Here is a 207980-nt window from a genome sequence, read left to right as displayed (position 1 = left end):
CAACGCAGAGGAAGGAACCGTGAACGATTGTTACCAATCCATCCGGTCCGTTTTGTTACCAATCAATCCGCTGGACAGGGCCAGCTTCTAGGCCACGAGCTCCGCAAACAAATCGGCATCGACATTGCCGCCGGAGAGCACGATGACGACGTTCTTGCCGGCGACGTCGAGACGGCCGGCGAGCAGCGCGGCTAGGCCGACGGCGCCGCCGGGCTCGACCACCAGCTTCAGCTCGCGATAGGCAAACGCCACGGCGGCGCCGACCTCCTTGTCGGACGCCGTCACGCCGCGCGACAAGAGCTTGCTGTTGATGGCAAACGTCATCTCGCCCGGGATCAGCGCCATCAGTGCATCGCAGATGGTGCGGCCGGCCGGCGCGTGCGGCTCGCGATGGCCAACGGCGAGCGAAAGGGTGTGATCATCGAAGGCTTCGGGCTCGGCCACGACAAGCTGGGCCAGCGGATAGCGCGCCTTCACCGCGGTCGCGACACCCGCGATCAGGCCGCCGCCGGAAGCCGGCGCCACCACGATGTCGGGTGCAATGCCGCGCGCGGCCATGTCCTCCGCGATCTCGCGCCCTGCGGTGCCCTGCCCGGCGATCACGAATGGATCGTCATAAGGCCTGACCAGCGTTGCACCGCGCTTCTCGGCGATGCCGCGCGAGATCGCCTCGCGGTCATCGCGGTCGCGATCGTAGAGCACGACCTCCGCGCCATAGGACTTTGTGCGCTCGCGCTTGGTGAGCGGCGCATCCGACGGCATCACGATGGTCGCCTGCATGTCGAGCAGCTTTGCCGCCGCAGCCACGCCTTGCGCGTGGTTGCCGGAGGAGAACGCGACCACACCGCCCGCGCGCTTGTCCTGCGGGATCGAGGCCACCTTGTTGAAGGCGCCGCGGAATTTGAAGGAGCCGGTCCGCTGCAACATCTCCGGCTTCAAGAACACTTTTGCGCCGACGCGCTCGTCGAGCACGGGGAATGACAACAGCGGCGTGCGGATGGCGAAGGGCGCGATCACGCGCGCTGCGGCATCGATGTCGGCGGGGCCGACCGGGAGAGCAGGTTCCGTCATGCGCAATTAGTATCGCGGCCGGTGACGGCTGGAAAGACACCCCCGCGTGACGGCCCTGGATATCAGGCCACGAATCGCGGCTGTTCCGCCGCACGGGGCAGCACCGCTCCGGCAGCAGAAATGCTGTTGACGAAGGCGCGCGCCGACGCCTCCCAGGTGTGGTTGGCGGCGAATTCAACGCAGGCCTGCCGGGAAATGTCGAGCGCGGCGAGACAGGCGCCGCGCAGATCCTCGTCCAGCACACCCACCGGCGCCTCGCCGAGCACGTCCCGGGGCCCTTTCACCGGGAAGGCCGCGACCGGCAGACCGCTCGCCAATGCTTCGAGCAGCACCAGGCCAAAAGTGTCGGTTCGGCTCGGGAACACGAACACGTCGGCGGCTGCATAGATTTCAGCCAGCGCTTCGCCATGCCGCTCGCCGAGGAAAATGGCATCGGGATAGGCCTGCTCGAGCGAGGCCCGCGCCGGGCCGTCGCCGACGATCAGTTTGGTGCCGGGCAGATCGAGGCCGAGGAAGGCGTCCAGGTTCTTCTCCACCGCGACGCGGCCGACGCAGAGGAACACGGGCGCCGGCAGGCAGAGGTCGATGGCGCGAGGATGGAACAGGTTTGTGTCGACGCCGCGCGGCCACAGCACCACGTTGCCAAATCCCCGCTCGCCGAGTTCGCGCGCCAGCGCTGGCGTCGCCGCCATCACGGCGCGGCTCACCCCATGGAAGCGGCGCAGCGCCCGCCAGATCAAGGACTCCGGAACCGGCACCCTTGCCCGGACATATTCGGGAAAGCGCGTGTGAAAGCTCGTCGTGAACGGCAGCCCGCGTTGCAGGCAGTAGCGGCGCACCATCAACCCGATCGGCCCTTCGGTCGCGATATGAATGCTGTCCGGGCGGGCCTCTTCGATCAGCCGCGCGATCCGCGCCGGTCGCGGCATCGCCAGGCGCACGTCGCGATAGCTCGGCATCGCAAAGGTGCGGAACGATTGCGGCGTCAGGAACGAGAACTCGACGTCGAGCGATGTCGCCGCGTCAGCCAGCTTGGTCAGCGTCCGAACCACCCCGTTGACCTGGGGATGCCATGCGTCGGTCGCGACCAGGATCCGCATTCACGCCGCCCGCGCTGGCACCGCTACGACGGGCGCCGTCTTCTGCAACTGATCGGCCCAGGTGATGATCTCGAAATGGCCGTCGTCGTGCTCGACCAGCGCCGTGCAGCTCTCCACCCAGTCACCGCAATTCATGTAGCGGATGTCGCCCTCGTCGCGGATCACGGCGTAGTGGATGTGGCCGCAGATCACGCCGCCGGCCTCGTGACGCCGCGCTTCGGCGGCGAGCGCCTGCTCGAACGCGCCGATATAATTGACGGCGTTCTTCACCTTCAGCTTCGCCCATTGCGACAGCGACCAATAGGGCACGCCGAACAACCGCCGGAAGAAGTTGACGAAGCGGTTCATCTGGATCGCGAAGTCGTAAGCCTTGTCGCCGAGATGGGCGAGCCAGCGCGCGTTCTGCACCACGAGGTCGAAAATGTCGCCGTGGATCACGAGATATCGCCGGCCGTCCGCACCGGTGTGGACGATGTTCTCGACCACGTCGATGCCGCCGAAATGCGTGCCGTAATAGTTGCGCAGGAATTCGTCGTGATTGCCGGGGATGTAGATGATCTTGGCGCCCTTGCGCGCTTTCCGCAAAAGCTTCTGCACCAGATCGTTGTGCGACTGCGGCCAGCACCAGCCCGATTTCAGCGCCCAGCCATCGACGATGTCGCCGACGAGATAGATGGTGTCGGCATCGTGGTAGCGCAGGAAGTCGAGGAGGAGATCGGCTTGCGACCCGCGGGCTCCGAGATGAACGTCGGAGATGAACAAGGTCCGAAAGCGCCGTTCGGGACTCTCGTCACTCATATCGTAACTTCCCATACATCAGCCTGTAACAATGTCCCGTGACAGGGGGATGACGATTTTCGAACCCGCGAGGCGCTTACCAATACGAATCATGCTTCGCCCCGCGCAGTCAGCGGATACCAGCCGCGTGCGACAATCTGGCGACATCGGGTGAGGCGATGGCCGCGCGAATGCGGCCGCCGCGCTCAGTAGAATTTATGGAAATGATGGACCGGGCCGTGGCCGTGGCCGACGGCAAAGCGGTCGGCCTCGGCAATCGCTGCGCTGATCCAGCTCTTGGCGTTGCGCACGGCCTGCTCGAGGTCCTCGCCCTTGGCAAGGCCTGCTGCGACCGCCGATGACAGCGAGCAACCGGTGCCGTGGGTGTTCCTGGTGTCAATGCGTGGCGCCGACAGCGCGATCGTGCCGTCAGCACTGACGAGATAGTCGATGCTCTCAGCGCCCTGCCCGTGGCCGCCCTTGATCAGCACCGCGCGGCAGCCGAAGCCGAGCAGGCGCCGCCCCTGGCCCTCGATCTCGGCCTCACTGGTTGCAATCGGCGTGTCGAGCAGCGCCGCCGCCTCCGGCAGGTTCGGCGTGATCACCGAGGAGAGCGGAATGAGTTTTGTGCGCAAAGCCTCGACCGCCTCAGCGGCGAGCAGCCGGTCGCCGGAGGTCGCGACCATCACGGGATCGAGCACGATGTGCCGCGGCGACCAGCGCTTTAGGCCCGCGGCGATCGCGTCGATGCTGTCGGGCTGCGCCACCATGCCGATCTTGACCGCGCCGACCGCGAGATCGGCGAACACGGCATCGATCTGCGCGGTGACGAATGCGGCCGGCACCGCGTGAATGCCGGTGACGCCGCGCGTGTTCTGCGCGGTCAGCGCCGTGATCGCGGAAGCCCCGTAGACGCCGAGCGCGGCAAACGTCTTGAGGTCGGCCTGGATGCCCGCGCCGCCGCTTGAATCGGAGCCCGCGATGGTGAGTGCTATCGGTGTCGTCATCGCCGGATACTCGCTTGGGATGAACGGGGGTGATCGCCCGTCCTAGCGCGAGTACCGGTGGGCGGCAAGCGCGAGCCGCGAATCACCTGCGTACGGCCGCTTGGCGCAGGTTTGTCGTCCCCCAACCGTGCGCACGGCGCAAAAAATTGGGTTGGCACTTGGCCCACGCATCGATGAATGAGACGTTGAACGCATGCGGAACCGCTGCCCGCGGGACCGCGGGGCTGGCCGCTTCGCCGGCCTGCACGCCTGTGAGGATCAATCATGTGGGCCTTCCTCCAACGTCTGCTCGATTCCTCGATGCTCTCCCCACACGGGATCTGCCTGTTGTGGGAGCCTGAGCTGATCTGGCTTCATGTGGTGTCGGACGCACTGATCGCCGCAGCCTATTTCTCGATCCCCTTCGCGCTGGCGATCCTGGTCACCAAGCGGCGCGATCTCAAATTCGGTTGGGTCTATTGGGCGTTTGCGATCTTCATCATGGCCTGCGGGCTGACCCACATCCTGTCGATCTATACGCTGTGGGTGCCGGTCTATGGCATCGAGGGGCTGGTCAAGGCGCTGACGGCGGCGGCCTCCATCTTCACGGCCGGCGCGCTCTGGCCGCTGCTGCCGAAGATCCTGACGATCCCCTCCCCGTTCGAGCTCCGCCAGGTCCAGGCCGCGCTCGCCGAGGAGGAGACCAAGAACCGCGACACGTCCATGCTGCTGCGGCAGGTCAGCGAAGCGCAGCGCGCGCTGCGCGAGAGCGTGACGCGGCTCAGCGCCGTGGTCGAGACCGCCGTCGACGGCGTCATGCTGCTCGATGCGCACGATCGCATCCTGCTGTTCAACCCGGCCTGCGAGCGCCTGTTCGGCTATCGCGCCGACGAAGTCCTCAACCAAAACGTCAAGCTCCTGATGCCCGCCGACCAGGGCGCTGCGCATGAACATTACATCCGCGATGGCGGCGAGGGCCGCGGCGTTCGCAAGGACGGATCGACATTCCCGGTGGATCTGTCCGTGGGCGGCGCGCTCCAGGACGGCGAACCGATCTTCGTCGGCATCGTTCACGACCTGACCGCGCGCAAGTTAACCGAGCAGCAGCTTCAGCAGGCGCAGAAGATGGAGGCCGTCGGCCAGCTCTCCGGAGGCATCGCCCACGACTTCAACAATCTGCTCACCGTCATCGTCGGCAATGCCGAGCACCTGAGCGAGCAGCTCAAGGCCCGGCCCGACCTGGGGCGGTTCGCCGAGGATATCTGCCAGTCCGGCGAGCGCGGCGCGGAGCTGACCCAGCGACTGCTTGCGTTCAGCCGCCGGCAGTTTCTGCAGCCGCAAGCGATCGATTGCCGGCAGTTGCTCGATTCCATGCACAAGCTGTTCAAGCGCACCTTGCGCGAGAACATCGAGATCAAGACCGTCTTCGGTCCCGGCACCATCCTGGCCTATGCGGACCGGGCCCAGCTCGAATCCGCGGTGCTCAACCTCGCCCTCAATGCGCAGGACGCGATGCCGGGCGGCGGTCATCTGACGCTCAGCGCGGAGATCTCGTCGATCGACGACCACTACCGCACCCTGCATCCGGAGGTCGTCTCCGGCAGCTACGCCCTGATCTCCGTCACCGACGACGGCGAAGGCATGACCGCCGAGGTCATCGAGCATGCCTTCGAGCCGTTCTTCACGACCAAGGAGGTCGGCAAGGGCTCTGGCCTCGGCCTGAGCATGGTCTATGGCTTTGCCAAACAATCCAACGGCCACGTCTCCATCTACAGCGAGCGCGGATTGGGGACGACGGTGCGGATCTATCTGCCGAATGCAGCCGCCGAGCATTCGCTTGGCACCGTCCCCGACAGCGAGCACGCGGTGCCCCGGGGCCATGAGACGGTCCTGATCGCGGAGGACGATCCGTTCGTTCGCTGCTCCGTCATCCTCCGGGTCGAAGCGCTCGGCTATCGCGTGATCGCCGCCGTCAACGGCAGCGAGGCCCTGCACCTGCTGCGCACCAATGCGGACATCGACCTGCTGTTCACCGATATCATCATGCCCGGAGGCATGAGCGGCTGGGATCTCGGCGACCAGGCCCGCCAGATCCGCCCGGGCCTGCCCGTGGTGTTCTCCTCCGGCTACCCTCTGGAGACCCTGGTCGATCAGGGACGCGCGCACGCGCAATCGATCGTTCTGACCAAGCCTTATCGGACGGCCGAGCTGGCAAAGCGGCTCAGGGAGGCTTTGGCGGCATCCGTGGCTAGCTCCGCGGGCTAAGATGGTCGAGCAGATTCATCGGGAGCGGAAAGACCACGGTCGAGGACCGCTCGCCCGCGATGTCATGCAGCGCGGCGAAGTAGCGCAACTGCATCGCCTGCGGCTCCTGCGCGAGGATCCTTCCGGCCTCGACCAGCTTTTCGGCGGCCTGCTGCTCGCCCACCGCGTTGATCACCTTGGCGCGCCGCAGCCGTTCCGCCTCGGCCTGCTTCGCGATCGCGCGCACCATGGTTTCGTTGAGGTCGACGTCCTTGATCTCGATCGAGGTGACCTTGATGCCCCAGACGTCGGTCTGCTTGTCGAGGATCTCCTGGATGTCGGCGTTCAACCTGTCTCGTTCTGCGAGCATCTCGTCGAGTTCATGCTTGCCAAGCACCGAGCGCAACGTGGTTTGCGCGAGCTGGCTCGTCGCGGCCATGTAGTCGCCGACCTTGATGATGGCGCGCTCGGCATCGACGATACGAAAATAGAGAACGGCGTTGACCTTGACCGAGACGTTGTCGCGCGAGATCACGTCCTGAGGCGGGACGACCTGCACCATCACCCTGAGATCGACCTTCACGAGTTGCTGCACGACGGGGATCAGGAGGATCAGGCCCGGGCCCTTCACTGCGGTGAAGCGGCCGAGCGTGAAGACGACGCCGCGCTCATATTCCCGCAGGATGCGAATCGCCTGGGTCAGAAATATGATGACGAGCAGCACAATCGCTGCATAGGTCAAATAATCAAGCGTCATGAAGTACCTCCGTCGGTCCGTGCGGGTGCACGCCGCACCACTAGCGTCAGATCGATGATGTTGGCGACTTCGACCTCCTCGCCCGGCTCGAACGCTTCGGCGCCGCGCGCTTGCCAGCGCTCCCCATGCGCGAAGACGTGACCTTCATTCTCGGACCAATCGAGGACCTCGGCAGACAGGCCTCGCATGGCTTGCGCGCCGACCCTGACGGGACCGCCGCGAGCGCGCAGAAGCGCGCCGAACACGACGAGAACAAAGCCGACGAGTGTCGCCGCGACGATGGCAACGACCGACCATGACAGCCGGTAGCCGGGTGCTTCGACCCTGAACAGCATAAGCGCACCCAGCACAAAGGCGACGAGCCCTCCGAGGCCGATCACGACGGTCGGGTTGAAAGCCTCGATGGCGAGAAGCACGATCCCAACCAGCATCAGGGCAAGGCCGGCATAGTTGATCGGCAGCAAGTTGAGGGCGTAGAGACCCAGCAGGAGGCAGATCGTGCCGACGACTCCCGGGGCGACCGCGCCGGGGGACATGAATTCGAAGATCAACCCGTAAACGCCAACCATCAGGAGAATGAACGCGACGTTGGGATCGGTGATCACGGCGAGGAATCGCGAGACCCATCCGGGATCGAGCGTCTCGACCACGGCATCCTTTGTCGCCAGTCGTTGCGTCTTGCCACCCGCAACTTCCACCACACGGCCGTCGAGCTGCCCGAGCAGGTCCGCCTGGTCGCGTGCGATGAGGTCGATGACACCTGCCTGCAACGCGCCATTGGCCGAGAGGGTGGCGGCCTCGCGGACCGCTTTTTCGGCCCAGTCCGCATTGCGGCCACGCAGTTCGGCGAGGCTGCGGATGAAGGCGACGGCATCGTTCGTCGCCTTTGCCGTCATCGCGTCCTTCGGCTCGGGCTGGCTGTCGCCATCCTTCTTGTCCTTGCGCTCCTTGTCAGGGGTACCGCTCGGCAGACCCGGGATCGGACCGCCAATCTGTACCGGCGTCGCGGCACCGATATTGGTGCCCGGCGCCATGACCGAAATGTGGGTCGCGTAGAGAATATAGGTGCCGGCGCTCGCCGCGTGCGCTCCAGAGGGAGCGACGTAACCGATGACAGGAACGGGCGAAGCGAGCACATCTGCAATGATCTCGCGCATGCTGGTGTTGAGACCGCCCGGCGTATTCAGACGCAGTATGACCATGTCGGCGCGTCGTTCGCCTGCCCTGGCCAGAGCCTCCTTCACGTAGCTGGCCGACGCTGGTCCGATCGCTCCATCGATCGCAACGTTCAGTGCAAGAGGGCCCCTCTCCTCCGCTAGGCTGGGAAGGAGGGAGACAACCAGAGCGACGACTGCCATCGCCACAACGAGCGCCGCCTTTACCGTCTGCACAGCCAGAACTCCCTGCCAGAAATATGGGGTTCCGCTCCGGGGGCCTCAATGCCCCCGCAAACCGGGATTGGGGATGTCGAGATTATGTGCGGGGCTGTTGTGCAGTGCGATGACTTCGCTTGCTAAAGCGCGCCGATTTTGGCCTATTAGCCGCCAAATCAAGTCTTCGGAGCAACCGCGATGGTCCCTTTCTTCGTCCAGATCAAATGCAAGCTCGGCCAGTCCTACACGGTCGCCAACGCGCTCGCCGAAGCCGAGATCGCCTCGGAGATCTACTCCACGGCCGGCAACTACGATTTGCTGGTGAAGTTCTACGTCGACAAGGACACCGACATCGGCCACTTCATCAACGAGAAGGTGCAGGTGCTGCCAGGCATCCAGGACACCCTCACCATCATCACCTTCAAGGCGTTCGGGGGTAGCTAAAGCGCGATTCAACCTAAAGCCATCGCGCTTTAGCCACCCGTCTGCTTCCGCGGCGGCGGCTTCGGCCCTTCGACCGGCGGCAGCGATTTCAGGTAAGCCGCCATCGCGGCGCGATCCTCATCTGTGAGCTGCGCGAGGTTCTTGATCACCGGCCGCATTGCGCCGGAGGCGCTGTCGCCCTCGGGCATGTCGCCGGTCTCGAGGAAATCGGCGATGTCCTTCTCGCTCCATCCCCCGATCCCCTTTTGCGTGATGTTGGGCACCCAGCCTTCGCCTTCCGGGTTGGGGCCGCCGGCAAAACGCTGCGCCGTGATGAGGCCGCCGAGGAGGTTGCGCGGGCTGTGGCATTCCGCGCAGTGCCCAAAGCCGTTCACGAGATAGGCGCCGCGATTCCATTGCGCGGATCGCGCGGCATCCGCCACGAACGGCCTGTCGTCCATGAACAGCAATTTCCAGATGCCGACAGTGCGGCGGATGTTGAACGGAAACGGCAGGTCGTGATCGCGCACCCTGCCCGAGACGGCCGGCAGGGTCTTCAGATAGGCGAACAGATCGCGCAAATCATCGATCTTGGCGCGATGATAGGACGTGTAGGGAAACGCCGGAAAATAATGCGCACCTTGCGGCGAGACGCCGTTCATCACCGCATTGACGAAATCGGCCTCGCTCCAGCCTCCAATTCCATCGGCGGTATCGGGGGAAATGTTCGGGGCGTAGAAGGTGCCGAACGGAGATTTGATCGGCAGGCCGCCGCCGAGCCGCAAACGATCGCCCTGGTTCGGCACGGCATGACATGACGCGCAGCCGCCGGCGTGAAAGACCTCCTGTCCGTTGACGAGATCGGGCTCGCGGGACGCCGCCGGAAGCGCGAACGCTGCGGGTGCGGTGAGCCACCAATAGAGACCAAACGCCGCGGCGGCGGCAAGCAGAGCGGCAAGGAGCGTTCGTCGCATTCACACGGCCTTCATCAAGGATCTGCGAACATAGGGGTCATGCCGCGATCGCTCCAGCCACGAAAAATTCAGATGGTTCGGCTGTAATACGGGAATAAATTCGGGGCCGCACTGTTTGGAGATTGCCACCATTGACGTCAACAGGGAGAGAACCATGAAAAAGGCCATTTTTGCCACGCTTGCCTTTGGTGCGGCTGTTGCGTTCGCCAGCCAGGCCGGCGCGGCCGACAAGCTGAAGGCGACGCTGGACGGCAAATCCGAGGTGCCCGCGATCACCACCGGCGGCACCGGATCGGCCGAGCTGACGTTTGACCCCGCCAGCAAGAAGCTGACATGGACCGTGACCTATTCCGGCCTGTCGGGCCCGGCGACCGCGGCCCATTTCCACGGGCCCGCCGAGGCCGGCAAGAACGCCGGCGTTGCGGTTGCGATCCCGAATGCCGCGGCGAGCCCGGTCAAGGGCGAAGCGACGCTCACCGACGCGCAGGCCTCCGACCTCATGGCTGGCAAATACTACATCAACATCCACACCGCGGCGAACCCCGGCGGCGAGATCCGCGGACAAGTGATGAAGTAAGCGTTGAAGTAAGGACGAGACGCTCTTGAAGGACAGAGGCCGGACGCTTGAAGAAGCGTCCGGCCTTTTTCGTATGCCTGACGAGGTTTCTTCGTGCGAGACATCTCCGCCAGGGCGACGTTGGGGAGAGATCGTGCATCAGCAGTCTGGATTGCTTCGCTGCGTTAGAGCTGGTACGTCCCGGTCAGGCCTTTTCACGCCGCCACCTGGAGGGTTCGTGCGCCAATCTCGCGTGCCGTTCGCTATGCTGATGGTGGCTGGGGTCGCCGGAACGCTCGTGTCTTCCGCAGGATCCGCCATCGCGCAATCCGCCCAGGAGAGGCAAGCGCAATGCGAGCTGTCGTTCGTCCGCGATACGCGATCTGCGTTGGCCGTCCAGTACATTCGTTCGGCCTGCAACTGGCTCGCGCTCAACGGGGACTCGCTTCTGAACGAAAGAAGCAGGGGCTACTATATTTGCTTGGTGCAGCAGCTGTCGGGCGCCCAGGCCAATGAAGCCGCCACGGCCATCATCTCCGCATGCCGGACGTCGAATCCGCTCTAACGGCGATTGCTGCGCACGCTCGCTTGCCGCCGCCGGGAGCGAGAGTATATTGGCCCGATGGCTGTCAGCTCACCCGATCTGAAAGCATTTTTGCTCGCCACACCTTTCTTTGGCGGCCTCTCGGACGCAAGCCTCGATCTCCTTGTCTCAATGCTGGTCGAACGCAGCTTTGATGCCGGCGCCAACGTCGTCGCGGAAGGCGATCCGGGGCGCTCGATGTTCATCGTTCACTCCGGCGAGCTCGTGGTGACCAAGCGCGGAGATTCGGGGCGCGCGATTCGCATTTCGACTCTCGCACAAGGCGACTTCTTCGGCGAGATGACGCTGATCGAGATGCAGAACCGGTCGGCGACGGTCGTCGCGCAGAGCCCGACCGTGCTCTATGAGCTCACGGCCCGGGAACTCTACGCCTGCTACAAGGCCGACATCCAGGCCTATGTGATGGTGCTTCAGAACATCAACCGCGAGCTTTGCCGGCGGCTGCGCCGCGCCGACAATCGCATCACGGAGCTGCTGGTGCTTCGCGCGGGTCAATAGGGCGCAACGGCTGCTCAGGCCTTCAATCGATCACTCGCGTATGCACTTTGTGCCAGGAACGGGGACCACAAACGGAGCTACCTGAGTACAGATCAGAATGGCTACGAGTCCTGCTGGGCTAGGAGAAGAGCTGGCGTCGGACCCTGTTACCACTTTTTCCCGACGCTCTGGCTCTGCGGTTTCAGTGATGCTAGGGTACAAACATGTCGGATCCTTCTGGGGATCCGGCATAAACGGACGGCGGGCTTACGGACTGCCGCCCGTTTATCTCTAGATTGAAATACTCAAGCCTTTGGTGCTCCGCCTTCGGACAAATTCCAAAGTACGTTGGGCATGGTTGCTTTGATACACGCCCCTACGTTCTTCCCAATGACTCGGAGGCGGGTCTTTTCTAGTCACCACGCCGAAAGCTCTACGGCGTCGTGTCGACATGGCATGCTATTCAATTGCACGGACGAAGAGAATCCCGAACCTCTCATAGACGGCCGGCAAATGCAGGCGACGTACCGGCACAAGAAACGTTCGTGCGGATGTGAACGAGTTCATATTCGGCGAGGCCGCGCGGCCGTAGCATCACCGAAGCAAGTTGCGTTCTCAATTTAGCCTTTCAGGAGGTTAGATTGCCATGTGGTCAAGCGCGCTTTGCAAATTCGCCATGTCGCGTTGTTCGACGGGATGGCGCCGTGGCGGTACCTTCGCGATTGCGACGCTCTGTACCGCTTGCGTACTTTTGTTCGTGAGCGAAGCCAGAGCTCAATGCTCGGCGCGAGATGCGCTGCAGTACCACCTGCGGTCCGAGAAACCTCGCTCAACGAATGCGCCGCAAACTCCAATCAGATCCGCCGCCGACGCGCCGGTCTGGAAGACAATCAAATTGGGGAATTTCCCGGATGTGTTTGCCCTCTTCAACGCATTGGATGCAGCGGATTGTGGTGTCGGAGGTTCGGCCGAGGAAATTCTCGCACGACCGGCCTTTACCCTCAGCACGACGAAAAGGAGCGTGGATCTTTTTGCGGTATCGGCGGCTGCACTCGGCTTTCAGACCGAGACTGTACCGCTGGCGGACATCTATGACCGCGCTCAACAGCTCGGCTTTCAACTGGCGGCAGCAGAGGTCGCTCCGCAACTGAGGCTTCAATATTTTGACCAGCCGATCGGTGAATTTCTCATCATAGGAATGGCGCCGATCAAGACCTGGAGGGGCGAGCCTGTCATTCTAACAGTCGCCAATGGAGGAGCCGGACTCATCCTCATTGGCCAGGATGGCCGTGGAGACGCGCAGATATGGGTGGCGTCCCGCTTCCTGTTCATGCGATCGAGGGAGGGCGTGCCTGCCGACTGGCCCAAGGCTGCGGACCTTGAAACGTCAAAGCCGCCGTGAGGCGGCTTCTCAATTCAATCCGAGTGATCCCGGTGGCGGGTCACGCTTCGCAGCTGAAGCGCGATGGTTTTAGGTCGAATAATCATCGCGCTTCAGCCCTTTGTTTGAGCATGATCTCCGCGCAAACGCGTTCCGCATTTGTCGCGAGGGAAAACCGCTGCGCACTTTTCCGGATCCAGCTACTTCAGCTTGAGCCGATACGTCTCGTGGCAGTCGTTGCAGCGGTCGTTGATGGTCGTGTAGGCGGCCTTCAGGCTCCTGACGTCCTTGATCTTGCCCTTGACGTCGGCGAGCGCTTTCTGCACCGGCGGGATCTTGGAGTCGAAGTCGGCCTTGTTCTGCCAGACTTTTGGCGACGAGCCGTAAGACGCGTTGACCACATCCTGCTTCGGATTAACCTCGAAAGTCTTCGCGATCTTGCCGACGTCAGCCTCCAGGCTGGCCAGCGCCTCGTCGACGGCCTTCTGGTTGTAGGGAATCTCGCCCTTGGTCATCTTCTGGATGACCGAGTAGAGGCTCTTGGCCTGCGAGCGCATCAGGTTATCCTGCTGAACGGCAATCTCCTGCTGCGCCATCACGGCGCCCGCACCCAAGAGCAGGGTGCCCATGACAACAATCATCCGCTTCATTGAATAGTTTCTCCCGCTCGCAGGCGTTTACGGTGCAGCCGCGCGCCCGCGTCACGAGCATCGGCGGCCATCCCTGAATAGAACCCCGCGGCGGGAGTTTATTCCCGCTCGAGGAGATCAAGGTTGAGAGCGTTTTCAAGCGAAGCGGATACCGCTTCGCGTCAAGAAAACGCGTCAAAACAAGAATCTAGGGGCCCCGTTCCGATTTTATCGGAACGGAAAAGGCTCAGAGGCTGTGACGGCGATGATGCTCGTGGAGGGCGATCCACACCCGCTCCGGCGTCGCCGGCATGTCGATGTGGTCGATCTTGTACTCGCGCCAGAGGCCATCGACGATGGCGTTGACCACGGCAGGACAGGAGCCGATCGCGCCGGCCTCACCCGCCCCCTTCACGCCAAGCGGATTGGTCTTGCAGGGGACGTTGTGGGTCTCGAAGATGAAGGCGGGACCATCAGCCGCACGCGGCAGCGCGTAGTCCATGTAGGTCGCGGTGATGAGCTGCCCGTCACTGGGGCCGTACACCACCTGCTCCATCAGCGCCTGCCCGATGCCCTGCATGGCGCCGCCATGCACCTGGCCCGCGAGCAGCAGCGGATTGAGCGTCTTGCCGAAATCGTCGACGATCACGTAGTTGACGATCTTGATGATGCCGGTGGCCGGATCGATCTCGACTTCCGCCAGATGCGTGCCGTTGGGATAGGTGCCGTCGGCGCTGGCAAAGGTCGCGCTGCCGTTCATCTTCGATGGATCGGCCCCGGGACGCTTGGCGAGATCGGCAAAGGAGATCGAGCGGTCGGTTCCGGCGATGCGGATTGCGCCGGCCGAAATCTCGAGGTCGCCGGCGCTGGCCTCCAGCGCCTGCGCTGCGACCTCTTTCAGCTTCTTGCCCAGCTCGCCCGTTGCACGCTCCACGCAGACGCCGCCGGTCGGGATCGAGGCCGAGCCGCCGGTGCCTAAGCCCGTCGCGATCTCGTCGGTGTCGCCCTGGTGGATGTGCACGCGCTCCGGCGGCAGGCCGAACTGCTCGGCAACGATCTGGGCATAAGCCGTATGGTGGCCCTGCCCGCTCGATTGCGTGCCGATCAGGACGGTGACGTCGCCGTTGGGATCGAGCCGCACATTGGCGGTCTCTTCGCCCATCACGCCGCAGATCTCGACATAGCTCGCAAGGCCGATGCCGCGGACCAGGCCCTGCTTCTTGGCGCCCTTGGCGCGCTTCGGAAACTCCTTCCAATTGGCAATTTCCATTGCGCGCTTCAAATGCGCGGCGAAGTCGCCGGAGTCGTACACCTTGCCGGTGGCCGTCTTGTAAGGCAGTGCCTTCGGCGCAATGAAATTCTTGCGGCGGATGGCGTCGGGCGTCATGTCGAGTTTTCGCGCGCAGGCATCGACCAGACGTTCGATGACGTAGGCAGCCTCCGGCCGGCCCGCGCCGCGATAGGCGTCGACAGGCACGCTGTGGGTGAACACCGTACGCACCCGGCAGTGGAAGGCCTGGATGTCGTAGAGCCCCGGCAGCATGCCGGCGCCGCCATGGGGAATGTAGGGCCCGAAGGTCGAGAGATACGCGCCCATGTCGCCCATGAGGTCGCAATCCATCGCCAGGAATTTTCCGTCCTCCGCGAGCGCCATCTTCGCCGTGGTGACGTTGTCGCGGCCCTGCGCGTCGCCCATGAAGTGCTCGGAGCGGTCCGCCGCCCACTTCACCGCCTTCTTCAGCTTGCGCGCCGCGACCGCCATCAGGGCGTATTCCCGATAGGGAAACAGCTTTGTGCCAAAACCGCCGCCGACGTCGGGGCAGATCACCCGCATCTTGTCGGTGGGGATGTTGAGCACGTTCTGGCAGAGGATGTCGCGCAGGCGATGGCTGCCCTGGCTGCCGACGGTGAGCGTGAGATGATCGCGCTTGGCGTCGTATTCGCAGACGGCCGCGCGGGTCTCCATGAAGCTCGCGACCACGCGTGGATTGACGATGTTGATCTCGGCCACCGCATGCGCCTTGGCGAAAGCGGCTTCCGTCGCCTTCTTGTCGCCGATCGAGACGTCGAACAGCAGATTGCCGGGCTTGTCGGGCCAGACCTGCGGCGCGCCCTTCTTCACGGCGTTGACGACGCCGGTCACGGCCGGCAGCGGCGTCCATTTGACCTCGATCGCTTCGATGGCGTCGCGGGCCTGGTCGATGGTCTCGGCCACCACGAAGGCGATGGAATCACCGACATGGCGCACCTCGTCCTTGGCCAGGATCGGGTATGGCGGTCCGGTGAACGGGTCGGTCTCGAGGTTGAACAGGCACGGCAGATTGCCGAGATCCCCGACTTCGGCGGCGGTCAGGACCAGCGCCACGCCAGGCAGTGAGCGGGCGCGGCTCACATCGATCGTGTATTTGGCATGGGCATGCGGCGAGCGCAGCATCAGGGCGCGAAGTGCGGCCTGCGGCGCATAGTCGTCGGTATAGCGGCCCTTGCCGCGGATCAGCGCATCGTCCTCCTTGCGAAGCACGCTTTGGCCGACGCCGAACTTGATGGGAGCAGCCATCTTGTCTCCATTTCCCATTGGTTGTTTTGCCGCCATATTGCAGCGGATCGGCTGGCAGCGCAAACGGCTTTAGCCATGAACATTGGCCGCAGGCCGGGAAAGAGGCCCCTCGCCCGTCATAGCGGGATTGCGTGGAAAGGCCTCAGCTCGCTCGCTTCCCTGTGGAGATCGATGACCCTGCGGACCTCCTCGACGCGCTCGGTCGCGGCGGCCAATTGGCCCGCATAGGCCATGCGATCACTTACATCACACCACGGCTCCACAGATAGGCCGTGCTATCTCTAAGCCTATCGATAGCTCGTTGAGGTGTGATGTAGTCGATCTCGCCGCGCGTCAAGCCGATATCCATCAGCTCCCTGTCACTCAGGTCCTGCAAGGCGGTTCGCAGGCTCTGGCGCCGACGCCGCTCCTGAAACGCAAGCCAATATCGCTTGAGCAGGCTCAAGACGCTCCACGTCGATGCGGCCGTCGGTCGAGCAGCCTCCTTTTCCGCTGCAATGGACGCATTGAGGTGCGCCGCAGCCAAAGCCGCGTCCATTGCGTCGTTCGGCAATGCGATGGAGAGGTCGAGGCGGAGCGCTGCGGCATCGCGCTCGGTCTCGGATGCGACGTTCGTCTGTTGGGGTGGCATCGGATGCTCCTGCTGTTGTGCCGGCAGGGAGCGTGGCCAAATAAAAGGCCCCGTCCGATGCCGACGGGGCCTGGTGAAAAGATGTCGTCGTCGAATTCCTAGCGCGCGACTCCTTCCACGGCCCAGCCGAAGCGGGTCATGTGCGTGAAGCTGACGGTGCGCACCGATTTGTTCATGCGCCGCCACTACCACGACGATCGCGCAAAATCAAGAGATGTGCAGACGTCCCTTGCATCCTGGGGGCGAGCACCTCGCCCCGGCGCATTGGCGTGCCGCGCCAGCCCCTCACAATGCCAGCGCGACTTCGGCCAACGCCAACGATCGGGCCTGCGCGACTTCGATCGATCGAGCCAAATCGATAGCCTCGCGGATTTTCCCGCTCTTCGCTTCGGCTTTAACTATCGCGTAGAGCAAAACCGACCGCCACTGTGCGTTGTCCTCGGCCCGCGCCAGCTTGGCCGCACCGGCAAAATTTCCTATCTCAGCTTCCGCGTTGACCAGGATGCCGATCGCCGCTCGCGGCCTCGGTGGGCTGACCGGATTAATCGTGCTAAGCGCTTCCGTAAGCGTCGCCGACGCGGCTGACGCCAGTCCCGCGCCCGCTTGCGCCTGAGCGATATTGCCCAGTACCTGTGTGCGGCGCACGTCATCTTGAATCAACCGTGCCGCGCTGCAAGCCTGGTCGAAATTCCTGTTTGCCTCGTCTGTCAGCCCGGCCTTGAATTGCCCTCTGGCGAGTTCGGCGCGGGCGCCGGCACTAGATTCGTCCCGCGCGATCGCTGATACCAACCGCTGAGCCTCGGAGATTTCCCCTGCACTGGCGAGCGACTTAACGACGGCTGCGATTGCGTCGGCGCGAATCTGCTCATGAACGATGGATTGCGCAATTGCGGCGGCCTCGATCATCCGCCCAATTTTGAGGTGAGCATCAACGACGGCACGCATCACCATTGATGAAGCGCGCGCATCGCCAATCGATGTCGCGGTCTTCGTCGCAGCTTCAATGTAGCCCACGCGGGCCTGCTGCCGGCCAATCGCCTCAAGCTCGACCGCGCCGCGCCCGCTTGTCATCGAATATGCTGTTGCGAGCAAAAAGGTAGCTGCAGCGTCGCTGGCAAACCCGGCTTCCGCTTGAGCGAATGCAATCCCGGATGCGAGTGATCCTCGCACTTGATTGAGCGCCGGCGATTGGACGATCGTCAATGCACGTTGGAAGCTGACGAGCGCGTCTTGCTTCTGCCCGGCCTTGGCCTGCGCCAGTCCAATCATCGCACGCGCAGTCGCATCATCCGCGCCTTGCAACCCGCGAATAGCTTCGTCGATGAGACAGATCTTTGTCGGAGCTTTGCTGCACTCGTTCCAGGCAGAATCATCCCCCGCAGGGTTCTGAGCCGACACAGAGATGGAGCCGACGAGACAACAAATGCTAATGAATATGCCAACCCAAGGTCGTTTCGGTCTCATCGGTGTGCCGCCAGAAAACCGGTGCTGTTGCGCCACAGCACCTCCCATGAAGATGCAATCTGGGGTAGATGCGCATGGGTGTCAAACGGAAGCTCGAGACAGAGCCTGTCTTGGCAAAAAGTTTCTCGATTCCACAGGTACGTGGACTCCGAGGATTGCTTGGGGATTACACACCTAGCCGCGCAGCAGCGACACAAGCCAGCGGCGGCCAAACAACGCGAGGATCGCGAGCGCATACATGATCGTCCCTCCGACGGCGAGCACGAGCAGTGTCAGTTCGTCCCGGAAGGGCTGGGTGGGAGCGAAAGTGGTCGCGCAGAAGCGCGCAATCAGCCAGAAGGCCGCCGCGAGGATGATGCCGGTCACGAGGAATTTGGCGAGCGACGAGAGCCAGGCGCGGTCCAGCACGAGAAAACCTCGCCGCACCGCGAAAAAGAGCACCAACAGCAGATTGGTCCAGACGCCGACGGCTGTTGCCAGCGCCAGGCCGATCTGGGCCAGCGAACCCATCAAGGCAACCTTGAGCGCGACGTTGACCGCGATGCCGGTCAGCGAGGCCCGAACCGGCGTCGCGGTATCCTTGCGCGCATAGAAGGTCGCGACCGCGCTGCGGATCAGCACGAAGGGAACCAAACCGATGGCATAGGCCGCGAGCGTCGCGCCGGCGGCAGCGGCATCGGCCTTCGAGAACGCCCCGCGGGCAAACAGCGCGCGCATGATCGCGTCGGGGACGGTGATGAAGGCCGCAACGAAGGGGATCGAAAACAGCAGCGTGAAATCGAAGGCGCGGCGCTGGGCCTTCATCGCGCCGTCATGGTCGCTGGCCGTGATCCGCCGCGACATCTCCGGCAGCAATACCGTGCCGATGGCGATGCCGATGACGCCGATCGGCAGCTGATTGAGGCGGTCGGCATAATAGAGCGCCGACAGCGCGCCTGCGGGCAGGAAGGTCGCGATGATGGTGTCGGCGAACAGCGCGACCTGCGTGCCCATCGAGCCCAGCGTCGCGGGGCCTAACGCTCTAAAGAAGCTGCGGACGTCTTCGTCGAGCTTGAGCGGCGCAAAGCGCGGCAGGCCGCCGTGGCGCGCGAGATCGCCCGCGAGCAGGAAATATTGCAGGAAGCCCGAAATCAGGACGCCCCAGGCGGCGGCATGCCCCGCACTGGGAAACCAGGCGGCGAGCGCCAGCGTCATCATCATCGAGATGTTGAGGAAGATCGACGCGGCCGCCGCACTTGCAAAGCGCTGCATCACGTTGAGCATGCCGCCATAGAGCGTCACCAGCGTGATCAGCAGCAGGTAGGGAAAGGTGATTCGCGTCAGCTCGATCGCGAGCTTGCGCTGCTCGGCATCCTCGCTGAAGCCGGGCGCCAGGATGGTCATCGCCTGCGGCATGAACAGCCAGGCCACGATCAGCAGCACGAGTTGCGAGGCGAGCAGCAGGGTGAAGATGCGGTCGGCGAACAGTTTTGCGGCCGCCTCCCCCTTCTCGCCATGGACATGGGCGTAGGCAGGGACCCAGGCGGCGTTGAACGCGCCCTCGGCAAAAATCGAGCGGAAATGGTTGGGCAGGCGCAGCGCCACGAAGAAGGCGTCCGCGACCGGCCCCGCGCCCAGGATCGCCGCGAGCATGATGTCGCGGGCAAATCCCGTCAGCCGCGAAAGCAGCGTGTATCCGCCGACCGTGAAGATGCGTCCGAGCATCCGTCCCTTCTAGAGCATGAGACGATTAGGTCTAGGTGCAAACCGCGAAGGAGGTGCGCTCCCTCTCCCGCTTGCGGGGGAGGGTTGGGGTGGGGGTGCTTCCGCAATGAGGGCTCCCCGTGTGGAGAAAGCCCTCACCCGGCGCCTTCGGCGCGACCTCTCCCGCAAGCGGGAGAGGTGAACCGAAATCAGGTTGAAATCGCGCCGCGCACAGCGGCGATGATCCGCTCCTGGGCCGCCTCGTCGAGATAGGCATGCATCGGCAGGCTGATGACGTCCTGCGACAGGCTCTCGCAGCCCGGCAGCCCGCCCTCGGCGACCGGATACTGCTTATAGGCGGTCTGCTGATGCATCGACTTGCCGTAATAGATCGCGGTCGGCACGCCCTGGGCCTTCAGCGCGGCGGCAAAGCCGTCGCGATCGGTGCCCTCTGGCAGTCGGATCGTGTACTGCGCCCAGACCGAGGTGCAGCCGGGCGCGAGACGCGGCACGGTGACGACGTTGGACAGGCCGCGGGCATAGCGCTCGGCGACCTTGTTGCGGGCGGCGATCTCGTCGTCAAATATCTTGAGCTTCTCGATCAGGATCGCGGCCTGCATGGTGTCGAGCCGGCCGGTCAGGCCGAGGCGGACGTTGTCGTATTTGTCGACGCCCTGCCCGTGCACGCGGATGCTGCGCAGCGTGGCGGCAAGTTCGTCGTCATCGGTGAAGATCGCGCCGCCGTCGCCGAAGCAGCCGAGCGGCTTGGCCGGGAAGAAGCTGGTCGTGGTGGCATGGGCCAGGCTGCCGAGCTTGCGGCCCTTGTAGCTCGCGCCAAAGCCCTGGGCTGCGTCATCGATCACGAACAGGCCTTCGGCCTTGGCGACCTCGGCAATGGCGTCGTGATCGGCGGGCTGCCCGAACAGATCGACCGGAATGACCGCGACGGGCCTGAGGCCGGCCTTCCGCGCGGTCGCGACGCCGCGCTTCAGGGACTCGGCGCTCATGTTGAAGGTCGATTCGTCGACGTCGACATAGACCGGCGTGGCGCCGGTCCGCGCCGCCGGCGAAGCGGTTGCGATGAAGGTGAACGACGGACAGAGCACGGCATCGCCGGGGCCGACATTCTTCGCCATCAGCACCATCAGCAGCGCATCCGTCCCGCTGGCGCAGCCGATCACGTGCTTGGAGCCGCAATAGGCTGCGAGCTGCTTCTCGAACTCGGCGACCTCGGGGCCGTTGACGAACTGGCAATGGTTGAGAACGCGGGCAACGGCTGCATCGAGCGAGGCGCCGAGCCGGCGGCGCTGCGCGGCGATGTCGATGAACGGAATGGGATCGGAACGCAGATGCTGGTTCATGGCGCCTTGCGAAATTTGAGTACTCGACATGGATCGGGATCAGCCGGCGACGCGGCGCGGTCCCTTGCGGGCCACGGAGGCCGCAGCCGGCCGGCTCGGCGTTTCCAGGCAGCGCGTGGCGATTTCAAGGCTGGCGACGCCCTCGTCGCCGGTCACTGCCGGCGTCTCGCCGTGACGCACGGCGTTGAGGAACGAGATCAGCTCGGCGCGCAGCGGCTCGTCATGACCGACCGGCAGATGCCGCATCGAATAGGCGCCGTCAGGCTTGAAGCCAAAACATTCGGTGACCTGGCGCGTCAACAGGTCGCCCATGACATACTTGCCGCGGGTCGCGACCGTGACGCTGCGCGCCTTGAACGGCGTCAGCCAGTTGGTGTTGATGTGGGCGAGCACGCCGTTGGCGGTGCGGAACTGCAAGAGCGCGATGTCCTCGCGCTCTGCAACCGCGCTCGAGAGCTGCGGCTGCACCTCGACGATATCGGACTCGGTGAACCAGCGGATCAGATCGATGTCGTGCACCGCGAGGTCGATGACCACGCCGACATTCGACATGCGCGGCGGGAACGGACCGACACGGGTGATCGCGATCGAGAGGATGTCCTCGCCCGCGATCGCCTGCTTGACGGCCGCGACCGCCGGGTTGAAGCGCTCGACATGGCCGACCATCAGCGTGACGCCGGCGGCCTGCGCCGCCGCCACGATCTCGCGTCCCTCCTCGACCGTGGAAGCGATCGGCTTCTCGACGAGGACGTGAATGTTGTTGGCGATGCAGGCGAGCGCGATCTCGTGATGCAGATGGGTCGGAGCCGCCACGGTGACCGCATCGACGCCTTCGGCAAAGAGCTGATCGAGGTTTTCGAAGCTCACGCAATTGGCGAGTTCGGTTGCCCGCGTCCGGTGCGCCGGAGACGGATCGACGACGCCGACCAGGCTGACGCCCGGCAAACCGCTAAGCACGCGCGCATGGTTGCTGCCCATGACGCCCGCGCCGATGACGCCGACGCGCAGGCCGGACTTCAAGCCCGCATTGGCCGGTGCAGACGCTTTGGAACTCATGTGTTCGAACCCCGATTCAACGCAAATCCCCGGCCACCCTCCTAGCACGTCGCCACAAATGTGGCGAATGCCGAGATACCTACCCGGACACGATTTGATTCAAAAAGTTACACGTTCACCGGGCCTTAGCGCCGACTTTTACCGCCGTGGCCGGCCCGGATCGCGTGATTCGGAGCTCGCTGGTTACGACCTTTGATAGTCGTCTTCAATCCGGATGATATCGTCTTCCCCGAGATAGCTGCCGGTCTGGACCTCGATCAGTTCCAGCATGATTTTACCGGGGTTCTCCATCCGGTGGACCGCGCCCATCGGGATGTAGATCGACTCATTCTCGTGCACCGTCTTCACGGTCTCGTTGACGGTGACGCGGGCCGCCCCGCGGACCACGATCCAGTGCTCTGCGCGATGGTGATGCTTCTGCAGCGACAGCCGCCCGCCCGGCTTCACCACGATGCGCTTGACCTGGTGGCGCTCGCCATTGTCGACCGACTGATAGCTGCCCCAGGGGCGATGCACCTTCAGATGCTCCTCGGTCACCTTGGGCGCGACCGCCTTGAGCTTGGTCACGAGACGCTTCAGGCCATTGGCGTCCTTCTGGCGCGACACCAGAACCGCGTCGGCGGTTGCCACCACGACGAGATCGTCGACGCCTTCGAGCGCGACCAGCGCATGATCGGTCGTGACGTTGCAGTTGCGGGAATCCTCGAACACGGCGGTGCCGTGCGCGGCATTGCCCTGCGCGTCCTTGTCGGACAATTCCCACACTGCGTGCCAGGAGCCGACATCGGACCAGCCGCAGGACACCGGCACCACCGCGGCGCGCGCGGTCTTCTCCATCACGGCATAGTCGATCGAGATCGCCTTCGCCGCACCGAACGCCGTCGGGTCCAGCGTCACGAAGCCGAGGTCGCGGCCCGCATGGGCAACCGCGTCAGACACGGCCTGCACGCTCGCCGCATCGACATTGCGATATTCGTCGAGCAGCACCGCGGCCGGGAACATGAAGTTGCCGCTGTTCCAGAGATAGCCGGAGTTGACATAGTCGGATGCCTTCACGGCGTCCGGCTTCTCGACGAACTTTGCGACCGCTTGCACCTCGCCCGAAATCGCATCGCCCGGATTGATGTAGCCGTACTCAGTCGCAGGCCGCTCCGGCTTGACGCCGAAGGTGACGATCCGCCCGGCTTGCGCCGCGACCAGTCCCTGGCGGCAGGCGGCGACGAAGGCGGCGGCATCCTTCACCACGTGGTCGGCGGCGAGCGCCAGCACGACCGCTTCCTTGTCGCGGGTTTGCGCGAAGGCCGCACCCGCGGCAATCGCCGGACCGGAATCCCGGCGCATCGGCTCGAGCAGAATGTCGGCCTCGATGCCAATCTCGGCCAGTTGCTCCAGCACCATGAAGCGATAGGCCGCATTGGTGATGACAACAGGACGATCGAACAGCGCAGCGTCCGAGACGCGCAGCAGCGTGTCCTGGAACGTCGAGCGCGTGCCGAACAGCGGCAGGAACTGTTTTGGCCGCACCTCGCGCGAGGCCGGCCACAGACGCGTGCCGGCACCGCCGCACATGATGAGGGGAATGATACGTTTATCCATCGTCATCTCAGACCTTGTAATAGTCGCGATACCAGGCGACGAAATTTCGGACGCCGTCCTCGATCGGGGTCGACGGTGCAAATCCGGTATCGCGCATCAGATCGGCGACATCAGCGAAAGTTGCGGGCACGTCTCCCGGCTGCATCGGCAGCATTTCCTTGATTGCGGTCCGGCCCAATGCGCGCTCGATGAGCCCGACCACGTGCATCAGTTCCTCCGGATGGTGGTTGCCGACATTGTAGATCTTGGACGGCGCATTGGCGGCAGCCGGATTGTCCGTGGGGATCCGTGCGATCAGCCTTGATACTACACGGGTGACATCGTCGACATAGGTGAAGTCGCGACGCATCTTGCCATGGTTAAAGAGCCGGATCGGTCGTCCTTCCATGATCGCGTTTACGAACAGAAACATGGCCATGTCGGGGCGGCCCCACGGCCCGTAGATGGTGAAGAACCGCAATCCCGTGACGGGCAGCCGATACAGATGGCTGTAGGACTGCGCCATGGCCTCGTTGGCCTTCTTGGTCGCGGCGTAGAAACTGACCGGATGATCGGTCCTGTCGTCCTCGGCGAACGGCATTTTTGTGTTGCCGCCGTAAACGGACGATGACGATGCGTAGACGAGATGACGACAACCGTTCCGCCGGCATCCCTCCAGCACGTTGAGAAAGCCCTGGAGGTTGGAATCGACATAGGCCTGCGGATTGTCGATCGAGTAGCGCACGCCGGCCTGGGCGCCGAGATGAACGACGGTGGCAAACCGGTGCTTGCCAAACAGATCAGCCATGGATTCGCGATCCGCAAGGTCGATCTGCTCGAAGGAGAAGCCGCGCTCTGCGCGCAGGACATCGAGCCGCGCGCGCTTCAACGCGGGATCGTAATAGCTGTTGAGATTGTCGAGGCCGATCACCGGCCGGCCTTCGGCCAGGAGCTGGCGGGCAACGTGAAAACCGATGAAACCGGCGGCCCCCGTAACCAAAATCGCCTGATCCGTCATCCTGTTCCCAAAGCCCGGGTCCCGGGCTTCCTGTGTGGTGGCGCCAGCTGACGCCTCTTTAGCCAGCGGATCGCGGGGATCGCAAGTGCCGGCCAAGAAACCTGCCAAGAAACCTGCCACGAGTATTGCAGGATCGGGGTATTGCAAGATTGACGCCAAGACCATACCAAGGCGCCCAAATTCGGCGCGCGGCGTCGATTTACGCCTATTCTCAAAAACCCTGTCCAAGTGCGGGCGAGATGCGCCGAATTTTGCTGTCGACGGCCAAGATCGTGATTTCAGCGGCGCTGCTCTACCTGGCGCTCCGCAAGGTCAACCCGTCCGAACTGGTCTCGCGCTTCACCGTGACGAGCCTGTTCTGGATCGCCATGGCGATCGCGGTGACGTTTCTGCAGATCTTCGTCGGCGTGCTGCGGTGGCGCGAGATCAGCGCCGAATGCGGCGCGCCGCTCGAGCTGCCGCGCGCAATGCGCTACAATGTGATCGGAACGTTCTTCAACCAGACCCTGCCCTCCGCAATCGGCGGCGACGCGGTGCGGCTCTGGCTGGTGGCGCGCGCCGGCGCCGGGTGGCGCGCGGCGACCTACTCGATCTTCGTCGATCGCGCCATCGGGCTGATCGCGCTTGCCATCGTGATCGTCGCAAGCCTGCCCTGGAGCTATCGCCTCATCACCGACCCGCAAGGACGCTCGGCTCTGCTGTTCGTGGACCTTGCAGCGCTCGCCGGCGGTCTCGGCTTCCTGGTGTTCGGCGCGCTGACTTGGGGCTGGCTGAAGCGCTGGTGGGCGACCCATCATATTCACGCCTGCGCCGTGATCGCCAACCGGGTGCTGTTCAGTCCGACGCGCGGACCGATCGTGGCAACCCTGTCGCTGCTCGTTCACGTGCTGACGGTCGTGATCGCCTGGTGCATCGTGCAGGCGATCGCAGCACCCGTCGGCTTTGGCGACATCTTCCTGCTCGTTCCGCCGGTCATGCTGATCACCCTGATGCCGATCTCGATCGCCGGCTGGGGCGTGCGCGAGGCGACGATGGGCCTTGCCTTCGGCTTCGCCGGTCTTGCGGCCAACGAAGGCGTCAACATCTCGCTACTGTACGGCGCGGTGTCCTTCATGGTTGGCGCGTTCGGCGGCCTAGTCTGGATCTTCAGCGCGGAAAAAGCCGCGCAGGGCTCAGCGCCGATCGGAAACCGTGAATAAAGCTTCGCTGAACACGCCCCGGCGTGACATTGCAATCTCGAACTATGGCAGTCTCACATTTTCGGTGGCTCCTTATAGAAATTGGCGTCACTTCACGGATTTGAGATGAAGATCAGCGTCATCACAGCCAGCTATAATTCCGAAGCGACGATCGGCACCACCATCGAATCCTTTCTAGGACAAACACATCCCGACAAGGAGATGCTGGTCGTCGACGGGGCGTCCGGGGATTCCACGCTCAAGATCGTGGAGTCGTTTGGCTCCCGCGACATTCGCGTGATTTCCGAGCCCGACAAGGGCGTCTATGACGCCATGAACAAGGGTCTCCGCCTGTACACGGGAGCCGCTGTCGGATTCCTCAATTCGGACGACACATTTCACGACAGCACCGTGTTGGCAGCGATCGCGACCGCCCTGCAAGATGCCGACATCGTCTATGGCGACCTCAATATGGTCACCGACCATCGCACCAAGGCGCTTGTACGCGCCTGGCGTGGCGGCCATTTCAGACGAAATTCGTTTCAGCTGGGCTGGGTTCCCCCACACCCGACATTCTACATGCGCAGGGAAGTGGCACAGAAAGTCGGCGATCACGATCTGAGCTATGTCACGACAGCCGACTACGACTATATGCTTCGTGCACTGGCGCTCAACGATTTCAGGGTCACGTACCTTCCCCGGGTGATCGCGGACTTCCAGATGGGCGGCATCAGCACCAGCGGTTGGCGAGTCACCCTGCGCGGCAATCTGGAGTGCCTTCGGTCCCGCCAAGAACACTTGAATGCACCGTTCATCGATGCTGCGTTCTTCCTGCGCTTTATCAGGCGGATTTTCCAGCTCCGCTGACCGCAACGCTTGCCATTACTTCACTGGGATCTCCAGATTCGGCATTTGACCCGAATTCCGGAACGGCGTCCTTCAGTATAGTCCTGATGGTCGCCCGATCGTCGCGCGCGATCGCCTGTTCGAGGCCTGCGATCCATTTGCGCAAGGTGAGCATCGGCGGCTCGTTGGGCCGCGCGGCCATGATGCCGGCGACCCCGATCTCGACCGTCGGCTCTTCGGATGCGAACAGGATCTCGTTGAGCCGTTCGCCCGGCCGCATGCCGGTGAACGTGATCTCGATGTCGTAGCCGGGCTGCAGGCCCGACAGGCGGATCATGCGCTCGGCCAGATCGACGATCTTCACGGGCTGGCCCATGTTGAGCACGTAGACCGAGACGTTCGAGCGCTTCGCGGCAAGCGCGTGCGTCGCCGCCGTGATCACGAGGTCGCAGGCCTCGCGGATGGTCATGAAGTAGCGGACCATGTCGGGATGCGTGACGGTCACCGGACCGCCGGCCTCGATCTGCGCCTTGAATTTCGGCACGACCGAGCCGTTCGACGCGAGCACGTTGCCGAACCTGACCGAGATGAGCCGCATCGGCGGCCTGCTGCCGCCGGTCTGCATGGACAGATCGTGGTCGAGCGCCTGGCAATACATCTCGGCGAAGCGCTTGGTGAGACCCAGCATCGACACCGGCTCGATCGCCTTGTCGGTCGAGATCATCACCATCGCCTCGGCGCCGGCCGCGAACGCCGCATCGGCGACGTTGATCGAGCCGAAAATGTTGGTCTTGACCCCTTCGCTCCAGTCGCGTTCCAGGATCGGCACGTGCTTGAGCGCCGCGGCATGGAACACGATGTCGGGCTTGAACTCGGCCATCAGCCGCAGCACGCGCTCCCGATCGCGGATATCGGCGATCCGCCCTTCGACGGCGGCACTGGTGCCGTGCTCGGCGAGCGCTTCGGTGATCGCGTACAGCGCCGGCTCGGAATGCTCGACGATCAGGAGGCGGGCCGCGCCGAAGGCCACCACACGTTCGCAGATCTCCGAGCCGATCGATCCGCCGCCGCCGGTGACGATCACGGCCTTGCCCCTGATCAGGGCCTCAAGCCGCGCATAGTCGATGGCCTCGCTCGGGCGCAGCAGCAGATCCTCGACCGCGATCGAGGTCAGCCGCGGCGTGTCCCCGCTCTCCAGCGAGGGCATCCGGCTGACGATCAGGCCCAGCCGCCGCGCCCGCATCAGCACGGATTCGGGATGCGCGTCCGACTCGAACGCCGACGGCGTCATCACCGCGCGCGTAATCGGCTTCTTGCGCTTGGCGTAGTCGGAGATCACGTCCTCGATGTCGTCGATCCCGCCGAGCACCGGCACGTTGCGGATCGACTGGCCGCGATCGGAAGCCGACGGCGACAGCACGCCGACCGGCCAGATGCGCTTGATGGCGCCGCTTTCGATGCCGCGCAGCAGCACCTCGGCATCCGCAGCGCGGCCGATCAGCAGCGTCGGCGCGGCATCCTCGGTCCTGGCGTGCCGCCGCACGCGCGTATAGCGGAAATAGCGGTATGCCAGCCGCAGCGCGCTCAGGAAGGAGATTTCCAGGAACCAATAGAGGACGATGGTCACCTTGCCGAGGAAGAAGGTGCCATGGACGTTAGGCGCCACGAAGATGTAGTCGAGCACCAGGAGGGCGACGGTCAGCACCGTCGAGACGCGGATGATGTTCAGCGCATCCGGCAGCGAGATGAAGCGCCATTTCGTCGTGGTCAGATTGAAGACGAAGAACACGACCACGCTGAAGGCGAGGAAATAGGGCAGGATCGTCAGGAGCAGCGGCAGGCGGATGAAGAAGCCGTCGCCGCCATCGAACCGCAGATAGAACGCGGCAAACAGCGCCGCCGCCGTCGCAAGCAGGTCGTGAAGCGCAATCAGGAAATTGCGCAAGGTGAGATGCGAAAAGCGCGTCATCCGCCGATCGATTTGTATCCGGTTATCCCCAATCTGACCGCGCTGATAGCGCATCTGGCCGCCACTTGCCAGCAATCCGCGTGTCAGGAACCGCCTTCCCCCACAGCGGGATCGGCACGCCGGGCCCCGAGGACCATTCCCCCGGCTATGCCGACGCCGAGCACGTACATCCACCCCTCGTGGAAATCGAACAAATGGGAATTGAACAGCGAGGTGAAGATGTTCTGGACCACCACCAGGAGTCCGATCCAGTTGCCGAGCCCATCGCCGCGAAACAGCAGGAGGTGGAGCATCCACATGGCGTAGAGAATCACCACGCCGATGACACCCCACTGCACCGCCACGTTCAGGGTCTGGTTATGGGGATTGCCGATGATCTCACTGGAGGCCTGGTCGCGACCGCCGGTCGCGGCAAGCTCGAACAGCCTGCGGGTCGATCCGGTTCCATGCCCCTTGATCGGCGCCTCCGCAAAGAAGCCGAGCGATTTCCGCCAGAATTCGAGCCGCAGCCCGACCGAGGTCGAGGTGCCCTGCTCCTTGTAGAGCCGGTACTGGCTGGAGAAGGTTTCCACGGTGCTGCGCAACTGGGGCGAAGTTTGCCAGGCAAGCAGCGAGATGGTGAGAAGCGCGCCGGCGATGATGAGGATGCTGCGCCATTTCAGGTGAAGCAGCGCAAAGACCGCCAGCATGATCGGCACGGTGACGAGCGCGGTGCGCGAGACCACCACGAAGGCCATGTTGGCGAGGAAGCTCAGCGCGACCGCGGTCAGCAGACCCGCGAGCCAGAACCTTTTCTCGCGCACCAGCAGCACGATCGGATAGGCGAGCGCCACCGCGCAGAGCGTGAATTCCTGGCTCTGGTCGATGTAGTTCTTGACGAAGATGCCGTGCACGTAGTCGGGCTTCAGCGACAGGTTCGGGTAGAAGGCGACGAGCCACGACATGACTGAGAGCAGCGCGCAGGAGACCAGGAAGGCGATGAACACAATGTGCCCGCGCGATGAACGCTCGAAATGATAGAGCAGCACCGGCAGCACGAGCAGCTTGACCGTTGGATTCACCGCATGGAGCCGCGCACCCCAGGGCGCGTCAGACCACAGGGTGCCGACCAGCGCGAGCAGGAACAACGCGATCGGCGCCGCGCAGATCGGACGCTTCAGCGATTCGAGGAACGCCTTGAGGTCGAGAAACGGCACCATGCAGACCAGCAGCGCCGCATTGAAGATCGCCGGGAGCGACGTCGACCAGGGCAGCGAGGCCGCAGTCAGGATGGCGAACACATCGACGGTGTCTGCCCACGCCGCCGGGCTGCGCAGCCGCCGCAACAGCATCGCGGACGTCGTCTCCCGCACCAGCGCCGTCACTTGCCGCCGCTCCGGGCACGATCGACCAGCGAAGTCGTGCTGAACCCCTGCAGGATATCGACCAGCATCACCGCTCCGCCCGCGGCCTCGACGACCTCGTGGCCGACGACCCCCTCGCGGGTGTAGTCGCCGCCCTTGACCAGCACGCTCGGCCGGATCTGCGTGATCAGCCGGATCGGCGTGTCCTCTTCGAAGATGGCGACGAGATCGACGGCTTCGAGCGCTGCGAGCACTTCCGCGCGCGCGCGCTCGTCCTGGACCGGACGGCCCTCGCCCTTCAATCGTCGCACCGACGCGTCGCTGTTCAGGCCGACGATCAGCCGGTCGCAGGCCGCGCGCGCAGCCGTGAGCACTTTCACATGGCCGGGGTGCAGGATGTCGAAGCAGCCATTGGTGAAGCCGACGCGCAGGCCCTGCTTGCGCCACTCTGCGAGTTGCGCATCGAGCGCACCGGCCTCGAGCACGATCTTTTCTTCGGCAGCGAGATAGGCGTGCGGCAGGATTTTCCGGCGCAGCTCGGCCGCGCTCACGCTCGCCGTGCCCTGCTTGCCGACGGCGACCGCGGCCGCCGCATTCGCCATCCGCAGCGCGGTCTCCCAGTCGGCCCCTGCCGCAAGCGACGTTGCCAGCACGGCGGCAACGGTGTCGCCCGCGCCGGAGACGTCACGCACCTTCACCGGATGTGCCGGAACGTGGATGGCCTCGCCGCTCCGCGGCACCAGCGTCATGCCGCGCTCGCTCTGCGTCACCAGGATCGCTTCGCAATCAGCGAGCTGCATGACGTCCTGCGCGGCAGCAGCGATGCTTTGCTCGCTGTCGGCGCGGCTGCGGGTGGCCTCCGAAAACTCCTTGCGGTTGGGCGTGAGCAACGTGGCACCGCGATAGATCGCAAAATTCATGCTCTTGGGATCGACGATGACGCGCTTGCCGAGTTTTCGCGCACCGTCGATCGTGTGGCGGATCACGCGCGCGGTCAGCACGCCCTTGGCGTAATCGGACAGCAGCACGATGTCGGCGCGGGCAAGCTGCGGCAGGATCGCCTCGATCAGCTTCTGCTCGACCTCGGCGGATGCCGGTGCCGCCTGCTCCCAATCCGCCCGCAGCATGTGGGTCGAGAAATGCTCGGAGACGAAGCGCACCTTGCGGGTGGTCGGCCGGGCGGGATCGCACACCAGAATGCTCTCGACATCGGCTTCGTCGGAGAGCGCGGCTTTCAGGCGCGTTGCGGCCTCATCCGCGCCGACCAGGCCGACGAAGATGCATCGCGCGCCGAGCGCTGCGACATTGCGCGCGACGTTGCCGGCGCCCCCAATATGGTGCTCGCTGCGCTGGGCCGCGATGACGGGCGCCGGCGCCTCCGGCGAGATCCGCGACACCTCGCCATAGACGAACTCGTCGAGCATGAGGTCGCCGATACAGAGCACCGTGCGGCTCTTCATGGCTTGCGAGAGGGCGTCAAAATCGATCATCGGCGTCGGCATGGTTTTCTAGCCCACGAGGAAATCAGGCACGATTGCAGCCGCGGCGGAAGTGCGCTCCCTCTCCCGCTTGCGGGAGAGGGTTGGGGTGAGGGTGTCACCGCAATCGAGAACCCCCAAGAGGAGAGAGCCCTCACCCGCGCCTTCGGCATAGCCGAGGCTTCGCCTCGGCGTTCTCTTGAAGGACGGCCGCAGCGGGCGGCCTATGCCTCTCCCGCAAGCGGGAGAGGTTAAGGAGCCCGTGGCCAGATCGATCAAACCGAACGCGATCATGCTCTGGCCCTCAGCGGAAGCGATCGGGCTGATCGAGATAGCCCCTGACATAGGCCGAAACCGCGTCCTCGAGCGCCGTGAAGCCGCCGTTATAGCCGGCGCGACAGAGGCGATCGACCTCGCTCTGGGTGAAGTATTGATAGCTGCCGCGAATCTGCTCGGGCATGTCGACATACTCGATGTTCGGCTTGCTGCCGAGCGCCGCGTAAGCCGAGAGGATCAGATCCCTGAAGCTCCGCGCCTTGCCCGTTCCGACGTTGAAGAGGCCGGACACGGAGGGCGCAGCGAGCAGCCACAGGATGACGCGGACGACGTCATCGACATAGATGAAATCGCGCCGCTGGTCGCCGTCGGCGATGCCGTCGCGATGCGACTTGAAGAGCTGCACGACGCGCCCCGCCCGGATGTCGTCGAAGCGGCGCGCCAGCACGCTCATCATCGTGCCCTTGTGATATTCGTTCGGGCCGAACACGTTGAAGAACTTCAATCCAGCGCATTGCGGCGGCAGCTTCTCGCCACGCGCCACGCGTTCGGCCACCGCCAGGTCGAACAGATGCTTGCTCCAGCCGTAGAGATTCATCGGCCGCAGTTTTTTCAGCGCTGGCAACGAGGCGTCGTCGCCGAAGCCGGCCTCGCCGTCGCCATAGGTTGCGGCCGACGAGGCGTAGATGAACGGCACCGCATTCGCCGTGCACCAGTCCAGGAGCCGCATCGACAGGCGAAAGTTGGTCTCGATCACGAGGTCGCCGTCGGTCGCGGTGGTTTCCGAAATGGCCCCGAGATGGATGACGGCGTCGAGCTTGCGCCCGTTCAGCCAGGCAAGGAGCTCGGCCGGCGGCACGATGTCGGCGAGCTGGCGCTTGGCGAGGTTCCGCCACTTGCCGTCGTGGCCGAGGGCGTCGCAGACCACGACGTCGGCGCGGCCGGCGTCGTTGAGCGCGGCCACGACATTCGATCCGATAAAACCGGCCCCACCGGTCACCAGCAACATTCCAAAATCCCTGCCTGATTTCACCCCGGCGAAGTCCTGTCTGGACTCGTCCTGCCCTAGCGCATGATCCGCCAAAGTGTAAGCGGTTTTGGGCCGCCTGCTGTCCCCCGCCTTTACCTGCCGGCCGGGAGCGGCTACCGAACCGCTAGCCAAATCGCCGACCGCAACCATTAACAAATGAATAAAGATTCGCAACTTCAGGGGACCATGGATCCGGATGACACAAGTCCGATCCTGATCATCCCCTATATGTGGATCGGCGATTTCGTGCGCGGACACACCGTGGTGCGGGTCTTGAAGGAGCGCTGGCCGAACCGGCCGGTGGACCTGCTGACCACCTCGCTCTGCGCTCCGCTGGTCGACTACATGCCCGGCGTCCGCGAGGGGATCGTCTGGGACTTGCCGCGCAGTCGGCTCGCCGTGGGACGCCAGTTCGGCCTGGCGAGGCTGCTCCGCGAGCGGAACTACGGCACCGCGCTCGTGCTGCCCCGGACCTGGAAGGCCGCCATTGCCCCCGCGCTGGCCGGCATCCCCGAGCGGGTCGGCTTTGTCGGCGAGGTCCGCTTCGGCCTGATCAACCAATGGCGCTGGGGCGAGAAGCGGCTGCCCCGCTTCATCGACAAGAATGCTTCGCTGGCCCAACCCGACGGCGCGCCGCTGCCCCCCGAATGGCCGGTGCCGCAATTGCGGGTGCCGCCCGAGGACGTCGCCCGCTGGCGGCAGGCCAACGGCCTCAGCGCCGGCGCCGCCGTCGCGCTCGGCCCGGGCTCAGTCGGCGCATCCAAGCGCTGGACCTACTATCCGGAAGCCGCCCGCCAATTCGTCGAGCAGGGCCTTGAGGTCTGGGTCGTCGGCGGCCCCGGCGAGAAGGCGCTGGCCCAGGAGATCGTCGCAGCCGGCGGCCCGCACGTGCGGGACCTGACCGGCACCGATTTGCGCAACGGCGTGCTGGCGATGGCCGCGGCCGGCGTGGCCATCTCCAATGATTCCGGGTTGATGCATATCGCAGCCGCCCTGGGCACGCCGACCATGGGCATCTTCGGCCCGACCAGCCCGTACCTCTGGGCGCCGCTCAACGGCCTTGCCGCCACCGTCGTCCAGAACAAGAGCATTCTGTCGTGCCAGCCCTGCCAGAGCACGATCTGCCGGATGAACGATCACCGCTGCATGCGCGATATCGCAGCGTCAGAGGTCGTCGCGATCGCACAGCGCGTGCTGCAGGAGACGGCCGCGCGCGCCACGACCTGAGTGGCGGGTGCGGCGTCGGGAGCTGCGGGGCGATTTTGGCACCATACCCCCGATTTGCCCGACGCGTCAAGAGAATTTCGTAAAATCCGCAAAGCGTGATCGAAAGCCGATCGGCTACTTTGCATGGGGTTGTTTTCGACATTTTTGTCGGGCGGTCCCGAAAGCACCGGTTCACAGCAGCGGACGATAGACCTCGCCGATCCGCTTGGCTTCCGCATCCAGGCTGAATTGCGCCAGCACCCGCGCCCGTCCTCGCGCTCCCATGGCGAGCGCTGAGGCCGGATCGCGCATCAGCGGCTCCAGCGCGGCGGCCAGCGCATCCGCATTGCCCGGCGGCGTCAGCACGCCGGTGACACCGTCCTCGACCACGAGCTCGGCCGCACCGGCGCGTGAGGCGACGAGCGCAGCTCCCGCCGCCATCGCCTCGATCAGCGTCAGGCCAAAGCCTTCATTGCGCGAGGTGAAGGCGTAGATCGTCAGCCGCTGGTACCAGCGCTGCACGTCCTCGATCGGCAGCTCGCCGGTGATGACGATGCGCGCTTGCAGGCCGGCTATCTCGATCTTCTTCTTCAATTCGTTCGCAAACGGAATCTGCTCCGGCGTGACCGCGCCGACGATGACGGCGGAAAAATCCGGATAGCGCGGCAGCAGCGCGCACATCGCCTCGACGAAGACGTCGCTGCCCTTCTGCGCGCGCACGCGGCCAAAGCAGCCGATCGCGTAACGGCCGGGCAGCGCGGCTTCCGCAAACGCCGCAGCACGGTCGGCGGGCGGCGCGTAAACGTCGGTATCAACCCCGTGCGGAATCACGGTCGCCTTCACCTTCAGGAACGACGCCGAGATATCAGACGTCGCGATGATCGCGTCCATCCGGCGGATCAGCCAGCGCGTGATCCAGCTATGGTGGCGCTGCGCAGCCGACGTGAACACCAGCTTCAACGGCCAGCCGAGCGCGCGTAAGGCGACGCCTGCGATCATCTCGTTGTTGCGGCGCGCGTGCCAGACCAGCGGCGCGGAGCGGCGCCACAGTTTCATGAAATCGGCGCCACTGAGCCGCGCAATTCCCTCCGGCGCGTCGGTGCCGAACCACGCGGCGCGATAAAGCCTTGCGAGCCGCGGCGCGACCATGCGGTTGGTCGCGGTCACGCCGGAATAGCGCCTGTGCAGATTTGGCACGATCACCTGCAATTCGCCGGGAGAATTGGGCACGTCACACTCCGTTTCGCGCAGTTCCTATACGCAACATTAAGCATAGTGACCAGTTCAGCCGCGCCGAAACCCCCTCTTCACCGCACAAACGTTAGCATCCCGCGTTGATCGGAAGACGGGTGAGATCATGACTGTGCTTGTCACCGGCGGTGCCGGCTATATCGGAAGTCACACGGTTCTGGCGCTGGCGGAAGCCGGCGAGGACGTCGTCGTGATCGACGATCTCTCGACCGGCTTCTCGGCTTACTTGCCGGAAGGCGTGCCGCTGTTCATTGGCGATGCCGGCGACGAGAACCTGGTCGAAGGCGTGATCGCCCAGCACAACATCGAGAGCATCGTCCATTTCGCGGGCTCGGTCGTCGTGCCGGATTCGATGCGCGATCCGCTCGGCTACTACCGCAACAATTTCATGACCGCGCGCAATCTGCTCAACGTCGCGGTGAAGCGCGGCATCAACCGTTTCATCTTCTCCTCGACCGCTGCCGTCTACGGCAATCCGGACCAGGTGCCGGTGCCCGAGCACGCGCCGACGCGGCCGCTGTCGCCTTACGGCTCGTCGAAGCTGATGACCGAGATCATGCTGCACGACGTCGCCTCCGCCTACGGCATGCAATATGTCGTGCTGCGCTATTTCAACGTCGCCGGCGCCGATCCGCAGGCGCGCATCGGCCTTGCCACCGTCGGCGCCACGCATCTGCTCAAGATCGCGGTCGAGGCGGCCACCGGCCAGCGCGCCAAGATCGATGTGTTCGGCACCGACTATCCGACGCAGGACGGAAGCTGCATCCGCGACTTCATCCACGTCACCGACCTGTCGCAGGCGCACCGCTCGGCGCTCGCCTACCTGCGCCGCGGCGGCGCCTCGACGACGCTGAATTGCGGCTATGGCCGCGGCTATTCCGTGCTCGAGACCATCGACGCCGTGCGCCGGGTGTCCGGCCGCAGCTTCGCCGTCCAGTATGCCCCGCGCCGGCCGGGCGACATCATGACCATGGTGGCCGACACCAGCCGCATCCGCGGCCTGCTCGACTGGCAGCCGCAATATGACGACCTCGAGACCATCGCGGCCCACGCGCTCGCCTGGGAGGAAAAGCTGTTCCGCGAGCACCATGGCGAGCTCCGGCACGCGGCCTCGGCCTAAAATCCGTGATTGCGCAAGCCCTTAATTGGGCTTGAAAAACCCGCTCTTAGCGGGCACAGAGGCCTTTCGATCCCTGACGCGCGGCCGAATCCTGTCGCCGCCCCGTCAATGGACTACGGATGGCCCAGTTTCCAAAGAAAATCACCGACGATCCCTATGGCGCGGCCGTTCTGATCCGCCGCCTGGTCATGGAACAGGGGATCGCCTATTGGCGGCGCTACCTCACCGCCTTCGCGCTGATGGCGGTGGCCGCCGGCGCGACCGCGGCTGCGACCTATGTGCTCGGCCAGGTCATCAACCAGGCCTATGTCGACAAGAACGTCGCCGGCATCGCGATGCTGTCCGGCGTCACGGTGATCCTGCTGTTCATCAAGGGCGTGGCGACCTACGGCCACACCGTGATCCTGTCCAAGATCTCCAACGCCATCCTCGCCAACAACCAGCGCCAGCTCTTCGCAAAACTGATGCGCGAAAGCATCGGCTTCTTCTCCGAGCGGCATTCGTCGGAATTCCTGGCGCGGCTGACGGCCGGCGCGAAATCGATCACCGACGTGCTCAACATGCTCGTCAACGCGATCGGGCGCGATTTCATGATGCTGGCCAGCATGATCGCCGTGATGGTGTGGCAGGATCCGCTGATGTCGTTCATCGGCCTCGTGGTGGTCCCGCCGGCGATGCTGGTGCTGCGCAAGCTCGTCAAGCGCATCAAGGGCCTCGCCTACAATCAGTTCACCGGCACCGCCGACATCCTGGAGACCATGCAGGAATCGCTGCAGGGCATCCGCACCGTCAAGGCGTTCACGCTGGAAGAGACGATGCAGAGCCGCATCGACGAGAACATCGCGATCGTCGAGCGCAACGCCAACAAGATGGCGCGCGTCGCCAACCGCTCCAATCCGTTGATGGAGATGCTCGGCGGCTTTGCGGTGGCCGGCTGCCTGCTCTATGGCGGCTACAGCGTCGTCGCGCTCGGCGCCACGCCCGGCCAGTTCTTCTCCTTCATGACCGCCTTCCTGATGGCGACCGAGCCTGCCAAGCGGCTGGCGCGGCTCAATATCGACCTCAACAGCCAGCTCGTCGGCGCGCGCATGCTGCTCGAGGTCGTCGACAGCCCCGCGAGCGAGCATTCCGACGAAGACAAGCCGGCGCTGAAGCTGTCCGATGCGCGCATCGAGTTCAACGACGTCAGCTTCGCCTATCGCGCGGGCGAGACCGTGCTCAACCGCATGAGCTTCGTGGCCGAGCCCGGCAAGGTCACGGCGCTGGTCGGTCCGTCCGGCGGCGGCAAGTCCACGGTGCTCGCGTTGATCTTGCGCTTCTACGAGGCGACGCAGGGCGACATCTTGATCGACGGCCAGTCGATCGCATCGGTCTCGCGAAAGTCGCTGCGGGCCCAGACCGCCTATGTCGGCCAGGACGTCTATCTGTTCCGCGACACCATCCGCAACAACATCGCCTTCGGCAAACCGGGCGCGAGCGAGGAGCAGATCATCGACGCCGCCAAGGCCGCCTGCGCGCATGATTTCATCATGGGCTTCCCGCTCGGCTACGACACGCCGGTCGGCGAGCACGGCACCCAGCTCTCCGGCGGCCAACGGCAGCGCATCGCCGTCGCCCGCGCGCTGATTAAGAACGCCCCGATCATCTTGCTGGACGAGGCCACTGCGGCGCTCGATTCCGAGTCCGAGAAGCAGGTGCAGGAGGCGATCGAGCATCTCTGCCGGAACCGCACCACCATCGTGATCGCCCATCGCCTGCACACCATCATGCACGCCGATGCGATCCTGGTGGTCGAAGGCGGCGAGATCGTCGAGCAGGGCCGGCACGACGAGCTGCTCCGCCGCTCCGGCCGCTACGCCTCCTTCTTCCGCCTGCAACACCACGACGCCGGCACGCTGGCGCCCATCAGCGCCACCGCATAGGATTGCTTTCACCTCCCGAGCAGCGAGATCGCTTCATGAACGCCGCCTCCTACGTCATCCCGCTTCCGCCCCAGGCATCGCTCCCCGTCGTCGGCGAGTCCGGACGTTATCCGGTGCGCCGCATCTGGTGCGTCGGCCGCAACTATCTCGAGCACATCCGCGAGATGGGCAATGACGAGCGGGCGCCGCCGTTCTTCTTCGCCAAGCACGCCGACATGCTGGTGCCGGACGGCGCCACCATCCCCTACCCGCCGCTGACCAAGGATCTGCATCACGAGGTCGAGCTGATCGTCGCGATGAAGAGCGGCGGCCTCAACATCCCCGCCGACAAGGCGCTCGACCACGTCTACGGCTATGCCGTCGGCATCGACCTCACCCGCCGCGACCTCCAGATCGCCTCGCGCAAGAAGGAGCGTCCCTGGGAGGTCGGCAAGTCGTTCGACTATTCGGCGCCCTGCTCCGCGGTGCAGCCGGCCACGAAGATCGGCCATCCCGCGAAGGGCAAGATCTGGCTCACCGTCAACGGCAAGGAAGCCCAGAAGGGCGACCTCACCGAACTGATCTGGAACGTGCCCGAGATCATCTGGCAGCTCTCGCAACAGGTGAAGCTCGCCGCCGGCGACATCATCATGACGGGCACGCCGGCCGGCGTCTCCCAGCTCCAGCCCGGCGACCAGCTCGAATGCGGCGTCGACGGCGTCGGCACGCTGAAGGTCGCGATCGGCAAGCCGGAATAGAGCTCGAATCGTAGGGCGGATTAGCGTTAGCGTAATCCGCCACTTTCGCTTCCGGCTCGGGCAGGATGGCGGATTACGCTTCGCTAATCCGCCCTACGCACTGTTACCAGGCTTTGACAGGCCGATTGGCGTGGCTGACCTGCGGCACGCCGCGATTGAGCGACATGTGGGAGTGCACACACAGCCAGCCGTCGGCGGTTCTGGAAAACACCATCGTCGCCCGTCCCGGCCGCGGAAACGGGCTGCCGTCGGAATGATAGCCCGTGCTCGTCCACGGTGCGATCACGGTCGCCATCGTGCCGTCAGGGGACGCCAGGATCGAGGTCTGCTCGAGGACAAAGCGGAAATCGGTGGTCTTCGGCCAGACGTTGTCCCACTGCGTCACGACCCATTGATCGAGCCCCGGGATGACGTCGTTATGCGTGCCGAAGGCCAGCACATCCGGGTGGAACAGCGGCTTGGCCGAGGCGTAGTCGACCTCGCGGACATAGCCCGCGAAGGTTTCGAGCCAGTTGCGGAAGAATTGCTCTATCTCGGCGTTCGCGGTCGGCAACGGCGCCATTGCGACGATCACCGCAACGCGGACATCACGATCAGGCCGAGGATCAGCGCCGTCAGCGAATATTTCAGCGTGTAGTAGACGCTGCGATTCCATTCCTTGACCTTGCGGCTCCCGAGATGGATCTCGTAGAGCTTGCCGAAGACCTTGTTGAGCGCGCCGACATTCTCGCCGTCGACGTTCTGCGTCGCCGAGGCCTTGACGATGTGATGGCTGACCCAGCGGTTCATCGCGGTCATGAAGCCGTACTTCATGGGACGCTCGACGTCGCAGAACAGGATGATGCGGTTGACGTCGGTCGCATTCTCGGCGCTGTGGATGAATGTCTCGTCGAACATGAAGGCTTCGCCGTCGCGCCAGACGCATTCGACGCCGTCGACGAGGATGCGGCACTTGTTCGAGTTCGGCGTCACGAGGCCGAGGTGATAGCGCAGGGATCCTGCGAAGGGATCGCGGTGCGCACCGAGCTTGCCGCCCGGCGGCAGCATCGCGAACATCGCGCCGTGCACGGAGGGAATCGAATTGAGGAGCTCGACGGTCTTCGGGCACAGGGTGCGCGCCGACGGCAGGAAGTCGTCGTACCACTTCAGGTAAAAGCGCTTCCAGCCGCTCTTGAAGAACGAATAGAAGCCCCAGTCGTTGTTCTTGGCGGCCGCGCGGATAAAGCCTTCGTCGAACAGCCGCACCGCCTCGTCGCGGATCGTCTCCCAATTGTCGCGCAGCGGCTTGAGCTCGGGAAACTGCTCGACCGCGATCACCGGCTCGTTCGGCACCGCCGAGCCCGCATACATCAGCACGTTGTAGGGTGCGAGATAGGTCGAATGATCGCCGAGCTGGCGGGCGAAGCGCAGCCGCTGCTTGCCCCGGAAATGGACGTAAATCGTCGATGCCACAAGCACATAGAGGATGACAAGTTGCGGCGCAAAGAGCTGTCTCAGCATTTCCCCGATCCCAAGTGACCCAGCCGGAGATGCGTGTAACCCGCCGCAGGCCCAGCGGCAAGGCGCCGCAGGCGGGTTCCCGGGCCTGGATCAGGCTGAACCGGATCGGATCACGCGCGCGCCAGCGCTTGCAGTCCCTTGAAGGTCAGGCGCTTGGGGTCCCTGACGCCGGCGAGATACATCCGGCGAATGAAGGCGGCAACCGCATCACGGTCGCATTCGGTCAACGCCACGACGGCGTCGACGGCGATCTTCTGGGCTTCCATTGGGCTCCCCTCGTTGCGAGCACCCCAGCCCCGACAGCGTAGGACCCGCCGGTTAATCCGGTGTTAACCGTTTGGCGAGCATGGCCGATTCAAGCAGTCCGCCGTATACGCAAAACAACGCATGGGACGCGGCCGCTCACGCCTTGGCGACATCGAGGACGGCCTCGACGAAGGCCTGCGGCGCTTCCTGCGGCAGATTGTGCCCGATGCCGCCGTCGATCGTCCGGTGCTCGTACTTGCCGGAGAACATTTTCGCATAGGCCGAGGGCGGCGGATGCGGCGCGCCATTGGCGTCGCCTTCCATGGTGATCGTCGGCACCGTGATCACGGGCGCCGCCGCGAGCCGCTTTTCGAGCTCGGCGTACTTGGCCTCGCCTTCCGCCAGAGCAAGCCGCCAGCGGTAGTTGTGGATGGTGATGTCGACATGATCGGGATTGTCGAGCGAGGCCGCGCTGCGGTCGAAGGTGGCATCGTCAAAGTCCCACTTCGGCGAGGCCAGCTTCCAGATCAGCTTGGCAAAGTCGTGCCGGTTCTTCGCATAGCCCTCGCGGCCGCGCTCGGTCGCGAAATAATACTGGTACCACCACTGCAGCTCGGCGCTCGGCGGCAGCGGCATCTTGCCGGCCTCCTGACTCGAGATCAGGTAACCGCTGACAGAGACCATCGCCTTGACGCGCTCTGGCCAGAGCGCCGCGACGATGTTCGCGGTGCGCGCGCCCCAATCGTAGCCTGCAAGCGTCGCCTGCTTGATATCGAGCGCATCCATCAGCGCGACGATGTCGGCGGCAAGTGCGGCCGGCTCGCCGTTGCGCATGGTCTCGCCCGAGAGGAAGCGCGTGGTGCCGTAGCCGCGCAGATGCGGGACGATGACGCGATAGCCGGCCTGGGCCAGCGCCGGCGCGACGTCGAGGAAGCTGTGGATGTCATAGGGCCAGCCATGCAGCAGGACGACCACGGGACCATCGGCCGGGCCAGCCTCGGCATAGCCGACATTGAGAACGCCGGCGTCGATCTGCTTCAGGGCCGCGAACGCCTTGGTCGTGCCAGGCTTGATGGGCTGCCGCGACGAGGTCTGCGCAACGGCAGCACCTTTGAGGACGATCGGCACGGCCGCGAGCGTTAAGGCAGCGGACGAGATGAAGCGACGACGAGCGCGGTCGATAGGATCGGACATGTCTGTCTCTTTGTATTGGGCAGTGAGTTGTATTGGGCAGTGGGGCAGTGACGCGCCGCGTGTTCGTTGCAGAATTGGGCCCAATCGAGACGAACGCAAGAAGCTGCGAGACACACTTTCGTGTCACGATCGAATAACAATTCAGCGGTCAGCGACCTCCTTCGCCAGAATCGCGAATTGCTTCTTCAGGCGCGGCACGGCGAAGTCCATGAAGGCACGCACCTTCGGAACCGACAGCCGCCCCTGCGGGGTGATCACATGCACCGGCATCGGCGGATCCTCGTCGTCGGCGAGCACGATCTCGAGATTGCCCTTCTTCACCTGCTCTGCCACTTGGTACGAGTACAGCCGCGCCACGCCGCGGCCGCTGACGGCCGAGGCCACGGCGGCGTAGGTGCTGTTGCTCACGAGCCTCGGCGTGATTTGGACCGCCCGCGGGACCGACGATTTCCCAACGGGCGCAAAGGTCCACGAATTCGGGATGTGAGCCATGCCGATAATCTGGTGCTTGGCGAGATCAGCCGGCTCCTCGATCCGCGGATGCTGCTTCAGGTAACGCGGCGCGGCCACCACGAGCCGGCGCACCTCGCCAACCCGCGTCGCGACCATCGCCGAGTCCGAGAGGTGACCGATGCGGAGCGCGATGTCGAAGCCCTCCTCGATCAGATTGACGGCGCGGTCGAGCAGCAACAGCCGCGCCGACACGGTCGGATAGGCATCAAGAAAGGCGTCGAGGATCGGCTGCAGCACCATCTCGCCCGAAACCACCGGCCCCGTCAGCGCCAGCGTGCCGCGTGGCGCGGCACGCGGCCCCGCTGCGACGATGTCCGCCTCCTCGAGCTCGGTCAGCACGCGGCGACAGATCGCAACATAGCGCTCACCTTCCTCGCTCAGCTTGATCGATCGCGTCGTCCGGTGGAGGAGCTCCGTGCCGACCCGCTCCTCCAGGAAGGCGATGGCGCGGCTCACCGCCGCGGGCGAACGCCCGAGCTTGCGGCCGGCGGCTGCGAGACTCCCCTCGTCGACCGCAACGACGAAAACCTTCATCGTATCCAGACGATCCATACCCGCCCCGCCGCCATCACGTGAGCCAGCCCCCAACCTAGGGCTTCGCCACCCTTGCGACAACCGACGGAACCGCATCGGCATTCGCTCGCGGCGCGCAACAGTGTCGGTCGGCCAGCGTGGCTTCGCGCCGGCACCCCGCCGGCCTACGTGTTCGGCCAAGCCGATCCACCGCCCTCGCAGCCGATCGGCGCCAGATCAGGCCCACACAGCCAACAGGAGTTTTCCATGGGTATCGAGCAGAAAGTTGCAATCATTACCGGCGCATCGCAAGGCATCGGCGCCGCCCTCGTCCAGGCCTATCGCGACCGCAATTATCGCGTGGTCGCAACCGCCCGGTCGATCAAGCCGTCCAACGACGACGGCGTCCTCACCGTTGCCGGCGATATCGCCGACCCGGCGACCGCCGAGCGCGTGGTTTCGGCGGCCAAGGACCGCTTCGGCCGGATCGACACGCTCGTCAACAATGCCGGCATTTTCATCGCAAAGCCCTTCACCCAGTACACCGCCGAAGACTATGCGAATGCACTAGGGGTCAACGTTGCGGGCTTCTTCCGCATCACCCAGCTCGCCGTCTCGGAAATGGAAAAGCAGGGCTCGGGCCACGTCGTGCAGATCACGACCAGCCTCGTCGACCACGCCAACTCGAACGTGCCGTCCGTGCTCGCCTCGTTGACAAAGGGCGGGCTCAACGCCGCAACGAAATCGCTCGCGATCGAATATGCCAAGCGCGGTATCCGTGTGAACGCTGTTTCACCCGGTGCCATCAAGTCGCCGATGCATCCGGTCGAGACGCATGCCCAGCTTAGCGCGCTGCACCCGGTCGGGCACATCGGCGAGATGTCGGACATCGTCGACGCCGTGCTTTATCTCGAACAGGCGGGCTTCGTGACGGGCGAGATCCTGCACGTCGACGGCGGCCAGAGCGCCGGCCATTAGTGGAGGAAGCGCCATGCCCATCGTCACCATTCAAGTGACCCGCGAGGGAACGACGCCGGGTGCGGCGTCGCTCACCGCGGAGGAGAAAGCCGCGCTGATCAAGGGATCGAGCCAGTTGCTGCTCGACGTGCTCGGCAAGCCGCTGGACTCGACCTTCGTCATCATCGAAGAGGTCGACACCGACAATTGGGGCTGGGGCGGCCTGCCCGCACTGGAATTCAGACGCCGGCGCGCTGCGCAGACGGGCTGATCCTCGCCGGCACTGCGCGGCCGGATGAGCTGATCGAACTGAACGCCGATGTCGACAACCACTACGTCCACGCCCGGCCGCATAAGCGGCCGGGATCGGCGGCATCATCATGCTTCTTACGGACCTCTGCGGTGCTGCCGCACACCTCGTGCGATAGCGGCTATTGCGATGGCCAACGCCATGCGGGCTATTCAGTGCCGGACCTTGTCGCGTTCAGCGTCAACGATTTCAGCAATTCGGCCTGTTGCAGGACCAACTCACACTGCTTTCGCGCATGCGTGCTCGACAACTCAATCAGTTCCGAGAGCGTTCTCGCGCGGCCCAACTCTCGCGTATACTGCAAGGTCGCGCCCGCATTCACTTTCATCAGTTCGAGCACGACGGCGTGACACTCAGCGGCAGCTCCCTCCAGGAGCTTGCTTTCCGGACTGGCAGGATCCCTCGCATAGTCCAATGCAGCGTGCACACCGGCCTTCATTGTCTCCAGGGCACGAGCCTGCATGTCTTTGGCAATTTCCAAGGCGAGATCGGTGGTGCTGCTGGAGTTCTGGATTTGCGCGGCGCGCGACTCCACCTTCGCAGGCGGGGGCATCGCGACGCTCCCGTTGACTGCCGCTGGAACTGCCGTCTGCGCGAGTGCCTTCTGCGCATGTGTCTTCTGCGCATGTGCCTTCTGAGCAGGCGTCTTCTGAGCCAGTGTCTTCTCTGCCTGCTCGACCTGCGGTCCATCGTCCCGGGAGAGGGCGATCGGGTTGGGCGGTCTCTCCAGCAGGCCCTCGTCGATGGTACGGCTCGCCGCCGCCGTCAGCTCCACCAGCGAACGACGCCTGGCTCGCGCAACATCAGCAGGCTGTCTTGAGCGCGGCTTGTCCATGATCATTCGACTCCACGATAAGGTTCGCCGAAATCCAACCCCACAGGGCCACAATTTCGTCCGAGGCTTTTCCCTCCGGCGCGAACTCGGTCACGCCCAACCCAGCCCCGAGCGCATCCTGATGGTCGTTACGCTGCCCAATAAAGGGGAGCGCAAGCACGCCGAGCGAGTTGAGCGACGTGGCAGCTTCGCTCAGTCGACAACCCCGCGTGGGCGTCTGATTGAGGATGAAGGCAAATCGGCGGTTGAGCCTGCGAATAGCAATGAGCGTTGGTATTGCGGCTTCGATATCGGCCGGGCTCGGACGAGTCGGGATGAGACAAAGATCAGCGCTAGCAATCGCGCGCATCGCCAAATCATTGTTCGTGGCGGCTGTGTCAATGATTGCGAGCCAGAACCCCTCGGCCTCGAGTCGAGATATCGACGGCTCGATTTCGCCGGGATCTGTAATGCATGCGACGTGCGGATAGGAACTTGCTCGCCGCTCTTTCCATTTCGAGACCGTGCCTTGGGCGTCCGCCTCGACGACAGCGACGCGCTCTCCGCGCTGCATCGCTGCTACCGCAAGTCCAGCGGCCAGCGTGCTCTTGCCGCTGCCGCCCTTTTGCGTGACCAGAGCAAGGACGTACATGTCCCGCGCTTTCCCCTCGACGCCGACGACGCGGAACTCAAACGTTGTCGAAAACAGATTGCCAAGCGACGCAAAGACGCTATCGCAAGTCGCGATTCGACTCAAGCTATCGGCGGGTTCCTCCGCCGACAGACGAAGATCACGAGTACTGCATCACGCCGTCGTCGACCTTGCCGAAACGCAGAGTGACAATGTCGAACGCGTAGTTCTGGTAGAGGCGCCACGGCCGCTTCGAGCCCTGCTTCGGCATTTTTGCAACCGCGCGCTGCACGTAGCCGGACGAAAAGTCGAGCGAGGGCTGCAGCGTGACCGTGGGGTCGCTGTTGTGCGGCGTGCATTGCCGGAAATTGTGCCGGTCCATGTAGTTGAGTAGTTGATGAGGCGACAGACATATTCGCGAGTCAGGTCGCACTTTAGCGTCCATGATGCGTTGGTGTAGCCGAAGGCGGACGCCATGTTGGGCACGTCGGCGTACATCATGCCCTTGTAGGTCAGGGTCTTGGCAAAATCGACGGCACGGCCGTCGACGCTGACCTCGAGCCCGCCCACGACCTCAACCGGACAGGCCGGCACCGACGATCAGCACTTCGAAATGTTCTTGTTGCATGTTTTCCTCCGCCGCCTGCGATTGTCCGACCGGTGATGGAACCAGTCAATCCGCAAGAACCGAAGAACGGACTGTCCTATCAGACAAAACGCGTGATCCGTCGCACAGAATATCGCGCCCGCGCGTGCTCAAACTCCTGTCGATCCTCACGAGAGGAACCCAACCCAAGGAGACAGCAATGACCCGCATTCTCTCTGCGACCCTGCTTGCATTGACGGTCCTGTCGTTCGCGGTAGATACCGCCTCCGCCAATTGCCGGCCCGGCAGCCCAAACTGCGTCACGGCCGGCAGCAATCGGCCCAAGTTCTGTAACCCTTGCACGATCGACGGCGGCCTCGGCAGCCAGTGCAAGAACACCAACACCTGCGGCATCAAGAAGTAATCGGCGAACGACAAAGCCCCGGATCTCTCCGGGGCTTTGCGAACTCAATTTCGATTGAGGTCTCGTACTCTCAGTAGCGGTAGTGGTCCGACTTGTAGGGACCTTCCTGCTTGACGCCGATGTAGTCGGCCTGGTCCTTGCGGAGCTCCGTGAGCTTGACGCCGATCTTGGCGAGGTGCAGGCGCGCGACCTTCTCGTCCAGCGTCTTCGGCAGCACGTAGACTTTCTTCTCGTATTTGCCGTCCTTGTTGTTGGCCCAGAGCTCGATCTGCGCCAGCGTCTGGTTGGTGAAGGACGCCGACATCACGAAGGACGGATGGCCCATCGCGTTGCCGAGGTTCACGAGGCGGCCTTCCGACAGCATGATGATGCGGTGCTTGTCGGGGAACTCGATCTCGTCGACCTGCGGCTTGATGTTGGTCCACTTCAGATTGCGCAGCGAAGCGATCTGGATCTCGTTGTCGAAGTGGCCGATGTTGCAGACGATGGCGCGATCCTTCATCGCGCGCATGTGCTCGATGGTGATGATGTCCTTGTTGCCGGTGGCGGTAACGAAGATGTCGGCGCGGGGCGCGGCGTCTTCCATGGTCACGACCTCGTAGCCTTCCATCGCCGCCTGCAGCGCGCAGATCGGATCGATCTCGGAGACCATGACGCGGCAGCCGGCCTGGCGGAGCGAAGCCGCCGAGCCCTTGCCGACGTCGCCGAAGCCGGCGACCATCGCGACCTTGCCCGACAGCATCACGTCGGTGCCGCGGCGGATGCCGTCGACCAGCGATTCACGGCAGCCATAGAGGTTGTCGAACTTCGACTTGGTGACGCTGTCGTTGACGTTGATCGCCGGCCACAGCAGCGTGCCGGCCTTCTGCATGTCGTAGAGACGATGCACGCCCGTGGTGGTCTCTTCGGAAACACCCTTGATGCTCTTGGCGATCGCGGCGAAGTAGCCCTTCGGCTTTTCCTTGAGCTGCTTCTTCAAGAGCGCGAAGAACACTTCCTCTTCTTCCGAACCCGGCTTGTCCAGGAACGCGGTGTCGCCGTTCTCGGCGCGCAGGCCGAGATGGACGTACATGGTGGCGTCGCCACCGTCGTCCAGGATCATGTTCGGGTGACCGCCACCGTGCCAGTCGAACAGTTTTGCGGTGTAGTCCCAGTAGTCTTTCAGCGTCTCGCCCTTGACCGCGAACACCGGAATGCCGGCGGCTGCGATCGCCGCCGCGGCGTGGTCCTGCGTAGAATAGATGTTGCAGGAGACCCAGCGAATGTCGGCGCCGAGTGCTGCCAGCGTCTCGATCAGCACGCCGGTCTGGATCGTCATGTGCAGCGAGCCAGCGATGCGCGCGCCCTTCAGCGGCTGCTTCGGGCCGTACTCTTCGCGGGTAGCCATCAGGCCGGGCATCTCGGTCTCGGCGAGCGAGAGTTCCTTGCGGCCGAAATCGGCGAGCGAAATGTCCTTGACGATGTAATCGTTGAAGCCGGGCTTGGCGTTCATGTCTAGCTTCCTGTTGTTTGAAAAAGTCATTCCGGGGCACTCGTGAAACGAGCGAACCCGGAATCCGTAAGGTTCGAGATTCCGGGTTCGCCGCTGGCGCGGCGCCCCGGAATGACGGAATTGATCAGACCGCGCGCTTCAGCGGCTCGACGAGATCGGTCTTCTCCCAGGAGAAGCCGCCCTCGTTGTCCGGCGTACGGCCGAAGTGACCGTAGGCAGAGGTGCGCGCGTAGATCGGGCGGTTGAGGTCGAGGTGGCTGCGGATGCCGCGCGGCGTCAGATCCATCGCCTGCGCCACCGCCTTCTCGAGCTTCTCCTCGGCCACCTTACCGGTGCCGTGGGTGTCGATGTAGATCGACAGCGGACGCGCAACGCCGATGGCGTAGGCGAGCTGCAGTGTGCAGCGGTCGGCAAGACCGGCGGCCACGATGTTCTTGGCGAGATAGCGCGCTGCGTAAGCAGCCGAACGGTCGACCTTGGTCGGGTCCTTGCCGGAGAACGCGCCGCCGCCATGCGGAGCAGCGCCGCCATAGGTGTCGACGATGATCTTGCGGCCGGTGAGGCCGGAGTCGCCGTCGGGACCGCCGATGTAGAACTTGCCGGTCGGGTTGATGTGCCAGATGGTCTTGCCGTTGATCCAGTCCTTCGGCAGCGCCTCGCGGACATAGGGCTCGACGATCTCGCGAACCTGGCTCGAGGTGAGATCCGGGACCAGATGCTGGTGCGACACCACGATCTCGCGCACACCGACCGGCTTGCCGTTCTCGTACTGCACGGTGACCTGGCTCTTGGAGTCCGGACCCAGCACCTTCTCGCGGCCGGAGTGGCGCGCCTCGGAGATCAGGCGCAGGATCTTGTGGGCGTAGAAGATCGGCGCCGGCATCAGGTCGGGCGTCTCGTTGGTGGCGTAGCCGAACATGATGCCCTGGTCGCCCGCGCCCTCTTCCTTGACCTCGCCCGGCTGCAGCGCGTCGACGCCCTGCGCGATGTCGGCCGACTGCGGATGCAGCAGGATCTCGATGTCGCAGGTTTTCCAGTGAAAACCTTCCTGCTCGTAGCCGATGTCCTTGATCGCGGCGCGCACGACGCTCTCGATCTGCTCGTTGGTGACGGACGCCGGGCCGCGGGTCTCGCCGGCGATCACGACCTTGTTGGTGGTCGCGAGCGTTTCGCAGGCGGCGCGGATTGCCCACGGGTCGATGCCGGCTTTCGGCCCCTCGCGGTAGAACAGGTCGACGATCTCGTCGGAGATCCGGTCGCAGACCTTGTCCGGATGGCCCTCAGACACGGACTCGCTGGTGAAGAGATAAGACGCGCGCATCAGTAACCCCTTGTTCCGCCGCTCTCGGCGGTTCGTTTGCGATGTTTACTCTCGGATGATGTCAATCACGCCGGCGCGAGATGACGTAGGATTCGTCGTAAAACCAAAGCCCATTATGCTTGCGAAGGACGTCTCTGGCGGCATCCAGAGTGCGGCCGCTTTGAGTCATTTCTGTCAATCGGTCGTCCTCGATCTGCGCCACATACACCGCCGCATTCCACGCTGCAAAGGCCGTCGAGGTTCCGATGGCACCCGTCACCTCGTTGGGCAGCGCTTCCATATCATACCTGAAGATCGAACGGTTATCAGCATACGCATTAAAATTTAAGTCCCGGCCCAACGATCCGAGCTCATACTTAACGGCGCGCAATAGCTCATGACGGCTCACCGAGAAAGGATTTTCTCCAGGCCAGATCGCCTGGATCATTTCCATGCCGGGATCGTGACCGTGAGAGTGAATACCGATCAGCCGGCCCCCCGGCCGAAGTGCCCGTGCCAAGGGCGCAATGATCCGTTTTGCCCGGAAATTGACCGAGGACAGGGCACGGTATGGCTGGGATGCAATGACGAGGTCGAAATTGGCCTCGGTGTGCCCCGGCCGCGGAATGGTCGAATCCAGCAGAAACCTGTGGTCCTCGCGATAGAGCACCAGCACGACAGGTCGTTCATACAGCGGCATGGCCGTGCGTGGGCTGATCGCCGCCCGCCAGTTCTGCTCCAGGAATGGCTTCAGCTCTGCGATCTGGGTCTCAAACTCGCCCGTGGAAGCGCCCCGCAGCGGAACTTCGTGCCATACGGTCGCAGCCGCCGCCGCAGGCGATGCCGGCGTGAGCCAAGGCGCCTCCGAGTAGAACATGTTGGTAAAGACGAATACCGATGCCGGATGCTCGAAAATGCGATCGGGCACCTTCTCCAGCGTCAGGCGCAGGTCCTCGAGACTGAGCTCCTTGCCGGCGACATAGAACGGCATGTGTGGGAAGCGCTGGTGCGTTGCGCGCAGTACCCGCGCCAGCACCGTGCCGTCGCCGACGCCCGCATCGAATATGCGCAAGGCCGGCGGGCGCGGGTGAATGGTGGCGAGCTCCAACGCCACCCGGTCCGCGATCACCCGCTTCTCGCTGCAGGTGTGGACGAACAGCAGGTATTTCTGCCGGTTCTCGAAGAAACGAAAATTGCCGCGAGGATCGCGCTTTTCCGGGGGTACCTGAAGTCCCCGCGGCGGCGGCAGGCCGCCGGTCGATGCGGCCATATAGGCCTGGATCCGGTCCAGCGTGTCGATGGTGATGCGCTTTCCCTCGCGCAGCCGATGCACCAGCTTCCCATCGTTCACCGCGCGCCGGCCAAACGTCGATTCCGCCATGTCCGCCTTGCGGCAGAACTCGGTGATCTGGCTCAGGATTTCGTCGTTTTTCATCGGGTGGGACGCGGTGGGCAGCAGCGTTGGGCCCAACCTCCTAGCAAATTCTGCCCACTTAGGGAATACCCTCTGGAATTGCTCCATTCCCGAATGAGGATGAACCCCGGCGCAGTGCCCGGCAACAAACAGGCGCCTCTCCTCTTGCGGGACCCCCATCATGCGCCGTCTGCTCGTCGCGTTCTGCCTGCTCGCCGCAACCTTGTGGTCCGCCCCCTCCTTCGCGCAGAGCCGCGCGCAGCTCGGGCCGCTCTGCACCAGCGAGGGCACGCCGGCCGATCAGCAGATCGACGCCTGCAACAAGATCATCGCGCTCAAAGTATTTAAGGGTGGGCAGCTCGCCACGGTCTATTTCTGGCGCGCGGTCGGCTGGAACAAGAAGGGCGACTACGACAAGGTGATATCAGATACCACCGAGGCGATCCGGCTCGCGCCGGACCAGGCGCTCTACAACCTGCGGGGATCGGCCTATTTCGACAAGGGCGAGAACGATATCGCGATCGCGGATTTCAACGACGCGCTGAAGCTCGGACCGCCGAGCGGAATCATCCTTCACAACCGCGCCAACGCCTATAAGGCCAAGCACGACTACGCCAAGGCGCTTGCCGATTACAACGAGGCCATCCGGCTCTATCCCGGCGAGGCCTATATCTACGACAATCGCGGCTCCACGAAACTGAAGCTCGGCGATCTCGACGGCGCGCTCGCGGACGTCAACGAGGCGATCCGGCTCAATCCGAAGCTTCCGGCGCCCCTGATCACCCGCACCGTGATCTGGCGCGCCAAGGGCAATTTCGACCGTGCGATCGCCGACGGCAGCGAGGCGATCCGGCTCGCCAAGTCCAATGTGCCGCTCGCGGTCCTGACGGCGCCGGGCAGCGTGCTGATCGCGGGCTATATCCACCGCGGGCTCGCCTATGAGGCCAAGGGCGACGTCGAGCACGCCAAGGACGACTACCGCTCGACCCTCCAAGGGGTCGCCTCCGATGCGGGCAGCAAGTCCAATCAGGCGACGGCCAAGGTGCGCTTTTCGCTGCTCTCAGACATGGCGCCGGCACCGCGCGATGCCCCGGCCGATCCGGCGCAGCCGCAGAAGGCCGACAATACGCCCCAGGGGCAGACCACCTCACCGCCGGCGGCGCCGGGCACCGCGAGCCGCGGCAAGCGCATGGCGCTCGTGATCGGCAACGGCGCCTACAACCACGTCAAGGCGCTGCCCAATCCTTCCAACGACGCGCGCGCGGTTGCGAAAAGCCTGCGCGACATCGGCTTCGCGGTGACGGAGGGCATCGACCTCGACCGCGCCAAGATGCAGAAGATGACGCGCGACTTCCTGCGCGATGCGGCACAGGCGCAGCTCGCCGTGGTCTATTACGCCGGGCACGGCGTGCAGATCGACGGCCGCAACTACCTGATCCCCGTCGACGTCGAGCTGAAATCCGGAACCAGCATGACGGCGTCGATGATCGACATGGATACGATCATGGCCGGCCTCGACGACCATGTCCGCACCAACATCCTGATCTTCGATGCCTGCCGCAACAATCCGATGGCGCCGCAGGTGGCGTCCGCCGGAGCCAACCGTGCCATCGAAGGCGCATCGGGCCTCGCCGCGCCGACGAGCCTCGGGTCTGGCGCGACATTGGGCGCCGGCACGCTGATCGCCTTTGCGACCGCACCGGGCCAGGTCGCGCTCGACGGCGAAGGCGCCAACTCGCCGTTCTCGGCCGCGCTGTCGCGCCACATCGGCACGCCTGGCCTGGAAGTCCAGCAGATGCTGACACGGGTGCGGGCCGAGGTGGTGTCGGGCACCAAGAACAAGCAGGTGCCGTGGTCGAACTCGTCGCTGCTAGGCGAAGTGTATCTGGCGGAGAAGTGAAACAATGCACCGCCTGCTCGTCGCTCCAGCCTTGCTCGTCGCCGCGCTATGGTCCGCTCCCTGCCTGGCACAGGCGCGCAACCAGCTCGGGCCGCTCTGCACCACCAGCACCACGCCGGCGGATCAGATGATCGACGCCTGCAACAAGATCATTGCGCTAAAGGTGTTCCAGGGCGAGCAGCTCGCGGGCATCTACTTCTGGCGCTCGGTCGGCTGGACCAAGAAGGCCGACTACAGCAAGGTGATCGCCGACGCCACCGAGTCCCTGCGCCTGTTTCCGAACCAGGCGGCCTATAATCAGCGCGGCGCGGCCTATTACAACAAGGGCGAGTACGACATCGCGATCGCCGATTACGACGACGCGCTCAAGCTCGGCCCGCCGAACAGCACGATCCATCACAATCGCGGCAACGCCTGGCGCGTCAAGGGTGACTACGCCAAGGCGATCGCCGACTACGACGACTCGATCAAGATCTCCCCCTCGGCGTTGTCATTCCAGAACCGCGGCATCTCGAAGCAAGCGCTGGGCGATCTCGACGGCGCGCTCGCCGACATCAACCAGGCGATCCGGCTCGACCCGATGCTTGCCCAGCCGCTGGTGCATCGGACAACGATCTGGCGCGCCAAGGGCGACTTCGATCGCGCCATCGCCGATGGCACCGAGGCGATCCGCCTCGCAACGGACAAGCCGCCCGTCAACTTCATGACGCCGCCCAACAGCGTGCTGATCACGGCCTACACGTTTCGTGGGTTAGCCTATGAGGCCAAGGGCGACTTCGAGCACGCCAAGGCAGACTACCGGACCGCGCTGAGCGTGACGGCATCGGACGCCGGCAGCAAGGCCAATCAGGCCTCCGCGAAGGTGCGGCTGTCACTGGTGTCGGAGCCACCTGCGCCCGCGCAGCAGAAGGCGACGACCGCACCATCGCCCGCCCCTACCGCGACGTCGCGCGGCAAGCGCATGGCGCTGATCATCGGCAACGGCGCCTACAGCCACGTCAAGGCGCTGCCCAATCCGGCCAACGACGCACGCGCGTTGGCCAAGAGCCTCCGCGACATCGGCTTCACGGTGTCCGAAGGCATCGACCTCGACCGGACGGCGATGCAGAAGATCACGCGCGACTTTTTGCGCGATGCGGCGCGGGCTCAGGTCGCGGTCGTCTACTATGCCGGCCATGGCGTGCAGGTCGACGGGCGCAACTATCTCATTCCCGTCGACGTCGAACTCAAGGCCGGCAGCAGCATGACCGAGGCGATGATCGACATGGACACGATCATGGCCGGCCTCGACGACCAGGTGCGCACCAACATTTTGATCTTCGATGCCTGCCGCAACAATCCGATGGCGCCACAGGTGGCAGCCGCCGGCACCAACCGTGCCATCGAAGGCGCCTCCGGCCTCGCTGCGCCGACAAGTCTCGGTGCGGGCGCGACGCTGGGCGCCGGCACATTGATCGCGTTTGCGACCGCACCGGGCCAGGTCGCGCTCGACGGCGAAGGCGCCAACTCGCCCTTCTCTGCTGCGCTCTCGCACCACATCGGCACGCGCGGGCTGGAAGTGCAGCAAATGCTGACGCGGGTACGGGCCGAGGTGGTGTCGAGCACGAAGAACAAGCAGGTGCCGTGGTCGAACTCGTCGCTGCTGGGTGAGGTGTATCTGGCAGAGAGGTGACGGCGGACGCTCGCAGGCGACCTGCAGTGAGGCGGAAGTCACGCGCCTCAAAGTTCAGTGTCGTCCCGGACAAGCGAAGCGCAGATCCGGGACCCATAACCACAAGATAGCGTTTGGCGAAGACTCGTGGTTGTCAGCTTCGCGCCGCAACTTCTCCCTGTGGTTATGGGTCCCGGCCCCCGTGCGCAACTGCGCACTAGGCCGGGACGACACCGAGGGGATGCGCGAGCTCACCGTCTCCAAAGACGGTGCGTGGGGCTTACTGGCCCCACACTTCCTTCGCGATCTCGACTGCGAGGCTCAGCTTCGCCCATTGCTCTTCCTCGGAGAGGATGTTGCCTTCCTCGGTCGAGGCAAAACCGCATTGCGGCGACAGCGCGAGCTGCTCCAGCGGAGCGAACTTGGCGGCTTCTTCGAGACGGCGCTTGATGTCGTCCTTCTTCTCGAGCTCGCCGAACTTCGAGGTGATGACGCCGACCACGACGACCTTGTTGCCCTTGGGCAGGAAGCGCAGCGGCTCGAAGCCGCCGGCGCGATCGCTGTCGTACTCCAGGAAGTAGCCGTCGTAATTGGTGCCGGCGAGCATGGTCTCCGCCACCGGCTCGTAGCCGCCGGAGGAGATCCAGGTCGAGCGGAAGTTGCCGCGGCAGACATGCGTCGTCACCACCATGTCGGCGGGCTTTTCGGCCAGCGCGTAGTTGATGATGCGGGCGTAGATCTGCTGCAGGCCGTCCGGATTGTCGCCGCGCTCGCGCGCCTTCTTCAATTCGTCCTGCGAGCAGAGATAGGCCCACACGGTGTCGTCGAACTGCAGATAGCGGCAGCCGGCGTCGTAGAAAGCCTTGACTGCTTTCCGATAAGTCTTGCCGAGATCCTCGTAGAACGCGTCGAGATCGGGATAGACGTCCTTGGAGATCGCCTTGCGGCCGCCGCGGAAGTGCAGCACCGCAGGCGACGGGATCGTCATCTTCGCGGTGACGTGGGCCTGGTCGGCGTACTTCTTCAGGAACTTGAAGTGGTCGAGCATCGGGTGGGTGTCGGGGAAGTCGAGCTTGTCGATCACCCGTATCGCGTCGTGCCTGGTCTCGACGCCCGCGAACTGGATGCCGGTGTCGGGGTGGAAGAGCTCGCAGCCGGTCAGTTTTGCCAGGAAGTCGAAATGCCACCAGGAGCGGCGGAATTCGCCGTCGGTCGCAAGCTTCAACCCGATCGAGGCCTGCTTGTGCACGACCTTCTCGATCTCCATGTCCTCGATCTTGCGCAGATCGTCGGCGGAAATCTCGCCCTTCTCGAGCTTCGCCCGCGCTTCCTTGATCTTGGCGGGGCGCAGGAGGCTGCCGACCTCGTCGGCGCGGAAGGGGGCTTTGGTTCGCTGCATGGTCTCAACTCCCGAGATTAGAGCGTTTTCAAGCGAAGTGGGTACCGGTTCGCGTGAAGAAAACGCGTCAAGCTAAAGACTCCTAATGGCCGGCCGCCCCCGCAACACCGAGGTGGCGTTCGAGTACCGATGGGTCGGCCTTGAGCGCGGCGCTGGGGGCGTCGTGGACGATCGCTCCGCGCTCCAATATCACAACGCGGTCGGCCAGCCCCAGAATCTTTTGCGCATTCTGCTCGACGATGATCGAGCAGATGCCGCCCGAACGGGTGATGGTGCCGAGCGCCTTCAAAAGCTCCTCGACGATGATCGGGGCGAGGCCCTCGGTCGGCTCGTCCAGCAGCAGCACTTTTGGATTGAGGGTCAGCGCGCGGCCGATCGCCAGCATCTGCTGCTCGCCGCCGGAGAGCTGGTTGCCAAAGTTATTCCGCCGCTCCTGAAGTCGCGGGAACATCTCGTAGACCTTCTGGACCGTCCACGGGCCGGGCTGGGCTACCGCGGTCATGTTCTCCTCGACCGTCAGCGAGCGAAATATATTGCGCTCCTGCGGCACCCAGCCGATGCCGGCCCGCGCCCGCTGGTCGGCCCGCAACGCCGTGACGTCGGTGCCGCCGAGCGAGATGCTGCCTGAGAAGCGGCGGGTGACCCCGACGATGGAATTGATCAGCGTGGTCTTGCCGGTGCCGTTGCGGCCCAAGAGCGCCAGCACCTGCCCTTCAGCGAGACGCAGCGACATGTTGGGCAGCACCACCGCCTCGCCGTAGCCGGCGCGAAGCGTGTCGATCGCGAGCAGGTCAGACATCGATCGCCTCCTCGCCCAGATAGACCGCCTTCACCTGCGGATCCCGCGCCACCTGGTCCGGCGGGCCTTCGGTGAGCAGCGCGCCGGAGACCAGCACCGAGATGCGGTCGGCGAAGGAGAACACGAGATCCATGTCGTGCTCGATCAGGAGCACGGTGACGTCGCGCGGCAGGCTTGCGACGACGGCGAGGATGTCGTGCCGCTCGCTCTCGGGCACGCCCGCGGCAGGCTCGTCGAGCAGCAGCACGCGCGGCTTGGCGGCGATCGCGACCGCGATCTCGAGCAGGCGCTGCTTGCCGTAAGGCAGCGTCACCGTCGGCTCGTTCATGGCGTCGAGCAGATGGAAGCGCTTCAGCAATTCCGCGATCTCGCCGTTGACGTCGTCGCGCGTCCCCATGCGCCGCCACCAGTCGCCGCCATGGCCGAGGCGCTCGGAGACCGCGAGCCCGATGGTTTCGAGCGGCGTCAGGTCGGCATAGAGCTGGTTGATCTGGAAGGTGCGCGACAGGCCGCGCAGCACGCGCTTGTGCACGGGCATATCGGTGATGTCGTGCCCCTCGAGCAGGATGCGGCCCGAATTCGGCTTCAGCACGCCGGTGAGCTGGTTGATCACCGTGGTCTTGCCGGCGCCGTTCGGACCGATCAGGGCGTGACGGGCCCCCTGCTCGATTTTCAGCGACAGGTCGCGCGTCACGCGCAGGCCGCCGAACTGTTTTTCGAGGTTCTTGGTTTCGAGCACGATGGTCATGCGTCGCTCTCCGGAACGGCGATGACAGCCTTGCGCCCGGCCACCTGCTTGATGATCAGGTTGGGCACGAACAGCACCCAGCGATGCAGGCGCTCGCGGCCGAGCAGCACGATCACGACCAGCACGAGGCCGATCCAGAACTGCCAGTATTGCGGGGTGATGGTGGAGAACAGCTCCTGGAGCATCCGAAACACCACCGCGCCGATCAGGCCGCCATAGAGATAGCCGGTGCCGCCGATCACGAGCACCAGCATCAGGTCGGCGGAGCGCTCGAACGAGAACACGTCGAGCGAGGCGATTGCGGTGGTCTGGGTGAACAGCGCGCCTGCGATGCCGGCATAGAAGGCCGCCAGCGTGTAGATCGCGATCAGGCGGCGATTGACGGGGATGCCGATGGCAGCGGCGCGCAAGGGGTTGTTCTTGATCGCGCGCAGCGACAGGCCGAACGGAGAGTGCACGACACGGCGCGCCAGCAGGAACAGCAGGAACAACACGGCAACCGAATAGAAGAAGCCGGTCTTGCCGAACATGTCGAAGGCAAGCGTCCCGAAGATCGGCTGCATCTCGATGCCCTGCAGGCCGTCGGTGCCGCCGGTGATGTTGGAAAAGCGCTCGGCGAGCGCCTCCAGCAGCAGCGCGATGCCGAGCGTCACCATCAGCCGCGTCAGGTCGACGCCGCGGATCACGAGGAAGCTGGTGGCAAAGCCCAGCACCATCGCGGCGAGGCCGGCGGCGATCAGCGCCAGCACGGGCTCGGTGATGATACCGTGCAGGGACAAAAGACCGGCCGCGTAGGCGCCGACGCCGAAGAACGCCGCGTGGCCCAGCGAGACGATACCGGCATAGCCGAGGATCAGGTCGAGCGACATCGCGAACAGCGCGAGCCGCACGATGTCGGTCATGATCAGGTAACGCGACGGAAACAGGAAGCCGCAGGCCAGGACGATGACCCAGAAGGCGATTTCGCCGTAGTGCCAGCGCGCATGGCGCTGGGCGTGATAGCCGACGTCGGAAGCAGCACTCATCGGACCACTCAACGCGCAGCAGTGCGGCCGAACAGACCGTTCGGGCGCCAGATCAGGATCACGATCATCATGGTGTAGATCACGAACGGTCCCATCTTCGGGACGTAGTATTTGCCGGCGACGTCGCCGATGCCGAGCAGGAGCGAGGCGAGGAACGGGCCGGTGATCGAGGACGAGCCGCCGACGGTCACCACGATCAGGAAGTAGATCATGAACTTGAGCGGGAAGTAGGGATCGAGGCCGAGGATCTCCGCGCTGAGCGCGCCACCGAGGCCGGCGAGCCCGCAACCGAAGGCGAAGGTGAAGGCGAACACCTGCGGCACGTTGATGCCGAGGCCGCTTGCGGCGCGCGGATCATCGACCGCGGCGCGCAGGCGGCTGCCGAACCGCGTCTTGGCCAGGATCAGCTGCAGCGCGACCGTGAGCAGGCCGCAGATCACGATGATCATCAGCCGGTAGCGGCCGATGCCAACGCCGAAGAAGTCGAACTGCCCCTGCAGCGCGTCCGGCAGGTTGATGAAGACGCGCGAGGATCCCATGAAATAGTCGACGGCCGCGACCGACATGAAGGTCAGGCCGATCGAGAACAGCACCTGATCGAGATGGCTGCGCGTGTAGAGATGCCGGTAAAGCGTACGCTCCAGCAGCACGCCGATCACCGCGGCGGAGACGAAAGCGAGCGGCAGCGCCGCGAAGAACGGCCAGCCCGACTTGTTGACCAGCAGCATGCAGACATAGCCGCCGGCCATCGCGAAGGCGCCGTGCGCGAGATTGACGAAGTTCATCAGTCCGAGCGTCACCGCGAGCCCGCAGGCGAGCACGAACAGCAGCATGCCGTAGGCAACGCCATCGAACAGGTTGGTCAGGATCGAGGTCATCTTCTCAGCTTGGCGTTAGACGTCATGGCCGGGCTTGTCCCGGCCATCCACGTTCTTGTCTTCACGTTCGTTCCTGGCTCTTGCGTGGATGCCCGGGTCAAGCCCGGGCATGACGCAGAGGAGGCGCTAAGCGCGCTCGACGATGTGCACTTGCACATCGGGGATGACGCGCTTTCGCGCGTCACTTCTTGGTCTTGCCGGAGTCCTTGACGGCTTCGAAGGTGGCGAATTCGACGTTGTAGAGCTCGCCATCGACCTTCTCGACCTTGCGGATGTAGATGTTCTGCACGATGTCGCGGGTTTCCGGATCGATCGAGATCGGACCGCGGGGGCTTTCCCACTTCATGCCCTTCATGGCCTCGATCAGCTTGTCGCCGTTGGTGTCGCCATTGGTCTTCTTCAGCGCTTCGTAGATCAGGTGGATACCGTCATAGCCGCTGACCGCCATGAAGCCCGGACGGCTGCCGAAGGCCTTCTTGTAGGCCGCCACGAAATCCTTGTTCATCGCAGAGGGGTGCGCGGCCGAATAGAGGTGCGCGGTGACGGTGCCGAGAACGGCGTCGCCCATGTTGTTGAGCAGATCGTCGTCGGTGACGTCGCCCGGCCCGATGACCTTGATGCCGGCCTTGTCGAGGCCGCGCTCGGCATACTGCTTCATGAAGTTGCCGCCCTGGCCCGCCGGCACGAACACGTAGAGCGCGTCCGGCTTGGCGTCCTTCATGCGCTGCAGGAACGGCGCGAAGTCGGGGTTCTGCAGGGGCACCTTGACCTCTTCGACGATCTCGCCGCCGCCGGCGGTGAAGCGCTCCTTGAAGAAATTCAGCGCGTCGTTGCCGGGCGCGTAGTCGGAGGTCAGGGTCGCGACCTTCTTGATGCCGTTCTTCGCCGCCCAGTCGCCGATGATGTTGGCGGACTGCGCCAGCGTGAAGCTGGTGCGCACGATGTAGGGCGAGCGCTCGGTGATGATGGAGGTGCCGGCCGCCATGACGACTTCCGGAATTTTTGCCTGCGTGGCGAGCGGCGCTGCGGCAAGGGCTGCCGGCGTCACGCCGAAGCCCGCGATGAAATTGACCTTGTCGTTGACGATCAGTTCCTGTGCCGCGGTCTTGGTCTTGTCCGGAACCGCGCCGTCGTCCTTGACGATGACCTCGATCTTCTTGCCGGCGACGGTGTCGCCCTTCTGCTGCATGTAGAGCTTGATCGCGTTCTCGATCTGCTTGCCGGTCGAAGCCTGGCCGCCGGTCATCGGCAGGATCAGGCCGATCTTCACTGCATCCTGGGCGCCTGCCGGCGCAACGGCCGCGAGGCTCGCGACGGCCGCAGCAGTGGCGGCCCATGACAACATCTTGTGACGAACGGACATTACGTTCCCTCCCCTTTCCAGTCTTGAGCCCTGAACCGAGTGCCCGGTTCTTGCCTCACCATGACGAACATTTGCCATGTCGCGCAGCGGCAACATGGCGTCTTCGATGCCCCTGCTGTCAATCGGACGTTCGGCGACTAAGCCAGGCGTCCTGACGGCGGCAGCAGAGGGCGCCAACTTGCGGTAACGTCTACCGGCTATTGGTCTTCGATCGATTTGTACGCTTGTACAAGTAAAATGGTCTTGTCAACGAAAAAACCTTGGAGCTGACCAAGCGAAATGTCGCGAGCCTTTAGGAGGGCAACCGCCGGCGATCCGGAATCTCGGTAGTTTGATACCTATCTCGAATAAGCCAATTTTACCTGTTGAAGGCTAGGCTCGGTGACCGCCGGTTGCAGCCCGGCGGCCGATCAACCGTCATCCTGGCGCTCCGAGCAAGATGCCCGAACGAATCAGCCCCTTTGCGATTGCTGTTGCGGCCAGTCTTCTGGCCGCAAGCCTGTCGGGCTGCGGCACGATCAACGAGAAGGTCTCGGCCGGCATGGGCGACTACATTCCGCAATGGGCCGGCGGCCTGCCGGCAGACGCCCCGCCGCGGCCGGGCACGGCGCAATACGACGCCTGGATGAAGGAGCGGGAGCGCCAGCGCCTGATGCCGGCGGCCGATCGCGAGGCGGCCAAATCGGACCAGGGCAAGCTTGACCCCGCGCGCTAGTATTGCTTGTTGGGCGGCCGTGCATCGGGATCGGCCGGGGGGCTGAGGGAGATCGTGGACAACACCACAGCAAACGAGCGGACGAGCAACCTCGTCATCGGCGGCAGCGGACTTGTCGGTGGCTACATCGTCGAACACCTCGTCCGCCGCGGTGAGCCTGTGTACGCGATGTCGCGCTCACCGCGCCCAGCGACGTCAGGTGTCGAATGGATCCAGGCCGATCTGCAAGAGCCTGACACGTTGAGGGTTCCACGATTCACCACGCTCTACTGCACCACCGACGCCATTCTGCTTGCCGATGCGCTTCCCCATCTGCTCGGCCCCGCCGTTAGGCGCGTCGTGGCCTTCAGCTCGACCAGCGTGCTGACCAAGCAGGATACCGAGGTTGCCGAGGAGCGCGAGACGATCCGCAAACTGACTGCAGCCGAGCAAGCGATCGTTACCGCCTGCACAAGACAAGGCGTCGGCTGGACCATCTTGCGCCCAACACTCATCTATGCCGAAGGGCGCGATACCAACATCACGCCGTTGTCGCGCCTGATCCGTCGATTCGGATTCATGCCGCTTGTCGGCGGCGCCCCCGGCCTGCGGCAGCCCGTTCACGCCGAGGATCTCGCGATCGGTGCCATTGCCGCAGCCGCGAGCCCGGCCGCCGTCAGCAAGTTCTACGCGTTACCCGGGGCCGAGACGCTGTCCTACCGTGAGATGATGGGCAGGGTGTTCGACGGAATGAGGCGGCCGCGGCGCATGGTCCCGGTCCCGCCAGGCCTGTGGCGCGTCATCTTCGCAGTGGCGAAGCCACTGTTTCCGAGCGCGAACGTCGCGATGGGCATCCGCATGATGAAGAACATGACGTTCGATGCCACGCCGGCCGTCGAGGATTTCGGTTGGAAGCCGCGGAGCTTCCATCCGGTGTTTGACGAGCGCGCGCGTCAGGTCCGCACGACCTGATCGACGCCGACCCCCTGCCCACGCAACGTCGCCAAGGGGTGTCGATATGTCAGACGCGGAGCCGCCTTGCCGGAACTCGATGCGCGAATGTTGTCGAGGCGCGGCGGCGGCTGGGTGTTGGTCGACGTGCGCCCCGGCATCATCAGGCTTGCCCAGGTCATGCACGACCCGAGCTTCGCAGGCGCGGGCCGAACAGGCTCATGTCGGCCAAATGGCAAATTCCCTGCTTGCAGGGAATTCTGCAGGGAAATTCCAAGCCAACGTCGCACCCGCAACCGCATGAAACATGCGTGATGTGCCTTGAATCCAAGGCGACTCGGGCAAAGGCGCATTGAACACGGAGCAGGGAAATCTTCGATGAATGAACAGGGAATTCGCGTGCGCGGAACAGGGAAAACAACGAATTTCGGTAAGCGTCCAGTAAGCGTCCATTTCTCGCACACTTTTCGTGCGGCCCGTAAGCACGATCTGTTCTCGTTCTCGATTTGCAAATGAGGAGAGCGAGATGGTGGACGGGAACGGAGCGTGGGTGCGCCAGGGCGAGGGTTTCTGGCGAGCACATCATGAAGCTTGGAAGCTTAGCGACTTGAATCAGCGGCAGTATTGTGAGTTTCACGGTCTCCCGCAGAAGGCATTTGAGAACTGGCGCCAGAAGTTCAGGCTTATCGACGTCGAGGCCTAAGTCACAGCCTTAGTCACCCCCTAAGTCACTCCCTTCGTCCCAGCCTTAGTCATGTGGCTTATCCCTCCTCGCGGTCGGTCAGTCCAATTGTTCCTCGGCCACGTGAGGGGCATCGGCGGCGCTTCGGTGAACCGGACAAGCGCCAGATTCTCGAAGAGGCGGCACGACCGGGCGCCAGCGTCTCGGAAGTGGCGCCGCCGCTATGGCATCGATCGCCGGATTCTGTGCCGGTGGAAGCAGGAGCTGGCACCGCCGGCATTTGTTCGCCGTCGAGATCACCGATGTGGCCCTGAGCACCGAGAGGACCGCGTCATGACGACCCTGCTCCCTCCGAACGTAAAGAGCAAAGTCTAGCTGACTCGCGCTCTTCCTACTCACGCTGCATCATCGAGTCAATCAGTCGCAGCGTTAGCCTGCCATTGCGGGACGCCATCGCTGTTCCGGAGTGCGCCAGTCCACACCTTCGATCAGTGACGAGAGCTGTGCCGACGTAAGGGACAGCGTCTCGTCCAGTTTGACGCTCGGCGGCCATAAGAAGACACCATGCTCAAGCCGTTTGGTGAACAGGCAGAACCCGGTGCCATGCCAATAGATGATCTTGATCAGGTTGGTCCTGGTGCGTCCCGCGGAACACGAACAAGTGGCCCCGACATGCGCAAAGGTATCGACGGCCTCGCGATGCTGGTGCAGGGCGTGCTGCATCAAGATCCGTTCACGATGTAGCCCAGGGCCAGATGCACCTTTCCCTGCCAGATGATGTGGAGACGTTGCACAAGCTGGTGCGCTCGCTCGCAGCCGAGCGCACTTCGCTCCGTGAGGCGCAGGCCGAGATCGAACGGCTCCATCTTGTCATCAAGAAGCTGCAGCGCAGCCAGTTCGGCCGGCGCGCGGAACGGCTCGATGATGACCAGCTGCACCTCGGCTTCGAGGACCTCGAGGTCGAGCTGGCGCGAACCGAGGCCAGGCTTCCTCCCGTCAAGACTGAAGCCGCCAAACCAGAGAGGGAGCGGCCGAGCCTACCGGCGCATCTGCCACGCGAAGATGTCCGGTTCGATGTTGAGTGCCAGGCCTGCCCTTGCTGTGGCGGCGCGCTGCATCTGATCGGCGAGACGGTCAGCGAGATGCTCGACCACGTTCCGGCGCGGCTCCGCGTCATACGCGTCTGCCGACCCCGCTATGGCTGCCGAGCCTGCGGGACCATCCACCAGGCGCCTGCGCCAGAACGACCGATCGCCAAAGGCTTGGTGACCCCCGCGATGCTCGCCCACGTCATAGCCTCCAAGTATTGCGATCAACTGCCGCTCTACCGGCAAAGTCAGATCTTCGCCCGGCAGGGCATCGAGATCGACCGCTCCACCCTGGCCAACTGGGTCGGCGGCGCCTGCTAGTGGCTTGAGCCGCTGCAGAAGAGACTCGCCGAGCACGCGTTCGCATCGCAAAAGCTGTTTGCCGATGACACCCCGATCCCAGTGCTGGATCCCGGCCGGGGCCGCACCAAGACCGGGCGGCTGTGGGTCTATGCCCGCGATGACCGGCCTTGGAATGGACCCGATCCGCCGGCTGCCGTCTATCTCTACAGCCCCGACCGGAAGGCCGAGCGTCCTGTCTCCCAACTGGCCAAGTTCAAAGGCATTGTGCAGGTCGACGGCTACCCCGGCTTTGAGCAGCTCGGCACCGACATCCGGCTCGCGGCCTGCTGGGCGCAGGCGCGGCGCAAGTTCTACGAGGTCGATCAGGCGACCGCCTCTCCGATCGCGGTTGAGGCGGTGCGGAGGATTGCCGACCTCTATGCGATCGAGCCTTCCATCCGAGGCCAGATCGCCGCAACGCGGCAGGGAATGCACCAAGCAAGATCGCTGCCGCTTGTTGGGGCCATGAAGTTATGGCTGGAAACCCAGCTTGCCCACATCCCACCCCGCAGCAGCCTCGCTGATGCGATCCGCTATCGCTGACCCGCTGGGACGCTCTCTGCCGCTTCCTCGATGATGGACGCCTCGAACTTGACACCAACACCGTCGAGGGCGCGATCCGGCCTGTCACGCTTGGCCGCAAAAACCACCTGTTCGCCGGATCCGACGCCGGCGCCAACCGCTGGGCAACCGTCTGCTCCCTCATCACCACGGCCAAGCTCAACGATGTCGAGCCGTTTGCTTATCTCAAGGACGTGCTCGAGCGCACGTCCAATGGGCATCCAGCCAGCCGCCTCGACGACCTCCTGCCCTGGAACTGGCGACCCCCAACCGTTACCAACTAGTTCGACGTGTGAGAAATGGACGCTTACAGCCTCGGAAACCATGGTCTTGTGACAGCATCGGGAGCGCGGGGATGCGTTGGATATCAGGACGGACGTCGGCCGGAGGGTGAGCCGCGCGCTTCGAAGGACGGCCGAGGCGAAGCGCAGGATCGGCCGGAAACGTAGGCTATCGTCGCCAACCGCTCGCACGCTTGGGCGCTGCAAATTTGCGGATTCGACTCTCAGTCCGCGGACTGAAGACGCGAACGGCTGGCGCTGTTGGGCGGCTTGAGCCATGCGTCGTCCTAGCAAAACGACCCAATCGCAGAGCCCTCAGCGACACGTGGGCAGAACAGGGAGAGTGTGGAAGAAACGGGCCCATGTCTCGGGAGAACACTCAAACAGCAGATGACCTCGACTCGCCTTGGCTACACCCGGCATCACGATCCACGCGGTCGTGGCGCGAATGCGGGGCCCTGCCCTGGAGTGACCCGAAAATTCATCGGCGAGCATGGCGCCAAGCCTGAAATTCCCGAGCCTGTGGGACCTAGTCCAGTCGCAAGCTAACGTTCAAGCCGCTACGGCTGGAACGGCCGCCGGCTCAAAACCGATATCGAAGCGGTAACCGTACTTGCGTCGAGCCGGCGTCTGCACGGTGCTTTGTCGAATTTGACTTCAGCGATCCAGCTTACCCCTCCCCTTCTGTTACAGAGCCAATATTCCGGTTCTGTATAGGCACGTTCTTGAGCCGGAGCTGTCATGTCCATCGAAAGGTCGAATTCCCTCAACCTAGACATCCAATACGTCTCTGTGCGGTTGCTGAGGAAAAACGCGCACAATCCTCGCCGCCATCCGCAGGAGCAGATCGGTCAGCTTGCCAAGAGCATGGATACATTTGGAGTGATCAAACCAATCGGCGTCGACGAAGACCTCAACGTAATCTACGGCAACGCGGTCGTTGTGGCCGCCGAACAACTCGGGATCACGGAATTACCGGTTGTCGTCATCAGCCATTTGTCACCAGCCCAAAAACGGGCTGTCGCCATCTCCGACAACAAAATCGCCGCCAACGCCACCTGGGACCTGCAAGTTCTCAGGGAGGACCTGCAGGTTCTAACCGAGCTGAATTTCGATTTTGCCGCAATCGGATTTGACACAGCAGAGATCGATGTGATCCTGGATCAGCCCCCCAAGGACGCTGACCTCCTACCCGAGCTTGGGCCGACCGTGCCAGCGGTTAGCAGGCGAGGCGATCTCTGGCGGCTTGGCAAGCATCGACTCATCTGCGACGATGCCTTGGACGAACAGGCCTATAAGGCCGTGTTGGACGATCAGCGGGCGCGCGCGGTAATCGCCGATCCGCCCTACAACATGCCCATCGACGGCCATGTTGGCGGCCGCGGCGGCATCAAGCACCGCGAGTTCGCCATGGCCTCCGGTGAAATGGCGCCGCAACAGTTCGTCGAGTTCTTGACAGCGGCATGCGCGCGCTTCGTCAGATTCAGCGTTGATGGCTCACTGCACTACATATTCATGGATTGGCGGCATGCACTCGAGCTGTTGACGGCCGCACGCTGTGTTTACCGCGAGCACAAGAACACCTGTGTCTGGGCCAAGACCAATGCCGGCATGGGCTCATTCTACCGGTCCCAGCACGAGCTGGTTCATGTGTTCAAGAACGGCTTGGCGCCGCATATCAACAACATTGAGCTCGGCGCCCACGGCCGCAATCGAACCAACCTGTGGACCTATCAGGGCATCAACAGCTTTGGCCGGCAGCGCGACGAGCTGCTGGCTTTGCACCCGACCGTTAAGCCCGTCGACCTGATCGCCGATGTGATCAAGGACTGCACACGGCGGGGCGATCTTGTCTTGGATCCCTTCGCAGGATCCGGAACCACCGTGATCGCCGCAGAACGGACCGGCCGCCGCGCCGCTCTTTTGGAGATCGACCCGCTGTATTGCGACGTCATTGTGCGCCGCTGGCAAAACCACACCGGCCAGGCCGCGATCTGCGTAAGGACTGGCCGTCGTTTCGCCGACCGGGAAGCGGCGTCAGCCGCCTTGCCTTACTCGCCGCCGCTTCTGCTGCCTGGCCCCTCTCGCGAAGGAGACAGCCGTGACTGACGATCAAAAGACCGGTTACAGCCGCCCGCCACGTTCGTGCCAATTCAAACCGGGGCAGTCAGGTAATCCGAACGGCCGGTCAAAGGGCTCGCGCAATCTCAGGACCGACCTCACCAGCATGATGAAAAGGCGCGTCCAGATTCGCGAGGACGGCGAACAGCGCATGGTGAGCCGGCAGGAGCTCGTACTCCTCAGACTGTTCGAGCGGGCGGCAAAGGGCGACACCAAGGCCTGCACGCAGCTCTTCAACATGATCATGAAATTCGAGCCAAAGGAGGCGTCCAACGGCGAGAGCGCAATCGTGACCGAGCACGACCAAGAGATCATTGCAGATTTTCTGCGCCGCCATTCCAAACACGAACATGAGAGGTGAGCAAATGCCAAACTACACCAGAGCCGAACGCGATGCGATCTTGCGCGGCGACTTTCTTGCCTTCGGTATGAAGGCCTTTTCTGAACTGTGTCCTAGTGACCCGTATTCCTCGGAATGGTTCCACGAATCGATCGCCCTTACATTGACCCAGAGTATTGGGCGTCCGACGCGACAGATCATCAACGCGCCGCCTCGCTCAATGAAGTCAACCCTCGTGTCAGTGGTGTGGGTCGCCTTCAGGTTGGGGCAAGATCCTACCCACAAATTCATATGCGCCAGCTATTCCCAACACGTAGCGACGACGTTTTCCGCCGACTGTCGACGAATCATGGAGGCGGCTTGGTACTGTGATCTATTTCCAACGCGGCTCGCCAAGAGCGCCGAGGATGAGCTCGTAACGACGAAAGGCGGCGGTCGCCTCGCGATGTCCGTCGGAGGCAGCTGCACCGGTCTTGGCGCTCACACAATCATCGTTGACGACCCGCTGAATGCAGCTGACGCGGCTTCAGATACGACGCGCAAAACTTGTAACGAGTGGTTTGTCCGTTCGCTGATGTCGCGCCTCAACGACAAGGCTAAAGGCAGCATGTTCGTTGTGATGCAGCGTCTGCATCAACAAGACCTAACCGGTCATCTCCTGGAAAAGGGAGGTTGGGATCATCTGGTTCTGCCCGCGATTGCGCCGGAGGACAGGAGGATCGAGCTGCAAAACCGCTCGTTAATTTGGGCAGAAGGAGAGCCTCTGCAGAAGCGAGAGCCCCTCCCGGTCCTGGACGACGTGAAGCGCCAAATTGGAGCGCCGGTGTTTCAGACACAATACCTGCAAGACCCCGCTCCAGAGCAAGGTAATGAGCTCAAACGAGAATGGCTTAAATCGTATGACATCCTTCCGAGCCGTCAACCTGGAGACGAAATTGTGCTCTCTTGTGATACGGCGGCAAAAGCAGGGGAAAAAAGTAACTACTCGACTTGTCTGACATTTCTTGTCTGCAATCGAAACCAATATTATCTCACCGATCTTTGGCGCGGAAAGGTTGAGTTCTACGCTCTTTACCAAATTATGCTGCAGCAGGCAGTCAAACACACGCCTCATGCCGTGCTCATCGAAGATACTGCTATGGGGGGCCCACTGATCAGCGAGCTGAGGCGGCGCGGCCTGCAAGGCGTGGTTGCAATCAAACCGACCAAAGACAAGTGGTCGCGTATGAGCGGCCAGACCGCAAAGCTGCAGGCCGGCTCCCTCGTCTTGCCCCGGACGGCGCCCTGGCTCGACGATTTCATGTTGGAGTATGTCTCGTTTCCCCTCGGCAAGACCGATGACATGATGGACGCGCTATCCCAGTTTCTGAACTGGCGCACGGAAGCTGAACGACGCATCACTTTCGAGGTGGATTGGGACAATCCACCGAATGGATCGAGCGGATCGCAGGCAAGGCTTGGGGCTCCTTCCGCAACCGAGATACTTTATTGGTTGAGATAGCGCGCACCGCTTGGCCTATGTCATCCGCACCAAGGACCCAGGCGGACCTTATGCTTTCCGTTCGAGAGCCGCGCGATATCCACGACCGGGCCATCCCATAGATCGGCCAACATCGCTTGGCGACCAGCCGCACGCGCCAGAGGTCGCACTTGGCCTGCGCAACGGCGGCTGCCATCTCCGGTCCGATCTCACACCCGAGGCCGGAGCAAATTGTGACCAACAGCGTCGCAAGCGCCCGGTCATCCCGCTTGCAGCACCCGGCCAGTCCGTGGCGCAAGGCGTTGCGGCTGGACCGTGCTTTTCCGGACACCGTTTTCGGCCCCGTGCTGCGCTTGGCGTTGGTGCGATTGGCTTCGATTTGTCGGTTTGATGCCATGGTCGTGGCCCCCCGCGCCTTTGGCCGTCTAGCCAGCGACAAACGTCACTCCAAAGCGCCGACGCATCAAGGATTTAGGCGCAAAAGAGCAAGAATCTTGCTGCAGAAAGGACTGGCATTTTGTGGCAAAAGGAGCGCTACTGAATAGACCGGGCGCAACCGATGGTCCGGGTATCTCACCTCGCGGGTGCGGGGCTTTTGGCGGTGCGGCGGCAGGCCGCGTTTGCCAGAACCTAAGGAGATACCGGTGGCCACGATGTCAACCGACGGCGCCGAGGCGCCTCATTCCGTCATCACGTTCAACCCCCACGATCGGCGCGCCTTCATCGGCGGCTCGGACGCGCGCATCATCATGGGCGACGATCAGGACGAACTCGTTCGCCTGTGGCGGGAAAAGCGTGGCGAGGTCGCGCCGCAAGATTTTTCGCAAAACCTGATCGTGCAGCTCGGCCGCGTCACGGAAGAGCTCAATCGAAGCTGGTACCAGCGTAGTAGTGGCCAGACCGTCACCGACATCCAGAAGCGGGTGCGGCATCCCGTCCACGGCTGGATGGCGGCCACGCTGGACGGCATCGTCGCGCAGAGCGGCGCGGTGTTCGAGGCCAAGTTCATGCTGCCCTGGGCCTTTACCGAAGAGGCGGCGGCCGAGAAGCACATGGCGCAGCTGCAACACAACATGTGGGTGGTCGCGGCACGCTCGGCCGTGCTCTCGATCATCACCGGCGGCGGCAAATGGGTCGAGATCACCGTGCATGCCGACCCGCTCTACCAGCACCTGCTGCTGACGGCGGAAAAGAAGTTCTGGCGCTGCGTGCAGAGCGGCGAGCCGCCGCTCCTGTTCGGAATCGAGACCCCGCGCCCGCGGCTCGCCGCGATCAAGGTCGTCGACATGACCGCCTCCAATCTCTGGGCGGAGTGCGCGGCGACCTACCTGCGCACCCGGGCGGCCCATGGCGAGCACGAACTGGCCAAGACCGAGCTCAAGAAGCTGCTGCCCGAGGATGCCAAGGAAGCGATCGGCCACGGCGTTCGCGCCAAGCGCTCCAAGGCCGGCGCGGTCAGTTTTGATCCGGTTGAGATGGAGAGCGTCCATGCATCAGGCCAGTGAGCATATTGGCGCGATCGCGGCCGCTTTGGCCCGCGCGCAAGCCGAACTGACCAACCCGGAAAAGACCCTGACCGCGCAGATCCGCTCGCCGTTTCTGCGCGATGACGACCGGACCTTTCGCTACGCCTCGCTGGCGAGCGGCCTCGACATCGTGCGCAAGACCCTCAGCCAGCAGGAGATCGCCACCATCCAGACCACCCGGGTCGAGGCAACCACCGGCCACATCCATCTCACCACCCTGCTCGCGCATTCCTCCGGCGAGTGGATCTCCTCGGACTGGCCGGTCTGCGCCACGCGGGATGTCGAGGCGCCGCACCGCATGGGCGCGGCGTTGACCTACGCCCGACGCTACGCCCTGTTCGCTCTGGTCGGGATTGCCGGCGAGGATGATCTGGACGCGCCGGATACGGTCGCCGGTCCCCCGGCACCGCCCAACCTCAAGGCCTCGCCCGGCAAGGGCGCTCTCAACCGTGCGCCGGTGCTGCGGCCGGGCGAGTCCGCCGCACTCCGCGAGCAGCTGTTGCGCCAGCTCGAAGCTCTGTCGGCCAGCACCGATCTGCTCAGCTGGGCCATGGCGAGCCTCCCGCTCAAGAACACCCTGCAGGAGCTGGATGCCCGCCGCGTCGAGGCCGCCTATCAGGCCAAGCTTGAGGACGCTGCCCGTGCTCAGGCCGAGCCGTCGGCCGGCACGCCAAGCCTGCCAGCAGCGCCGCTCGCTGCGGCGGACGCCGAGGCCGCGCTGCAGCCAGCGCTGCCCGAGACCGGGTTCGCCCACCCCAAGGAGCCGCCGCGCAAGCGCAGCAAGGCGCACCTGGTGTTTGTCCGGGAGCAGCCCTGCCTGGTCTGCCAGCAAACCCCGTGCGATGCCCATCATCTGAGATTCGCCCAACCCCGAGCGCTCGGCCGCAAGGTCAGTGATGAGTTCACGGTCCCGCTGTGCCGCGCGCATCACGAGGAGCTGCATCGGCACGGCAACGAGCGCGCGTGGTGGAGCAACCTGCAGATCGCGCCGTTGCCGGTCGCGCAGGACTTGTGGTCAGCGAGCCCGGCCCACGGTCCGGCCGCGGTCAGCATCGCGCCGCTGCCCGCAAACCTTGGTTCGGAGGCCTCACCCCGATGAACGGCCTCTTCCAAACGGCGCGCGAGCTGACCGTCACGGCGCTGCCGGTCGAGTTTGAAGCGTTGGCGCCGCCGCCCCTGCTGAATCCCGGTGAACACCTCGAACATTGCCAGGCATTGCGGCAGGCGATCTTCGCGGACCTTGCGCCGCGATCCGCCATCGAGTGGCTGCTCGCGATCGACGTCGCCGAACTGTCCTGGGAGATACGGCGCTACCGCTTGCTACCACAAGCTTCTGGAGACCTATCGCCAAAAGGCGATTGAGGCGGCCCTGCGGCGCATCGACATGGTCGGGATCGATCCCGACTTCGAAGAGGAGGCCGAGTACTACACGCTGTAAAATGCGTTGAGCTGGCGAATTGATCCCATCGCTGCGACCGAGATCGACGCGCGCCTGGCGTCCTATGGCTTCGATGCGCACGCCATCACCACCGAAGTCTACGTGCAGGCGCGCGACATCCTGGTCCTGTTCGAGGGCCTGCTCAACGCCGCACAGACCAAGCGCATGCTGCTCCTTCGCGAGATCAGGAATCAGCGCCTCGTAGGTGGACCGATGCGCCGCCAGCGCTGAAAGTTAACATCGAGATCCCGAGCGCGAGCTCTCCATTCCAGCATGCGCTCAAGGATCGCTTCAGTTGGATGCGGTCCGCGGCATCTGACGGCGTCGGACTCCCGATTGGAAACGAGATCACACCATGTTCAATCGGTGTAGGTCACCGTCCCGCTTTGCCGGTCTCATCATCGTAATGTCCTACACTATCGGTCCTGCTGGAGGCACCGCGTTCACGAACGGGCCTTCCGCGCAAGACATCGAAGCCCGCTTAGCCTCATACGGCTTTGATCAACACACCATTAGCGTGGAGATCCACGTCCAGGCGCGCGAGCCATCGGGCGCGAAGAGCGTCGTCGTGTGGGGCACCAGTAAGCGGCGTCGCGAGTTTCTTTATCTCGACGAAATGGGCGATGCCTGTGTGCACCTGATGAAGAACTCGGTCAACGTAGGCACTGGCGACCATATCACCATCGCCGAGTTCGCCCGCGTTGTCGCCGAGATCGTGGGTTATCGCGGTGAGCGCCCGGACGGCACGCCGCGCGGGCTGCTCGACGTTCGCCGGCGCGCGCCAACATCGGTCGAGAATGGAACAAAGTTAACGTACCTTCTTGGGGTCAGCGCGTTAGACGAGAGCAAAAGCAACCAGCTCCAGTTCTCGGAAATGACGAAAGCCGGGCTGTTGCGCGAGAATGGCCCAGCCGCCTGTCGGAGCTGTCGCACATGACGGGAAAAAATTGGGGAACACTAAGATAGAATTGCCAGGGGTTTAGGATTCTGACGCGCCCCTTTCGAGCGCAAAGAAGTCGTCTAGCTCCTCCGAGAGACAGTTCTCCCACATCGGCGGTTCAACACTATAGGCTTCCTTCAGGCGCGACAGATCCAGCCGCGAATTGGCTGGGCGCGTGGCCCTGGTCGGATAGTCCTTGGTGGCAATCGGAAGGACCTCGGCCGCCTTCAGCGGCACGCCCCTGGACCGCAGCCCCTCTACGATCGCGCTAGCAAAGCCATGCCAGCTGGTCGAGCCCGAATTGGTGAGGTGGACGAGTCCTTTCGCGCGCGCGAAGACATCGGGCAGGTCTGCCTCGCCTTTCCTTAGGATTTCAACGAGGGCCGACGCGATGGTGCGCGCCGTCGTGGGCGTTCCGAATTGGTCCGCCACCACCCGCAGCGACTCGCGCTCTTTGGCAAGCCGGATCATGGTGCGCATGAAATTCGCGCCTTGCGCGGCATAGACCCAGGCGGTCCGCACCACCAGATGCGCGCAGCCAGCGCTCCGAACCGCGCTCTCGCCTGCAAGCTTGCTGCGGCCATAGACCGAGAGCGGACCGGTCGGATCGTCCTCGCGCCAGAGCCGGCCGCCGCTGCCGTCGAACACATAATCGGTCGAGAAATGAACCAGCGGCACGCCGTGCGCCGCGGCCCAGCGCGCCAGAACGGCCGGTGCGTCGCCGTTGATCAGGAAGGCGAGGGCTTCCTCGTCCTCGGCCTTGTCGACCGCGGTATAGGCCGCCGGATTGATGATGAGGTCGGGCTTGAACGCTTCAAGTTTGCCGGCCAGCGACTCCGGCTTCGACAGATCGAACTCCTCCAGGGCCGGCGCAACGACCTCATGCTTGTCTCGAAGCAATGGAAGCAGCGCTCCACCGACCTGCCCTTGGGTACCAGTCAACAGAATGCGCATCAGACTTGCCCGTAGATCGGAAGATTCTTGACGTCCGCAAGCAGCGGAGCGGCCGCGTCCTTGGCCGAGAGCGAGGGATCGTCGATGCCCCATTTGATCCCGATCGCCGGATCGTTCCAGCGGATGGAAACCTCGTCTTTCGGGCTATAGAGGTCATCGCATTTATAGAAGAAATCGGCCGTCTCGGAGAGCACCACAAAGCCGTGCGCGAAGCCGCGGGGGACCCACAATTGCCGGCGGTTCTCTTCGCTCAATTCAACGGTAACGTGCCGCCCAAAATTCGGGCTGCCGACGCGGACATCAACGGCGACATCGAGCACACGGCCGCGCAACGCGCTGACCAGCTTGCCCTGGGTGAAGGGGTTTTGAAGGTGCAGCCCGCGCAGCACGCCGCGGGCCGAGCGGGACATGTTGTCCTGAACAAAAGGACGATGAATCCCGGCTTCCACGTAACGTCGAAACTGATAGGTTTCCAGGAAGAAACCGCGTTGATCGCCAAACAGTTTAGGTTCAATAATCAGGACTTCGGGAATATCTGTCGGAATTACATTCATCTGCAGCGCCTACGCCTCGGCGTCATCAATTTACTCTAGCTCTATAACAAATTTGTGCAGTGCACGCTATCTGCAACTTTTCTGAATAGTAAATCCTGTGAGGGACTATGAAGGGGATCATCCTCGCTGGGGGAACCGGCTCGCGTCTTTATCCGGTGACGACGGTTGTTTCGAAGCAACTGCTTCCGGTTTTTGACAAGCCGATGATCTATTACCCGCTCTCGACGCTGATGCTGGCGGGGATCAGGGACATCCTCATCATCTCCACCCCGCAGGACAAGCCGCTGTTTCAGCGCCTGCTCGGCACCGGTTCGGACATCGGTCTGCGTTTTGAGTATGCGAACCAGGAGACGCCGCGGGGTCTAGCGGATGCGTTCATCGTCGGGCGTGAATTTGTCGGCTCGGATTCGGTCGCGTTGATCCTGGGCGACAATATCTTCTATGGCCACGGCCTTCCGAGCATGCTGTCGAACGCCTCGTTCCGCAAAAAGGGGGCGACCGTGTTCGGCTACATGGTCAACGAGCCGCAGGCCTATGGCGTCGTCGAGCTGGATGCGACGGGCCGCGCATTGTCGATCGAGGAGAAGCCGAAGCAGCCGAAATCCAACGTGGCGGTGACCGGGCTGTATTTCTACGACAACGACGTGCTGGACATCGCTGCCAATGTGAAGCCGTCGGCGCGCGGGGAGATCGAGATCACCGACGTCAACAAGGCCTATCTGGAGCGTGGCGACCTTTTCGTTGAAGTGCTTGGCCGCGGCTTTGCATGGCTCGACACCGGCACGCATGCTTCGCTGGTGGAGGCAAGCCACTTCGTGCAGATCCTGGAGCAGCGCCAGGGCCTGCGCATCGCCTGCCCCGAGGAGATCGCGCTTCGCCAGGGCTACATTTCGCTGCAGCAATTTGAGATTGTCGCCGAGAAATCTGCCAAGAGCAGCTATGGCGAATATCTGAAATCCGTGGCGCGCTCTTTCGCGCGCTAGTCACTACGAGGGGCACGCATGCGCTTCAAGGATTCCACGATCTTCGTCACCGGCGGTGCGGGCTTCATCGGCTCGGCCGTGGTGCGGCACCTGCTTCGCGACACCCATGCGCGGGTGGTCAACATCGACAAGCTGACCTATGCGGCCAATCTCGACTCGCTGCCGGGCGCCGTGGGCAACCCGCATTACGCATTCGAGAAGCAGTGCATTTGCGATGGCCCCGGCCTGCGACAACTGTTCGAAAAATATCAGCCGGACGCGGTGATGAATCTCGCTGCCGAAAGTCATGTCGACCGCTCGATCGACGGCCCCGGCGAGTTCATCCAGACCAACATCGTCGGCACCTTCACGATCCTCCAGGAGGCGCTGCGCCACTGGCGCAGCCTAGCGGGCGAGAAGCGCGAGCGCTTCCGCTTCCTGCACATCTCCACCGATGAGGTGTTCGGCTCGCTCGGCGAGGACGGCCTGTTCACGGAGACCACGGCCTATGCGCCGAACTCGCCCTATTCAGCGAGCAAGGCCTCGTCCGACCATCTGGTGCGCGCCTGGCGGGAGACCTACGAGCTGCCGACCCTGATGACCAACTGCTCTAACAACTACGGACCGTATCACTTTCCGGAGAAGCTGATCCCGCTTGTGATCATCAAGGGGCTGGCTGGCCAAAAACTGCCGGTCTATGGCGACGGCAAAAACATTCGCGACTGGCTCTATGTCGAGGACCACGCCAAGGCGCTGACGCTGGTGCTGGAGCGCGGCAAGGTCGGTGAGACCTACAATGTCGGCGGCCGCAACGAGCGCACGAACCTGCATGTGGTGGAGACGATCTGCGACCTACTCGACGACCTCGCCCCGACCGCGGACGGCCCGTACCGCCGCCTGATCTCCCACGTCACTGACCGCCCCGGCCACGACCGCCGCTACGCGATCGATGCCTCAAAGCTCGAGCGCGAGCTTGGCTGGCGCGCGGAAGAGAATTTCGAGAGTGGGATCGAGAAAACCGTGCGCTGGTATATCGTGCAGAAGCCGTGGTGGCAGGCGATCTTGCAGAGGGGCTATGAGACCATACGGCTGGGATTGAAACAGTAGCCCTCGCACTGTGAGTGGCTTCTAAATGGCACAAATTGACTAAAGCGGCCTGCACCGGGCTCTGGTATATGCCGCCACACTCACCCCTTTCAAACGACTGAGACAGCCTTAAGCCCAGTCCGGTGGCGCGGCGCTATTACTTTCCCGATATGCGGATTAGGTAGCTTGATCGCTCAAAGCGCGCCAGACGGTTGGCGCGTTGATCATTTTTCTCTCACCTGCCGCTGCCGCTCGCGACTTAGCCGGCGTTGCTGCAGCCAGCGCTGCCTGCCGCGCCCGAGACCGGGCTCGCATATCCCAAGGAGCCGCCCCGCAAGCGCAGCAAGGCGCACCTGTTATTTGTCCGCGAGCAGCCCTGCCTGGTGTGCCAGCAAGCCCCGTGCGATGCCCATCATCTGAAGTTCGCCCAATCCGGAGCGCTCGGCCGCAAGGTCAGCGATGAGTTAGCCGTCTCGTTGTGCCGCGCGCATCACGAGGAGCTGCATCGGCACGGCAACGAGCGCGCGTGGTGGACCAACCTGCAGATCGCGCCGTTGCCGGTCGCGCAGGACTTGTGGGCAGCGAGCCCCGTTCACGGTCCGACCCATTCCGCCACCAGCATCGCCCCGCTGCCCGCAAACCTTGGTTCGGAGGCCTTACCCCGATGAACGGCCTCTTCCAAACCGCACGCGAGCTCACCATAACGGCGCTACCGGTCGAGTTTGAGGCGTTGGCGCCGCCGCCCCTGCTGCTTCCCGGTGAACACCTCGAACATTACCAGGCACTACGGCAGGCGATCTTCGCGGACCTTGCGCCCCGGTCTGCCATCGAGTGGCTGCTCGCCATTGACGTCGCCGAACTGTCCTGGGAAATCCAACGCTACCGCGTGTTGCGCCACAGGTTGCTCGAGACCTATCGCCAAAAGGCGATTGCGGCGGCCCTACGGCGCATCGACCTGGTCGGGATCACCCCCGACTTCGAAGATCAAGCCGAGTACTACACGCTGCAAAATGCTCTGAGCTGGCGGATTGATCCACTTGCCACAAGCGAAATCGACGCACGGCTTGCGGCCTATGGCTTCGATCAACACGCCATCACCACTGAAGTCTACGTCCAGGCGCGCGAAGTCCTGGTCCTGTTCGAGAGCTTGCTCAATGCCGCACAAACCAAACGGATGCTGCTCCTCCGCGAGATCAGGAATCACCGCATCATGGGAGGAACGATGCGTCACAAGCGCTAAGTCCGGACGACCTGATCTACGCCTACCCCCTGCCCGCGCAAGGTCGCCCAGATCAATTTGAGATCGCCCGCGAAACTCTGGTCCTGCATGTAGCGCGCATCGAGCTCGGCGAGGCGCTCCGCGTCTGACATATCGACACCCCTGACCTGGGCAAGCCCGGTGATACCGGGGCGCACGTCGAGCACGCCCAGCCGCCGCCGCGCCTCGACGAGTTCGACCTGCGAAGGCAAAGAGGGCCGCGGGCCGACCAGACTCATGCTGCCGCCGATCACGTTGAAGAGCTGCGGCAGCTCGTCGATCTTGAAACGCCGAAGATAGCCGCCGAGCGGAGTGACCGCGGATGCTGAGACCTGATGGGTCGGAACATCAGCCGTGCCCGTGAACATCGTCCGGAATTTGTAACAGGTGAATTCGCGCCCTTCCTTTCCGACGCGGATTTGCTTGTAGATCGCTCCCCCCCTGCTCTCAAACCGGATGGCGACAGCAACCAGAAGGAGGACCGGCGAGAGCGCCAGGAGGAGGAGCACCCCCGCCGCAACATCGAGCATTCGCTTCATCGCGACGAATCCTGGGACTGTGGGATGGCCGCCTGCATCATGGCGCGCAGACCGTCTCGCGTCGCCACGCGGGGACACCATCCGACCTTCTGAAGGTCCGCCGAGCTTGCCACGAGATCCCGGCCGATGCGATCCCATAGCGAATGTCGCCCCGCCGCAATCACCAGCGCCCGCACCGCCAACGGCGGTACTTGGATCAGGTTGGGCGGACGACCCGCCGCCTCCCGCAACGTCGCGATCATATCCGCAAGCGTGATCGGCTCCGGATCGCAGACGATGAAGGTCCGATTGATCGCCTGGGGATTGTCGAGGCAGACCATTACCGCCTGCACTAGATTGTCAATGGACAACAGCGACCGGCGGTTCTTGAAGGAGCCAAACGGGAGCGGCACGGGCAGCGCCGCGATCCGGATCATCATGGCGATATTCGCCTTGGCCCCGGGACCGTAGACGATGACCGGCCGCAGAATCGTGAAGGGTACGCCGGCGTGGCGAATTTCCTCCTCCGCGGCGAGTTTCGCCCGGTCATAGGCCGTGATCGGCCACGGCTCGTCCTGCTCGGTGACGACGTGGTCCGCTGCAGAGCCCGCCTGCGCGCTGATCGAAGACATGAAAATCAGGTGCTTGACCTGATGGCGCGCGCAGGCCTGCACCAGATTCGCGGTCGCCAGCCGATTGGCCCGGGCATACTGCCCGCTGTCGATGTGGCTGCGATGGGCGATGGCGGCGAGATGAATGACAGTATCGATGCCGTCGAGCAGCGGGGACCAGTCGACACTGCCCTCGAGATCCGGCAGTTCCATCCACTCGACACCGACTGCGTCCAGGAACGCGCTGCGCCTGCGCGAGGTGCCCCGCACGACATGGCCAGCATTTGCGAGCGCGGACGCCACGGCCGACCCGATAAATCCCGAGGAGCCGGTCACCAAGATCCGCAAGGCCATCCCCTCACTCATGCCTAAGAGCGCAGAAGCGGAACATCCCACCCGACTATAAAGTTCCATTCCATGCCCGCGAGCCTGTTCCCCACCTTGCGCCTAATGTCGATCACGCCCAGGGTTCGCAGACGCAGCGTCTGCCGAAGCAACAATCTGACGGGCCGCCGCGACCGGCGAGAACATCGAGCGGCCTAGTCTCCGTCCACGATCGGCCATGGCGCGAAGCTGGCCCTCGTCATCCACGAGTTCTTCGGCTAACCGTTTCAGTTCGCTCACGGAATCTCCGACATACACTTTGCCCACCTGCTCATTCTCAATCAACCGTTGCAGGTCCGTACCAGCATTTACACGTGCGAGTACGGGAATGCCATATTGAACATACGAAACAAATTTGCCGGGAATATTGTGGGTCTTGTGGTCCGGATGGAGCGCGACCAAGCCGACATGGCATTGCGCAAGAAGACCGGGAATTTCGGACGAATCGATTTCGTCGAAGAATAGCGCGTTCGTCAGCCCCCGCGATACCTTCGCCGCCTGCAGGCGGGCAAATTCGGAGCCTCGGCCCACGAAGACAAACCCGATGTCGGTGCGGTCAAGCGAAAGCTCGACAAGCTCGAGAAAAATGTCGAGACCTTGGGCGACGCCCATGTTGCCTATGTAGACGAAGATCTTTCGGCCAACGAGAGCAGTCTTCTCGAGCGCAATGCTGCAGCCGATGTCGGGTGTAATTCTGAGCCAGTTATGCAGAACCTCGATGCGGCGCGACGGGCTCGCCCAGCTCGAGAGGTAAGCGAGGTTGGACGGCGTCTGCACTCCGATGACGTCGGCGATTGCGTACTGAATGGCGGCCACGGTCTTGAACAGGAAAAAGACCGGCCCCCTCTTGATCAGCCCCAGATCGAGGGCCCACTCCGGGAAGATGTCTCGGAGGATTAGGTAGGTCCGGGCTCGGCACTTTCGTCGCAGCACGGCGACCAGCGGGCCGAAAAAGATCGGTGGCGAATACCACGCCAGCAAGTCCCATTGCGCGGAAGCAAAGGGGCTGCGACGCATGCTGCGAACCATCGCAAACGGAAGCCACATCTCGGCGATCGCCCGCCTTACGAAGGACGGCGAGCGCGTCGGTGGCGCCGCGAGCCGCAGCACCTCAATGCCGTCCATCCGTTCGACCATCCATGGCTTATCCGACATTGGAGATGGAACGATGACCACCGGACGATGACCGAGCCCGGCGATTTGCTGCGCGAGGTCGCGCAACTGCACGGCCGCGGAAGTCCGCAGCGGTGGATAGTCGGTTGAAATGAGAGCGATCAGCAAAGCCGCCGGCCGTTTTCTAAGCTTTGATTGACATCCGGACCGCAGCCGGACAACCGGCCTCCACAAGAGCTAGAAGAAATTCGTGATCTTGGTGCGGATCGCGTTTACCACCACCGAGGACGGTGAATAGTCTTCTTCGAGCTCGTAACGCGCGCTCCATGGCAGACTTGTCGCCAGCGTCACCGCCTCGACGATATTCTCTGCTTCCATGCCCGAGACGATGGTCGCTCCGCTCTCCAGCGTCTCCATGCGCTCGGTCGCCATGCGCAGGTTGACGTGGGGAACCTTGTAGAACAGCCCCTCCTCTGCGGCCGTGCCAGAGTCGGACAGCACGCAGTAGGATTGCTTGAGCAACTTGTTGAAATCGTAGAAACCAAGCGGCGGCATTGCTCGAATATTGGGAGGAACCTCTATCCCCTTCAATTTGCTGGTCGTTCGCGGGTGCATCGGAAAGATGATTTCCCGCTTAAGGCGCTGATTGAGGATGCCGAGTGCTGTGAAGATATTTTGCAGGTTTTGCCGGTTATCGACGTTCTCGCTGCGGTGCGCGGTAACCAAGATGTAGCTCTGCGGCTCGAGACCCAATCGCTTGAGAATGTCACTGCGATCGACCTCCGGCGCAAAGGCGCGCATGACCTCAAAAGTGGGATTACCGGTCATGATGATCTTGGACGGATGAATGCCTTCCCGCAGCAGGTTCTCGCGGTGATAGCGGTTGTAGGGCAACAGGATGTTGCTGAGATGATCGATCAGAATACGGTTGCGCTGCTCCGGCATGCGACTGTCCCAGGCCCGCAATCCTGCCTCCATGTGGAAAATCTTGATGCCGCGATGGGCAGCCGGAAGGACGCTGAGGCCGCTATAGGTGTCTCCGAGCGTGAGAAGGGCATCAGGCTTTACCTTCTCCATCAAGGCGTCCGACTTGCGGATCACGTCGGCGACCTCCGGCCCATAGCCCGATGTGTCGATTTCCAGCTCGTAGTCCGGCTTGCGCAGTCTCAGGTCCTTGAAGAAGAAATCGCGAAGCTCAGGCGTGAAGTTCTGCCCGGTATGAACCATGAGATGGTCAAAGTTCAACTCGTCGAGCTTCTTCAGCGTCCCCCACATCTTGATCATTTCAGGGCGCGTGCCAAAAATGGACATTACCTTCATGATATTATTTCCAAATTGGTCCTTTTGAGAGGTCCACCGCTGTCGGGGTCTTTATCACGCCGGGTGTCCAGGGCAAATAGTACAGCCGGCAAGGAAAGGCTGCAGGATTAGCAACCCGGGCGCGTGCACCGCAAACCTGCGAGCAGCTTCATCGTCTCGTCGCCCATCCTCAGCTTTCCGAGACGGCCTCTGCTCCAGCTTGCGACGCCTGGGCGTCAAGCCTCAACGCGGCGTTCGATCGGTCTGATTCCGATATCGCGCGCGGCGTCAGATACCAAAGCAGGAATATCAACCCCATACCGTGACTGAGCAAGGTTGTCGATAACGGCACATTGAGCAAAATTTGGGGGAGAATGGCGCCCGAGATGAGGATGAACTCAGGCGGCAAGCCGGAAGACAACCTGTTACCAAGGGCAAAAACAAGGCCGCACGCGAACGTCACAACCGGCGCCCACAATGGTCCAACCGAGGCAATCCCCTCTGTTGCAAACAACGACGCGTTGTAGTTCCCCAGCCCGTATTGTCCCTCCAATAGGACTGACAGCTGTTCCTGGTACGGGCAACGCATAATGGGTTTCAAGAATGAAATCTGGCAAAAATACGTGAGATCATGCCGGGAAAAGAAGTCGTTATAGATATCCATAGCGAGTGCAGGAATCGTGATCTGTCGAAGTTCGATCGTGTGGAAGAAGAACCCTGCCTTTGATCCCAATGTGAGGAACAGCATCACCCCTGCGAACATGGGCACGAACAGCGACAATATGACCGCGACCCTGGCCTCAAAAAGTCTCGAAACCAGCAGCATTGCCACCAGCCAGATTGGCGTAAAGAAAGCGGTCTTGCTCAGAGTGACCGGATAGAGGAACGGAAGGACTAGAAGGACAGCCACCGCCCACCAATATGCCTTTCGCGCAAGGAAGCCGGCAAATGCGAATGGCAACAACACGGTTGATACGATTGTCACGAGATAATTCACGATCTTCGGCGCCGAAATCTGATCACGGAATTGATAGATATCTGCGAGCGCGACCAGCCGGAAATTGTAGGCCGCACCGAGAACAACGACTACAACTCCGACTAGAAAAATGAGCATCAACATTCGGTCAAACGCCCGAGTCGACAATACGAACCTCTGGTGCAACGGAGACGATACGAACAGCGCGGGCAGCAGGAATGTGATGAGTGAGGCCATCGCGGAAAGCCTCGCCAACCCATGATTGTAGCTTAGATCGGAGAACGAATTCAGCCAGAGATAGCCGAATATCATTGTGTAGAAGTAGAAACCTGCGAAGAAGCCAAAGCTGAAGCGGGCCGTGACGAACAGCCCGGAAAGGCACGCAAACACCGCGATCACCGGGACGACGACATGCAACCGATCCGCGTCGAAGAAGATGTGAAAGGCGGGGGGATAAAACAGATGGGCGACGTGGGGATCCGATCCCGCGAAGCGGTCATATCTTGCAACCAGAATAAGCGTTAAGCACAAGACCGCAATATGAAGGCAGATCAGCAAGCAGAGCCGATGACTCTCGGAGGAGTGCCAGGATCCAAAGGGCGCCTTTGATGTCGAATTCATCGAGATCGGTGCATCCGGAAGGCGATTGCTCCCGCGATCTGCCTCTGACCGCGACGCGGCTCGGAACAGCACGGTCTATAATTCAGCGGCAGTCACCGCTGTACCCCTCAGGTGCTGCTGGATAAAATCAAGCTTGAGAAGCAACTGTTTCAACTCGCTGACGCTCAACCGCTGTGTGTTGTGCGAGGTGTAGTCGTCCAGACCCGCAATCTCTTCCTGGCCACTGGTGAAATACATCGCATAGTTGAGATCCCGATTATCGGCAGGAATGCGATAGTATTGCTTCATGTCCTCGACCCGTGCCATCTCCTCGCGCGAAACGAGGGACTCGTAAAGCTTTTCTCCATGACGGGTTCCGATGACCTGGACGGAAGTGTCGGAATTGAAGATATCCTTCAACGCCTGTGCGAGGTCGGCGATGGTGGCAGCGGGCGCCTTTTGCACGAAAATATCGCCCTGGCGACCGTGCGCATAGGCATGCAGAACGAGCGCCACAGAGTCGTCGAGCGACATCATGAAACGCGTCATCGTGGGATCGGTAATCGTGATCGGTTTGCCTGCCTTGATCTGTCCGACGAACAGAGGAATGACCGAGCCGCGCGAGGCCATCACGTTGCCGTAGCGGGTAGCGCACAACAACGTCTCGCTCGACGTCAGGTTGCGCGACTTGGCTACCATGACCTTCTCCATCAGCGCTTTGGTCTGCCCCATCGCGTTGATCGGATAGACGGCCTTGTCGGTACTCAATACGACGACCTTCTCGACACCGTTCGCGATCGCCGCGCTCATGACGTTCTCCGTTCCGAGAACATTGGTCCGAACGGCCTCGAGGGGATAGAATTCGCAGGACGGCACCTGCTTCAGCGCGGCTGCATGGAAGACATAGTGCGCTCCTTTGAGAGCCTGGAAAATGCCGTCATATGCACGAACGTCGCCAATATAGAACTTCAGCTTGGCGTTGTTGTATGCAGAGCGCATTTCCTCCTGCTTCTTCTCGTCGCGACTGAAGATACGGATTTCGGCGACGTCCGTGTCGAGAAAGCCTCTCAAAATATGCTGCCCGAATGACCCCGTGCCGCCGGTGATCGCCACAACCTTGTTCGCAAACATCATATCCTCGTCGAACCAAAACCGCCGCAAAACGTCAGACCGCCTAGAGCCGCCAGACAGATGGAACAAGCCGAGCAGCTCTCGGACGCACACGCAGGAAGCCAACCTCCTCCACCGGGACGCTCTCCGACATCGACTTCGAACGAGACCCCCACCGCCGTGAAGGTCGCCGCGGCTCGCGCATTAGCATATCGGCAACACCATCTGCAAAAGCTCCCATTGCGGCCACGCCCCCGTGGCCGCATCCCCCGTTCGCCCATCAACTTATATCTAGTTCTGCTGGCCCAGATCAAATACCGCGCGTGGAGCATCGCGACAAAGCATGATGTATAGTGGAAAAGAGGGTTCCAGGGCGATTCCGGCGCGGTTGATCGCCGGGGGGATCATTCAGACGGCTCGCCATGAGCGAGCAAACTGTAATTTCAGCAACTTGGCCACTTCCCGGGAGAGTTCTGGTCAATCTCAACAGCAATAGGCTCGCGCGAGGTTAGGATTTGAATTTCCCTCAGTTGAAGATTTCGGGGCCATCCCTGGCGGTATCGATCGCACTGTTGCTTGGAAACCTCGGATTCTGCTGTCTTTACTGGCTTACGCCGAACTTATCGTTTTCGATCGCGACAAGTCAGATCGAGCCGGAGATTGGCAAGGCCTATCAAGCGGTCCCGGTTGCCGGCACAGGCCGATTTTATGCTCCTCCGACGGACAGAGTTGCCACGCCATATGCCTCGAGGCTCATGTTATTCGAGAACGACCGAGCGCTTGGACCCCGGCATTCAATGCACGCTGATATTCGGACGCAGGCCGGCGGCAGGTTTTCGCACTGGGACGGGATACTCATCTTTTCGGCCAGCGACGGATCCGATCCGCGCACCAACGGTCGAACCTACACGATCACGACGCCGACCGAGCTCAAAACTCGCCTGCTGTTTATGCTTTTGAGCTTCCTTGTCCTGGCCGATGCGGCCTTCGTGATCTTGTTCCGGAACGATCTCATTGCTTTTGGCCGAAGACGGCACCCGCAGATTCTTGCCGGGATTGCCGCTGCACTTGTCCTGCTTGCAGGACTATCGGCATTTGGTCTGCCGGGCGCGATCGTCGTCGCGAAAGACGGGCCGCCGAAAGATGCAGCACTGGTCCTCCAGATTCTGCAGCATGCACTGCTCGGCTGCGTGACATCGTGCGGCGCCTGGGCTGCAGGTGCCGGCGTCACCCGGCTCTTGTTGCGTGACCCTCGCCGCAGCCTCGCGCAGGTGCTGATCCCGGCCTTTCCCGTCAGCCTCGTACTGCTGACCCTGCTGGTCGCGGTCGCGCTGCTCATGCCGTGGGGACTGCCGCTCGCTTTCGCCTTGTGGCTCGCCTGCCTCGCGCCCCTGTCGAATTGGCGCCCTCGATACACGCAGATCACAACACTTTTGAAGGCCTCAATCAGCATTATCCCGCTAAGTATCGCGTTCGGCGTTTGGCTTGCTCTCCTCTGGCACGGACCGACGGACACGCTATCTGGATCTCCCTCTGGAGACCTTTCTTTCTACGCGGGAAACATCTGGTCACTTGCCGCTCAACCCTACCCGAGTTTTGATCTGGGCTATTCAGGCGGCGGAGCCACCTCCTACTTCAACCGCCTCTATCCTGCGCTTGGAGCCGTTCTTCTCTATCTCCCTCATTTCGATCCGTTTCTTTTTCTTCTGGCGAGCGGCGGAACGTCTTACGTACTGTTAACCGCGCTCATGGTCCACCTGTATGCAGCGGATAGCGGCGAGCGTCTGATCGCCTCATCCGATCTTGTTCTGGTCACGCTGGCCTTCGTGATTGCCGCCCGGTACCCGTACTGGGTCGCGGAAAGCATTCCAATGGTGTTTGTTCCGGCATTGACCGCTTCGGTCTGGTGGATGGCCAAACGGGGCCCACATGCGTTTGGCTGGGGTATCGCGGCAATGCTGGCCGGCTTGAGCGGATCGCTTCTCTCCAAGATTACCAGCGCCGCGGTACTCGTTCCGCTCGGGTTTACCGGCATTTGGTGGCAAATTCGCGCGCTTCCATTCGCAGCCAAGCTTGCGGTGTTTGCGACGATCGCAATCTTCGGTGCGTATAGCAGCTTCATGTTGGCGCAATTTCTGCCATCGTTCTTAGCCACCGCAGCCATTGGGCCCGAGAGTTTTCGTACGCCGCACTGGTATTTCGTCAGCCGGGACGCGGCAGCGGTGCTCATGATGGTGTTGGCGTGGTTGATCGCGGATTGGCCAGTTGCTCTGTCTCTCACTTTCGGCCTGCTGACGTTCCTCGCCTTCTCGTGGATATTTCAGGTCAATTTCGTGTGCGTCTCTATCGTGGTTGGCCTGATCTTGATTTCGCTGCGGTCCACGTCCATTCTTCCGCGATTGCTCGGTCTGATAGCCTTCGCCCTTTCCTTGCCAGCTCTGATCTTCGGAGACCAGGCAGGTCTGTCCAGCGGCCTGATTTGGATCGCGTGCATTGGCGGCGCAGTGTTGGCTGCTCTGCTCAGTGCGTCGGAGGTTGCCATAGCCGGTCCGAAAGTGACGTTACGAACGTCTGCCTTTGCAGCAGCGACTGCTATCGCCACGACGGTTCTTGGCCTGATCGGAGTGGCACGCGGATCGATCATTGCCGACTCAGGCTGGTATCTCACCCAAGCCGAACCACTCACGCCGGCGCTGAAGGAGATTTGGTCGGCCGTGCGCGAGCGTACTCCAAGGGATGTCCTGATCTTCACCGACCAGGTTGACGAAACCGAACATGTTCTTGGGGGCTGGAATACCTTCGCATATTCGGGGCAGCGACAGATATATCTGTCGTCCCATTATACCAATCTGGAGTTGCGGCGGGACCATCGCAAACTCGAACAGGTACTGGCGACGAACAAGGCCGTGCTGGACGGGAGCCTTGCTCCGCAACGCGTGCCGGTCCCACGTACCTACGGCTCATTTTACGCAGTGGTGACCCGAACCAGGGCTATTCCGCCGGATTGGCAGCTGGTTTTCGAGAACCAGAAATACGCGCTGTATCGGATAACGGTTCGTTGACAGGCCTGGCCACAAGGCCAATCGTGGACGGACGGCTTGCCGATCAGCCAAATTCTCTCATTCCGGCAATCAGCTCCGACCACGAAGGCGGGCTGTAACCGGTGGCCCGCCTGAACCGCGTCGAATCCAGCGAACGGTCGATCGCGACCTTATCATCAGGAGTGATCTCTATGACCTTCCCGTACGCTTCGGCCACCCGTTGCAGCAACGTGAATTTGTCGATTGCGTCGACAGACACATGATAGACGCCCCTTAATTCAGCGTGGGGAATGACGTAATCGTGCATCACGCGCGCGAGCTCCACGGTTGTCAGGCCAGAGAATACGGCCTTTGTGTAACCGCAGACGCGCGTGTCCTGCGACAGAAACCATTCAACGAGCCCGTGAGCGCCATCGAGCTCACGGCCGATGATTGACGTACGAAGCGTGACGGCGTGCGGGTAATCGACCTCACCGAGAAATTTGCTTCGCCCGTACAGATCCCGCGCATCCGAGACATCGTCTTCGCTGTACATCCCCTTGCTGCCGGAGAACACGCAATCGGTGCTGACGTGGATGAGGCGAGCGCGCAGGATCGCGCAAAGCCGCGCCAGTCGGTGCGGCAGCAGCGAGTTGATCGGCAGCGCGGAAAGGACGTCCTCCGCCTCCGCCCGTTGCTTGATGAGCCCGATACAGTTGATCACGATGTCCGGACGAACATCGGCGAATGCCAAGCTGAGACTATCGAAGCTCTCAACGTCAGTTCCACTCACCACACACCGCTGCAAAGCGGACGGAAGCTGGCGCGAGCGCGACTGCGACCTCACCGATCCCACGACCGAGTGCTCGCCTCGCTCTACAAAATACCGAAGCACCGCATGACCGAGCATGCCGGTTGCACCCAAGACCAGGATTCTCTTGCGCTCGCTGTCAATCATCGGCCCTTGCCGCTCCAATCCAGGCCGCATCCATTCTACCTACGACGGACGCCCGGAGTTAGCTTCCCTCACTTGGTAAATCGAGGACCGCCAGTTCAATCAGGCGCGCGTCCTGCCGTCAAGCGCGGACGCCGGTCTCTCCTCTCAAGGATCGCTGGATTTTGCTGCCTACGACCGAAAGGCCGCACGCAAGAACGAATACGATCGCGGTCTGTCTCAGCATGACCAACGTGTAGTGAAGATCGTTGCGATGAATGTAGAAGGCGATCACAACGCCTCCGAGGGCAACCGGCGCGATAGCCGCGGAAGGGCATCTCAGCAAGAGCCTGTGCAACCCGACTAACGCGAGGATCAACAGAACGCAGAAGATCGCAACTCCACCATAGCCGAAGCGGCAAAGCATCTCGGCCCAAATATTTCCACCGGTACCATACGTAATGTTGGGGTACAGGATCGGCTTATATTCGTCATAGAACGTTGGGGGAAATGAGGTGCTGGGCAAGTATCGCGTTAGACCCGGCGGCACCAGCAGATAGATTGATTTGAAAATGTTCGACGTACTGCATGACAGGTTCTTCTGGACCGCACTGACAAGCGTCGCTTGGATCACGAAAGGCTCGGACTGCTCAAACAAACCAAGCGGAATCGACAGCCACTTCGGCATCGTCGATTTGGTCGACTCGTCACTCTTTTCGCCAGGTTGCGTCGTCGCCTGGCCGAACTGAATTGTATCCCCGCGCATCTCCGATGCTCTGGTTATCCTCTCGGAGGGAGGGACGCCCTCAAGCACCGCAATCCTATCAAAGATCGCAAATCGCGCAGAGTGAACAAGAAGCATGCACGCCAACAACGCGAAGGCGGCCACCCCGTAGGTCGGGATTTTCGAATAGAGTCGAATGCGCCCGAAAGGCATCATCCGAACAAGCGCGACACCTATGCATGTGAGGATTACGAACGCCCGAAACCCGACCAGAAGATCAATCAACAACAAGACAGCGCTCGCAGCAGCCACCAGCCACCGCCGTTCGACCACGGCGGCTATGCAGGACAAACTCGCCGCGACCTCGAACAGGACGTAAAAGTATCCAACCTGGTTGAGCGCTTGCACCTTGTCGGCGGTAATGATGCCACCATTAGTCGATATCAGCGAGCCAAGGAGACCGATGACCGCGAGGATCAGATAGCAAACTGACAAGCGAAGCGTGGGTCGACTTGTCGCCTTAGTATCGACGTCGGCCCGTCCCGTCCCGAAGGGCAGCTCGTCGCTATCGCTGAATGACCGCAATGCGGCCCCCGCCAAGACCAGCCCAAGCACGTAAGCTGTCGCAATCCAGTAGACCGCCGGCTGAATCGTTGACGTGAGTTCCGGTGATAACTGTTGCACTTGCCCCCAAAAAAGCGGTGCGAAGTAGAACATCGCACCGACGTAAGCAATCGCGAGAAAATCGAAATCTCGTTTGACGAAAGCGAAAAAGGCGAAACCCACTAGAGCCACACAATTGAACGCCAACCAAGCGAATTCAAACATGAAAAACCTACCGTTTTGTCGGCATCTCAGATCGCCCACCGATAAGGCAGCAAATCAAGACGCGAGACTGTCCGCTCAGCCCAATTGTGCATTGGCGAGAATCGGGGCCAATTAAACGTTATGGTTGCACAATTGAATACCGTCTCCCATTGAAATTCGGATTGCTATTGTCGCTGGTAGAGAAAACAACCCCAATTCCTTTCCAGTGGGAGAAGCGCCCTCGACCGATTGCGCCGATGTCGGCGTGCGAACTGTGCGCCGGGCCCAAGGCACGATCGTTCTCAAACAGGATGATCGGAGACCGGCTGCTGTCAGTATCCGAGTCAGCAAGCTCCTCGAATGGAACTCGCGCCACATAGGCGAAAGCGGATCCCCCAAACCTTTCGAACCGTCCCTGCAACCCGGTAGCGCCACCCGGCGGTTTCGGCATAGGAACGTAAGACGCTTTCAGGTAAATGGCGGCCGCGAAATACATCGCGGCACCGGCGAGGCCAGCAATCAGCTTTCTCTGTCCGCTCCACTGTCGCATGCGATGATGGCCGAGTAAGATGATTCCAGCCGGGTAGGACCTAGGCGACCAACCTTTCAAAGACGAACTCGTGGCAACCGGTTCCCAATAGACCGATAGCATCCGGAAGCCGGAAGGATCGCAACTCGGCAAATCCGAGGCCGGTTATCCTGGAATCCAGTTCTTCTGCGCTGGCCGTCTCATAGGGATAGCCACCGAGCCAGTCGTGCACGTCGTGGGACAGGTTCATTCCACGGGTAAGGGGGTCGCGGAAAACTGCAAGGGGATTCTTGCCGCGCAACGCTCTCCCCGCCATCAGAACGGCAAAGAAGAGCTGTCGAAACATCCACTGGATGGCCGCCGGCGAGGACGCGTAGAGCCGCTTCTCGATCTTCCAGGCGAAGTCGAGCGGCGTCTTTGCATAAATTGCAAGAGCGAACTGCCCGCCCGGCCTGACGAGCGCCGCGGCCTTCTCGATCGCCTGCCACATATCTCCGGTGTGGTGCAGCACGCCCCAGCTATAGACAATCTCGAACGTCCCGGTCGCGTCGGAGGAGGTGTCAAAGACGGAACAAATCTTCGTGTCCCATTTCTTGTCGGGAGCATACCTCTTCAGGAGCTCTCGCGTTGTGCTCACAGAATTTTCGTCGAGATCGATGGCCAAGACCGAGGCCGCGCCGAGCAGGAGTGCCGCCAGGGCGTGCATCCCCGAGCCACAGCCGATATCCAGAACGGTCTTGCCCGCGACTCCCTCCGGGAACAGCTTTTCAAGGCCGGCAATTGCCAGATCAATTCGAGCCTGGTCGATCGTCTTGGCGTAGTCACGCCAATTCGCGCCAAACTCGAAATGGGCTTCTCGATCCCTGAGACTCATGGTTCGCTCTGTTGAGGACATGGCTGCCAGTATACTCTCCAAGCGTACTCTGGCGAATGACCGCTTGGGCTTGAATCACACAGGCTTATTGCCAATCGACACATGACGCGTCAAATGCCGTATTCTCGCCGCCAAAGCTCGAACGCGGTGAGCCCGAACAACCGTTCAGCATTGTTCCGTTTTCCTCCATGACCCTCAATCAGGGCGGAGACGACGCGCTTGTCAAAGATGCTCTTCGGATCGAGCAGGACCTCGGAGACGAAGCTGCGCCAGGGACCCGCCTTCAGCCATTCCGGCAACGGAATGGAAAATCCCTGCTTCCGATCGGCGTCGAACTGCGGCGGCAGAACCCTCTTGCACAGGCGCTTGAGCAATATCTTGCGCTCGGTGGAGCTGGACTTCAATCGGTTCGGCACCCGTCCGAACGCAAACTCCGCAATTCGAAAATCAAGAAAAGGCGCCCTCATCTCGAGCGACGCCAGCATGCTGGCGCGATCGACCTTCACCAGGATGTCTTCGGGCAGGTAGTTTTCGAAATCCATTCGCGTGTTGCGTTGCAGAAGATCCCGCGCGATCGGAACACGCGCAGCTCGGATTTCCTCGGCCGGCGTATCCCAGCGAGGCCCCATCAACGCGCGACGTTCGCTGGCGGCAAAATGACTGGCCACGGATGGTAGATCGGTCTTGAAGTCGACGCCAAGCGCCCTGATCCAGTTTCTTCCCCGAAAGCCGGTAGGCAAGAGGGCGTCACCGGCTGTTGCGGCCATCTTGCGGAGCGCCAGCGGGATCGGCCCGACCTTCTCTTCCAGGAACAGAACTCGCCGGTACTCCTCGTAGCCACCGAAGAGTTCATCGCCGCCGTCACCACCCAGCGCCACGGTACAATGCTGGCGCACGAGCCGACTGACCAGGAACGTCGGAATCATCGACGAGTCGAACACCGGCTCATCGTATTGCCGCGCAAGCATATGCAGGATGTCGGGCGTGGCATCGCCGGCATAGAGCTCGATGTGGTCGGTTCCGAAATGGTCCGCGACGAGCCTCGCATATTGAGCCTCGTCATATCGACCGTGCCCTTCAAAGCCGACAGTGAACGTCTTGACATGCGGCGAGGCCCGCACCGCCATCGCTGTGACAAGGCTGGAATCGACGCCCCCGCTCAGGAGGACGCCGACCGGCACGTCCGCGACGAGTTGGCGTCGCACCGAGTCTGCCAAAAGAGTTTCTAGCTCGTCGACCAGCGCTTGGTCGTCGTTTGGGTCAAACTCCGGCGCGGGCGGCAGGCTCCAGTAACGCCAGACTTTGGTTTCGCCATCCCCCAGGCTGAATGTCAGCGCATGAGCAGGCGGCAGCTTGTGCACACCCTGCAGGATGCAAGCGCCTCCCGGTACGTATCCCATCATCAGGTAGCAATCCAGCGCCGCCGGATCGATCGTGCGGCTGAACCCAGGATCTGCCATCAGTCCCTTGAGCTCAGACGCAAAACGGAGTTCCGAGCCCTTGACCGCATAGAACATCGGCTTTTCACCTGCGCGATCCCGGGCGAGGAACAGCCGCTTCTTGTCGTCATCGTACAGCGCGAGGGCAAACATGCCATTGAGATGCGAAAGACAATCGGTGCCCCATTCCGAATAAGCCGCAAGAACGACTTCCGTATCGGACTGGGTCGTGAACATGTGTCCTTTCGATCGAAGGAGATCGCGCAGATCCAAATAATTGTAGATCTCGCCGTTGAAGACGATGGTGAGGCGGTGCGCCGCGTAATGCATGGGCTGATGACCGCCCGGCGACAAATCAATGATCGCGAGCCGGCGCTGAGCGAGCCCCACGCTACCGTTCGCCGACCACCAGGAACCGCTGTCGTCAGGGCCGCGATGCGCCATGGCTGTGCAGCCGGCATCAAGCCATTCTCGACTGGCGAGCGGGCGTCGTGAAGCTACGCCAATGATGCCGCACATAGTTCCCTACCCAGCACTTCTTTGTAGACAGCCTCGTATGCATCAGCCATCGCAGCTACGCTCATGGATTTAGTTCGATCCAACGCCTTTTCAGCCCGCCGCAAGGCGGCATCCTTTTCCGCGAGAAGCGCCGAAATCGAGGCCGAGAGTGCCGGCACATCGTCGACCGGCACAAAGATCGCGGATGAGGAGTCTGCAATTTCACGGTGCGCAGATATATCGCTCAAGATCACCGGACAACCGCCAGCCATCGCCTCCAAGACGACGTTGGGATTTCCCTCGTATCGGCTCATGCTGATCAAACCATCAGCGACCTTCAGCCATCGCCACCAGTCTGACTGGTATGGCAGGAGCATGACATGCTTGGATAACGACGCTGTCTCGATTTCACTCTCGATCCTGGAACGCTCGCTTCCCTCGCCGATCATGAGAGTATCCACCGATCTTTCTCCGCAAACAGGGATCAGCGATCGGACGATCGTTTCATGTGCTTTTTCACGACTGAACCGCCCGACGACCAACAGCAGAGCATTTGGCGGGGGCTCCCGCGCGCCCTGCGTGAGGACGCCTTGAATGCGCTCAATGTCCACGGCGTTTCGAATGGTGGCCAACTTGAGGGAACGAGGTGCGGCCTCCCGCCAGTATCTCGTACCGCCCTCGGAATTGGAGATTACCGCCGATGCAAATCGTCCAAGCAGGAGGCGCAGGCGGGCTATCGCCGGAATCTCCTTATAGAAATTGCCGGAAGTTCGCTCGGAAACAATCCAGGGTATCCGGCTTGCAAGGGCGAGAACTCCACCCAGAATGTCCATCTGAGGCAGCCAAGTTTGCACGATGTCGGGCCTGATTTTGCCGACGACGCGCCTCATCGCCATGAAAAGCCGCGGCCTGACGCTGCGAATATCACCCAATTCGTGGAACTTAACCCCGCCATCCCTCATGGGCTGGGCATGCTCCCCACCCCGGCGAACAGCCACGTGGACATCAAACCCACGCCGCACCTGTTCTGTGGCCAGCAGGCTCAACTGCCGCTCCGCCCCGCCGCCCTCCAGCGTCGGGATGAAATGAAGAACGGTCAAACGCGCCAGTTTGCCAGGGGTGGCCGAGTTCACGGTCATCGGCTCGAAGAGACTTTCATCGAATGGTCTGGACACCCAGTGAAAAGAATTTTAGCACCCCTCTACGAGGAGCGCTTGTGGAACGCGGATCGTCCATAGCATCCCTAGTCGTTTGCATCCATAGGTTAGAGCAGTTGCCACAGATATGACGATCAGCGACAGAATCCGGTCCAGGCTCGGGCTCCTCGTCTGCACGTCCTGCAGGAACGGGGGCCTCGCAGCACGGGATGAGCACCTTCTGTGCACAAATTGCGGCACCGCCTTTCAAGTCGTGCGCGGGGTGCCGCGCTTTGTTCCCGACGACAGCTACGCCCAGTCGTTCGGCTTCCAATGGAATGTTCATGCCCGGACGCAACTCGACAGCGTTTGCGGGAAGCCGATATCGCGCAACCGGTTGTTTGAGACGACCAAGTGGCCGGCCGACCTGTCTGGACAAACAATCCTGGAGGCTGGTTCCGGAGCCGGTCGCTTTACCGAAGTCCTGGTCACGACTACGGCGACGGTCATCTCATGCGACCTGTCCTCAGCGGTGGACGCCAACTATCGAAACAACGGCGACAACGCGAATTTGCTGATTGTCCAAGCGAGCCTTCTGAACCTTCCTGTTCGCCCGCGCTCAATGGACAAGGTGATTTGCCTTGGAGTCATCCAGCATACGCCCGACCCGGCGGAGTCGTTCTCGGCCCTTGCCAACTGCGTTCGCCCCGGTGGGGAACTCGTGATTGACGTCTATGCGGCAAGGCTCCGTTCGCTGCTCTCCTGGAAGTATCTGTTGCGGCCAATCACCAAGCGGATGAAGGGTGAGAAGCTGTACGGACTCATCGAACGTGCTACGCCGGTTCTTTTTCCGATTTCCGAGTTTCTTTATCGCATCCTCGGGCAATTCGGCCTCCGTCTGCTGCCGATCGTGCACTATCCCAAACTCAATCTTTCGCCGGGCCTCTCCCTGCGGTGGGCCGTGCTCGATACGTTCGACATGTATTCTCCTGCGCACGACCACCCCCAGACGCTTGCGGAGGTCAAGAGATGGTTCGACAAGGCTGGTTTCGCTGATGTCGCTGTCGAGTACGGACCAAACGGCATCGTGGGGCGCGGCCGAAGGCCCGCGGGCCCCGTCTAGACTCTTTGCTTACATGCGCCAGAGTTGCACATCCGCAGGAGTCGCGCTGCGATCAAGGATGGCCTTCAGGTCCATCACGAGACCCCTTCTACCCTTCAGGCGTTCTATGAGGAGCGGCCAGCCGCCCTGTCTATAGTCGTCGTGGCTCACCGCCAAGATGACCGCGTCCGCCTTCGGAAGATTCGCGATCGGCTCGAGCTCTATTCCATATTCGTGTTTGCACTCCGCCGACTTTGCCAGGGGGTCCGCGATGTGGACGTCCACGCCGTATGATCGCAACTCCGAGAAAATGCTCGCCACCTTGGAATTGCGAATATCCGGCACATTCTCCTTGAACGTGATACCGAGAATGACGACGGTCTTTCCGCTCCCATTAGCGAGCAAATACTTGACGCATTCGCGCGCAACCCACGCGCCCATCTGATCGTTGACGCGCCTTCCCGCCAGAATGACTTGCGGATGGTAGCCGGCACGTTCGGCGCGATGCGTCAGGTAATACGGGTCGACGCCGATGCAATGGCCGCCCACCAAGCCAGGCGTGAACTTGAGAAAATTCCACTTCGTGCCCGCTGCGGCAAGGACATCCGATGTGTCGATATCAAGCAGGCGGAAGATCAGCGCCAGTTCATTGATGAGCGCGATGTTGAGATCGCGCTGGGTATTCTCGATGACCTTTGCCGCCTCGGCGACTTTGATGGAGGGCGCCCTGTGAATTCCCGCGGTGACTACCGAGCCGTAGACGTCTGCGACAATGTCGAGCGTCCTCGCATCCTGTCCCGAGACGACTTTGACGATGCTTTCGAGGCGGTGCTGACGATCTCCGGGATTGATCCGCTCCGGACTGTAGCCGACGTGAAAATCGACGCCGCACTTCAGTCCCGACTCGCGCTCGAGGATCGGAACGCAATCCTCCTCGGTGGCGCCGGGATAAACGGTGGACTCGTAGACGACGATGTCGCCTCTCTTCAACGCCTTTCCGACACTCCGCGATGCCGAGAACACATTCGACATATCCGGCTGGTTGGCCGCATCGATCGGCGTCGGCACCGTCACGATGAAAAAGTCGGCCGCCTTCAGTTCAGCAGCGTCGGTGCTGACCTTCATGCCGGCTGCGCGCAAATCGGACTCGCTCGCCTCCAGCGTACGGTCGAAATGGCGCCGCAGTTCCTCGACCCTCGTGCCGTCGATGTCGTAGCCGATAGCCAATGCGCCTGCCTTGGCGAAGGCGATCGCGACGGGCAGTCCGACATAGCCCAGACCGACGACTCCAACTTTCCGATTTATGCGTTGCAATCTCGCACCTGTGGCGGCAGCTTCATGGATTTCTAGGTAGCGGCGCGCACCCCCTCAGTCAATGCAATCCCTGTCATACGGAAATCGAGGAAGGCACTGCGCTTTGTCAACTTTCGCCACCGCCGGAACAAGGTGCTTCAGGCGGACTTGGGGCCCCACAACCCGCGAATCACCTTTACAAGGGCAGGCCCAGCAGCATAAAAGCACCCGGTTTCGACCCTTGGCAGCAATGGCGGACAAAGCCACATGGTGCCGACAAGGCCGCATAGCTCTCAAAGCCCAATTCGTCTCGGAATTGATGCATCCAACCTGCGGATTGGCGGGGGCATCACTCATCTCGTTGAGCTCCTCCGAGAATCCAATCCTGCTGAGCATGGATTCGAGAGGATCTTCGTATGGGCCAGCGCGGCTACGCTGGCGCGCGTCGAGGACAGGCCGTGGATCGAGAAGCGGACCTCCGCCGCTCTCGAAGCGAGTCTTCCGAGGCGCGTTGCCTGGCAACGTCTGGTCCTGCCTCAGGAACTAAGAACGGCGAAGGTCGACTTGCTGTTCGCGCCCGGCGGCTCAATCGTGGTCAAATTCAAACCGGTGGTGACCATGAGCCGCAACATGCTTCCGTTCGAATGGATCGAGCTGAGGCGGTTCGGCTTCTCGAGGACCGCGCTGAAGTTGGCGTTGCTGCGCTGGAATCAGGGCTCGTCGTTCAAACGTGCCGATGGAACCATCTTTCTCACTCGATATGCTTTCGATGCCGTCACAAAAGCGATCGGTTCCCTGAAAGGGAGAACCGCGATCGTTCCGCACGGCGTCGACACCCGCTTTCGCATGCCCCCTCGCCGTCAGCGCACAGCCGCCGATTTGACGGCACCGGACCCATTGCGCGTCGTCTATGTCTCCACCGTCGATGAATACAAGCACCAGTGGAACGTCGTGGAGGCGATCGGACGCTTGCACACGGACGGCCTGCCAATTCGCCTCGATCTGTACGGCTCAGCGCGACCCAGCACCCTGCCGCGCCTGACCGAAGCCATCAAAAGGGTGGACGGCGAAGGCCGGTTCGTTCGCTTTTGGGGCGCTGTGGACTATAGCGAAATCCACCAGTGCTACGCGGCGGCAGATGTGTGCGTGTTCGCATCGAGCTGCGAAAACATGCCCAATATCCTGATTGAGAGCATGGCTGCTGGACTTCCGATCGCTTGCTCCGATCGCGGCCCGATGCCGGAAGTGCTTGGCGATGCCGGCTCGTATTTTGATCCGGAGGATCCCGTGAGTATCGCCGATGCAGTAAGGCAGCTGGCTCTGGCGCCGCAATTGCGCGCCGACAGGGCCCTCGCCGCTTTCGAAGCATCATCGCAATTTTCGTGGTCCCGATGCGCGAGGGAGACATTTGACTTTCTGTCGATGGTCGCGCGAGAGCACCAAAGCAGCTCTGCGAAATGATATCCTGGCACGCGGGCCGAAAGTGTTGAGACAGGTGAAAAGATGCGGGTTCTAGTTACAGGCAATGCCGGATTCATCGGATTTCACGTCGCGGCCCATCTCCTGCGGCGAGGCGACTCGGTCGTCGGAGCGGATGTCGTAAACGACTACTATTCGCCCGAGATCAAGGAGGCGCGGCTCGCGCTTCTTGAACAATCGGCCGCCCAGAGTACCGGAGAATACCGCTTTCACAGAGTGAACCTGGCCGATCCCGCAGCGGTGGAGGCCGTCTTATCGGACGGCCCATTCGATCGGGTCATTCATCTCGCAGCCCAGGCCGGTGTCCGTTACAGCCTGGAAAACCCGCGGGCTTATGTTGAAAGCAATATCGTCGCCTTTACTAACATTCTCGAGGCATGCCGCCATTCGAAGGTGAAGCACCTGACCTACGCCAGCACGAGCAGTGTCTACGGCGCCAACACCACTATGCCGTTCAGCGAGAATCAGGGGGTTGATCATCCTCTCCAGTTCTACGCGGCGACCAAGCGCGCCAATGAGCTGATGGCCCATAGCTACAGTCATCTGTTCGGGCTTCCCACGAGCGGACTGCGCTTCTTTACGGTCTATGGACCCTGGGGACGGCCGGACATGGCGCTGTTCCTGTTCACCAAGAACATTCTCGCGGGACTTCCAATCCGGCTCTTCAACAATGGGCAGCACATACGTGACTTCACCTATGTCGATGACATCGTCGAGGGAGTCGTCCGGGTGAGCGACGACATCGCCCGCCCCGATCCGGACTGGATCAGCGACTCTCCCAAACCCGCGACCAGCAATGCGCCTTTCCGAATCCTCAACATCGGCAACAACTCTCCCGTTCATCTCACCGAGTATGTCGAAGCCATCGAAGCGGCGCTCGGCAAGAAGGCGATCAAGGAGCTTCTGCCCCTGCAGCCGGGAGACGTGCCGAACACCTTTGCCGACGTGAGCGCGCTGATGGCAGCCGTCAACTATCGCCCGAGCACACCGGTCCGGCTCGGCGTCGCCCGTTTCGTGGAATGGTATCGCCAGTATTTCAAACTATAGTTCGGCAACGAGGATGCAGTGGTCTCTTGGATCATCTCTTGGAGCCGCGGATGAGAAGAGGCAGAGCGACATGCAACAGCTTCCGCGGCGCGCCGACGTGAATCAGTGATCAAGACCCTCCTACGACACTCCTATTGGAACGCGGTGGCCACCTTCAGCCACCAAGCCTCGACGTTCGTCAGCAATTTCATGGTCATCAAGCTGCTCGACCACGCCACGTATGGAAAATATTCGCTCGTTAATCTGACAGCCTTCTACGCGGCCAGCATCCTGCAGTTCGCGATCGGATCCACCGCCTCGAAATTCGTGGCCCGCTACGTCAACGACCCGATGCGATTGCGATCAACGATCTGGAACTGCGCCGCCTTTACGCTGGCGAGCAGCTGTCTGGGTCTTGGCCTGCTCGCCCTAACCTCTGGAATCCTGGCGCGCGACATCTTTGTCGAGCCGTCGCTGGCGCAGCCGCTAGCAATCGCGTCCCTTGCGGTGCCGGGACTGATCGCCATGGTTTTCCTCATCGGACTGCTTCAAGGGCTTCACGATTTCCGATCACTGGCCGTTTCGTCGATCGCATCGAGCGTGTTCTTTGTCGCCATCGTGACGGGAGGCGCCTGGGCAGGCGGTCTGACCGGGGCCATCTGGGGCTTCGCCGCAGGATCGACGCTTCGCGGCATCATCATGGGCGCTGTGACGTTGACAGTTCTTAAGGGAAGGCGCGTCGAACGCTTTTCGTGGCGCAGTTTGCAACACAGGGTGCGGCACGAAATCTTCAGGTTTCAGATCCCGGCCGGCCTGGCCGGATTCGTCACCGTCCCGACGCTTTGGCTGATCCCCACGATCCTCACGCGAAACACCCAGAATTTTGCCGACGTCGCCTCGTACAGCGTGCTCATCATGCTCAAGACGCTCATCGTGCTGCCGGCGTCAGTCATTTCTATTGCCTTGCAGCCTTCGGCCGAGAAGGCTTGTGCCTCGCACCAGCTCGACCAGGCGATGCGTGTATTCCGCATCAGCTCGATCACGGCGTTCGCGTTCGCCGTAACCGCTGCGTTCTTCTTTGTCGTGTTTGCGAAAGAGGTACTTGCGGTCTTCGGAAAGAGCTTTACGGCCGCGAGTTTTGAACTCCAACTGGTGATGATCGCGGCGATTGCCGAGTCGCTCGCTACTACTCTCTACATGAGAATTCAGGCGGCGAGCCGCATGTGGGGTTCGATCTTTGTGACCCTGCTGCCTCGCGACGTGACAATGCTTGTCATCGTCGGTGCATTTACAACGAAATACGGCCTGCAAGCGGCGATTGCCGGCCACGTCGCAGGAGCGATTGTAAACCTCGCCGGAGTCTACTGGCTCAGTGCGAAGGCGATAGGATCATTGAGATCCCAATCGGCACAAATGGCTCCCACGCGGTCAACGCTTGGCGAAGGCACTGCGACGCGTTAGTGAAACGCGGGTGCCCCGGGCGTCCTCCTCAATCCACGAACACTACGGTCTTGCGGCCATTGAGCAGGACGCGGTCATCGAGATGGTAGCGGATCGCGCGCGCCAGCACGCGGCGCTCGATGTCGCGGCCCTTGCGCACCAGATCCTCCGGCATGTCGCGGTGGCTGATGCGCTCGACGTCCTGGTCGACGATCGGTCCTTCGTCGAGATCGCGCGTGACGTAATGGGCGGTCGCGCCGATCAGCTTCACGCCGCGCTCATGGGCCTGGTGGTAGGGTTTTGCGCCCTTGAAGCCCGGCAGGAACGAATGGTGGATGTTGATGCAGCGGCCCGAAAGCTTCGCCGAAAGGTCGTCCGACAGGATCTGCATGTAGCGGGCCAGCACCACGAGATCGGTCTTGGTTTTTGCCACGAGATCGAGAATCTGTCCCTCCTGCTCGCGCTTGGTGTCCTTCGTGATCGGCAGATGGTGAAAAGGGATCTCGCCGAGATCGAGCCCGGCATAGACCTCGCGCGGATGGTTGGAGACGATCGCGGTCGGGATCATCGGCAACTCGCCGGTGCGCCAGCGATAGAGGATGTCGACCAGGCAATGGTCGGATTTGGACACCAACAGCATGACCTTGCGATGCGCGGCCCGGTCACGCATCTGCCACTCCATGCCAAAGCGCTCGGCGATGGCGGCGAAGCCGGTCTGCAGCGCCGAGAGCTCCACGGCGAGGTCGGCCGCCGTGAACACCACGCGCATGAAGAATTTTTTGGTCTCGACGTCGTCGAATTGCTGGGCGTCGAGAATGTTCTGCCCGCTATTGGCCAGAAAGGTCGACACCGCCGAGACGATGCCGGGGCGGTCGGGACAGGACAGGGTCAGAACATATTGATGGTCGGGCATGATCTTTGATGAAGGTTTGGGCAACCCGCAGGGAACGCGGCGATTTGCGCCCTGCTCTATCACCGTATGTGCCCTTGCGCCAATCCCAAGACTTGCTTCAACATGATCCGCGGGGGCAGGATGAATGCAGCATTGCAATGTGTGACTGAGGCTTGGCCATGGCCGACCGCTTGAACGGCTACCGCATCCTCATTCTGGAAACGCGCGAGGAGGCGCAGTTCTCAAAACTCCTTGCCGAGCAAGGTGCCGACGTCGTGCAATGCCCGATGATCGAGATCCACGACGCCCCCGATCCGGCGCCGGTCGAGGCCTGGATCCGCCGCGCCATCGAAAATCCGTTCGACGATCTGGTGCTGATGACCGGCGAAGGCCTGCGGCGGCTGGCGAAGCTCGCGCGCAACCGCGGCGTCGACCAGGCCTTTGTGGCTGCGCTGGCAAAGTCGCGAAAATTCACCCGCGGCCCAAAACCCGGCAAGGCGCTCCGCGAGGTCGGGCTGGAGCAGCAGCAGATGACGGAGAAGCCGACCACCGACGGCATCATCGAGATGATGGCAAAGCTCGACCTGAAAGGCCGCCGCGTGGGGCTCCAGCTCTATCCCGACAAGGATCACAGCGCGCTGATCGGCGCGCTGTCGGCGCAAGGTGCTTTGGTCGACACCGTGCTGCCCTACGCCTACGATCCCAAGGCGGCGGATGCCAACATCACAGCCGCCATCGACGACATGGCGGCGGGACGGATCGATTGCATCGCGCTGACCAATCTCGGCCAGGTCCGCCGCCTGATCGAGGCCGCGAAGGCGCATGGCAGCGAGGCGGAACTGCGTGAGGGTTTTCAGCGCACGCTGATCGCATCAGTCGGCCCCGCCGTCTCCGGCGAACTCGCCGCGCATGGCCTGCGTACGGATATCGCGCCAGCGGAGGAAGCCTATTTCATGCGGCCGCTGATCTCTGCAATGGCGACAGCGCTGGCGGAGAAGCGGCCGAAGGCGCCGGGGTGAAGGTAAAGCGGCGTTGGGGGAATAGCTCGCTCCGAACGCCGTCATTGCGAGAAGCGAAGCGACGAAGCAATCCCGAATCTTTCCGCGGCGGCCGTCTGGATTGCGTCGCGGAGCCCATCATCTCCCTCCAGCCGGTTCAGCGAACGCCTGCACCGCCAATGCGCTTGAACGCCCCAAAAGGTGTCAGATTTCCGCAGATGGCGGTCTCAGTGGCAGCAGCGCCGCGATCCGGGTGTCGCGCAGATAGAGACCGCCCCATGCAAGAACGGCCAGATACACGCCGAACAACATGTGAGTGAAAAGCGGGTTGCCAATCCGGAGGTGAGCGGCAACGGTACCGCCCATATAGGCGGTGAGAAGGATCGCGCCGAGCACAGCCGTTCGAGGGAAAGCATAGAGCGCGGTACAGACCAGGGCCACCATGCCCAACGCTCGCGCCAACTCCGGTGAAGGAGGATAGCCGAGTTCGGCCGTCGCTTGGATCACAACATGCAATGGGACGAGTTTCATCCCGGCATCGAACAGCATGAAGGCAATGACAAGCCCGCTCATCACATAGCCGGCCACGCGTCTCGACTTGTTCATTGTCATTACCTTAGCTCTTCTTTCCCTTGAGAAGCGCGACGATAGCCATTGCATGGCCATGGCCAAGGCCGAACTCGTCCTTCAGCGCGGCGACGATAGCGCCTACTTTCACCCCCGCCGCCAGTCCCGTCGCAGTCGAAAAACCCCTGTCCTTCCCCCATTTGCGGAACTGGTCCGGGCTCCTGCCCGTCTTGGCCTGGATGTTGTCGAGATAAGCCTGAAAGCTCACGGCAGCACGTCTCCGGTCTTCGCTCCCGCCACCGAGGCCGGAGTGAGCCGCGAATATCGCGGTCAGGACACCGTTGTCTTGTATGAAAACGACAATTGCGGCCGCTCGCGTGCGAGGCGCGCGGGGGTCATGCCGATCAGTTGCTTGACCGAGCGGGTAAGATGCGCCTGATCGAAATAGCAGGCGGCCAGCGTGGCGTCGAGGACGGAGCTTCCACTCACGAGCAAGGTCGCCGCGCGACGCGCACGCTGAATCTGCTGATAGCTGCTGAACGTCATGCCCGTGACACGGCGAAAGTGTCGCTGGGTAGAACGCTGGCTCATCCAGTCGACATCGCCTTCGACCGCCGCATCGGTCGCATGGCTGCGTGCTATGACGCCCGCGCGCGCCAGGCGCGCAACGAGACTCTCTGCATTGTCGTAGCTCGGAATTTCCCAGCTCGAATCCGAAAACAGGAAACGGCCGTCGGGGAGCACCGGCAATTGTATATTTTGATGGTCGATCAATGCCGCCGTCGGTACCTGTGGCAGATAGGTTCCCAGTCGAAATCGTATAGCGACCCATTCACCATTCGGCGGACATTCGACCAGGGTCCCTTTGGTCACCGGCCCCCTGAGTGTCACCGCCAGAAACCCCGGCAGCCTGGTCACGACGAGCTCGATATTTCCCTCGGCCATCGACAGGAAGAAGCCGCCGCTCCGGCTCCGGCTGCGCCAAACGCGCTCGACGTAAGGCGAATCCGATTCGCGATCCTCGAATTTTATGAGCACGGAAGGATCCGGAAAGCGCATGTCATAGCTCCTCCCCGTAGCTCCTGAGCCGCTCGATATCCAGAATCGTCACGCCGCCGTATTCGAGCCGCAGCAATCCCTCCTTCTCCAGCCGGTTCAGCGAGCGGTTGGCGTTCTGACGTGACATGCCGGAGAGCGCTCCGATCTCCTCCTGCGTGATCTCCAGATGCCTGGTCGATTCCGGATAGAGGATCGGGTTGAACAGCGAGGCGATGCTGCGGGCGAGGCGCGCGGTGGCATCCAGCGTGCGGTTGACCTCGAGCATGCCGATGAACTGGCCGAGGCGCTCATTGAGCTGGCGCACCAGGAAGCGGTTGAAGCCGACGCTGTTCTCGAACAGCCACAGGAACGCGCTGCGCTCCATCAAGGCAAGGCGGCTGTCGCGGAGTGCAACGACGTCGTAGCGCCTCGGCTCGTTCTTCAGCACGCTGCCCTCGCCGAACCAGGCGCCCGCGGTGAGGCCGGCGAGGCTCGTCTCCTTGCCGTCACGCGACACCGCGCCCATCCGCGCGAGGCCGGAGACCATCCCGGCCCAATAGTCAAACTTGTCGCCGCGCATGAAGATGGTCTCGCCGGTGACATAGGACCGCTCGACGATCCCGGCACGGGCGACCTCGATCTCGCGTTCGGTCAATTCGCGCGACCAGGCAGCGACGCGCCTCAAGTGCTCCTGCGCAATCATGATCCCAAAGCCAATCGCACCACGCGCAGCCTCACCCCGTTGTTGCACCGCAACAATACCGCCGACCCCTCCTCCGACGAAAGACGAAGAGCCGCTTCGCCGACAAACTTTGCGGAAGAATTGTCAGCCACAAGACATTTCAAAATAGCGCGTTACCCTATTGAGGACCACCTTGCGCGATGCGGCTTTTGATCCCGATCGGGAACGGGGCTCGCGGGCGGGATCGGTCGGGACCTTTGGCTGCATGGCCTCGCCGGAACGCCCGTACTAGGATCGCATGAGGACGTGACGAAGAGCGCACCACAGCGCCATCGCCGGGAGGGATTTTTGGTGGATTTTGGCCTTGAAGTGCGCGGCGTGTCCTTGCGGTTCGGCGGCGTCCGCGCGCTGACCGACGTCAGCTTCGGCATCAAGGACGGCGAGCTGTTCTCGATCATCGGCCCGAACGGCGCCGGCAAGACCTCGATCGTGAACTGTATTTCCGGTCGCTACAAGCCGACCGAGGGGCAGCTCTTCTATCGGGGGCGCGACATTACCGGGCTGACGCCAAACGCGCGCGCCTCGCTCGGCATCGGCCGCACCTTCCAGAATCTCGCGCTGTTCCACCATATGAGCGTGCTCGACAACATCATGGTCGGCTGCCATCACCTCCTGAAGAACAATTTTATCACCGGATCGCTGTACTGGCTGACCGGCGCGCGCAAGGAAGAGCTCGAGCACCGCCGCAAGGTGGAGGAGATCATCGACTTCCTCGACCTCCAGTCGGTCCGCAAGGCGACCGCCGGCACCCTTCCTTACGGCCTGCGCAAGCGCGTGGAGCTGGCGCGCGCCATGGCGCTGGAGCCGAAACTGGTTCTCCTCGACGAGCCGATGGCCGGCATGAATTTCGAGGAGAAGGAGGACATGGCCCGCTACATCGTCGATCTCAACGAGGAGTTCGGGATGACGGTGGTCATGATCGAGCACGACATGGGCGTGGTGATGGATATCTCCCACCGCGTCATGGTGCTGGATTTCGGCCGCAAGATCGCCGAGGGCGATCCGGCCGCGGTGCTCGCCGATCCCCACGTCAAGCGCGCCTATCTCGGCGAAGAGGACGAGGTGCTGGTCGATCCCGACGACACGCCCGAAGCTCCGGAGTGCGCGGCATGATGGATTATGCAGGGCGCGTCGCGCAGGCCGACACCTATCCAAAAATGCTGCGGCTCAACGCCAAGGAGCACGGCGGCGAGATCGCACTGCGTGAAAAGGATTTTGGCCTCTGGCGCCTCTTCACCTGGAATGACTACCAGAACAGGGTGCGCGACTTCGCGCTTGGGCTCGTCGAGCTCGGCCTCGGCCGCGGCGACGTCATCGGCATCATCGGCGACAACCGTCCGGACTGGGTCGCCGCGGAGATCGCAACGCATGCGATCGGAGGCGTGAGCCTCGGCCTCTATCGCGACGTGCTGGACGAGGAAGCCTCCTATCTCCTCACCTATGGCGAGGCGCAGCTCGTCTTCGCCGAGGACGAGGAGCAGGTCGACAAGCTGCTCGCGCTCGCCGAGCGCGTGCCGAAGCTGAGGCACATCATCTATTCCGATCCGCGCGGCATGCGGAAATACGACGATCCGCGCCTGATGCCGGCCGAAAAGCTCGCCGAGCTCGGCCGCGCCCGCGCCGCGCGCGAGCCCGGCCTCTATGACAGCCTCGTGGGTGCGACCAGGGGCGAGGACGTCGCGATCCTCTGCACTACGTCGGGCACCACGTCGCATCCAAAGCTTGCGATGCTCGCCGCAGGTCGCGTGCTCGGCCATTGCGCGACTTATCTTTCCTTCGATCCGAAGGGACCTGAGGACGAGTACGTATCCGTACTGCCGCTGCCCTGGATCATGGAACAGGTTTACGTGCTCGGCAAAGGCCTGCTCTGCCGGATGAAGATCAACTTCGTCGAAGAGCCCGACACCATGATGAACGATCTGCGCGAGATCGCGCCGACCTTCGTGCTCTTTGCCCCACGCGTGTGGGAATCGATCGCCGCCGACGTGCGCGCCAAGGTGATGGACGCGACGCCCCTGAAGCAGCGCCTGTTCGACCTCGGCATGAAGACCGGCCTCGCCGCGCTCGAGCAGGGCAAGCATTCGGCGCTGGCCGACACGATCCTGTTCCGCGCGCTCCGCGACCGACTCGGCTTCACCCGGCTGCGCTCGGCCGCGACCGGCGGCGCCGCGCTCGGCCCCGATACGTTCAAATTCTTCCAGGCTATGGGCGTGCCGCTGCGTACGCTCTACGGCCAGACCGAACTGCTGGGCGCCTACACGCTGCACCCCGCCGGCAAGGTCGACCCCGATACGACAGGCGTGCCGATGGCCGACGATATCGAGATCCGAATCGACAACGCCGATATCCACGGCGTCGGCGAAATCGTCGTGCGCCATCCCAACATGTTCTTGGGCTATTACAAGAACCCGGAGGCGAGCGTCGCCGACATCAGGGACGGCTGGATGCTGTCGGGCGATGCCGGCTATTTCAACGACAACAAGCAGCTCGTCGTCATCGACCGCATCAAGGATCTCGCGGAGACCTCGCGCGGCGAGCGCTTCTCGCCGCAGTTCATCGAGAACAAGCTGAAGTTCTCGCCCTATATCGCCGAGGCCGTGGTGCTGGGTGCCGGCCGCGACGCGCTCGCGGCGATGATCTGCATCCGCTATTCCATCATCTCGAAATGGGCGGAGAAGAACCGCATCTCCTTCACCACCTACAGCGACCTCGCCTCGCGGCCTGAGGTCTACGCGCTGCTCCAGAAGGAGGTCGACACCGTCAATGCGACGCTGCCGCCGGCGCAGCGCATCTCGCGCTTCCTGCTGCTTTACAAGGAGCTCGATGCCGACGACGGCGAACTCACCCGCACAAGGAAAGTGCGCCGCGGCGTCATCAACGAGAAATACGAAGGCATCATCGACGCCATCTACCGCGGCGACGCCGACATCCCCGTCGACACCGTGATCCGCTTCCAGGACGGCACCACGCAGAGGGTGCGCACCACGCTACGCGTGGTGGATCTGGGCAGCGCCGGACACATCGCGGAGGCCGCGGAGTGAAGCTCGCACCTGCCACAAGCGCGATGCGCATTGCTGTGCCCTCTCCCCTTGTGGGAGAGGGCAGCACCGCTCGCAGCCACACCCTCACTGGGGTGAGGGGTCCTCTCTCCGCACCGTCACTGCGGAGGCGACCCCTCACCCGGCTTCGCTTCGCGAAGCCACCTCTCCCGCAAGGGGAGAGGGTGCAGCGCGCACCTGGGCGCAGAATTTGTCAGCGAGCGTGACCGCATGAACACCGCCTTCCTCATCCAGCTCCTGGTCAACGGCCTCGTGGTCGGCACGCTCTATGGCGTGGTCGCGATGTCGTTCGTGCTGATCTACAAGGCGACGCAGGTCGTCAATTTCGCGCAAGGCGAGTTGCTGCTGGTCGGCGCCTGGGTGTGCTGGGCGCTGCTCGCCAAATACCAGGTGCCGTTCTGGATCGGCATGCCGATGACGCTCGTCTTCATGTTTGTGTTCGGCATCGCGATCCAGGTCCTGATCCTCAGGCCGATGATCGGCGAGCCGATCATTTCCGTGATCATGGTGACGATCGGCCTCTCCACCGTGCTCCAGGCGACCCTGAAGTGGATGTTCGGCGTCAACCCGCAGCCGTTCCCGCGGGTGTTCGAGAGCCAGTCGGTGAACCTGCTCGGCCTGCAGATCCAGACCGTCTATGTCATGAGCCTCGTGGTGTCGGTCGCGATGATGATCGGCATGGCCTGGTTCTTCCGCGCCTCGAAATACGGCCTGGCGATGCGCGCCACTGCGTTCAACCAGCAGGTCGCGCAATCGCTCGGCATCTCCGTGAAGAGCGTCTTTGCGATGGCCTGGGCGATCTCGGCCACGGTGTCGGCGGTCGCGGGCGTCGTTGTAGCCGTCGTCAACGGCGTCTCGTCGGGCCTGGCGGCCTACGGCATCAAGGTGTTTCCGGCCGCGATCCTCGGCGGGCTCGACTCGGTCGGCGGCGCCGTGCTCGGCGGCATCATCATCGGGCTGCTCGAGAACATCGCCCAATATGTCGACAGCGAGTATCTGCACTGGGGCAATCTCTACGAGATCGCGCCGTTCTACGTCCTCATCATCGTGCTGATGATCAAGCCCTACGGCCTGTTCGGCACCCACGACATCGAGCGGATCTGACCATGGCCGGCCCTGCCCTCATCCCCGCTGGTGATTTCCGCACAACCTATGCGGCCGACACCACGATCTTCCCGACCCGCACCAGCCGCAACTTTGCGATTGCCGGCGTGCTCCTGCTCTGTCTCGCGCCGCAATTCCTCGGCGGATATTGGCTCAGCATCCTGATCCAGATCGGCATCTTCTCGATCGCCGCGCTTGGCCTGAACATCCTGGTCGGCTTCACCGGCCAGATCTCGATCGGACATGCCGCCTTCTTCCTGCTCGGCGCGTTCACCTCGGCCTACATCTCCAACAATGCGCCGATCCCGGTGTTCTTCGCGATCCCGCTCGCCGGCATCATCACCGCCCTGGTCGGGCTGGTCTTCGGCATCCCGGCGGCGCGGCTGAAGGGGCTCTACCTCGTCATCGCGACGCTCGCCGCGCAATACATCCTGCTCGACTTCTTCTCCCGCGCCGAATGGTTCTCCGGCGGCTCGGTGCCGGCCAGCGCCAACCCGTTCTCGATCTTCGGCTACACGCTGCGCGGCGACAAACAATATTTCTACGTCGTGCTGGCCTATGTGCTCCTAAGCTACATCCTCGTCACCAATCTGATGCGCACCCGCGACGGCCGCGCGCTGGTGGCGATCCGCGACCATTATCTCTCCGCCGAGATCATGGGCATCAACCTGACGAAGTACCGCACGCTGTCGTTCGCGCTTGCCGCCTTCTTCGCCGGCATCGCGGGCGCGCTCTATGCGCACTACCAGCAGGTGGTCTCGCAGGAAGGCTTTGGCATCGAGCGCTCGATCCTGTTCCTCGCCATGATCATCATCGGCGGCACCGGCTCGGTCATGGGCACGCTGATGGGCACCGCCTTCGTGGTGCTGCTGCCGGAATCGATGGAATATCTCAGCCATTATCTCAAGGGCGGCGCCATCGACAACGCGCTGTCGCTCAACACCAACATCACCTTCCTGCGCGAGATCGCGATCGGGCTCATCATCATCGCGTTCCTGATGTTCGAGCCGGACGGGCTTGCGCATCGCTGGCGGCAGATCAAGGCCTACTGGAAACTCTACCCGTTCTCGCACTGAGCGCGGGCTACTCTGAACGCAACGAATAACAGGAGGAACCAACCCATGAAGACGAAAGCCCTTTTGAGCACCGCATCGCTCGCGTTTGCGATCGCAGGCTTTGCGGCGAGCGCGCAGGCCCAGATCGCGCTCGGCCATCTCGCCGACTATTCCGGCGCGACCTCGGACGTCGGCACGCCCTACGGCCAGGCCGTCGCCGACACCTTTGCCTGGATCAACAAGAACGGCGGCATCGGCGGCAAGCAGGTCAACCTCGATAGCAACGACTACGGCTACCAGGTGCCGCGCGCGGTCGCGCTGTACAAGAAGTGGTCGGCGGGCGACACCAAGGTCGCCGCGATCATGGGCTGGGGCACCGCGGACACCGAAGCGCTGACCGGCTTCGTCGCACAGGACAAGATTCCCTACGTCTCCGCCTCCTACGCAGCCGCCCTGACCGATCCGGAGGGCGTGAGCGGAAAGGCCAAGCCCGCGCCGTATAACTTCTTCTACGGCCCCAGCTACTCGGATGCGATGCGCGCTCTGGTGACCTGGGCCGCCGAGGACTGGAAGGCCAAGGGCAAGAGCGGCAAACCGAAATTCGTCCACATGGGCGGCAATCATCCCTATCCCAACGCGCCGAAGGCGGCCGGCGAGGCGATCGCCAACGAGCTCGGCTTCGAAGTGCTGCCGCCGATCGTGTTCGCGCTGACGCCGGGCGACTACTCGGCGCAGTGCCTCAGCCTGAAGAGCTCCGGCGCCAACTACGCCTATCTCGGCAACACCGCGGCCTCGAACATCTCGGTGCTGAAGGCCTGCAAGACGGCCGGCGTCGATGTGCAGTTCCTCGGCAATGTCTGGGGCATGGACGAGAACGCCGCCAAGACCGCGGCCGATGCGGCCGACGGCGTCGTCTTCCCGCTGCGCACGGCGGTGACCTGGGGCGGCAACGCGCCGGGCATGAAGACGGTGATGGAAATCTCCAAGATGTCGGATGCGAGCGGCAAGGCGTATCGCCCCGTGCACTACATCGCCGGTGTCTGTAGCGCGCTCTACACCAAGGAAGCGCTCGACTGGGCCGCCAAGAACGGCGGCACCACCGGCGAGAACGTCGCCAAGGGCTTCTACCAGAAGAAGGACTGGGTGCCGGCCGGGATGGACGGCGTCTGCAACGCCTCGACCTACACCGACAAGGACCATCGCGGCACGCTCAAGGTCGACCTCTATCGCACCAAGGTGTCGGGCGCGACGGATGGCGACCTCAACGACCTCATGGCCAAGGGCACGATCAAGCTCGAGAAGGTCAAGACCGTCGAGCTGCCGCGCAAGCCGGAATGGCTGGGGTGGTGAGCGGCATAGTGCCTTCGTCGTTCCGGGGCGCCTCGAAGCATCGAACCCGGAACCTCGAGATTCCGGGTTCGGTCCTCTGGACCGCCCCGGAATGACGGGATGAAGCGATGACGATCGCGGAGAACTATCAAGCATGACCCAAACCGCCGAAGCTATCCGCCCCGCGCCCAGCGCCGCCCCCGCGCCTCTCCTCGGCGTGCGCAACATCGAGGTCGTCTATGACGACGTCATCCTGGTGCTGCGCGGCCTCAGCCTCGAAGTGCCGAAGGGCGCGATCGTAGCGCTGCTCGGGGCCAACGGCGCCGGCAAGTCGACGACGCTGAAGGCCATTTCCGGCCTGCTCAAGACCGAGGACGGCGAGGTCACGCGCGGCGAGATCGTATTCGACGGCGAGCGGATCAACGGCATCGATCCCGACAAGATCGTCCGCCGCGGCATCTTCCAGGTGATGGAGGGCCGGCGCATCGTCGCCGACATGACGTCGCTGGAAAACCTCAAGCTCGGCGCCTTCACCCGCAACGACCGCGAGGTCGATGCCGATCTCGACATGGTCTTCAACTACTTTCCACGCCTGAAGGAGCGCACGGGGCTTGCCGGCTATCTCTCCGGCGGCGAGCAGCAGATGCTGGCGATCGGCCGCGCGCTGATGGCACGCCCGAAGATGATCTTGATGGACGAGCCCTCGATGGGCCTGTCGCCGCTGCTGGTCAAGGAGGTCTTCGCGATCATCAAGAAGATCAACCGCGATCTCGGCGTCACCATTTTGCTGGTCGAGCAGAACGCGCGCGCCGCGCTCTCGGTCGCAAGCCACGGCTACATCATGGAGCAGGGCAAGGTCGTGCTCGACGGCACCGCCGACGAGCTGCGCGACAACGAGGACGTCAAGGAATTCTACCTCGGCGGCGCCGGCGACCAGCGCAAGAGTTTCAAGAACCTCAAGAGCTTCAAGCGGCGCAAGCGATGGCTGTGAGCATCGCGAACGCGTCAGAACAAATCCGCTAGCTCAGCACCTGCTCGGCTTCCGTGACCGCGCAAAGAACATGATAGAACGACGACGCAGGAATGGTGTCGACAAGCGAGTTTCCGTCGCGGTCGAACTGATCGTACCAGCCACCCGCAACGGGATGGCTGAGATAATGCCGTTCGAGCCGCGCCAGCGCCGCGCGCGCCTCATCCGCCGCACCAGCCTCGCCGCCTTCGGCCTGCGCGATCCACGCCTTCGCCATCTCGGTCTGCGGCCACAGCCGCCGCGTGTCGCGCCTGACGTTGCCCGCAACATCGCCCTCGTCGACGAGGCAGCCGGTGGCATCGCGATAGCGCAGCGCGGTTTCGAGAAGCTCGGCGCGCCGCGGCCCGGTCGGGCAACCCGTGATGCGCTCAAACCCCTTCAGCAGCCAGGCCCATTCCGCCTGATGTCCGGGCTCGACGCTGACCGGCTCGATCCTCGACCAGTCCTCCTCGAAATATTCGCCGAGCGCGCGCTTCTGCTTGTCGTAGAGATTGGCGAGGAACAGCGCGAAGAACTCGCCGGCGCGGTTCTGGAACGACAGGTCGTGGGTCGCCTCGAAGCAGGCGATCATTGCCTCGAACAGATGCATGTGCGGGTTCTGTCGCCGCGGCATCGACACCGGCAAGCCCTCGTGGAAGCCGCCATGCGGCGAGCGCAGATGGCCGTCGAGGAAGGCAAGCAGCACGTCGATCTCCGCGCGCACCTGCGCGTCCTGGTCGAGCGCGTAGACGGTCGCAAGCGCCAGCAGGATGAAGGCGTGGTCATAGGCATCGCGCCGCGCATCCAGCACCGTGCCGTCGGGCGTCAGCCTGTGCACATAGCCAGGCTTCCCGTCCGGCGCCTTGGCCTTCGCCAGCATGTGCTCCAGCCCTTTCAGCGCGATGGCTCGCCCTTCCGGATACCAGCCCATCTGCGCCGCCTTGGCGTAGCACCAGATCTGGCGCGCCTGCACGAACACGCGCCGCGGCGCCGCGCGATCGGCCGTGCCGTCCTTGTTGAGACGGTCGATGAAACCGCCAGAAGTCCGGTCCCAGCCTTCGCCCGACCACAGCGGCAGCGCGTGCTCGATCATGCGCAGCTTCAAGCGCGCAATGACGTCGGCAGCATCTTGCGCCGCGCTGATCGGTTCGCCGGCCATTCCTTCATCTCCAAACCAGAGCAAGTGTCGTCTGATAGCACGCGCAAGGCCGCTTGCAACGGATGCGAACTTCCCAAGGACCAGCCATGACCGCCCATTACGACGCTCTTGAGACGCGCGATCCGGCCGCGCGCGAGGCCGACCTGTTCGCCCGGCTGCCGAACGTCCTGAAGAGCGCGACGGCCGCCCCCGCCTATGCCGAGCGGATGAAAGGCCTCGATCCGGCCTCAGTGACGTCACGTGCGGCGCTCGCCGGCTTGCCCGTGCTGCGCAAGTCGGAACTCCCTGCCCTGCACAAGGCCTCCGCGCCGTTCGGCGGCTTCGTGGCGCACCCGCCCGGAGCGTTCGCGCGCCTGTTCACTTCCCCGGGACCGATCTTTGAGCCGGAAGGACGGCAGGACGATCCCTGGCGCGGGGCACGCGCGCTGTACGCCGCCGGCTTCCGGCCCGACGATGTCCTGCTCAACACCTTCAGCTATCACCTCACCCCCGGCGGCTTCATCTTCGATTCCTCGGCGCGCGCGCTCGGCTGCGCGGTGATCCCGGCCGGCCCCGGCAATACCGAGCAGCAATTCGAGCTGATCGAGGCCTACCGTCCCGTCGGCTACAGCGGCACGCCGGACTTCCTGAAGATCCTGCTCGATGCGGCCGCGAGTGCCGGACGCGACGTGTCCTCGATCAAGCGCGCGCTGGTCTCGGGCGCCGCGTTCCCGCCCTCGCTCCAGGCCGAAATCAAGTCGCGCGGCATCGACGCCTACCAGGCTTTTGGCACCGCCGATCTCGGCCTGATCGCATTCGAGACCGCGGCCCGGGAAGGCATGGTCGTCAACGAGGACCTGATCTTCGAGATCGTAAAGCCCGGCACCGGCGATCCCGTGGCGCCGGGCGACGTCGGCGAGATCGTGGTGACCTCGCTCGACCCGCACCATCCCTGGATCCGGCTCGCGCTCGGCGACCTCACCGCTTCATTGCCGGGCACGAGCCCTTGCGGCCGCACCAACATGCGCATCAAGGGCTGGATGGGCCGCGCCGACCAGACCACCAAGGTCAAGGGCATGTTCGTGCGCCCCGAGCAGGTCGCCGATATCGGAAGGCGCCATCCCGCGCTGGGCCGCCTGCGCCTCGTCGTGATGCGCCAGGGCGAGACCGACGCGATGACGCTGAAGGCGGAGACGGCGGCCGCGAGCGAGGCGCTGCGCGAGGAGATCGCGGCCACCTTGCGCGCCGTCACCAAGCTCGGCGGCGCCGTCGAGCTGGTGAGTCCGGGCGCACTGCCGAACGACGGCAAGGTGATCGCCGACGAGCGCTAGGCGCTCTCCCGGCGGCGCGTTTGCGACATCCTTGACAAGCCGCCATCGAGACGGTGAACAAGGGCCGCAAACAGCGATTGCGGCACCCATGACGACGACATCGACACGCCCGGCCGTCTTCTTCGACCGCGACGGCGTCCTCAACCACGACGCGGGCTACCTCTTCGAGGCCAGCAAGTTCAAATGGATTGACGGTGCGCGCGAGGCGGTCAGGCTGGTGAACGAGGCCGGCTATTTTGCCTTCGTCGTCACCAACCAGTCCGGCGTGGCCCGCGGGTTCTATGCGGAAAGCGACGTCCACACACTCCACAATTGGATGGCGGACGAGCTGGCCGCAGTCGGCGCGCATATCGACGCGTTTGAGTATTGTCCCGACCACCCCGAGGCCGCCGTCGAGCGCTATCGTCGCGACAGCGACCGGCGCAAGCCCGGGCCCGGCATGATCACCGACCTGATGAAGCGTTTTCCCGTCGCAGCCGACAGCAGCCTCCTGATCGGCGATCAGGAGCGTGACCTGGAGGCGGCCCGTGCCGCCGGCATCCGTGGCCTGCTGTTTCGGGAGGGAAACCTCGAGACCTTCGTGCGCGAGGCGTTGAAGCAGGCCTGAGGCCAACCGATCTCCCCTTCGCGCCATGCCAGCGCTCGACAACCTCGTAACTCATTGAAAAAACAACGACATTTTCGCAATGACCGCGTCGCGCCGGAAGGCGAGACTTCGCGAGAAAAGTAGGATACGCAACCCCGTCACTCCAAAGCAGGTTGCCCGGACACGGCTATGAATGCTCAAGATTCCAAACCGCGCGTCGCCTTGATCACCGGCGTGACCGGGCAGGATGGTGCCTATTTGGCCGAACATCTGCTGTCGCTCGGCTATGTCGTGCACGGCATCAAGCGGCGCTCGTCGTCCTTCAACACCGCGCGCGTCGACCACCTCTACCAGGATCCGCATGTCGGTAACGTGCCATTCCTGATGCACTACGGCGACATGACTGATTCAACCAACCTGATCCGCCTCATGCAGCAGATCAGGCCGACCGAGATCTACAACCTCGCCGCCCAGAGCCATGTCGGCGTCAGCTTCGAAAGCCCGGAATACACGGCGAACGCCGACGCGATCGGCGTGCTGCGGCTGCTGGAAGCCATCCGCATCCTCGGCATGGAGAAGGAGACGCGCTTCTACCAGGCCTCGACCTCCGAGCTCTACGGGCTGGTGCAGGAGGTTCCGCAGAAGGAGACCACGCCGTTCTATCCGCGCTCGCCCTATGGCGTGGCAAAACTCTACGGCTACTGGATCACCGTGAACTACCGCGAAGCCTACGGCATCTTCGCCTCGAACGGCATCCTGTTCAATCACGAGAGCCCGATCCGCGGCGAGACTTTCGTCACCCGCAAGATCACTCGCGGCGTCGCCCGCATCGAGGTCGGGATCGAGGACACGCTCTATCTCGGCAATCTCGAGGCCAAGCGCGACTGGGGCCACGCCAAGGACTATATCGAGGGCATGCACATGATCCTGCAGGCCGAGAAGCCCGATGACTTCGTGCTCGCCACCGGCGAGACCCGCTCGGTCCGCGAGATGGTCGAGCTGTCCTTTGCCGAAGTGGGCCGTCAGATCGAGTGGCGCGGGACCGGCGTCGAGGAGACCGGCGTCGACCGCAAGAGCGGCAAGACGGTGGTGCGTATCGACCCGACCTATTTCCGCCCCACAGAAGTCGATCTTCTCGTCGGCGACGCCAGCAAGGCCCGCAGAGAACTCGGCTGGAAGCCGAAGCGAACCTTCGCGCAGCTCGTGCAGGAGATGGTCGCGAGCGATCTGGTCGAGGCCAAACGAGAGATCGCCAATGGCAAACACTCCGTTTGAGCTGAAGGGCAAGACCGTCTATGTCGCCGGCCATCGCGGCATGGTCGGTAGCGCACTCATGCGCCGGCTCGCGCAGGAAGACGTCAAGCTCGTCACGGCGAGCCGCAGCGAGGTCGACCTCTGCAGCCAGGCCGCGGTGTTCGACTGGTTCGCAAAGACGCGGCCGCAGGTGATCTTTCTGGCCGCCGCCAAGGTCGGCGGCATCGTCGCCAACAACACACTGCGCGCCGAGTTCATCTACGACAACATCGCGATGGCCGCGAACGTCATCCACGCCGCGCACCAAAATGGCGCGGACAAGCTGATGTTCCTGGGCTCCTCCTGCATCTATCCGAAGCTCGCGGCCCAGCCGCTGCGCGAGGATTCGATGCTGACGGGGCCGCTGGAGCCGACCAACGAGCCCTATGCGATCGCCAAGATCGCGGGGATCAAGATGGCAGAGGCCTATCGCAGCCAGTATGGCTGCGACTTCATCAGCGTGATGCCGACCAATCTCTACGGCCCCGGCGACAACTATCATCCTGAATACAGCCACGTCGTCGCCGCGCTGATCGGGCGCTTTCACGAGGCCAAGCTCTCGGGCGCAGAGAGCGTCGTCGTCTGGGGCACCGGCACGCCGCGGCGCGAGTTTCTCTATGTCGACGACATGGCGGACGCGTGCGTGCACCTGATGAAAACCTATTCGAGCGCGGAACTCGTCAACATCGGCACCGGCGAGGACATCACGATCGCCGAATTCGCGCGCGTGGTTGCCGCTGTCGTCGGCTATCGCGGCGAGATCACCTTCGACGCCTCGCGCCCCGACGGCACGCCGCGCAAGCTGCTCGATGTCAGCCGGCTCGACAAGCTCGGGTGGCGCGCGCGGACCTCGCTGAAGGATGGGATCCAACGCACCTACGAGGCTTATCAGAGGGAACGGCCTGTTCGGCCGTGAATCCAGCGAACATCGGCGCGCCCTGAGACGTTGTGTGAGTCGCCCGAATGGGTTATCCGACGCCAGATGTTTCCTCAGCGACAACGCCGAAAACAAGAGCTTTTGCCACGGTGGACGATGCCGCGTGCATCTCTCCACGAAGGCGGTGACACCACCGCCTTGCTTCTCCCGAAGCGATAAGGTGCGACGTCCTTGCGTGTCCTCATCCTCAATGCCGACTATCCGCGTTTCCTGGCGTGGTTGTACCGGCGCCGGCCGGGCCTTGCGAACGCGTCCTACGCAGAGCAGATGGCGGCCCGCAACGCCAGCCTGTTCGGCGTCGCCGATTTCTATTCGCGCAACTTCGCCGCCGCAGGCCACGTCGCCGCCGACATCCACGTCAATAACCCCTGGATGCGGGCGGCGTGGGCGCGCGAGCACGGTCTGACCATCGAGCAACCCCCGCCGCCAGACTCAGCGGCGCCAAGGCAATCGATCCCCGGGTGGCTTCTGCGCACGGTCGCGCCGTTCAAACCCGTGCTGCGACCGCTGGCACGCAAGGTCGGCCTGAGCCCGCGTCTCGATGCGCAGGCGGAAAAGATCCTGCTGGCGCAGATCGAGGAGTTCAAGCCGGATCTCGTGCTCAACCAGGACCTCTTCCACGTCGACCCGCGGCTTGCGCGGCAGATCAAGCAGATCGGCCGCCCGATCCTGATCGGCCAGGTTGGCATCGTCCCCTCGCGCGGCGAGGACTGGTCGGCCTACGACCTCATGATCTCGCAAATCTTCCAGGTCGTTCAGTCGTTCCGCAAGGCCGGGGTCAAGTCCGAGATGCTTCACCTCGGCTTCGAGCCTGACATCCTCAACGTCCTCCCCCCTGCACCGGAACGCAACATTGACGTCTCGTTCGTCGGCGCGATATCCGCCGATCACCAGCAGCGGGTGGCGCAGCTCGAGGCGGTGGCGCGGAGATATGATCTGAAGCTCTACGGCAGCGGCCTTCACACGCTGCCCGCGTCCTCGCCGCTGCACCGCTGCTATCAGGGCGAGGTGTGGGGCGTCGAGATGTATCAAGCGCTGCGCGCGTCTCGCATCACGCTCAACTCGCATATCGACATGGCCGGACGGGAAGCCGGCAATGCGCGCCTGTTCGAGGCAACCGGCGTGGGAACGTTCCTGCTGACCGACTTCAAGGACAATCTTCATACCTTGTTCGACGACGGTCGCGAGGTCGTGGCCTGGCGCTCGGTCGACGAGTGTCTCACCATGATCGATCGCTATCTCGCGGACGAGGACGCACGCAGTGCCATTGCCGCGGCGGGACAGGCGCGGACGCTTTCGACACACACGTTCCGGCGCCGGATCGATGACATCCTCGGTTTCGCCAGCCGAATCTAAACCGTACGCGCTGCGGTCGGCGCCGCCCAGTCCGCCCTTGACGCTACAGGCCAAAATAGCCAAAGTGCCGCAGTAGCGACGCTATGTCACTATAATTCCAGCGTTTTTTATCGAGGTCCCGAATGGAACACGTCGAACATGTCAGATTCGGCGAGCAGCTCTACGCGATCATCGTTCGCGCCTCGTTTCGCGAGCCGGGCATCACCTTCTTCTCCTCGCCCGAGCTGTCGCAACAGCTCGCCTTCATGAGCCATCCGGAAGGTAAGAGCATTGCACCCCATCGTCATAACAAGGTGACGCGCGAGGTGCATTTCACGCAGGAAGTTCTCCTCATCCAGAAGGGCAAGCTGCAGGTCGATTTCTACACCGAGGCCGAGGAATATCTGGAGAGCCGCATGCTGGGCGCCGGCGACATCATCCTGCTCTGCAGCGGCGCGCACGGCTTCCACGTCATCGAGCCGCTCGAGATGTTCGAGATCAAGCAGGGCCCCTATGCCGGCGAAAACGACAAGACGCGCTTTCCCGAGGCACAGGCGTCCGAAATACGGGTCAAAGGTCCGACGCTGTGACTCCGGCCTTCGTTCCCGTCAACACGCCGCTCCTCGATGGCAACGAGGCCGAGTATCTCGCCGAGTGCATCCGCACCGGATGGATCTCGTCCGAAGGCCCCTTCATCAAGCGCTTTGAGCAGGCGATGGCGAGCGCCGCCGGACGGCGGCACGGCGTGGCCGTCACCAACGGCTCCGTCGCACTCGACATCGCCGTCCACGCGCTGGGGCTCGAGCCGGGCACTGAAGTCATCATCCCGACCTTCACCATCATCAGTTGCGCAGCCGCCGTAGTGCGGGCGGGCCTCGTCCCCGTCGGCGTGGATTGCGATCCCGCAACCTGGAATATGACGATCGACGGCGTGGAGGCAGCGATCACGCCGCGCACGCGCGCGATCATGCTGGTCCATATCTACGGCCTGCCGGTCGATCTCGACCCGATCCTCGAGCTTGCCCGCAAGCGGGGCTTGAAGGTGATCGAAGACGCCGCCGAAATGCACGGCCAGACCTATCGCGGCGCGCCCTGCGGCAGTTTCGGCGACGTCTCGACCTTCAGCTTCTATCCCAACAAGCACGTCACGACCGGCGAAGGCGGCATGATCGTCACCGACGACGACGCGCTCGCCGATCGCCTCGCGAGCCTGCGCAACCTCTGCTTCCAGCCGCAGCAGCGCTTCATCCATGAAGAGCTCGGCTGGAACGCGCGCATGACCAATCTCCAGGCCGCGCTCGGCGTGGCCCAGGTCGAACGCCTGCCGCAAACCGTCGAGATCAAGCGCCGCATCGGCCGGGTCTACGATGGCCATCTCGATAGCGTCGACCGCATCCGTCGCCCCGTTGTCAGCACCAACTATTCCGACAACATCTACTGGGTCTACGGTGTCGTGCTGAACGACGATGTCCCCTTCGACGCCAAGGAGGCGATGCGGCGCCTGGCGGAGAAAGGCATCGGCACGCGGCCGTTCTTCTGGTGCATGCACGAGCAACCGGTGCTGCGCCGCATGGGCTTCATGCTGAACGAGCAGCATCCGAACGCGGAGCGCATCGCGCGGCGCGGCTTCTATCTGCCGAGCGGACTGGCGCTGACCGAAGACGAGATCGCGAGGTCCGCGCAGGCGCTGAAGGAGATTTTGGCGTGAGCGTGTTTGCGGACTACGCTCCGTGGTACGACCTCTTGTACCGGGACAAGGATTACGCCGCGGAAGTCGACTTCGTCGAAGCGCGGCTCCGCGCGCACGGCATTGGGTCGGGTAAGCTCCTCGATCTCGGCTGCGGCACGGGCGTGCATGCGATCGAATTCGCGCGCCGCGGCTGGCACGTTGCCGGCGTCGATCTCAGCGAAGACATGATCACCAGGGCGAAGGCGCGCGCCGTGCAGGCGGGACTCGAGATTCCCTTCCGGCAGGGCGACGCCTGCGAGGCCGGCCCGGAGCGCGACTGTGATGCGGTGGTGTCGTTGTTTCACGTCGCGAGCTATCAGAACGACCGCGAACGGCTGGAGGCCCTCTTTCGCACTGCCTGCGCGGCGTTGAAGCCCGGCGGCGTGTTCTTCTTCGACTATTGGTACGGCGGCGCAGTGCTGGCCCAGGGCGTCGAGACGCGCGTCAAGGTCATCGAGCAGGCCCCGCTGCGCCTGACCCGGATCGCGCAATCGGAGCATGACGAGCCGAAGGCGACTGTGCTCGTGAACTACACCCTGTTCTGCGAAGACACGGCTCGCTCGACGATCCGGCGCGTCGACGAGACCCACCGCATGCGTTACTGGTTTCCCTTCGAGGTCGAGGCCTCGCTCAGGCTTTGCGGGTTCGAGCCGGTCGGCAGCCATGCCTGGCTGTCCGAAGCCGCACCCAAGGTGAAGGACTGGGCCGCCTATTCCATCGCGAGAAAGGCCGTGCGGCCGTGAAACGCTATCACGTCGGCATCTTTCTCGAGCTGCCGCTCGACGTCGGCGGCGGCTTCCAGCAGTCACTCACCGATATCCTATGGATGCGCGACTGGGCCAAGACCGCCGATATCGGCGTGACCGTGTTCACGACGCTGCCAGACAACGTCGCGATCCTCGCCGATCTCGGCATCAGCAGCGTGTACCTGAAACTCGGCTGGCTCGACCGCCTGTTCCTGTTCCTCAAATATCTGGGACCGTTCGACCTCCTGCAATTCGCCATGCGGGTGTGTGCTCCGTTCGAGAAAAAGCTGAGCAAGGCCGGCGTCGACATCGTCTATTTCACCACGACGTCGAACTGGAACCTGGTGCTCTACAAGCTGCCGTTCATCATCACCATCTTCGACGGCTGCTTCCGCGACAGTCCTGAATTCGACGAGGTGCGCGAGTTCGCCCAGTTCGAGCGGCGCGACATCGTGTGGCGGAGCGCGGTCACCAAGGCGGCGGTGGTCATCACCAACGCCGACGAGCTGATCGACATGCTGTGCCGGCGTTACGCGATGGAGCGCGACCATGCCGTCTGCATCCCGTTCTCGCCGTCGCTCTACGTGGCGCGGTCGGACGCGACCGGCGAGGCCGAGGACGCCGCGATCCTCAAGAAGCACGGCGTCGAGCCCGGCTATCTGTTCTATCCGGCGCAATTCTGGTCGCACAAGAACCACGCGACCATCCTGCTTGCGATGCGCCTGCTGAGGGATCAGGGCGAGCGCCATACGCTGGTGCTGTGCGGCTCCGATCCAGGCGCGCGCGCCGCGTTCGAGGCGCTGGTCGCACAGTACGGCCTCGGCGATTCCGTGCGTATGCTCGGCTTCGTCCCCTCCGCGGAGCTTGGCACCCTCTATCGCGGCGCCAGCGCGCTTGTCATGGCCACCTATTTCGGCCCCACCAATCTGCCGCCGCTGGAGGCGTGGGCGGTCGGCACGCCGGTGATCTATCCGGAAGCCTTCCAGGCACAGGCGGGCGACGCCGCCGTCCTGTTCGACTACGACGATCCCACCTCGCTCGCCAAGGCCATCGTCAAGGCCGGCTCGGCCGAGGAGCGCACCCGGCTCGCCATCGCCGGCAAGCAACGGCTCGCCTATTTCGCCGAGCGGATCGACGAAGGGCATCGGCAGCTCGCCCGGCACCTGATGCGGCTGCGATATCGCCGCTATCCGCAGATCTACTGACGCATCAAATGGTTTTCGCTGAATCCTGAGGCACCACTTCAGCCGCCGTCGGCTACTGTGCATGGGGTTGTTTTCGACGTTATGTCGTCCGGCCGCCAAAGTCGCGGGCGGGTCCTGATCTCGATGCCCTAGTTGGGCACCGCCGCCAGCACCCGCATACGCACGTGCGCCATCAGGAGCGGGCTTGCCGCAACGGCAACGACGGCGAGCCAGATCGCGCATTCCGCCAAAAATCGGAGCAGCCCCGTTCCCGGCACCATGGCATGGATCGCCAGTCCAAGCCCCCATCCGCCGAGGATGATCGCGACCATCACCGCGATCAGGACCAGCATGTGACGGAGCGGATGTGCGAGCGTCTGGCGCATGATCACCTGCGTCAGGACTCCGACCTGGGTCAGGAGGTCGCTCGCCACGATCGCGATTGCGGCCCCGAGGGGCCCGAGCCGGGGGATGAGCAAGGCCGAGAGGATCAGGAACGCGATCAGTTGCAGCCCCTTGGTCCGGACCAGGAGATCGCCGCGATTGCTGTGATTGGCGAAGACGAGCGCCATCAGCGCGGGCGCGACGACGGCGGAGCCGAGCAGCAGCGTCAAGGTGAGCGGAGCATCGTTCGGAATGCTGCCATGCGTCCACAACGCGAAGAAGTCCGACCAGAACGGCAACAGGCCGGCGACGATCAGGCTGGCCATGGCGGTGACGAACACCGACCCATGGGCATAGAGTCCGCGCAGCCGCACCTTGTCGCCGATCGCATGATCGTGGCCGAGCTCTGCACCGATCGGCAGCGTGATCTGGATGCAGACGCCTCGCACGAAGCTCGCGATCACGCGGATCAGACCCCATTGCGCCACCGCGACGCGGTCGGCGACCATCGCGCTGACCAGCAGCATCGGCGCGTTGGCAAGCGCGAGCTCGGTGAGGTTGGCAATGGCGAAGGGAAAGGCGAGCCCGAACTGTCCGGCGCTCCAGCGCCACGACACAGATGCGGCGGAGCGGCCGCGGCGCAGGAACGGCAACTGGCGCGGCGCGTCATAGGCAACCAGGAACAGCGCGAACAGGATCTGCGTCGAGACATAGGCGATCGCGACCGCCAGCAGGCTGCCGAACCAGGCAATCGCGATGAGCTGCCCGGCCTGCCCGAGCAGCATTGCAACGTTTTGCGACCACACGGCCCGTCCGTATTTGCCGCGCACGCGATAGAGGCCGGAGACCAGATTGGCGGGAAGAGCGAGCAGCGTGCCGACGGTCATCACGACCATCGCGGTGTCGAAGGTCGGCGTCGCGTGAAATCCGAGCACCGAAGCGGGTGGAAACAACTCGGTGCTCACGATCAGCAGCACGCCGAGCACCACGACGATGCCCTGATAGATCCGCATCATGCGCGCGTAAAAACTCGCCGTGCGTCCGTCGCAATCGACGCAGGACTTGAAGGCGAGAAAGCGGTTTATGGTGCGAAGCTGCAAGCCGGCATCGGCGACGATCACGAGGCAGCCGGCCGCATAGAGTGCAAGCCAGGCTGCGAGCGTGTCGCTGCTCCAGAAATGCAGGAATGCAGGAATGAGGAGCAGCTGCTGCGTCAGGGCGAGCAGCATCTGCACGAGGTTTGCCGACCAGCCGTGAATCAGGCGGCGAAGCCGGCCGCTGCCCCCTTCGCACCTGGGACCGTCCGCCGTGCCTGGCGCGTCAACTTGCGTACCGGTCAAGCCGCATCCTTCCTGGCAAGCGCGCGCCGCGAACCGTCCTAATCACCTATGGCAGCCGGCACAACAGTTCCGTCGAACTGCGCCGGATCCCCAGTTGATTCTTGCGACGGAAAACGCCAAAACGCCAACTTGGATTCGAAACAGGGCGTCAGCTCGCGTCATAAGGCGGTTCAACGGCTTAGGCAATGGCATCAGAGTTCATCCCGTTCAACCGGCCCTACCCGACCGGCAAGGAGCACGGCTACATCCAGGATGCGCTGGACAGCTTGCACGTGTCCGGCGACGGTCGCTTCACCAAGCTTTGTCACGAGTGGATCGAGCGGCGCACCGGATGCGCAAAGGCGTTGCTGACGCACTCCTGCACCTCCGCCCTCGATATGGCCGCCATGCTGCTCGACCTCAAAAGCGGCGACGAGGTGATCCTGCCCTCCTTCACCTTCGTGTCGAGCGCGAATGCCTTCGTGCTGCGCGGCGTGGTCCCCGTCTTCGTCGACGTTCGCGAGGACACGCTCAACCTCGACGAACGGCAGATCGAGGCGGCGATAACCTCGCGCACGCGCGCGATCGCGCCGGTGCACTATGCCGGCGTCGGCTGCGAGATGGACGCGATCGTTGAGATCGCGCGGCGTCACAATCTGCGGATCGTCGAGGACGCCGCGCAAGCGATCATGGCGAGCTACAAGGGCTCGCCGCTCGGCGCGATCGGCGATCTCGGCAGCTTCAGCTTCCACGAAACCAAGAACGTCATGTCGGGCGAAGGCGGCTGCCTTCTGGTGAACGATCCCGAGTTCGTCCTGCGCGCCGAGATTATGCGCGAGAAGGGCACCGATCGCAGCCGGTTCTTCCGCGGCGAGGTCGACAAATACACCTGGCAGGACATCGGCTCGTCCTATCTGCCGAGCGATATCACCGCCGCCTTCCTGTGGGCCCAGCTCGAGGAAGCCGAGCGCATCACGCGCGAGCGGCTGGCGATCTGGAACAGGTATCACGACATGCTGGCGCCGCTGGAGCAGCGCGGCCTGCTGCGCCGCCCCATCGTGCCCGCCCATTGCCGTCACAACGGTCATCTCTACCACGTGCTGCTGCCGCCCGAGATCGATCGCTCCGCGGTACTGCGCAAGCTTATGGGCGAGAACATCCACGCGGTCTTCCACTACGTGCCGCTGCATTCCTCGCCCGCGGGGCTGCGGTTCGGGCGCACGCATGGCGATCTGGCGGTCACCACCAGCCTCTCGGAACGTCTGATCCGACTGCCGATGTGGATGGGGCTGCGCGAGGCCCAGCAGGAGCGGATCTGCGGCACGCTGGGGACGATCCTCGGGCGCTAAAGCGTTTTCCAGCGAAGTGGACACCGGTTCGCGTCAAAGCTCTAAGCGTCAGAGCCCGTCCGATTCGCCGTTCTTGGGTGTAGAGCGCGGCACGAAAGGCGCAAACGACAGATCGCCCGCCGCCGGCGCCACCAGCTTGCCGCTTTCGACGGGTGGAGAGCCGACCGCAGCCGGCACACCTGGCGGCAGCAGTGGCGGGGCAAGCGGCGCGTCGAGACGCTGGAGCGCGAGCACCTCGCTGCGGTCGCCCTGCTTGAGGGTCACCTCGCGCGGCTGAACCGCGCTCAGGGACCAGCCGGCCCGCGATTCGCCCTGGCGCAGCCGGATCACCTTCTGGTCGGTTCGGTCGAGCAGGATCGCGATCGCATCGCCCTCGCCCACCACTGCCCCGACGAGGACCAGTGGCGGCGGAGCGTCCGTCTGCTTGGGCGGCGGCGCGCTGGTCTCTTCAACAGGCATCGTGGCCACCGCGCGGGGCGGCGGACGGCGCGAGGCCGAGAAGATCGGGCGCTCCTCGGTCGCGGTCAGGGCGGACAGCGGCACCGACCAGAGCGGGTTGCCGCGCGGGACCGGCCTGTTCGCCGGCTGGGCGGGTCTGGCAATCGGCTTCACGGCGCCGACGTCGATCGTCTCGCTCGGGCCGCGCACGGCCTCGTCGGGCAGGATGTCTATCCGGGACGAGGTCGCGGCCATCGCCCCGGGCCCTGCGGGAAGTGCCCAGAGCACGGCCAATCCGATCAGTCCCAGCCATCTGGCCATCAAAATTCCCCGCTGACCCGCGCCGCACCGGCACGGCGTCGCAATCAGGCCAATAGCCTAGTTCTTGCGGCCCCGGCCATCAACCCGCGCGTCCGAATCAAGAGCGCGGCAGCAGCCCGCTCCAGGCGCGGCCGAGCCACCACTGGCGTTGCACCGCGCCCCCTTGCGGGAACATGTTGCCGATCGGCCACGACGGCCGAAATTGCAAATGAAACAAGCCGAAACGGAGCGCAACGGGTTGGCCGTTCATTGCAGCCGGCAGCGGCGGCATGGAATATGAGGCGTTCAGTCGGGTTGAACGCCACCATTGTACGCCCCGATCTTTTGCTTTGCTGATTTGAGAGCCCTGATGGCTGGTCCGGCACGCGCTTCCAAGACAATCGGACACGGATTGCCATCCATCATGCGCCATTCGCTGGCGACCCTGCTCGCCACGTCGGCGCTCGGTGTCGTCCTCGGCCAAAACCCGGCATTCGCGCTCGACGGCACCTGGACCGGGGCGACCAGCACCGAATGGACCGACGGCACCAACTGGACCTCGACCCCGACGGTCCCGGACGGGGTTGCGACGTTCACCAATACGGGTTCGACGACGGTCGACAGCAACGGCCTCGTCGGCATCGGCGGCATCGTCTTCACCGCCGCGCCCAACGCGCAAGGCTACACCGTCAACATCAACGACATCTTCGTGGTGAACGGCGTCGGCGTTTCCAACAACTCGACGAATCTCCAGACCTTCAACGTCTCCTCCAGCCTCGTGTTCTCGAACGCGAGCAGCGCCAACGGCGGCACCGGAGGCGTGATCTACAACGTCACTGGCGGGTCGATCGCCTTCAGCGACACCAGCACCGCCGGCGCGTCGGCCATCATCAATGGCGGCGACGTCGAGTTCAACAATTCGAGCAACGCGGGAACCGCCACGATCACCAACAATGCGGTGATCAATTTCAACGACACGAGTTCGGCCAGCTCTGCCAACATCTCGAACAATGCGACGGGCTTCCTCGCCTTCAACACCTCGGCTTCCGCCGGCTCCGCGGTGATATCGAACGACGGCTCGATCACCTTCAACAATTCCTCCACCGCCGGCAACGCAACGATCACCACCAACAATGGCGGCACGACGAGTTTCACCGGAACAAGCTCTGGCGGCACCGCAAGCTTCATCACCCTGACCGGCGGCACGTTTGACATTTCTGGCCTCACCAGTGCCGGCTTGTCGGTCGGCTCGATCGCAGGCGCGGGCAGCTACGTGCTCGGCGCCAAGACGCTGACCACCGGCAGCAACAACACCACCACCGTTATGGACGGCGTAATCTCCGGCATCGGCGGCGGGCTCACCAAGGTCGGCACCGGCACGCTGACGCTGACCGGCGCCAACACATATACCGGCGCGACGACGATCTCGGCCGGCACGCTGGCACTGTCAGGCTCCGGCAGCATCGCTTCGTCCAGCATCGTAACGGTGAACGGAACGCTCGATATCTCCGCGATCGCACCCGGGGTCGCCTTCATCACCACGCTCGCAGGAAGCGGCGCCGTGCAGATGGGCATCAAGGATTTGTTGATCACCAACGGCTCGACCGAATTCTCAGGCGCGATCCAGGGCACGGGTGGAGTCCAGATTGGCAGCGGAACGCAAACGCTGTCCGGCGCCAACACCTATTCCAACGCCACCAAAATCGCCCCCGGCGCGACGCTGGCGCTCAAGGGCAACGGCTCGATCGCGAATTCGTTTATCGTGGCCTTCGGGGCGGGGGCCGGCGGCACTCTGGACATTTCCCAGACCACCTCTGGCGCATCGGTGCAAAGACTGTCCTCGCCGCAGGGCGTCGGAATCGTCGCACTCGGCTCGAAGACGCTGACCATCACGAACGGAAGCTTCTTCGGGGGCGCGATTCAGGACGGCGGCATCGGTGGCGGCGCCGGCGGCAATCTGCTCATCGCCAACGGCGCTTTTCAACAGCTCGGGGGAACCAACACCTATACCGGCACAACGACGATCGCCGGCGGTGGCGAGCTCGCTCTCGTCGCCCTCGGCGGCACCAATGGCAGCATCGCCGCCTCCAGCAGCGTCGTTGCCAACGGCATCTTCGACATTTCCGGCCTGACCAATGGTGGCACGTCGATCAAGTCACTGTCCGGCGCGGGCTCGGTCAATCTCGGCGGCAATACGCTGACGATCACCAACGGCAACGGCACGTTCGCCGGCGTCATCGGTAATGTTACCGGCACCGGCAACCTTGTATTGACAGGCGGCACGCAGGTTCTCTCCTTCACCAACACGTACACCGGCAGCACCACCGTGAACGGCGGCACGCTGGTGGTGGACGGCTCGATCGCGAGTTCGGCGCTGACCACGGTCAATGCCGGCGGCACGCTGGCCGGCAGCGGCACGGTCGGCAACACGGCGATCGTCGGCGGCACGCTCGCGCCGGGCAGCGCGGCAAGCGCCTTCGGGCCGCTGACGGTCAACGGCAGCCTGAGCTTCACTGCGGCGTCCACCTATCTCGTCCAGGTGTCCTCGACGAATGCCGGCCTCACCAACGTGCTGGGTACGGCCGCACTTGGTAACGCAACGGTCAACGCGAATTTCGTCTCGGGCACGGTTCAGAAGAAGTACACCATCCTCAACGCGACCGGCGGGTTCGGCGGCAGCAGCTTCAATCCGACTGTCGCGTCCAACATGCCCACGATCTCCGCGTCGCTGAGCTACGATACCAACAACGTATTCCTGAATATCGGCCTCGACTTCAAGCCGACAAGCGGCAACCTCACCATCAATCAGCAGAACGTCGCCAATACGCTGACGAACTTCTTCAACAGCACCGGCGGCATTCCGGCGGCCTTTGCGGGATTGACGCCCGCGGGTCTGACGATCGCTTCGGGCGAGCTCGGCACCGGCATCATCCAGTCCGCGATCAATGCCGACGGTCAGTTCCTCAACCTGATGCTCGATCCCACCATTGCCGGGCGTAACGGCGGCTTTACCAAGCCCGGCAGTGTCTCGCAATTTGCCGAGAGCGACGATGCGGCGGCCTACGCCTCGATGCGGCCGGCAACGGCGCGCGAACGAGAGGCCTATGCGATGGCGACCAAGGCGCCGATGCTGGCCGCGGCAGCCAATCGCTGGAGCGTCTGGGCGGCCGGCTATGGCGGCTCGGAGCAAGTCGGCGGCAACGCCGTGGTCGGCTCGCAGGACCTCACCGCGCGGATCTGGGGCGTTGCGGCCGGCGCCGACTACAGGGTCTCGCCGGATACGCTCGTCGGCTTCGCACTCGGTGGCGGCGGCTTGAACTACTCGCTCGCCAACGCGATGGGCGCAGGCTCGGCCGACCTGTTCCAGGCGGGCGTCTACGGCCGGCACAATTTCGGTCCCGCCTATGTCGCGGGTGCGTTGGCCTATGGCTGGCACGACGTCACCACCAACCGCACCGTGGCGCTCGCCGGCGTCGACCAGCTCCAGGGTCGCTTCAAGGCCGACTCCTTCTCGGCCCGCTTCGAAGGCGGCTATCGCTATGCGACGCCGCTGATCGGCATCACACCCTACGCGGCGGTGCAGGTCACGAGCTTCAACCTGCCCAACTACACCGAGACTAGCCTCAATGGCGGCGGGCTGTTCGCCCTGAACTACGCGGCGCAAACCACGACGGACACCCGCTCCGAGCTCGGCTTGCGCACCGACAGGTCCTACGCGGTACAGAACGGCGTGCTGACGCTGCGCGGCCGCGCCGCCTGGGCGCATGACTACAATCCGAGCCGCGCCGTCACCAGCCTGTTCACGGCGTTGCCGGGCGCCGGTGCGTTCGTCGTCAACGGCGCCAGGCCCGACGCCGATTCCGCGCTCGTCAGCGGCAGCGCCGAGGTAAAGTGGCTGAGCGGCTTCTCGGTCGCCGCGACCTTCGACGGCGAATTCTCCGGCAACGTCACGACCTATTCCGGCAAGGGCGTGTTCAAATATAGCTGGTGAGCCGGCCGCTCCGGCCTACTTCCCCGCCTGCCACTGGCCGGAGACGCCGAGGATCACCCTGACGCGGCCCGTGCTTGCCTCGTTCTGGGCCGTGGTCTGCGGCACCTGGACGTCGAGCTGGTCGACGAACAGGAAGGGCATGCCGGCTTCGAGATCGTAGAGCAGCTTTTGCAGCGCGGGCTGCTCCAGCTCGCAACTGACGACGAGACCGACGAACCCGTCCTTGCTCTGCGCGCCTGATAGGTCGACCTGCGACGACTGCACCGAGCCGCCGACATTGCCGATCGCGGCGGCGACACGCTGCAGAAGGTTGGCGCCCGCAACCGTCACCGTCGGCCCTTCCAGAAAGGGCGTGCCGGGATGCTCCGCCGATGACAGACCCGCGCCGCCCGCGCCCGCCTTGCGGCCGCGCAACTGGTCGAGCAGATCGGAGGTCTGCGCCAGGGCCTGGCGGTGGGAGACGACGTCGGCAACCGAAAGCCCCGCCATCAGCAACAGGCCGCCGGCCACCGCGACATAGAGCGTCACCGCGATCAGCGGCGAATGCGACAGCGTGCGCGTGATGGTGTCCCGCACGCTCATGGCATGTTCCTCGGCTCGATCTGCGCCTCGATGTGAAAGCGCTCGCCGGGATCCGACGACGAGCGGGTCGTCGGGGCGTAGAAGGTCGCGCGGGTGAAATGCTGGGACTGCTCGATCAGTGGGATCAGCGACGGCGCGTCACGGGTGATGCCGGCGATCTGGAGCTTGTTCGACGCCAGATGCAGCTCGGTAACGTAAGTGTGGTCGGGCAGCACGCGGCTCAGGCTTTCCAGCACGATGACGCTTGCCGGAGTCTCGTATTTACGCCGCTCGAGCAGCGCCAGCGGCGAACGCTCGCCGCCATCGCTACCGGCGCGGAGCGCGGCGCGGCGCTGGGTGATCTGGCGTTCGAGCTCGCGCTCCTGCGTGCTCAGGCTGTCGGCCAGATAGGTTGCGAAGACGGACGCGACGACCGCCGCGACGGCGGCGACGCCAAGCACCAGTTGCAGCGTGCGGCTCAGCCTTGCAGGATCGACTGCGCCGCGCGAACGCTGCTCGTACACCTTGATCCGGCCGTTGCCGGGCGCATCGGTGCAGATCGCGATCGCGGAGGGGTGCAAGCCCGAGATGGCCTCGACATAGCCCATCGCGAGTTTGCGCGGCGCGGCGGCGATCAAGGTGGTGATGCCGTCGCTGCCGTGCGCCACCGGCGCGCCGCAGCCGAACACCGCCTCGCCCGCGTTCCATGGCGTCAGGCGATCGATCTGCGCGCGCACGATGCCGTCGAGGAAGTCGGCCGCGCGCGAAGGCAGCTCGAGCGGCCGGAACAGGAAGCGCGCCGGCTGCAGCACAATCTCGACCCGGCTGCCCCGAACCACCGGTGCCAGATTGGTCGCGGAAAACTGGCCGTCACGGAACGCGAGGTCGGACGGACCATTCTCCGGCTTGCCGGCCTCCAGCGTAAACCCACCCTTCTCGTCCTCGACCAGGCGAACCAGCCGCGGCGAGACCATGCGCTCCAGCCCGGCGACGACGGTCGCGGCCACCGTGCCGGTCCAGGCATCGAGGATCGCACGAATGGATTGCTGCGAACTCATCTCACAGGGGCTTTCCGACGGAGCCGTCAAAGGCGTTTTGCCACGACAATACACGATAGGGCTCATCGGCGCCGTCGAGAAGCAGGATGACGATTTCAGCCGAGCTCTGCCGGCGGGTCGGGGATTCAACGGCCACCGTCAGCCGGTAGGCCTTGGCGCCTTCGAGCGTCGCATTGGCGCTGCCGGCAAGGCCGACCAGCGATTGCGGACTGATCCTTGGATCGGCCCGCTCCTTCAGCACCTGTTGCAGCATCGCCGGCGTCATGCCCGGCATCGCCGCCACCACCTGGGGTGCGGCGTCCATCACGTTCACCGTCCGCATGTTGCTGAACACGGTGACGAAGGGCAGCATCCGCTCGACCACCGCGGGCGGGATGCCGCGAACGAGCCAGAGCTCCTCGACATGCGGGAACGGCGCGTGCCGCGGCAGATAGCCCGTGCCCATGGTGCGATAATACGAATCTTCGGGATCGTCCTGCCCGGCCTCGGTCGCCGCGCGCCACGCCAGAATGCGGTCGGCAAAGCCGGCGGCCTCGTTCGCGCCGACGCCGAGCGCGATCATCAGGCCGGACAGCAAGGCCTTTGGCGCGGCGTTGAGATCGACGCGCGCCGCCTCCGAGCGGAAGGTCACGGCCACCCGGCCCATGCCGATCCGCGCGTTGAACGTTCCGCTGGTCGGGCGCGCAGCCTCGCCCTGCCCGGTCAGCCGATAGGCCGCAAGCTCGATGGCGGCGTTCACCAGCGCGTCGGCCTGAACGCGGTCGGTATTTCCGGCGACGGTGACGGCGGTGTTGGTGACGTAGGTCAGGTAGATCAGCACGAGCGCTGCAAGTGCGGCCAGCATCCAGAGCACCGCGATCACGATGAAGCCGCGCGCGTCCTTGCCTCCGGCGATAGTGCGTGCGCCGGTCAAAGCTGCTCCTCCTTCTTCTCCTGCTGCGGCTTGGTGCGGGCGGTCACGCATCCGGTCGGATTCTTGGCGCGCGCGCAATCGGCCGGTGCCGTGATGTGCAGCGTCGCAGCCGCAGAGACGGCCAGCACCTGACCGGTGGCGCCGTCGCGCACCGTGACCCGGATCCGTTCCGGCAATTGCGCCTGCCCGCGCCAGGTCGGCTGCCAGGCCTGATCCGCTCCCGCATAGGAGAAGCTGACGCGGTACGGCGCGCGGATCAGCACAACTTGATCCAGGAAGCGGATCTGTCCGTCCGTCGGCATCGGCTGGAACGCAGCGCGCTCGCGCACCAGGGCGAGCCCCTGCGCATCCGCCTTCTCGATCAGGCGGACGATTTCGAGCCCCGGGCTCGTGCTCGGACCAAGCGCCGTGCGCACGAAGGTCACCGCCAGTTCCGAGCCTTCGAACAGCGGAATTTTGGCGTCGCCGTTGATCCTGACCTGCTCGGCCACCGCGAGATCGGCGACGATGCGGTCGAGGCCGGTCGCAAGGCGCTCGGCCCGCTGCACCCGTGCGATGCCGCGATTCCAGTTCGGCAGCCATTGCGCCGTGACGGTCGCGAGCGCCGCGAGGATGACGGTCATCAACAGCGTCGCCAGCAAGACTTCGAGCAGCGTGAAGCCGGAATCGTCGGCGAGCGAGCGGCGCGACCTCCTCATTGCACCGACCTCGGCACGAGCTTCACCGTGGTGACCTGCAGCGAGGCCCCGTCGGCGCGCTGGAGGCGCAAATTGACGGCCATCGGCACGAAGCGATCGGTGGCGGGATCGCCGCCCGGCACCTTCATTGGCGCCACGTCGATGCGCCAGCGGCTTCCGGCGAGCTCGCCGCTCTGCCGGCCGACCTTCAACAGACCCCGCGCCGGCAATTCAGCGAGCAACGTCTCGGCCGTTCCGGCCAACGCCAGACGCTGGTCGATCGCGCGCGTGCCCTTCACAGTCGATGCGATCACCGTGCCGATCGTCCCTAGCACGGCGGCAATGATCGCAAGCGCCACCAGCGCCTCGATCAGCGTAAAGCCGGCGGTGCCCGCTATGCGTCTAGAGGAGCTTCTGCGGGACAATCTCGACCACTCCGGTCAGCCAGTTGACGCGCACCTCATAGCCCATGCCGGGCCGCGCCAGCGCGATCACGCCGCCGCACGACATGCCCGATGGAAAGAAATCGATCGAACGTCCCGCGGCGCGACTGCCGCAGCGCGAGGCCAGCATGGCCTGCACGGTCACGTCACTCGGCAGGCGGAGGATCCGTCCGGTCACGCCCGAGCGGATCGCGCGCGCCTCCGCATCGACCAGCGTCGCGATCGTGACCTGCCGGCGCAGCGCCGCGTTGCGATCGGCCTTCAGCAGCGCGGCGGTCTCCACCGCATAGCTTTCCAGCTTGGCGCGCGTCGTCGAGCGCGGGATCGCCGGCAGGATGATCGCCGCGAGCAGCCCGATGATCGCGAGCACGCACAGGATCTCGATCAGCGCGAAGCCGCTGATATCGTGACCCGCCCTAGCGCGTGCCGCTGGCAATGTCGGCTGCCGTGCCACTGCCGCCTTCCTGACCGTCGGATCCCAGCGAGATGATGTCGTAAGGCGACCGCTCGCCCGGCGAGCGGTAGACATAGCCATGGCCCCAGGGATCGTTGGGCACCATGCCGCCGCGCAAATACGGACCGTTCCAGCCGGGCAGATTGTTGCCGCGGGTCAGCGCGGCGAGGCCTTCATTGGTCGTCGGATAGCGTCCGATATCGAGATAATAGAGGTCGAGGGCGCTGGAGAAGCTCTCGATCTGGATTTTTGCGGCCTTCGCCTTGGACTCGCCGAGATAATTGAGCACGCGCGGACCAACCAGCGCCATGATCAGGCCGATGATGGTAATGACGACGAGGATCTCCACCAGCGTGAAGCCGGCCTCGCCGTTGCGTCGACGTCGCCGGCGTCTTGCGGATGCGACAAGCTTCTTGGTCACTTCAAAAACCTCCGAATTCGACCTAGCCGACAATCTGACTGACCGACATCAACGCTGTCATGACAGAGACGATCAGGCCGCCGACGACGATGGAAATGACGATGATCGCGGCCGGCCCCGCGATTCCGACCGCACGATCGAGCGTGCGTTGCAATTTGGCTTCGTAGAAATCCGCGACGCGCCCCGAGAGCATCGGCAGTTGCCCGGTCTCGTCGCCGAGCCGGAGCATGCGCACCGCCATCGCCGGCAGCGCCTGGGTCTCGGCGAGCGCGTCCGACAGTTTTGTGCCGTGGCGGACGCGATCGGCCGCGTCGCTCCACACTGCCGACGGTCCGGCGGTCGCCATCATGTCGACCAGGATGCGCAGCGTGGTCGTCAGGTTGACGCCGCTGCCGAGCAGCACGCCGAGATTCCGGCAGAACAGCGCGGTTCGATAGGACGACATCATGTTCCTGATCGCAGGCAGCCGCGTGATCGTATTGGCAATGCCGCGGCGGACGCGCTCCTGCCGCAGCAGAAGCCAGCCCAGCGCGATGCCGGCGGCAAGGATCGCGAGCACCGCATCGGAGTTGTTGCGCAAGAAGGTCGAAAGGTTCAGGAACATCAGCACGGTTGGATCGACCTTGGCGCCGAAATCCTGCAGCACGCTGGCAAATTGCGGCAACACGAATGTGAGGAAGAACAGCAGCACGCAGCCCGCCGCGCCCAGCACGAAGATTGGATAGCGGATCGCATCGCTGAGCCTGCGCTTGAGCGCTTCGGTTCGCGCACGCTCGGACGCCAGCACCTCCAGCACCTGGTCGAGCGAGCCCGAGGCTTCGCCGACCCGGACCAGCGCGACATACATCGGCGGGAACAGGCCCTCGTGCCGCGCCAGCGCCTCGGCAAAGCTCTCGCCGGACACCACGCGCGAGCGGATGTCGGCGACGACCGGCCGCAAGCGCCCGAAATCGCGATCGGCGGCGAGCAGCTCCAACCCGTCATTGATGCGGGCGCCGGCGCGCAGCAGCAGCGCGAGGTCGCGGGTGAAGATGGTGACGTCTTCCGGCTTCGGCTTGTTGAAGAGGCTGAGCGCGCTGCGCCCACCGCCGCCTTCCTCGAGCGTGACGTTGTCGACCAGCACGAGGCCGAGACGCTCGATCCGCTGCGCCACGTCGCTTGCGGCGGGCGCGGCGATGGCGCCGGAGACCAGCTCGCCATTGGCGTTGAGCGCGCGGTAACGAAAGTTCGGCATGAGATCAGCGGACCGTCGTGACGCGGAAGACTTCGGGCACGGTCGTCAGCCCGGCGCGGCATTTGGCGACCGCATCCTCCAGCATCGTGGTCATGCCGCCCTGCATCGCGGCGGCGTCGATACTGTGGGAATCCGTCTGCGGCCCGATCAGCCGGCGCACCTCGTCGGACATTTCGAGGATCTCGAACACGCCGTTGCGGCCGCGATAGCCGGTGCCGCCGCAGCGCTCGCAGCCACCCGCCTCGTGCACGACCTCGCCCGCCTTGAAGCCGATCACTTCGAAGCGTGGATCTTTGGCGATGTCCGTCCCGGTGAGCGTATGCGCAACCTTGCAGCGGTCGCAGAGCATGCGCACCAGCCGCTGCGCGACGACCGCACGCAGCGTGGACTTCAACAAGAAGCCTTCGATGCCGAGATCGATCAGCCGCGGGACGGCCGCAGCCGACGTTTCGGTGTGCAGCGTGGTCAGCACGAGATGGCCGGTCAGCGCGGCGTGGATCGCGATATGCGCGGTCTCGGCGTCGCGGATTTCGCCGACCATGATCACGTCGGGGTCCTGGCGCACGAAGGCGCGCATGGCCGAGGCGAAGGTCAACCCGATCGACGGCTTGACCTGCGACTGGTTGATGCCGGGAATCTCGTATTCGACGGGGTCCTCGATGGTGAGGATCTTTCGCGTCGGCTCGTTCAGGATCGACAGCATGGTTGCAAGCGTCGTTGTCTTGCCGCTGCCGGTCGGCCCTGTCACCACGATCATGCCGTGCGGCATTGCAAGCAGCCGCGTCATCAGCTTCTCGTCGCGCGTGCCGAGGCCGAGCTTGCTCATCTCGAGCAAGCCGCGGTCGCGCGGCAGCAGACGAATGACGGCGCTCTCGCCATATTGCGTCGGCATGGTGGCGACGCGCACGTCGAGCTCGGACCGCCCGACCCGCACGCGCGCGGCGCCGTCCTGCGGCAGTCGTCGTTCGGCGATGTTGAGGCCCGCCAAAATCTTGACACGCGAGATCAGCGCCTGCGGCGGAATGCCCTGCGGCGACGGCAGCGCGCGCATCAGGCCGTCGACGCGCATGCGCACGACGAGGCCGGTGCGGAACGGCTCGACGTGAATGTCGCTTGCGCGCAGCTCCACGGCACGCTCGAGGAGATCGTTGAGCGCGCGCACCACGGGCGCGCCGCTCGCGAGATCGCGCAGGCTCTCGATGTCGTCGTCGGATCGATGCGCCACACCTTTGGCGCCGTCGTCCGTGCTGGCATCATCAGCGTCGGCGCGCTGATCCAGGACCGTGGTGATGTCCTCGAACGAGGCTACGACGACCTCGACCGTCGTGCCGAACACGATCTCGGCGGCCCGGACGGCCGCGGTATCGGAGGGGTCGGCAATCGCCAGCCGGTAGCCACCGTTCGGCGCACGGAACGGAAAGATGGTGGATTCACGCAAGAAGCGGCGCGAAAAGCCATCCAGGCACGGCGTGGTTGCAAGAAGTTGTGGAAGACCGAGGCGCGCCAGACCGAAATAGTCGGCCACTTCGTCGGCAAAGTCAGCCGCCGAGAGGTCGGTCGCCTCCCACAATTCGCGCAAGGGCCGCGTCAACGCCGGATTGGTCGATGTCTCGACCCGGGCACGGGCCCGCGGCGGCAGTGAATATTTCTCCAGAAGATGCTGCCGGAAGCTATCTGCGGAAAGGTCTCGCATCGCGTTCACAGCGCTTACCTTGTTACTAGAAAGCAACAGCTTCCGCGCGTGACGGAAGGCCTTTACCCTTGACTTATTTACTAGCAAAAACATAATCGTGGCGCAAATTATTGCGCGTCCGGACCATGGGGGATCGGATGCATTTTCCGGTCACTCTTAGCGTTGGTAGGCGTATTTTGTTCAAAGTGGTCCAGCCGCTTTCGCGCCTGCGCACAGCGTTGCCTGGAACGCTTGTTCTATTGCCGAGCGCTTTCCTGTTGACGGCGTGCATCGTCACAGCCGACCGCAACATCGAAGCCGACGCCAGGGACCCGCGCGCGCGGGACGTCACCGAGAAGATCCAGTCGCTCGACCTCCAGCCGCGGCAACCTGCAGATGCAGGATCGAGCGGCATTGCCCAGCCGAAGTCGTCGCGGCCCGCGATCTACCTCGCCGATGGATCGACGCCGCAGGGCGCGGCGCTCGCGGAGCGCGAGGACGGCAGCGGCAGCGGCTACGACCTCAATTTTGAGAACGCGCCCGTCGCGACGGTGGCAAAGGTCATCCTCGGCGACGTATTGAACCTCGGCTACACCATCGACCCGCGCGTGCAGGGCACGGTGACGCTGGCCTCGGTGCGGCCGGTTCCGAAGGCCGATGCGCTCTACGTGCTCGAGAACGCGCTGCGCATGTCCGGCGTGGCGCTGATCCGCGATCGCGGCAACAGCTACCGTCTCATTCCGGCGCCTGAGGCCGGGCCCGGCGGCATCGACCGCTCCGCCACCGCCGAAGCCGGCCAAGGCATCAGCGTGGTGCCGCTGCGCTACACCTCGGCGCAAAACATCTTCAAGCTGCTCGATGCTTTCGGCGTGAAGGCTGCGACCATGCGCCCCGACAATGCGCGCAACACGCTGATCATCACCGGCAGCGGCACCGATCGCGCCGCTGCGATCGACACCATCCTGTCCTTCGACGCCGACTGGATGCGCGGGCAGTCGGTCGGCATCTTCCCGGTTCGCAACTCCTCGCCCGAACCGCTCATTTCCGAGATGGAAAAGATCATGGACTCGGGCGAAGGCGGCATGAGCCAGAGCGTGGTGAAGTTCCAGCCGATTGCCCGCCTTAACTCGATTCTCGTGGTCAGCCAAAAGCCGGAGTACCTCAAGCGCGCGCAGGTGTGGATCGCGCGGCTCGACCGCTCCGACACCGAAGGCGTGAACCTGAAGTCCTATCCGCTGCGCTATGGCAATTCCAAGCTGGTCGTGGCGCTGCTTAACGACATGCTGCTCAGCCAGAGCAGCACGAGCAACTCGACGCTCGACAGCGCGCAGAGCCAGCTTGCGCCCGGCTCGGGTATGTCGACGACCAATTCGGGCACCAATCCCGTGGCCGCGCTGAGTGCATTGCCGACGGCGGGCGCAGGCGCGTCAACGCCGGTGACCGGCCCACCCGGCTCGCCTTTGAACGCCCGCCCCTCGCCGGCGGCGACCACCACACCCGGCCAGGACCTCGGCGGGGCGCAGGGCGGCGCGCGGCCTAATACCAACGGCATTCTGCAAAACGTGCGGATCACGGCCGACGTCACCAATAATGCGGTGCTGGTTTATGCCAACATGGAATCGCAACGCATCATCGAGCAGACGATCCGGCAGATCGACCGGCCCCAGCGCCAGATCGCCATCGAGGCGACCATCGCCGAGGTGACGCTGAACGACCAGTTGAACTATGGCGTGCAGTACTTCCTGGCGAGCAAGCAGGGCTCGATCTCCAACACCATTTCAGGCGTCAGCAATTCGGCGACGATCGGTAGCAACATCGAGGGACAGTCCAACGCCGTCAACGCCGCCGCCGGCGCGCTGCTCGGACGCGTGCTGCCCGGCTTCAATCTCCTGATCGGAGCGGAGAACTCGCCGCGGGTGGTTCTCGACGCGCTTCACAACGTCACCAACGTCAAGGTGCTGTCGAACCCATCGCTGGTCGTGCTGGACAACCAGCCCGCGACGTTGCAGGTCGGCGACCAGGTGCCGTTCTCGACGGGCACCGCAACCGTGCTGACCGCCAACAACACCGTCGTCAACACGATCGACTACAAGAACACCGGCATCATCCTGCGCGTGCTGCCGCGCGCCAACGCCAACGGCAACGTCGTGCTCGACATCGAGCAGGAGATCTCCAACGTGGCAGCCGGCAGCGCCAACTCGCTGACGCCAACGATCTCGCAGCGCCGGGTCAAGAGCTCGATCGCGGTGACGAGCGGCCAGACCGTGTTGCTCGCCGGCCTGATCAGCGAGACCGAGAACAGGCAGCGCCAGGGCCTGCCGATCCTCGATTCCATTCCGGGCGTCGGTGACGCCTTCTCGCACCAGGGCACCGGGCGGACCCGTACCGAGCTGATCCTGTTCATCCGGCCGACCGTCATGCGCGACGGGGTCGACGCGCATGTCATCGCCGAGGAGATGCGCAGCAAGATGAATGGCCGTCTCGTCGGCACCAGCAATCCCGTCGTCGTCGTTCCCAAGGCGACGCGCTGACGGGCGTGACGGACGAACCCGCGACCGCTGCGCAGAGCCTGGCGCCCGTCCTCAGCCTCATTCTTTGCGCGGGCCTCGTCACAAGCCTGCTCGCCGCCCCCGGCGCCGAGGGCCTTCTGGGCGCGTTCCTGGCGGCCCTGATGCTGGCCATCGCCGCGACCGATGCGAGCACCTACCGCATCCCGAACGAGCTCACGGCCACGGCCTTTGCGCTTGCCCTGCTCCGGGCCTGGGCGATCGGGCCGGACGCGGGCGCGCAGGCCGTGCTCTGGGCGGCCTTGCGGGGGCTCGCGGTGGCCTTGCCGCTGCTGGCCCTGATGCTGATCTACCGGCGCTGGCGCGGCCGTGACGGGCTTGGGCTCGGCGACATCAAGCTCGCGGCGGTCGCCGGCGCCTGGCTCGATCTCATGACGGTGGCCGTGGCAATCGAACTGGCGGCGCTGGCGGCGATCGGCGCCTACGCCATCAATGCTGCACTGCGTAGGAAGCCGCTCAGCGCGACCGCCTTCCTGCCGTTCGGCCTGTTCCTGGCGCCCGCGATCTGGATCGGCTGGCTGGGCGAGAGAGTGGCAACCGATTGGCTCGCAAACTGGCTCGCGGTCTGGCAGGACTAGCTAGCTAATGCTCGCGGCTCGGCGCCCATTCCAGGGCGCGCAGGCGGGCCTCGGCGATCTCGGCGCGGGTCATCTTGGTAGTGACGGCGTCGCGGATCCTGGCCCGCGACTCCCTCGCCCGCGGCGGCGCCGCGGCGGTCGAGAGATTGAGCCATTTGGAGGCCTCGACGATATCGCGCGGCACGCCCTGCCCCCGGTCATAGAGCAGCCCGAGCGAATACTGGGCGAGGCTGTCGCCCTGCTCCGCGGCGCGCCGATACCACATCGCGGCTTCGGTATAATTCTGAGGCACGCCGCGCCCGGTCTCGAACATGAAGCCCAGTTGGGACTGCGCGGCGGCATTGCCGCGCTCGGCTAGCGGAATGAAGACGCGCGAAGCCGTCACGTAGTCCTGGCGCTTGAATGCGGCGACGCCCTGGCTAAGGGATTGGGCGTGGGCGGAAACGGCGGCCAGCATGACCGCGGCGGTAGCGGTTGCAACGGCAAGCTTCCAACCCGGAAATAACTTTGCGCCCATCTCGTCGTCGCGTCCCATCGCCCATCGTCGCCGATCCAGATCAATGCGAGATATTAGACTCGGGGAATGCCGAAATCCATCGGCGCCATCCCACAGGCTGGGGCTGGCCAGAAAAGAAAGGGCTCCGGACGGGTTACGCCCGGAGCCCCGATGAGGACCGGACTCTACTTGTATCCGCCCGCTGTCGCCGGCGAGGTGTCGGGATTGTTGGCGTTGATCTGGTTGTCGAGATAGGACAGCACGTTGCCGCTCGTGGCTGCGCCGCCGCTGCCGGTAATGCTCGAGCGACCGATGCGGATCGCCGCGCCGGTGCCACTGGCGACCGCACCCGTCGACAGGCTGTCCGAGATCGAGGACTCATAGACTTGGATGACGGAAGCTCCTCCGGAGCCGATCGACGCTATGCCCACGTTATTCTTGTCGAGTGTCACGTTGCGAAGGATAGCGGTTGCAGTCGCGCTGCCATTGCCGGGCGCAACCTGGATGCCGCCGCCGCCGCCGCCCACGCTGCCATTGTAGGCAACGACCGTATTGACGACCGTCATCGTCGCGTTGGCCGTTGGGTTGAAGCCGATGCCGAGCCCATTCGAACCGCGGAAGCCGCGGATCACGCAGCTGTCCACGACCAAGCCGGCGCCGGACAGGAACTTGATGGCGGTAAGGCCGGTGCCGACCCCCTCGAAGTCAATGCCCTTCAGATAGACGAGGTCGGTGGATGCGGCGTTGATGATGATGCCGTTGGTGCCCGAGACGAGGACGCCCGCGGTCCCGGCCTCACAGGAGATGGTAATCGATTTGGTGATGGTCACGGCGCCGAAGCCACCGGGATCGAGGCAGTTGATCTCGCCGGCCGGAGCAGTCTTCGAGATCGCGCCCGCGAAGGTCTTGCACGGGGCCGTACGGCTGCAGGGATTGGCGTCATCGCCGACACCCGACACCCAGGTCCTGGTCGCCTGGGCGTGAGCCGGCGCCGACGCCAAGATGGGAAGAAAAAGTCCTACGGCCACAGCCAGCAAGGCAATGCGACGCATTGAATAACCTCCTTAATTCGCCGAGACTCCTCGGCCGATGAAGATTTAACGATGACTCTGATTACTACTTGTCGGCAGGTGCAGGGCTCGGGTGGCCAAATGTGTCCACCCGAGATTTCAATCCGCATGATTGAGAATCAGTTCGGTCTCCCCCCGCCCCCTATCAGATCGAAGCCTAAACATCTTGGTACCAAGCCGTTAGGCACGTTTGCCATGCGCGTCAAGCAACATGGGCAGGTTTGCCGCTCGTCCCGATTGCCACAACCAAGAACCGTCAATCAGTCGGGCGCTAAGGTAGGTCGACACAACCTTGACGAGGTTCAACCAAGTATTGCCTTTTTTAATTGGAATCGCGCGCCCCCTACCGCACAGACGCGACGGGCGCTTGAGCCTGCTGGTCAGATCGGCCCCCGGATTAACGACTGACAGAATTGGCCAGTTCTATTTTCGCCGGAATACGAACAGCTTCTGAGTCCCATAGTCGCCACCCGACGGCAACGTCGCGAAGAAGCGATTCCATTCCATGTCCGGGCGCGATGGATCGACCTTATTGCCGATCAATCCCGCCAGCAGCGGCTTCAACACGCGCGTGCCGACGAAATAGGTGCTGGCGAAGTTTGAAATCTCTTCGAGAACGACGAGATCGGACGCCGCCGTACGCATCAGCTCTGCATCGACATAGTTGTTGAACTGCGGCTCCGGGATCGGGCCAAGCCCCCATTCAGCACGGAATGCATTAAGCTGGCGCAAACCCTCCTGCGTCGCCTCCGAGACCAGCAGCCTGCCGCCGGTCCTGACGACCCTGGCCGCCTCCCGAAGCGCAGCGACCTGTCGCTCACGCTGACCAAGGTTGATGACGACGCGCGTTACGATGGCCGCGTCATACAGCCCGTCCGGCTCCTGCAGATCGAGGATATTGCCTTCGGCGAATGCGACGGTTGCCGCCAGCGGCAAGCTCTGCGCTGCAAGGCGATCCTTCGCTGCCGCAATCATCTCGGGAATGTAGTCGACCCCCTTAATGTCGATCCGGAATTGCTGCGCGTAGCTGAGCGTCGAGAAGCCGTTGGCGCAGCCGACGTCGATGACGCGCATCCCGTCTCGTAACCATTTGGAGATTTCCGCGATCTCCAGAGCGATTGCGTGCCGGTCGTTCCAGGATGCGCGATGATCGTCACCGAAACGCTGCGCCTGATCGCGCCAGAACGAACGGATTTGTTGGTCACTGAACTTCATGAAATTGGCCCTAACACTTGCATTCACCGAGCGCTAGCGCGTGGTCGATGCCACGATATAGAGTGGCCTGCCCCTTGTCTGCTGCAAGATCTGACCGATGTAGAGGCCGGCGAATCCGATAGCCAGGTTGGTGACGCCCGCCGTGAAGAAGATCGCCGTCATGACGCTCGGCCAGCCCTGCAACGGATATTCCGGATATCGGATCTTTTCGATGACAATGAGGCCGGCCGCCACGAAGCTACCCACTGCCATCAGCAGACCGAGCAAGATCGAGAAATAAAGCAATCGCGTCGAGAAACTCACGATCAAGTTTACGGCAAAACGCACGCGCTTGCGAAAGCTGTAGCTGGTCTGTCCTGCGTCGGCCATGGCATGTTCGGCCGTGATACTGCCATGCCTGAAGCCCACCCAGCGAAGCATGCCGCCATAGAACCGACCGGGTTCGCGCAGCAATCGAAATGCCCGCACGGCCTCGCTCGACACGATCGAGAAGTTACCTTGCAACCGGTTGTAGTCCTGCCCGGACAGAGCATTCAGCACCAGGTAGAACAGCGCTGCGGCCGCTCGGTAGACGAGCGGCTCCGGCCGCCGCGCCCGATTGACGAAGACGACGTCGTAGCCCTCTTGTGCCTTCGCATAGAGCTGCGGAATCACCTCGGGCCGGTCCTGCAGGTCGGCGTCCATCACGACCACCCACCTGCCGTCAGCATGGTCGAGCCCCGCGCTGATGGCGACGTGCTGGCCGAAGTTTCGCGCGAGATGAATCCCCCTGACCTCGCGGTTTGCCCGCGCCATCTCCTTGATCGTGAGCCAGGCATCGTTGGTGCTGCCGTCGTCGACGAGGACGATCTCGAAATCGCTGCTGGTCTTCTTCAGGGAGGCACCCAGGCGGCGAACGAGTTCGGTTAGTGTCGATGCCTGCTGATTGTAGACCGGGGCGACGACAGAAATTTCAGGCATGGTCCAGCCAGGAAAAACACCGACCCGAGCGTCTCGCACAAATCAATCGTGCTTCTGAGCAATCCGCCGGCCATTCGAATGGCCGACGCGGCATCCGCCGCCGCGCAAGCTCACGCTGTCCCAATAGCCTATCGGACGGGCGATCACAACCACCGACATCCGCGCGGGCGTCCAATCGCGGGCGGAACGCGCCCAGCCTGTCAGCGCAGCAGGAAGTCACCCAAGTGGTCGTTCAGATGGTACGACACAAGGTGCGGCAGGTCCGCGCCGGCAAGCTCTATGAAGGAGAGAACCTCGCCCGTCGGAAGATGTCCGTCGCCTGGCTTCACATCCTTCGACATGACGGGATACGCGTCCGGGCTACCTCCCCCCGCAGAGGAATCCGAGGCGAACACGAAGTTGTCGCCCAGCGCAGCGGCGGGGGGCGCCGCTGGCACTCCGATCACGCCATCGCCGTTGAGGTCCTGATGGAAGCTGGTCTCAACCGACTCCAACGTCGTGCTGCTCCCCGCGTAGGCGGCAAAGGAGAGACGGTTGCCGTTCGAATCGGTATCCCAGATCACGAATTGATTTGCGCCGGCATCCTTCCAGGCGATCTCGTAGCCGCTTGCCGTCTGTTCCGCCCCGATCGGGGTATAAGGCGAGAACTGACCGGCGACGACCGCCACGCCGCCCAATTTCAGCGACGGACCGGAACCCCCAGCGGTTGGATTGAGGAGGTAGTTGCTGCCGCTCTGCACCAGCGCGGTCGAGCTATACGCCTCAATCACGGTGGAGCTGGCGGGAACGCCGATGCTGCCGTCACCATTCAAGTCCTGACGGAAGCTGGTCTCAACCGACTCCAACGTCGTGCTGCTCCCGGCGTACACGGCGAAGGAAAGGCGATTGCCATTCGCATCGGTATCCCAGATCACGAACTGATTTGTGCCAGCATCCTTCCAGGCGATCTCGTAGCCGCTCGCCGTCTGTTCCGCAGCGATCGGCGTGTAAGGCGAGAACTGACCGGCGACGACCGCCACGCCGCCCAATTTCAGCGACGGACCGGAACCCCCAGCGGTTGGATTGAGGAAGTAGTTGTTGCCGGTCTGCACCAGCGCGGTTGTGCCATACGCCTCAATCACGGTGGAGCCGGCGGGAACGCCGATGCTGCCGTCACCATTCAGGTCCTGATGGAAGCTGGTCTCAAACGACTCCAACGTCGTGCTGCTCCCGTCGTACAGGGCGAAGGAAAGGCGATTGCCATTCGCATCGGTATCCCAGATCACGAACTGATTTGTGCCGGCATCCTTCCAGGCGATCTCGTAGCCGCTTGCCGTCTGTTCCGCCGCGATCGGCGTGTAAGGCGAGAACTGACCGGCTACAACCGACACGCCGGCCAATTTCAGCGACGGACCGGAGCCCGCAGCGGTTGGATTTAGGAAGTAGTTGTTGCCGGTCTGCACCAGGGCGGTCGCCCCGTACGTCTCGATCGCGGCGCTCACAGGAACGCCAACGACGCCGTCCCCGTTCAGGTCTTGCTGGAAGGTCGTCTCAAACGACTCCAGCGTCGTGCTGCTCCCGGCGTACACGGCGAAGGAAAGGCGATTGCCATTTGCATCGGTATCCCAGATCACGAATTGATTTGTGCTAGAGTCCTTCCACGCGACCTCGTAGCCGCCCGCGGTGTGCTCCGCCGCGACCGGGGTGTAGGGCGCGAACTGACCGGCAATGACCGGCACAATGTTGTATTTCAGCGTGGGCCCCACGCCGGACTGGTAGAGGTAGTAGTTGTTGGCGATCTGCGTGAGGGTGGTCGTTCCCGCGGACTCGATGACGCGCGTCACCACGCCGATCGTGCCGTCGCCGTTGAGGTCCTGGTGAAAGGTGGTCTCGATCGATTCCAGCTCGTAGCTGGTCCCCGAGACCGCCGCTAGGATCATCAACTGCATGTTGCCGTTGGAGTCGGTGGTCCACACCGTGTACTGATCGGCGTTCAGGGCTTTCCATGCGACGTCGTACCCGCTTCCGGTCTGCTCGGCACCGATCGCCGTGAGCGCGGAAAACTGTCCGACCGGCAAGGGCGCGCCGCCATTCTTCATCGTCGGTCCGGTCCCTCCGGCCGTTGGATTAAGCAGGTAATAGCCGTTGGACTGCACCAGGCTGGTGTCGCCGATCGCCTCGATCACGACCGGGGCGAGCTGGCTGATCAGCGTCGCGCTCGAGATCGTGCCGTCGGCGAATTGGAAAGACTCGATGCTCGACACGGTATCGGTGCCGTCGGGCGTGCTGGACCGCTGATCGATCAGCGTGAAGACCTGCGTGGCCGAGTTGTAGCTGACCGCGTAACTCGCCCTGCTGCCGGAATACACCGCGGTGTCGGTGCCGGAGCCGCCGACGATCGTGTCGTTGCCGCCGCCGCCCGTGATGGTGTCGTTGCCACCGCCGCCGTTCAGGACGTTCGCGATCACGTTGCCTATGATGGTGTCGCTGCCGGAGCCGCCGATGGCGTTGTCGATGTAGGAGCGCGCGTCGTTGTTGTAGACATAGGCGTTGTAGACGTTGCCCGAAGCGTAGTGGCCGTTGCCGAGATAGGCGATCTGCGTCGAGGAGAATACCGACGCCGCGCCCGGATTGAGGTTGAGCGACAGGTTCGTCGCGTAGTTCGACAGATCGTAGGTGTCGACGCCGCCGCCGTCCCAGACCGTTTCGAAAATGCGGTTGGCCGAGCCGCCGGCGCCGCCGCCCGGGGCAAGCTGTCCGACGCCGTTGATGAACTCCTGACCGGTGGTCGGGCTCCAAGTGTAGACGGTATTGCCGCTCTGGGTCGAATAGTTCGCGCCGTAGAGCGTCTGCAGCGCGAGGATGTCGTTCGCCATATAGGTTTGCGAAAACCCGTAGGACTCGGCCGTGTAGCCGGTCAGCGGCGCACCGACATAGCTGCGATAGCTCATGATGGTGTATTCGCTGTCGTCATGCGCGCTGGGCACCGCGACGTTGGAAACGCCACCGGTCTCCTGGCTGTGCTTCAGGCCGACGGCATGGCCGAGCTCGTGCAGCGCAGTTGCGAAGTAGTAGTTGCCGAGCGAGGCCAGCGAATAGTTATAGGCAGTTCCGAACCAGATATCTCCACCGGAGGCATAGCTCGAGGGATAGTAGGCGTAGGAGGTCGGATTGGCCGCCGGCGACTGCGCCACCATGATGTCGGCACCGTTGGTGCCGGCGTACTGGATGTTGGCGTTGGTGTAGCTGTTGATCAGCCCGACGGCGTAGACGATCGCCGACTGCATTTGGCTCGGCGCCTGCGCGAAGCCGGAGCCGGTCGGCTCGCCGTTGCCGTTGTAGCTCGCCGAATAGTCGCTGGGCGAATCCGGGAAGCTGTAGGTGATCGTGCCGGACCATTTGGTACCGCCGAGCAGCCCATCGATCTCCGCATTATTCGTAGCGCTGGCATAGACGGCGGTGGCCAAGTAACGTCTCCAAGAATACGTCGCGCATAGTCCAATTCGAATGCGGCAGCGATTCTAGCCTTAGTGTGATACGTTTGGTTTAATTTGGGCAGCTTGCGATATGCGCCTTCGATAACGACTTGTTAAGCGAAAATTGCCTGTTTACGCGAATCGCGGAACTGGGCTGAGCGATCTGGAGGAACCATGAGCCTGCTCCGCCTTGCCGCCGCTGTTTCGGGCGCCGTGGTCGCGCTCGCGAGCGTGGATCAGTTGCTTCCCGAGGAGTGCTCCATCATGGCAAGGAAGGCCCAAGCGGACGAGACCGGCAAGGCACCGGCGCGCTCCGTTCCCCCTGCCCGCGATCCCGCCATCGCGGTCGCCGAAGAGTACGAGCTTGCCCGCCGCAAGGGGACGGCCGAGGCGTTCGAGCTGTTCATCGCGCGCCACGGCGACGATCCGCTCGCCGAGAAGGCCCGCGCCGAGCTGAAACGCCTGTCGCGCTAGACCTTGTCCTTAGACCCTGTCCCGCAACCCGGCGAAACCGGACCCTGCGGACCAACGCAGGCCTTCGGTTTGGCAAGCCCTGGATTTGCAAGGTGCAACCTGCGTCAACGCGGTTGCCGCATCTTTTTTCAGCACTATGGTAGCGCAAAAGTCCGCCCTGGAGCCATCCAAAAATGCCCTTTCCGCATGCCTCGGAAGCCCTCTCGCGCTTCACCGTGCTCGATCTGACGCGCGTCCGGTCCGGCCCGACTTGCGTGCGGCAGCTCGCGGACTGGGGCGCCAACGTCATCAAGATCGACGCGCTGACGGAGGATTCCGGCGGCGAGCAGCCCGGCGGTCCCCGGCAGGGCTCGGACTTCCAGAACCTGCACCGCAACAAGCGGGCCATGACCCTCAACCTGAAGGACCCAAGGGGTCTGGAGGTCTTCAAGCGCCTCGCCGCCAAGGCCGACGTCGTGGTCGAGAATTTTCGCCCCGACGTGAAGACGAAGCTCGGCATCGACTATGAGAGCCTCGCCAAGATCAACCCGCGCCTCGTCTATGGCAGCATCTCCGGCTTCGGCCAGGACGGCCCCTACCACAAGCGGCCCGGCTTCGATCAGATCGCGCAGGGCATGGGTGGGCTGATGTCGATCACGGGCGCGCCGGGCCAGGGACCGATGCGGGTCGGCATTCCCGTTGCCGACCTCACCGCCGGATTATTCTGCGCCATCGGCATCCTCACCGCACTGCTCGAGCGCGACGTCTCCGGCAAGGGCCAATGGGTGCAGACCTCGCTGTTGCAGGCGCAGATCTTCATGCTCGACTTCCAGGCCGCGCGCTGGCTGATGGAGAGGGACGTCGCGAAACAGGCCGGCAACAACCACCCGACCTCGATCCCGACCGGCGTGTTCAAGACCTCCGACGGCTACATCAACATCGCCACCACGGGTGGACGCATCTGGGAACGCTGCGCGCAGGCCATCGGCGCCCCGGAGCTCGTCACCAATCCCGATTATGCGACGGCACCGGCACGCTCAAAGAACCGCGATGCGCTGAACGCGGCGATCGAAGCGTGCACCGTGACGAAATCCACCGAGACCTGGGTGAAGGAATTGAACGACGCCGGCGTGCCCTGCGGCCCGATCTACGCCATCGACCAGATGTTCGAAGACACGCAGGTCAAACATCTCGGCATCGCGCAGGACGTGCCGAACGCGGAGGACCGTCACATCCGCCTGGTTGGCCAGCCCGTGTCGCTGTCGCGCACCCCGAGCAAGATGGTGGCGCGGCCGCCGGAATTCGGCGAGCAGACGGAAGAAGTGTTGGCTGAGTTCGGCTTTGCCACAAACGAGATCGCAGCGCTCAAGCAGGCCAAGGTGGTGTGATCCGGGCCAGGCGCCTCCCGTGGTTCGGTGCTAGAGCGCGATCCGGAAGAGTGTGCAGCGGTTCTCCCTCGCGAAGAACGCGGAACGCGTTCGCGCGGAGATCTTGCTCAAACAAGGAGATAAAGCGCGATGACGATCTCTAAACTGATCGCGCTTTAGGACACGCGTGAGGCGAACATGCCCGTGGGAGCTGATCTATGAAAGTCGTGATCCTCACGGGCGGTCTTGGCACCCGAATTGCCGAAGAGACCAGTAAACGGCCGAAACCGATGGTCGAGATCGGCGGCCGGCCCATCCTGTGGCACATCATGAAGATTTACGGCCATCACGGCTTCCATGATTTCGTGATCTGCCCTGGCTAGGCTATCTGACGCTGATCGAGCGGCTGGCGGACGACCCGGGCTTCAGTGGCGGCTGGAATTTCGGACCCGACCCCGCAAGCGAGGTGCCGGTCCGCACTTTCGTCGACCGTCTGATCGCGCTGTGGGGTGATGGCGCGCGCTGGACCGGCGATGGCGGCCCGCATCCGCATGAAGCCGCCTATCTCAGGCTCGATTGCGACAAGGCACGCACGCGGCTCGGCTTGGCGCCGCGGCTCGATCTGGACCAGGGACTTCGGCTGACTGTCGACTGGTACAAGGCGCTTGGGCAAGGGCCGGGATCTGCGCAAATTTTCGCTCGATCAGATTGCCGGCGCCGCGCAAGCGGCATGATCAGCCCGGCAGCTCGAGAATCTCGGCGATGCGGACCTGAGCCGGCACCGCAGCTTCAGATGCGCGCCTGACAAGACCGCGAGATAGGATTTGAGCAGGACGACGAGCGCGAGGATTGCACGCTCGACGTCCGGCGCGAGACCGGTTTGGCCGAAGGCGGCCGTTTGCAAGAACGGACGGTTTTCGAGAATGGTCACCCAGTAGAGAGAGTCGTAGCCGCTGACACCACCGAACGCGTCTTCCCAGTAAACGAGGCGCGGCTCGGTTCCCTGGAGTATGATGTTCTTCGGTCTGAACTCGCCGTGACAGAGCGCCTCTGGCAGCTGAGCGAGACGATCCGCGAGCAGCGCGATCAGCCGGTGTACCTCGACCGCGGTCGCCGGCTCCAGCGAGCCGCGGTCCGAAAAGGCTTTCAGGGCGTGCGCGGCGCTGGTCAGGCACTGTTTGAGCGAGGCAAGCGTGTCCCGAGCCGCTCGCTGCATTCGCGCGCCATCGCGATGGCGTCCTTGGACTGCATCGGGGCGGGCCAGCGGCGCCAGCGCGGGCATCAACAGACAAGCCCGCGCCGTGCTTGCGCTATCCGGTTGGTTGTGCAAGACGTGTATACACATTTTCAAATATGTCTGGATGCGCTGGGGGCTGCGCAGACAAAATGGTTTTCCGAGATAGATGGCGCTGGCTGGCGCTTGCAATCTTTGCTTCGAGCAGTTCGATTTTGGTACTCGCGCACGGCCTCTTGGCCGGCGGGTCTGGCACGACGGCTACCATTCTGATCCTTTCCACAGCGGGCCTCTTCCTGGTCGCGGACTGCCGGAGCATCGAGCACGATTTCTGCGATTTCTGCTTCGTGGCATTCGCGGGGTACGTCGCTCTTTCCGTGGCTCTGCATCCCCTGCCAGACTTTCGGGAGCTCGTGCTACTGGCTCTGGCGCTGCTGTGCTATCCGGCGGGCCGCTTGTTCAAGATCTCCGTTCTGGATTCGATTTTTCCGACGGTTACGTTAGCTATTGCCACTATTGGCTGCATCGCCGTGCTGACGGCATTCTTGAATGGCAACATCAGCCCGCTTGGCAAACCGGAGGTGTTTGGCGAACTGGCAGCGGCGCCAACGCAATTCATGTTGCCGTACGTGCTCGCGGTCGGCATGCTCCTTGTGCAAGAGAAAATCGCAATGGATTGGCGGGTCGCGGCGCTGATCGCGGCGCTGGCGGCTATCTATGCCGCGGCTATGGTGCGATTTACGTTTGTTGCCGCGCTCGGTGCGGGGGCAGTTCTTGCGGTTGCTCGCTCGTGGGCGATCAGGCGACGAATTATTATCGCTGGGCTCATGCTTGTCGCTGCAATTGCAATCGGACAGGTTTCGAGACTATCCACGGCACTAAAATTCGGTGGGATGGCCGCATACTCTATCCGCTCCGGTGCCCCAATTGACCCGAATTGCGCGCACATCGAATTGTTCAACTCGATAGAGGTTCGCAAAACCCTTTATAGGGATTGGCTAAGGCTCATTCTCGGGTCGAATGATCTTACCGGAATCGGGCTGGACGGCTTCATGAAGCATACCTGCTATCCTGAAAACGAGGTTCATAACGATGTTCTCCAAGTTGCGCTCGAATTCGGATGGCCCGCCGCAGGCCTATTCGTATTTCTGATCGCAATGGCGTTCGTTCGGCTGGCGCGTGCTATGAGTGATGAACGGGCACGGTTTGGCCTGTTCGCGCTGTCATTTCTTGTTCTGATGAGCATGGCGCATGGGCGCGTCAGCCGGGACTACCCGCTGTTCTTCTTCATCGGATATGCCATGCAGTTCGCCGCATCGGCGGCACCACGCGCAACGAAGAGCGCTGCTGAAACCTCAATCTAGCCGCGAGTTCAGCTCGCGCCGTATCTTGCGTGCCTGGTCCTCAGTGAACTTAAACCGCTGGAACGCCCCGCGCCTTCCCCAAGGGTGATATAGCGCTCCCCGGGCTTGTCGCCGATGACAACCACGACGGCCGTCGCGCGTCAGGCACAAAAACAGGCACCAATGCAGCGGTGCAGAACGACGAAGCCGCGCGAAACAGCGAAAATCGAAACAGGAAAAGGTGCAATACACGGGTTTTCAAAACCGCAGCAGATGCTGCCGATCAACGCTCTCCAGGCCACCACGTCGTCGGCGGATTGGATGCGGAGATCTTGTTCATTCGCAGCGCCACAAGATGGCTCCGTTTGAACGGACGGCCTTGCAGCTCCGAGCACTGCCGACAACGCATGTAGCGTTCGAGCTCGTGAACGGGTGTCGCCTTCGGACGTCGCACAATGTCGAGCGCGACCGTCTGATGCGTGTCGCAGCCGAGGCACTTCACCTCGAGATAGCGATAGCCAACGTTCAGCGCGTCACCGAGGGCTGGGGACGGCTGTGCAGGCCCCTGGAAGGCCAGCATTCGCGCATTCCAAGCCTGGCACGCCAAGCCGTCCGCGTCTTTCCGTGCGTCCCTCGGGCGCTCAACGAGGACCCGAACGGTAGTCGCAAACAGGTACTCGCGCGATTTCGTGCCCATGCCGCATCAAAGCGGTGCTGGCGCGGTCTGACAAATTATCAATAGCTGGTGGCTCAACGCGAACGCGAGGCGCTACTCGTCGCGGGCTGTGGAAAAGCTGAGCACGCATAGAACGGAGGATCCGTGTGTGTTGCGCGCCGGACAATTACTGAATCCAGCATCTGCCGTTGGCCTAACCTGGCAGAGAGCTAGCCGGCAATAATCCCCAATTATCGAAAGTCACAGGATCATCAGCTCCTCCAAACCGTTGTCGCCATTGGGTTGAAATTGACGATGGCGTAGCCGATGCTGAGGGCCGAAATCAGGAATCCCGCGAACAGCCCGAAGCGAGCCGGCGCCGTGGTGAACGACACCAGCCCGTTGATGCCTTGGTCGATTAGCGCGCTGGCGCGGTTCTTCGAAAAGCCTTTCTTGCGCTCGCGCCAGGTATAACGCACGCCGACCGAGCGGCCGCCGCATTCGAAGGTCATCATGCGCATGAACGGATAGCTGTCGCGGACGCTCCGCATCGCCTCGACCACCCGCCGGTCGACGAGCTGGAAGTCACCGACGCCGGGCGGCACATTCACTTCGGAAAAGCGCGTCAGCAGGCGATAATAGGCATTGCGGATGCCGCGCATCAGTCGGCCCTCCTCGCGCACCGCCCGGATACCGTAGACGATCTCGTAGCCCCTCCCACAGCTTCATGAAGTCCGGGATCAGCTCGGGCGGGTCCTGCAGATCCGCCGGCATGAACAGCAGCACGGCATCGCCGCCGGCCGCCATCACGCCGTTGAAGGTGTTGCGCAGCGGGCCAAAATTGCGGGCGTTGATGATGATCTTAATGCTGGGATCGCCGGCCGCGATCTCCCGCAAAATGTCCACGGTGCGATCGTCGTACGCGTTGTCGCAGAAGATGTGCTCGCGGCGATAGCCCTGGAGGCGCTCGTCGAAGACACGGCGAACCGCGTCATAGCAATCCCTGACATTGAGCTCTTCATTGTAGCAGGGCGTCACGACGCTGATGGTCTTCACAAAAGTCTCTCGCGGTTGCATCGCGGGTTGCGACCCAGGCGCGGACTAGACCATTGGCAATGCTTCCGCGCAACCTTAGGCGGCCGCAGCGAGACTTGAGCCGCCAAACCGTGCGCTGAAAGCGAAAAGCCCGGCCAGAGGCCGGGCTTTCCAAAACTGTATTGAAGAACCGCTCAGTACTTTGCGACCACCGGGCCGCCGAACTTATAGTTCACGCCCACCCGCAGGATGTTGTCGGTGATGCGCGAGCTGTAGTTGCTGGTCAGCACGCCACCGCCCAGTGCAGGAATCGCGGTGGTGAACGCACCCGAGGTACGGCCGAGATCGACCCAGAGATATTCGAGCTTGGCGGTCCAGTTGCCGCCGATCACGCCTTCGACGCCGGCGCCCACCGTGTAGCCCACGCGCGTATCGGAGTTGGAGAACACGGCAGCCGCCGCGCCGATGGTCTCGGTCGTCTTGACTTCGCCATAGGCCAGACCGCCGGTGGCATAGAACAGGACGGTCGGCGTGGCCAGGATGCCGACGCGGCCGCGGACCGTTCCGAACCAGGTCAGCTTCTGGTCGAGCGTAACGGGAACCGCCGGTCCGGGGAACACCGCGATCACGCCGAAGGGCGGCGTACAGACGCCGGTCGGACAGGTGAAGATGCGGCTGCCCTTCTGGTCGCTGCCCTGGATGTCGGCCTCGAGGCCCCACACCCAGTTCTGCACCTGCCAATTGTAACCGATCTGGGCGCCGCCAATCACGCCGTCCATGTTGGCGCGATCACTGCTCGTAAACAGCACGGTGCCTGCGCCGTTGGTCAGCGTCGAGTCATCGCGGGAGCGGCCCCAGCTATAGCCAATATTGCCGCCGATATAGAAGCCGGTCCAATCGTAGACCGCAGCCACCACCGGCGGGGCCTTCACATAAGGCCGCGGCGCCAGATCGGCAGCCATCGCACCCGTCGCGAGCAGCGAGATCGCCGCCGCCATTCCCATCACAATGCGCTTCATTGAAAGCCCCTCCAGCACGAAAATCTGCGGGGAACATACGCTGGCCGGCGCCGAAAGGCTGTCGCGCATCAGCAACATCTTGAAACATTCAAGTTCCCGCCGATTCAGGATTAAAATACGGTCAAGACGCTAGAAGCCTGATTTCGTTGAGAATTCTTGACCTCGCCTAGCCGGCGGCTGTTTTGGGCTGCCGCGTCAATCCGGCACGCTGGAGCAGGCGATCGATCAGCGGCCAGAACAGCAGCAGAATCGCCAGCGTCGTGATCGAGCCGACCAGGCCGTTCGACCAGAACACCTTCAGGTTGCCGCCGGAGCCGATCATCGACAGGCGGAAGGCGTCCTCGGCCCGGTTGCCGAGCACCAGCGCCAGCGTGAACGGCGCCAGGGGAATGCCGATCTTCTTGAAGACGTAGCCGACCACGCCGAAGCCGAGCATCAGCCAGATGTCGAACATCGCGTTCTGGATGGCATAGGCGCCGATCGCGCAGGACACCACGATCATCGGCGCCACCGCCGCGAACGGCACCCGCAGGATCGAGGCGAAGATCGGCACCGTAGTCAGCACCAGCACGAGGCCGACGACGTTGCCGAGATACATCGAGGCGATCAGGCCCCAGACGAAATCCTTGTGCTCGACGAACAGCAGCGGGCCCGGGTTGAGCCCCCACACCATGAGGCCGCCGAGCAGGATCGCCGCCGTGCCCGAACCGGGAATGCCGAGCGCAAGCATCGGCAGCAGCGCGGAAGTGCCCGACGCATGCGCTGCCGTCTCCGGCGCGAACACGCCCTCGATGCGGCCCTTGCCAAAGCTTTCGGGATCCTTCGCAAAGCGCTTGGCGAGATTGTAGCCCATGAAGGACGCTGCGATCGCGCCGCCCGGCGTGATGCCGAGCCAGCAGCCGATGAAGGAGGAACGCAGCAGCGTCACCCAGTATTTTGGCAGGTCCTTCCAGACCGCGAGCACGACTCGGAGCGAGATGCCGGCGGCATGGCCGCGCAAGGCCAGCCGCTCCTCCATGGTGAGCAGGATCTCGCTGATGCCGAACAGGCCGATGACGGCGACCAGGAAGTTGATGCCGCGCAAGAGCTCCGCCGAGCCGAACGTCATGCGCAAATTACCCGACACTGTGTCCATGCCGATGCCGGCGAGCAACAGCCCAAGCGACATCGAGATGACCGTCTTGTGCTTGGCCTCGCGTCCGAGACCAACGAAGGAGCAGAACGTCAGGAGATAGACCGCGAAAAACTCGGGTGGACCGAATTTCAGCGCGAAGGACGAGATCAGCGGCGCCAGGAACGTGATGAGCAGGACCGCGACGAGCGAGCCTATGAAGGAAGAGGTGAACGCCGCCGTCAGCGCCTCCGCCGCCCTGCCCTGCTGCGCCATCGGGTAGCCGTCGAAGGTGGTCGCGACCGACCAGGCTTCGCCCGGGATGTTGAACAGGATCGAGGTGATCGCGCCGCCGAACAGCGCGCCCCAATAGATGCAGGACAGCATCACGATCGCCGAGGTCGGGTCCATCGTGAAGGTCAGCGGCAGCAGGATCGCCACCCCATTGGGGCCGCCAAGCCCCGGCAAGACCCCGACGAAGATGCCAAGTACGAGCCCGACCATCATCAAGACCAGCGTCTTGCCGGTCAGCAGAATGCCAAAACCCTGAACCAGGAGACCGAACGCTTCCATGACAGCCTGGCCCGCCCTTAGCGACCGAAGGCCGCTTCGAGCGGTCCCTTCGGCATGATGACGTCGAAGGCGACGTCGAAAGTGACGAACATGATCGCCGTGAACACGAGGGCGGTGAGCAGCGACTTCCACAGCGCGATCTTGCCGACCAGCCGCATGAAGCCCACGATCAGGAGGAAGCTCGCGACGTAGAGTCCGAGGAACTGCATCACCAGGCAGAACAGCAGCGTCGGCACGAACACCGCCAGCACGCGGCGAAACTGCGCGCGGGTGACGAATGTCTCCGACCCGCCATGCTGCGACAGCAGCGCGCTGATGAGGCCGTAGAGGCTGCCGCCGCCAAGGATGACCGACAGATAGAACGGAAAATAGCCGGGCTCGGGTCCGGTGGAATCCCAGGAGATTCCAGTGCGCCAATTGTCGTAGCCGAGCGTCACGGCGAGGGTGAGCAGGAGCAGCGAGACGACGATCTCGATCGTTCGTGTGCTGACGACGCTGGGGGAGTCGTCTTCGGGCGCTGTCGGATCTTCGACGACGATTTCGATATCGGTTTGGGACATGCTTCTGCCAAATCAAACTACGCTGTCATCATCCGCCTTGTGCGCAATTGCGCACTGGAGCGGATGATCCAGTACTCCGTGCAGAAGCCGCTTCGTTGAGCTCTGTGCGATACTGGATGCCCCGCCTTCGCGGGACATGACACCGGCGGTGGTTACTTCGCGACGAAACCCGCTTCCGTCATCAGCGATTTGTTCAGCGCGTCGTCCTCTTCGAGGAATTGCACCATGTCCTTGCCGGTGAGGAAGATCGGCTTCAGCGCCTGCTTCTCCATGTAGTCCTTGTATTCCGTGGTCTGTGTCACCTTGTGGAAGAGGTCGACATAGAACGCCTGCTGCTCAGCCGTCACCTTGCCGGGCAAAAACATCGCGCGCAGCATCAGGTATTGGATGTCCAGCCCCTCCTCTTTGCAGGTCGGGATGTCGTGCCAGGACTGCGCCTCCGTCACCTTGGTGGTGTAGGAGATGCGCTCCTTGTCGAACACGCAGAGCGGACGAACCTGGCCGGCGCGCCAGACTTCGAGGTTTTCAGATGGATTGTTGACGTTGGATTCGGTGTGATTGCCGACGAGCTGGGTCGCGGCCTCGCCGCCGGACTTGTAGGGCAGATAGGAGAACTTTGCGCCGGTCTTCTGCTCCATGAAGACTGTGAGCACATGGTCCTCGCGCTTGGAGCCGGTGCCGCCCATCTTGAACGGGCTGCTTGCCGCCTTCGCCGCCGCGATGAACTCCTTCACCGTCTTCGGACCGCCGGCGTTGTCCCAGAGCACGAACTGGTCGAGCGCGATCACCGAGACCGGCGTCAGCTCGCGCCAGTTGAACGGGATTTTTGCCGACAACGGCAGCATGTAGATCAGCGAATAGGCGATCAGCACCTTGTTGGCGTCGCCTTCGCTGGTCTTCATGTACATCAAGGCTTCGGCGCCGGAGGCCCCGCCCTTGAGCGAAACCACCATCGGCTGCTTCATCAGATTGTTCTTCTGGATCGCGGCCTGCATCATCCGCGCCATCTGGTCGGACGCCCCGCCGGCGCCGGCGGCGACCACGATTTCGACGGGTTTGCTTGGCTCCCAGCCGGCCCAAGCCGGCGCACTGCAAAGCACGGCCGCCACAGTGCAAGCGGCTCTCACTGAATTTCGCACCTGTCTCTTCCCTATGGTTCTTGTTCGGCGCGTGAAGCCGGAGGGTTATTCGGTCATTGTGCGGACTTACTGGGAAGAGTTCAAGCGGACGAACGTCGCGCCGCCTATGACTTTCGACGGACGACGATGCCGATTGGCCGCGCGCCTACTTGCCCTTCCAGTTGGGCGTGCGCTTGTTGAGGAAGGCGTCCATGCCTTCGCGGAAATCTTCGCTCATATAGGCCTTGAGGATCAAATCCTCGCCTTCCTCGCGCGACAGCGTCCGGCGGATGCGGCGCACCGCCTCCTTGGTCGCCTCCAACGTGAGCGGCGCGTGGCTCGCGACGAGCTTTGCGGTCTCGTCCGCGCGCCGCTGCAATGTCGCCACGTCAGGCACGACTTCGTTGAGCAGGCCGAGCGCGAGCGCTTCCGGTGCTTCGACCAGTCGCGCCTTGAAGATCAGATCCTTGGTCCGTGCCGGCCCGACCAGCGAGACCACGCGACTGATGTTGGACATCGACAGGCAATTGCCGAGCGTGCGCGCGATCGGAAAGCCCATCCGCGTCGACTCGGTGCCGATGCGGATGTCGCAGCACGCCGCAATCCCTGCACCACCGCCGGTGCAGGCGCCGGCGATCGCCGCGATGACGGGCACGCGACACTGCTCAAGCGTGCCGAGCACGCGGTCAATCCGTGCCTCGTAGTCGAGCGCGTCCTGCGCGGTCTTGAAGGCGCGGAACTGCGAGATGTCGGTGCCGGAGGCGAACGCCTTGTCGCCGGCACCGGTGAGGATCAGCGCCTTGATCGAACGGTCGGCGTTGATCTCCAGGCAGATCTCCGCCATGCGTTCGTACATGGCGAAGGTCAAAGCGTTGCGCGCCTGCGGGCGGTTGAAGGTGATCCGCGCGATGCCGTCCGCGACGGAGTAGAGCAGATCTTCGCTGGCAGCCGTCGGTGCGTTCATCGCGCTTTCTTCTCGGTTCAGTTCAGGCCAGCTTGATCAGGCAACCGCCGCCTTGGCCATCGGCACCACGTCGCGCCCTTTCAGGACCTCCATGGCCGCCAGCACGCCGCCCGAGCGATGCGGGATCTTGGCGAGATCGAGCCCCATCTCGACGCCGGCCAGCGTCCCCATCAGCATGAGGTCGTTGAAGTGGCCGATATGCCCGATGCGGAACACCTTGCCCTTGACCTTGTTCAGGCCAGTGCCGAGCGACATGTCGAAGTTTTCGAGCACCACCTTGCGGAAGGCGTCGGCGTCATGCCCGTCGGGCACGCGCACGCCAGTGAGCGCCGGCGAATGCGCGTTGGGATCGACGCACTGCGTCTCGAGGCCCCAGACCTTGATCGCGGCGCGGGTTGCCGCGCTGTGACGCTTGTGGCGGGTCCACACGTTCTCGAGCCCCTCCTCTTCCAGCATCTTGACGGCCTCGCGCAGGCCCATCAGCAGGTTGGTCGCGGGCGTATAGGGGAAGGTGCCGAGCTTGTTGAAGGTGATGACCTCCTGCCAATCCCAATAGGAGCGCATGCCGGGATTGGCCTTGGCGACGGCGAGCGCCTTCTCCGAGACCGCGTTGAAGCCGAGGCCCGGCGGCAGCATCAGGCCCTTCTGGGAGCCTGCGACCGAGACGTCGATGCCCCAGGCATCGTGCTCGTATTCGAGCGAGCCGAGGCCGGAGATGGTGTCGACCATCAGAAGCGCGGGATGCTTGACGCGGTCGAGCAGCTTGCGCACCTCCAAGGGCGGCGTCACGCAGCCGGTCGAGGTCTCGTTGTGCACCACGCAGACCGCCTTGATCTTGTGCTGCTTGTCGGCCACCAGCCGCTGCTCCATCTCGGCGAGATCGGCGCCATGGCGCCAGTCGCTCGGAATGAAGTCGACGTCGAGCTTGAACTTGTCGGCGATGCCGCGCCACAGCACGGCGAACTGGCCGGTCTCGCACATCAGCACCTTGTCGCCGGGGGCGAGCACGTTGACCATCGCCGCTTCCCAGGCGCCGGTGCCGGACGAGGGATAGATGATGACGGGTTGCTTGGTGCGGAACACCCGCTGGATCGAGGCCAGCACCGCAAAACCGAGCTCGGCGAACTCCGGACCGCGATGGTCGAGCGTCGGCATGTCCATGGCCCGCAGCACCCGGTCGGGCACGTTGGTCGGTCCTGGAATCTGTAAGAAATGCCTTCCAGTGTGCACGGTCATGGGCGTCCTTCCCGGTCTCTCGATGTCTTGGCCTTTGGAGGCCTGTCTTGGGGTCTCGCGCCCCAAGGGTTTGGAGCCGCTCGCATATCACTATTCGCCCGGCTTGTCCCTCGCTTGGGGAGACCCGTCAATGCAGAAGAAGCAGGGCTCGCCTTGCCAATCGGGCCGGCGCTAGGCAAGACGTCACCGGCAACAGGCGAGACCGGACCATGGCGCGAGAGGCGGCCGAAAAATCACGAAAATCGGCCCAAGGAGGCGCCCAAGGAAGCGCCCTCGCCGCGCGTCTTGCCCGTGAAATCACGGGTGAGGTGCTGTTCGACGCCTTCAGCCGGGGCCGCTATGCCACCGACGCCTCCTTCTACCAGATCATGCCGGCAGGCGTCGTGGTGCCCCGCAGCATGGACGAGGCGCTCCGGACGCTGGCGATCGGCCGGGACGAGGGCCGGATCGTCACCCCCCGTGGCGGCGGCACCTCGCAATGCGGCCAGACCATCAATGACGGCCTCGTGGTCGACTTCTCAAAGCACCTGAACCGCATCTTGTCGCTCGACGTCGGCAGCCGCAGCTGCGTGGTCGAGCCCGGCATCGTGCTCGACGACCTCAACCGCCAGCTCAAAAAGCACGGCCTCTGGTTCCCGGTCGACGTCTCCACCGCCTCGCGCGCCACTATCGGCGGCATGGCCGGCAACAACTCCTGCGGCGGCAGGTCGCTGCGCTACGGCACCATGCGCGACAACACGCTGTCGATGGAGGCAGCACTCGCCGACGGCACGCTGATGCGGTTCGGCGAGGTGCCGCGCGATCTCACCGATGTGAACGCGGGCGATCCCGCGCGCGCCTTGTTCCGCGACATGCTCGATCTCGGCGCGCGCGAGGCCGGCGAGATCGCGGAACGGTTCCCGAAAGTGCAGCGCCGCGTCGGCGGCTACAATCTCGATGCGCTGGTGCCGCGCAATGCGCCGAACAACATGGCGCATCTTCTGGTCGGCTCGGAAGGCACGCTCGCCTTCACCACCAAAGTCGAGCTGAAACTGTGGCCCGTGATCCGCAACAAGGTGCTCGGCGTCTGCCACTTCGGCAGTTTTTACGAGGCGATGGATGCGGCCCAGCATCTGGTCGAGCTGAAGCCAATCGCGGTCGAGCTCGTCGACCGCACCATGATCGCGCTCGGTCGCGACATCGCGATGTTCGCTCCCGTCATCGGCGCCGCCATCAAGGGCGATCCGGATGCCGTGCTGGTGGTCGAGTTTGCCGAAGAGGACCAGGCTGAAAATCTTCAGCGCCTGAAGCAGCTCACCGAGCTGATGGGCGACCTCGGCTTCGGCTGGGACAACGACAAGCGCAAATGGGGCGGCGTGGTCGAGATCACGGGGCCGGCGCTGCAGAGCGGCATCGCCGATTTCCGCGCCGCCGGGCTCAACGTCATGATGTCGATGAAGGAGGCCGGCAAGCCGGTCTCCTTCGTCGAGGACTGCGCCGTGCCGCTACCGCATCTGGCCGACTACACCGCGCGGCTGAACGAGATTTTTGCCAGACACGGCACCAGTGGCACGATGTATGCCCACGCCTCCGAGGGATGCCTGCATGTGCGCCCCGTGCTGAATCTGAAGCTGGAGAAGGATGTGAAGGCGATGCGCGCCATTGCGGAGGAAGCCTTCGCGATGGTGCGTGAATACAAGGGCTCGCATTCCGGCGAACATGGCGACGGCCTCGTGCGCTCGGAATTCCACGAAACCATGTTCGGCCCGCGCCTCGTCGCCGATTTCAGGGAAGTGAAGCACCGCTTCGATCCCGAAGGCGTCCTCAACCCCGGCAAGATCGTCGACGCGCCGAAGATGGATGACCGGTCGCTGTTTCGTTACAGCCCCGACTATCGTGTCGACGAGCTGAAAACCAGGCTCGACTGGTCGGCGTATCCCGGTGCCGGCGGCGGTTTCCAGGGCGCGGTCGAGATGTGCAACAACAACGGCGCCTGCCGCAAGCTCGAGGGCGGTGTGATGTGCCCGTCCTATCGCGCCACCCGCAACGAGAAGGATGTTACGCGCGGCAGGGCCAATACGCTCCGGCTCGCGATCTCCGGCCAGCTCGGCCCGGACGCGCTGACCTCCGACGCGATGATGGAGACGCTGAAACTCTGCGTGTCCTGCAAGGCCTGCCGCCACGAATGCCCGACGGGCGTCGACATGGCCAAGATGAAGATCGAGGTGTTGGCCACCCGCGTCGCGTCGCGCGGCCTGACGCTGCGCGACCGGCTGGTCGGCTATCTCCCGCGCTACGCCGGCCTCGCCGCACGCTTTGCACCCCTTGCAAACCTGCGCAATCACAGCCCCCTGCTCAGAAAGCTGTTCGAGCGCTTTGCCGGTATCAGCGCGCGCCGGGCGCTCCCCGCATTCCGCCGCGACGTGTTCGCAGCCCCGGCAGAAGCGATCGGGCCGAAAGACGGTCGCGAAATCGTATTGTTCGCAGACACCTTCAACCGCATCTATGAGCGCGAAAATCTCGACGCCGCGCTGCGCGTGCTGGTCGCAGGCGGCTATCGCGTACATTTGCCAAAGCCTGCGAGCGGCACCCGGCCGCTGTGCTGCGGCCGCACCTTCCTGTCGGCGGGCCTTGTTGACGACGCAAAGGCCGAGCTCGACCGGCTGGTCCAAACTTTTACGCCGTTTGCCGCGCGCGGCGTGCCGATTGTCGGGCTGGAGCCGAGTTGCCTGTTGACGCTGCGCGACGAGCTGTTGTCGCTGCGCAGAGACGATGATGCCAAGGCCGTCAGCGCGGGCGCCCTCACCTTCGAGGAATTTCTGGTGCGCGAGGCCGAGGCCGGCCGGCTGCAACTGCCGCTCGGCGCCGTTGCCGACAAGGCTGTCGTCCACGGCCATTGCCACCAAAAATCCTTCGGCGCCTTCAGGCCGGTCGAGCAAGTGTTGCGCCTCGTCCCCGCCCTGAAGGTCGAGACCATCGAGTCGAGCTGCTGCGGCATGGCCGGCGCTTTCGGTTATGGCGCGGACACCTATGACGCTTCGATCGAGATGGCCGAGCTATCGCTATTGCCGGCCGTGCGCGCTGCGGATCAGGCGACGCTGGTCGTCGCCGACGGCACCTCTTGCCGCCACCAGATCCACGATGGCGCGAAACGCGATGCGCTTCATGTCGCGCGCGTGCTGGCGATGAGCCTTGATCGCGCTCAATCGACTTCACCGACCTCCCCTGCCAGATAAGGACTTCAGACATGGCTGAACTCACCCTCGACATCGCCCGCAAGATTTTGGACGCCGCCTTCGCCAAGGCCGGCCAGCTCAAGCTTAAACCGCTCGTCGTTACCATTCTGGACGCCCGCGGCGTCATCAAGCTCGCCGCAGCCCAGGACGGCACCAGCCTGATGCGCGCCGAGATCGCCCACGGCAAGGCCTATGGCGCGCTCGCCATGGGCCTCGGGTCGCGCGCCCTCTTCCAGCGCGCCCAGGAGCAGCCCTATTTCATCGACGCCGTGAACACCCTGGCGAAGGGCGCGCTCGTCCCCGTCCCCGGCGGCGTGCTGATCCAGGACGGCACCGCGCTGCTCGGCGCCGTCGGTGTGTCCGGCGACACCTCCGACAATGACGAGGCCTGCGCCATCGCCGGCATCGAGGCCGCGGGGCTGAAGGCCAACGCTGGCTGACCACGCTGAGGCCCGTAGCCCGGGTGAGCCAACGGGTCGGCGCGAAGCGCCGCCCGATGACAGGCTCCGCGACACCCGGGGACTCTCTGCGACGATCCCGCATGTCGCTGACGCTCATGCGGGCTACTTGCCTTCAGGACTTCATTGAAGAGCTCGAATGAACGGCCGCCCCGACACAATGACGACGCCCATTGTCGCGATGCTTTGCACGCGTGGCATGGAGGCGTTTCTGTCCAACGCGCTGTCGGGCATGCTGCGCGCGGGCATCGCGCCGGGCCAGATCCTGGTCGCCTGCCCGCTGAACGCCGAGGACAGCGTCCGACACGCGGTCTCAGCCCATTCGACCGAGATCGCGGTGCTGCCGGATGAATCGCTGCCGACGACGACCGACGACGAATATGCCGGGTTCGGCTCGGCGGCGTTCAGCAATATCTCCTGGGCCAAGATCGCCCTGATCCGGCGCCTGATCGACGCGCATGCACACATCGTCTACGCTGATGTCGACGTCGGCTGGCTGCGCAATCCGCTGCCCTATCTCGCAGAGGTGGCGCGGCAATATCCGATCGCATTCCAGACCGAAGGGCTGCCGCGATTTCCGCCCGCTATCTGCTGCGGGTTCATCTCGCTGCGCCGGTCGGATCGAACGATCGAGCTCCTCGACACGCTGCTTGTGCAAAGTCGTCAGAGCGATCACGGCAAGCGGATCGACGACCAAGCCGCCTGTCAGCAACTCATCGCCCGCGACGCGACCTGGCTGAAGGACATCTACTTCCTGCCGGAAGCGCTGTTCGTCAACGGCCTCGGCTATGCCAGCTTGCAGCACGGCTCGATCCCGCCGGTCGCGATGGAGCACGAGCTTCAGCCGTTCCTGTTTCACGCCAACTGGACCGTCGGCCTGGAGAGCAAGCGCAAGCTGCTCGCGGCGGCACATTGCTGGTTCGTCGACGACGGCGCCTCCGCCGACATCTCCACAACGGCGCCAACCGCGGACGCGCCCATCGTTGCCGTGCTCTATCCCGTGTTCGACGTGCGCGGCGACGTCGCCGATCACGTCCGCGCCTGGATCGATCGTCAGGTGCAGATTGCACCGGAGCGTTTTCAGATCGTGGTCGCCGCGAGCACGGAGACGACGATCGACGAGGCCGCGCTTCGCCGCGTGCTTCGTCCGTGGGACCTGCTGGTGAGAGTCCCCAATGCCCGCCAGGACACCGAGCTCTGGAACGCCGCCGCGAGCGCGGCGACCACGCCGTGGCTTTTATTCGTCGAGGCGCATGGTCGGCCGGAAAGCGACGCGCTGGCGGCGCTGACGACATGGATCGCAGCCAATCCGGACAAGCGCGCCTGCAATTTCCAGATCAGGAATCCGGACGACTATCGCGTCGCGCGCCTGATGAAGCGCTGGTTCACGCAGATCCAGCAAGGCTGGGCGCAGCCCACCACATGGCGCCGGCTGCATCGCACCGCCTATGCGCTGCGTCGCGACGTGTTCGACCGGGTGGGCCCGATCGATCGCTTCGGCCAGTTCGGTCCCCCGCTGCTCTCGGCCCGGCTGCATCAGCGCAATATCGCCATCGCGACGCTGCCCAATTCAGGCTTGTTGCACGAAGATTCGCCCGACATCGCCGTCCACATCGATGATACCGCCGACTATGTGCGGGGCGAGTTGGCCGCGCGCGCCGCCGCAAGCGACGCCGAGTTCTTCGAAACCTATTTCGGTCCGTCGCCGTTCCACGGCGCCGACCCGATCATGCCAGCCGGCACGGCCTTACGTCTCGCGCGCGGTCTTCTGGTCGCAGCGCGCCGGCAACCCGACGACGCTGCTCCCCTGCGGCGCCAGGTCCTCCATCTCCTGCCCTCGCTGGTCCCGCTCCGCCTGCGGCGAGCCTGGCTGACAGCGATGATCAGGCTCGACGCTTTTCTCCTGATGCGTCTGCCTTCATCGGGAGCGCTGACCTGGACCCTCTTCAGGGATTCGCACGGATACATCGTCCGTGCCGAGCAGATGAAATGGATGGCGGATAATCCCCCACCCCCGATCGTCGAGAGCCAGGACGTCCGCGCGGTTGCGCTGACCCGGCACGCGATCACCGGCCTGCACGCGTTGGAATATGTCGGCGGTGATGCGCTGCGCTGGACCCACCCGGCCTGCCTCCTGCGCCTCGCCGCCGGCCGCAAGGTGATGGTGAAGCTTGAAACGCGCAACCTGCGTCCGGGACTTGCGGCGCACCATCTCCAGGCCGTCTCGCTCGGCGGCAAGCCGGCAGCGATCGAGATCGACGGGGCCGGCTGTGTCTGGTTGCGCGTCGAAACTCCGTCGGCGGCGTCAGGCGTCGCCGACCTCGTGCTAATCGCGCCCGAGCTGGTCGAGCCGACGATCGCAGGCCAACCCGGCCGCCGCCTCGGCCTGCCGCTGTTCGGCGTCACGGTCGAGTTCGGCTAGCATCTGGCAAACAAGCCGCGCGCCGTTCCCCCCTCACCGCCCCGGCCAGGACGGCTTGCGCTTCTCGCTGAACGCCCGCAGGCCCTCCTTGGCGTCCTCGGTCATCGCCAGGAGCGCGATCTGGCTCTCGGTGTAGGCGATGCTCTCGTCGAAGGACATCGAGGCGATGGCCCGCATCGCGTATTTGCCGCGGCGGATCGCGGTCGGGGATTTGTCGATGATGCGGCCGATCAGCCAGTCGACTTTTGCGTCAAGCTCGGCTGCCGGAACGACATAGTTGAGCAGTCCCGCGGCCTGCGCTGCGCGGGCGTCAAAGGGCTCGCCGGTGAGCGCCCATTCGTTGACCAGGCGCGGCGGCGCGATGTTCTGCAGCAGGCTCAGCACCTGCATCGGAAACACGCCGACCTTGACCTCGGGCAGGCCGAAGATGACGTTGTCGGCCGCAACCGCCATGTCGGTCATGCACAGCAGCCCCATGCCGCCGGCCATGCAGACGCCGCCGACGCGGGCGATCGCCGGCTTGGTCGCATTCTGCGACAGCCGCAACAGATCGGCATAGTCGACATTGGGCTTTGCATAATCCGTCGCGAAGGCCGCACCGGAATTCTGCAAATCCGCACCGGCGCAGAACGCCTTGTCACCGGCTCCCGTCAGTACGATGACGCGGACGTCCTTGTCGTCATGCGCATCGCGATAGCCCCTGGCGATGCCGGCGATCACATCGCCGTTGAGCGCATTACGCTTCTCTGGCCGGTTGATCGTAATCCAGAGCGCCTGCCCGCGCTTCTCTGTGATGACGCTGCTCGTATCGGTCATGGTTTGCTCCCGTTTGACGCCATTTGCGGCAGCCCAACCCGCCAGCGCAAGCGCAAACTGCGACATTGCGGGTGGCCTAGCGCCTTGGCGCAACTTCGCTTCGCGATTGAAATATAGGGGGCGGCCGCTATCTTGAGTGCAGATTTCATCACCGAAGAGCAATTCATGCGAACCGCCGTCGCGTTGTTGCTGACAGGTTTGATTGCCGTTCTCGCCAGCGCCGAAGGCCGGGCCGCCGATCCGTCCCGGATGGCGCTCGTGATCGGCAATGCAAAATATCCGGACAACGAGTTCGTCCTGACGGATGCGGCCAACGACACCCAGGACATTGCCGAGGAGCTGAAGCGCGACGGCTTCGTCGTCGACCGCCAGAGCGACCTCACCGGCGACGGCATGCGCCAGGCGCTCGATCGCTTCTACGCCAGGATTGCGCAGGGTTCGACCGCGCTCTTCTTCTTCGACGGTTTTGGCATCCAGTCCAATCGGCAGACCTACCTGCTGCCGGTCGACGCTCAGGTCTGGACCGAGCCGGACGTATCGCGCGACGGTTTTGCCCTCGAGGCCATTTTGGGCGAGATGAACAGCCGCGGTGCCGGCATCAAGATCGCGATCATTGACGCTTCCAGGCGCAATCCGTTCGAGCGGCGCTTCCGCCGCTACTCCGCCGGCCTCGCGCCCGTCATCACCCCCAATAATTCGATCGTCATCTACTCGACCGCGCTCGGCTCCGTCGTCAGCACCAGCAAGAACGACCGCGGCCTGTTCGTCACCGAGTTGCTGCGCGAGATCCGCACGCCGAACGTCAGCGTCGAGCAGGCATTGACGAACACCAAGAACGGCGTGGTTCGGGCGACCAACCAGGAACAGGTGCCGTGGCTGACATCATCATTGACGTCGGAGTTTTCCTTCGCCGCCCTCAGCACGCGGCCGCCGGACGCCAAGCCCGTGGACCAGACGCAGCAGAAGCAGGAACCGCAAAAGCAGGAGCCGCCAAAGCAGGGAACGCAGAAGCAGGAGCCGCCGAAACCGGTGTGCGAAGCGCCGAGACCGGACAGCCCGCCGAGCGCGGATGACCTCGCCAAGGATCCTGTCATCGCGGACCTCACCCGCAAGATCGCCGCGAATTCCAATGACGCCAACGCCCGCTACAAGCGCGGCCAGGTCTATGCGATCAAGCACGCCTATCCGCAGGCGATGGCCGACTTCGACGCCGTGATCAGGCTCAACCCGAGAGACGCGGAAGCGCTGAACAACCGCTGCTGGACGCGCGCCGCGACCGGCGATCTGCAGGTCGCGCTCGCCGACTGCAACCAGGCGCTTCAGCTCGATCCCGGGCTGACCGACGCGCTCGACAGCCGCGGGCTGGTGAACCTCAAGCTCGGCAAGACGGCCGAGGCGATCAAGGATTATTCGGACGCGATCCAGCGCAACCCGCGCTCGTCCTCGTCGCTGTTCGGCCGCGGCGTCGCGGCACGCAAGAGCGGCGGCGACGGCTCGGTGGACATCGCGCTCGCCAAGTCGATGGATCCCAACATCGCCAAGGAATTTGCCGGCTATGGCGTGACGGAGTGCGTGCCCTAACCTACAGCAGCCTTCCTGATCCAGACCTTGTTGTCGTGGAACGCAGCACCGCCGATCGGCGCAATCGTGTCCGCGCCGGTCAGCACATTGATGCCGCGGCCGCCGATATGGTCCTTGTTCGGATGGATGGACTCCGCGATCAGCACGCCGCGCCGCACACCGTCAAACAGCGTCGCGATCAGCGAGGTCTCGCCGCGCATATTGCCGAGCGTCACCGCGTCGCCCTCGGCGATGCCGAGCGCGGCGGCATCCAGCGGATGGATCATCACGCTCGCCTTGCCCTCGCGCGCCTGAGAACCCGGCGTCTCGTTGAAGGTGGTGTTGAGGAAGCCGCGCGAGGGGCTGGTTGCCAGGCGGAACGGATGGTTCTGATCTGCCTGCTCGATCACGGCCCAATGGTCGGGCAGCGACGGCATCTTGTCGAAATCGCCCATCATCAGGCCGAACGGCGGATTGGCCCAGTCCGCCTTGAAATGGAATTTCTTGTCGGCATGCGCAAAGCCGTCGAGATAATGCGAGGTGCGGAAGTCCGGCTGCAGATCGCGCCAGAGATCGGCTTCGAGTGCCGCGATATCGCCGTGGCCGCTCAGCTTGAGCGTCGCATCGATCAATTCGCGCGGCGACATCTCAAATCCCCGATGCCTCGCACCGACGCGTTTGGCGAGCGCCTGAAGCACCTCGTGGTTCGAACGGCACTCGCCGGGCGGATCGATCAGCTTGGCGCCGACCGAGATGTGCTGATGACCACCGCCGTAATAGAGGTCGTCGTGCTCCATGAACATCGTCGCCGGCAGCACGATGTCGGCCATCTGCGCCGTCTCGGTCATGAACTGCTCGTGCACGGCGACGAACAGGTCCTCGCGCGCGAACCCCTGGCGCACCAGCACCTGCTCCGGCGCGACCGTCATCGGATTGGTGTTCTGGATCAGCATCGCCTTGACCGGTCCCCTGCCGTGCAAGGCTTCGGCATCGCCGGTCAGGATGCGGCCGATCTGGGACTGGTCGAGCGCGCGCGTCGAGCGGTCGATCGCGTCATGGCCCTCGATAATGGATTCGTCGAAATGCCACAGCGCATAATTGTTGAAGAAGGCGCCGCCGCCCTCGTATTGCCAGGCGCCGGTCACCGCGGGAATGCAGTTGGCCGCATGCATCTGCGCCGCGCCGTTGCGCGTGCGGGTAAAGCCGTAGCCGTAGCGGAAGAAGGTGCGCTTGGTCTCGCCGACCGCCTTTGCAAACGCCTCGATCTCGGCAACGGGCACGCCGCAAATCGCCGACGCCCATTCCGGCGTGCGCGTCTTCAGATGCGCTTCGAGCTCGGCCGGGCAATCCGTGTACTTATCCATGTAGGCGCGGTCGGCATAGCCGTCGCGAAACAGCACGTGCATCACGCCGCAGGCGAAGGCGCCGTCGGTACCGGGACGCAGGATGATCTTGATATCAGCCTGCTTCATGGTGTCGTTGTCGTAGATGTCGACCGCCGCGATCCTGGCGCCGCGCTCCTTGCGCGCGCGGGAGGCGTGCGTCATCACGTTGACTTGCGTGTTGACGGGGTTGGTGCCCCAGATCACGACGAGGTCGGAGACGCCCATCTCGCGCGGGTCGGCGCCTGCGATCTTGCCGGTGCCGATGGCAAAGCCGACACGGGCGACGTTGGCGCAGATGGTCGAATAGAAGCGCGAATATTTCTTCACATGCGTCAGCCGGTTGAGGCCGTCGCGCATCACGAGCCCCATCGTGCCCGCGTAGTAGTAAGGCCAGATCGCCTCCGCGCCGAACTCGCGCTCGGCCGCGTTGAAGCGATGCCCGATCTCGTCCAGCGCCTCGTCCCAGGAGATCCGCGCGAACTGGCCGGACCCCTTCGGCCCAATGCGGCGCATCGGATGCGTCAGCCGCTCGGGGTGGTGGATCCGCTCGGCGTAGCGGGCGACCTTGGCGCAGACGACGCCGGCCGTGTAGGTCTGCTGCTTTGAGCCGCGGACCCGGCCGATGCTCCGTCCCTCGACCACCTCGACATCGAGGGCACAGGCCGAAGGACAGTCGTGCGGACAGGTGGAGTGGCGGATCTCGATCTTGGCGTGCTGGTTCATGGCCAGCTTGGTAACACCGAATTACCGGCCGACCGAGCGCATTTATCCACCAATGCCCATGCAATTTGCTCAGGCCATGCGGAGTCCCGGTTCCGGCCGGATGCGGCACAACCGCACCGAAAACCCGTCGATATTCCCGCGCAAATCGACTTTGTGAGGCGTCGACATCGGGCCTGCCGCGCCGCTACATTGCCGGCCAACAAGAACGACATAAGGGAGGCGGGCATGGCGAGCCCACAGGCAGGCCGAAGAACAGGCCGAAGATTCGTGCTGGCTCTGGCTGCAATCCTGCTCACCGCCGTTGCGCTACCCCAGCGTTCTCTGGCCCAGGATTACCCGAACCACGCGGTCCGGATCATCGTCCCCTTCGGCCCGGGCGGACCGGCCGACGTCGCCGCCCGGCTCCTCGGCAATGTCCTTCAGGAGACGTTTGGACAGCCCTTCGTGGTCGAGAACCGCACCGGCGCCGGCGGCGTGATCGGCACGGTGGAGGCGGCCAAGGCGCCGGCCGACGGCTACACGCTGCTGATGATGTCCAATACGCAAACCGCGAACGAGTCGTTGCTGAAGCCGGATCAGCGCAAATACGAGTTGATGCGCGACCTCGCGCCGATTGCGCCGGTGAACTATTCCGACCTCGTGATCGTGGTGCACCCGGCGGTTCCGGCCAAGACCTTGCAGGAGTTCATCGCGCTGGCAAAGGCGCAACCGGGCAAGCTGAACTACGCCTCCTCCGGCCAGGGCACGCCCTATCACATGGCGGGCGAGCTGTTCAAAGCCATGGCCGGCATCGACGTCGTCCACGTGCCCTATCGCAACAGCGGCGAGGCCCGAAGCGGCGTCATCGGCGGGCAGGTGCAGATGATGATCGACGCGGTGCCGGCGATGGCGCCCAATATCGGCGAAAACCAGGTGAGCGCGCTCGCCACCACCGGCAAGCAGCGCTCGAGCGTGCTGCCGAATACCCCGACGGCGAACGAGGCCGGCGTTGCCGGATACGAAGCGACCATCTGGCTCGGCCTAATGGCGCCGGCCGGCACGCCGAAGCCGATCATCGACAAGCTCAACGCCGCCGTGAACGGCGTGGTGAAACGGCCTGACATCGTCAAGCTCTGGACCGAGCAAGGCGCGGTGCCGATGGCGATGACGCCGGAAGAGTTCGACAAATTCCTGCGCGGCGACATCGTCAAATGGGCCGATGTCGTCAAGAAATTCGAGAAGTCCTGAGGCCGTCGCGCAGCCATGCCGAGCATTCGATTTCGCCTCAATGGCGTCGAGACTGCGATCGACGCCGACCCGGCTCAAACGCTGCTCAGCGCATTGCGCGGCGCGCTCGGCCTGCCTGGCACCCATTTCGGCTGCGGCGCCAATGAATGCGGCGCCTGCTATGTCATGGTCGGGGATCGCGCAATGGCTTCGTGCGACATGCCGCTGTGGTCGGTTGCCGACAAGGACGTCACGACGGTCGAAGGCCTTGGCGATCCCGATCATCCGCATCCACTACAGCGTGCCTTCATCGCCGAGCAGGCGATGCAGTGCGGCTACTGCATCTCGGGAATCCTGGTCAGCGCGGCCGCCTTGCTGAAACGAAATCCGGCGCCAACTGAAGCCGACGTCAGGCTGGCGCTCGATCGCAACCTCTGCCGGTGCGGGTCGCACAATCGGATCGTGCGGGCCGTGTTGCGCGCGGCATCCGAAATGGCAGCGTCATGAGCACGCCGTCCCCTGCCCCCAAATTGCCGGTCAGCCTCGCAGCAAACCCGAGACTGTCGTCCTGGGTGAGTTTTGCGCGCGACGGCCGGGTGACGATCTCACCCGGTAAGGTCGAAATCGGCCAGGGCATCGTCACCGCGCTGGCGCAGATTGCCGCCGACGAACTCGACGTCGATATCAGCCGTATCGAGATGATCCGGGCGTCGACGGCCGCGAGTCCAAACGAAGGTGTCACGTCAGGCAGTCTCTCGATCCAGCAATCCGGCCGCGCGTTGCGTCAGGTCTGCGCCGAGGTTCGCCAGATCTTCGTCGCTACGGCGGCGAACCGGCTCGGCGTCGATCAATCCGCACTCGGGATCGAGGACGGCACGATCCTCGGGCCGGGTAACGTCAGAACCAGCTATTGGGAGCTGGCCAGCGATGTCTCGCTCGACCGCGACGCAACCGCGAGCGTGGCAGCCAAGCCAATTGCGGCGCGCAGCGTAGCCGGTCATTCCGTTCAACGCATCGACATCCCCGACAAGGTCTTCGCGCGTCCGCGCTTCATCCACGATTCCCCGCTAGCAGGAATGCTGCATGGCCGCGTGCTGCGGCCGGAAATCTCCGGCGCGAAGCTCGTTGCGCTCGATGAAGAGGCGGCGCGGAGAGTAGCTGGTCTCGTCGCCATCGTACGCGACGGCAGCTTTGCCGGCGTCGTCAGCGAAACCGAGGACGGCGCCGAAGCGGCGCTGAAGGCGTTGCACAGGGGCGCGACATGGTCCGACGGCGCGCCGCTGCCGGACGAGGATGACCTCGCCGCCTTTCTGAAAAGCCAGCCCGTCGAGAGCACCGTCATCGATACCAGGACCTCAACAACACCGGGCAAGATCGCCCGCACCATCCGGCGCCAGTATACCCGTCCCTACATCGCGCACGCCTCGATCGCGCCGTCCTGCGCCATGGCGCAGTGGGACGGTGATCGCGTCCGGGTCTGGACGCACAGCCAGGGCGTCTATCTCCTGCGCGCCGACCTCGCGATCGTGCTCAAGCTGCCGGCGGAGAACATCACCGTCGAGCACATGGAAGGCGCGGGCTGCTATGGGCACAATGCAGCCGACGACGTCGCGCTCGACGCCGTGCTGCTCGCAAGGGCGACGAACGGCCGCCCCGTTCGGGTGCAATGGTCGCGGCACGACGAGATGTCGCACGCGCCGTTCGGCGCGGCCATGGCGATCGAGATCGAGGCCGATCTCGATGCCGGCAACGAGATCGTCGGCTGGCGGCACTCGATCTGGAGCAACGGCCATGCCGCCCGTCCCGGGCGCGCCGCGCAGCCCGCCCTGCTCGCGGCCACCGAGATCGCAAATCCTTACCCCCGCATGATCTCGTCCAACCCGCCGGCGGCCAATGGCGGCGGCGGCGACCGCAATTCTGTGCCGCTTTACGACTTCCCGGCCTGGACCATCGCGAGCCACCGGCTCCTGACCATGCCGGTCCGCACCTCGGCGCTGCGGACGCTGGGTGCCCAGGGCAACGTGTTCGCAATCGAATCGCTGCTCGACGAGATCGCCGCGCTGCGCGGCGAAGATCCCATCCAGTTCCGCCTGCGACATCTGCGGGACGAGCGCGCGAAGGACGTGCTGCGGGCAGCCGCCGCGCGCGCAAGGTGGAAACCGGAGAAGACGAGCGGGGTCGGCTACGGCGTCGGCCTGGCGCGCTACAAGAACACCGGTGCCTATTGCGCTGCGATTGCCGAGATCGAGGGAGCGGACGACATCCGCGTGAGACGCCTGACGCTTGCGGTCGATGTCGGCGAGGCCATCAATCCGGACGGTGTGAGCAACCAGATCGAGGGCGGCGCGATCCAGGCGACGAGTTGGGTGCTGAAGGAGCGCGTCCGCTTCGATCGCGCCCGCATCACCTCGACATCGTGGACTGATTATCCGATCCTGACCTTCGGCGAGGTGCCCGTGGTCGACGTCGAGATCGTCCAACGGCCGGAGATCGAGCCGGTCGGCGCCGGCGAGGCCGCGCACGGTCCGGTAACGGCGGCAATCGCCAACGCCGTGTTCGATGGCCTCGGCGTACGCGTTCGCGACCTCCCGATCACCCGCGACAGGCTGATCGCAGCAATGGAGCTCACCTCGTGACGGCAGTGAACATTTTGAGCGGCGGTGCGGCGCAAGGTCTCGTACACGGTCTTGCCGCGGGGTTCAAGGCGCAGACCGGCTTCGAGATCGACGGCGAATTCGGCGCCGTCGGAATCATGGCGGACAAGCTCCGGAACGGCGCCGCGGCCGATCTCATCATCCTGACACGCGCGCTCGTGACAAAGCTCGCCGACGAGAAGCTCGTGGCGCCCTCCTCGATCGCCGATATCGGCGTGGTCGAGACCGCACTTGCGGTCCGCACCGGCGATGCCAAGGTAGCAGTCAAGACCGAGGCGGATCTGCGCGACGCGCTCCGCGACGCCGATGCGATCTATGTCCCGGATACCAAGGCCTCGACCGCGGGCATGCACGTCGCCAAGGTGCTGGACCAGCTCGGCATCGCCTATGAAGTTGCATCGCGCCTGAAGATCTTTCCGAACGGCGCGACCGCGATGCGGGAACTTGCGGCGTCAAGCGCAAAGCGGCCGATCGGCTGCACGCAGGCGACCGAAATCATCGCGACGGAGGGCCTCACCCTGTCAGGCGCACTTCCCCCGGGATTCGACCTGACGACGATGTACACCGCCGGCGTCACGGCGCGCGCGGCCTACCCTGCGCAGGCCCGCACATTGATCGATCTGCTCGTTGGCGCAGACACCCGGGAGCTGCGCGTGCGCGCAGGCTTTGCCGGCTAGATCGACAGGCTTAGTCTACCTGTTCAACTGCGTGAGCCCGGTCGGAGGCCCGTCCACGGCCGTCCAGCCGCCGTCGACGAACAGCGTGCTGCCGCTGACATAGCTCGCCGCATCGGAGGCGAGATAGGCGACCGCGGTCGCGACTTCGTCGGCGCTGCTCCAGCGGTTGAACACGGTGTGCCCGGCATAGAGGTTGTAGATGTCGGGACGCTCTTTGAACGGGCCGGTCAGCGCGGTCTCCGCGATGCTCGGCGCGATCGCATTGACGCGAACGCCGGCGCGGCCGACCTCGGAGGCAAAGCCCTTCACCAAAAGTCCGATCGCCGCCTTGGTCGATCCGTAAACGGCAAGGCCGGGCTCGATCGTCACCGCGCGCACCGAGGAGCAGGCGATGATGCTGCCGCCCTTCTGCTCGACCATGATGCGGCCAAAGGCCTGGAAGAACCACACGGTGCCTTTGACATTGAGCGTGACGACGCGGTCGAGATCCTCCTCGGTGTAGTCGAGGATGGTCTTGCGGATGTTGAGCCCGGGCGTCGTCACGGCGATGTCGAGCCGCGGAAATTTCTCCATCACCGTCCCGGCGAGCGCGGCGACACTGGCAGCACTGGCTGCATCGCAAGCGGCAGCCTCGGCCCAACCGCCCTTGTCACGAATGGCGGCGGCCGTCGCTTCCGCGGCCTCAAGCGCGCGATCGGCGCAGACGACGCGGGCGCCAAGCCCGGCCAGCGCCTCGGCCGATGACTTGCCGATGCCTGAGGCGGCGCCGAGCACCACGGCCGTCTTGCCGGTGAGATCGAAGAGCTTGCGATAGTCGGTCACGAACAGATTCTCCCTGCTTCTGTGACGCAAAGTATCGCAAGGCCCGTTGGCGGGCCAAGGCCGGCGTACGCGCGGCAGCTATCCTTTATAGCCCATCAGCAGGCGCGGCAGCCAAAGCGAGAAGGCTGGGACGTAAGTCACGAACATCAGCGCTGCGATCAGGGCGGCGTAGAACGGCAGGATGGTGCGCATCACCGCGCCCACCGAGATGCCGCCGATGGCGCAACCGACGAACTGCGTCGTTCCGACCGGCGGGGTGTTCAGCCCCAGCGCGCAGTTGATCAGCATCAGCATGCCGAACTGCACGGGATCCATGCCCGCCTTCATCGCGATTGGCAGGAAGATCGGGGTGCAGATCAGGATGGTCGCTGCCATGTCCATGAACGTGCCGAGCACGAACAGGATGATGTTGATGAGCAGGAAGATGACCCAGGGTTCCTGGGACACCTTGCTCATCATGGCGCCAGCGAGATCGGCCACCTCGTAGAGCCCCATCAGGTACTGGAACATGGTGGAGACGCCGATCAGCAGCAGCACCACGCCCGTCGTCTTCACCGCCTTGGCCGCGGCCTTCAGGAAGTTCCTCCAGGTCATGGTGCGGTAGATGAAGAACGTCAGCAGGATCGTGTAGGTGACCGCAACCGCCGCGGATTCAGTTGCCGTGAAGACGCCGGACAGGATGCCCGCCAGGATGATGCCGACGATCAAAAGGCCAGGCAGGGCCGCCGCGAACGAGCGGACAACCTCGGCCCAGCCCGGGAATTTGCCGGCCGGATAGCCCCGCTTCACCGCGACCGCGTAGGCGGCGACCAGCATACACGTCATCAGCACGAGCGACGGCAGGAGGCCGGCGGCGATCAGCGCGCCAATCGACACCTTGCCGCCGGCGGCGAGCGCATAGATGATCATGTTGTGACTGGTCGGCATCAGCGCACCGACCAGCGAGGCATGGGTGGTGACGTTGACGGCGTAGTCGGTATCGAAACCTTCCTTCTTCATCATCGGGATCATCACCGCGCCCATCGCCGACACGTCGGCCACGGGCGATCCGGACACGCCGCCGAACAGCGTGCAGGCGACCACGTTCGCCATGCCGAGCCCGCCGCGGATGTGTCCGACGAGGTTCTTGGCGAGCTGCACGATCTTGTCGGCGACGCCGCCATGCAGCATCAGCTCACCGCTGAAGACGAAGAAGGGAATGGCAAGGAACGAGAAGATGTTCATGCCCGACATCATCTGCTGGAAGATGACGGCAACGGGCAGGCCTTCGTAGAGGATGGTACAGATCGCCGAGAGGCCGATCGCGAAGGCGACCGGTACGCCGAGGATGAGGAAGCCGAAGAAGGTGGCGCCGAGAATGATCAATTCCATGACGGAACAACCTCTTCGCCGCGCAGGAGAGCAATGATGTGCTCGATTGAAAATGAGACGATCAGGACGCCGGAGGCGATCAGCGGTACGTAGCGGGCGACCTCCGGGAGGCCGAGATTGGGGATCTTCACGGTTCCGACCGAAGCGCCGAGTATCCAGCCATTGTAGGCCATCGCGATACCGAACACGGCCACCAGAACGTGGATCACGAGCTCGATTCCTTCTCGCGTACGATCCGGAAGCATCACCAATAGACTATCCATTCCGATGTGCCCGGCATCGCGCACACCGACCGCGGCACCGATCAGCGTGACATACAGGATGAGAACCAGCGCAAGGTTCTCCGTCCAGGTCGGGCTGGAATTGAGCACGTAGCGTCCGAACACCTGGTAGAACACGACGACGACGATGACGAACAGGCCGCTCACCGACACATACATGCCCGCGCGAGCGATCGGGGCATTGATCCGCGACAGCAGGCCGGTAGACGGCCGCGGCGCAGCGGCTTCCCCCTCCGGTCCGTGGCTTGCGAGCTGTGGGTCTGACATCGGCGTCTCCTTGGCGAGGGTCCGGCGTCGCCGGTCGGCGACGCCGGAATCCGGCGCTATACTCTTACTTCGTATCCTGGATACGCTTGACGAGGCTCTGCAGCTTTTCGTCAGCGGCGAACTTCGCGTAGACCGGCTTCATCGCATCGACGAATTCCGCCTTGTTGGCGATCGTGATGACCTGAACGCCGGCCGCCTCGACGGTCTTGCGGGAAGCCTGCTCACGCTCGTCCCAGAGCTTGCGCATGACCGGCACCGAGTCCTTGGCCGCCTTGCGGATCGCCGCCTGGTCTTCCTTGCTCAGCGTGTCCCAGACCTTCTTGGACATCACCAGAACTTCGGGCGCCAGGGAGTGCTCGGTGATGTTGTAGAACTTGGCGGCCTCGAAGTGCCGCGACGACTCGTAGGAGGGCCAGTTGTTTTCGGCCGCGTCCACGAGACCGGTCTTGAGAGCGGTATAGACCTCGCCATACGGCATCGGCGTCGGGTTGGCGCCGAGGCTCTGGATCATGCCGACCCACAGGTCGGATTGCTGCACGCGGATCTTCAGGCCCTTGAGGTCGGCAAGCGACTTGACCGGGGCCTTGACGGTGTAGATGGACCGGGCGCCGCTGTCGTAATAGGCAAGGCCGACCAATCCGGCGGGCTCCATGGCCGCCAGGATCTCATCGCCGATCGGCCCGTCGAGGACGGTGCGCATGTGCTTGGTGTCCCGGAAGATGAAGGGCAGGCACAGCGTGATGGTTTCCGGCACGAAGTTGTTCAACGGCGATGCGTTGATCCGCATCATGTCGAGCGCGCCGATCTTCAGTTGCTCGATGGTGTCCTTCTCGGAGCCCAGGGCTCCGTTGGGGAACACTTTCACGCCGAGCTTGCCGCCGCTCGCCGCCGCGAGCTCCTTGCCCATGGACTTGACGGCCTCGACGGTCGGATAGTCGGCGGGGTGTACGTCGGCAGAGCGGAAATCGCGGGCGCTCGCCAGCGGCGCCGTGATCGCCAGTGCCGCAGCTGCAATGATACCGGTTAGTGTCTTCATCTGGTCTCTCCTCCTGAGTTGATTATGTCGTCGTTGCGCAGATGCTGTGGACCGCCTTAGGGCGCTCCTCTTCAGGTGTGAAGTCAAGCGTCACAAACGCACCACCTTGGTAGGATTGTGCGATCGAATCGAGCGGATTCGGCTGCTTCATGATCTCCGCCGCGAAGTCCTCGGCGTTGTCGCGTGGAGAATAGCCGATCTCGACTGAATTCAGCGGAGAAAGGTAGCTGCGCGTGTTGTTGGATACGCCCCAAACAGCGACATAGCCGACCGCCGGCGCCCTGATGCAGGACAGCGCGAGGGAAACCATGTCGTCATGGCTGAGCCAGGTGCTCAGGTGCCGGGCGTTCGAAGGACGGGGCTCGCAGCTCCCGATCCGGAGGGAGATTCCCTCGATTCCGTGCTTGTCCCAGTACATCCGCGCCAGTCCCTCGCCCCACATTTTCGACAAGCCGTAAAGACCGTCGGGGCGAAATGGCGCATCGGGAGAGAGCTTCGCGCTCACCGGGTGCATGCCGAAGGCGTGGTTCGAACTGGCGAATACGATACGCTTGACGTTGTTGCGGCGCGCCCCTTCGTAAACCTGGTGCAGGCCGATCAGGTTATTCTCGATGATTTCCGGCAGGGGCCGCTCGACGCTTGTCCCGGCGAGGTGAATCAGCACGTCCACGCCCTTGAGGAAGCGATCGACGAATGCGGCATCGCGAAGGTCGCCGTTCACGACATCCTCGCCTTCGTGCTGCGGCGCGATCGAAGGCTTCCAGCCGGCGGAGCGCAGGTCGATGCCGTGCCTCGGCAACTGAGCGCGCAGCAGGTTGCCAATGTTGCCGCTTGCCCCGGAAAGCGCGACCTTCATCGCGGCCTCATGCTCGTCGTATCCATGGATGTTCCTCTGGTGCTTGTGCTCGACCGCTATTGGTTGCGGCTTGGAGGTTCGGACGAGACGGTTGCCCGTCCCTGTGCGAACGTGCTGCGTCAGCGCGATATCGCCAGTATCGTCCCTAGGACGGGCGGCATTCCCTGTCCAAGCCAAATCCGGCATCGATCAATGCAGGAGTTGCATCGATGGATCGCGCGGGGGACGTCGCCTGCGCGTCGCTTGACGTCGCCGGTGCGTCGCTTGACGTCGCCGGTGCGTCGCTTGACGTCAGCCGCGCGTGCCCCGCAAGATGCCTCCAACGATGGAAACGTCTTGAGGAAATGCCATGCCGCGGAAGCTGATCGACATCTCCGTGCCGCTGCAGAACGACGTACCGGCCGATCCGCCGGGCAACCATCCGACGATCCAGTACATCGATCACAGCCAAGGCCTGCCGCGCATGCTGCAGTTCTTCGACGGGCTGAAGGCCGCGGACCTGCCGGATGGACAAGGCTGGGCCGTCGAGCAGGTCTCGCTGTCGACCCACAACGGCACTCATCTCGATGCGCCCTGGCATTTTCATCCCACCATGAATCGCGGCGAGCGCGCCTGGACGATCGACGAGGTACCGCTGGAATGGTGCCTGCAGCCGGGCGTCAAGCTCGACTTCCGCCACCTGCCCGACGGCTATGTGGCGACGCCGGAGGATGTCGAGAAGGAGCTGAAGCGGATCGGGCACACGCTGTCGCCGCTGGAGATCGTGGTGGTCAACACCAGCGCCGGCGCCAAGTTCGGGCGGCCCGACTACGTCAATTCAGGCTGCGGCATGGGCTATGACGCCACGATGTATCTGCTCGAACGCGGCGTGCGGCTCACCGGCACCGACGGCTGGAGCTGGGACGCGCCCTTCGTCTTCACCGCGAAGAAATATGCCGAGACCAGGGATGCAAGCCTGGTCTGGGAAGGCCACAAGGCCGGACGGCACATCGGCTATTGCCATCTCGAGAAGCTGCACAACCTCGACAAGCTGCCATCGACGGGATTCACCGTCTCGTGTTTTCCGGTCAAGATCGAGCGGGCGTCGGCGGGCTGGACCCGCGCGGTCGCCATCATCGACGACTGACGCCGCCTCGCGCGATCACTCGCCTTCGGGGCCGCTCTCGGCGAGCTCGCGCAGCGCATCAGTGTCGAGCACAACGATGGCGCCATGCTCGAGGCGCACCCAGTTGCGACCGGCCCAGGCGCGGAGCTGTTTGTTGATGCTCTCGCGCGTCATGCCGACCATCTCGCTGATCTCCTGCTGGGTGATCGCGAGCGTGCCGCTGCCGGAATCGAGCTTGCGCTCTTCGGTCAGTCCGAGCAGCGCGCTCGCGAGCCGCCCAGGGAGGTTTTGCAGAATCACCTGCTCGACCTGCTGGCTGGTCCAGCGCAGGCGTGCGCACAGCAGCTCGATGAACTTCATCGCCAGAGCCGGCTGGCTCTTCACGAAGGGCAGGAAGTCGCGGCGATCGATAATGTAGAGCTCGCAATTGGTGTTGGCGGTCGCGTCGGCCGACCGCGGCGCGCCGTCCAGGACGGCGATCTCGCCAAAAATTTCTCCCGGTCCGATCAAATTGAGAATGGCATTCCGGCCGTCGGGCGACGAGGAGGATATCTTCACCGTGCCCGAGACCACCGCAAACAGATTGTTGCCGGGGTCGCCCTTGGCCGCGATGGTCGCGCCGCGCTTCACGGTGGAGTGCTTGGCGTAGCGGCAGAGCTGATCGAGCGCGTCGGGCTCCAGATCCGCGAAGATCGGGTGCTTGCGCAGAACCGATAGCTTGTTGCCCGACGATTGTCGGGGATCGCCGGTCTTGTCCTGAGGCACGCCGCCGGGCTCCTAAGACTGCGAGGCACTTGGGTTCCTGCGTAGTCAACGTTGCCAAGCTTTTCAACCGGAAACCATGTGCCCGGTTTTAGACAAGTGCTGCGAAAATGCGATGGATCGCGCCGGGGAGCACGCAGCCGCAAGCTGCGCCGATGCGTTTCAGGCGATGCAGAGTTGCAGGGGCCGCGGAGCGCGGTTTTGCCCTGGATGCGGAGCTCGCACGGCAATCGCCGCTGTGGAACCCGGCCCTGGCGGTGCGTCAGAGAGGTGATTCCGGCGGCGGAGGCTTCAACGCCTGCCCGGTTCGTTCGGTTTGAGGTCGCGCGTCTGCCGGTCGGCCCACGCCAGGACCGCAGCGAACGCAACAAAGACGGCAACAACGGCAATGGTCATCAGCAACGCGTCGGTCGGCATCCTGCCCTCCCTCGAAATTTGAGGGCATTATTTTTCCGCGGCCGCCGGACGTCTTTGATCGGGATCAAATTTTGGAGATCGCTCGTGGAAAGGCCGGCTCAGGCCGCAGCCAAGGCCTCCGCGCGCGCCGGATCGAGCAGGCTGATACCGCCGTGGATGATCTCGATCACCCCGTCGCGCTCGAGCTTGGTGAAGGTGCGGCTGACCGTTTCGATGGTCAGGCCGAGATAATCCGCGATGTCCTGCCGGCTCATCGGCAGCGGCACCGTATTCGACGGCCCGTTGAGCGGGACGAGCCGCTCGCGCCAACTCAGGAGAAAGGTCGCAACCTTCTCCTCCGCCGAGCGGCGGCCAAGCAGGACCATGTGTTCGCGCGCCTGGGTCAATTCGCGAATCGCCAGTTCGTTGATGCGCCGCAGAAGATGCGGCCTGTCCTCGATGAAGCGGCCGAACGGCACCTTGGCAAACTGGCAAACCGCCACCGAACCGATTGCATCGGCCGAAAAATTGTGCCGGCCCGAGATATTCATCCCCAGGAAGTCGCCGGGGAGCGCAAATCCGACGATCTGCCGCCGTCCGTCCGGCAAGAGCTTGTAGAGCCGCATGACCCCGTCGAGCACGTTGAAATAGGAGGTCGTGATGTCTTCCTCGGAGAAGACCGTCTCGCAGGTCGAGAACTGGACGCGACGTCCCAAATGCTCCAACTGGCGCAGCTCGGCCGCATCGAGCGCCGAGCAGACACTGGATCCGCGTATCGAACAGTCCTTGCAGAAATTCCCGTTCGGCTCAAACGTGACCACGGAAGGCTTCATCCATAGCTCCAGACAGGCGTCGGGCTGACGTCCGCCCCTGGCCGTCCACCACGCTGCGGCATTTTACTGCGCTGTCACAAAGCCACTTGACCCAGATCAAGTTTGGGCAACCTCGCCACCCTATTCTGCGGCGCAAGCCGATGAGACCCCCGCATGCTGCAATCCGCCCTTCGCCAGACCCTGGTCGCGCTGCTCCTGATGTCGCCAGCGCTGGCCGCGACCAAGGCCGAGCAGCGCGGCAAGGCGTATGCGCGCGCCAATTGCGCGGGTTGCCACGCCATCGACCGGAAATCGCAAAGCCCGCTCCAGATCGCTCCGCCGTTCCGGACCCTGCATCAGCGCTACCCGATCGAGACCCTCGGCGAGGCCTTGGCCGAAGGTATCCAAACCGGTCACGCCGACATGCCCGCCTTCGAGCTCAGTCCGGACCAGATCCACGACCTGCTGTCCTACCTCAAGACCCTGGAATGACGGCGGCGGCTATGCCGACTGCACCGTCCAGCCGACCAGCTCCTTGGCGATCCGGCCGAACGCCGCGTTGAACGCCGCAACCGCCGCCGCCGGCTCGATCTTGTCGAGCTTTTCGCTGGCCTCCACCAGGCGCGAGGCGATCACCTTGCCACTCTTGTCGACGATCCGGGCCGACAGTGCGATCTCGGCCTGCGGCTCGCCCTCCGCCACGATGCGGAAGCGGCGGATGTCGATCAGCAACTGATTGCCGGGCTGGCCGACATCGGTCGCGCGCAGCGGCGCGTGCGCGATGTCGTAGTTCTCAAAACTGTCGATCAGCCGCGCCTGCAACAATTTTGGAATGCTGTCAGCCCACAGAAATTCGGCGAAGCCCGGATAGTCCTTGACCGGCGAGAACAGCATGCGCTGCGTCTGCAGCATCGCGACCGCGGTCGGCTCAGGGATCGCCAGCGGCTCGGACAATGTCTTGCCGGCCGGTCCGAGCTTGTCGGGCGCACGCAGATCGAAGGTGATCTTCTGCGCCTGGGTGCCGCCGCCGGTCATCTTCTCGAGCCCCGCGACGATGCTGTCGAGCTTGCCGGTGTTGCGCGCCAGCCCGTCGGAAAACGTCCTCAAATTGGCGATGGTGTCCTTCAACGGGCCAGAGTTCTCCTCCAGCACCGAATCGACCCGGCGCAGCGCGTCGCGCGCGGCTTGCGTCATGCTCTGGCCCGCGCCGGGTTCGGCGATCAGGGTCGGCATCTCGCCGGATTTCGCGACGATCATGCCGCCCTCGAGCGTCACCACGGGCACGCCGGTCAGGCCCTGAAATTCAAGGCCGACCTTGGTGTCGGTGCGCACCGGCGTCGTTGACGCCACCGAGATCGTCGCATTGACGAAGCGCGGATTGTCCTGCGCAAGGCCAAGCTCGGTGACCTCGCCGACCCGGATGCCGTTGAACAGCACGCCGGCGCCGACCAGAAGCCCGGGCACCGGTCCCTGGAACTGAACGCGGTAGCTGGTCCGCGGCCCAATGCCGCCGGCATTGTTGAGCCAGTAGACGAAGCCGAAGACCGCAAGGATCGCGGCCATCACGAAGGCGCCGATCAACACATAGGGAGCGCGGGTTTCCATGTCTCATCTCATCTGGGGTTGCAGCATCTGGGAGCGTTTGCCGTGGAAATAGGCCCTCACCCAGGGATGCTCGGATTGAAGCAGCTCGCGCATCGGTCCGATCGCGACGATCTTGCCATCGGCGAGCGCGGCGACGCGGTCGCAGACCGTGGTGAGGCTTGCGAGGTCATGGGTGACCATGAACACCGTGAGCCCCAGCGTCTTCTGCAAGGTCTTGATCAACGCGTCGAAATCGCCGGCCGCGATCGGATCGAGGCCGGAGGTCGGCTCGTCCAGGAACAGGATGGGCGGGTCGAGCGCGAGCGCGCGGGCCAGCGCCACGCGCTTGGTCATGCCGCCGGACAGCTCTGCCGGATATTTGTCGCCGTCCTGCGCGCGCAGGCCGACCATTTCGAGCTTGGCGATCGCGATCTCGTCCATCAGCTCCTGCGACAGCACGAGATTCTCGCGCAGCGGAAACTGCACGTTCTGCCGCACCGTCAGCGAAGAGAACAGCGCGCCCTGCTGAAACAGGATGCCCCATTTCGTCGCCGCACTCTGCGTGCCGTGGTCGTGCGTGCCACCGATCGGCTGGCCCATCACCTCGATGTCGCCGCTCCGCCGCGGAATGAGGCCGATGATGGTGCGCATCAGGACCGATTTTCCGCCGCCGGAGGCACCGACCAGCCCGAGGATTTCGCCTCTGCGGACATCGAGCGACAGGCGGTCGATCACGATCTGCCGGCCGAAGCCGACGACAAGGTCGCGAACGCGGATCGCGAATGCGGGAGATGCTTCCGCCATCGTCACATTCCGATCGAGGCGAAGAAGATCGCGAACAGGCCGTCGAGCACGATGACGAGGAAGATCGACTTCACCACCGACGTCGTCGTCTGCTTGCCGAGCGATTCCGCGCTGCCCTTGACCCGCAACCCTTCGCTGCAGGCGACGATCCCGATCACCAGCGCCATGAACGGCGCCTTGAGGATGCCGACCTGGAAATGGGTGACCGAAATCGCCTCGTGCAGCCGCGCCAGATAGATCGCCGGCCCCATGTCGCCGTAGAACTGCGCCACCAGCCCGCCGCCATAGAGCGCGGCGATCGATCCGATGAAGGTCAGGATCGGCAGCGCGATGACGAGCGCGGCGACGCGCGGCAGGATCAGCACGTCGACCGGGTTGAGGCCCATGGTCGAAAGCGCATCGATCTCCTCGCGCATCTTCATTGAACCGAGCTCGGCCGTGTAGGCGCTGCCCGACCGTCCCGCCACCATGATGGCGACGATCAGCACGCCGAGTTCGCGCAGGATAAGGATGCCGACCATGTCGACCGTGTAGGACTCCGCGCCGAACCTGCGAAAGTGGAAGAAACCCTGCTGCGCGATGATGGCGCCGATCAGGAAGGTGATGAGCACAATGATCGGAATGGCCTGCCAGCCGATCCGGTAGAGCTGATAGACCAGCGATGTCAGCCGCAGCGAACGCGGATGCCTGACAACGCCGATCAGCGCCGTGAACAGCGAGCCCAGCATTTGCAGGAACACCGCGACATCCTCGCGCGCCCCGACCGTCGCCTTGCCGAGTTCGCCGAGCCGGAAGAGAAGCGGATTGGGCGCAGGTGCAGCTTGCGGAGTGTGGCGATTGACCTGGCGGACCTCGTCCATGAGGCCGCTGTAATTGTCGGCGACGCCGACGATATCGGCCGGCGCACCGTTCGAGCTCACGCGCCGGGACAACTTCTCCAAGAGCCAGGCGCCGAGCGTGTCGAGCTCGCTCACTGCGGCCATGTCGAGCTTCACGCTCTTCGATCGGTCGATTTCGGCCTTGACCGATTGGGAAAGCGCTTCGAGCTTTGCGACATTCGAAGCGATCCACGAGCCGGCCGGGCGCAGTTCGAGCACGTCGCCGGAGGGCGTGGCCGCCAACAGGGGTTCGGAGTTCACAGACAGCTCCTCTTCGGGACGACTGTCCCAAGCCTCTCACCGCTTCTAGGCACGCCGATGGCAGCCGGATTGACCTGCCTCAAACCGAAGGGTCGCCTCGCACGCTGTTGATGCAAATCAATCAAAAAGCCTCGTCGCCTCCTAAGCTTTCCCGGCCCAAACAGGAGAAACTCCATGTTCGACACCGGCAGGATCAGTGACGAGCTGAAGGCGCTGAAGATCGACCTCTCCAGCCTGATGAACACGGCCGGCGAAGAGATGCTGGAGGGCTCGAAGGAGCGCGCCGACGCGCTGGCCGAGCAGATCAAGGCCGCGCTCGCCGAGCTCGGCGAGACCGTGCAGGAGGAGCAGGAGCAGCTCCAGGGGCTGGTTGCCGAACGCCCGATCGCATCACTTGCCTCGGCCTTCGCGCTCGGCGTTGTCGTCGGATTCATGCTGAGGAGGCACTAGGTGAATACGGAGAATGTCGTCAAGCAGCTACGCGTGCTCTGGCGAACCGAGAAGATCATTGCCGACATCCGGCTGCGCCATCTGCTGGTTGGCTTCGGACTGCGTGCGTTTGCCGCACTGATCGCCGCCTTCGGCCTGCTGATGCTGGAGCTGGCGGCCTATTTCGCTCTCGTCCAGGTATGGAGCGCCATTCTGGCTGCGGCGATCCTGGGCGTCATCAATTTTGCCATCGCGGGGCTGCTGTTCGCGATCTCGGCGCGCTCGCCCTCGGGACGCGAGCTCGAGCTTGCCAACGAGATCCATGGCGCCTCGATCGAAGCCTTGCAGATCGAGGCCCGCGCCATGCAGGCGCAGTTCGTCGGCACCCTGCATCATCCGCTCAACGGACTGGTGCCGTTCCTGGTGCCCCTGATCACGATCATCATCAAGAGCCTGAGGAAGCCGGCGGCCGGGCCGCAGGCGGCGGCTGCGGAGCCCAAATAACCCGCAGGGCGCGGCCGTCAGACAAAAACCTCGAAAACAACCCCATGCAAAGTAGCCGGGCCGTGGCCCGGCGCAATCTTCGATTTTTACGAAATTCGCTTGACGCGTCGGGCAAATCGGGGGTATAGTGCCATCATTGCGGAAGTCGCGTTCCCACACCGTCATGGCCGGGCTTGTCCCGGCCATCCACGACTTTTCTCGCGGCTCAAAGAACGTGGATGCTCGGGACAAGCCCGGGCATGACGAGTTTGTGGTGCGGACATGCGGACAATTGAGCCAACCGCCGTCGCCCTACAGCTTCAGCCGCACGTCGCAGATGTCAGGCTCGGCCGGATCCGGCTTCACCTGGAAGCCGAGCTGGCGGCACATCTCGAGCATGACCGTGTTCTCCTTGAGAACATCGCCGGAAATGGTCTTCAGTCCCTCCGACCGCGCATAGTCGATGATGAGCTGCATCAGGGCCCATCCAAGTCCCCTGCCCTTCAGGTCGGAGCGCAACAGGATGGCGTATTCACCGGTCTCGTAGATCGAGTCCGAATGGATCCGGACCACGCCAACCATCTCCCCGGTCGCCTCCTCGAAGGCGATGAACGCCATTGCGCGGGCGTAGTCGAGCTGGGTCAGGCGGGCGATGAACTCGTGGGTGAACTCCTTCATCGGCGCGAAGAAGCGCAGGCGCAGATCGTGGGGCGTGACGTGCTTGAGGAAGGTGTGAATGGTCGGCTCGTCCTCAGGCCGCATCGGCCGCACGAAGATGCGCCAGCCGTCCTTCAGCTCCAGGTGGCGCTCCCACCGCGACGGATAGGCGCGGACGGCAAAATTGGCGGGGCCGGATCCCGCAAATTTGCGCGGCGTCGTTCCGACCGCAATTCGAGCGTCGACGGCGGTGACGCCGGTTTCGTCAGCCAGCAGCGGATTGATGTCGAGCTCGCGGATCTCGGGAATGTCGGCCGCCATCTGCGCCAGCTTGACCAGCACCATGGCGACCGCATCCTGCTTGACGGCGGGCACATCGCGATAGGCACGTAACAGCCGCGAGACGCGGGTCCGTTCGATCAGGTCACGGGCGAGCTGCAGATCGAGCGGCGGCAGCGCGAGCGCCTTGTCGTTGATGATCTCGACCGCCGTGCCGCCACGCCCGAACACCACGACCGTACCGAAGGTCGGATCGTCGGCCAGACCCAGGATCAACTCGCGCGCTTTCGCCTTCACGATCATCGCCTGCACGATGACGCCGGAAATGCGGGCTTCGGGCCGCAGCTTCCTGGCGCGGGCAAGAATATCGGCTGCCGCCGTGCGTACGGCCTCGGGCGTGGTCAGATTGAGAACGACGCCGCCGACATCGGATTTGTGCACGATGTCGCGCGACAGGATCTTGAGCACGACGGTCGCGCCCTGCGCGAAGATCTCCTTGGCATAGGTCACCGCCTGCTCGATGTCGGCGGCCGCATAGGTCGGCACCATCGCGATGTCGTAGGCCTCGAGCAGGCGCTTGATCTCGACCGGTTCGAGCCATTTGCGGCCGTCGGCCATCGCCGCTGATACGATCGACCTCGCGCTCTCGATATCGGGCGCAAAGGCGTCGGGCATGGCCGGCGGAACCTGCGAGAGCTCCTCGACCACCTCGCGGTGCTGCACCAGATGCATGAAGCCGCGCACCGCATCGTCCTCGGTCGGATAGTTGGGAATCCCGGCACCGCTCAACGTCTCGACGATTTTCTGATCGGCACCGACCCAAGCCGCCAGCACGGGCTTTGCCCAGCGGCGACGCTCTTCGCGATAGGTCTTGACGAGCCCGGTCACCGTCTCGGCGATGTCGGCGGCGGAGGCGATCGCGGTCTGCACGTTGAGAACGAGGATCGCATCGTTCCCGGGATCGGCCAGCAGCACCTCCAGCGCGCGCGCATAGCGCGCGGCATCGGCGTCGCCCACAATGTCCACGGGATTTGAGCCCGACCAGGTCGGCGGCAACACGGTGTCGAGCTTTTGCCGCGTATCCGGCGTCATGGGTGCGGGAATTCCGCCGAGTTCGACCAGCCGATCGACGGCCAGCACGCCGATGCCGCCGCCATTGGTCAGGATCGCGAGTCGCTTGCCGCCCGGCGATTCGACGCGGCCGAGCGTCTCCGCACAGTCGAACAGCTCGCGCAGATCGGACACGCGCAAAATGCCGGCGCGGCGGAAGGCGGCGTCATAGACGGCGTCGGCTCCAGCGAGCGCGCCGGTGTGGGTGGCGGCCGCCCGCGCGCCCTGCGCCATGCGGCCGGATTTCACCACCACGACGGGCTTCACCCGCGCTGCGGCGCGCGCCGCCGACATGAACTTGCGCGCGTTCTTGATGGACTCGATGTAGAGCAGGATCGCGCGCGTCTTGTGGTCGGTTGCGAAGTAATCCAGAAGATCGGCGATATCGACGTCGGCCTGATCGCCGATCGATACGATTCCGGAGAAGCCGACGCCGCGCTGCGCGGCCCAATCCACCATGCCGGCGGCGATTGCGCCGGACTGCGAGATGAGCGCGAGGTTGCCGGCACCGGGCATGTGCGCCGAGAAGCTGGCGTTCAGGCTCACACCCGGCATCATGATGCCCAGGCAGTTGGGGCCGATCAGGCGCATGCCGTAGCGCCGGGCGGCCTGAAGCGAGGCCTCCTCCAGCGAGCCGGGACCGTGGCCAAGGCCCGCTGTCACGATCAGCGCACCGGCCGTGCCGCGCCGGCCGGCCTGTTCGATGATCCCTGGAATTTCCTTGGCAGGCGCCGTAATGGCGACGAGCTCGGGGACGAAGGGTAGCTTCTCGAGGCTGGTCACCGCTTGCATGCCGGCGATCTCGGCATAGCGCGGATTGACCAGGCCGAACTCACCCGTGAAATTCGCCTTGCGAATGTTCTCCAGCACCGCGCGGCCGACGGAGACGGGCCGCGGGCTCGCTCCGACGAGCGCGACCGAACGGGGCGACAGCAGATTCTTCAGACGATAGGTCGACATGATTCAACGATGCACTCGGGCGGCAGGCCCGATCGTGGGAAACCTGGCGCGGATATGTGGCGGAATTGCCTACGGCTCGATGAGTCGAAGTTGAATCGTCATCGCGCCTTATTTTCCTTGCTTGAGCATGATCTCCACGCAACCGCGTCCCGCGCGTGTCGCGAGCGAAGACCGCTGCACACTCTTCTCTTCCGGATCTAGTACGACATCATAACCCAGCACGGTGGCGCGCCCATGACAGTCTTGGTCACGCCGCCCCAGACGATTTCGTTCAAACGGGAATGATGGTAGGCGCCCATGATGATGGCATCGATGGCGTGGGCGCGCGCCCAGATTCCGAGCACCTTGCCGATCGAGCTGCCCTTGACCGGCGTCGTCTCGAAGGCGGCGTAGACGCCGTGCTCTCTGAGATGATCGACGAGACTGGCGCCCGATTGCATGATGGCCTCGGTCGTCTCATCGGTCACCGTCACCACCCGGACCGAATTGGCCGCCTGCAGGATCGGCATGGCGTCGCCGACGGCACGGGCCGCGCGGGCGGAATGATCCCAGGCGATTATCACGTTTTCGAGCTCCGGCCGGAGTTCGGCCGCCCGATCTTCGGGACACAGCAACAACGGCCGGCCGGACTCGAACAGCAGCGCCTCGATGATCTTTTCAGACCGGCTGTCGTGGGACTTGACGGGGAGCAGCGTGAGATCGCCGAACCGGGCAAACTCCGCCACGCTTGGCGCAATCAGCTCAGGAGCGAATTTGTGCAATCGCGTTTCCGCACGAACGGTCACGCGCGACGTGGCTTCCTTGAACGTCGCCAAAAGCGCGTTGACATCGGTGACGCTCCGCCTGGCGTGCGCCTCCTCGGCGTTTTCGACATCGCTCGAGATCACCACCTTCGGCCGTACCCAGATGTCCTCGGCCACGGCAAGCGCGGTGATCTTCGCCCCCCAATCGGCAGCCGCAGCCACGCATTTCTCGATCGCGGCCGAGGCCTGTTCGCTCGGCTCGCCCAGAAGCGGCAGAAGGACGTTCTTGATGGGCATCGGGATTCTCCTTAGGCCGCCGAAAATAGGCCGCCTCCCGCCCGCGCCATTGATCCTCGTCAAGGCGAAAGGGCTTGGGAACCCACGCCCGGGACAGGCCTTGATTGACGTCAAGGCCCGGCCTTGGTTCCGTCCTAGAGTGCAACGAAACGAGGTTGAGCGAGTGCGGCATCGGGGCTTCACCTCTCCTTTGGGAGAGGTCGGCATAGGCGGCCTCCGGCCGCCGTTCTTAGTAGAGGCCGATGCCTGGCATCGGCTTTGGCGCCGGGTGAGGGGTTACGGTCTCAATTGGTGCAGCACCCCCTCACCCGATTTGCTCTCGACGATGCTCCGCATCGCGAGGCGCAAATCGACCTCTCCTCGCTTGGGGAGAGGTCAACCGAGCCTCGCCATCGCGCCTTGACCTCAAGCTGCGGAGAGATCGATGCGTGCGATGGTGTTGTCGGCCCCGCGAGCCCCGCTCCAGATGGAGGAGCGGCCGGACCCGCTTCCGGCGCCCGGCGAGATTCGGGTCAAGGTCGGCGCTTGCGGCGTTTGCCGGACCGACCTGCACGTCGCCGACGCCGAGCTGCCCGACATCCGCTACCCCATCATTCCCGGTCATGAGATCGTCGGCCGGGTCGACTTGGTCGGCCCCGGCGTCGCGACCCACGTCGTGGGCGACCGCGTCGGCATTCCCTGGCTTGGACATACCTGCGGAGCCTGCCGCTTCTGCAAGGACGGCATGGAGAACCTGTGCGACCGGCCGCTCTTCACCGGCTATACGCGCGATGGCGGCTACGCGACTCACACCATCGCGGATGCTCGCTATGCGTTTCCGCTCGGCGAGGCCGGCGACGACACATCCATCGCGCCGCTGCTGTGCGCAGGCCTGATCGGCTGGCGCTCGCTGGTGCTGGCGGGAAACGCCGAGCGGCTCGGCATCTATGGCTTTGGGGCCGCAGGCCACATCATCGCGCAAATTGCCGTCTGGCAGGGTCGATCCGTCCATGCCTTCACCCGCCGCGGCGACGTCGCCGCGCAGGATTTTGCCCGGCGGCTCGGTGCCGTCTGGGCAGGCGCATCCGATGAGATGCCCGATACGCCGCTCGACGCCGCCATCATCTACGCGCCTGCCGGCGAGCTGGTACCGGCGGCGTTGCGCGCGGTCCGCAAGGGCGGACGCGTGGTCTGCGCCGGAATTCACATGAGCGATATTCCGAGTTTTCCCTACGAACTGCTGTGGGAGGAACGGCAATTGATCTCGGTCGCGAACCTCACGCGGCAGGATGGCCTCGACTTTCTCAAGGTCGCGCCGCAAGCCGGCGTTCGTACCGAAACCACGGTTTTTCCGCTGCAGGAGGCCAATGAGGTCTTGAGCAAGCTCAGGCGCGGACAGATCCTCGGCGCGGCCGTGCTCAGGCCCTGAATGCGGTCACACATGCCAGTTACATCCACAGATACCACCGCAGCCCAGGAGCGCGTCTTTGCGTTCCTGACGCACGGCGACACGACGCGGATCGACACCCATGCGGCCTCGGTTTTTCTCGAAGGCAAGCGCGCGCTGAAGATCAAGCGTGCCGTCCGCTTTCCCTTTCTCGACTATTCGACGCTCGACAAGCGCAAGGCCGCCTGCGAGGAAGAGATCAGGATCAACCGGCCGCTTGCCCCGCAGATCTACCACCGCGTGGTCGCGATCACCGAGGACCGCGACGGCTCGCTGAGCATCGGGGGAGGCGGCACACCGGTCGAATATGCCGTCGAGATGTCCCGCTTCGACGAGAGCAAGACCCTGGATCACATCGCCAAGGCCGGTCCGCTTCCCGACGGCCTTGCCGCCGAGATGGCCGATGCGATTGCCGCGTCGCATGCGATCGCGCCGCGCGTCGAGAGGCCCTGGGTCACCGCGATCCCGTCCCTCATCGACGGCAATTCCGCAGGCCTGCGCATCGGCGGCCATCTGGCAGCGAATGCGATCGAGGCGCTGGCGGCGGCGTCGCATCAGGCGCTCGCCCGTATCCGCTCCACCCTCGCGGCGCGCGGCCGGCAGGGCTTCGTGCGGCGTTGCCACGGCGACCTGCATCTTGCAAATATCGTCATGATCGACGAACGGCCCGTGCTGTTCGATGCCATCGAGTTCGATCCAGACATCGCCTCGGTCGACGTGCTCTACGATCTTGCATTCGCGGTGATGGACCTGCTGCGTTACGGGCAGCAGCAGGCGGCGAGCATCCTGTTCAACCGCTATCTTGCGACGACGCCTGCGGACCATCTCGACGGGCTTGGCGCGCTTCCGCTGTTCCTGTCGATCCGGGCCGCGATCCGTGCCCAGGTCGCGTTGGCCAGGCTGAAGCGGCCGCACGTCGATCAAGCAGAGATCGTCGCGGACGCGCAGCATTACTTCAACCTGGCCCGGGCCCTGATCGATCCCCCTGCCCCGCGCCTGATCGCCGTCGGCGGCCTGTCGGGGACGGGAAAATCGCTGCTGGCCCGCATGCTTGCGCCTGCCGTCGGTCCCGCACCCGGCGCGGTGGTGCTGCGCACCGACACGCTTCGCAAGCATCTCTTCGGGGTGAAAGACACCGACCGGCTGCCGTCATCGGCCTATCAACCCGAGGTCACGGAACGCGTCTACGAAACGCTGGCCGAACGCGCGCGGCACGTGCTGGCGCAAGGACATTCGGCCCTGATCGACGCGGTGTTCGCGCAAGAGCCGGAACGGGATGCAATGACCGCCCTGGCACGGGCGTGCAACGTTCCCCTCAGGGGCTTCTTCCTGGTTGCAGACCTTGCGACGCGCCAGGCGCGAATTGGTCGCAGACGGAACGATGCATCCGACGCAACGCCCGAGGTTGCCGCGCTTCAGGAGCACTATAATATCGGCAATGTCGGCTGGGACACGATCGACGCGTCGGGGACGCCGGAACAGACGCTGGCGCGTTGCAAGGCCGTGATCGCCGGAGAAAGACCATCTGATTGGCGCGGATGAAGATGTCACAATTCACCCCACCCATGGAGGCACCCGCTCCGGCCAGGCCGGCGTCGCGCGGATCGCCGGCACGGCTGAGCCGCGGCATGGCCTGCGACACCGCATTTCGCATCATCGCGCGCCGTTACCTCGACGCCGTCATCGCCCAGCACAATGCGACCTGCAGCGGCGATCCCGATGCCCTGCACCAGACCCGGATTGCGCTGACGCATCTGCGCAGCGCGATCCGGTTCTTCTCGCCGATGGTCGACGACGCCGAGCAGGCGCAGGTCTGGGCCGAGCTGAAATGGCTGAACGGCCAGCTCGGGACGGTCAGGGATCTCGACGTGGCCATCGAGCGGATCGTGGCCGCCAGCGGCGATGAGCTCGCCGTGATCGCCGAGCTCCAGACGTGGACCGAGAAGCGCAGTGAAAGTCACCGGCTGCTGGCGCGTGCTCTGCAGTCCGCACGCTACAGGCGCCTGATCGAACATGCCTCGGGCTGGATCGCGCGCGGGCCATGGTCGACCAGCCGAAGCAAGGAGGCCGTCAGGCTGCGCGCGACCTCGCTCGCCGAGCACGCCGCCGGCCGGCTCGCGGAGTGGGAAAGGAAGCTGCTCAAGAGATCGCGCAGGCTCGACAAGCTCGACGCGGAGAAGCGCCACAAACTGCGTATCCTCAACAAGCGGCTGACCTATTCGATCGAATCGCTCGAAGATCTGTTTTCCGACAAGTCGCTGGCGAAGCAGAAGGCTGCCCTGAAGCAGTTGCGCAAGGCGCAACGCAGCCTCGGCCGGCTCAATGACGATGCAAGGGGCCGGACGCTGGCAAAATCGTTCAACGGCGCAGGCGCTGTCCCAGGCCTGCACTTCCTCGATCGCAGGGACGCAAAGAAGCTGCTGCTGATAGCCTCGACCGCCTACAGGAAGCTGGGCAAGGCCAAGCCATTCCGCGCGTCAGACCTGACCCGCAGCGAGGACGACGACGATTAGAGCCTTGACGCGTTTTCTTGACGCGAACCGGTATCCACTTCGCTTGAAAACGCTCTAGGTGTGAACATAATCCCCCGGCGCGTCCGGCAGCGCCTCGACATTGCAAAAGACCGCGCGCGGCGGATCGCACAATTCGCCCGAGCGCGCCGCGAGCCAGCCGGTCCATTCCGGCCACCACGACCCCTCGCCGTGCGGCGCCAGCTTCAGCCATTCGTCGCGGCCGATATAGGGCGTGTCCGCGCCCTTGGTCATGACCTGGTAGCTGTGCCCGGCTTCGCCCGGCGGCGCCACGATGCCGCCATTGTGGCCGCCGCTGGTCAATAGGAACGTCACGTCGGCATCGACCTGGTAGTGGATCTTGTAGACGGACTTCCAGGGCGCGACGTGATCGCGGAGCGTGCCGACCACGAACATCGGCGCATGGATGTCCGACAGTGAGATGTTGCGCCCTTCGACGTGATAGCGGCCTTCCGCCAGATCGTTGTTGAGGAAGAGCTGGCGCAGATACTCCGAATGCATGCGATACGGCAGGCGCGTCGCGTCGGCGTTCCAGGCCATCAGATCGCTCGGCGGGGCGCGTTCGCCAAGCAGATAGTCGTGGGACAGGCGCGACCAGATCAGATCGTTCGAGCGCAGGAGCTGGAATGCGCCCGCCATCTGGGTGGTGTCGAGATAGCCGCGCTCCCACATGATGTCCTCGAGGAAGGCGACCTGGCTCTCGTTGATGAAGAGCGTCAGCTCACCCGCTTCGGTGAAATCCGTCTGCGCGGCCAGCAGCGTGATCGTCTTCAGCCTGTTGTCGCCGTCCCGCGCCATCGCGGCCGCCGCAATCGACAAGAGCGTGCCGCCGAGGCAATAGCCGAGCGCGTGGATTTTTCGGCGCGGCAGGATGCAGCCGATCGTGTCGAGCGCGGCCTTGACGCCCAGCCTGCGATAGTCGTCGAACGCCACGTCGCGGTCATCCGCGTTCGGATTGCGCCAGGAGATCGCGAAGACGGTAAAACCCTCGCCGGTGAGATGCCTCACCAGCGAATTCTGCGGCGACAGATCGAGGATATAGTATTTCATGATCCAGGCCGGCACGATCAGGACCGGCTCGGGCCGCACCTTCTCGGTGGTCGGGCTGTACTGGATCAGCTCGATCAGCTCGTTGCGATAGATGACCTTTCCGGGTGACGTCGCGACCGTCTTGCCGACGATGAATTGCCGGTCACCGCCCTGCTTGCCGCCGGCAATCATGCGCATCAGGTCGCTGGACCAGTTTTGCCAGCCGGCCAGGAAGTTTGCGCCACCGGTCTGAAACGCCTTTTGCAGCACTTCGGGGTTGGTCGCCGCGAAATTGGAGGGCGCCAGCATGTCGAGCACCTGGCGGATGGAGAACTCGACGATCGCCTGATTGGCGGGCGCGACGCCGCGCACACCGGTCGTCGCCTTGCGCCACCATTCCTCGCTGAGCAAAAAACCCTGCGCCAGCAGGTTGAACGAAGCCGTCTCCCATTCGTGCCTGGCAAAGCGCCGATCCTGGGCTCGCGGCCTGGTGACGGACCAGGGCTTGCTGTCCACGGATGCGTGGGTCGCGGCCTCGACCAGCCGGCCGGCATCGCGAACGGCGTCGTGAACCAGTTCGATCTGGCGCTGCGGCGCCGACGCAAGGTGGGACGCCCAGTCGAGAAAAGCGAGCGACAAGGCAACTGGCGAAATCCCGCCGTTGAAGCGCGCCAGCATAGCGTGAAGCGTGCGGTCGACGGGATAGGATTCGGCCTGCGGCTGGACGCCGACAGCGGTCGCTTCGGACCGCGATTCTGCCGCGGCCGCCGGGACGGGCTGATCGGCCGGCCCGGCGACGGCCGGTTTCTCTGCCCGCACGAGCGTCGAAGTCTGCATGACGTTCATGACAACAGCGATCAACGGGGCGACGCGCTGTCGACCAGGCGGGACGCCGCCTCCATCAACCGTTCCCCCTGCTTGAACAGCCGATCGCTGTCGCGGCGGATGAAATCCAGCTGGTGCTGGCTGCAATCCCTGCACATGCTGGCCCAGTCCTTGACCGAATGCGAGCCGGCGAGCTTCGAGACGAATTCGGCGAACAGATGCGTCTCGGTTTGCGCGCGATCAAGCATTTCGCTCGCAACGAAGGCGCTCTGCTCGAACAGAAGTCGTTGCGCTCCCAGCATCACATCGAGTGCGCGGCGGTTCGCATCCGCGAGTTGGGCAACCGCATCGGGCGCCATTGGCATAGTGACGCTCCCTTGTGTCTCAATTGCCTTGATCTCGGATGCTTTGGCGGCCTCGCGCACGGCACTCTCCCCATCGTCTCGGAACTCCGAAGATGAGGATAGGCCGAGCATCCCTGCGGACATTGAGCTGGGTCAAGTCTAGCACAAGCCCCGCGACACGCGACCATTTGGCGTCGCACGCTTGACCTGCGCTTGACTTGGGTCAACCCGGCCTGCCGCGCCCGGACTAGGGTTTGCCATCATTTGCCAAAGCCTGCGGAGTTCCCCATGCGCGCCCACCAGATCATGACCCGGTCTGTCATTTCGGTCACCCCCGACACCACCATCGTCGATGCCGCGAACCTGATGCTGCAACGCCATGTCAGCGGACTTCCGGTGATCGACAGCCAGGGCAAGCTCGTCGGCATCGTCTCCGAAGGCGACTTCCTACGCCGCAGCGAGATCGGGACGCAGCGCAAGCGGCGCAACTGGCTGCGCTTCATTCTCGGCCCGGGCGCCTCGGCCGGCGATTTCGTTGCCGAGCACGGCCGCAAGGTCGCCGAAGTCATGACGACGTCGCCGGTCACCATCAACGAAGACACCGCGCTCGCCGAGATCGCCGACATCATGGAGCAGAAGAACATCAAGCGCCTGCCGGTCGTGCGCGGCGACAAGGTCGTCGGCATCGTCTCGCGCGCCAGCCTGCTCCAGGCGGTCGCGAGCCTCGCGCGTCAGGTGCCGGATCCCACCGCTGATGACGATCACATCCGCAACCGGATCATCGACGCGATCGAGAAGACCGACTGGTGCCCGTTCGGACTGAACGTCATCGTCCGCGACGGCATCGTTCATCTCTCCGGCGTGATCACCGAGGAGCGCGTGCGCAAGGCGGCGATCGTCGCGACCGAGAACGTCGAGGGCGTCAAGAAGGTGCACGATCATCTGTGCTGGGTCGACACGGTCTCGGGCGTCTATCTGAACTCGCCGGAGGACGACGACCTCGCCAAAGCGAGCTGATCAGGGCAGCTCGCCGATCGAAGCGTCAGCGCGGGATCACCGCGGTCGCTTCGATCTCGACGCGCGCGGCCTTTTCGACCAGGCGAACGACCTGCACGAGAGCCATCGCCGGGTAATGCGCGCCAAGGATCTCGCGATAGATCCGGCCGAGCTCCTTCAGGTTCGCGAGGTATTCGTCCATGTCCACGACGTACCAGGTCAGACGCACGAGGTGCTCGGGCCGCGCGCCACCTTCCGCCAAAATCGCCGCGATGTTGGCGAGCGTCTGGCGCACCTGCGCGACAAAACCGTCCGCGAGGCGTTCTTCGGCGTCCCAGCCGATCACACCGCCGGTCACGACGATGCGGCCGTCGGCGGCCACGCCGTTGGCATAGCCCTTCGGCAACGGCCAGCCGGACGGCTGCAAAATTTGCACGGCGGACGAACCGTCTTCCGCCGGCAGCGTCGCGAGCTGCGGACCGTTCGGAACAGTCACGGACAATTCTCCATCTCTATCCCGCGGCTGCCTGCGCCATCTGACGCAGGGCAAAGCGTTTTAGCTTGCCCGTCTCGGTCTTCGGCAACTGCGTCACGAATTCGATCGCGCGCGGATATTTGTAAGGCGCGATCTCGCGCTTGACGTGCTCCTGCAGCTCGCTGACGAGCTGCGCGTCGGGTGTCACGCCCGGCGCCGGAATGACGTAGGCCTTGACGATCATCCCGCGCGCTTCGTCCGGCGCGCCGACGACGCCGCATTCGGCGACGGCCGGATGCGTCATCAGCGCGGCCTCGACGTCGGTGCCGGCGATGTTGTAGCCGGCGGATACGATCATGTCGTCGGAGCGCGACTGGTACCAGAAGTAACCGTCGCTATCCATGACGTAGGTGTCGCCGGTGACGTTCCAGCCGTTCTGGACGTATTTGCGCTGCCGTTCGTCGGCGAGATAGCGGCAACCGGTCGGACCGCGCACGGCGAGCTTTCCCATCGTGCCCGGCGGCAGATCGTTGCCGGCATCATCGACGATCTTGGCTTCATAGCCCGGCACCGGCTTGCCGGTGGCGCCGGGCCGAATCTCGTCCTCGGTCGCGCTGATGAAGATATGCAGCAACTCGGTCGAGCCGATGCCGTCCATCAGCTTGAGGCCGGTCGCCTTGAGCCAGGCGTCGAATGTCGGCTTGGGCAGGGTCTCTCCGGCGGAGACGCATTTGCGCAGCGATGAGATATCACGGCCTGCGAGCTTGCCGAGGATCGCGCGATAGGCGGTCGGCGCGGTGAAGCAGACGGTCGTCCTGTACTTTTCGATCGCGGCGAGAAACTCGTCCGGCGCCGTCTTCTCCAGCACCACGAAGGACGCGCCGATGTGCATGGGAAACAGCACGCCACCGAAGCCGAAGGTGAAGGCGAGCGGCGCCGATCCGATGAAGCGATCGTCCTGCCGCGCGCGCAGAATGTTGCGCGCATAGCCGTCGCACACCGCGAGCATGTCGCGATGGAAATGCATGGTGCCCTTGGGATCACCTGTCGTGCCCGACGTAAAGGCGATCAGGCAGATGTCGTCGGAGGCGGTATCGACCGCCGTGAATTCGGGGCTCGCATCCGCAACGAGGCTTTCGAGCGAGTCGGCAGCACCCGTGCCCCAATAGACGACATGCTTGAGGCCGGGAGCCGCGAATCTGGCCTTCTCCATCTCGTCGGAAAGCTTGCCGTCGCAAAGCGCCAGCGTGATCTCGGCCTTCTGGATCGGATAGGACAGTTCCTTCGCGCGCAGCAGCGGCATGGTCGCGACGACGATGCCGCCGGCCTTGATGATGGCGAGATAGGCCGCAACCATCATCGGGTTGTTCGCCGATCGCAGCAGCACGCGACCGCCGGTGACGAGACCGAGCTTGCCGACCAGCACGTTTGCGATGCGGTTTACGAGCTGTTGCAGCTCGCGATAGCTGTAGCTGACCGAAGGACTGATGGCGCATGGCGCATCGCCATGACCCTGCTCGACCCAGCGGTCGAGGAAATAGCTGACGCAGTTCAGGCGCGCCGGATATTGCAGTTCCGGCCGCGTGAAAATGAATTCCGGCCAGAGATCGCGCGGCGGCAGATGCGCTTGCGCAAATGGATCGACATGAGCTGTCCCGGCCCTGCTGTGATGCGAGCCCGGATCATGAGCTTTGGCGGCGTTGGCCATCGCACGCTCCTTTCGGTTGGGAGAGCACCCGGCAGCACTTTCGGAAATCATTTTAGGCTTAAAACAATTTCACGCAATAGCGGATTTTGGGCATCCCGTGCTTTTTCTTGTCGCAGATGGAGATGTCGCGGACGGGTCCGCTCAGGCGCTCACGCCTTGCGGCGGCCGGCGGATTTCTGTGCCGAGGCCTTGGTCTTGGCCAGAAGCCGCATCAGTTCGCGCACGTCCTTGGGCGTCAGATCGGCGAAGACATCGGCAATCCAGGTCTCGTGCTCGGCCGCCATCTTGCGGAACTCGGCACGTCCCAGCTTGGTCAGGCGGATCACCTGCACCCGCCTGTCAGTCTCGGACGTGCGGCGATCGAGATGTCCTGACTCGACGAGCCGCTCGACGAGACCCGTGACGTTGCCGTTCGACACCATCATGCGCTTGGAGACGTCTGACAGCGTCATGCCGTCAGGCGCCTTGTCGAGCTGCGCCATCAGATCGAAGCGGGGCAAGGTGACGTCGAACTTTTCACGCAGCCGGCCGCGCACCTCGCCTTCGATCAACGTGGTGCAGGTCAGGAGACGCAACCAGAGCCGAAGCTCTTCGGCGTGGTCCTCGGGGAGTTCGACGGCCTTGGTCTCGGAATCGAGCATCTGGTGCGGTCACTGGGTCGCGGCACGGACGGCAGACGGCGGCGCTTCGTCCATCATTTTGAGCTTCAAATAAATTCGTCCCGTTCGCAAGGGCAAACCTGCCGCGCGACGCTCCTCCGCCGAATTTCTTTAGGCTTCAAGCAATTGGCGCGCGGCTTGCATATCCGCGCCCAGCACCCGACGTGGGCCTTATCGACACGATCGGCTTTGCTTGCCGCAGACACTGTCGTCAGAATAAGCTCCGCTCGGATCGTTTAGAGGTTGCGACGCGAGAAGCAGCGTATCGGGGAAGTGATCATGAAGAAGCAGTTGACGTTCGCGGGATTGGTTCTGGTGCTGGGCGCGCTACCCGCGCTCGCACAGGAGAAGATCAAGCTTGGCGTGGTCGTGACCTTGTCGGGCCCCGCGGCCGCGCTGGGCCAGCAGGTGCGCGACGGGTTCACCCTCGCCGTGAAGGATCTCGGCAGCAAGATGGGGGGCCGCGATGTCGAATTGATCGTGGTCGATGACGAGTTGAAGCCGGACGCCGCCGTGACGAAGGTGAAAGGCCTGCTCGAACGCGACAAGGTCGATTTCGTGGTCGGGCCGATCTTCTCGAACATCCTCCAGGCGATCCACCGTCCCGTGACCGAGAGCAAGACGTTCCTGGTCAGCCCCAATGCGGGTCCGTCGACTTTTGCCGGCAAGGACTGCAGCCCGTTCTTCTACGTGACGTCCTATCAGAACGACCAGGTCCACGAGGTCCTCGGCAAGGTGGCGCAGGATCGCGGCTACAAGCGCATGTACCTGATGGTGCCGAACTATCAGGCCGGCAAGGATTCGGCGGCGGGCTTCAAGCTCGACTACAAGGGCGAGATCGTCGAAGAGTCCTACATGCCGCTCAACACGCTGGACTTCCAGCCGGAGCTTTCCAAGGTTTCATCACAGAAGCCCGATGCGCTCTTCACGTTCATGCCGGGCGGGCTCGGCGTCAATCTCGTCAAGCAATATCGGCAAGCCGGCCTCGCCGACACCATTCCGGTGCTTTCGGCTTTCACGGTGGATGAATCGACCTTGCCGGCACAGCAGGACGCGGCTGTCGGCATGTTCGGCGGCGCGAACTGGGCGCCCAATCTCGACAATCCGCAGAACAAGAAGTTCGTCGCGGCCTATGAAGCGGCCTACAACATCGTGCCCGGCACCTACGCGTTCCAGGCCTATGACGCCGCGATGCTGATCGACGGCGCCGTCAAGGCCGTCAAGGGCGACCTCTCGAACAAGGATGCCGTTGCGGCCGCCCTGAAGAAGGCCGACTTCACCTCGTTGCGCGGCGCCTTCAAGTTCAACACCAACGGCTATCCGATCCAGGACTTCTACCTGACCAAGGTCGCGAAGCGCCCGGATGGCAAGTTCCAGACCGAGATCGTGCAGAAGGTGTTTGAAAATTACGGCGACCGCTATGCCAAGGACTGCAAGGCGGCGAACTAAAGCGCGATGAGATTTTGGATGAATCATGATCGCGCTTTAGGTTTTTGTTCGAGCATGATCTTTTCGGAAAACCGCTTCACACTTTTCCGGATCATGCTCTAAGCCGCACGGCGTGGGAGACAGGGAGGATGAGTATGACGAAGAGTGAGATCACCGGCATCACGCGGGCCAACGAGGGCATCCAGGGCATTTCCTGGAACATCCTCGGCCAGACCTACGTGCCGAAGAGCTATGCCGAGAACAGTTTTTCCTGGCACGCGACGCTGCCGCCCGGCACGTTCGTGCCGCCGCACATCCATCCCGATCAGGACGAATATCTCTACATGCTGGAGGGCAAACTCGACTTCGTGCTCGGCAATTCCGAGGCGCAGGCGAGCGCGGGCGACCTGATCCGGCTCGGCATGGGCGTGCCGCACGGCATCTTCAACAAGTCGGAGCAGACGGCAAAAGTGCTGTTCTGGGTGTCGCCGAGCCGAAAACTCTTCGAGCTGTTCTGGGGCCTCCACAACATGAAGGAGCAGAAGCCGGAGGACGTCGTCGCGATGGCAGCGGAGTTCAACATCCACTTCCTGCCGCCACCACCGGGTTAAGCTCGACGCCCCCACCACAAACTCGTCATGCCCGGGCATAGCCGTTCGAAGAGCGGCGTCGCTTCCACTCGCCTATGCCCCGGCATCCACGTTCTTCGTGCTGTGGGAATGATCGTGGATGGCCGGGACAAGCCCGGCCATGACGACATGGAACGGCCTCAGGCCCGCACGGCGGCCAATCCCGGCACAGCCGCAAAGCCAGCCTTGGTCGCGTAGCCCTTCACGATCGCCTCGCGCTGGGAATAGCTCAAGACCTTGTCGATGTTGTCAAAACCGTCGGGCGCAAGCTGCTCGACGGCGTCGATCACGCCCTCCGGACCTCCGCGGCGGTTGGAGCGGACGATTTCGGCGGTCATCGGCAGACGCTTCTTCTCATATTCCATCAACGCCTGGCGCGGATGTTCGGCACGTGCGAGCAGGTCCGCAAGACAGCGCGCATCGAGGATCGCCTGCGAGGCACCATTCGAGCCGACCGGATACATCGGATGCGCGGCATCGCCGAGCAGCGTGACGCGGCCGCTCGACCAGTACGGCAGCGGATCGCGGTCGCAGGTCGGATATTCGTAGAATTCGGGTGTCGCGGAGATCAGGCTCTTCACATCGACATAGGGCACCGAGAAGCGCGCGACATGCGGCATCAGTTCCTCACGCCGGCCCGGCCGCGACCAGTCTTCCTTGCGCGGCGGCGGCGCGTTGCCCTCGCCGATCTTCACCAGCACCGCCCAGTTGGTGAGGCGGCTTGCCGGGCTTGATCCTTCCGCGATCGGATAGATCACGACCTTTGCATTGAGACCACCAGCCACGATCATCGACTTGCCGGTCAAAAACACCGGCCAGTCGCGCGCGCCGCGCCACAGCATCAAGCCGTTCCAGCACGGCGGCCCTTCATTCGGAAACAGCGTCTCGCGCACGCGCGAATGAATGCCGTCGGCGCCGATCAAAATGTCGCCGCGCGCGGTGTGGACGTGGCTGCCTGCGCGATCGAAGAAATAGGCGGTGACGCCGCCTTCATCCTGGGTGAATGCGCCGAGCCGGCAGCCGGTGTGGATCACCTCTGGCCCGAGGCGCTCTTCGACGGCGCGGTGGATGACACCCTGCAGCCGCCCGCGGTGGATCGAGAATTGCGGCACGTCGTGGCCGGCGTCGATACCGCGCGCTTCGCGCCAGACTTCCTGGCCGTGACGGTTGAGGTAATAGAGCTGATCGGTGCGGATCGCGACGTCGTCGAGCTTTTGCAGCAGGCCGAGGCTGGCAAGCTCGCGCATGGCATGCGGCAGCGTGTTGATGCCGACGCCAAGCTCGCGGATGGTGTCTGCCTGCTCGAAGATCTCGCAGCCGATGCCGCGTGCCCGCAGCATCAACGCCGTGGTGAGACCTCCGATGCCGCCGCCAACGACAATCGCCTTCATCGCCCAAACTCCACTCAATACATGCCAGGCAATGGCCGTAACGTCGCACGGGCGGCGAGCCCGCCGCAAGCCGGTTTGTCGCCCCGTTCTTGCGTCGAACCGGGGTCTTTGGCTTAGCCTTAACCTTCGCCCCGGAACCGAGGCATCAGGGCTAGTTGCCCTGGAAGACCGGCTTAACCTTGTTGGCGAAGGCCTCAAACGCGCGCTCGAAATCGGCCGTCGTCATGCACAGCGCCTGCGCCACCGCCTCGGCCTCGATCGCCTCCTCGATCGACATCGCCCATTCCATGGCCAGCATCCGCTTGGTCATCGTGTTGGCGAAATTCGGACCTTCCGCGACCTGCTTGGCGAGCAGTTGCGCCTGCGCCAAGACCTGCTCCGGCGTGACGATGCGGCTGAAAAATCCCCAGCGCTCGCCCTCCTCCGCCGTCATGAAGCGACCGGTGTAGAGCAATTCGGAGGCGCGCGATTGGCCGATGATGCGCGGCAGGATGGCGCAGGCGCCCATGTCACAGCCGGCAAGACCCACCTTGTTGAACAGGAACGCGACCTTGGCGCCGCTGGTCGCAAGGCGCATGTCGGACGCCATGGCGACGATGGCGCCGGCGCCGGCGCAAATGCCCTCGACCGCCGCAACGATCGGCTGCGGACAGGCGCGCATGGCCTTGACGAGGTCGCCGGTCATCCGCGTGAACGCTGTCAGCCCCTTGGTGTCCATCTTCACAAGTGGGCCGATAATCTCGAACACATCGCCGCCGGACGAGAAATTGCCGCCCGCGCCGGTGACGACGATCGCCTTCACCTCTTCGTCAAACGCGCAGGCCCGGAAGAAGTCGGTCAACTCGCGATAGCTCTCGAAGGTAAGCGGATTCTTGCGCTCGGGCCGGTTCAACGTCACCGTTGCGACGTGATCGACGACGGCCAGCAGGAAGTGTTTCGGCGAATAATCCGCCAGCGGCACGGTGACCGGATTTGCGGGTCTGCTCATGGGATCTCCCTGTTCTTGGCTCGTTTTGCAGGCGGCGCCTTCCGCCGCGCTAGATTTCGCCGCCGGCGACCGCAATCGCCTGTCCTGTGATCGCACCGGCGCCCTCGCCGCACAGCCAGAGCACCGCGTCGGCCACCTCGCCGGGCGACACCAGCCGCCCCTGTGGATTGTGCTTGGCGAGTTCGGCGATCGCCTGCTCGCGGCTACGCCCGGTCTTCTTCATGATGTTCTCGATGCTGCCGGCGATGAGGTCGGTATCAGTGAAGCCGGGACAGACGGCGTTCACGGTCACGCCTGACGTCGCCAGTTCCAATGCCAGCGAGCGCACGAGGCCGATGACGGCATGTTTGGCGGCGCTGTAGGCGCTCACATAGCAATAGCCCTTGAGCCCGGCCGTCGAGGCTATCGCGACGATGCGGCCATGTGGGCGGTCTCTCATCTCGGGCAACACCGCGCGGATCGCATGCACCACGCCCATGAAGTTCACGTCCATCATGCGCGCGAACAATGCGTCGTCCGACTTCGCAAAGGGCGCGGATTCCGCGCTGCCTGCATTCGCGATCAAAATATTGATCGGTTGCCGCGCGGCTGCCTTTGCGATCGCAGCCTTGAGCGCGGCCTCATCCGACACGTCGGCCACTTCGGAAAAATGCGCGGCTCCGGCGTTCACGGCTTCGTCGAGCACGGCGGCATTGCGTCCGAGCACGGTGACGGTGGCGCCTGAGCCGGCCAGAGCAGCAGCAATGGCGCGACCGATGCCGCGGCCACCGCCCGTCACCAGCGCATGCGCAGAATGCGGCAGTCCAGACATTCGCAGGCCTCCCTGGAGGTGACCGATGGATTGACCTCTCCGGATATATTTTAAACTTCAAATGATTGCAACGAAGCCGGTCGTGTCCCGCGCGGCGGAAGTGCGAGAGAGAGGCCCGGAAATTGCTTTAAGTATAAAATTATCCCCTTTTCATCCCCGAAAGGGCTGTTAGCATCGACCCTCCCAGCAAGAGGACACCGCGTGCCGGATCCGACGCCAACGACAATGAAGACCGGACCATTCGCCTTCGAAGCCG

At 63.6% G+C, this 207980-nt stretch carries 186 protein-coding genes and 5 pseudogenes (1 of these 191 cut by a window edge); 83 read left to right on the top strand and 108 right to left on the bottom strand.

Annotation, left to right across the window (positions count from 1 at the left end; genetic code table 11):
• Positions 1 to 87: 87 nt before the first annotated feature.
• The 4 genes from JQ632_RS04235 to thiD all read right to left on the bottom strand — a co-directional run bounded on the left by JQ632_RS04235 (position 88) and on the right by thiD (position 3955).
• A complete protein-coding gene (locus JQ632_RS04235) occupies positions 88 to 1071 on the bottom strand; it encodes a threonine/serine dehydratase (protein WP_212401014.1) in 984 nt (327 codons plus the stop codon).
• 62 nt (positions 1072 to 1133) lie between these two features.
• Complete coding sequence (locus JQ632_RS04230; protein WP_212401013.1) at positions 1134 to 2171, bottom strand: glycosyltransferase family 1 protein; 1038 nt, start codon at positions 2169 to 2171, stop codon at positions 1134 to 1136.
• Positions 2172 to 2984 carry a UDP-2,3-diacylglucosamine diphosphatase gene (locus tag JQ632_RS04225; protein WP_212401012.1) on the bottom strand — a complete coding sequence of 271 codons (813 nt, stop codon included), beginning with the start codon at positions 2982 to 2984 and terminating at the stop codon, positions 2172 to 2174.
• A 170-nt stretch (positions 2985 to 3154) separates the two neighbouring features.
• Positions 3155 to 3955: a bifunctional hydroxymethylpyrimidine kinase/phosphomethylpyrimidine kinase gene (gene thiD / locus JQ632_RS04220; RefSeq protein ID WP_212401011.1), complete on the bottom strand. Its 801-nt coding sequence runs from the start codon at positions 3953 to 3955 to the stop codon at positions 3155 to 3157.
• 264 nt (positions 3956 to 4219) lie between these two features.
• On the opposite strand from thiD, the gene JQ632_RS04215 reads away from it, so the two are divergent.
• Positions 4220 to 6199, top strand: a complete 1980-nt coding sequence (locus tag JQ632_RS04215) for a PAS domain-containing sensor histidine kinase (protein WP_212401010.1) — start codon at positions 4220 to 4222, stop codon at positions 6197 to 6199.
• On the opposite strand, the gene JQ632_RS04210 is transcribed toward JQ632_RS04215, so the two are convergent.
• Together JQ632_RS04210 and JQ632_RS04205 are read right to left on the bottom strand one after the other, a co-directional pair.
• Positions 6183 to 6935: a slipin family protein gene (locus tag JQ632_RS04210; RefSeq protein WP_212401009.1), complete on the bottom strand. Its 753-nt coding sequence runs from the start codon at positions 6933 to 6935 to the stop codon at positions 6183 to 6185. The genes JQ632_RS04215 and JQ632_RS04210 overlap by 17 nt on opposite strands.
• A complete protein-coding gene (locus JQ632_RS04205; RefSeq protein WP_212401008.1) occupies positions 6932 to 8326 on the bottom strand; it encodes a nodulation protein NfeD in 1395 nt (464 codons plus the stop codon). Before JQ632_RS04205 ends, JQ632_RS04210 begins: the two co-directional genes overlap by 4 nt.
• A 180-nt stretch (positions 8327 to 8506) precedes the next feature.
• Between JQ632_RS04205 and JQ632_RS04200 the strand changes: the two genes are divergently transcribed.
• Positions 8507 to 8752 carry an Lrp/AsnC ligand binding domain-containing protein gene (locus JQ632_RS04200; protein WP_212401007.1) on the top strand — a complete coding sequence of 82 codons (246 nt, stop codon included), beginning with the start codon at positions 8507 to 8509 and terminating at the stop codon, positions 8750 to 8752.
• Between the two features lie 29 nt (positions 8753 to 8781).
• Here the strand turns inward: JQ632_RS04200 and JQ632_RS04195 are convergent, their stop codons facing one another.
• Positions 8782 to 9705 carry a cytochrome c gene (locus JQ632_RS04195; RefSeq protein WP_212401006.1) on the bottom strand — a complete coding sequence of 308 codons (924 nt, stop codon included), beginning with the start codon at positions 9703 to 9705 and terminating at the stop codon, positions 8782 to 8784.
• A 154-nt stretch (positions 9706 to 9859) separates the two neighbouring features.
• Here JQ632_RS04195 and JQ632_RS04190 point away from each other — a divergent pair, with 154 nt between their 5' ends.
• The 4 genes from JQ632_RS04190 to JQ632_RS04175 all read left to right on the top strand — a co-directional run bounded on the left by JQ632_RS04190 (position 9860) and on the right by JQ632_RS04175 (position 12744).
• Positions 9860 to 10282, top strand: a complete 423-nt coding sequence (locus JQ632_RS04190; protein ID WP_212401005.1) for a CHRD domain-containing protein — start codon at positions 9860 to 9862, stop codon at positions 10280 to 10282.
• Between the two features lie 217 nt (positions 10283 to 10499).
• A complete protein-coding gene (locus JQ632_RS04185; protein ID WP_312015561.1) occupies positions 10500 to 10826 on the top strand; it encodes a VF_A0006 family four-cysteine protein in 327 nt (108 codons plus the stop codon).
• Between the two features lie 57 nt (positions 10827 to 10883).
• Entirely contained in the window at positions 10884 to 11363 is a 480-nt protein-coding gene (locus tag JQ632_RS04180; RefSeq protein WP_212401004.1) for a Crp/Fnr family transcriptional regulator, read from the top strand.
• A gap of 625 nt (positions 11364 to 11988) precedes the next feature.
• Positions 11989 to 12744, top strand: coding sequence for a hypothetical protein (locus JQ632_RS04175; RefSeq protein WP_212401003.1), 756 nt, complete (start codon positions 11989 to 11991; stop codon positions 12742 to 12744).
• 179 nt (positions 12745 to 12923) lie between these two features.
• Here JQ632_RS04175 and JQ632_RS04170 read toward each other — a convergent pair whose 3' ends face one another.
• The 9 genes from JQ632_RS04170 to JQ632_RS04130 all read right to left on the bottom strand — a co-directional run bounded on the left by JQ632_RS04170 (position 12924) and on the right by JQ632_RS04130 (position 24697).
• A complete protein-coding gene (locus JQ632_RS04170; protein WP_212401002.1) occupies positions 12924 to 13373 on the bottom strand; it encodes a cytochrome c in 450 nt (149 codons plus the stop codon).
• A gap of 226 nt (positions 13374 to 13599) precedes the next feature.
• Complete coding sequence (locus tag JQ632_RS04165; RefSeq protein ID WP_212401001.1) at positions 13600 to 15909, bottom strand: xanthine dehydrogenase family protein molybdopterin-binding subunit; 2310 nt, start codon at positions 15907 to 15909, stop codon at positions 13600 to 13602.
• A 241-nt stretch (positions 15910 to 16150) separates the two neighbouring features.
• Positions 16151 to 16540 (bottom strand): DUF1127 domain-containing protein, encoded by a 390-nt coding sequence (locus JQ632_RS04160; protein WP_212401000.1) that lies wholly within the window; start codon positions 16538 to 16540, stop codon positions 16151 to 16153.
• A gap of 285 nt (positions 16541 to 16825) precedes the next feature.
• Positions 16826 to 18040, bottom strand: a complete 1215-nt coding sequence (locus tag JQ632_RS04155) for a hypothetical protein (RefSeq protein WP_212400999.1) — start codon at positions 18038 to 18040, stop codon at positions 16826 to 16828.
• A gap of 138 nt (positions 18041 to 18178) precedes the next feature.
• On the bottom strand, positions 18179 to 19708 hold the full coding sequence (gene murJ / locus JQ632_RS04150) for a murein biosynthesis integral membrane protein MurJ (protein ID WP_212400998.1): 1530 nt from the start codon (positions 19706 to 19708) through the stop codon (positions 18179 to 18181).
• Positions 19709 to 19896: 188 nt separating this feature from the next.
• Positions 19897 to 21048, bottom strand: a complete 1152-nt coding sequence (locus JQ632_RS04145; RefSeq protein WP_212400997.1) for a DegT/DnrJ/EryC1/StrS aminotransferase family protein — start codon at positions 21046 to 21048, stop codon at positions 19897 to 19899.
• 39 nt (positions 21049 to 21087) lie between these two features.
• Entirely contained in the window at positions 21088 to 22104 is a 1017-nt protein-coding gene (locus JQ632_RS04140) for a Gfo/Idh/MocA family protein (protein WP_212400996.1), read from the bottom strand.
• Positions 22105 to 22287: 183 nt separating this feature from the next.
• Positions 22288 to 23700 (bottom strand): mannose-1-phosphate guanylyltransferase/mannose-6-phosphate isomerase, encoded by a 1413-nt coding sequence (locus JQ632_RS04135; RefSeq protein ID WP_212400995.1) that lies wholly within the window; start codon positions 23698 to 23700, stop codon positions 22288 to 22290.
• A gap of 7 nt (positions 23701 to 23707) precedes the next feature.
• Positions 23708 to 24697, bottom strand: coding sequence for an NAD-dependent epimerase (locus JQ632_RS04130; RefSeq protein WP_212400994.1), 990 nt, complete (start codon positions 24695 to 24697; stop codon positions 23708 to 23710).
• 239 nt (positions 24698 to 24936) lie between these two features.
• On the opposite strand from JQ632_RS04130, the gene JQ632_RS04125 reads away from it, so the two are divergent.
• Positions 24937 to 25896, top strand: a complete 960-nt coding sequence (locus JQ632_RS04125) for a lysylphosphatidylglycerol synthase transmembrane domain-containing protein (protein WP_212400993.1) — start codon at positions 24937 to 24939, stop codon at positions 25894 to 25896.
• A 105-nt stretch (positions 25897 to 26001) separates the two neighbouring features.
• Positions 26002 to 26742, top strand: a complete 741-nt coding sequence (locus tag JQ632_RS04120) for a glycosyltransferase family 2 protein (RefSeq protein WP_212400992.1) — start codon at positions 26002 to 26004, stop codon at positions 26740 to 26742.
• Here the strand turns inward: JQ632_RS04120 and JQ632_RS04115 are convergent.
• The 4 genes from JQ632_RS04115 to rfaD all read right to left on the bottom strand — a co-directional run bounded on the left by JQ632_RS04115 (position 26717) and on the right by rfaD (position 32796).
• On the bottom strand, positions 26717 to 28690 hold the full coding sequence (locus tag JQ632_RS04115) for an SDR family NAD(P)-dependent oxidoreductase (RefSeq protein WP_212400991.1): 1974 nt from the start codon (positions 28688 to 28690) through the stop codon (positions 26717 to 26719). The two genes, JQ632_RS04120 and JQ632_RS04115, sit on opposite strands and share 26 nt — an antisense overlap.
• Before the next feature lie 83 nt (positions 28691 to 28773).
• Positions 28774 to 30054 (bottom strand): O-antigen ligase family protein, encoded by a 1281-nt coding sequence (locus tag JQ632_RS04110; protein ID WP_312015560.1) that lies wholly within the window; start codon positions 30052 to 30054, stop codon positions 28774 to 28776.
• Positions 30051 to 31535 carry a D-glycero-beta-D-manno-heptose-7-phosphate kinase gene (gene rfaE1, locus JQ632_RS04105; protein WP_212400990.1) on the bottom strand — a complete coding sequence of 495 codons (1485 nt, stop codon included), beginning with the start codon at positions 31533 to 31535 and terminating at the stop codon, positions 30051 to 30053. The genes JQ632_RS04110 and rfaE1 overlap by 4 nt, the downstream gene beginning before the upstream one ends.
• Positions 31536 to 31815: 280 nt before the next feature.
• On the bottom strand, positions 31816 to 32796 hold the full coding sequence (rfaD, locus tag JQ632_RS04100; RefSeq protein ID WP_212400989.1) for an ADP-glyceromanno-heptose 6-epimerase: 981 nt from the start codon (positions 32794 to 32796) through the stop codon (positions 31816 to 31818).
• Positions 32797 to 32973: 177 nt separating this feature from the next.
• Here rfaD and waaF point away from each other — a divergent pair, with 177 nt between their 5' ends.
• Complete coding sequence (gene waaF, locus JQ632_RS04095) at positions 32974 to 34044, top strand: lipopolysaccharide heptosyltransferase II (RefSeq protein WP_212400988.1); 1071 nt, start codon at positions 32974 to 32976, stop codon at positions 34042 to 34044.
• A 171-nt stretch (positions 34045 to 34215) separates the two neighbouring features.
• On the opposite strand, the gene JQ632_RS04090 is transcribed toward waaF, so the two are convergent.
• The gene (locus tag JQ632_RS04090; protein WP_212400987.1) at positions 34216 to 35253 is read right to left on the bottom strand and encodes a glycosyltransferase family 4 protein; all 1038 of its coding nucleotides are present in this window, start codon (positions 35251 to 35253) and stop codon (positions 34216 to 34218) included.
• A gap of 127 nt (positions 35254 to 35380) precedes the next feature.
• On the opposite strand from JQ632_RS04090, the gene galE reads away from it, so the two are divergent.
• From galE to JQ632_RS04075, 3 genes are all read left to right on the top strand, one after another.
• Positions 35381 to 36394 (top strand): UDP-glucose 4-epimerase GalE, encoded by a 1014-nt coding sequence (gene galE, locus JQ632_RS04085; protein WP_212400986.1) that lies wholly within the window; start codon positions 35381 to 35383, stop codon positions 36392 to 36394.
• Positions 36395 to 36513: 119 nt separating this feature from the next.
• The gene (locus JQ632_RS04080) at positions 36514 to 38316 is read left to right on the top strand and encodes an ABC transporter ATP-binding protein (RefSeq protein WP_212400985.1); all 1803 of its coding nucleotides are present in this window, start codon (positions 36514 to 36516) and stop codon (positions 38314 to 38316) included.
• Positions 38317 to 38351: 35 nt separating this feature from the next.
• Positions 38352 to 39053, top strand: a complete 702-nt coding sequence (locus tag JQ632_RS04075) for a fumarylacetoacetate hydrolase family protein (RefSeq protein ID WP_212400984.1) — start codon at positions 38352 to 38354, stop codon at positions 39051 to 39053.
• A 103-nt stretch (positions 39054 to 39156) separates the two neighbouring features.
• Here the strand turns inward: JQ632_RS04075 and JQ632_RS04070 are convergent, their stop codons facing one another.
• The 5 genes from JQ632_RS04070 to JQ632_RS04050 all read right to left on the bottom strand — a co-directional run bounded on the left by JQ632_RS04070 (position 39157) and on the right by JQ632_RS04050 (position 43058).
• Positions 39157 to 39615 (bottom strand): nuclear transport factor 2 family protein, encoded by a 459-nt coding sequence (locus JQ632_RS04070; protein ID WP_212400983.1) that lies wholly within the window; start codon positions 39613 to 39615, stop codon positions 39157 to 39159.
• 8 nt (positions 39616 to 39623) lie between these two features.
• On the bottom strand, positions 39624 to 40553 hold the full coding sequence (locus JQ632_RS04065) for an aspartyl/asparaginyl beta-hydroxylase domain-containing protein (RefSeq protein ID WP_212400982.1): 930 nt from the start codon (positions 40551 to 40553) through the stop codon (positions 39624 to 39626).
• Positions 40554 to 40663: 110 nt separating this feature from the next.
• Positions 40664 to 40819 carry a hypothetical protein gene (locus JQ632_RS04060; RefSeq protein ID WP_212400981.1) on the bottom strand — a complete coding sequence of 52 codons (156 nt, stop codon included), beginning with the start codon at positions 40817 to 40819 and terminating at the stop codon, positions 40664 to 40666.
• Between the two features lie 136 nt (positions 40820 to 40955).
• Positions 40956 to 41993, bottom strand: coding sequence for an alpha/beta fold hydrolase (locus JQ632_RS04055; RefSeq protein ID WP_212400980.1), 1038 nt, complete (start codon positions 41991 to 41993; stop codon positions 40956 to 40958).
• A gap of 141 nt (positions 41994 to 42134) precedes the next feature.
• A complete protein-coding gene (locus JQ632_RS04050) occupies positions 42135 to 43058 on the bottom strand; it encodes a LysR family transcriptional regulator (protein WP_212400979.1) in 924 nt (307 codons plus the stop codon).
• A gap of 228 nt (positions 43059 to 43286) precedes the next feature.
• Between JQ632_RS04050 and JQ632_RS04045 the strand changes: the two genes are divergently transcribed.
• Positions 43287 to 43997 carry an SDR family NAD(P)-dependent oxidoreductase gene (locus tag JQ632_RS04045; protein ID WP_212400978.1) on the top strand — a complete coding sequence of 237 codons (711 nt, stop codon included), beginning with the start codon at positions 43287 to 43289 and terminating at the stop codon, positions 43995 to 43997.
• Between the two features lie 13 nt (positions 43998 to 44010).
• Positions 44011 to 44247, top strand: a complete 237-nt coding sequence (locus tag JQ632_RS04040; RefSeq protein WP_212400977.1) for a 4-oxalocrotonate tautomerase family protein — start codon at positions 44011 to 44013, stop codon at positions 44245 to 44247.
• 187 nt (positions 44248 to 44434) lie between these two features.
• Here JQ632_RS04040 and JQ632_RS04035 read toward each other — a convergent pair whose 3' ends face one another.
• The 3 genes and pseudogenes from JQ632_RS04035 to JQ632_RS04025 all read right to left on the bottom strand — a co-directional run.
• Positions 44435 to 45121: a phasin family protein gene (locus tag JQ632_RS04035; RefSeq protein WP_249151341.1), complete on the bottom strand. Its 687-nt coding sequence runs from the start codon at positions 45119 to 45121 to the stop codon at positions 44435 to 44437.
• The gene (locus JQ632_RS04030; RefSeq protein WP_249151339.1) at positions 45090 to 45857 is read right to left on the bottom strand and encodes an AAA family ATPase; all 768 of its coding nucleotides are present in this window, start codon (positions 45855 to 45857) and stop codon (positions 45090 to 45092) included. Before JQ632_RS04030 ends, JQ632_RS04035 begins: the two co-directional genes overlap by 32 nt.
• 34 nt (positions 45858 to 45891) lie before the next feature.
• Positions 45892 to 46310, bottom strand: a pseudogene (locus tag JQ632_RS04025) (FAD-containing monooxygenase EthA); the annotation flags it as partial.
• A gap of 227 nt (positions 46311 to 46537) precedes the next feature.
• Here JQ632_RS04025 and JQ632_RS04020 point away from each other — a divergent pair.
• A complete protein-coding gene (locus JQ632_RS04020; RefSeq protein WP_140978049.1) occupies positions 46538 to 46741 on the top strand; it encodes a hypothetical protein in 204 nt (67 codons plus the stop codon).
• Between the two features lie 70 nt (positions 46742 to 46811).
• On the opposite strand, the gene ahcY is transcribed toward JQ632_RS04020, so the two are convergent.
• The 3 genes from ahcY to JQ632_RS04005 form a co-directional block, all read right to left on the bottom strand.
• The gene (gene ahcY, locus JQ632_RS04015; RefSeq protein WP_212400975.1) at positions 46812 to 48233 is read right to left on the bottom strand and encodes an adenosylhomocysteinase; all 1422 of its coding nucleotides are present in this window, start codon (positions 48231 to 48233) and stop codon (positions 46812 to 46814) included.
• Positions 48234 to 48357: 124 nt separating this feature from the next.
• Entirely contained in the window at positions 48358 to 49554 is a 1197-nt protein-coding gene (gene metK / locus JQ632_RS04010; RefSeq protein WP_212400974.1) for a methionine adenosyltransferase, read from the bottom strand.
• Positions 49555 to 49615: 61 nt separating this feature from the next.
• Positions 49616 to 50968, bottom strand: a complete 1353-nt coding sequence (locus tag JQ632_RS04005; protein ID WP_212400973.1) for a hypothetical protein — start codon at positions 50966 to 50968, stop codon at positions 49616 to 49618.
• 160 nt (positions 50969 to 51128) lie between these two features.
• Here JQ632_RS04005 and JQ632_RS04000 point away from each other — a divergent pair, with 160 nt between their 5' ends.
• Both JQ632_RS04000 and JQ632_RS03995 read left to right on the top strand, forming a co-directional pair.
• Positions 51129 to 52847 carry a caspase family protein gene (locus JQ632_RS04000; RefSeq protein ID WP_212400972.1) on the top strand — a complete coding sequence of 573 codons (1719 nt, stop codon included), beginning with the start codon at positions 51129 to 51131 and terminating at the stop codon, positions 52845 to 52847.
• Between the two features lie 4 nt (positions 52848 to 52851).
• Positions 52852 to 54519 carry a caspase family protein gene (locus JQ632_RS03995; protein WP_212400971.1) on the top strand — a complete coding sequence of 556 codons (1668 nt, stop codon included), beginning with the start codon at positions 52852 to 52854 and terminating at the stop codon, positions 54517 to 54519.
• A gap of 259 nt (positions 54520 to 54778) precedes the next feature.
• Here JQ632_RS03995 and JQ632_RS03990 read toward each other — a convergent pair whose 3' ends face one another.
• The 6 genes from JQ632_RS03990 to JQ632_RS03965 form a co-directional block, all read right to left on the bottom strand.
• Positions 54779 to 55897 carry a cobalamin-independent methionine synthase II family protein gene (locus JQ632_RS03990; protein WP_212400970.1) on the bottom strand — a complete coding sequence of 373 codons (1119 nt, stop codon included), beginning with the start codon at positions 55895 to 55897 and terminating at the stop codon, positions 54779 to 54781.
• An 82-nt stretch (positions 55898 to 55979) separates the two neighbouring features.
• Positions 55980 to 56696 carry an ABC transporter ATP-binding protein gene (locus tag JQ632_RS03985; RefSeq protein ID WP_212400969.1) on the bottom strand — a complete coding sequence of 239 codons (717 nt, stop codon included), beginning with the start codon at positions 56694 to 56696 and terminating at the stop codon, positions 55980 to 55982.
• Positions 56689 to 57444: an ABC transporter ATP-binding protein gene (locus JQ632_RS03980; protein WP_212400968.1), complete on the bottom strand. Its 756-nt coding sequence runs from the start codon at positions 57442 to 57444 to the stop codon at positions 56689 to 56691. The genes JQ632_RS03985 and JQ632_RS03980 overlap by 8 nt, the downstream gene beginning before the upstream one ends.
• A complete protein-coding gene (locus JQ632_RS03975) occupies positions 57441 to 58469 on the bottom strand; it encodes a branched-chain amino acid ABC transporter permease (protein WP_212400967.1) in 1029 nt (342 codons plus the stop codon). The genes JQ632_RS03980 and JQ632_RS03975 overlap by 4 nt, the downstream gene beginning before the upstream one ends.
• A gap of 8 nt (positions 58470 to 58477) precedes the next feature.
• Entirely contained in the window at positions 58478 to 59347 is an 870-nt protein-coding gene (locus JQ632_RS03970; protein WP_212400966.1) for a branched-chain amino acid ABC transporter permease, read from the bottom strand.
• Between the two features lie 181 nt (positions 59348 to 59528).
• Positions 59529 to 60710, bottom strand: coding sequence for an ABC transporter substrate-binding protein (locus JQ632_RS03965; RefSeq protein ID WP_212400965.1), 1182 nt, complete (start codon positions 60708 to 60710; stop codon positions 59529 to 59531).
• Positions 60711 to 61149: 439 nt separating this feature from the next.
• Between JQ632_RS03965 and JQ632_RS03960 the strand changes: the two genes are divergently transcribed.
• From JQ632_RS03960 to tnpA, 3 genes are all read left to right on the top strand, one after another.
• A complete protein-coding gene (locus tag JQ632_RS03960) occupies positions 61150 to 61425 on the top strand; it encodes a hypothetical protein (protein WP_212400964.1) in 276 nt (91 codons plus the stop codon).
• Between the two features lie 54 nt (positions 61426 to 61479).
• Entirely contained in the window at positions 61480 to 62376 is an 897-nt protein-coding gene (locus JQ632_RS03955) for an SDR family oxidoreductase (RefSeq protein WP_212400963.1), read from the top strand.
• 505 nt (positions 62377 to 62881) lie between these two features.
• Positions 62882 to 63058 carry an IS66 family insertion sequence element accessory protein TnpA gene (gene tnpA, locus JQ632_RS40395; protein WP_409363465.1) on the top strand — a complete coding sequence of 59 codons (177 nt, stop codon included), beginning with the start codon at positions 62882 to 62884 and terminating at the stop codon, positions 63056 to 63058.
• A gap of 408 nt (positions 63059 to 63466) precedes the next feature.
• Here the strand turns inward: tnpA and tnpB are convergent, their stop codons facing one another.
• The gene (gene tnpB, locus JQ632_RS39265) at positions 63467 to 63625 is read right to left on the bottom strand and encodes a transposase (RefSeq protein ID WP_249151373.1); all 159 of its coding nucleotides are present in this window, start codon (positions 63623 to 63625) and stop codon (positions 63467 to 63469) included.
• On the opposite strand from tnpB, the gene JQ632_RS39260 reads away from it, so the two are divergent.
• From JQ632_RS39260 to JQ632_RS39245, 10 genes and pseudogenes are all read left to right on the top strand, one after another.
• The gene (locus JQ632_RS39260; protein WP_249151379.1) at positions 63602 to 63781 is read left to right on the top strand and encodes a transposase; all 180 of its coding nucleotides are present in this window, start codon (positions 63602 to 63604) and stop codon (positions 63779 to 63781) included. The two genes, tnpB and JQ632_RS39260, sit on opposite strands and share 24 nt — an antisense overlap.
• Positions 63782 to 63792: 11 nt before the next feature.
• A pseudogene (gene tnpC, locus JQ632_RS03945) lies at positions 63793 to 65312 on the top strand (IS66 family transposase).
• A gap of 738 nt (positions 65313 to 66050) precedes the next feature.
• A complete protein-coding gene (locus JQ632_RS03940) occupies positions 66051 to 67418 on the top strand; it encodes a site-specific DNA-methyltransferase (protein ID WP_212400962.1) in 1368 nt (455 codons plus the stop codon).
• Positions 67411 to 67791, top strand: a complete 381-nt coding sequence (locus JQ632_RS03935; protein WP_212400961.1) for a DUF5681 domain-containing protein — start codon at positions 67411 to 67413, stop codon at positions 67789 to 67791. Before JQ632_RS03940 ends, JQ632_RS03935 begins: the two co-directional genes overlap by 8 nt.
• 4 nt (positions 67792 to 67795) lie before the next feature.
• On the top strand, positions 67796 to 69271 hold the full coding sequence (gene terL, locus JQ632_RS03930; RefSeq protein ID WP_212400960.1) for a phage terminase large subunit: 1476 nt from the start codon (positions 67796 to 67798) through the stop codon (positions 69269 to 69271).
• A 632-nt stretch (positions 69272 to 69903) separates the two neighbouring features.
• Complete coding sequence (locus JQ632_RS03925; protein WP_249151369.1) at positions 69904 to 70755, top strand: YqaJ viral recombinase family protein; 852 nt, start codon at positions 69904 to 69906, stop codon at positions 70753 to 70755.
• The gene (locus tag JQ632_RS03920) at positions 70739 to 71875 is read left to right on the top strand and encodes an ERF family protein (RefSeq protein ID WP_212400958.1); all 1137 of its coding nucleotides are present in this window, start codon (positions 70739 to 70741) and stop codon (positions 71873 to 71875) included. The genes JQ632_RS03925 and JQ632_RS03920 overlap by 17 nt, the downstream gene beginning before the upstream one ends.
• Positions 71872 to 72138 (top strand): hypothetical protein, encoded by a 267-nt coding sequence (locus JQ632_RS39255; RefSeq protein WP_249151336.1) that lies wholly within the window; start codon positions 71872 to 71874, stop codon positions 72136 to 72138. The genes JQ632_RS03920 and JQ632_RS39255 overlap by 4 nt, the downstream gene beginning before the upstream one ends.
• A gap of 82 nt (positions 72139 to 72220) precedes the next feature.
• Complete coding sequence (locus tag JQ632_RS39250) at positions 72221 to 72445, top strand: hypothetical protein (protein WP_249151335.1); 225 nt, start codon at positions 72221 to 72223, stop codon at positions 72443 to 72445.
• A 316-nt stretch (positions 72446 to 72761) separates the two neighbouring features.
• A pseudogene (locus JQ632_RS39245) lies at positions 72762 to 73031 on the top strand (NAD-dependent epimerase/dehydratase family protein); the annotation flags it as partial.
• Positions 73032 to 73193: 162 nt separating this feature from the next.
• On the opposite strand, the gene rfbD reads toward JQ632_RS39245, so the two are convergent.
• Positions 73194 to 74108, bottom strand: coding sequence for a dTDP-4-dehydrorhamnose reductase (gene rfbD, locus JQ632_RS03905; protein ID WP_212400956.1), 915 nt, complete (start codon positions 74106 to 74108; stop codon positions 73194 to 73196).
• Positions 74108 to 74662, bottom strand: a complete 555-nt coding sequence (gene rfbC / locus JQ632_RS03900; RefSeq protein WP_212400955.1) for a dTDP-4-dehydrorhamnose 3,5-epimerase — start codon at positions 74660 to 74662, stop codon at positions 74108 to 74110. The genes rfbD and rfbC overlap by 1 nt, the downstream gene beginning before the upstream one ends.
• 107 nt (positions 74663 to 74769) lie before the next feature.
• Here rfbC and rfbA point away from each other — a divergent pair, with 107 nt between their 5' ends.
• From rfbA to JQ632_RS03880, 4 genes and pseudogenes are all read left to right on the top strand, one after another.
• Entirely contained in the window at positions 74770 to 75645 is an 876-nt protein-coding gene (gene rfbA / locus JQ632_RS03895) for a glucose-1-phosphate thymidylyltransferase RfbA (protein ID WP_212400954.1), read from the top strand.
• 18 nt (positions 75646 to 75663) lie between these two features.
• On the top strand, positions 75664 to 76731 hold the full coding sequence (rfbB, locus tag JQ632_RS03890; protein WP_212400953.1) for a dTDP-glucose 4,6-dehydratase: 1068 nt from the start codon (positions 75664 to 75666) through the stop codon (positions 76729 to 76731).
• Positions 76732 to 76976: 245 nt separating this feature from the next.
• Positions 76977 to 77378, top strand: a pseudogene (locus JQ632_RS03885) (single-stranded DNA-binding protein); the annotation flags it as partial.
• Positions 77375 to 77950: a hypothetical protein gene (locus tag JQ632_RS03880; protein WP_212400951.1), complete on the top strand. Its 576-nt coding sequence runs from the start codon at positions 77375 to 77377 to the stop codon at positions 77948 to 77950. The pseudogene JQ632_RS03885 and the gene JQ632_RS03880, both read left to right, overlap by 4 nt.
• Here the strand turns inward: JQ632_RS03880 and JQ632_RS03875 are convergent.
• The 6 genes from JQ632_RS03875 to JQ632_RS03850 all read right to left on the bottom strand — a co-directional run bounded on the left by JQ632_RS03875 (position 77947) and on the right by JQ632_RS03850 (position 84600).
• Positions 77947 to 78507, bottom strand: coding sequence for a sugar transferase (locus JQ632_RS03875; protein WP_212400950.1), 561 nt, complete (start codon positions 78505 to 78507; stop codon positions 77947 to 77949). The genes JQ632_RS03880 and JQ632_RS03875 overlap by 4 nt on opposite strands.
• A complete protein-coding gene (locus tag JQ632_RS03870) occupies positions 78504 to 79433 on the bottom strand; it encodes an NAD-dependent epimerase/dehydratase family protein (RefSeq protein WP_312015564.1) in 930 nt (309 codons plus the stop codon). The genes JQ632_RS03875 and JQ632_RS03870 overlap by 4 nt, the downstream gene beginning before the upstream one ends.
• A 111-nt stretch (positions 79434 to 79544) precedes the next feature.
• Entirely contained in the window at positions 79545 to 80762 is a 1218-nt protein-coding gene (locus JQ632_RS03865) for a glycosyltransferase family 4 protein (RefSeq protein ID WP_249151333.1), read from the bottom strand.
• 69 nt (positions 80763 to 80831) lie between these two features.
• Positions 80832 to 81914, bottom strand: a complete 1083-nt coding sequence (wecB, locus tag JQ632_RS03860) for a non-hydrolyzing UDP-N-acetylglucosamine 2-epimerase (RefSeq protein WP_212400948.1) — start codon at positions 81912 to 81914, stop codon at positions 80832 to 80834.
• Positions 81915 to 82083: 169 nt separating this feature from the next.
• A complete protein-coding gene (locus JQ632_RS03855; protein ID WP_212400947.1) occupies positions 82084 to 83490 on the bottom strand; it encodes a hypothetical protein in 1407 nt (468 codons plus the stop codon).
• A gap of 75 nt (positions 83491 to 83565) precedes the next feature.
• Positions 83566 to 84600 carry a polysaccharide biosynthesis protein gene (locus tag JQ632_RS03850; protein ID WP_212400946.1) on the bottom strand — a complete coding sequence of 345 codons (1035 nt, stop codon included), beginning with the start codon at positions 84598 to 84600 and terminating at the stop codon, positions 83566 to 83568.
• 776 nt (positions 84601 to 85376) lie between these two features.
• On the opposite strand from JQ632_RS03850, the gene JQ632_RS03845 reads away from it, so the two are divergent.
• Positions 85377 to 87641 carry a hypothetical protein gene (locus JQ632_RS03845; RefSeq protein WP_212400945.1) on the top strand — a complete coding sequence of 755 codons (2265 nt, stop codon included), beginning with the start codon at positions 85377 to 85379 and terminating at the stop codon, positions 87639 to 87641.
• A 43-nt stretch (positions 87642 to 87684) separates the two neighbouring features.
• Here JQ632_RS03845 and JQ632_RS03840 read toward each other — a convergent pair whose 3' ends face one another.
• The 5 genes from JQ632_RS03840 to JQ632_RS03820 all read right to left on the bottom strand — a co-directional run bounded on the left by JQ632_RS03840 (position 87685) and on the right by JQ632_RS03820 (position 94543).
• Positions 87685 to 88557 carry an SDR family oxidoreductase gene (locus JQ632_RS03840; protein WP_212400944.1) on the bottom strand — a complete coding sequence of 291 codons (873 nt, stop codon included), beginning with the start codon at positions 88555 to 88557 and terminating at the stop codon, positions 87685 to 87687.
• 118 nt (positions 88558 to 88675) lie between these two features.
• Positions 88676 to 90085 carry a hypothetical protein gene (locus tag JQ632_RS03835; protein WP_212400943.1) on the bottom strand — a complete coding sequence of 470 codons (1410 nt, stop codon included), beginning with the start codon at positions 90083 to 90085 and terminating at the stop codon, positions 88676 to 88678.
• Between the two features lie 569 nt (positions 90086 to 90654).
• Complete coding sequence (locus tag JQ632_RS03830) at positions 90655 to 91467, bottom strand: bifunctional 2-polyprenyl-6-hydroxyphenol methylase/3-demethylubiquinol 3-O-methyltransferase UbiG (protein WP_212400942.1); 813 nt, start codon at positions 91465 to 91467, stop codon at positions 90655 to 90657.
• 110 nt (positions 91468 to 91577) lie between these two features.
• Entirely contained in the window at positions 91578 to 93425 is a 1848-nt protein-coding gene (asnB, locus tag JQ632_RS03825) for an asparagine synthase (glutamine-hydrolyzing) (protein ID WP_212400941.1), read from the bottom strand.
• On the bottom strand, positions 93404 to 94543 hold the full coding sequence (locus JQ632_RS03820) for a glycosyltransferase (RefSeq protein ID WP_212400940.1): 1140 nt from the start codon (positions 94541 to 94543) through the stop codon (positions 93404 to 93406). The genes asnB and JQ632_RS03820 overlap by 22 nt, the downstream gene beginning before the upstream one ends.
• A 145-nt stretch (positions 94544 to 94688) precedes the next feature.
• Here JQ632_RS03820 and JQ632_RS03815 point away from each other — a divergent pair, with 145 nt between their 5' ends.
• A complete protein-coding gene (locus JQ632_RS03815; RefSeq protein ID WP_212400939.1) occupies positions 94689 to 95663 on the top strand; it encodes a class I SAM-dependent methyltransferase in 975 nt (324 codons plus the stop codon).
• Between the two features lie 9 nt (positions 95664 to 95672).
• Here JQ632_RS03815 and JQ632_RS03810 read toward each other — a convergent pair whose 3' ends face one another.
• Positions 95673 to 96893, bottom strand: a complete 1221-nt coding sequence (locus JQ632_RS03810) for a nucleotide sugar dehydrogenase (RefSeq protein WP_312015563.1) — start codon at positions 96891 to 96893, stop codon at positions 95673 to 95675.
• On the opposite strand from JQ632_RS03810, the gene JQ632_RS40225 reads away from it, so the two are divergent.
• The 4 genes from JQ632_RS40225 (at position 96816) to JQ632_RS03795 (ending at position 100901) form a co-directional block, all read left to right on the top strand.
• Positions 96816 to 96992 (top strand): hypothetical protein, encoded by a 177-nt coding sequence (locus JQ632_RS40225; RefSeq protein WP_312015565.1) that lies wholly within the window; start codon positions 96816 to 96818, stop codon positions 96990 to 96992. The two genes, JQ632_RS03810 and JQ632_RS40225, sit on opposite strands and share 78 nt — an antisense overlap.
• Before the next feature lie 210 nt (positions 96993 to 97202).
• The gene (locus JQ632_RS03805) at positions 97203 to 98396 is read left to right on the top strand and encodes a glycosyltransferase family 1 protein (protein ID WP_212400937.1); all 1194 of its coding nucleotides are present in this window, start codon (positions 97203 to 97205) and stop codon (positions 98394 to 98396) included.
• A gap of 42 nt (positions 98397 to 98438) precedes the next feature.
• Complete coding sequence (locus tag JQ632_RS03800) at positions 98439 to 99461, top strand: NAD-dependent epimerase (protein WP_212400936.1); 1023 nt, start codon at positions 98439 to 98441, stop codon at positions 99459 to 99461.
• A 105-nt stretch (positions 99462 to 99566) separates the two neighbouring features.
• On the top strand, positions 99567 to 100901 hold the full coding sequence (locus tag JQ632_RS03795; RefSeq protein WP_212400935.1) for an oligosaccharide flippase family protein: 1335 nt from the start codon (positions 99567 to 99569) through the stop codon (positions 100899 to 100901).
• A gap of 28 nt (positions 100902 to 100929) precedes the next feature.
• On the opposite strand, the gene purU is transcribed toward JQ632_RS03795, so the two are convergent.
• The gene (purU, locus tag JQ632_RS03790; RefSeq protein WP_212400934.1) at positions 100930 to 101793 is read right to left on the bottom strand and encodes a formyltetrahydrofolate deformylase; all 864 of its coding nucleotides are present in this window, start codon (positions 101791 to 101793) and stop codon (positions 100930 to 100932) included.
• A 158-nt stretch (positions 101794 to 101951) separates the two neighbouring features.
• Here purU and JQ632_RS03785 point away from each other — a divergent pair, with 158 nt between their 5' ends.
• Positions 101952 to 102791 carry a uroporphyrinogen-III synthase gene (locus JQ632_RS03785; RefSeq protein ID WP_212400933.1) on the top strand — a complete coding sequence of 280 codons (840 nt, stop codon included), beginning with the start codon at positions 101952 to 101954 and terminating at the stop codon, positions 102789 to 102791.
• Between the two features lie 183 nt (positions 102792 to 102974).
• Here the strand turns inward: JQ632_RS03785 and JQ632_RS03780 are convergent, their stop codons facing one another.
• The 4 genes from JQ632_RS03780 to JQ632_RS03765 form a co-directional block, all read right to left on the bottom strand.
• Positions 102975 to 103382, bottom strand: coding sequence for a DoxX family protein (locus JQ632_RS03780; RefSeq protein WP_212400932.1), 408 nt, complete (start codon positions 103380 to 103382; stop codon positions 102975 to 102977).
• A gap of 4 nt (positions 103383 to 103386) precedes the next feature.
• Positions 103387 to 103605, bottom strand: coding sequence for a DUF4287 domain-containing protein (locus tag JQ632_RS03775; protein ID WP_212400931.1), 219 nt, complete (start codon positions 103603 to 103605; stop codon positions 103387 to 103389).
• 62 nt (positions 103606 to 103667) lie between these two features.
• Positions 103668 to 104396, bottom strand: a complete 729-nt coding sequence (locus tag JQ632_RS03770) for a helix-turn-helix domain-containing protein (RefSeq protein ID WP_212400930.1) — start codon at positions 104394 to 104396, stop codon at positions 103668 to 103670.
• Between the two features lies 1 nt (position 104397).
• The gene (locus tag JQ632_RS03765) at positions 104398 to 105078 is read right to left on the bottom strand and encodes a Crp/Fnr family transcriptional regulator (protein ID WP_212400929.1); all 681 of its coding nucleotides are present in this window, start codon (positions 105076 to 105078) and stop codon (positions 104398 to 104400) included.
• A 330-nt stretch (positions 105079 to 105408) separates the two neighbouring features.
• Between JQ632_RS03765 and JQ632_RS03760 the strand changes: the two genes are divergently transcribed.
• From JQ632_RS03760 to JQ632_RS03735, 6 genes are all read left to right on the top strand, one after another.
• Positions 105409 to 106230, top strand: coding sequence for an ABC transporter ATP-binding protein (locus JQ632_RS03760; protein ID WP_212400928.1), 822 nt, complete (start codon positions 105409 to 105411; stop codon positions 106228 to 106230).
• Positions 106227 to 108158 carry a long-chain fatty acid--CoA ligase gene (locus JQ632_RS03755; protein ID WP_212400927.1) on the top strand — a complete coding sequence of 644 codons (1932 nt, stop codon included), beginning with the start codon at positions 106227 to 106229 and terminating at the stop codon, positions 108156 to 108158. Before JQ632_RS03760 ends, JQ632_RS03755 begins: the two co-directional genes overlap by 4 nt.
• A gap of 228 nt (positions 108159 to 108386) precedes the next feature.
• The gene (locus tag JQ632_RS03750; RefSeq protein ID WP_061847291.1) at positions 108387 to 109280 is read left to right on the top strand and encodes a branched-chain amino acid ABC transporter permease; all 894 of its coding nucleotides are present in this window, start codon (positions 108387 to 108389) and stop codon (positions 109278 to 109280) included.
• Between the two features lie 2 nt (positions 109281 to 109282).
• Positions 109283 to 110356: a branched-chain amino acid ABC transporter permease gene (locus JQ632_RS03745; protein WP_212400926.1), complete on the top strand. Its 1074-nt coding sequence runs from the start codon at positions 109283 to 109285 to the stop codon at positions 110354 to 110356.
• Between the two features lie 45 nt (positions 110357 to 110401).
• Positions 110402 to 111685 (top strand): ABC transporter substrate-binding protein, encoded by a 1284-nt coding sequence (locus JQ632_RS03740; RefSeq protein WP_212400925.1) that lies wholly within the window; start codon positions 110402 to 110404, stop codon positions 111683 to 111685.
• 133 nt (positions 111686 to 111818) lie between these two features.
• Entirely contained in the window at positions 111819 to 112655 is an 837-nt protein-coding gene (locus JQ632_RS03735) for an ABC transporter ATP-binding protein (RefSeq protein ID WP_212400924.1), read from the top strand.
• A gap of 28 nt (positions 112656 to 112683) precedes the next feature.
• Here the strand turns inward: JQ632_RS03735 and JQ632_RS03730 are convergent, their stop codons facing one another.
• Entirely contained in the window at positions 112684 to 113832 is a 1149-nt protein-coding gene (locus tag JQ632_RS03730) for an AGE family epimerase/isomerase (RefSeq protein WP_212400923.1), read from the bottom strand.
• 86 nt (positions 113833 to 113918) lie between these two features.
• On the opposite strand from JQ632_RS03730, the gene JQ632_RS03725 reads away from it, so the two are divergent.
• The 9 genes from JQ632_RS03725 (at position 113919) to JQ632_RS03685 (ending at position 122973) form a co-directional block, all read left to right on the top strand.
• Positions 113919 to 115142: a phenylacetate--CoA ligase family protein gene (locus tag JQ632_RS03725; RefSeq protein WP_212400922.1), complete on the top strand. Its 1224-nt coding sequence runs from the start codon at positions 113919 to 113921 to the stop codon at positions 115140 to 115142.
• Positions 115143 to 115230: 88 nt separating this feature from the next.
• A complete protein-coding gene (locus JQ632_RS03720) occupies positions 115231 to 115749 on the top strand; it encodes an HAD-IIIA family hydrolase (RefSeq protein ID WP_212400921.1) in 519 nt (172 codons plus the stop codon).
• 168 nt (positions 115750 to 115917) lie between these two features.
• The gene (gene gmd, locus JQ632_RS03715; protein WP_212400920.1) at positions 115918 to 117003 is read left to right on the top strand and encodes a GDP-mannose 4,6-dehydratase; all 1086 of its coding nucleotides are present in this window, start codon (positions 115918 to 115920) and stop codon (positions 117001 to 117003) included.
• Positions 116984 to 117937: a GDP-L-fucose synthase gene (locus tag JQ632_RS03710; protein WP_283817635.1), complete on the top strand. Its 954-nt coding sequence runs from the start codon at positions 116984 to 116986 to the stop codon at positions 117935 to 117937. The genes gmd and JQ632_RS03710 overlap by 20 nt, the downstream gene beginning before the upstream one ends.
• Positions 117938 to 118129: 192 nt before the next feature.
• Complete coding sequence (locus tag JQ632_RS03705; protein WP_212400919.1) at positions 118130 to 119314, top strand: glycosyltransferase; 1185 nt, start codon at positions 118130 to 118132, stop codon at positions 119312 to 119314.
• A gap of 122 nt (positions 119315 to 119436) precedes the next feature.
• Positions 119437 to 119883, top strand: a complete 447-nt coding sequence (locus JQ632_RS03700) for a hypothetical protein (RefSeq protein WP_212400918.1) — start codon at positions 119437 to 119439, stop codon at positions 119881 to 119883.
• Positions 119880 to 121001 carry a DegT/DnrJ/EryC1/StrS aminotransferase family protein gene (locus JQ632_RS03695; protein ID WP_212400917.1) on the top strand — a complete coding sequence of 374 codons (1122 nt, stop codon included), beginning with the start codon at positions 119880 to 119882 and terminating at the stop codon, positions 120999 to 121001. The genes JQ632_RS03700 and JQ632_RS03695 overlap by 4 nt, the downstream gene beginning before the upstream one ends.
• Positions 120998 to 121765 carry a class I SAM-dependent methyltransferase gene (locus JQ632_RS03690; protein WP_212400916.1) on the top strand — a complete coding sequence of 256 codons (768 nt, stop codon included), beginning with the start codon at positions 120998 to 121000 and terminating at the stop codon, positions 121763 to 121765. Before JQ632_RS03695 ends, JQ632_RS03690 begins: the two co-directional genes overlap by 4 nt.
• Complete coding sequence (locus tag JQ632_RS03685) at positions 121762 to 122973, top strand: glycosyltransferase (protein WP_212400915.1); 1212 nt, start codon at positions 121762 to 121764, stop codon at positions 122971 to 122973. Before JQ632_RS03690 ends, JQ632_RS03685 begins: the two co-directional genes overlap by 4 nt.
• A 128-nt stretch (positions 122974 to 123101) precedes the next feature.
• Here the strand turns inward: JQ632_RS03685 and JQ632_RS03680 are convergent, their stop codons facing one another.
• Positions 123102 to 124676 (bottom strand): hypothetical protein, encoded by a 1575-nt coding sequence (locus JQ632_RS03680; RefSeq protein WP_212400914.1) that lies wholly within the window; start codon positions 124674 to 124676, stop codon positions 123102 to 123104.
• Between the two features lie 185 nt (positions 124677 to 124861).
• Here JQ632_RS03680 and rffA point away from each other — a divergent pair, with 185 nt between their 5' ends.
• On the top strand, positions 124862 to 126004 hold the full coding sequence (gene rffA / locus JQ632_RS03675; protein ID WP_212400913.1) for a dTDP-4-amino-4,6-dideoxygalactose transaminase: 1143 nt from the start codon (positions 124862 to 124864) through the stop codon (positions 126002 to 126004).
• 48 nt (positions 126005 to 126052) lie between these two features.
• Here rffA and JQ632_RS03670 read toward each other — a convergent pair whose 3' ends face one another.
• A complete protein-coding gene (locus JQ632_RS03670) occupies positions 126053 to 126763 on the bottom strand; it encodes a hypothetical protein (protein ID WP_212400912.1) in 711 nt (236 codons plus the stop codon).
• A 403-nt stretch (positions 126764 to 127166) separates the two neighbouring features.
• Between JQ632_RS03670 and JQ632_RS03665 the strand changes: the two genes are divergently transcribed.
• On the top strand, positions 127167 to 130733 hold the full coding sequence (locus JQ632_RS03665; protein WP_249151331.1) for an autotransporter outer membrane beta-barrel domain-containing protein: 3567 nt from the start codon (positions 127167 to 127169) through the stop codon (positions 130731 to 130733).
• A gap of 15 nt (positions 130734 to 130748) precedes the next feature.
• On the opposite strand, the gene gspM is transcribed toward JQ632_RS03665, so the two are convergent.
• Genes gspM through JQ632_RS03620 form a run of 9 tightly spaced genes read right to left on the bottom strand, consistent with a single transcriptional unit; the run spans position 130749 to position 138187 of the window.
• Positions 130749 to 131315 (bottom strand): type II secretion system protein GspM, encoded by a 567-nt coding sequence (gspM, locus tag JQ632_RS03660; RefSeq protein WP_212400910.1) that lies wholly within the window; start codon positions 131313 to 131315, stop codon positions 130749 to 130751.
• Positions 131312 to 132352 (bottom strand): PilN domain-containing protein, encoded by a 1041-nt coding sequence (locus JQ632_RS03655; RefSeq protein ID WP_212400909.1) that lies wholly within the window; start codon positions 132350 to 132352, stop codon positions 131312 to 131314. Before JQ632_RS03655 ends, gspM begins: the two co-directional genes overlap by 4 nt.
• Before the next feature lies 1 nt (position 132353).
• On the bottom strand, positions 132354 to 133265 hold the full coding sequence (locus JQ632_RS03650) for a general secretion pathway protein GspK (protein ID WP_212400908.1): 912 nt from the start codon (positions 133263 to 133265) through the stop codon (positions 132354 to 132356).
• On the bottom strand, positions 133262 to 133963 hold the full coding sequence (locus JQ632_RS03645) for a prepilin-type N-terminal cleavage/methylation domain-containing protein (RefSeq protein WP_212400907.1): 702 nt from the start codon (positions 133961 to 133963) through the stop codon (positions 133262 to 133264). Before JQ632_RS03645 ends, JQ632_RS03650 begins: the two co-directional genes overlap by 4 nt.
• Positions 133960 to 134367 (bottom strand): prepilin-type N-terminal cleavage/methylation domain-containing protein, encoded by a 408-nt coding sequence (locus JQ632_RS03640; protein WP_249151330.1) that lies wholly within the window; start codon positions 134365 to 134367, stop codon positions 133960 to 133962. The genes JQ632_RS03645 and JQ632_RS03640 overlap by 4 nt, the downstream gene beginning before the upstream one ends.
• Positions 134345 to 134839 (bottom strand): prepilin-type N-terminal cleavage/methylation domain-containing protein, encoded by a 495-nt coding sequence (locus tag JQ632_RS03635; RefSeq protein ID WP_212400906.1) that lies wholly within the window; start codon positions 134837 to 134839, stop codon positions 134345 to 134347. The genes JQ632_RS03640 and JQ632_RS03635 overlap by 23 nt, the downstream gene beginning before the upstream one ends.
• Positions 134802 to 135260: a type II secretion system major pseudopilin GspG gene (gspG, locus tag JQ632_RS03630; RefSeq protein ID WP_212400905.1), complete on the bottom strand. Its 459-nt coding sequence runs from the start codon at positions 135258 to 135260 to the stop codon at positions 134802 to 134804. The genes JQ632_RS03635 and gspG overlap by 38 nt, the downstream gene beginning before the upstream one ends.
• A 22-nt stretch (positions 135261 to 135282) precedes the next feature.
• Complete coding sequence (locus JQ632_RS03625) at positions 135283 to 136494, bottom strand: type II secretion system F family protein (RefSeq protein WP_212400904.1); 1212 nt, start codon at positions 136492 to 136494, stop codon at positions 135283 to 135285.
• Between the two features lie 4 nt (positions 136495 to 136498).
• Positions 136499 to 138187 (bottom strand): GspE/PulE family protein, encoded by a 1689-nt coding sequence (locus tag JQ632_RS03620; RefSeq protein WP_212400903.1) that lies wholly within the window; start codon positions 138185 to 138187, stop codon positions 136499 to 136501.
• A 137-nt stretch (positions 138188 to 138324) separates the two neighbouring features.
• On the opposite strand from JQ632_RS03620, the gene gspD reads away from it, so the two are divergent.
• Both gspD and JQ632_RS03610 read left to right on the top strand, forming a co-directional pair.
• Positions 138325 to 140697: a type II secretion system secretin GspD gene (gspD, locus tag JQ632_RS03615; RefSeq protein ID WP_212400902.1), complete on the top strand. Its 2373-nt coding sequence runs from the start codon at positions 138325 to 138327 to the stop codon at positions 140695 to 140697.
• 5 nt (positions 140698 to 140702) lie between these two features.
• A complete protein-coding gene (locus JQ632_RS03610) occupies positions 140703 to 141311 on the top strand; it encodes an A24 family peptidase (protein ID WP_312015558.1) in 609 nt (202 codons plus the stop codon).
• Between the two features lie 4 nt (positions 141312 to 141315).
• On the opposite strand, the gene JQ632_RS03605 is transcribed toward JQ632_RS03610, so the two are convergent.
• From JQ632_RS03605 to JQ632_RS03585, 5 genes are all read right to left on the bottom strand, one after another.
• Complete coding sequence (locus JQ632_RS03605; protein ID WP_212401020.1) at positions 141316 to 141768, bottom strand: tetratricopeptide repeat protein; 453 nt, start codon at positions 141766 to 141768, stop codon at positions 141316 to 141318.
• A 224-nt stretch (positions 141769 to 141992) separates the two neighbouring features.
• On the bottom strand, positions 141993 to 142859 hold the full coding sequence (locus JQ632_RS03600; RefSeq protein WP_212400901.1) for a hypothetical protein: 867 nt from the start codon (positions 142857 to 142859) through the stop codon (positions 141993 to 141995).
• Between the two features lie 441 nt (positions 142860 to 143300).
• Positions 143301 to 144092 (bottom strand): class I SAM-dependent methyltransferase, encoded by a 792-nt coding sequence (locus tag JQ632_RS03595; protein WP_212400900.1) that lies wholly within the window; start codon positions 144090 to 144092, stop codon positions 143301 to 143303.
• 33 nt (positions 144093 to 144125) lie between these two features.
• The gene (locus tag JQ632_RS03590) at positions 144126 to 145052 is read right to left on the bottom strand and encodes a glycosyltransferase family 2 protein (RefSeq protein ID WP_212400899.1); all 927 of its coding nucleotides are present in this window, start codon (positions 145050 to 145052) and stop codon (positions 144126 to 144128) included.
• A gap of 200 nt (positions 145053 to 145252) precedes the next feature.
• Entirely contained in the window at positions 145253 to 148498 is a 3246-nt protein-coding gene (locus tag JQ632_RS03585) for a M10 family metallopeptidase C-terminal domain-containing protein (protein ID WP_212400898.1), read from the bottom strand.
• Between the two features lie 183 nt (positions 148499 to 148681).
• Here JQ632_RS03585 and JQ632_RS03580 point away from each other — a divergent pair, with 183 nt between their 5' ends.
• The 3 genes and pseudogenes from JQ632_RS03580 to JQ632_RS03570 form a co-directional block, all read left to right on the top strand.
• Positions 148682 to 148981 (top strand): hypothetical protein, encoded by a 300-nt coding sequence (locus tag JQ632_RS03580; protein WP_212400897.1) that lies wholly within the window; start codon positions 148682 to 148684, stop codon positions 148979 to 148981.
• A 173-nt stretch (positions 148982 to 149154) separates the two neighbouring features.
• Positions 149155 to 150348 (top strand): CaiB/BaiF CoA-transferase family protein, encoded by a 1194-nt coding sequence (locus JQ632_RS03575; protein WP_212400896.1) that lies wholly within the window; start codon positions 149155 to 149157, stop codon positions 150346 to 150348.
• A gap of 197 nt (positions 150349 to 150545) precedes the next feature.
• Positions 150546 to 150707 (top strand): annotated as a pseudogene (locus JQ632_RS03570) (sugar phosphate nucleotidyltransferase); the annotation flags it as partial.
• 323 nt (positions 150708 to 151030) lie between these two features.
• Here JQ632_RS03570 and JQ632_RS03565 read toward each other — a convergent pair.
• The gene (locus JQ632_RS03565; RefSeq protein WP_249151326.1) at positions 151031 to 151609 is read right to left on the bottom strand and encodes a phosphotransferase; all 579 of its coding nucleotides are present in this window, start codon (positions 151607 to 151609) and stop codon (positions 151031 to 151033) included.
• A gap of 104 nt (positions 151610 to 151713) precedes the next feature.
• On the opposite strand from JQ632_RS03565, the gene JQ632_RS03560 reads away from it, so the two are divergent.
• Positions 151714 to 152925 (top strand): O-antigen ligase family protein, encoded by a 1212-nt coding sequence (locus JQ632_RS03560; RefSeq protein WP_212400895.1) that lies wholly within the window; start codon positions 151714 to 151716, stop codon positions 152923 to 152925.
• Between the two features lie 262 nt (positions 152926 to 153187).
• On the opposite strand, the gene JQ632_RS03555 is transcribed toward JQ632_RS03560, so the two are convergent.
• The 9 genes from JQ632_RS03555 to JQ632_RS03520 all read right to left on the bottom strand — a co-directional run bounded on the left by JQ632_RS03555 (position 153188) and on the right by JQ632_RS03520 (position 161175).
• Complete coding sequence (locus JQ632_RS03555; protein WP_212400894.1) at positions 153188 to 153601, bottom strand: hypothetical protein; 414 nt, start codon at positions 153599 to 153601, stop codon at positions 153188 to 153190.
• A 230-nt stretch (positions 153602 to 153831) separates the two neighbouring features.
• Positions 153832 to 154221 carry a hypothetical protein gene (locus tag JQ632_RS39235; protein ID WP_249151324.1) on the bottom strand — a complete coding sequence of 130 codons (390 nt, stop codon included), beginning with the start codon at positions 154219 to 154221 and terminating at the stop codon, positions 153832 to 153834.
• Entirely contained in the window at positions 154145 to 154615 is a 471-nt protein-coding gene (locus tag JQ632_RS39230; protein ID WP_312015557.1) for a glycosyltransferase, read from the bottom strand. The genes JQ632_RS39235 and JQ632_RS39230 overlap by 77 nt, the downstream gene beginning before the upstream one ends.
• Before the next feature lie 173 nt (positions 154616 to 154788).
• A complete protein-coding gene (locus JQ632_RS03545; protein WP_212400893.1) occupies positions 154789 to 155613 on the bottom strand; it encodes an outer membrane protein in 825 nt (274 codons plus the stop codon).
• A 166-nt stretch (positions 155614 to 155779) separates the two neighbouring features.
• Complete coding sequence (locus JQ632_RS03540; RefSeq protein WP_212400892.1) at positions 155780 to 157297, bottom strand: tripartite tricarboxylate transporter permease; 1518 nt, start codon at positions 157295 to 157297, stop codon at positions 155780 to 155782.
• 17 nt (positions 157298 to 157314) lie between these two features.
• On the bottom strand, positions 157315 to 157857 hold the full coding sequence (locus JQ632_RS03535) for a tripartite tricarboxylate transporter TctB family protein (RefSeq protein WP_212400891.1): 543 nt from the start codon (positions 157855 to 157857) through the stop codon (positions 157315 to 157317).
• Positions 157858 to 158009: 152 nt separating this feature from the next.
• Positions 158010 to 158984, bottom strand: a complete 975-nt coding sequence (locus JQ632_RS03530; RefSeq protein WP_409363466.1) for a Bug family tripartite tricarboxylate transporter substrate binding protein — start codon at positions 158982 to 158984, stop codon at positions 158010 to 158012.
• A 157-nt stretch (positions 158985 to 159141) separates the two neighbouring features.
• Positions 159142 to 159939, bottom strand: a complete 798-nt coding sequence (locus JQ632_RS03525; protein WP_212400889.1) for an enoyl-CoA hydratase/isomerase family protein — start codon at positions 159937 to 159939, stop codon at positions 159142 to 159144.
• A 36-nt stretch (positions 159940 to 159975) separates the two neighbouring features.
• Positions 159976 to 161175, bottom strand: a complete 1200-nt coding sequence (locus JQ632_RS03520; RefSeq protein WP_212400888.1) for an alanine--glyoxylate aminotransferase family protein — start codon at positions 161173 to 161175, stop codon at positions 159976 to 159978.
• A gap of 209 nt (positions 161176 to 161384) precedes the next feature.
• On the opposite strand from JQ632_RS03520, the gene JQ632_RS03515 reads away from it, so the two are divergent.
• The 3 genes from JQ632_RS03515 to JQ632_RS03505 all read left to right on the top strand — a co-directional run bounded on the left by JQ632_RS03515 (position 161385) and on the right by JQ632_RS03505 (position 167270).
• Positions 161385 to 164390: an FAD-binding and (Fe-S)-binding domain-containing protein gene (locus JQ632_RS03515; RefSeq protein ID WP_212400887.1), complete on the top strand. Its 3006-nt coding sequence runs from the start codon at positions 161385 to 161387 to the stop codon at positions 164388 to 164390.
• 11 nt (positions 164391 to 164401) lie between these two features.
• Complete coding sequence (locus JQ632_RS03510; protein ID WP_212400886.1) at positions 164402 to 164830, top strand: heme-binding protein; 429 nt, start codon at positions 164402 to 164404, stop codon at positions 164828 to 164830.
• A gap of 157 nt (positions 164831 to 164987) precedes the next feature.
• The gene (locus JQ632_RS03505; RefSeq protein ID WP_212400885.1) at positions 164988 to 167270 is read left to right on the top strand and encodes a putative nucleotide-diphospho-sugar transferase; all 2283 of its coding nucleotides are present in this window, start codon (positions 164988 to 164990) and stop codon (positions 167268 to 167270) included.
• 33 nt (positions 167271 to 167303) lie between these two features.
• Here JQ632_RS03505 and JQ632_RS03500 read toward each other — a convergent pair whose 3' ends face one another.
• Positions 167304 to 168086 (bottom strand): enoyl-CoA hydratase/isomerase family protein, encoded by a 783-nt coding sequence (locus JQ632_RS03500; RefSeq protein ID WP_212400884.1) that lies wholly within the window; start codon positions 168084 to 168086, stop codon positions 167304 to 167306.
• A gap of 165 nt (positions 168087 to 168251) precedes the next feature.
• On the opposite strand from JQ632_RS03500, the gene JQ632_RS03495 reads away from it, so the two are divergent.
• The gene (locus JQ632_RS03495) at positions 168252 to 169667 is read left to right on the top strand and encodes a caspase family protein (protein WP_212400883.1); all 1416 of its coding nucleotides are present in this window, start codon (positions 168252 to 168254) and stop codon (positions 169665 to 169667) included.
• Here JQ632_RS03495 and JQ632_RS03490 read toward each other — a convergent pair.
• Entirely contained in the window at positions 169664 to 171754 is a 2091-nt protein-coding gene (locus JQ632_RS03490) for a molybdopterin oxidoreductase family protein (protein ID WP_212400882.1), read from the bottom strand. The genes JQ632_RS03495 and JQ632_RS03490 overlap by 4 nt on opposite strands.
• 225 nt (positions 171755 to 171979) lie before the next feature.
• Between JQ632_RS03490 and JQ632_RS03485 the strand changes: the two genes are divergently transcribed.
• From JQ632_RS03485 to JQ632_RS03470, 4 genes are read left to right on the top strand one after another with little or no spacing between them, the layout of a single operon-like run.
• Positions 171980 to 172981: a tripartite tricarboxylate transporter substrate binding protein gene (locus JQ632_RS03485; protein WP_212400881.1), complete on the top strand. Its 1002-nt coding sequence runs from the start codon at positions 171980 to 171982 to the stop codon at positions 172979 to 172981.
• 15 nt (positions 172982 to 172996) lie between these two features.
• Positions 172997 to 173467, top strand: a complete 471-nt coding sequence (locus JQ632_RS03480; RefSeq protein ID WP_212400880.1) for a (2Fe-2S)-binding protein — start codon at positions 172997 to 172999, stop codon at positions 173465 to 173467.
• Entirely contained in the window at positions 173464 to 175596 is a 2133-nt protein-coding gene (locus tag JQ632_RS03475) for a molybdopterin cofactor-binding domain-containing protein (RefSeq protein WP_212400879.1), read from the top strand. Before JQ632_RS03480 ends, JQ632_RS03475 begins: the two co-directional genes overlap by 4 nt.
• Entirely contained in the window at positions 175593 to 176291 is a 699-nt protein-coding gene (locus JQ632_RS03470; protein ID WP_212400878.1) for a substrate-binding domain-containing protein, read from the top strand. The genes JQ632_RS03475 and JQ632_RS03470 overlap by 4 nt, the downstream gene beginning before the upstream one ends.
• Before the next feature lie 15 nt (positions 176292 to 176306).
• On the opposite strand, the gene JQ632_RS03465 is transcribed toward JQ632_RS03470, so the two are convergent.
• From JQ632_RS03465 to JQ632_RS03445, 5 genes are all read right to left on the bottom strand, one after another.
• Complete coding sequence (locus JQ632_RS03465; RefSeq protein WP_212400877.1) at positions 176307 to 177113, bottom strand: SDR family oxidoreductase; 807 nt, start codon at positions 177111 to 177113, stop codon at positions 176307 to 176309.
• 78 nt (positions 177114 to 177191) lie between these two features.
• Complete coding sequence (locus JQ632_RS03460; protein ID WP_212400876.1) at positions 177192 to 178484, bottom strand: TRAP transporter large permease; 1293 nt, start codon at positions 178482 to 178484, stop codon at positions 177192 to 177194.
• Positions 178475 to 179032, bottom strand: a complete 558-nt coding sequence (locus JQ632_RS03455) for a TRAP transporter small permease (protein ID WP_212400875.1) — start codon at positions 179030 to 179032, stop codon at positions 178475 to 178477. The genes JQ632_RS03460 and JQ632_RS03455 overlap by 10 nt, the downstream gene beginning before the upstream one ends.
• A 64-nt stretch (positions 179033 to 179096) precedes the next feature.
• A complete protein-coding gene (locus JQ632_RS03450; RefSeq protein ID WP_212400874.1) occupies positions 179097 to 180068 on the bottom strand; it encodes a TRAP transporter substrate-binding protein in 972 nt (323 codons plus the stop codon).
• 22 nt (positions 180069 to 180090) lie between these two features.
• A complete protein-coding gene (locus JQ632_RS03445; RefSeq protein WP_212400873.1) occupies positions 180091 to 180924 on the bottom strand; it encodes an NAD(P)-dependent oxidoreductase in 834 nt (277 codons plus the stop codon).
• A gap of 349 nt (positions 180925 to 181273) precedes the next feature.
• On the opposite strand from JQ632_RS03445, the gene JQ632_RS03440 reads away from it, so the two are divergent.
• Positions 181274 to 182050, top strand: a complete 777-nt coding sequence (locus JQ632_RS03440; protein WP_212400872.1) for a cyclase family protein — start codon at positions 181274 to 181276, stop codon at positions 182048 to 182050.
• Between the two features lie 15 nt (positions 182051 to 182065).
• On the opposite strand, the gene JQ632_RS03435 is transcribed toward JQ632_RS03440, so the two are convergent.
• From JQ632_RS03435 to JQ632_RS03430, 3 genes are all read right to left on the bottom strand, one after another.
• On the bottom strand, positions 182066 to 182794 hold the full coding sequence (locus JQ632_RS03435; protein ID WP_212400871.1) for a Crp/Fnr family transcriptional regulator: 729 nt from the start codon (positions 182792 to 182794) through the stop codon (positions 182066 to 182068).
• A 288-nt stretch (positions 182795 to 183082) separates the two neighbouring features.
• Positions 183083 to 183208, bottom strand: a complete 126-nt coding sequence (locus tag JQ632_RS40005) for a hypothetical protein (protein ID WP_283817634.1) — start codon at positions 183206 to 183208, stop codon at positions 183083 to 183085.
• Between the two features lie 98 nt (positions 183209 to 183306).
• Positions 183307 to 184020, bottom strand: a complete 714-nt coding sequence (locus JQ632_RS03430) for a helix-turn-helix domain-containing protein (protein WP_212400870.1) — start codon at positions 184018 to 184020, stop codon at positions 183307 to 183309.
• A gap of 153 nt (positions 184021 to 184173) precedes the next feature.
• Between JQ632_RS03430 and JQ632_RS03425 the strand changes: the two genes are divergently transcribed.
• Positions 184174 to 184491 (top strand): cytochrome c, encoded by a 318-nt coding sequence (locus JQ632_RS03425; protein WP_212400869.1) that lies wholly within the window; start codon positions 184174 to 184176, stop codon positions 184489 to 184491.
• Between the two features lie 9 nt (positions 184492 to 184500).
• Here JQ632_RS03425 and JQ632_RS03420 read toward each other — a convergent pair whose 3' ends face one another.
• Genes JQ632_RS03420 through JQ632_RS03410 form a run of 3 tightly spaced genes read right to left on the bottom strand, consistent with a single transcriptional unit; the run spans position 184501 to position 187526 of the window.
• Positions 184501 to 185604, bottom strand: coding sequence for an ABC-type transport auxiliary lipoprotein family protein (locus tag JQ632_RS03420; RefSeq protein ID WP_212400868.1), 1104 nt, complete (start codon positions 185602 to 185604; stop codon positions 184501 to 184503).
• 3 nt (positions 185605 to 185607) lie between these two features.
• Positions 185608 to 186387, bottom strand: a complete 780-nt coding sequence (locus JQ632_RS03415) for an ABC transporter ATP-binding protein (protein WP_212400867.1) — start codon at positions 186385 to 186387, stop codon at positions 185608 to 185610.
• 2 nt (positions 186388 to 186389) lie between these two features.
• On the bottom strand, positions 186390 to 187526 hold the full coding sequence (locus JQ632_RS03410; RefSeq protein ID WP_212400866.1) for an ABC transporter permease: 1137 nt from the start codon (positions 187524 to 187526) through the stop codon (positions 186390 to 186392).
• A gap of 174 nt (positions 187527 to 187700) precedes the next feature.
• Here JQ632_RS03410 and JQ632_RS03405 point away from each other — a divergent pair, with 174 nt between their 5' ends.
• The gene (locus JQ632_RS03405; protein WP_212400865.1) at positions 187701 to 187976 is read left to right on the top strand and encodes a hypothetical protein; all 276 of its coding nucleotides are present in this window, start codon (positions 187701 to 187703) and stop codon (positions 187974 to 187976) included.
• Positions 187977 to 188459: a phage holin family protein gene (locus tag JQ632_RS03400; RefSeq protein ID WP_212400864.1), complete on the top strand. Its 483-nt coding sequence runs from the start codon at positions 187977 to 187979 to the stop codon at positions 188457 to 188459.
• Positions 188460 to 188750: 291 nt separating this feature from the next.
• Here the strand turns inward: JQ632_RS03400 and JQ632_RS03395 are convergent, their stop codons facing one another.
• Both JQ632_RS03395 and JQ632_RS03390 read right to left on the bottom strand, forming a co-directional pair.
• Positions 188751 to 191444 carry a bifunctional acetate--CoA ligase family protein/GNAT family N-acetyltransferase gene (locus JQ632_RS03395; protein ID WP_212400863.1) on the bottom strand — a complete coding sequence of 898 codons (2694 nt, stop codon included), beginning with the start codon at positions 191442 to 191444 and terminating at the stop codon, positions 188751 to 188753.
• Positions 191445 to 191641: 197 nt separating this feature from the next.
• Complete coding sequence (locus JQ632_RS03390; RefSeq protein WP_212401019.1) at positions 191642 to 192484, bottom strand: universal stress protein; 843 nt, start codon at positions 192482 to 192484, stop codon at positions 191642 to 191644.
• Positions 192485 to 192908: 424 nt separating this feature from the next.
• On the opposite strand from JQ632_RS03390, the gene JQ632_RS03385 reads away from it, so the two are divergent.
• From JQ632_RS03385 to JQ632_RS03375, 3 genes are read left to right on the top strand one after another with little or no spacing between them, the layout of a single operon-like run.
• Positions 192909 to 193892 carry a zinc-dependent alcohol dehydrogenase family protein gene (locus JQ632_RS03385; RefSeq protein ID WP_212400862.1) on the top strand — a complete coding sequence of 328 codons (984 nt, stop codon included), beginning with the start codon at positions 192909 to 192911 and terminating at the stop codon, positions 193890 to 193892.
• 12 nt (positions 193893 to 193904) lie between these two features.
• Positions 193905 to 195452 (top strand): bifunctional aminoglycoside phosphotransferase/ATP-binding protein, encoded by a 1548-nt coding sequence (locus JQ632_RS03380; protein ID WP_212400861.1) that lies wholly within the window; start codon positions 193905 to 193907, stop codon positions 195450 to 195452.
• A gap of 2 nt (positions 195453 to 195454) precedes the next feature.
• Positions 195455 to 196423, top strand: coding sequence for a CHAD domain-containing protein (locus tag JQ632_RS03375; RefSeq protein WP_212401018.1), 969 nt, complete (start codon positions 195455 to 195457; stop codon positions 196421 to 196423).
• Between the two features lie 54 nt (positions 196424 to 196477).
• Here the strand turns inward: JQ632_RS03375 and JQ632_RS03370 are convergent, their stop codons facing one another.
• Both JQ632_RS03370 and JQ632_RS03365 read right to left on the bottom strand, forming a co-directional pair.
• On the bottom strand, positions 196478 to 198316 hold the full coding sequence (locus JQ632_RS03370) for an alpha/beta hydrolase (protein WP_212400860.1): 1839 nt from the start codon (positions 198314 to 198316) through the stop codon (positions 196478 to 196480).
• Positions 198317 to 198327: 11 nt separating this feature from the next.
• On the bottom strand, positions 198328 to 198720 hold the full coding sequence (locus JQ632_RS03365; RefSeq protein WP_312015556.1) for a hypothetical protein: 393 nt from the start codon (positions 198718 to 198720) through the stop codon (positions 198328 to 198330).
• A gap of 207 nt (positions 198721 to 198927) precedes the next feature.
• Here JQ632_RS03365 and JQ632_RS03360 point away from each other — a divergent pair, with 207 nt between their 5' ends.
• Positions 198928 to 199656, top strand: coding sequence for a CBS domain-containing protein (locus tag JQ632_RS03360; RefSeq protein WP_212400859.1), 729 nt, complete (start codon positions 198928 to 198930; stop codon positions 199654 to 199656).
• Between the two features lie 25 nt (positions 199657 to 199681).
• On the opposite strand, the gene JQ632_RS03355 is transcribed toward JQ632_RS03360, so the two are convergent.
• From JQ632_RS03355 to JQ632_RS03345, 3 genes are all read right to left on the bottom strand, one after another.
• Positions 199682 to 200137, bottom strand: coding sequence for a RidA family protein (locus JQ632_RS03355; protein WP_212400858.1), 456 nt, complete (start codon positions 200135 to 200137; stop codon positions 199682 to 199684).
• Positions 200138 to 200147: 10 nt separating this feature from the next.
• Positions 200148 to 201818 carry a benzoate-CoA ligase family protein gene (locus JQ632_RS03350; RefSeq protein WP_212400857.1) on the bottom strand — a complete coding sequence of 557 codons (1671 nt, stop codon included), beginning with the start codon at positions 201816 to 201818 and terminating at the stop codon, positions 200148 to 200150.
• Positions 201819 to 201967: 149 nt separating this feature from the next.
• Positions 201968 to 202459: a MarR family winged helix-turn-helix transcriptional regulator gene (locus JQ632_RS03345; protein WP_212400856.1), complete on the bottom strand. Its 492-nt coding sequence runs from the start codon at positions 202457 to 202459 to the stop codon at positions 201968 to 201970.
• Positions 202460 to 202756: 297 nt separating this feature from the next.
• Between JQ632_RS03345 and JQ632_RS03340 the strand changes: the two genes are divergently transcribed.
• Positions 202757 to 203926: an ABC transporter substrate-binding protein gene (locus JQ632_RS03340; protein WP_212400855.1), complete on the top strand. Its 1170-nt coding sequence runs from the start codon at positions 202757 to 202759 to the stop codon at positions 203924 to 203926.
• 134 nt (positions 203927 to 204060) lie between these two features.
• Entirely contained in the window at positions 204061 to 204516 is a 456-nt protein-coding gene (locus JQ632_RS03335; RefSeq protein ID WP_140975985.1) for a cupin domain-containing protein, read from the top strand.
• Between the two features lie 158 nt (positions 204517 to 204674).
• Here the strand turns inward: JQ632_RS03335 and JQ632_RS03330 are convergent, their stop codons facing one another.
• The 3 genes from JQ632_RS03330 to JQ632_RS03320 form a co-directional block, all read right to left on the bottom strand.
• A complete protein-coding gene (locus JQ632_RS03330; protein ID WP_212400854.1) occupies positions 204675 to 205925 on the bottom strand; it encodes a flavin-dependent oxidoreductase in 1251 nt (416 codons plus the stop codon).
• 151 nt (positions 205926 to 206076) lie between these two features.
• A complete protein-coding gene (locus JQ632_RS03325; protein ID WP_212400853.1) occupies positions 206077 to 206913 on the bottom strand; it encodes an enoyl-CoA hydratase family protein in 837 nt (278 codons plus the stop codon).
• Positions 206914 to 206962: 49 nt separating this feature from the next.
• A complete protein-coding gene (locus tag JQ632_RS03320; protein ID WP_212400852.1) occupies positions 206963 to 207724 on the bottom strand; it encodes an SDR family NAD(P)-dependent oxidoreductase in 762 nt (253 codons plus the stop codon).
• 225 nt (positions 207725 to 207949) lie between these two features.
• On the opposite strand from JQ632_RS03320, the gene JQ632_RS03315 reads away from it, so the two are divergent.
• Positions 207950 to 207980, top strand: partial view of an alpha/beta fold hydrolase gene (locus JQ632_RS03315; protein ID WP_212400851.1) — the start only. It continues 776 nt past the right edge of the window; the window shows 31 of its 807 coding nt (coding positions 1–31); its start codon is at positions 207950 to 207952; the stop codon falls past the right edge of the window.

The sequence above is a fragment of the Bradyrhizobium liaoningense genome, assembly GCF_018130955.1.
Classification (GTDB): Bacteria; Pseudomonadota; Alphaproteobacteria; order Rhizobiales; family Xanthobacteraceae; genus Bradyrhizobium; species Bradyrhizobium liaoningense_C.
This window is presented reverse-complemented; position numbering and strand designations above follow the sequence as displayed.

Coding starts and splice junctions, on each gene's coding strand:
- JQ632_RS04235 (WP_212401014.1), bottom strand. CDS start 1,071: ATGACGGAACCTGCTCTCCCGGTCGGCCCCGCCGACATCGATGCCGCA.
- JQ632_RS04230 (WP_212401013.1), bottom strand. CDS start 2,171: ATGCGGATCCTGGTCGCGACCGACGCATGGCATCCCCAGGTCAACGGG.
- JQ632_RS04225 (WP_212401012.1), bottom strand. CDS start 2,984: ATGGGAAGTTACGATATGAGTGACGAGAGTCCCGAACGGCGCTTTCGG.
- thiD (WP_212401011.1), bottom strand. CDS start 3,955: ATGACGACACCGATAGCACTCACCATCGCGGGCTCCGATTCAAGCGGC.
- JQ632_RS04215 (WP_212401010.1), top strand. CDS start 4,220: ATGTGGGCCTTCCTCCAACGTCTGCTCGATTCCTCGATGCTCTCCCCA.
- JQ632_RS04210 (WP_212401009.1), bottom strand. CDS start 6,935: ATGACGCTTGATTATTTGACCTATGCAGCGATTGTGCTGCTCGTCATC.
- JQ632_RS04200 (WP_212401007.1), top strand. CDS start 8,507: ATGGTCCCTTTCTTCGTCCAGATCAAATGCAAGCTCGGCCAGTCCTAC.
- JQ632_RS04195 (WP_212401006.1), bottom strand. CDS start 9,705: ATGCGACGAACGCTCCTTGCCGCTCTGCTTGCCGCCGCCGCGGCGTTT.
- JQ632_RS04190 (WP_212401005.1), top strand. CDS start 9,860: ATGAAAAAGGCCATTTTTGCCACGCTTGCCTTTGGTGCGGCTGTTGCG.
- JQ632_RS04180 (WP_212401004.1), top strand. CDS start 10,884: ATGGCTGTCAGCTCACCCGATCTGAAAGCATTTTTGCTCGCCACACCT.
- JQ632_RS04175 (WP_212401003.1), top strand. CDS start 11,989: ATGTGGTCAAGCGCGCTTTGCAAATTCGCCATGTCGCGTTGTTCGACG.
- JQ632_RS04170 (WP_212401002.1), bottom strand. CDS start 13,373: ATGAAGCGGATGATTGTTGTCATGGGCACCCTGCTCTTGGGTGCGGGC.
- JQ632_RS04165 (WP_212401001.1), bottom strand. CDS start 15,909: ATGGCTGCTCCCATCAAGTTCGGCGTCGGCCAAAGCGTGCTTCGCAAG.
- JQ632_RS04160 (WP_212401000.1), bottom strand. CDS start 16,540: ATGCCACCCCAACAGACGAACGTCGCATCCGAGACCGAGCGCGATGCC.
- murJ (WP_212400998.1), bottom strand. CDS start 19,708: ATGCTCGGACGCATCTTCACGGTCGGCGGATACACGCTGCTTTCGCGG.
- JQ632_RS04145 (WP_212400997.1), bottom strand. CDS start 21,048: ATGAACCAGCATCTGCGTTCCGATCCCATTCCGTTCATCGACATCGCC.
- JQ632_RS04140 (WP_212400996.1), bottom strand. CDS start 22,104: ATGAGTTCCAAAGCGTCTGCACCGGCCAATGCGGGCTTGAAGTCCGGC.
- JQ632_RS04135 (WP_212400995.1), bottom strand. CDS start 23,700: ATGGATAAACGTATCATTCCCCTCATCATGTGCGGCGGTGCCGGCACG.
- JQ632_RS04130 (WP_212400994.1), bottom strand. CDS start 24,697: ATGACGGATCAGGCGATTTTGGTTACGGGGGCCGCCGGTTTCATCGGT.
- JQ632_RS04125 (WP_212400993.1), top strand. CDS start 24,937: ATGCGCCGAATTTTGCTGTCGACGGCCAAGATCGTGATTTCAGCGGCG.
- JQ632_RS04120 (WP_212400992.1), top strand. CDS start 26,002: ATGAAGATCAGCGTCATCACAGCCAGCTATAATTCCGAAGCGACGATC.
- JQ632_RS04115 (WP_212400991.1), bottom strand. CDS start 28,690: ATGACGCGCTTTTCGCATCTCACCTTGCGCAATTTCCTGATTGCGCTT.
- rfaE1 (WP_212400990.1), bottom strand. CDS start 31,535: ATGCCGACGCCGATGATCGATTTTGACGCCCTCTCGCAAGCCATGAAG.
- rfaD (WP_212400989.1), bottom strand. CDS start 32,796: ATGTTGCTGGTGACCGGTGGGGCCGGTTTTATCGGATCGAATGTCGTG.
- waaF (WP_212400988.1), top strand. CDS start 32,974: ATGAATAAAGATTCGCAACTTCAGGGGACCATGGATCCGGATGACACA.
- galE (WP_212400986.1), top strand. CDS start 35,381: ATGACTGTGCTTGTCACCGGCGGTGCCGGCTATATCGGAAGTCACACG.
- JQ632_RS04080 (WP_212400985.1), top strand. CDS start 36,514: ATGGCCCAGTTTCCAAAGAAAATCACCGACGATCCCTATGGCGCGGCC.
- JQ632_RS04075 (WP_212400984.1), top strand. CDS start 38,352: ATGAACGCCGCCTCCTACGTCATCCCGCTTCCGCCCCAGGCATCGCTC.
- JQ632_RS04070 (WP_212400983.1), bottom strand. CDS start 39,615: ATGGCGCCGTTGCCGACCGCGAACGCCGAGATAGAGCAATTCTTCCGC.
- JQ632_RS04065 (WP_212400982.1), bottom strand. CDS start 40,553: ATGCTGAGACAGCTCTTTGCGCCGCAACTTGTCATCCTCTATGTGCTT.
- JQ632_RS04060 (WP_212400981.1), bottom strand. CDS start 40,819: ATGGAAGCCCAGAAGATCGCCGTCGACGCCGTCGTGGCGTTGACCGAA.
- JQ632_RS04055 (WP_212400980.1), bottom strand. CDS start 41,993: ATGTCCGATCCTATCGACCGCGCTCGTCGTCGCTTCATCTCGTCCGCT.
- JQ632_RS04050 (WP_212400979.1), bottom strand. CDS start 43,058: ATGGATCGTCTGGATACGATGAAGGTTTTCGTCGTTGCGGTCGACGAG.
- JQ632_RS04045 (WP_212400978.1), top strand. CDS start 43,287: ATGGGTATCGAGCAGAAAGTTGCAATCATTACCGGCGCATCGCAAGGC.
- JQ632_RS04040 (WP_212400977.1), top strand. CDS start 44,011: ATGCCCATCGTCACCATTCAAGTGACCCGCGAGGGAACGACGCCGGGT.
- JQ632_RS04035 (WP_249151341.1), bottom strand. CDS start 45,121: ATGGACAAGCCGCGCTCAAGACAGCCTGCTGATGTTGCGCGAGCCAGG.
- JQ632_RS04020 (WP_140978049.1), top strand. CDS start 46,538: ATGACCCGCATTCTCTCTGCGACCCTGCTTGCATTGACGGTCCTGTCG.
- ahcY (WP_212400975.1), bottom strand. CDS start 48,233: ATGAACGCCAAGCCCGGCTTCAACGATTACATCGTCAAGGACATTTCG.
- metK (WP_212400974.1), bottom strand. CDS start 49,554: ATGCGCGCGTCTTATCTCTTCACCAGCGAGTCCGTGTCTGAGGGCCAT.
- JQ632_RS04005 (WP_212400973.1), bottom strand. CDS start 50,968: ATGAAAAACGACGAAATCCTGAGCCAGATCACCGAGTTCTGCCGCAAG.
- JQ632_RS04000 (WP_212400972.1), top strand. CDS start 51,129: ATGCGCCGTCTGCTCGTCGCGTTCTGCCTGCTCGCCGCAACCTTGTGG.
- JQ632_RS03995 (WP_212400971.1), top strand. CDS start 52,852: ATGCACCGCCTGCTCGTCGCTCCAGCCTTGCTCGTCGCCGCGCTATGG.
- JQ632_RS03990 (WP_212400970.1), bottom strand. CDS start 55,897: ATGCAGCGAACCAAAGCCCCCTTCCGCGCCGACGAGGTCGGCAGCCTC.
- JQ632_RS03985 (WP_212400969.1), bottom strand. CDS start 56,696: ATGTCTGACCTGCTCGCGATCGACACGCTTCGCGCCGGCTACGGCGAG.
- JQ632_RS03980 (WP_212400968.1), bottom strand. CDS start 57,444: ATGACCATCGTGCTCGAAACCAAGAACCTCGAAAAACAGTTCGGCGGC.
- JQ632_RS03975 (WP_212400967.1), bottom strand. CDS start 58,469: ATGAGTGCTGCTTCCGACGTCGGCTATCACGCCCAGCGCCATGCGCGC.
- JQ632_RS03970 (WP_212400966.1), bottom strand. CDS start 59,347: ATGACCTCGATCCTGACCAACCTGTTCGATGGCGTTGCCTACGGCATG.
- JQ632_RS03965 (WP_212400965.1), bottom strand. CDS start 60,710: ATGTCCGTTCGTCACAAGATGTTGTCATGGGCCGCCACTGCTGCGGCC.
- JQ632_RS03960 (WP_212400964.1), top strand. CDS start 61,150: ATGCCCGAACGAATCAGCCCCTTTGCGATTGCTGTTGCGGCCAGTCTT.
- tnpA (WP_409363465.1), top strand. CDS start 62,882: ATGGTGGACGGGAACGGAGCGTGGGTGCGCCAGGGCGAGGGTTTCTGG.
- JQ632_RS39260 (WP_249151379.1), top strand. CDS start 63,602: ATGCTCAAGCCGTTTGGTGAACAGGCAGAACCCGGTGCCATGCCAATA.
- JQ632_RS03940 (WP_212400962.1), top strand. CDS start 66,051: ATGTCCATCGAAAGGTCGAATTCCCTCAACCTAGACATCCAATACGTC.
- terL (WP_212400960.1), top strand. CDS start 67,796: ATGCCAAACTACACCAGAGCCGAACGCGATGCGATCTTGCGCGGCGAC.
- JQ632_RS03925 (WP_249151369.1), top strand. CDS start 69,904: ATGTCAACCGACGGCGCCGAGGCGCCTCATTCCGTCATCACGTTCAAC.
- JQ632_RS03920 (WP_212400958.1), top strand. CDS start 70,739: ATGCATCAGGCCAGTGAGCATATTGGCGCGATCGCGGCCGCTTTGGCC.
- JQ632_RS39255 (WP_249151336.1), top strand. CDS start 71,872: ATGAACGGCCTCTTCCAAACGGCGCGCGAGCTGACCGTCACGGCGCTG.
- rfbD (WP_212400956.1), bottom strand. CDS start 74,108: ATGCGCATTCTGTTGACTGGTACCCAAGGGCAGGTCGGTGGAGCGCTG.
- rfbC (WP_212400955.1), bottom strand. CDS start 74,662: ATGAATGTAATTCCGACAGATATTCCCGAAGTCCTGATTATTGAACCT.
- rfbA (WP_212400954.1), top strand. CDS start 74,770: ATGAAGGGGATCATCCTCGCTGGGGGAACCGGCTCGCGTCTTTATCCG.
- rfbB (WP_212400953.1), top strand. CDS start 75,664: ATGCGCTTCAAGGATTCCACGATCTTCGTCACCGGCGGTGCGGGCTTC.
- JQ632_RS03880 (WP_212400951.1), top strand. CDS start 77,375: ATGAACGGCCTCTTCCAAACCGCACGCGAGCTCACCATAACGGCGCTA.
- JQ632_RS03875 (WP_212400950.1), bottom strand. CDS start 78,507: ATGAAGCGAATGCTCGATGTTGCGGCGGGGGTGCTCCTCCTCCTGGCG.
- wecB (WP_212400948.1), bottom strand. CDS start 81,914: ATGAAGGTAATGTCCATTTTTGGCACGCGCCCTGAAATGATCAAGATG.
- JQ632_RS03855 (WP_212400947.1), bottom strand. CDS start 83,490: ATGAATTCGACATCAAAGGCGCCCTTTGGATCCTGGCACTCCTCCGAG.
- JQ632_RS03850 (WP_212400946.1), bottom strand. CDS start 84,600: ATGTTTGCGAACAAGGTTGTGGCGATCACCGGCGGCACGGGGTCATTC.
- JQ632_RS03845 (WP_212400945.1), top strand. CDS start 85,377: ATGCACGCTGATATTCGGACGCAGGCCGGCGGCAGGTTTTCGCACTGG.
- JQ632_RS03840 (WP_212400944.1), bottom strand. CDS start 88,557: ATGATTGACAGCGAGCGCAAGAGAATCCTGGTCTTGGGTGCAACCGGC.
- JQ632_RS03835 (WP_212400943.1), bottom strand. CDS start 90,085: ATGTTTGAATTCGCTTGGTTGGCGTTCAATTGTGTGGCTCTAGTGGGT.
- JQ632_RS03830 (WP_212400942.1), bottom strand. CDS start 91,467: ATGAGTCTCAGGGATCGAGAAGCCCATTTCGAGTTTGGCGCGAATTGG.
- asnB (WP_212400941.1), bottom strand. CDS start 93,425: ATGTGCGGCATCATTGGCGTAGCTTCACGACGCCCGCTCGCCAGTCGA.
- JQ632_RS03820 (WP_212400940.1), bottom strand. CDS start 94,543: ATGACCGTGAACTCGGCCACCCCTGGCAAACTGGCGCGTTTGACCGTT.
- JQ632_RS03815 (WP_212400939.1), top strand. CDS start 94,689: ATGACGATCAGCGACAGAATCCGGTCCAGGCTCGGGCTCCTCGTCTGC.
- JQ632_RS40225 (WP_312015565.1), top strand. CDS start 96,816: ATGGCGCCGCAGTTCCTCGACCCTCGTGCCGTCGATGTCGTAGCCGAT.
- JQ632_RS03805 (WP_212400937.1), top strand. CDS start 97,203: ATGGTGCCGACAAGGCCGCATAGCTCTCAAAGCCCAATTCGTCTCGGA.
- JQ632_RS03800 (WP_212400936.1), top strand. CDS start 98,439: ATGCGGGTTCTAGTTACAGGCAATGCCGGATTCATCGGATTTCACGTC.
- purU (WP_212400934.1), bottom strand. CDS start 101,793: ATGCCCGACCATCAATATGTTCTGACCCTGTCCTGTCCCGACCGCCCC.
- JQ632_RS03785 (WP_212400933.1), top strand. CDS start 101,952: ATGGCCGACCGCTTGAACGGCTACCGCATCCTCATTCTGGAAACGCGC.
- JQ632_RS03780 (WP_212400932.1), bottom strand. CDS start 103,382: ATGACAATGAACAAGTCGAGACGCGTGGCCGGCTATGTGATGAGCGGG.
- JQ632_RS03770 (WP_212400930.1), bottom strand. CDS start 104,396: ATGCGCTTTCCGGATCCTTCCGTGCTCATAAAATTCGAGGATCGCGAA.
- JQ632_RS03765 (WP_212400929.1), bottom strand. CDS start 105,078: ATGATTGCGCAGGAGCACTTGAGGCGCGTCGCTGCCTGGTCGCGCGAA.
- JQ632_RS03755 (WP_212400927.1), top strand. CDS start 106,227: ATGATGGATTATGCAGGGCGCGTCGCGCAGGCCGACACCTATCCAAAA.
- JQ632_RS03750 (WP_061847291.1), top strand. CDS start 108,387: ATGAACACCGCCTTCCTCATCCAGCTCCTGGTCAACGGCCTCGTGGTC.
- JQ632_RS03745 (WP_212400926.1), top strand. CDS start 109,283: ATGGCCGGCCCTGCCCTCATCCCCGCTGGTGATTTCCGCACAACCTAT.
- JQ632_RS03740 (WP_212400925.1), top strand. CDS start 110,402: ATGAAGACGAAAGCCCTTTTGAGCACCGCATCGCTCGCGTTTGCGATC.
- JQ632_RS03735 (WP_212400924.1), top strand. CDS start 111,819: ATGACCCAAACCGCCGAAGCTATCCGCCCCGCGCCCAGCGCCGCCCCC.
- JQ632_RS03730 (WP_212400923.1), bottom strand. CDS start 113,832: ATGGCCGGCGAACCGATCAGCGCGGCGCAAGATGCTGCCGACGTCATT.
- JQ632_RS03725 (WP_212400922.1), top strand. CDS start 113,919: ATGACCGCCCATTACGACGCTCTTGAGACGCGCGATCCGGCCGCGCGC.
- JQ632_RS03720 (WP_212400921.1), top strand. CDS start 115,231: ATGACGACGACATCGACACGCCCGGCCGTCTTCTTCGACCGCGACGGC.
- gmd (WP_212400920.1), top strand. CDS start 115,918: ATGAATGCTCAAGATTCCAAACCGCGCGTCGCCTTGATCACCGGCGTG.
- JQ632_RS03710 (WP_283817635.1), top strand. CDS start 116,984: ATGGCAAACACTCCGTTTGAGCTGAAGGGCAAGACCGTCTATGTCGCC.
- JQ632_RS03700 (WP_212400918.1), top strand. CDS start 119,437: ATGGAACACGTCGAACATGTCAGATTCGGCGAGCAGCTCTACGCGATC.
- rffA (WP_212400913.1), top strand. CDS start 124,862: ATGGCATCAGAGTTCATCCCGTTCAACCGGCCCTACCCGACCGGCAAG.
- JQ632_RS03670 (WP_212400912.1), bottom strand. CDS start 126,763: ATGGCCAGATGGCTGGGACTGATCGGATTGGCCGTGCTCTGGGCACTT.
- JQ632_RS03665 (WP_249151331.1), top strand. CDS start 127,167: ATGCGCCATTCGCTGGCGACCCTGCTCGCCACGTCGGCGCTCGGTGTC.
- gspM (WP_212400910.1), bottom strand. CDS start 131,315: ATGAGCGTGCGGGACACCATCACGCGCACGCTGTCGCATTCGCCGCTG.
- JQ632_RS03655 (WP_212400909.1), bottom strand. CDS start 132,352: ATGAGTTCGCAGCAATCCATTCGTGCGATCCTCGATGCCTGGACCGGC.
- JQ632_RS03645 (WP_212400907.1), bottom strand. CDS start 133,963: ATGAGGAGGTCGCGCCGCTCGCTCGCCGACGATTCCGGCTTCACGCTG.
- JQ632_RS03625 (WP_212400904.1), bottom strand. CDS start 136,494: ATGCCGAACTTTCGTTACCGCGCGCTCAACGCCAATGGCGAGCTGGTC.
- JQ632_RS03620 (WP_212400903.1), bottom strand. CDS start 138,187: ATGCGAGACCTTTCCGCAGATAGCTTCCGGCAGCATCTTCTGGAGAAA.
- gspD (WP_212400902.1), top strand. CDS start 138,325: ATGCATTTTCCGGTCACTCTTAGCGTTGGTAGGCGTATTTTGTTCAAA.
- JQ632_RS03605 (WP_212401020.1), bottom strand. CDS start 141,768: ATGCTGGCCGCCGTTTCCGCCCACGCCCAATCCCTTAGCCAGGGCGTC.
- JQ632_RS03600 (WP_212400901.1), bottom strand. CDS start 142,859: ATGCGTCGCATTGCCTTGCTGGCTGTGGCCGTAGGACTTTTTCTTCCC.
- JQ632_RS03595 (WP_212400900.1), bottom strand. CDS start 144,092: ATGAAGTTCAGTGACCAACAAATCCGTTCGTTCTGGCGCGATCAGGCG.
- JQ632_RS03590 (WP_212400899.1), bottom strand. CDS start 145,052: ATGCCTGAAATTTCTGTCGTCGCCCCGGTCTACAATCAGCAGGCATCG.
- JQ632_RS03580 (WP_212400897.1), top strand. CDS start 148,682: ATGAGCCTGCTCCGCCTTGCCGCCGCTGTTTCGGGCGCCGTGGTCGCG.
- JQ632_RS03575 (WP_212400896.1), top strand. CDS start 149,155: ATGCCCTTTCCGCATGCCTCGGAAGCCCTCTCGCGCTTCACCGTGCTC.
- JQ632_RS03565 (WP_249151326.1), bottom strand. CDS start 151,609: ATGCCCGCGCTGGCGCCGCTGGCCCGCCCCGATGCAGTCCAAGGACGC.
- JQ632_RS03560 (WP_212400895.1), top strand. CDS start 151,714: ATGGTTTTCCGAGATAGATGGCGCTGGCTGGCGCTTGCAATCTTTGCT.
- JQ632_RS03555 (WP_212400894.1), bottom strand. CDS start 153,601: ATGGGCACGAAATCGCGCGAGTACCTGTTTGCGACTACCGTTCGGGTC.
- JQ632_RS39235 (WP_249151324.1), bottom strand. CDS start 154,221: ATGCGCGGCATCCGCAATGCCTATTATCGCCTGCTGACGCGCTTTTCC.
- JQ632_RS03545 (WP_212400893.1), bottom strand. CDS start 155,613: ATGAAGCGCATTGTGATGGGAATGGCGGCGGCGATCTCGCTGCTCGCG.
- JQ632_RS03540 (WP_212400892.1), bottom strand. CDS start 157,297: ATGGAAGCGTTCGGTCTCCTGGTTCAGGGTTTTGGCATTCTGCTGACC.
- JQ632_RS03535 (WP_212400891.1), bottom strand. CDS start 157,857: ATGTCCCAAACCGATATCGAAATCGTCGTCGAAGATCCGACAGCGCCC.
- JQ632_RS03525 (WP_212400889.1), bottom strand. CDS start 159,939: ATGAACGCACCGACGGCTGCCAGCGAAGATCTGCTCTACTCCGTCGCG.
- JQ632_RS03520 (WP_212400888.1), bottom strand. CDS start 161,175: ATGACCGTGCACACTGGAAGGCATTTCTTACAGATTCCAGGACCGACC.
- JQ632_RS03515 (WP_212400887.1), top strand. CDS start 161,385: ATGGCGCGAGAGGCGGCCGAAAAATCACGAAAATCGGCCCAAGGAGGC.
- JQ632_RS03510 (WP_212400886.1), top strand. CDS start 164,402: ATGGCTGAACTCACCCTCGACATCGCCCGCAAGATTTTGGACGCCGCC.
- JQ632_RS03505 (WP_212400885.1), top strand. CDS start 164,988: ATGAACGGCCGCCCCGACACAATGACGACGCCCATTGTCGCGATGCTT.
- JQ632_RS03500 (WP_212400884.1), bottom strand. CDS start 168,086: ATGACCGATACGAGCAGCGTCATCACAGAGAAGCGCGGGCAGGCGCTC.
- JQ632_RS03495 (WP_212400883.1), top strand. CDS start 168,252: ATGCGAACCGCCGTCGCGTTGTTGCTGACAGGTTTGATTGCCGTTCTC.
- JQ632_RS03490 (WP_212400882.1), bottom strand. CDS start 171,754: ATGAACCAGCACGCCAAGATCGAGATCCGCCACTCCACCTGTCCGCAC.
- JQ632_RS03485 (WP_212400881.1), top strand. CDS start 171,980: ATGGCGAGCCCACAGGCAGGCCGAAGAACAGGCCGAAGATTCGTGCTG.
- JQ632_RS03480 (WP_212400880.1), top strand. CDS start 172,997: ATGCCGAGCATTCGATTTCGCCTCAATGGCGTCGAGACTGCGATCGAC.
- JQ632_RS03475 (WP_212400879.1), top strand. CDS start 173,464: ATGAGCACGCCGTCCCCTGCCCCCAAATTGCCGGTCAGCCTCGCAGCA.
- JQ632_RS03460 (WP_212400876.1), bottom strand. CDS start 178,484: ATGGAATTGATCATTCTCGGCGCCACCTTCTTCGGCTTCCTCATCCTC.
- JQ632_RS03455 (WP_212400875.1), bottom strand. CDS start 179,032: ATGTCAGACCCACAGCTCGCAAGCCACGGACCGGAGGGGGAAGCCGCT.
- JQ632_RS03450 (WP_212400874.1), bottom strand. CDS start 180,068: ATGAAGACACTAACCGGTATCATTGCAGCTGCGGCACTGGCGATCACG.
- JQ632_RS03445 (WP_212400873.1), bottom strand. CDS start 180,924: ATGAAGGTCGCGCTTTCCGGGGCAAGCGGCAACATTGGCAACCTGCTG.
- JQ632_RS03440 (WP_212400872.1), top strand. CDS start 181,274: ATGCCGCGGAAGCTGATCGACATCTCCGTGCCGCTGCAGAACGACGTA.
- JQ632_RS40005 (WP_283817634.1), bottom strand. CDS start 183,208: ATGCCGACCGACGCGTTGCTGATGACCATTGCCGTTGTTGCCGTCTTT.
- JQ632_RS03430 (WP_212400870.1), bottom strand. CDS start 184,020: ATGAAGCCTTCCGTGGTCACGTTTGAGCCGAACGGGAATTTCTGCAAG.
- JQ632_RS03425 (WP_212400869.1), top strand. CDS start 184,174: ATGCTGCAATCCGCCCTTCGCCAGACCCTGGTCGCGCTGCTCCTGATG.
- JQ632_RS03420 (WP_212400868.1), bottom strand. CDS start 185,604: ATGGAAACCCGCGCTCCCTATGTGTTGATCGGCGCCTTCGTGATGGCC.
- JQ632_RS03415 (WP_212400867.1), bottom strand. CDS start 186,387: ATGGCGGAAGCATCTCCCGCATTCGCGATCCGCGTTCGCGACCTTGTC.
- JQ632_RS03405 (WP_212400865.1), top strand. CDS start 187,701: ATGTTCGACACCGGCAGGATCAGTGACGAGCTGAAGGCGCTGAAGATC.
- JQ632_RS03395 (WP_212400863.1), bottom strand. CDS start 191,444: ATGTCGACCTATCGTCTGAAGAATCTGCTGTCGCCCCGTTCGGTCGCG.
- JQ632_RS03390 (WP_212401019.1), bottom strand. CDS start 192,484: ATGCCCATCAAGAACGTCCTTCTGCCGCTTCTGGGCGAGCCGAGCGAA.
- JQ632_RS03385 (WP_212400862.1), top strand. CDS start 192,909: ATGCGTGCGATGGTGTTGTCGGCCCCGCGAGCCCCGCTCCAGATGGAG.
- JQ632_RS03380 (WP_212400861.1), top strand. CDS start 193,905: ATGCCAGTTACATCCACAGATACCACCGCAGCCCAGGAGCGCGTCTTT.
- JQ632_RS03375 (WP_212401018.1), top strand. CDS start 195,455: ATGTCACAATTCACCCCACCCATGGAGGCACCCGCTCCGGCCAGGCCG.
- JQ632_RS03370 (WP_212400860.1), bottom strand. CDS start 198,316: ATGAACGTCATGCAGACTTCGACGCTCGTGCGGGCAGAGAAACCGGCC.
- JQ632_RS03360 (WP_212400859.1), top strand. CDS start 198,928: ATGCGCGCCCACCAGATCATGACCCGGTCTGTCATTTCGGTCACCCCC.
- JQ632_RS03350 (WP_212400857.1), bottom strand. CDS start 201,818: ATGGCCAACGCCGCCAAAGCTCATGATCCGGGCTCGCATCACAGCAGG.
- JQ632_RS03345 (WP_212400856.1), bottom strand. CDS start 202,459: ATGCTCGATTCCGAGACCAAGGCCGTCGAACTCCCCGAGGACCACGCC.
- JQ632_RS03340 (WP_212400855.1), top strand. CDS start 202,757: ATGAAGAAGCAGTTGACGTTCGCGGGATTGGTTCTGGTGCTGGGCGCG.
- JQ632_RS03335 (WP_140975985.1), top strand. CDS start 204,061: ATGACGAAGAGTGAGATCACCGGCATCACGCGGGCCAACGAGGGCATC.
- JQ632_RS03330 (WP_212400854.1), bottom strand. CDS start 205,925: ATGAAGGCGATTGTCGTTGGCGGCGGCATCGGAGGTCTCACCACGGCG.
- JQ632_RS03325 (WP_212400853.1), bottom strand. CDS start 206,913: ATGAGCAGACCCGCAAATCCGGTCACCGTGCCGCTGGCGGATTATTCG.
- JQ632_RS03320 (WP_212400852.1), bottom strand. CDS start 207,724: ATGTCTGGACTGCCGCATTCTGCGCATGCGCTGGTGACGGGCGGTGGC.